This is a genomic window from Paludibacterium paludis, assembly GCF_018802605.1.
Classification (GTDB): domain Bacteria; phylum Pseudomonadota; class Gammaproteobacteria; order Burkholderiales; family Chromobacteriaceae; genus Paludibacterium; species Paludibacterium paludis.
Genome location: NZ_CP069161.1, coordinates 2,679,160 through 2,909,845 on the forward strand (window position 1 = coordinate 2,679,160; position 230,686 = coordinate 2,909,845).

196 protein-coding genes, 8 tRNA genes, 6 rRNA genes, 1 pseudogene and 1 CRISPR repeat array (2 of these 212 running past the window's edge) are annotated in these 230,686 nt (G+C 62.7%); of the genes and pseudogenes, 79 read left to right on the forward strand and 132 right to left on the reverse strand.

Features of this window, described 5'->3' with window-relative positions:
• Nucleotides 1-448: the 3' end of a methyl-accepting chemotaxis protein gene (locus JNO50_RS12200; protein ID WP_189534020.1), read on the forward strand. 1,496 nt of this gene lie to the left of the window's left edge; the window shows 448 of its 1,944 coding nt (coding positions 1,497-1,944); its start codon lies beyond the left edge, outside the window; its stop codon occupies nt 446-448.
• A gap of 6 nt (nt 449-454) precedes the next feature.
• On the opposite strand, the gene JNO50_RS12205 is transcribed toward JNO50_RS12200, so the two are convergent.
• Both JNO50_RS12205 and JNO50_RS12210 read right to left on the reverse strand, forming a co-directional pair.
• Entirely contained in the window at nt 455-1,927 is a 1,473-nt protein-coding gene (locus tag JNO50_RS12205; protein WP_189534018.1) for a multicopper oxidase family protein, read from the reverse strand.
• A gap of 76 nt (nt 1,928-2,003) precedes the next feature.
• Entirely contained in the window at nt 2,004-4,178 is a 2,175-nt protein-coding gene (locus tag JNO50_RS12210; protein ID WP_189534016.1) for a YgiQ family radical SAM protein, read from the reverse strand.
• Between the two features lie 183 nt (nt 4,179-4,361).
• Here JNO50_RS12210 and JNO50_RS12215 point away from each other — a divergent pair, with 183 nt between their 5' ends.
• The gene (locus JNO50_RS12215) at nt 4,362-5,774 is read left to right on the forward strand and encodes a sensor domain-containing diguanylate cyclase (RefSeq protein WP_189534015.1); all 1,413 of its coding nucleotides are present in this window, start codon (nt 4,362-4,364) and stop codon (nt 5,772-5,774) included.
• Here JNO50_RS12215 and JNO50_RS12220 read toward each other — a convergent pair.
• The gene (locus tag JNO50_RS12220) at nt 5,744-6,718 is read right to left on the reverse strand and encodes a bile acid:sodium symporter family protein (protein WP_189534013.1); all 975 of its coding nucleotides are present in this window, start codon (nt 6,716-6,718) and stop codon (nt 5,744-5,746) included. The two genes, JNO50_RS12215 and JNO50_RS12220, sit on opposite strands and share 31 nt — an antisense overlap.
• A gap of 119 nt (nt 6,719-6,837) precedes the next feature.
• Here JNO50_RS12220 and JNO50_RS12225 point away from each other — a divergent pair, with 119 nt between their 5' ends.
• On the forward strand, nt 6,838-7,731 hold the full coding sequence (locus JNO50_RS12225) for a hypothetical protein (RefSeq protein ID WP_189534011.1): 894 nt from the start codon (nt 6,838-6,840) through the stop codon (nt 7,729-7,731).
• A 57-nt stretch (nt 7,732-7,788) separates the two neighbouring features.
• On the opposite strand, the gene JNO50_RS12230 is transcribed toward JNO50_RS12225, so the two are convergent.
• From JNO50_RS12230 to JNO50_RS12250, 5 genes are all read right to left on the reverse strand, one after another.
• A complete protein-coding gene (locus tag JNO50_RS12230) occupies nt 7,789-8,751 on the reverse strand; it encodes an ABC transporter permease (RefSeq protein ID WP_215796365.1) in 963 nt (320 codons plus the stop codon).
• A gap of 2 nt (nt 8,752-8,753) precedes the next feature.
• The gene (locus JNO50_RS12235; RefSeq protein ID WP_244976376.1) at nt 8,754-9,830 is read right to left on the reverse strand and encodes an ABC transporter permease; all 1,077 of its coding nucleotides are present in this window, start codon (nt 9,828-9,830) and stop codon (nt 8,754-8,756) included.
• Between the two features lie 20 nt (nt 9,831-9,850).
• Complete coding sequence (locus tag JNO50_RS12240) at nt 9,851-11,377, reverse strand: ABC transporter ATP-binding protein (protein WP_189534009.1); 1,527 nt, start codon at nt 11,375-11,377, stop codon at nt 9,851-9,853.
• A 133-nt stretch (nt 11,378-11,510) separates the two neighbouring features.
• On the reverse strand, nt 11,511-12,509 hold the full coding sequence (locus JNO50_RS12245) for a BMP family lipoprotein (RefSeq protein ID WP_189534006.1): 999 nt from the start codon (nt 12,507-12,509) through the stop codon (nt 11,511-11,513).
• A 179-nt stretch (nt 12,510-12,688) separates the two neighbouring features.
• On the reverse strand, nt 12,689-12,835 hold the full coding sequence (locus JNO50_RS12250; protein WP_189534004.1) for a hypothetical protein: 147 nt from the start codon (nt 12,833-12,835) through the stop codon (nt 12,689-12,691).
• Nucleotides 12,836-13,126: 291 nt separating this feature from the next.
• Here JNO50_RS12250 and JNO50_RS12255 point away from each other — a divergent pair, with 291 nt between their 5' ends.
• Entirely contained in the window at nt 13,127-13,969 is an 843-nt protein-coding gene (locus tag JNO50_RS12255; protein ID WP_189534002.1) for a 23S rRNA (adenine(2030)-N(6))-methyltransferase RlmJ, read from the forward strand.
• Here the strand turns inward: JNO50_RS12255 and JNO50_RS12260 are convergent.
• The 15 genes from JNO50_RS12260 to JNO50_RS12330 all read right to left on the reverse strand — a co-directional run bounded on the left by JNO50_RS12260 (nt 13,919) and on the right by JNO50_RS12330 (nt 29,789).
• Nucleotides 13,919-14,914, reverse strand: coding sequence for a hypothetical protein (locus JNO50_RS12260; RefSeq protein ID WP_189534001.1), 996 nt, complete (start codon nt 14,912-14,914; stop codon nt 13,919-13,921). The two genes, JNO50_RS12255 and JNO50_RS12260, sit on opposite strands and share 51 nt — an antisense overlap.
• Before the next feature lie 228 nt (nt 14,915-15,142).
• The gene (cysN, locus tag JNO50_RS12265; RefSeq protein WP_189533998.1) at nt 15,143-16,609 is read right to left on the reverse strand and encodes a sulfate adenylyltransferase subunit CysN; all 1,467 of its coding nucleotides are present in this window, start codon (nt 16,607-16,609) and stop codon (nt 15,143-15,145) included.
• Between the two features lie 26 nt (nt 16,610-16,635).
• The gene (gene cysD / locus JNO50_RS12270; protein ID WP_189533996.1) at nt 16,636-17,550 is read right to left on the reverse strand and encodes a sulfate adenylyltransferase subunit CysD; all 915 of its coding nucleotides are present in this window, start codon (nt 17,548-17,550) and stop codon (nt 16,636-16,638) included.
• A gap of 169 nt (nt 17,551-17,719) precedes the next feature.
• Complete coding sequence (locus JNO50_RS12275) at nt 17,720-18,064, reverse strand: hypothetical protein (protein ID WP_189533994.1); 345 nt, start codon at nt 18,062-18,064, stop codon at nt 17,720-17,722.
• A gap of 90 nt (nt 18,065-18,154) precedes the next feature.
• Nucleotides 18,155-18,269, reverse strand: a 5S ribosomal RNA gene (gene rrf / locus JNO50_RS12280).
• 108 nt (nt 18,270-18,377) lie between these two features.
• Nucleotides 18,378-21,271: ribosomal RNA gene (locus JNO50_RS12285) — 23S ribosomal RNA — on the reverse strand.
• A 228-nt stretch (nt 21,272-21,499) separates the two neighbouring features.
• Nucleotides 21,500-21,575: transfer RNA gene (locus tag JNO50_RS12290), tRNA-Ala, on the reverse strand.
• A gap of 11 nt (nt 21,576-21,586) precedes the next feature.
• Nucleotides 21,587-21,663, reverse strand: a tRNA-Ile gene (locus JNO50_RS12295).
• A gap of 65 nt (nt 21,664-21,728) precedes the next feature.
• Nucleotides 21,729-23,266 (reverse strand): 16S ribosomal RNA (locus JNO50_RS12300).
• Together the 16S, 23S and 5S rRNA genes with 2 tRNA genes alongside form the textbook arrangement of a ribosomal RNA operon.
• A gap of 272 nt (nt 23,267-23,538) precedes the next feature.
• On the reverse strand, nt 23,539-25,842 hold the full coding sequence (locus JNO50_RS12305) for a Tex family protein (RefSeq protein WP_189536262.1): 2,304 nt from the start codon (nt 25,840-25,842) through the stop codon (nt 23,539-23,541).
• Nucleotides 25,843-25,915: 73 nt separating this feature from the next.
• Nucleotides 25,916-26,272 carry a SpoIIAA family protein gene (locus tag JNO50_RS12310; RefSeq protein WP_189536264.1) on the reverse strand — a complete coding sequence of 119 codons (357 nt, stop codon included), beginning with the start codon at nt 26,270-26,272 and terminating at the stop codon, nt 25,916-25,918.
• A gap of 44 nt (nt 26,273-26,316) precedes the next feature.
• Nucleotides 26,317-27,180 (reverse strand): DMT family transporter, encoded by an 864-nt coding sequence (locus JNO50_RS12315; protein WP_229804888.1) that lies wholly within the window; start codon nt 27,178-27,180, stop codon nt 26,317-26,319.
• Nucleotides 27,177-28,058, reverse strand: coding sequence for a DMT family transporter (locus JNO50_RS12320; RefSeq protein ID WP_229804889.1), 882 nt, complete (start codon nt 28,056-28,058; stop codon nt 27,177-27,179). Before JNO50_RS12320 ends, JNO50_RS12315 begins: the two co-directional genes overlap by 4 nt.
• Nucleotides 28,055-28,600: a hypothetical protein gene (locus JNO50_RS12325; protein ID WP_229804891.1), complete on the reverse strand. Its 546-nt coding sequence runs from the start codon at nt 28,598-28,600 to the stop codon at nt 28,055-28,057. The genes JNO50_RS12320 and JNO50_RS12325 overlap by 4 nt, the downstream gene beginning before the upstream one ends.
• Nucleotides 28,601-28,679: 79 nt before the next feature.
• Nucleotides 28,680-29,789, reverse strand: a complete 1,110-nt coding sequence (locus tag JNO50_RS12330; RefSeq protein WP_189536266.1) for an aromatic ring-hydroxylating oxygenase subunit alpha — start codon at nt 29,787-29,789, stop codon at nt 28,680-28,682.
• Between the two features lie 527 nt (nt 29,790-30,316).
• Between JNO50_RS12330 and JNO50_RS12335 the strand changes: the two genes are divergently transcribed.
• From JNO50_RS12335 to JNO50_RS12345, 3 genes are all read left to right on the forward strand, one after another.
• Nucleotides 30,317-31,510 (forward strand): acetate kinase, encoded by a 1,194-nt coding sequence (locus JNO50_RS12335; RefSeq protein ID WP_189536269.1) that lies wholly within the window; start codon nt 30,317-30,319, stop codon nt 31,508-31,510.
• Between the two features lie 21 nt (nt 31,511-31,531).
• Nucleotides 31,532-33,628: a phosphate acetyltransferase gene (gene pta, locus JNO50_RS12340; RefSeq protein WP_189536271.1), complete on the forward strand. Its 2,097-nt coding sequence runs from the start codon at nt 31,532-31,534 to the stop codon at nt 33,626-33,628.
• 160 nt (nt 33,629-33,788) lie between these two features.
• Nucleotides 33,789-35,279: a methyl-accepting chemotaxis protein gene (locus tag JNO50_RS12345; RefSeq protein WP_189536272.1), complete on the forward strand. Its 1,491-nt coding sequence runs from the start codon at nt 33,789-33,791 to the stop codon at nt 35,277-35,279.
• An 83-nt stretch (nt 35,280-35,362) separates the two neighbouring features.
• Here JNO50_RS12345 and JNO50_RS12350 read toward each other — a convergent pair whose 3' ends face one another.
• The 8 genes from JNO50_RS12350 to pcnB form a co-directional block, all read right to left on the reverse strand.
• Nucleotides 35,363-36,064, reverse strand: a complete 702-nt coding sequence (locus JNO50_RS12350; RefSeq protein WP_189536274.1) for a hypothetical protein — start codon at nt 36,062-36,064, stop codon at nt 35,363-35,365.
• Nucleotides 36,065-36,254: 190 nt separating this feature from the next.
• A complete protein-coding gene (locus JNO50_RS12355) occupies nt 36,255-37,361 on the reverse strand; it encodes a protein kinase family protein (protein ID WP_189536276.1) in 1,107 nt (368 codons plus the stop codon).
• A gap of 390 nt (nt 37,362-37,751) precedes the next feature.
• Complete coding sequence (gene panD / locus JNO50_RS12360; protein WP_189536278.1) at nt 37,752-38,132, reverse strand: aspartate 1-decarboxylase; 381 nt, start codon at nt 38,130-38,132, stop codon at nt 37,752-37,754.
• Entirely contained in the window at nt 38,132-38,965 is an 834-nt protein-coding gene (panC, locus tag JNO50_RS12365; RefSeq protein WP_189536280.1) for a pantoate--beta-alanine ligase, read from the reverse strand. Before panC ends, panD begins: the two co-directional genes overlap by 1 nt.
• Nucleotides 38,966-38,977: 12 nt before the next feature.
• The gene (panB, locus tag JNO50_RS12370) at nt 38,978-39,769 is read right to left on the reverse strand and encodes a 3-methyl-2-oxobutanoate hydroxymethyltransferase (RefSeq protein ID WP_189536282.1); all 792 of its coding nucleotides are present in this window, start codon (nt 39,767-39,769) and stop codon (nt 38,978-38,980) included.
• A gap of 40 nt (nt 39,770-39,809) precedes the next feature.
• Nucleotides 39,810-40,445, reverse strand: coding sequence for a deoxynucleoside kinase (locus JNO50_RS12375; RefSeq protein ID WP_189536284.1), 636 nt, complete (start codon nt 40,443-40,445; stop codon nt 39,810-39,812).
• A gap of 26 nt (nt 40,446-40,471) precedes the next feature.
• Nucleotides 40,472-40,954 (reverse strand): 2-amino-4-hydroxy-6-hydroxymethyldihydropteridine diphosphokinase, encoded by a 483-nt coding sequence (folK, locus tag JNO50_RS12380; RefSeq protein WP_189536286.1) that lies wholly within the window; start codon nt 40,952-40,954, stop codon nt 40,472-40,474.
• Nucleotides 40,951-42,288 (reverse strand): polynucleotide adenylyltransferase PcnB, encoded by a 1,338-nt coding sequence (pcnB, locus tag JNO50_RS12385; protein WP_189536288.1) that lies wholly within the window; start codon nt 42,286-42,288, stop codon nt 40,951-40,953. Before pcnB ends, folK begins: the two co-directional genes overlap by 4 nt.
• Nucleotides 42,289-42,788: 500 nt before the next feature.
• Between pcnB and JNO50_RS12390 the strand changes: the two genes are divergently transcribed.
• From JNO50_RS12390 to murB, 3 genes are all read left to right on the forward strand, one after another.
• The gene (locus tag JNO50_RS12390) at nt 42,789-43,076 is read left to right on the forward strand and encodes a hypothetical protein (protein ID WP_189536290.1); all 288 of its coding nucleotides are present in this window, start codon (nt 42,789-42,791) and stop codon (nt 43,074-43,076) included.
• A 119-nt stretch (nt 43,077-43,195) separates the two neighbouring features.
• Nucleotides 43,196-44,587 carry an MATE family efflux transporter gene (locus JNO50_RS12395; RefSeq protein WP_189536293.1) on the forward strand — a complete coding sequence of 464 codons (1,392 nt, stop codon included), beginning with the start codon at nt 43,196-43,198 and terminating at the stop codon, nt 44,585-44,587.
• Nucleotides 44,588-44,597: 10 nt separating this feature from the next.
• A complete protein-coding gene (gene murB, locus JNO50_RS12400) occupies nt 44,598-45,614 on the forward strand; it encodes a UDP-N-acetylmuramate dehydrogenase (protein ID WP_189536295.1) in 1,017 nt (338 codons plus the stop codon).
• A 1-nt stretch (nt 45,615) separates the two neighbouring features.
• On the opposite strand, the gene JNO50_RS12405 is transcribed toward murB, so the two are convergent.
• Both JNO50_RS12405 and JNO50_RS12410 read right to left on the reverse strand, forming a co-directional pair.
• The gene (locus JNO50_RS12405) at nt 45,616-45,996 is read right to left on the reverse strand and encodes an MAPEG family protein (RefSeq protein WP_189536297.1); all 381 of its coding nucleotides are present in this window, start codon (nt 45,994-45,996) and stop codon (nt 45,616-45,618) included.
• A 23-nt stretch (nt 45,997-46,019) separates the two neighbouring features.
• Complete coding sequence (locus tag JNO50_RS12410; RefSeq protein WP_189536299.1) at nt 46,020-46,700, reverse strand: energy-coupling factor ABC transporter permease; 681 nt, start codon at nt 46,698-46,700, stop codon at nt 46,020-46,022.
• A 124-nt stretch (nt 46,701-46,824) separates the two neighbouring features.
• On the opposite strand from JNO50_RS12410, the gene nadC reads away from it, so the two are divergent.
• Together nadC and JNO50_RS12420 are read left to right on the forward strand one after the other, a co-directional pair.
• On the forward strand, nt 46,825-47,667 hold the full coding sequence (gene nadC / locus JNO50_RS12415) for a carboxylating nicotinate-nucleotide diphosphorylase (protein WP_189536301.1): 843 nt from the start codon (nt 46,825-46,827) through the stop codon (nt 47,665-47,667).
• Between the two features lie 16 nt (nt 47,668-47,683).
• Nucleotides 47,684-49,573 carry a sensor domain-containing diguanylate cyclase gene (locus tag JNO50_RS12420; protein WP_189536303.1) on the forward strand — a complete coding sequence of 630 codons (1,890 nt, stop codon included), beginning with the start codon at nt 47,684-47,686 and terminating at the stop codon, nt 49,571-49,573.
• Here the strand turns inward: JNO50_RS12420 and JNO50_RS12425 are convergent.
• From JNO50_RS12425 to trxA, 4 genes are all read right to left on the reverse strand, one after another.
• Nucleotides 49,561-50,181, reverse strand: coding sequence for a CoA pyrophosphatase (locus tag JNO50_RS12425; RefSeq protein WP_189536305.1), 621 nt, complete (start codon nt 50,179-50,181; stop codon nt 49,561-49,563). The two genes, JNO50_RS12420 and JNO50_RS12425, sit on opposite strands and share 13 nt — an antisense overlap.
• Nucleotides 50,182-50,189: 8 nt before the next feature.
• Entirely contained in the window at nt 50,190-50,831 is a 642-nt protein-coding gene (locus JNO50_RS12430; protein ID WP_189536307.1) for a trimeric intracellular cation channel family protein, read from the reverse strand.
• 78 nt (nt 50,832-50,909) lie between these two features.
• Nucleotides 50,910-52,166 carry a transcription termination factor Rho gene (gene rho / locus JNO50_RS12435; RefSeq protein WP_189536309.1) on the reverse strand — a complete coding sequence of 419 codons (1,257 nt, stop codon included), beginning with the start codon at nt 52,164-52,166 and terminating at the stop codon, nt 50,910-50,912.
• Nucleotides 52,167-52,298: 132 nt separating this feature from the next.
• The gene (trxA, locus tag JNO50_RS12440; RefSeq protein WP_189536311.1) at nt 52,299-52,625 is read right to left on the reverse strand and encodes a thioredoxin TrxA; all 327 of its coding nucleotides are present in this window, start codon (nt 52,623-52,625) and stop codon (nt 52,299-52,301) included.
• Between the two features lie 241 nt (nt 52,626-52,866).
• On the opposite strand from trxA, the gene fabI reads away from it, so the two are divergent.
• Nucleotides 52,867-53,658 carry an enoyl-ACP reductase FabI gene (gene fabI / locus JNO50_RS12445; RefSeq protein ID WP_189536313.1) on the forward strand — a complete coding sequence of 264 codons (792 nt, stop codon included), beginning with the start codon at nt 52,867-52,869 and terminating at the stop codon, nt 53,656-53,658.
• Nucleotides 53,659-53,721: 63 nt separating this feature from the next.
• Here fabI and JNO50_RS12450 read toward each other — a convergent pair whose 3' ends face one another.
• The 6 genes from JNO50_RS12450 to JNO50_RS12475 all read right to left on the reverse strand — a co-directional run bounded on the left by JNO50_RS12450 (nt 53,722) and on the right by JNO50_RS12475 (nt 59,269).
• Nucleotides 53,722-54,138, reverse strand: coding sequence for an SRPBCC family protein (locus JNO50_RS12450; RefSeq protein ID WP_189536315.1), 417 nt, complete (start codon nt 54,136-54,138; stop codon nt 53,722-53,724).
• A 183-nt stretch (nt 54,139-54,321) separates the two neighbouring features.
• Complete coding sequence (locus JNO50_RS12455; RefSeq protein ID WP_189536317.1) at nt 54,322-55,203, reverse strand: head GIN domain-containing protein; 882 nt, start codon at nt 55,201-55,203, stop codon at nt 54,322-54,324.
• Nucleotides 55,204-55,350: 147 nt separating this feature from the next.
• A complete protein-coding gene (locus JNO50_RS12460) occupies nt 55,351-55,881 on the reverse strand; it encodes an FxDxF family PEP-CTERM protein (protein WP_189536319.1) in 531 nt (176 codons plus the stop codon).
• A gap of 592 nt (nt 55,882-56,473) precedes the next feature.
• Complete coding sequence (locus tag JNO50_RS12465; RefSeq protein ID WP_189536321.1) at nt 56,474-57,034, reverse strand: hypothetical protein; 561 nt, start codon at nt 57,032-57,034, stop codon at nt 56,474-56,476.
• Nucleotides 57,035-57,127: 93 nt separating this feature from the next.
• Nucleotides 57,128-57,496 (reverse strand): hypothetical protein, encoded by a 369-nt coding sequence (locus tag JNO50_RS12470; RefSeq protein WP_189536323.1) that lies wholly within the window; start codon nt 57,494-57,496, stop codon nt 57,128-57,130.
• 108 nt (nt 57,497-57,604) lie between these two features.
• Nucleotides 57,605-59,269 carry a methyl-accepting chemotaxis protein gene (locus JNO50_RS12475; RefSeq protein ID WP_189536324.1) on the reverse strand — a complete coding sequence of 555 codons (1,665 nt, stop codon included), beginning with the start codon at nt 59,267-59,269 and terminating at the stop codon, nt 57,605-57,607.
• A gap of 205 nt (nt 59,270-59,474) precedes the next feature.
• Between JNO50_RS12475 and JNO50_RS12480 the strand changes: the two genes are divergently transcribed.
• Nucleotides 59,475-60,512: a patatin-like phospholipase family protein gene (locus JNO50_RS12480; protein WP_189536326.1), complete on the forward strand. Its 1,038-nt coding sequence runs from the start codon at nt 59,475-59,477 to the stop codon at nt 60,510-60,512.
• Nucleotides 60,513-60,622: 110 nt separating this feature from the next.
• Here the strand turns inward: JNO50_RS12480 and JNO50_RS12485 are convergent, their stop codons facing one another.
• The 3 genes from JNO50_RS12485 to JNO50_RS12495 form a co-directional block, all read right to left on the reverse strand.
• Nucleotides 60,623-60,958: a zinc ribbon domain-containing protein YjdM gene (locus JNO50_RS12485; protein WP_189536328.1), complete on the reverse strand. Its 336-nt coding sequence runs from the start codon at nt 60,956-60,958 to the stop codon at nt 60,623-60,625.
• 86 nt (nt 60,959-61,044) lie between these two features.
• Nucleotides 61,045-61,362 carry an EthD family reductase gene (locus tag JNO50_RS12490; protein ID WP_189536330.1) on the reverse strand — a complete coding sequence of 106 codons (318 nt, stop codon included), beginning with the start codon at nt 61,360-61,362 and terminating at the stop codon, nt 61,045-61,047.
• A gap of 94 nt (nt 61,363-61,456) precedes the next feature.
• Nucleotides 61,457-62,341, reverse strand: coding sequence for a tetratricopeptide repeat protein (locus JNO50_RS12495; protein WP_189536332.1), 885 nt, complete (start codon nt 62,339-62,341; stop codon nt 61,457-61,459).
• A gap of 229 nt (nt 62,342-62,570) precedes the next feature.
• On the opposite strand from JNO50_RS12495, the gene dcuC reads away from it, so the two are divergent.
• Together dcuC and JNO50_RS12505 are read left to right on the forward strand one after the other, a co-directional pair.
• Nucleotides 62,571-63,923, forward strand: coding sequence for an anaerobic C4-dicarboxylate transporter DcuC (gene dcuC, locus JNO50_RS12500; protein WP_189536335.1), 1,353 nt, complete (start codon nt 62,571-62,573; stop codon nt 63,921-63,923).
• A 221-nt stretch (nt 63,924-64,144) separates the two neighbouring features.
• Nucleotides 64,145-66,838 (forward strand): TonB-dependent receptor plug domain-containing protein, encoded by a 2,694-nt coding sequence (locus tag JNO50_RS12505; protein ID WP_215796367.1) that lies wholly within the window; start codon nt 64,145-64,147, stop codon nt 66,836-66,838.
• A 19-nt stretch (nt 66,839-66,857) separates the two neighbouring features.
• Here JNO50_RS12505 and JNO50_RS12510 read toward each other — a convergent pair whose 3' ends face one another.
• Nucleotides 66,858-67,607 (reverse strand): NUDIX domain-containing protein, encoded by a 750-nt coding sequence (locus JNO50_RS12510; RefSeq protein ID WP_189536337.1) that lies wholly within the window; start codon nt 67,605-67,607, stop codon nt 66,858-66,860.
• 195 nt (nt 67,608-67,802) lie between these two features.
• Here JNO50_RS12510 and JNO50_RS12515 point away from each other — a divergent pair, with 195 nt between their 5' ends.
• Complete coding sequence (locus tag JNO50_RS12515; protein ID WP_189536339.1) at nt 67,803-68,537, forward strand: exonuclease domain-containing protein; 735 nt, start codon at nt 67,803-67,805, stop codon at nt 68,535-68,537.
• 15 nt (nt 68,538-68,552) lie between these two features.
• Here the strand turns inward: JNO50_RS12515 and JNO50_RS12520 are convergent, their stop codons facing one another.
• On the reverse strand, nt 68,553-69,995 hold the full coding sequence (locus JNO50_RS12520; RefSeq protein ID WP_189536341.1) for an aminotransferase-like domain-containing protein: 1,443 nt from the start codon (nt 69,993-69,995) through the stop codon (nt 68,553-68,555).
• A 182-nt stretch (nt 69,996-70,177) separates the two neighbouring features.
• Between JNO50_RS12520 and JNO50_RS12525 the strand changes: the two genes are divergently transcribed.
• A complete protein-coding gene (locus JNO50_RS12525; RefSeq protein WP_189536343.1) occupies nt 70,178-70,795 on the forward strand; it encodes a LysE family translocator in 618 nt (205 codons plus the stop codon).
• A gap of 44 nt (nt 70,796-70,839) precedes the next feature.
• Here the strand turns inward: JNO50_RS12525 and JNO50_RS12530 are convergent, their stop codons facing one another.
• A complete protein-coding gene (locus tag JNO50_RS12530; protein WP_189536345.1) occupies nt 70,840-71,460 on the reverse strand; it encodes a TetR/AcrR family transcriptional regulator in 621 nt (206 codons plus the stop codon).
• A gap of 173 nt (nt 71,461-71,633) precedes the next feature.
• Complete coding sequence (locus JNO50_RS12535; protein ID WP_189536348.1) at nt 71,634-72,260, reverse strand: TetR/AcrR family transcriptional regulator; 627 nt, start codon at nt 72,258-72,260, stop codon at nt 71,634-71,636.
• A 90-nt stretch (nt 72,261-72,350) separates the two neighbouring features.
• Here JNO50_RS12535 and JNO50_RS12540 point away from each other — a divergent pair, with 90 nt between their 5' ends.
• Nucleotides 72,351-73,574, forward strand: coding sequence for an arabinose transporter (locus JNO50_RS12540; protein WP_189536350.1), 1,224 nt, complete (start codon nt 72,351-72,353; stop codon nt 73,572-73,574).
• The gene (locus tag JNO50_RS12545) at nt 73,567-74,295 is read left to right on the forward strand and encodes a siderophore-interacting protein (protein ID WP_189536352.1); all 729 of its coding nucleotides are present in this window, start codon (nt 73,567-73,569) and stop codon (nt 74,293-74,295) included. Before JNO50_RS12540 ends, JNO50_RS12545 begins: the two co-directional genes overlap by 8 nt.
• 1 nt (nt 74,296) lies before the next feature.
• On the opposite strand, the gene JNO50_RS12550 is transcribed toward JNO50_RS12545, so the two are convergent.
• A complete protein-coding gene (locus JNO50_RS12550) occupies nt 74,297-74,830 on the reverse strand; it encodes a methylated-DNA--[protein]-cysteine S-methyltransferase (RefSeq protein ID WP_189536354.1) in 534 nt (177 codons plus the stop codon).
• Nucleotides 74,831-75,056: 226 nt separating this feature from the next.
• On the opposite strand from JNO50_RS12550, the gene JNO50_RS12555 reads away from it, so the two are divergent.
• The gene (locus JNO50_RS12555) at nt 75,057-76,706 is read left to right on the forward strand and encodes a methyl-accepting chemotaxis protein (protein WP_189536357.1); all 1,650 of its coding nucleotides are present in this window, start codon (nt 75,057-75,059) and stop codon (nt 76,704-76,706) included.
• Nucleotides 76,707-76,744: 38 nt separating this feature from the next.
• Here the strand turns inward: JNO50_RS12555 and JNO50_RS12560 are convergent, their stop codons facing one another.
• Complete coding sequence (locus tag JNO50_RS12560; RefSeq protein ID WP_189536359.1) at nt 76,745-76,939, reverse strand: hypothetical protein; 195 nt, start codon at nt 76,937-76,939, stop codon at nt 76,745-76,747.
• Nucleotides 76,940-77,238: 299 nt separating this feature from the next.
• Here JNO50_RS12560 and JNO50_RS12565 point away from each other — a divergent pair, with 299 nt between their 5' ends.
• Together JNO50_RS12565 and JNO50_RS12570 are read left to right on the forward strand one after the other, a co-directional pair.
• Nucleotides 77,239-78,429 carry an amino acid aminotransferase gene (locus JNO50_RS12565; protein WP_189536361.1) on the forward strand — a complete coding sequence of 397 codons (1,191 nt, stop codon included), beginning with the start codon at nt 77,239-77,241 and terminating at the stop codon, nt 78,427-78,429.
• Nucleotides 78,430-78,918: 489 nt separating this feature from the next.
• Entirely contained in the window at nt 78,919-80,370 is a 1,452-nt protein-coding gene (locus JNO50_RS12570; protein ID WP_189536363.1) for an ADP-ribosyltransferase, read from the forward strand.
• 395 nt (nt 80,371-80,765) lie between these two features.
• Here the strand turns inward: JNO50_RS12570 and JNO50_RS12575 are convergent, their stop codons facing one another.
• The 3 genes from JNO50_RS12575 to putA form a co-directional block, all read right to left on the reverse strand.
• Complete coding sequence (locus JNO50_RS12575) at nt 80,766-81,815, reverse strand: substrate-binding domain-containing protein (protein WP_189536365.1); 1,050 nt, start codon at nt 81,813-81,815, stop codon at nt 80,766-80,768.
• A gap of 154 nt (nt 81,816-81,969) precedes the next feature.
• Nucleotides 81,970-83,166, reverse strand: a complete 1,197-nt coding sequence (locus tag JNO50_RS12580; protein ID WP_189536367.1) for a branched-chain amino acid ABC transporter substrate-binding protein — start codon at nt 83,164-83,166, stop codon at nt 81,970-81,972.
• A 108-nt stretch (nt 83,167-83,274) separates the two neighbouring features.
• On the reverse strand, nt 83,275-86,880 hold the full coding sequence (gene putA, locus JNO50_RS12585; protein ID WP_229804901.1) for a trifunctional transcriptional regulator/proline dehydrogenase/L-glutamate gamma-semialdehyde dehydrogenase: 3,606 nt from the start codon (nt 86,878-86,880) through the stop codon (nt 83,275-83,277).
• Nucleotides 86,881-87,217: 337 nt separating this feature from the next.
• Here putA and panS point away from each other — a divergent pair, with 337 nt between their 5' ends.
• Nucleotides 87,218-88,183, forward strand: a complete 966-nt coding sequence (panS, locus tag JNO50_RS12590) for a ketopantoate/pantoate/pantothenate transporter PanS (RefSeq protein ID WP_189536371.1) — start codon at nt 87,218-87,220, stop codon at nt 88,181-88,183.
• Nucleotides 88,174-88,752: a hypothetical protein gene (locus JNO50_RS12595; protein ID WP_189536373.1), complete on the forward strand. Its 579-nt coding sequence runs from the start codon at nt 88,174-88,176 to the stop codon at nt 88,750-88,752. The genes panS and JNO50_RS12595 overlap by 10 nt, the downstream gene beginning before the upstream one ends.
• Before the next feature lie 9 nt (nt 88,753-88,761).
• Here JNO50_RS12595 and JNO50_RS12600 read toward each other — a convergent pair whose 3' ends face one another.
• Nucleotides 88,762-89,514: an HAD hydrolase family protein gene (locus JNO50_RS12600; RefSeq protein ID WP_189536375.1), complete on the reverse strand. Its 753-nt coding sequence runs from the start codon at nt 89,512-89,514 to the stop codon at nt 88,762-88,764.
• A gap of 196 nt (nt 89,515-89,710) precedes the next feature.
• Here JNO50_RS12600 and JNO50_RS12605 point away from each other — a divergent pair, with 196 nt between their 5' ends.
• The 4 genes from JNO50_RS12605 to JNO50_RS12620 are packed head-to-tail and all read left to right on the forward strand — an operon-like array spanning nt 89,711 to nt 93,479.
• Nucleotides 89,711-90,355: a tetratricopeptide repeat protein gene (locus tag JNO50_RS12605; RefSeq protein ID WP_189536377.1), complete on the forward strand. Its 645-nt coding sequence runs from the start codon at nt 89,711-89,713 to the stop codon at nt 90,353-90,355.
• Between the two features lie 21 nt (nt 90,356-90,376).
• Nucleotides 90,377-91,573, forward strand: a complete 1,197-nt coding sequence (locus JNO50_RS12610; RefSeq protein WP_189536379.1) for a PqqD family protein — start codon at nt 90,377-90,379, stop codon at nt 91,571-91,573.
• Entirely contained in the window at nt 91,570-92,790 is a 1,221-nt protein-coding gene (locus JNO50_RS12615; RefSeq protein ID WP_189536380.1) for an amidohydrolase family protein, read from the forward strand. Before JNO50_RS12610 ends, JNO50_RS12615 begins: the two co-directional genes overlap by 4 nt.
• Nucleotides 92,784-93,479, forward strand: coding sequence for a dTMP kinase (locus JNO50_RS12620; protein ID WP_189536383.1), 696 nt, complete (start codon nt 92,784-92,786; stop codon nt 93,477-93,479). The genes JNO50_RS12615 and JNO50_RS12620 overlap by 7 nt, the downstream gene beginning before the upstream one ends.
• Nucleotides 93,480-93,506: 27 nt before the next feature.
• On the opposite strand, the gene rrf (JNO50_RS12625) is transcribed toward JNO50_RS12620, so the two are convergent.
• From rrf (JNO50_RS12625) to JNO50_RS12645, 5 genes are all read right to left on the reverse strand, one after another.
• A 5S ribosomal RNA gene (rrf, locus tag JNO50_RS12625) occupies nt 93,507-93,621 on the reverse strand.
• A gap of 108 nt (nt 93,622-93,729) precedes the next feature.
• Nucleotides 93,730-96,623: ribosomal RNA gene (locus JNO50_RS12630) — 23S ribosomal RNA — on the reverse strand.
• A 228-nt stretch (nt 96,624-96,851) separates the two neighbouring features.
• Nucleotides 96,852-96,927: transfer RNA gene (locus JNO50_RS12635), tRNA-Ala, on the reverse strand.
• Nucleotides 96,928-96,938: 11 nt separating this feature from the next.
• A tRNA-Ile gene (locus JNO50_RS12640) sits at nt 96,939-97,015 on the reverse strand.
• Nucleotides 97,016-97,080: 65 nt separating this feature from the next.
• Nucleotides 97,081-98,618, reverse strand: a 16S ribosomal RNA gene (locus JNO50_RS12645).
• A 380-nt stretch (nt 98,619-98,998) separates the two neighbouring features.
• On the opposite strand from JNO50_RS12645, the gene nadB reads away from it, so the two are divergent.
• The 4 genes from nadB (at nt 98,999) to JNO50_RS12665 (ending at nt 104,362) form a co-directional block, all read left to right on the forward strand.
• Nucleotides 98,999-100,597: an L-aspartate oxidase gene (nadB, locus tag JNO50_RS12650; protein WP_189536721.1), complete on the forward strand. Its 1,599-nt coding sequence runs from the start codon at nt 98,999-99,001 to the stop codon at nt 100,595-100,597.
• Between the two features lie 190 nt (nt 100,598-100,787).
• Complete coding sequence (locus JNO50_RS12655) at nt 100,788-103,064, forward strand: NADP-dependent malic enzyme (protein ID WP_189536719.1); 2,277 nt, start codon at nt 100,788-100,790, stop codon at nt 103,062-103,064.
• Nucleotides 103,065-103,137: 73 nt separating this feature from the next.
• Entirely contained in the window at nt 103,138-103,383 is a 246-nt protein-coding gene (locus JNO50_RS12660) for a PhaM family polyhydroxyalkanoate granule multifunctional regulatory protein (RefSeq protein WP_189536717.1), read from the forward strand.
• Between the two features lie 70 nt (nt 103,384-103,453).
• Nucleotides 103,454-104,362, forward strand: a complete 909-nt coding sequence (locus tag JNO50_RS12665; RefSeq protein WP_189536715.1) for a VirK/YbjX family protein — start codon at nt 103,454-103,456, stop codon at nt 104,360-104,362.
• Nucleotide 104,363: 1 nt separating this feature from the next.
• On the opposite strand, the gene JNO50_RS12670 is transcribed toward JNO50_RS12665, so the two are convergent.
• Nucleotides 104,364-107,186, reverse strand: coding sequence for a hypothetical protein (locus JNO50_RS12670; RefSeq protein WP_189536713.1), 2,823 nt, complete (start codon nt 107,184-107,186; stop codon nt 104,364-104,366).
• A gap of 175 nt (nt 107,187-107,361) precedes the next feature.
• On the opposite strand from JNO50_RS12670, the gene dnaE reads away from it, so the two are divergent.
• The gene (dnaE, locus tag JNO50_RS12675) at nt 107,362-110,805 is read left to right on the forward strand and encodes a DNA polymerase III subunit alpha (RefSeq protein ID WP_189536711.1); all 3,444 of its coding nucleotides are present in this window, start codon (nt 107,362-107,364) and stop codon (nt 110,803-110,805) included.
• Between the two features lie 6 nt (nt 110,806-110,811).
• Here the strand turns inward: dnaE and JNO50_RS12680 are convergent, their stop codons facing one another.
• Nucleotides 110,812-110,991, reverse strand: coding sequence for a hypothetical protein (locus tag JNO50_RS12680; RefSeq protein ID WP_189536709.1), 180 nt, complete (start codon nt 110,989-110,991; stop codon nt 110,812-110,814).
• Nucleotides 110,992-111,160: 169 nt separating this feature from the next.
• On the opposite strand from JNO50_RS12680, the gene JNO50_RS12685 reads away from it, so the two are divergent.
• The 4 genes from JNO50_RS12685 (at nt 111,161) to JNO50_RS19160 (ending at nt 114,476) form a co-directional block, all read left to right on the forward strand.
• Nucleotides 111,161-112,267 (forward strand): PfkB family carbohydrate kinase, encoded by a 1,107-nt coding sequence (locus JNO50_RS12685; RefSeq protein ID WP_215796368.1) that lies wholly within the window; start codon nt 111,161-111,163, stop codon nt 112,265-112,267.
• Nucleotides 112,264-113,184, forward strand: a complete 921-nt coding sequence (locus tag JNO50_RS12690; RefSeq protein WP_189536707.1) for a pseudouridine-5'-phosphate glycosidase — start codon at nt 112,264-112,266, stop codon at nt 113,182-113,184. Before JNO50_RS12685 ends, JNO50_RS12690 begins: the two co-directional genes overlap by 4 nt.
• Before the next feature lie 76 nt (nt 113,185-113,260).
• Nucleotides 113,261-113,803: a GNAT family N-acetyltransferase gene (locus JNO50_RS12695; RefSeq protein WP_189536705.1), complete on the forward strand. Its 543-nt coding sequence runs from the start codon at nt 113,261-113,263 to the stop codon at nt 113,801-113,803.
• 10 nt (nt 113,804-113,813) lie between these two features.
• Nucleotides 113,814-114,476 carry an HD domain-containing protein gene (locus tag JNO50_RS19160; RefSeq protein WP_189536703.1) on the forward strand — a complete coding sequence of 221 codons (663 nt, stop codon included), beginning with the start codon at nt 113,814-113,816 and terminating at the stop codon, nt 114,474-114,476.
• A gap of 58 nt (nt 114,477-114,534) precedes the next feature.
• On the opposite strand, the gene JNO50_RS12705 is transcribed toward JNO50_RS19160, so the two are convergent.
• The 10 genes from JNO50_RS12705 to JNO50_RS12750 form a co-directional block, all read right to left on the reverse strand.
• Nucleotides 114,535-115,344, reverse strand: a complete 810-nt coding sequence (locus tag JNO50_RS12705) for a MetQ/NlpA family ABC transporter substrate-binding protein (RefSeq protein ID WP_189536701.1) — start codon at nt 115,342-115,344, stop codon at nt 114,535-114,537.
• A gap of 16 nt (nt 115,345-115,360) precedes the next feature.
• A complete protein-coding gene (locus JNO50_RS12710) occupies nt 115,361-116,047 on the reverse strand; it encodes a methionine ABC transporter permease (RefSeq protein WP_189536699.1) in 687 nt (228 codons plus the stop codon).
• Nucleotides 116,047-116,784 (reverse strand): methionine ABC transporter ATP-binding protein, encoded by a 738-nt coding sequence (locus JNO50_RS12715; RefSeq protein ID WP_189536697.1) that lies wholly within the window; start codon nt 116,782-116,784, stop codon nt 116,047-116,049. The genes JNO50_RS12710 and JNO50_RS12715 overlap by 1 nt, the downstream gene beginning before the upstream one ends.
• 255 nt (nt 116,785-117,039) lie before the next feature.
• Nucleotides 117,040-117,792: an endonuclease/exonuclease/phosphatase family protein gene (locus JNO50_RS12720; protein WP_189536695.1), complete on the reverse strand. Its 753-nt coding sequence runs from the start codon at nt 117,790-117,792 to the stop codon at nt 117,040-117,042.
• Nucleotides 117,793-117,794: 2 nt separating this feature from the next.
• Nucleotides 117,795-118,247 carry a dihydroneopterin triphosphate diphosphatase gene (gene nudB / locus JNO50_RS12725; protein ID WP_189536729.1) on the reverse strand — a complete coding sequence of 151 codons (453 nt, stop codon included), beginning with the start codon at nt 118,245-118,247 and terminating at the stop codon, nt 117,795-117,797.
• Between the two features lie 13 nt (nt 118,248-118,260).
• On the reverse strand, nt 118,261-119,556 hold the full coding sequence (locus JNO50_RS12730; protein ID WP_189536693.1) for a mechanosensitive ion channel family protein: 1,296 nt from the start codon (nt 119,554-119,556) through the stop codon (nt 118,261-118,263).
• Entirely contained in the window at nt 119,553-120,251 is a 699-nt protein-coding gene (gene lolD, locus JNO50_RS12735) for a lipoprotein-releasing ABC transporter ATP-binding protein LolD (RefSeq protein WP_215796369.1), read from the reverse strand. Before lolD ends, JNO50_RS12730 begins: the two co-directional genes overlap by 4 nt.
• 4 nt (nt 120,252-120,255) lie before the next feature.
• Nucleotides 120,256-121,503, reverse strand: a complete 1,248-nt coding sequence (locus JNO50_RS12740; RefSeq protein WP_189536689.1) for a lipoprotein-releasing ABC transporter permease subunit — start codon at nt 121,501-121,503, stop codon at nt 120,256-120,258.
• Nucleotides 121,504-121,513: 10 nt separating this feature from the next.
• A complete protein-coding gene (locus tag JNO50_RS12745) occupies nt 121,514-121,726 on the reverse strand; it encodes a hypothetical protein (protein WP_189536687.1) in 213 nt (70 codons plus the stop codon).
• A gap of 72 nt (nt 121,727-121,798) precedes the next feature.
• Nucleotides 121,799-122,623, reverse strand: coding sequence for a C40 family peptidase (locus JNO50_RS12750; RefSeq protein WP_189536685.1), 825 nt, complete (start codon nt 122,621-122,623; stop codon nt 121,799-121,801).
• A 61-nt stretch (nt 122,624-122,684) separates the two neighbouring features.
• On the opposite strand from JNO50_RS12750, the gene JNO50_RS12755 reads away from it, so the two are divergent.
• Nucleotides 122,685-124,367 carry an ABC1 kinase family protein gene (locus JNO50_RS12755; protein ID WP_189536682.1) on the forward strand — a complete coding sequence of 561 codons (1,683 nt, stop codon included), beginning with the start codon at nt 122,685-122,687 and terminating at the stop codon, nt 124,365-124,367.
• Nucleotides 124,368-124,485: 118 nt separating this feature from the next.
• Nucleotides 124,486-124,836 (forward strand): DUF2325 domain-containing protein, encoded by a 351-nt coding sequence (locus tag JNO50_RS12760; protein ID WP_189536681.1) that lies wholly within the window; start codon nt 124,486-124,488, stop codon nt 124,834-124,836.
• Between the two features lie 75 nt (nt 124,837-124,911).
• Here the strand turns inward: JNO50_RS12760 and radA are convergent, their stop codons facing one another.
• Genes radA through hpnC form a run of 6 tightly spaced genes read right to left on the reverse strand, consistent with a single transcriptional unit; the run spans nt 124,912 to nt 130,579 of the window.
• A complete protein-coding gene (gene radA, locus JNO50_RS12765) occupies nt 124,912-126,270 on the reverse strand; it encodes a DNA repair protein RadA (RefSeq protein WP_215796370.1) in 1,359 nt (452 codons plus the stop codon).
• Between the two features lie 7 nt (nt 126,271-126,277).
• On the reverse strand, nt 126,278-126,826 hold the full coding sequence (locus JNO50_RS12770) for a hypothetical protein (protein ID WP_189536679.1): 549 nt from the start codon (nt 126,824-126,826) through the stop codon (nt 126,278-126,280).
• Between the two features lie 11 nt (nt 126,827-126,837).
• Entirely contained in the window at nt 126,838-127,593 is a 756-nt protein-coding gene (locus JNO50_RS12775) for an SDR family oxidoreductase (RefSeq protein WP_189536676.1), read from the reverse strand.
• 2 nt (nt 127,594-127,595) lie between these two features.
• Nucleotides 127,596-128,873 (reverse strand): hydroxysqualene dehydroxylase HpnE, encoded by a 1,278-nt coding sequence (gene hpnE, locus JNO50_RS12780; RefSeq protein ID WP_189536674.1) that lies wholly within the window; start codon nt 128,871-128,873, stop codon nt 127,596-127,598.
• Entirely contained in the window at nt 128,870-129,715 is an 846-nt protein-coding gene (gene hpnD, locus JNO50_RS12785) for a presqualene diphosphate synthase HpnD (protein WP_189536671.1), read from the reverse strand. Before hpnD ends, hpnE begins: the two co-directional genes overlap by 4 nt.
• A 39-nt stretch (nt 129,716-129,754) precedes the next feature.
• Entirely contained in the window at nt 129,755-130,579 is an 825-nt protein-coding gene (gene hpnC / locus JNO50_RS12790) for a squalene synthase HpnC (RefSeq protein WP_189536669.1), read from the reverse strand.
• A 141-nt stretch (nt 130,580-130,720) separates the two neighbouring features.
• Between hpnC and JNO50_RS12795 the strand changes: the two genes are divergently transcribed.
• From JNO50_RS12795 to JNO50_RS19280, 3 genes and pseudogenes are all read left to right on the forward strand, one after another.
• Nucleotides 130,721-130,796 (forward strand) — tRNA-Ala (locus JNO50_RS12795).
• A 184-nt stretch (nt 130,797-130,980) separates the two neighbouring features.
• Nucleotides 130,981-131,189 (forward strand): annotated as a pseudogene (locus JNO50_RS19275) (Arm DNA-binding domain-containing protein); the annotation flags it as partial.
• Nucleotides 131,190-131,291: 102 nt separating this feature from the next.
• A complete protein-coding gene (locus tag JNO50_RS19280; RefSeq protein ID WP_373298410.1) occupies nt 131,292-131,441 on the forward strand; it encodes a phage integrase central domain-containing protein in 150 nt (49 codons plus the stop codon).
• Nucleotides 131,442-131,453: 12 nt separating this feature from the next.
• Here JNO50_RS19280 and JNO50_RS12805 read toward each other — a convergent pair whose 3' ends face one another.
• The 3 genes from JNO50_RS12805 to JNO50_RS12815 form a co-directional block, all read right to left on the reverse strand.
• On the reverse strand, nt 131,454-131,966 hold the full coding sequence (locus tag JNO50_RS12805) for a HigA family addiction module antitoxin (RefSeq protein WP_189536668.1): 513 nt from the start codon (nt 131,964-131,966) through the stop codon (nt 131,454-131,456).
• A 242-nt stretch (nt 131,967-132,208) separates the two neighbouring features.
• Nucleotides 132,209-132,631 (reverse strand): type II toxin-antitoxin system VapC family toxin, encoded by a 423-nt coding sequence (locus tag JNO50_RS12810; protein WP_215796372.1) that lies wholly within the window; start codon nt 132,629-132,631, stop codon nt 132,209-132,211.
• Nucleotides 132,628-132,855: a type II toxin-antitoxin system Phd/YefM family antitoxin gene (locus JNO50_RS12815; protein WP_189536725.1), complete on the reverse strand. Its 228-nt coding sequence runs from the start codon at nt 132,853-132,855 to the stop codon at nt 132,628-132,630. The genes JNO50_RS12810 and JNO50_RS12815 overlap by 4 nt, the downstream gene beginning before the upstream one ends.
• 181 nt (nt 132,856-133,036) lie before the next feature.
• Between JNO50_RS12815 and JNO50_RS12820 the strand changes: the two genes are divergently transcribed.
• Nucleotides 133,037-133,516: a hypothetical protein gene (locus JNO50_RS12820; protein WP_215796373.1), complete on the forward strand. Its 480-nt coding sequence runs from the start codon at nt 133,037-133,039 to the stop codon at nt 133,514-133,516.
• A 33-nt stretch (nt 133,517-133,549) separates the two neighbouring features.
• Here JNO50_RS12820 and JNO50_RS12825 read toward each other — a convergent pair whose 3' ends face one another.
• From JNO50_RS12825 to JNO50_RS12835, 3 genes are read right to left on the reverse strand one after another with little or no spacing between them, the layout of a single operon-like run.
• On the reverse strand, nt 133,550-136,672 hold the full coding sequence (locus tag JNO50_RS12825) for an efflux RND transporter permease subunit (RefSeq protein ID WP_189536665.1): 3,123 nt from the start codon (nt 136,670-136,672) through the stop codon (nt 133,550-133,552).
• Nucleotides 136,673-136,675: 3 nt separating this feature from the next.
• The gene (locus JNO50_RS12830) at nt 136,676-137,797 is read right to left on the reverse strand and encodes an efflux RND transporter periplasmic adaptor subunit (protein WP_189536663.1); all 1,122 of its coding nucleotides are present in this window, start codon (nt 137,795-137,797) and stop codon (nt 136,676-136,678) included.
• Nucleotides 137,798-137,824: 27 nt separating this feature from the next.
• A complete protein-coding gene (locus JNO50_RS12835; RefSeq protein ID WP_189536661.1) occupies nt 137,825-138,370 on the reverse strand; it encodes a TetR/AcrR family transcriptional regulator in 546 nt (181 codons plus the stop codon).
• Between the two features lie 205 nt (nt 138,371-138,575).
• Between JNO50_RS12835 and JNO50_RS12840 the strand changes: the two genes are divergently transcribed.
• The 3 genes from JNO50_RS12840 to JNO50_RS12850 all read left to right on the forward strand — a co-directional run bounded on the left by JNO50_RS12840 (nt 138,576) and on the right by JNO50_RS12850 (nt 140,277).
• Nucleotides 138,576-139,088: a GNAT family N-acetyltransferase gene (locus JNO50_RS12840; protein ID WP_189536660.1), complete on the forward strand. Its 513-nt coding sequence runs from the start codon at nt 138,576-138,578 to the stop codon at nt 139,086-139,088.
• A 33-nt stretch (nt 139,089-139,121) separates the two neighbouring features.
• Nucleotides 139,122-139,697: a hypothetical protein gene (locus tag JNO50_RS12845; protein ID WP_189536658.1), complete on the forward strand. Its 576-nt coding sequence runs from the start codon at nt 139,122-139,124 to the stop codon at nt 139,695-139,697.
• 67 nt (nt 139,698-139,764) lie between these two features.
• Nucleotides 139,765-140,277, forward strand: a complete 513-nt coding sequence (locus JNO50_RS12850; protein WP_189536656.1) for an RDD family protein — start codon at nt 139,765-139,767, stop codon at nt 140,275-140,277.
• A 13-nt stretch (nt 140,278-140,290) separates the two neighbouring features.
• Here JNO50_RS12850 and JNO50_RS12855 read toward each other — a convergent pair whose 3' ends face one another.
• The gene (locus JNO50_RS12855; RefSeq protein WP_189536654.1) at nt 140,291-141,094 is read right to left on the reverse strand and encodes a Cof-type HAD-IIB family hydrolase; all 804 of its coding nucleotides are present in this window, start codon (nt 141,092-141,094) and stop codon (nt 140,291-140,293) included.
• Nucleotides 141,095-141,219: 125 nt separating this feature from the next.
• Here JNO50_RS12855 and JNO50_RS12860 point away from each other — a divergent pair, with 125 nt between their 5' ends.
• Entirely contained in the window at nt 141,220-141,669 is a 450-nt protein-coding gene (locus JNO50_RS12860) for an Rrf2 family transcriptional regulator (RefSeq protein ID WP_189536652.1), read from the forward strand.
• Here JNO50_RS12860 and JNO50_RS12865 read toward each other — a convergent pair.
• Together JNO50_RS12865 and JNO50_RS12870 are read right to left on the reverse strand one after the other, a co-directional pair.
• The gene (locus tag JNO50_RS12865; RefSeq protein ID WP_189536650.1) at nt 141,629-142,759 is read right to left on the reverse strand and encodes an ATP-binding protein; all 1,131 of its coding nucleotides are present in this window, start codon (nt 142,757-142,759) and stop codon (nt 141,629-141,631) included. The genes JNO50_RS12860 and JNO50_RS12865 overlap by 41 nt on opposite strands.
• The gene (locus JNO50_RS12870; protein ID WP_189536649.1) at nt 142,756-143,493 is read right to left on the reverse strand and encodes a response regulator; all 738 of its coding nucleotides are present in this window, start codon (nt 143,491-143,493) and stop codon (nt 142,756-142,758) included. Before JNO50_RS12870 ends, JNO50_RS12865 begins: the two co-directional genes overlap by 4 nt.
• 134 nt (nt 143,494-143,627) lie before the next feature.
• Between JNO50_RS12870 and JNO50_RS12875 the strand changes: the two genes are divergently transcribed.
• The 3 genes from JNO50_RS12875 to JNO50_RS12885 are packed head-to-tail and all read left to right on the forward strand — an operon-like array spanning nt 143,628 to nt 149,346.
• Nucleotides 143,628-144,779 (forward strand): efflux RND transporter periplasmic adaptor subunit, encoded by a 1,152-nt coding sequence (locus JNO50_RS12875; RefSeq protein ID WP_189536647.1) that lies wholly within the window; start codon nt 143,628-143,630, stop codon nt 144,777-144,779.
• A 19-nt stretch (nt 144,780-144,798) separates the two neighbouring features.
• Entirely contained in the window at nt 144,799-147,942 is a 3,144-nt protein-coding gene (locus JNO50_RS12880) for an efflux RND transporter permease subunit (protein ID WP_189536645.1), read from the forward strand.
• Nucleotides 147,943-147,945: 3 nt separating this feature from the next.
• Entirely contained in the window at nt 147,946-149,346 is a 1,401-nt protein-coding gene (locus JNO50_RS12885; RefSeq protein ID WP_189536643.1) for an efflux transporter outer membrane subunit, read from the forward strand.
• A gap of 48 nt (nt 149,347-149,394) precedes the next feature.
• Here the strand turns inward: JNO50_RS12885 and JNO50_RS12890 are convergent, their stop codons facing one another.
• Complete coding sequence (locus JNO50_RS12890; RefSeq protein ID WP_189536640.1) at nt 149,395-150,333, reverse strand: LysR family transcriptional regulator; 939 nt, start codon at nt 150,331-150,333, stop codon at nt 149,395-149,397.
• A gap of 136 nt (nt 150,334-150,469) precedes the next feature.
• Here JNO50_RS12890 and JNO50_RS12895 point away from each other — a divergent pair, with 136 nt between their 5' ends.
• Both JNO50_RS12895 and JNO50_RS12900 read left to right on the forward strand, forming a co-directional pair.
• Nucleotides 150,470-150,886, forward strand: a complete 417-nt coding sequence (locus tag JNO50_RS12895) for a DoxX family protein (RefSeq protein ID WP_189536638.1) — start codon at nt 150,470-150,472, stop codon at nt 150,884-150,886.
• Between the two features lie 33 nt (nt 150,887-150,919).
• Nucleotides 150,920-151,702 (forward strand): DODA-type extradiol aromatic ring-opening family dioxygenase, encoded by a 783-nt coding sequence (locus JNO50_RS12900; protein WP_189536636.1) that lies wholly within the window; start codon nt 150,920-150,922, stop codon nt 151,700-151,702.
• Here JNO50_RS12900 and yedF read toward each other — a convergent pair.
• Both yedF and selD read right to left on the reverse strand, forming a co-directional pair.
• Nucleotides 151,699-152,049 carry a sulfurtransferase-like selenium metabolism protein YedF gene (gene yedF / locus JNO50_RS12905; protein WP_189536634.1) on the reverse strand — a complete coding sequence of 117 codons (351 nt, stop codon included), beginning with the start codon at nt 152,047-152,049 and terminating at the stop codon, nt 151,699-151,701. The genes JNO50_RS12900 and yedF overlap by 4 nt on opposite strands.
• A gap of 22 nt (nt 152,050-152,071) precedes the next feature.
• Complete coding sequence (selD, locus tag JNO50_RS12910; RefSeq protein WP_189536631.1) at nt 152,072-153,112, reverse strand: selenide, water dikinase SelD; 1,041 nt, start codon at nt 153,110-153,112, stop codon at nt 152,072-152,074.
• A gap of 57 nt (nt 153,113-153,169) precedes the next feature.
• Here selD and mnmH point away from each other — a divergent pair, with 57 nt between their 5' ends.
• A complete protein-coding gene (gene mnmH, locus JNO50_RS12915) occupies nt 153,170-154,216 on the forward strand; it encodes a tRNA 2-selenouridine(34) synthase MnmH (RefSeq protein ID WP_189536629.1) in 1,047 nt (348 codons plus the stop codon).
• On the opposite strand, the gene JNO50_RS12920 is transcribed toward mnmH, so the two are convergent.
• Nucleotides 154,217-154,504: a LysE family transporter gene (locus tag JNO50_RS12920; protein WP_189536627.1), complete on the reverse strand. Its 288-nt coding sequence runs from the start codon at nt 154,502-154,504 to the stop codon at nt 154,217-154,219.
• A gap of 65 nt (nt 154,505-154,569) precedes the next feature.
• On the opposite strand from JNO50_RS12920, the gene JNO50_RS12925 reads away from it, so the two are divergent.
• The 9 genes from JNO50_RS12925 (at nt 154,570) to JNO50_RS12965 (ending at nt 166,499) form a co-directional block, all read left to right on the forward strand.
• A complete protein-coding gene (locus JNO50_RS12925) occupies nt 154,570-154,917 on the forward strand; it encodes an Lrp/AsnC family transcriptional regulator (protein ID WP_229804924.1) in 348 nt (115 codons plus the stop codon).
• A 212-nt stretch (nt 154,918-155,129) separates the two neighbouring features.
• Nucleotides 155,130-156,392 (forward strand): autotransporter strand-loop-strand O-heptosyltransferase, encoded by a 1,263-nt coding sequence (locus JNO50_RS12930; protein WP_189536625.1) that lies wholly within the window; start codon nt 155,130-155,132, stop codon nt 156,390-156,392.
• Nucleotides 156,389-162,880 (forward strand): AIDA repeat-containing protein, encoded by a 6,492-nt coding sequence (locus tag JNO50_RS12935; RefSeq protein ID WP_215796375.1) that lies wholly within the window; start codon nt 156,389-156,391, stop codon nt 162,878-162,880. The genes JNO50_RS12930 and JNO50_RS12935 overlap by 4 nt, the downstream gene beginning before the upstream one ends.
• 18 nt (nt 162,881-162,898) lie before the next feature.
• On the forward strand, nt 162,899-163,480 hold the full coding sequence (locus JNO50_RS12940; RefSeq protein ID WP_229804822.1) for a YgjP-like metallopeptidase domain-containing protein: 582 nt from the start codon (nt 162,899-162,901) through the stop codon (nt 163,478-163,480).
• 105 nt (nt 163,481-163,585) lie between these two features.
• Complete coding sequence (locus tag JNO50_RS12945; protein ID WP_189535641.1) at nt 163,586-163,951, forward strand: VOC family protein; 366 nt, start codon at nt 163,586-163,588, stop codon at nt 163,949-163,951.
• Between the two features lie 155 nt (nt 163,952-164,106).
• Entirely contained in the window at nt 164,107-164,379 is a 273-nt protein-coding gene (locus tag JNO50_RS12950) for an acid-shock protein (RefSeq protein WP_189535643.1), read from the forward strand.
• A gap of 234 nt (nt 164,380-164,613) precedes the next feature.
• Nucleotides 164,614-166,173, forward strand: a complete 1,560-nt coding sequence (locus JNO50_RS12955) for a glycosyl hydrolase family 18 protein (protein WP_189535645.1) — start codon at nt 164,614-164,616, stop codon at nt 166,171-166,173.
• A gap of 171 nt (nt 166,174-166,344) precedes the next feature.
• A tRNA-Ala gene (locus JNO50_RS12960) sits at nt 166,345-166,420 on the forward strand.
• Nucleotides 166,421-166,423: 3 nt separating this feature from the next.
• Nucleotides 166,424-166,499 (forward strand) — tRNA-Glu (locus tag JNO50_RS12965).
• 59 nt (nt 166,500-166,558) lie between these two features.
• On the opposite strand, the gene JNO50_RS12970 is transcribed toward JNO50_RS12965, so the two are convergent.
• The 4 genes from JNO50_RS12970 to JNO50_RS12985 all read right to left on the reverse strand — a co-directional run bounded on the left by JNO50_RS12970 (nt 166,559) and on the right by JNO50_RS12985 (nt 171,942).
• A complete protein-coding gene (locus tag JNO50_RS12970) occupies nt 166,559-167,269 on the reverse strand; it encodes a DNA alkylation repair protein (RefSeq protein ID WP_215796376.1) in 711 nt (236 codons plus the stop codon).
• Nucleotides 167,270-167,369: 100 nt separating this feature from the next.
• A complete protein-coding gene (locus tag JNO50_RS12975) occupies nt 167,370-169,310 on the reverse strand; it encodes an aldehyde dehydrogenase family protein (RefSeq protein ID WP_215796377.1) in 1,941 nt (646 codons plus the stop codon).
• On the reverse strand, nt 169,307-170,710 hold the full coding sequence (locus JNO50_RS12980) for a GMC family oxidoreductase N-terminal domain-containing protein (protein WP_189535646.1): 1,404 nt from the start codon (nt 170,708-170,710) through the stop codon (nt 169,307-169,309). The genes JNO50_RS12975 and JNO50_RS12980 overlap by 4 nt, the downstream gene beginning before the upstream one ends.
• Before the next feature lie 38 nt (nt 170,711-170,748).
• Complete coding sequence (locus JNO50_RS12985; protein ID WP_215796378.1) at nt 170,749-171,942, reverse strand: amino acid deaminase/aldolase; 1,194 nt, start codon at nt 171,940-171,942, stop codon at nt 170,749-170,751.
• Nucleotides 171,943-172,138: 196 nt separating this feature from the next.
• On the opposite strand from JNO50_RS12985, the gene JNO50_RS12990 reads away from it, so the two are divergent.
• Genes JNO50_RS12990 through JNO50_RS13010 form a run of 5 tightly spaced genes read left to right on the forward strand, consistent with a single transcriptional unit; the run spans nt 172,139 to nt 179,164 of the window.
• Nucleotides 172,139-173,479 (forward strand): DUF1329 domain-containing protein, encoded by a 1,341-nt coding sequence (locus JNO50_RS12990; protein ID WP_189535650.1) that lies wholly within the window; start codon nt 172,139-172,141, stop codon nt 173,477-173,479.
• A gap of 18 nt (nt 173,480-173,497) precedes the next feature.
• Nucleotides 173,498-175,216 (forward strand): DUF1302 domain-containing protein, encoded by a 1,719-nt coding sequence (locus tag JNO50_RS12995; protein WP_189535652.1) that lies wholly within the window; start codon nt 173,498-173,500, stop codon nt 175,214-175,216.
• Between the two features lie 13 nt (nt 175,217-175,229).
• Nucleotides 175,230-177,575: an efflux RND transporter permease subunit gene (locus JNO50_RS13000; protein WP_189535654.1), complete on the forward strand. Its 2,346-nt coding sequence runs from the start codon at nt 175,230-175,232 to the stop codon at nt 177,573-177,575.
• Nucleotides 177,572-178,513, forward strand: coding sequence for a WD40/YVTN/BNR-like repeat-containing protein (locus tag JNO50_RS13005; RefSeq protein WP_189535656.1), 942 nt, complete (start codon nt 177,572-177,574; stop codon nt 178,511-178,513). The genes JNO50_RS13000 and JNO50_RS13005 overlap by 4 nt, the downstream gene beginning before the upstream one ends.
• Before the next feature lie 9 nt (nt 178,514-178,522).
• On the forward strand, nt 178,523-179,164 hold the full coding sequence (locus JNO50_RS13010; protein WP_189535658.1) for a TetR/AcrR family transcriptional regulator: 642 nt from the start codon (nt 178,523-178,525) through the stop codon (nt 179,162-179,164).
• A 130-nt stretch (nt 179,165-179,294) separates the two neighbouring features.
• Here the strand turns inward: JNO50_RS13010 and JNO50_RS13015 are convergent, their stop codons facing one another.
• From JNO50_RS13015 to JNO50_RS13030, 4 genes are all read right to left on the reverse strand, one after another.
• Nucleotides 179,295-179,648 carry a hypothetical protein gene (locus JNO50_RS13015; protein WP_189535661.1) on the reverse strand — a complete coding sequence of 118 codons (354 nt, stop codon included), beginning with the start codon at nt 179,646-179,648 and terminating at the stop codon, nt 179,295-179,297.
• Nucleotides 179,645-179,782, reverse strand: coding sequence for a hypothetical protein (locus JNO50_RS13020; protein WP_189535663.1), 138 nt, complete (start codon nt 179,780-179,782; stop codon nt 179,645-179,647). Before JNO50_RS13020 ends, JNO50_RS13015 begins: the two co-directional genes overlap by 4 nt.
• 89 nt (nt 179,783-179,871) lie before the next feature.
• The gene (locus JNO50_RS13025) at nt 179,872-181,038 is read right to left on the reverse strand and encodes a hypothetical protein (RefSeq protein ID WP_189535665.1); all 1,167 of its coding nucleotides are present in this window, start codon (nt 181,036-181,038) and stop codon (nt 179,872-179,874) included.
• A gap of 128 nt (nt 181,039-181,166) precedes the next feature.
• Nucleotides 181,167-182,216 carry a hypothetical protein gene (locus JNO50_RS13030; RefSeq protein ID WP_189535667.1) on the reverse strand — a complete coding sequence of 350 codons (1,050 nt, stop codon included), beginning with the start codon at nt 182,214-182,216 and terminating at the stop codon, nt 181,167-181,169.
• 754 nt (nt 182,217-182,970) lie between these two features.
• On the opposite strand from JNO50_RS13030, the gene cas1f reads away from it, so the two are divergent.
• From cas1f to glpD, 10 genes are all read left to right on the forward strand, one after another.
• Nucleotides 182,971-183,948: a type I-F CRISPR-associated endonuclease Cas1f gene (gene cas1f / locus JNO50_RS13035; RefSeq protein ID WP_189535669.1), complete on the forward strand. Its 978-nt coding sequence runs from the start codon at nt 182,971-182,973 to the stop codon at nt 183,946-183,948.
• Nucleotides 183,945-187,280, forward strand: a complete 3,336-nt coding sequence (gene cas3f / locus JNO50_RS13040) for a type I-F CRISPR-associated helicase Cas3f (RefSeq protein ID WP_189535671.1) — start codon at nt 183,945-183,947, stop codon at nt 187,278-187,280. Before cas1f ends, cas3f begins: the two co-directional genes overlap by 4 nt.
• A gap of 186 nt (nt 187,281-187,466) precedes the next feature.
• Nucleotides 187,467-188,879, forward strand: coding sequence for a type I-F CRISPR-associated protein Csy1 (csy1, locus tag JNO50_RS13045; RefSeq protein WP_189535673.1), 1,413 nt, complete (start codon nt 187,467-187,469; stop codon nt 188,877-188,879).
• The gene (gene csy2, locus JNO50_RS13050; RefSeq protein ID WP_189535675.1) at nt 188,869-189,858 is read left to right on the forward strand and encodes a type I-F CRISPR-associated protein Csy2; all 990 of its coding nucleotides are present in this window, start codon (nt 188,869-188,871) and stop codon (nt 189,856-189,858) included. The genes csy1 and csy2 overlap by 11 nt, the downstream gene beginning before the upstream one ends.
• Nucleotides 189,855-190,880 carry a type I-F CRISPR-associated protein Csy3 gene (gene csy3, locus JNO50_RS13055; RefSeq protein WP_189535677.1) on the forward strand — a complete coding sequence of 342 codons (1,026 nt, stop codon included), beginning with the start codon at nt 189,855-189,857 and terminating at the stop codon, nt 190,878-190,880. The genes csy2 and csy3 overlap by 4 nt, the downstream gene beginning before the upstream one ends.
• Nucleotides 190,880-191,467, forward strand: coding sequence for a type I-F CRISPR-associated endoribonuclease Cas6/Csy4 (gene cas6f, locus JNO50_RS13060; RefSeq protein ID WP_189535679.1), 588 nt, complete (start codon nt 190,880-190,882; stop codon nt 191,465-191,467). Before csy3 ends, cas6f begins: the two co-directional genes overlap by 1 nt.
• 159 nt (nt 191,468-191,626) lie before the next feature.
• Nucleotides 191,627-192,914: direct repeats of the CRISPR family, unit length 28 nt; unit sequence GTTCACTGCCGGATAGGCAGCTTAGAAA.
• Between the two features lie 260 nt (nt 192,915-193,174).
• Nucleotides 193,175-193,963: a DeoR/GlpR family DNA-binding transcription regulator gene (locus JNO50_RS13065; RefSeq protein WP_229804823.1), complete on the forward strand. Its 789-nt coding sequence runs from the start codon at nt 193,175-193,177 to the stop codon at nt 193,961-193,963.
• A 274-nt stretch (nt 193,964-194,237) separates the two neighbouring features.
• Nucleotides 194,238-195,734, forward strand: coding sequence for a glycerol kinase GlpK (glpK, locus tag JNO50_RS13070; protein WP_189535681.1), 1,497 nt, complete (start codon nt 194,238-194,240; stop codon nt 195,732-195,734).
• 20 nt (nt 195,735-195,754) lie between these two features.
• Nucleotides 195,755-196,465: an MIP/aquaporin family protein gene (locus tag JNO50_RS13075; protein WP_189535683.1), complete on the forward strand. Its 711-nt coding sequence runs from the start codon at nt 195,755-195,757 to the stop codon at nt 196,463-196,465.
• A gap of 181 nt (nt 196,466-196,646) precedes the next feature.
• Nucleotides 196,647-198,152, forward strand: coding sequence for a glycerol-3-phosphate dehydrogenase (glpD, locus tag JNO50_RS13080; RefSeq protein ID WP_229804825.1), 1,506 nt, complete (start codon nt 196,647-196,649; stop codon nt 198,150-198,152).
• 7 nt (nt 198,153-198,159) lie between these two features.
• Here glpD and JNO50_RS13085 read toward each other — a convergent pair whose 3' ends face one another.
• From JNO50_RS13085 to JNO50_RS13215, 27 genes are all read right to left on the reverse strand, one after another.
• Nucleotides 198,160-198,420 (reverse strand): hypothetical protein, encoded by a 261-nt coding sequence (locus JNO50_RS13085; protein ID WP_189535684.1) that lies wholly within the window; start codon nt 198,418-198,420, stop codon nt 198,160-198,162.
• Nucleotides 198,368-199,111 (reverse strand): hypothetical protein, encoded by a 744-nt coding sequence (locus tag JNO50_RS13090; protein ID WP_189535686.1) that lies wholly within the window; start codon nt 199,109-199,111, stop codon nt 198,368-198,370. The genes JNO50_RS13085 and JNO50_RS13090 overlap by 53 nt, the downstream gene beginning before the upstream one ends.
• A complete protein-coding gene (locus JNO50_RS13095) occupies nt 199,068-199,664 on the reverse strand; it encodes a hypothetical protein (protein WP_189535688.1) in 597 nt (198 codons plus the stop codon). Before JNO50_RS13095 ends, JNO50_RS13090 begins: the two co-directional genes overlap by 44 nt.
• Entirely contained in the window at nt 199,657-200,382 is a 726-nt protein-coding gene (locus JNO50_RS13100; protein ID WP_189535690.1) for an EscJ/YscJ/HrcJ family type III secretion inner membrane ring protein, read from the reverse strand. Before JNO50_RS13100 ends, JNO50_RS13095 begins: the two co-directional genes overlap by 8 nt.
• Nucleotides 200,379-200,678: a type III secretion system inner rod subunit SctI gene (sctI, locus tag JNO50_RS13105; RefSeq protein WP_189535692.1), complete on the reverse strand. Its 300-nt coding sequence runs from the start codon at nt 200,676-200,678 to the stop codon at nt 200,379-200,381. Before sctI ends, JNO50_RS13100 begins: the two co-directional genes overlap by 4 nt.
• 50 nt (nt 200,679-200,728) lie before the next feature.
• Nucleotides 200,729-201,019, reverse strand: a complete 291-nt coding sequence (locus JNO50_RS13110; protein ID WP_189535694.1) for a type III secretion system needle complex protein — start codon at nt 201,017-201,019, stop codon at nt 200,729-200,731.
• Nucleotides 201,020-201,040: 21 nt separating this feature from the next.
• Nucleotides 201,041-202,264, reverse strand: coding sequence for a PrgH/EprH family type III secretion apparatus protein (locus JNO50_RS13115; protein WP_189535696.1), 1,224 nt, complete (start codon nt 202,262-202,264; stop codon nt 201,041-201,043).
• The gene (locus JNO50_RS13120; RefSeq protein WP_189535698.1) at nt 202,261-203,988 is read right to left on the reverse strand and encodes a winged helix-turn-helix domain-containing protein; all 1,728 of its coding nucleotides are present in this window, start codon (nt 203,986-203,988) and stop codon (nt 202,261-202,263) included. Before JNO50_RS13120 ends, JNO50_RS13115 begins: the two co-directional genes overlap by 4 nt.
• 169 nt (nt 203,989-204,157) lie before the next feature.
• Nucleotides 204,158-204,424, reverse strand: a complete 267-nt coding sequence (locus tag JNO50_RS13125) for an acyl carrier protein (protein WP_189535700.1) — start codon at nt 204,422-204,424, stop codon at nt 204,158-204,160.
• Between the two features lie 257 nt (nt 204,425-204,681).
• Entirely contained in the window at nt 204,682-207,051 is a 2,370-nt protein-coding gene (locus JNO50_RS13130) for a hypothetical protein (RefSeq protein ID WP_189535702.1), read from the reverse strand.
• A 10-nt stretch (nt 207,052-207,061) separates the two neighbouring features.
• Nucleotides 207,062-208,315 carry an IpaD/SipD/SspD family type III secretion system needle tip protein gene (locus JNO50_RS13135; protein ID WP_189535708.1) on the reverse strand — a complete coding sequence of 418 codons (1,254 nt, stop codon included), beginning with the start codon at nt 208,313-208,315 and terminating at the stop codon, nt 207,062-207,064.
• 19 nt (nt 208,316-208,334) lie between these two features.
• Nucleotides 208,335-209,687: an IpaC/SipC family type III secretion system effector gene (locus JNO50_RS13140; protein WP_189535710.1), complete on the reverse strand. Its 1,353-nt coding sequence runs from the start codon at nt 209,685-209,687 to the stop codon at nt 208,335-208,337.
• A 22-nt stretch (nt 209,688-209,709) separates the two neighbouring features.
• Nucleotides 209,710-211,617, reverse strand: coding sequence for a type III secretion system translocon subunit SseC family protein (gene sctE / locus JNO50_RS13145; RefSeq protein ID WP_189535712.1), 1,908 nt, complete (start codon nt 211,615-211,617; stop codon nt 209,710-209,712).
• Between the two features lie 14 nt (nt 211,618-211,631).
• Nucleotides 211,632-212,129 carry a type III secretion system translocator chaperone SicA gene (sicA, locus tag JNO50_RS13150; RefSeq protein ID WP_189535714.1) on the reverse strand — a complete coding sequence of 166 codons (498 nt, stop codon included), beginning with the start codon at nt 212,127-212,129 and terminating at the stop codon, nt 211,632-211,634.
• Nucleotides 212,130-212,308: 179 nt separating this feature from the next.
• Nucleotides 212,309-213,439 carry an EscU/YscU/HrcU family type III secretion system export apparatus switch protein gene (locus JNO50_RS13155; protein WP_189535716.1) on the reverse strand — a complete coding sequence of 377 codons (1,131 nt, stop codon included), beginning with the start codon at nt 213,437-213,439 and terminating at the stop codon, nt 212,309-212,311.
• 12 nt (nt 213,440-213,451) lie between these two features.
• The gene (gene sctT / locus JNO50_RS13160) at nt 213,452-214,216 is read right to left on the reverse strand and encodes a type III secretion system export apparatus subunit SctT (protein ID WP_189535719.1); all 765 of its coding nucleotides are present in this window, start codon (nt 214,214-214,216) and stop codon (nt 213,452-213,454) included.
• Nucleotides 214,217-214,226: 10 nt separating this feature from the next.
• On the reverse strand, nt 214,227-214,484 hold the full coding sequence (locus JNO50_RS13165; RefSeq protein ID WP_189535721.1) for an EscS/YscS/HrcS family type III secretion system export apparatus protein: 258 nt from the start codon (nt 214,482-214,484) through the stop codon (nt 214,227-214,229).
• 9 nt (nt 214,485-214,493) lie between these two features.
• Complete coding sequence (locus JNO50_RS13170) at nt 214,494-215,159, reverse strand: EscR/YscR/HrcR family type III secretion system export apparatus protein (RefSeq protein ID WP_189535723.1); 666 nt, start codon at nt 215,157-215,159, stop codon at nt 214,494-214,496.
• A complete protein-coding gene (locus JNO50_RS13175; RefSeq protein ID WP_189535726.1) occupies nt 215,152-216,045 on the reverse strand; it encodes a FliM/FliN family flagellar motor switch protein in 894 nt (297 codons plus the stop codon). Before JNO50_RS13175 ends, JNO50_RS13170 begins: the two co-directional genes overlap by 8 nt.
• Nucleotides 216,042-217,013 (reverse strand): SpaN/EivJ family type III secretion system needle length determinant, encoded by a 972-nt coding sequence (locus JNO50_RS13180; protein WP_189535728.1) that lies wholly within the window; start codon nt 217,011-217,013, stop codon nt 216,042-216,044. The genes JNO50_RS13175 and JNO50_RS13180 overlap by 4 nt, the downstream gene beginning before the upstream one ends.
• Complete coding sequence (locus tag JNO50_RS13185) at nt 217,001-217,456, reverse strand: hypothetical protein (protein ID WP_189535729.1); 456 nt, start codon at nt 217,454-217,456, stop codon at nt 217,001-217,003. Before JNO50_RS13185 ends, JNO50_RS13180 begins: the two co-directional genes overlap by 13 nt.
• Complete coding sequence (sctN, locus tag JNO50_RS13190; RefSeq protein WP_189535731.1) at nt 217,440-218,732, reverse strand: type III secretion system ATPase SctN; 1,293 nt, start codon at nt 218,730-218,732, stop codon at nt 217,440-217,442. Before sctN ends, JNO50_RS13185 begins: the two co-directional genes overlap by 17 nt.
• A complete protein-coding gene (locus JNO50_RS13195; protein WP_189535733.1) occupies nt 218,729-219,142 on the reverse strand; it encodes an InvB/SpaK family type III secretion system chaperone in 414 nt (137 codons plus the stop codon). The genes sctN and JNO50_RS13195 overlap by 4 nt, the downstream gene beginning before the upstream one ends.
• A 14-nt stretch (nt 219,143-219,156) precedes the next feature.
• Nucleotides 219,157-221,211, reverse strand: coding sequence for an EscV/YscV/HrcV family type III secretion system export apparatus protein (locus JNO50_RS13200; RefSeq protein ID WP_189535735.1), 2,055 nt, complete (start codon nt 221,209-221,211; stop codon nt 219,157-219,159).
• The gene (sctW, locus tag JNO50_RS13205; RefSeq protein ID WP_189535738.1) at nt 221,208-222,329 is read right to left on the reverse strand and encodes a type III secretion system gatekeeper subunit SctW; all 1,122 of its coding nucleotides are present in this window, start codon (nt 222,327-222,329) and stop codon (nt 221,208-221,210) included. Before sctW ends, JNO50_RS13200 begins: the two co-directional genes overlap by 4 nt.
• Entirely contained in the window at nt 222,316-224,094 is a 1,779-nt protein-coding gene (gene sctC, locus JNO50_RS13210; RefSeq protein ID WP_189535740.1) for a type III secretion system outer membrane ring subunit SctC, read from the reverse strand. Before sctC ends, sctW begins: the two co-directional genes overlap by 14 nt.
• On the reverse strand, nt 224,091-224,879 hold the full coding sequence (locus JNO50_RS13215; RefSeq protein ID WP_189535741.1) for an AraC family transcriptional regulator: 789 nt from the start codon (nt 224,877-224,879) through the stop codon (nt 224,091-224,093). Before JNO50_RS13215 ends, sctC begins: the two co-directional genes overlap by 4 nt.
• Nucleotides 224,880-224,974: 95 nt before the next feature.
• Here JNO50_RS13215 and JNO50_RS13220 point away from each other — a divergent pair, with 95 nt between their 5' ends.
• A complete protein-coding gene (locus JNO50_RS13220; protein WP_189535743.1) occupies nt 224,975-226,150 on the forward strand; it encodes an alkaline phosphatase family protein in 1,176 nt (391 codons plus the stop codon).
• On the opposite strand, the gene JNO50_RS13225 is transcribed toward JNO50_RS13220, so the two are convergent.
• The 5 genes from JNO50_RS13225 to JNO50_RS13245 all read right to left on the reverse strand — a co-directional run.
• Nucleotides 226,147-227,241 carry a hypothetical protein gene (locus tag JNO50_RS13225; protein ID WP_189535745.1) on the reverse strand — a complete coding sequence of 365 codons (1,095 nt, stop codon included), beginning with the start codon at nt 227,239-227,241 and terminating at the stop codon, nt 226,147-226,149. The genes JNO50_RS13220 and JNO50_RS13225 overlap by 4 nt on opposite strands.
• Before the next feature lie 298 nt (nt 227,242-227,539).
• Nucleotides 227,540-228,043 (reverse strand): VOC family protein, encoded by a 504-nt coding sequence (locus tag JNO50_RS13230; RefSeq protein ID WP_189535748.1) that lies wholly within the window; start codon nt 228,041-228,043, stop codon nt 227,540-227,542.
• A gap of 76 nt (nt 228,044-228,119) precedes the next feature.
• Complete coding sequence (locus JNO50_RS13235; RefSeq protein ID WP_189535750.1) at nt 228,120-230,048, reverse strand: S9 family peptidase; 1,929 nt, start codon at nt 230,046-230,048, stop codon at nt 228,120-228,122.
• 176 nt (nt 230,049-230,224) lie between these two features.
• Nucleotides 230,225-230,300, reverse strand: a tRNA-Ala gene (locus tag JNO50_RS13240).
• Nucleotides 230,301-230,364: 64 nt separating this feature from the next.
• On the reverse strand, nt 230,365-230,686 hold the 3' portion of the coding sequence (locus tag JNO50_RS13245) for a M12 family metallopeptidase (RefSeq protein WP_189535752.1). It continues 875 nt past the right edge of the window; the window shows 322 of its 1,197 coding nt (coding positions 876-1,197); its start codon lies off the right edge, out of view — the gene reads right to left on this strand; it ends in the stop codon at nt 230,365-230,367.

Genomic DNA, 230,686 nt, shown 5'->3' on the forward strand with positions numbered 1-230,686 from the left:
GATCGAAGCGGCGCGGGCCGGCGAAACCGGCCGGGGTTTCGCCGTCGTCGCGGACGAAGTCCGCAAACTGGCCGAACACACGACGCGCTCCAGCCAGGAAATCTACCGGATCATCAGTGCCGTGCAATCCACGACGGAAGAGGCGGTGGCCATGATCCACGCCAGCCAGGAAAACGCCTTCCTCAGCGCCAGCAGCGGACAGGAGACCGTCGGGACCATGAGCGAAGTCTGCCAGGGCACCCGCCTGTCGAAAGGGTCGATCGAGGAAATCGCGGTTTCGCTGCGCGAACAGCAAGAGGACGGCGCCTCGATCTCGGGAAACGTCGCGCAGATGGTCGGCAAACTCGGCGAAGCCCGGGAACGGCTGGAGCAGAACCATCGCGAGGCCATGGCGCTGCGCGCCCTGTCCCGGCAATTGGCAGAGGCCGCCTCGGTGTTCAAGGTATAGCGGCGCTCACTCTACCCGCAACTGTCCCATCATGCCCTGCCCTTCGTGCTCGAGAATATGGCAATGGAACATGCGGATTCCTGCGAACGCCTGCACCACTCGGATACGCACCGTTTCCTCCGGAGCAAGATTGACCGTATCGCGCCAGGCCAGAAACGGCTCGGGCACGGCTCGGCCACCGCGAACGCGCTCGACGACCTGGAATTGGGTTCCATGCAGATGGAAAGGATGATCCATGTGCGAAGCATTGACGATATCCCACTCCTCGATCCGGCCGCGCCGGCTGACCAGATCGATGCGCGCCATATCGAAGGTCTTGCCGTTCACGAGAAATTTCATTTCGTGACGGCCATTTTCCATGCTCATGGTTTCGCTGAACTGCACCCGCTTGCGGGAAGCGGGTTCGCCCAGCGCGGGAACCGGCCGCAGCGTGTCGGGAATCGCCCCGGCGTCGCCCGACACCCCCTTGACCGTGGCGATAACGATATCGCGCTCCGGCCCGACATCACCCATTTTTTGCCGATCGTAGGCCAGGGCTATCAACTTCGTCTCCGTATCGGGCGCATCGACAATCCACTCGGCGCGCTCGCCCGGAGCGAGCAGCAGTTCCGTCATGCGGCGCGCGGCCCCGATCAGACCACCATCGGTGCCGACCAGCCAGAACGGGCGCCCGCCCAGCGACAGTCTCAGATAACGCGCGCTGCACGCATTCCACACACGCCATCGCTGTCGCCCCCTGACCCGGATCTCCGGCTCGCGCTGCCCGTTGATCAGCACGTATTGCCCTTCCCTGCCGTTCATCCAGTCCAGCTCGGTGTTGTCGGGAATGGCCCCGTTCCGGGCAAGACGCAGATCGGAAATCACCAGATGCTGCTCCGGCAGATGCGCCAGCGGATCGTGGCGCGAACGCACGATGAACGTGCCGGCCAGCCCCCTGAACACCTGCTCCGGTGTCGAGCCGTGGGGATGGGGGTGGTACCAATAAGTTCCCGCCGATCCTTCGGGAAGGGTGAAACGGTAGAGTCGCTCGGCCCCGGGAGGAACCGGGTCCGAAGGGTTGCCGTCCTGATCGGGCGGCACCGGCAAACCATGCCAGTGAACGGTCGTCGCGGACGGCAGACGATTGATGAACAGGATTTCCACAATGTCGCCCTCGGTCGCGTCGATCAACGGACCGGGCAAGGAGTCATTGTAGGCCCAGGCGGCGGTTTTCACGCCCGGCACCATTTCCACCACAGTGGGCGCGGCGACAAGCCGCGCGCGAAACAGCCCGGAGCGCCGCGACCGGTTGGGCAGGCGGACCAGCGGACGCAGCGGCATGCCGCCGGGAATGGCCGTGTCGGGCATCAGCTCGGACGGGACGGCGGCGCCATCCGGGACGGCATGTCCCTCGTGAGCGGCGGTTGCGGCCGCACGGCCGGAAAAGGCCAGCGCGACGGCGCTGGCGGCGGTGTTGGCAAGGAACTGGCGGCGATTCATCGATGGCCCTCACGGTTCAAAATACCCTGGCAGGGTATTTTGAACCGCTAGCGGCTTGAACACAAGAACGAATGGATCAGCGTGCCCGCCCGCCCGGTTTTTTCTTGCCGATGCGTGGCGGGGCATCCTGGAAACGTTTGTCAGAATGCGCCGTGCGCGCGGAGTGGAACGCCTGCGTCCGTCCCTGACCGCCGCCATCCCTTGGCTGAAACGCGGGAATCAACTGATGGCGGCCATTGCCGATCAGGTCCTCGCGCCCCATATCCCGCAAAGCATCGCGCAACATCGGCCAGTTGGCCGGATCGTGGTAACGCAAAAAGGCCTTGTGCAGCTTGCGCCGGTATCCGTCGCGCACCACATCGACCTTCTCGGAACTGCGTGAAAGCTTTTTGAGCGGATTGCGCCCGGTGTGCCACATGGTGGTGGCCAGCGCCATCGGCGTGGGCATGAAGGTCTGCACCTGATCCAGACGGAAATTGTTCTTTTTCAGCCACAACGCGAGGTTCATCATGTCCTCGTCCTCGGTGCCCGGATGCGCCGCGATGAAATACGGGATCAGGTACTGCTCTTTGCCCGCCTGGCGGGAGAAGCGCTCGAACAGCTCCTTGAACTTGTCGTATGCGCCCATGCCGGGCTTCATCATCTTGGACAGCGGCCCCTCCTCGGTATGCTCGGGCGCGATTTTCAGATAACCGCCGACATGATGGGTGACCAGTTCCTTGATGTATTCGGGCGAACGCACGGCCAGGTCGTAACGCAATCCCGAACCGATGGAGATCTTCTTCACACCGGGCAGTGCGCGCGCCTTGCGGTACAGCTGGATCAGCGGGGCATGGTCGGTGTTCAGGTTTTCGCAAATGCCCGGATACACGCAGCTGAGCCGTCGGCAGGAGGACTCGATCTTCGGGTCCTTGCAGGCGAGCCGGTACATGTTGGCGGTCGGTCCGCCCAGATCGGTGATATGGCCGGTGAACCCGGCGGTCTTGTCGCGGATCTCTTCGATCTCGTTCAGGATCGACTCTTCCGAGCGGCTCTGAATGACCCGCCCTTCATGCTCGGTGATCGAACAGAACGTACAGCCGCCAAAACAGCCGCGCATGATGTTCACCGAAAAACGGATCATGTCCCAGGCCGGAATGCGGGCGTCCCCATACGACGGGTGAGGATTGCGCGCGAACGGCATCCCGAATACGTAGTCCATTTCAGGCGTGGTCAGCGGAATGGGAGGCGGCGTCAGCCAGACATCCCGGTCGCCGTGCAGTTGCACCAGCGCGCGGGCATTGCCAGGATTGGATTCCAGATGCAGGGTACGGCTGGCATGGGCGTAAAGCACCGGATCGTGCGCCACCGCTTCGAACGCGGGAATGCGTACCACGGTGCGGGCACGCGCTTCCTTGCGCCGCGCCACGCGCTCGGCGGCCGGCACGATCCGGATGGGCTGCGGTGCGTCCGGCGATGCCGCCGCCGGCTCGGGCATGTCGGCATAGGGATTGAGGTGGGGATCGATGCGTCCGGGCACATCGACCGTGGTGGAGTCCACCTCCTCCCACGTATCGTCAGGACGCCAGCCGTGAGGCACGACAAAGGCCGTACCGCGCACATCGCGGATTTCGCTCAGATGCTCGCCGCGCGCGCAACGGTGGGCGATCTCGACAAGCGCCCGTTCGGCATTGCCGTACAGCAGAATGTCGGCCTTGGAATTGACCAGCACGGACGGCCGCACCTTGTCGCTCCAGTAGTCGTAGTGGGCGATGCGCCGCAGGCTCGCCTCGATGCTGCCGATCATCACGCCGATGCCGGGGTACGCTTCGCGGCAGCGTTGCGCGTACACCGTCACGGCGCGGTCCGGACGCCGGTTCGGTTCGCCATGTGGCGTGTACGCGTCATCGGAACGAGGGCGGCGATCGGCGGTGTAACGGTTGATCATGGAGTCCATGTTGCCGGCCGTCACCCCGAAAAACAGATTGGGCTTACCAAGCGCCCGGAACGGATCGGCACTGTGCCAATCGGGCTGACAGATCACACCGACGCGGAACCCCTGATCCTCGAGCAGTCGTCCGATCAGGGCGATCCCGAAACTGGGATGATCGATATAGGCGTCCCCCGACACGAGGACGATGTCACAGGAATCCCAGCCGAGCTCGTCCATTTCCTGGCGGCTCATCGGCAGGAACGGCGCCTTGCCGAAACGTTCGGCCCAGTATTTGCGGTAGCCGTTGATGGGTTTGGGTGCGGGTAATTGATGGGTCATGGCGGGAGTCATTGTCAGGCAGACGCGCATTGTGCCAGAAAGCGCGCCGCGGGTTAAGTCGTTTCCCCTGTTTTTTCAACAGTCTAGACGGCCGGGCCGCACAATGCGACTCCGCTTCTCGCCCTCTTGGCGCGCTGGCTATAATGGCGGCACGGAACATCGCCGGACATAGAGATAATAACAATGGACAAAGAGACACGAAGCGGAAACGACGAGCGCAGACTCGCGCTCATCCGGGACTTGCGGGGCACGGACCGCGCCCCCGAACTCGAACGTCTGACGCGCCTCGCACGGCGCGTTTTTCGCGTCGCCGCCGCCCACGTCACCCTGCTCGACGACAATACGCAATGGATCAAGGCAGGCCAGGGGCTGGAGATCACCCACTGCCCCCGCCAGGACTCGATCTGCCGGTATACCATCGAGGCACAAAGCGGGCGCCTCGTCATCCCCGACCTGTCCACCGAAACCCGATTCGCCGAATCGCTGGTCGGAAAACAGGGCTACCGGTTCTACGCGGGCATCGTGCTCCGTTCGCGCGAGGGACTCCCCCTTGGCGCGTTTTGCCTGCTCGACACTCAGCCACAGGAACTCGATGCCGACGAAATCGCCACGCTGGCCGACCTCGCGGCGCTCGCCGAACGCGAATTCCACCTCTGGGAACTCTCGCAGCGCGCGCTGCGCGAGCACGCCACGCCCTGGCTCGGCACGGATCAGGAGTCGGCCCTGCAGTCCATCGTCGACCACCTGCCCGTGCTCGTCGCCTATGTCGGACGGGACCGGCACTACCGCTACGCCAATGCGTTCTACCAGGAGTGGACCGGCATCGACCGCAATCATGTCATGGGACGGCATATCCGCGAAGTATTCGGACCCGAGTTCGAAGCTTTTCTCGAGCCCTATATTGAAACCGCGCTGTCCGGCCGGCAGGCCGTCTACGAATCGGAAACGTTCCTTCACGGACAAAAACGCCAGATGCGCGGGGTCATGACTCCCGATTTGCGGCCGGACGGTTCGATACCCGGCTACTTTCTGATGGCGCAGGACATCACCGCGCGCAAGGCGCTGGAAGACACCCTGAAACAGCAGGCGCGCGAAGACCCGCTGACCGGCCTGCCCAACCGGCGCGCCGCCATGGAGGCCATCGACGCGGCGCTGGCGCGGCAAACCCGCGTGAAAAAGGGCTTGGCGCTGATGTTTCTCGACCTGGACGGATTCAAGGAAATCAACGATAGCCTGGGGCATGACGCCGGCGATGCACTGCTGCAGCAATTCGCCGGACGGCTGCTCGCCGCCGTGCGCAGCACCGACATGGTGGCCAGGCTGGCCGGCGATGAATTCGTGATCCTGCTCGAGCACCTCAAGGAAGCGGACATGGACGCCCACCTTCTGGCCGGCAAACTGATCGCCACGATGAACGCACCGTTCCAGCTGACCCAGGGCAGCGTCAAGGTCACCACCAGCATCGGTATCGCCATCAATCCTCCCGGCGGCCAGATCAGGGCGGGAGATCTGGTGACGGCCGCGGACAAATCGATGTACCGCGCCAAGCGCCAGGGCAAAAACCGCTACGTATTGGCGGGGGACCGGCGCGCATAGCGCCGGGCCAGCACCGCGCACACCATCAACTGGATCTGATGGAACAGCATGAGCGGCAGGACAATGGCCCCGAGGCCATGCCCGGCGAACAGCACATTGGCCATCGGCACGCCGCTGGCCAGACTTTTTTTCGAACCGCAGAACACGATGGTGATCTCGTCGGCCAGGCAGAACCCGAGCCTTCGGCTCGCGCGGCTCGTGGCGAACAGCACGATGGCCAGCAGTACGACATTGACGAGCACAAGCCCGGCAAGGGCCGAGAGCGGCATCGCGCGCCACAGTCCTTCCACCACCGCCGCGCTGAACGCGGTGTAGACCACCAGCAAAATCGAACCCTGGTCGACAAACCGCAGCGCGGACTTGTGCCGGGACACCCATTCGCCGATCCAGCGGCGCGCCATCTGGCCGGCCAGGAACGGCAGCAGCAGCTCGGAGGCGATGCGCCATACGGCCGACCACGACATCGGGGCCTCCTGCCCCGAGGCGAGCAGCAGCGAAGTCAGCAAAGGTGTGGCAAGGATGCCGACCAGGCTGGAAGCCGACGCGCTGCAGACAGCCGCCGCGACGTTGCCCCGCGCCATCGACGTGAAGGCGATCGAGGACTGGACGGTGGCGGGCAAGGCGCACAAGAACAGCACCCCGGTGTACAGCTCCGGCGTCACCAGCGGCTCCAGCACGGGACGCAGCAGCCAGCCGGCCAGCGGGAAAAACACGAAGGTAAACCCGAACACGGTCAAATGCAGCCGCCAGTGGGTCGCCCCGGCCAGCACGGCCTCGCGCGACAGCTTGGCGCCGTGCAGAAAAAACAGCAGGGAGACCGCCAGCGTGGTGACACTTTCGAACAGCGTAGCGGCACGGCCCGAGCATGGCAAAAGTGTGGCCAGCAGCACCGTCGCCAATAGCGCAAGCGTGAATCCGTCGGGAAGAAAACGTGGACGTCGCATCAAGAGAATCCGAACCGGGTATTTTTTGCATTGTGCCGCCAAGACCTGGGCATGCACAAGGCCGCCTCAGCGGTGGTGTGATACCATCAGCCTCCCGGAATCAGGAGACGACGCCCGACATGAAGCGCCTTATCCCGTTGCTGCTGACGCTCTTCCCTCTCGCCGCCGGCGCCTTTCCCGAGCAGGCCGGCAATGCCGCCTTCTGGAAAGCCATGGATTGGGATCATCCGGCGACAACGCCGGTCTGGCAGGACCGCAACTGGGTGAACTACATCGGTGTGCCCGCCCCGGGCGAAACCCGTCAGCGCATTCAGGACGTGCGACTTGCCGATGTCGATCTGCTGGCCATCCTCGCCCGCAGCGGAACCTCGTCGCGCCAGCCGGATCAGCTGCAATTGCTCACCCAGGCGGCCGACCGCCGGCGCGATCAGTGCCCGGCGCTGACCCGCTGGGCCAAAAGCCGCTTCGGCGCGCCAGCCGCGACATCCGACGCCGGGTACACGCTGAATGCCGAGTCCGGCAAGGGCATGGTCCAGTCCGATCTGAGCTATCAGTGGGACATCGGCACCACCCGCCTGACCCTGCTGTGCCAGACCAGGGAAATCCCCACCCAGCCGGGCAAACCCCTGGTGGAGTCGTTCAGCCGGCTCACGTTCGGCAGCCTCGCCGCCACCCCCGAACTCAAGCCGCTCGTCAGCGCGTCCTGCACACGCAACGAACACGCAGCCGGGGCCTCTGAGCCGGGCAAGAGCCTTGACCGGATGGGGTTTGTCATCGACGAGAACAAGCGACTGATCCGCCGCCCCGACAAGGTCCCCCTCAAGGCAAGCGACGTGCGCATCGACAGGGACAGCGTCAGTTTCTCTCTCGAACGCGATACGGCGAGCAACGATTACCGTCTCGATCGCAACACCGGCCTGCTGACCGGCACCCTGCGTCTGGCCGGCATTCCGATGATCCGTATCTCCGGACACTGTCAGCTCAAGCCGCTGACAGGCGCGGCCTCGCCATGAAAAAAACCGTCCCGGGGCCGCAGCCCGGGGACGGTTGATCGGGATGCCAGTCCGCGCTCAGCGCGACTTGACGAAAGGAATGCCGATGGACTTGGGCGCCACGGAGCGGCCGACGAAACCCGCCAAGAGCAGCACGGTCAGCACATAGGGAATCACCGCGATGAATTGCGACGGAATGATGCCCACGCCTGGCAGCGCCACGCCTTCCAGGCGAATCTGGATCGCGTCGGCGAAGGCGAACAGCAGGCAGCCGATCACGGCCGGCACCGGACGCCACTTGCCGAAGATCAGCGCCGCCAGCGCGAGAAAGCCCTTGCCCGCCGTCATCTCCTTGATGAAGGCTCCGGTCTGGTAAACCGACAGGAAGGTACCGGCCATGCCGCACAGCGCGCCATTCCAGAACAGCGCGATATAGCGGACGCGGGCAACCGAGACGCCGGCGGTATCGGCGGCATGGGGGTTTTCACCCACGGCGCGCAGGCGCAGGCCGAAACGGCTCTTGTACACGAACCAGGTCACCACCGGAATGATCACGATGGTCATGTAAACCAGCACACTGTGCCCGGACAACAGACGGCTGTACAGCTGCCCGATGACCGGCACGTCGGCGAGCTGTTCGGCGAACGGCAGCACCACTTCGTGGAAACGGCCTTCGTCCGGCAACTGCGGCGAGTTGCCGCCCTGCTGGAACCAGGCGAGTCCGAGCACCGGCGTGATCCCGGAAGCGATGGTATTGACCGCCATCCCGGAAATCATCTGGTTGCCGTTATAGGTCACGGACACGAAGGCGTGCAGCATCGCCAGCATGATCGACGCCATCATCCCGGCCATGAGACCGATCCACGGGTTCTGGGTCACGTAGGCGGCGGCGGCCGACGCGAAGGCGGCCGTCAGCATCTTGCCTTCCAGGCTGATGTCCACCACGCCAGAGCGTTCGGAAAACAGCCCGGCGAGCGCCGCCAGAATCAGCGGCATGGCGACGCGGATGGTCGAATCGAGAACACTGATCAACTGATCCATAATCACTTTCTCCGCTTGAAGAGGGGGGCGATGAACGGCTCGAACAGGTTTTCCAGCGCGCCGCAGAACAGGATGATCAGACCCTGGATGAAAATGATCATCTCGCGGGTGATCACCGGCTTTTCGAACGACAGGTCAAGTCCGCCCTGCGTCAGAGCGCCGAACAACAGCGCCGACAGGAAAATCCCCACCGGGTGGTTGCGCCCCATCAGTGCCACGGCGATGCCGACAAAACCGATGCCGTTGGTGAAGGCCACGTTCAGGCGGTGGGTGGAGCCCAAGAGCTCGTTGACCGCGGCGAGGCCCGACAGGCCACCGGACACGCTCATCGCCAGAAGGATCACCAGCGTGACGTTGATACCCGCGTAACGGGCCGCCTTGTCGTTCACGCCGACGGTCCGCAACTGGAAGCCCCAACGCGTATGCCAGATCACCACGTAGAACAGCACCAGCGCGACAAGCGCGATGAGGAAGCTCGCGTTCAGGGGCGTCGACGGGATCTCGACGCCCACGGCGGCCAGCATCGACTGCATGGAGGCGACCCAGGAGGACGCGCCGAATTCGCGCGTGGTCGGATTCTGGGAACCCGGTTCGATCAGCAGGTGCCCGATCAGGTAGAGCATCAGCGACGAGGCGATGAAGTTGAACATCATCGTCGTCACCACGATATGGCTGCCGCGCCGTGCCTGCAGCCAACCCGGAATGAACGCCCAGGCGGCGCCGAACACGATCGAGGCGAGCACGGCCAGCGGCACCATCAGGGGGGCCGGCAGCGCATGGTCGAGCGCCAGCACCACCAGCGTCACGCCCAGGCCGCCGATATAGGCCTGCCCTTCCGCGCCGATGTTGAACATCCCGGCATGGAAGGCGGTGGCCACGGCCAGCCCGGTGAACACGAAACTCGTGGTATAGAACAGCGTGTAGCCGATGCCCTCGCTATAGCCGACCGCGCCATGAACCAGGATCTGCAGACACTCGAGAGGGTCCTCGCCGATCATCCAGGTCACCAGCGCGGTGACCAGCAGCGCGGCCATCAGGTTCAGCGCGGGCAGCACGGTCAGCTGGGCCCAGCGCGGCAATGTAGAAGGTTGTCCGAATTTCAATGTGCGCCTCCACCCATCAACAGCCCCAGCGAGCTCGTGGTGGCTTCCTCGCCGGCCACTTCGCCGGAAATCGCTCCACCCGTCATCACGAGGATACGGTCGGACAGCGCGAGGATTTCCTCGAGCTCCACCGACACCAACAGTATTGCCTTGCCCTCGTCTCGCAACTGGATCAGGCGCTTGTGAATGAATTCGATCGCGCCGATGTCGACGCCGCGCGTCGGCTGGCCGATCAGCAACAGGTCGGGATTGGCGTCGATTTCGCGCGCCAGCACCACTTTTTGCTGATTACCGCCTGACAGGAGCCCGACGCGCAACAGCGCATCGGTCGGACGGATGTCGAATTCGGAAATGAACGCGCGGGTGCGCTCGATCAGCGCCTTGCGGGAAAACAGCGGGCCCTTGCAAAAGGACGGGCCGTCGTCGTATCCGAGAATCGCGTTCTCGTACATCGGGAAAGCCTTGACGAGGCCTTCGCGCGACCGGTCTTCGGGCACGTGCGCGATGCCAAGCTTGCGGAACTCCGCGGCGCGCGGACGGCGATAGCGGCGACGGTTCAGATCCTCGCCCTTGTAGACGATGGAACCGGATGTGGGCACTTTCATGCCAGCCAGCACTTCGAGCAGTTCGGACTGGCCATTGCCCGACACCCCGGCCACGCCGACGATCTCGCCGGCCCGCACCGAAAAGGACAGATCCTTGAGCAGTTTCACGCCGCGTTCGTCGACGAGGCCAAGCGCCTTCACGTCAAGCACGGTATCCCCCGCGCGCGCCGGGGCCTTGTCGACCTTGAGGATGACCTTGCGGCCGACCATCATGTCGGCGAGGATCTCCCGGCTGACGTCGCGGGTCTGCACATTGCCGACCACACGGCCCGCCCGCATCACGGTCACGGCGTCGGTGATGTCCATCACCTCGCGCAGCTTGTGGGTGATGAGGATCACGGTCTTGCCCTGATCGCGCAGGGCGTTCAGGATACAGAAAAGGTGGTCGGCCTCCTTGGGCGTCAGCACGGCGGTCGGTTCGTCCAGAATCAGAACGTCGGCCCCGCGGTAAAGCGCCTTGAGGATTTCCACACGCTGCTGCAGGCCGACTCCGAGTTCGCCGACCACGGCGTCCGGATCGACCTCCAGCGAATAGTCTTTGTTGAGCGTCTTCAGATGCTCGCGCGCAGCGGCCATGCCGCCGGCCAGCTTGAGGCCTCCCTCGGCCCCCAGCACGATGTTTTCCAGCACGGTAAAGTTGTCGACCAGCATGAAATGCTGGTGAACCATGCCGATACCGAGCCTGATGGCTTCCTGGCTATTGCGGATGCGCGCCTCGCGCCCGTTCACCTTGATGCACCCTTCATCGGCCTGGTAATAGCCGTACAGGATGCTCATCAGCGTGGACTTGCCGGCGCCGTTTTCGCCGATGATGCCATGGATCGATCCCTTGGCGATGTTCATCGACACGTCTTCATTCGCCTTGACGGCGCCGAAGCTCTTGCTGATGCCGATCAACTCAATGGCAATGTCGGTCATACTTGTTGGTTCCCCGGTTCTGGGATGACACTAACATCAACCCTGTTCCATACACTCAAACGGACACGCGGGCCAGGGGGCCCGCGTGTCCGCCTGTCAGGGTCTGTCAGTTCAGAGGTTTCCGGACTGAGTCTTACTGCACCGGGCAGCTGTTGTTTGCGCGGTAGTCGACGACCTTGATCTTGCCGTTGATGATGTCTTTCTTGGCCGCGTTGATCTTGGCTTCCATATCGGCCGAGATCAGCTTGCGGTTGTACTGGTCAAGCGCCCAGTCCACACCGTTCTCCTTCAGGCCCATGACCTTCAGACCCGGCTGCCACTTGCCGTTCTTGGCATCGCGGAAGGTCTCGAAAACAGCGTTGTCGACGCGTTTGACCATGGAGGTCAGCACCGAACCGGGCTGGATGTGGTTCTGGTTACTGTCCACGCCGATGGAGTACTTGCCGGCCGCCTTGGCCGCTTGCAGCACGCCAAGGCCGGTACCGCCGGCGGCGGCGAAGACCACGTCCACGCCCTTGTCGAACTGGCTCTTGGCCAGTTCGGTGCCGCGGGCCGGATCATTGAACGCCTGCGGAGTGGTGCCGGTCATGTTGGTCACGACGGTGGCTTTCTTGTTGGTGTATTTCGCACCCTGGATGTAGCCACAGTTGAAGGCGCGGATCAGCGGAACGTCCATGCCGCCGATGAAGCCGAGCTTGCCGCTCTTGGACGCCATGGCGCCAGCCATGCCGACCAAGAAGGAGCCTTCCTGTTCCTTGAACAGGATGGACTGCACGTTGGCGCCCTTGGCAACCGAGTCGATGATGACGAACTTGACGCTCGGGAATTCCTTGGCGACGGTTTCAACGGCCTGGGTGAAGGAGAAACCGACGGCGATCACGATATCGGCGTTCTTGCGGGCCATGTTGCGCAGAAGCTGTTCTTTTTGCGCGTCGGAGGAAATGGTGCCGTCGCGGTAGTTCAGCTTGAACTCTTTCTTGAAGCGCTCGGCGCCGTTGTAGGCCGCTTCATTGAAGCTCTTGTCGAACTTGCCGGCCTGGTCGTAGACCACGGCGGGGGCGAAGTCCTTGGCCATGGCGGAAGAGGCCAGGACAGCAGCTGCAACAGCTAGGCTGACGCGTTTCAGTTCCATTTTCATCTCTATCAACTCGTATCGTTTTGGTGGTGGAAATACCCTGCAGGGCCGAGCGTTGTCCAGGCCCGCGCAGCGCATCATCGGAGAGACATCCGGAATCGCCCGCTTGCGCGGACGGGCCGGTCGGCCAACGTGACGGACACACGCCGCCCCTCCCCGTGACAACTCATCACCGGTCAAGGCAGCGTCATCATCTGTTCACACTTGCGCGGCAAAATTCCAACGGCAGGGCCATGGAATACAGCAACTCCACCGTATGAAAGCGCGCAAAATTGTAATAATGTGCGTAACGGCTGTAAACCTTTTCCGGTTTTATCCGCCATGCCTGTCTCTCTTGCGCCGCACTTTGGTGGCACAATTCCGATAACAGATCCGGCGAAGTCTGCATTGTCTTCTCTTGAAGATACCTTGGCAAGCTCACTCCCCCACCGGCCGGAACAAACCCCTACGACCTTTGACGCCGGTCATCCCGAATCGATTTTTTCACCGGCCGCTGTGGGGAAAAAACCACCGGCGGCTTCATCGTCACATCCGGTCCAAGCCGTTTTTTTCCCGCATTGGCGCACAAGGCCGCGATCCGGTAGAATTCGCGGCGAATTGTCAGGAACCCCCTCATGCTCAGTTACCGTCACGCTTTCCACGCCGGCAACCATGCCGACGTGCTCAAGCATTTTGTCCAGATCGAAATCATCCGGCACATGGCGCAAAAGCCCACCCCGTTCTGGTACATCGATACCCATGCCGGCGCCGGTCTTTACGCACTGGACACCGGATATGCCGCACAGAATGCGGAGTACCGTGATGGCATCGGCCGACTGTGGGACCGGGACGTGCCTGACGCCCTCGCCCCCTACCTGGAGACGGTGAGGGCATTGAACCCCGATGGCCAATTGCGCCACTATCCCGGCTCGCCGTGGTGCGCCCACCTGGCCCTGCCGCCAGAAAGCCGGCTGCGACTGTTCGAATTGCATCCCAGCGATTTCACGCTGCTCGACGACAATTGCCGGACACTGGGACGGCGCGCCAGAGTGGCGCAGGAAGATGGTTTTCACGGCATAAAGGCGTTGCTACCGCCGCCGACACGGCGGGCACTGATCCTGATCGACCCGCCGTACGAAGACAAGCGCGATTACCTGCGCGTCCCCCTGGCGGTCGCGGAAGGCCTCAAGCGCTTCGCAACCGGGGTCTACGCGATCTGGTATCCGCTACTGCAGCGCGCGGAAATGCAGGCACTGCCCGGTGCGCTGAAGGCACTGCCGGCCAATAGCTGGCTTGACGTGACCCTGACGGTCAAAACCCCTTCGAACGACGGATTCGGCATGCACGGCAGCGGCATGTTCATCCTCAATCCGCCCTGGACCCTGAAGAACACGCTCGCCGAAGTCATGCCGTTCCTTGCCGAAACGTTAGCCGGGGATTCCGGCGCCGGCTTCACCCTCGACGCGCGAGAAAGCTGAGGCGCCAAGCCGGCCGACCGCCTCGAGCCAGCCGTCGGCGACATCGCCAAACCGGTCACGCAAAACATCGGGGGTCGCGATCTCGACATCGTGGCGGGCACTCAACGTTTCCGCCAGCCGATGGACAAAACGCTCGAACGCCAGCGCCTTGACGGCCTGACCGGCGCTCGTTCCCGCCAAAGCGGGGTCATGCTCGCGCAACAACCCGGCCAACCGGGCATCCGCATCGAACTGCGTGAAGGCCCCGCCCCGCTCGCCCGCCGAAACCCGGAACCGCTCCGGCAAAGCCCGCATACGGCGCTCGATTTCCCGATTCATGTCATCACGGCATGCGCGGAGGTCCGACATACCGCACCCGCTTCGCCGCCCGGAGCGCAAAACAGGCTCGACCCGCTCCAGCGCCTCCGCCGCCGCCCGGCGGCAGGCCTCGGCCATCACCGCCGCCACGACGGCCGGATACGCACCGGGCGCCGTGCGCCCGGTTTTCGCCAAGGCAGCCTCCAGCGCTTCCACATACCGAGCCACCAGCGCATCGTCCAGCGAGTGGCGCAAACGGCGGTAGTGCGCGAGAAACGCCTCCTTAAGCCGCGGATCGAACTCCATGCCGAGCGTAAGCGACGCGCGATCCACTCCGCGAACCCGCCCCAGAGTGGACAACACCACATCGCGGCAAATGGCGTGGGCAAGATGGCCAAGCCCACCCTCCCGCGACACGGCAAAAGCGGCCGGATCGCGACGGATCGCCTCGCGCAGTTTTCGCAGATCGGTCAGATCAAACCTCGGCACGAACAAAGAAGGAGCCAGCGCATCGACATCGGAGCGGCTAGCGCTCCGCCCTGCCTTTTGCCGGACAACCTGGCCGACAAAGCCGACCAGTCCATCCAGCCGCCCCTTTGCCGCGACATCCAGCCAATAAGCCAGCGCCGTGCGCTCAAAGTCGGACATGGCATCCCGCCCTGATGACAGAGGGATGCCGGGCGAGACAGAAGTGAGTGCACAGGCAACCCCGACGGAGCATTCCGAATCCCGCTTGAGGAAAAACGAAGAAAATGGCGCGCATGGCGCTTCGCGCGTGGGCAGCATGACCGGCTCCAGAGGAAAGTGAACAAGGGACGGATCACCCGCCCCGGAAAGCCTCAGACCTTAACCGAACAAAGCCGGCCGAACTTGCAATTAACGCTTATCCGGCGCATCGCCGCCGCTCAAAAGATCGCGAACATCCCGCGCCTCCCAATGCGGAAAATACTTGCGCACGAGCGCGTTGAGCTCCACTTCGAACGCCCGGAACCTGGCTAGCTCATCCCCCGGACCGCCCGGTGACTCCACCGTGTCCTCTGCTGCATGATCGATCATGCCCGCGCCGAGGGTGGCGTTGCTCAGCCGGTCGATCACGATGAAACTGCCGGTCGCGCGGCAGAGGGCATACGGATCGAACACGACAGGCGCGGACAGCGAAACACGGACACGCGCGATTTCGTTCAGGCAAAGCGAATCGGCCGGCACCGCACCGAAACGATGAATATCGACACGCTCGACAATGCGCTCGAGCGTCCCCGGGACGGTTTTTCCGGCGAAACGGAACAACATCGGCTGCCCCGCCACCACCGGCAGGTCGCTCATCCAGACCAAATGCGCATCGAGCCTCGAGGCCACGGCGGGTGCCGCCTCCCCGGCACGCACCAGCACATCCCCGCGGGAGACATCGATCTCGTCTTCCAGAGTCACCGTCACGGCCTGACCCCGCACCGCCACGTCAAGCTCCCCGTCAGCGGTCACGATGGCCTTGACGCGACTGGCGCGGCCTGACGGCAAAGCCACGATGGCATCACCGGGACGCACACCTCCGGAAGCCAGCGTCCCGCAGAACCCGCGAAATGCCGCATTGGGCCGGTTGACATACTGAACCGGGAAGCGGAAGGCGGACAGGCGCACATCCCGGTCAACGCGGACGACCTGCAGCCACTCCATCAATGTGGGACCGTCATACCAGGGCATGGCATCGCCGCGCGACACCACCTGATCGCCGCGTAGCGCCGACATCGGAATATACCGGACATCCGGAATGCCCAGTTGCCCGGAGATTTCGGCGTACTCCGCGCAAATAGCCTGATAAACAGCCTCATCGTAATTAACAAGGTCCATCTTGTTCACCGCCACCACTACATGCCGGATACCCAGCAGGCTGACGATGTAGCTGTGGCGCCGGGTCTGGGTCTGCACGCCGCGGCGGGCATCCACCAGAATGATCGCCAGATCCGATGTCGACGCGCCCGTGGCCATATTGCGTGTGTATTGCTCGTGCCCGGGGCAATCGGCGATGATGAATTTGCGCCGGTCCGTGGAAAAATAGCGGTACGCGACATCGATGGTGATTCCCTGTTCACGCTCGGCCTGCAAGCCGTCAACCAGAAGAGCAAGGTCGATATCGTCGTCGGTGGTATTGTATTTGCGCGAATCGCGCTCAATGGCAGCCAGCTGATCCTCGAAAATCAGCTTCGAATCGTGCAGCAGGCGGCCGATCAGCGTCGATTTGCCGTCATCGACGCTCCCACAGGTAATGAAGCGCAGCATATCCTTGCGCTCGTGCTCGGCCAGGTAGGCATGGATATCGCGATCGATCAGATCAGATTGATGGGACATGACAGACTCCTATGAGGCTGGCGTATTCAGAAATAACCTTCGATCTTCTTCTTTTCCATGGAGCCGCTCTGATCATGATCGATCAGCCGCCCCTGGCGCTCGGATGTGCGCGTCAGCAGCATTTCCCGGATGATGTCCGGGAGCGTGGCGGCTTTCGACTCCACCGCTCCGGTCAGGGGGTAGCACCCCAGCGTGCGGAAACGAACCCAGCGGGTTTGCGGCTCCTCGCCGGGCTTCAGGGGCAGTCGTTCATCGTCGACCATGATGAGCATGCCATCGCGTTCCACCACCGGGCGCGGCGCCGCGAAATACAGCGGCACGATGTCGATGTTCTCCAGATAGATGTACTGCCAGATATCCAGCTCGGTCCAGTTCGAGAGCGGAAAAACCCGGATGCTTTCGCCGGGCGCCACCCTGCTGTTATAAAGATTCCACAACTCCGGCCTCTGATTCTTCGGATCCCAGCGGTGATGCCGGTCGCGGAACGAGTACACCCGCTCTTTGGCTCGGGACTTCTCCTCATCGCGGCGGGCGCCGCCGAAGGCGGCATCGAAACGGTAGTGATTGAGCGCCTGCTTGAGCGCTTCGGTTTTCATGATGTCGGTGTGACGGGCGCTGCCATGAGTGAAGGGATTGATGCCGGCGGCCACCCCCTCCGAATTGACATGGACACGCAGGTCGAGCCCGTGCTTTTCCGCGGTACGGTCGCGAAAAGCGATCATTTCACGGAATTTCCACGTGGTATCGACATGCAAGAGGGGAAAGGGAAGCTTCCCCGGAAAAAACGCCTTCATCGCCAGATGCAGCATGACCGCCGAATCTTTCCCGATGGAGTACAGCATCACCGGATGATCGAACTCGGCCGCCACCTCGCGGATGATATGAATGGATTCTGCCTCGAGCGCCCTCAGATGGGTCAGCCGATCGCGGTCTGGAGTCATTGTCGTGCCCGTCCTGTCTGGCTTGCGGATCGGTGCGTCCACAAGTGCGTCCAAGCACTTTAACCAAGCAACAAACTACAGGCAAAACCGTTTCGATATATCAATATTCAATATCGAATGAGCCAACTCGTCTATCGCGGGAATAAGCACCTCCAAGAATCGAAGGCACTCAGGACGACGGCTTGTCGGCGGGATCCGATTGCAGCGCCAGCCAGAAACGGAACTGGCAATCGCTCTCGAAGCGCTTACGCATCGGAGACACGCCGTCCCCTTCCCCGGTCTCCAGCACGCGGCAAAGCAGCAAACAGGACAGGCAGGCGCCCTCTTGCGGCGCATCGTCCCGCTCGACGTCATACTGAATCGTGACACCGTCGGCGAAACGGCACAGCGTGCGCCGGGAAACAAAACATCCCGCATCGTCGCAGCCGGTCTCCTCGGCGCACTCGCGCGACAGCAGTGTCGCCCGGCTGGGCATGCCGTGAATGGCTCGAATGTAAACCGCCAGCGGCGTCATGAACAACTCATCGAATGAAATTCGCGGGCAAGCCACCGGCCGCCAGAAAGGCAAAAGCCCTGACCGTAGGGTCAGGGCTTGGAGGGGGGAGTCTGGCGGTGTCCTACTTTCACACGGCGAATACCGCACTATCATCGGCGCTAAGGCGTTTCACGGTCCTGTTCGGGATGGGAAGGCGTGGGACCACCTCGCTATGGCCGCCAGACATAAACTGTCAACAAATCAAGAAGCCGCCCGCGCGTCGCGGGAGTATGTATCGGGTCGATGACGCATCGCGTCGCCAGCCTGGGCTCACCCAAGCTGTTCAAATGATAGGATCAAGCCTCACGAGCCATTAGTATCGGTTAGCTTAACGCCTCACAGCGCTTCCACACCCGACCTATCAACGTCCTGGTCTCGAACGACTCTTCAGGGAGGTCAAGCCTCCAGGGAAGTCTCATCTTCAGGCGAGTTTCCCGCTTAGATGCTTTCAGCGGTTATCTCTTCCAAACTTAGCTACCCGGCAATGCCACTGGCGTGACAACCGGTACACCAGAGGTTCGTCCACTCCGGTCCTCTCGTACTAGGAGCAGCCCCCGTCAAACTTCCAACGCCCACTGCAGATAGGGACCAAACTGTCTCACGACGTTTTGAACCCAGCTCACGTACCACTTTAAATGGCGAACAGCCATACCCTTGGGACCGGCTACAGCCCCAGGATGTGATGAGCCGACATCGAGGTGCCAAACTCCGCCGTCGATGTGAACTCTTGGGCGGAATCAGCCTGTTATCCCCGGAGTACCTTTTATCCGTTGAGCGATGGCCCTTCCATTCAGAACCACCGGATCACTATGTCCTGCTTTCGCACCTGCTCGACTTGTCGGTCTCGCAGTCAAGCCACCTTTTGCCATTGCACTATCAGCACGATTTCCGACCGTACCTAGGTGACCTTCGAACTCCTCCGTTACACTTTGGGAGGAGACCGCCCCAGTCAAACTGCCTACCATGCACTGTCCCCAATCCGGATCACGGACCAAGGTTAGAACCTCAAACACACCAGGGTGGTATTTCAAGGGCGGCTCCATGCGAACTGGCGTCCACACTTCCCAGCCTCCCACCTATCCTACACAAGTCTGTTCAAAGTCCAATGCAAAGCTACAGTAAAGGTTCACGGGGTCTTTCCGTCTAGCAGCGGGGAGATTGCATCTTCACAAACATTTCAACTTCGCTGAGTCTCAGGAGGAGACAGTGTGGCCATCGTTACGCCATTCGTGCGGGTCGGAACTTACCCGACAAGGAATTTCGCTACCTTAGGACCGTTATAGTTACGGCCGCCGTTTACCGGGGCTTCGATCAAGAGCTTGCACCCCATCACTTAACCTTCCGGCACCGGGCAGGCGTCACACCGTATACGTCCACTTTCGTGTTGGCACAGTGCTGTGTTTTTGATAAACAGTCGCAGCCACCGATTCTCTGCGACCCCTTCGACCTTCGAGCGCGAGGCTCTACAATCTACCGGGGCATACCTTCTCCCGAAGTTACGGTATCAATTTGCCGAGTTCCTTCTCCTGAGTTCTCTCAAGCGCCTTGGAATTTTCATCCTGCCCACCTGTGTCGGTTTGCGGTACGGTTTTTGCAAGGCTGAAGCTTAGTGGCTTTTCCTGGAAGCGGGGTATCAGTCACTTCAGGTCCGTAGACCCTCGTTATCACCTCTCGACGTTAACAGCGCGGCGGATTTGCCTGCCACGCCCGTCTACCAGCTTGAACGACCTATTCCAACAGGCCGCTGACCTAACCTTCTCCGTCCCCACATCGCACCTTGCAAAAGTACGGGAATATTGACCCGTTTCCCATCGACTACGCATTTCTGCCTCGCCTTAGGGGCCGACTCACCCTACGCCGATGAACGTTGCGTAGGAAACCTTGGGCTTTCGGCGAGCGGGCTTTTCACCCGCTTTATCGCTACTCATGTCAGCATTCGCACTTCTGATATCTCCAGCATCCCTCTCAGGACACCTTCACAGACCTACAGAACGCTCCCCTACCACGTGACCTAAGTCACATCCGCAGCTTCGGTTATAAGCTTGAGCCCCGTTACATCTTCCGCGCAGGACGACTCGACCAGTGAGCTATTACGCTTTCTTTAAATGATGGCTGCTTCTAAGCCAACATCCTGGCTGTCTGTGCCTTCCCACCTCGTTTACCACTTAGCTTATCATTTGGGACCTTAGCTGGCGGTCTGGGTTGTTTCCCTCTTGACGATGGACGTTAGCACCCACCGTCTGTCTCCCATGCTCGCACTTTCCGGTATTCAGAGTTTGCCATGGTTTGGTAAGTCGCAATGACCCCCTAGCCATAACAGTGCTTTACCCCCGGAAGTGATACATGAGGCACTACCTAAATAGTTTTCGGGGAGAACCAGCTATCTCCGAGTTTGTTTAGCCTTTCACCCCTATCCACAGCTCATCCCCTAGTTTTGCAACACTAGTGGGTTCGGACCTCCAGTGCGTGTTACCGCACCTTCATCCTGGCCATGGATAGATCACTCGGTTTCGGGTCTACGCCCAGCAACTCAGTCGCCCTGTTCGGACTCGGTTTCCCTACGCCTCCCCTATTCGGTTAAGCTCGCTACTGAACGTAAGTCGCTGACCCATTATACAAAAGGTACGCAGTCACCCCATTTTTCAAGGGCTCCCACTGTTTGTATGCATCCGGTTTCAGGTTCTATTTCACTCCCCTCCCGGGGTTCTTTTCGCCTTTCCCTCACGGTACTGGTTCACTATCGGTCGATCACGAGTATTTAGCCTTGGAGGATGGTCCCCCCATCTTCAGACAGGATTTCGCGTGTCCCGCCCTACTTCTCGTACGCCTAGTCTCATCGCCACGTTTTCGTGTACGGGGCTATCACCCACTATGGCCGCCCTTTCCAGAGCCTTCCACTAACGCCGCGACTATCTCGTACAGGCTATTCCGCTTTCGCTCGCCACTACTGGCGGAATCTCGGTTGATTTCTTTTCCTGCGGGTACTTAGATGTTTCAGTTCTCCGCGTTCGCTTCGCCTTCCCTATATATTCAGGAAGGGATGACCCCTAAGGGCCGGGTTTCCCCATTCGGACATCGTGGGATCAATGTTCCATTGCCAACTCCCCCACGCTTTTCGCAGGCTTGCACGTCCTTCATCGCCTGTGATCGCCAAGGCATCCACCAGATGCACTTAATCGCTTGACCCTATCATCTGAACAGCCTAAACCACCCAGACTCCAGTTTCGCGACACGTCACGATCCCCTTCAAGACCGTCACGTCGATACAATCATCTACCCAAGTCGCACCCACCCGGATTCCTCCGGATCGGTGAACTTTACATATCAGCTTCTCAATTTGTTAAAGATCAACGCGTTGGCTACAACGCAAATCAAAAACGACGGATCCCTTCCCATCCTCTTTGATTTGCACTGTGGTGGAGGCAGACGGGATCGAACCGACGACCCCCTGCTTGCAAAGCAGGTGCTCTCCCAACTGAGCTATGCCCCCCTTCAGAGTCCTGGTGGGTCTGGTTGGACTCGAACCAACGACCCCCGCCTTATCAAGACGGTGCTCTAACCGGCTGAGCTACAAACCCAGTCTCTACTTGCCAACTTCCGAATAACCGATAGGTTGTGAGCGCTTGACGTCGCCATTCTCTAGAAAGGAGGTGATCCAGCCGCAGGTTCCCCTACGGCTACCTTGTTACGACTTCACCCCAGTCATGAAGCATACCGTGGTAAGCGGCCTCCTTGCGGTTAGCCTACCCACTTCTGGTATCCCCCACTCCCATGGTGTGACGGGCGGTGTGTACAAGACCCGGGAACGTATTCACCGCAGCATGCTGATCTGCGATTACTAGCGATTCCGACTTCACGCACTCGAGTTGCAGAGTGCGATCCGGACTACGATCGGCTTTATGAGATTGGCTCCACCTCGCGGCTTCGCGACCCTCTGTACCGACCATTGTATGACGTGTGAAGCCCTGCTCATAAGGGCCATGAGGACTTGACGTCATCCCCACCTTCCTCCGGTTTGTCACCGGCAGTCTCATTAGAGTGCCCAACTTAATGATGGCAACTAATGACAAGGGTTGCGCTCGTTGCGGGACTTAACCCAACATCTCACGACACGAGCTGACGACAGCCATGCAGCACCTGTGTCCAGGCTCCCTTTCGGGCACCGCCGCCTCTCAGCAGCGTTCCTGGCATGTCAAGAGCAGGTAAGGTTCTTCGCGTTGCATCGAATTAATCCACATCATCCACCGCTTGTGCGGGTCCCCGTCAATTCCTTTGAGTTTTAACCTTGCGGCCGTACTCCCCAGGCGGTCAATTTCACGCGTTAGCTACGCTACCAAGGATTCAAACCCCCAACAGCTAATTGACATCGTTTAGGGCGTGGACTACCAGGGTATCTAATCCTGTTTGCTCCCCACGCTTTCGTGCATGAGCGTCAGTATCATCCCAGGGGGCTGCCTTCGCCATCGGTATTCCTCCACATCTCTACGCATTTCACTGCTACACGTGGAATTCTACCCCCCTCTGACGTACTCTAGCTGAACAGTCCTCAATGCCGTTCCCAGGTTAAGCCCGGGGCTTTCACATCAAGCTTGTCCAACCGCCTGCGCACGCTTTACGCCCAGTAATTCCGATTAACGCTTGCACCCTACGTATTACCGCGGCTGCTGGCACGTAGTTAGCCGGTGCTTATTCTTCAGGTACTCTCATCCCCACCCGCTATTCACAGGCAGGATTTGCTCCCCGACAAAAGTCCTTTACAACCCGAAGGCCTTCTTCAGACACGCGGCATGGCTGGATCAGGGTTGCCCCCATTGTCCAAAATTCCCCACTGCTGCCTCCCGTAGGAGTCTGGGCCGTGTCTCAGTCCCAGTGTGGCGGATCATCCTCTCAGACCCGCTACTGATCGTCGCCTTGGTGGGCCTTTACCCCCCCAACTAGCTAATCAGACGTCGGCCGCTCGGATAACGCGAGGCCCGAAGGTCCCCCGCTTTCCTCCTCAGAGCGTATGCGGTATTAGCACAACTTTCGCTGCGTTATCCCCCATTACCCGGCACGTTCCGACGCATTACTCACCCGTTCGCCACTCGCCACCCGGAGCAAGCTCCTGTGCTGCCGTTCGACTTGCATGTGTAAAGCATGCCGCCAGCGTTCAATCTGAGCCAGGATCAAACTCTTCAGTTCAATCGCTAACTTTACTTCTGGCACGCAAGATCAAAGAAACAAAACCAGGTTCATTTCTGTCTTGCCGTGCAAGTGTCGGCTTCGCCAAACACTCACACCTATCGGTTATTCGCATTATTAAAGATCGGCGCCGCGCTCTTCGCTGCAGCAGAGGAAGCGAACTATACCCCCCAAACCCACACCCGTCAACTCCTTTCTCAAAAAAACCCGGCCGCGTTCCCGCGACCGGGTTCCGGACCGGCATTCCGAATTCGCGCCGGATCCGCCGCGCCTTAGCGTCTGAGCTTGGCGAACGCCGCGGCCATCGCCGTCTCCGCAGAGGAAGAACCGGCCTGGCGGCGGCCGGCCTGGCGATCGCCATCGCGAGCTGGACCCTTCGCGCCACGAGAAGAGGCGCCGGGCGCATCGTCAAGCCGCATGGTCAGCGCGATACGCCTGCGCGGCACATCCACTTCGAGCACTTTCACCTTGACGATGTCGCCCGCCTTGACCACCTTGCGCGGATCATCCACGAACTTGGCCGACAGCGCCGAGATATGGACCAGTCCGTCCTGGTGCACACCGATGTCCACAAACGCGCCGAAGTTGGTGACATTGGTCACCACACCTTCGAGCACCATGCCCGGCGTGAGATCCTTGATGTCCTCCACGCCCTCCTGAAAGACCGCGGTCTTGAACTCCGGACGCGGATCGCGCCCCGGCTTGTCCAGCTCCCGGAAAATATCCATCACGGTCGGCACGCCGAATCGCTCGTCCGTATAATCGGCAGCCTTCAGCGTCTTGATGAAGGCCGAGTCGCCGATCAGGGTTTTCACCGGGCGCCCGCTCCGGGACACGATGGACTCGACAACCGGATAAGCTTCCGGATGCACCGCGGAGGCATCCAGCGGATTAGCGCCGTCCATCACACGCAAAAAGCCCGCCGCCTGCTCGAACGTCTTTTCCCCCAGTCGCGGCACCTTGAGCAGCGCGCGCCGGTCAGGGAAGGCGCCGTTCTCGTCGCGCCAGGCGACGATATTGGCCGCCAGCGTGCCGTTCAGGCCGGAAATGCGCGACAGCAACGCCGCCGAGGCGGTATTCACATCCACTCCCACCGCATTCACGCAATCCTCCACCACCGCATCCAGCGCGCGCGACAAGTGCGACTGATTCACGTCATGCTGATACTGCCCCACCCCGATCGACTTCGGATCGATCTTCACCAGCTCGGCCAACGGATCCTGCAGACGCCGGGCGATGGACACCGCGCCGCGCAGACTCACGTCCAGATCGGGGAATTCGCGCGCCGCGAGCTCGGACGCGGAATACACGGAGGCGCCTGCCTCCGAGACCACCGCCTTGGTCAAACCAAGCTCCGGATGCCGCTTCATCAGTTCCTGGGCCAGCTTGTCGGTTTCGCGACTGGCCGTTCCGTTGCCGATGGACACCAAGTCCACCTTGTGACGCGCGCACAGCGCCGCCAGTACGGAGATCGAACGGTCCCAGTCGTTGCGCGGGGCATGAGGATAAATGGTCGCGGTATCGACCAGCTTGCCGGTCGTGTCGACCACGGCCACCTTGACCCCGGTGCGCAAGCCCGGATCGAGCCCCAGCGTCGCCCGCCGACCGGCCGGCGCGGCAAGGAGCAGATCGTTGAGATTGGCGGCGAACACCTTGATCGCCTCCGCATCGGCCATCTCCTTCAGGCGGGAGAACAACTCGAGCTCCAGCGACAGGAAAATTTTCGCGCGCCAGCAAAGACGCACGGTATCGAGCAGCCACTTGTCAGCGGCCCGGCCCTGATCGGCGATACCGAAGCGCGCCGCGATGCGTTTTTCGAACTCGCTGCGCTCAGTGACCGGCGTCTCGTCCGGCTGATATTTCACCGACAGACTCAACACACCCTCGTTGCGCCCGCGCAGCAGGGCGAGAGCACGGTGCGACGGCAACTGCGCGACCGCTTCCCGATGCGTAAAATAATCGGAGAACTTGGCGCCCGTCTCGGCCTTGCCTTCCACCAGGGATGCGACGACCTCCCCTTCCTTCCACAGCGCATCGCGCAACCGCCCAATCAGCTCGGCGTCTTCGGCGAAGCGTTCGATCAGAATGGCCCGCGCGCCGTCCAGCGCCGCCTTGCCATCGGGCACTCCGGCCTCGGCATTCACGAACGCCGCCGCCTCGACCTCAGGATCGCGCGACGGATCGGCCATCAGCCAATCGGCCAATGGCTCGAGCCCCGCTTCGCGGGCGATTTGCGCCTTGGTGCGACGCTTGGGCTTGAAGGGCAGGTAGAGGTCTTCGAGCGAGGTCTTGTTGTCGGCGGCAAACAGCGCGGACTCGAGATCGGGGGTCAATTTGCCCTGCTCGGCTATGGAACGCAGAATGGCGTCGCGGCGTTCGTCGAGCTCCCTCAGATAACGCAAGCGCTCGTCCATCTGGCGCAGCTGGGTGTCGTCAAGCCCGCCGGTCACTTCCTTGCGGTAACGGGCGACGAAAGGGACGGTGGCGCCGCCATCGAACAGCTCGATGGTGGCGCGCACCTGGGATTCACGTACATTCAGTTCAGCCGCAAGGCGGCTGGCAATGCTTGGCAACATCACGGGCATTCCGTATCGGGTCACTGAAACCCGCTACTGTATCGGCTTTGCCTACCGCCAAACAAGCCCTCGCTTACACGGCGGCCACGCCGTTCAACCAGGCCTGGGCCTCCTCGACGGTATCGAAATACTCGGGACGGGAGCGTGACATCAAGCCGGCGATATGCACGGCAAGACGAATCCAGACATCGTCGACCACAATGGCGACGCGGCCGAACGCGTCACTGTGATCACGCACGAAACGCAGTTCCTCAAGCGCCATATCCAGCGTGAAGTCCTTCAGCTCGCCAAGATCCAGCAGCACGTCCGGCTTGCCGTGTTCGGCGAGCCGCTTGAGCAGCGCCTCCTCGAACAGCTTGAAGTCGGCGAGGGTAAACTCGTTGAACAATGCAACATCCAGGCCATAGTCCTGTTCGCGAATCGAAATCATGCTGAGGCTCCTCGAAGTAAAAAAGCCGACCGTCTGTTTTCAGTTTAGCGGCGGCTGGCAAATATTCCGCTGATTACAATCAACGTCATCGACATCACTTTACCGGCATCCAGCGCATCATCCCACAACCCCCAGCCCAGCAAGGCGGCGAACACCACGGTCAGATACGCCAGATTGGCAGCCAGAAGCTTGTTGCCGACTTTATAGGCCCGTGTCATCGCCAGTTGTCCGAGCGTCGCGGTCGCTCCGACACCGGCAAGCACTGGCAGGGAGGCCAGGTCGGGCGTTCGCCAGGGAGCGAAACCACACGCCATGATGACGGCCGAACCGACACTCGACAGCAGGGCGAAATAGAATACCACCCGCCATTCGGCTTCGCCCCGACGGCCAAGTTCCCTGACATGCAGATAGGACCAGCCGGCCAGCGCCCCGGACAGCAATCCCGCCAGCGATGCCGGCCAGGCATCGGCCGCGAAGGTCGGCCGCAACAGCAGCAGGACGCCGGCAAAGCCGAGAAGGATACCCGTCACACCACGTCGGGACAGCGTCTCCCCCAGCAGCACCACCGACAATGCCGCCAGAAAGATCGGCGAGGTATAGGTGAGCGTCACGGCCGTCGACAACGGCAGATGCGCCATGGCATAGAAAGACAACAGCAGCGAGACGAAGCCGATCAGGCCACGCTGCATGTGGTAGCGCATCCAGGGAGTGGCGAAGGCATCGCGCCGCCACAAGGCGGCGGCGCCGACCGACACGACGCCCAGCGACGTGCGCCAGAACACCAGCGCGACCGGAGAAAATGTCGCGGCGCCGGACTTCACGCACACGCCCATCAGTGCGAACATCGCCGAGGCGACGACCATCCAGCCGGCTCCCAAAGACAGCGCATGGGCGTTCCCCGTCCTCACGAGCGCCTCCCGGACAGCAGTCCCGCCGCGACGATCAGGCCAATGGCGAACAATCCCGACAGGGTCAGAGCATCACCCCATATCCATGCGCCTAGCACGGCGGAGAATGCCACACACAGGTAGGCCAGGCTCGCCACGCGGTACTTGCGCCCGACCTTGTACGCCTGAGTCATCGCCAACTGACCGATCAGTCCGGATGCGCCGATACCGAACAGCACCGGAAGATCACTCATCGCCACAGGATGAAAACCGCCGGTCGCCAGCACCAGCACGGCGCCGATCGCCGTGGACAGGGAAAAAAACCAGATAACGATGCGCTCGGCGCTCTCCCCCATGCGCCCCAGCTCGCGCACCTGGAACACCGCCACGCCGGCCAGCGCTCCCGACATCAGCCCGGCAAGGCCGGCTTGCCACAACTGGGCACTGAATGTCGGTCTCAGCAACCAGACGATCCCGGCGAACCCGACGACAAGAGAGACCAGAACATTGCGCGACGGTATCTCCCTGAACACGATCATGCAGGTGAGCGCAAAAAACAGGGACGAGGTGTAGTTGAGTGTGACCGCTGTCGCCAGCGGCAGCCGCGAGACCGCGAAGAACAGGCACGCCATGGACAGGTATCCCAACAGCGTGCGGCGCAGATGACCGCTCCAGTTCGGCGTCGCCGGCGTTTCACGCCGCCACGCCATGATCAGCGCAAGGCCAAGCGCGCCGATCAGCGTGCGATAGAACAGCAGCTCCACCGGGTCGAAATGGCGGCTGCCAAGCTTGACGAACACGCTCAGCAACGCGAACGCCAGGGCGGCCAGCACCATCCATGCGGAACCGGACTGCCCGCTACGCGCCCCCGACATCCACGATGGCGACGAGCCGCTCATCGCGCCCCTGCCTTGCGCACGGCGGCCACGGACAGACACACGGTTTCAAGCTGCCGGCGCCAGGCCTTGTACTCGGACGCATTGGCCGCGCATTTGGCTTCGATGACCCGTTTTTTGTCCAGCCGTAAAAACACATGGAGATTCCGCCGGACAATCCACAAACGCCCCGAAACGAAACGGCCTTCGCGATAATCCAGCAGCAGACGCCCGGCAGCGGGATCGAAACGAACCGACGCCGCCTCCCGGTCATTGAACGGTTTGCGGTAATCCCGCGCAATGGATTCCAGGCTTTGCCGGCGGCCAAGACGCCGCACGCGGACGGAAACGTCGATCGCGGCGCGCTCGCGCATATCGGCCTTGGGGGGAATCACTCGTAACTGGCGGACGCCATCGACGCTCTCCGCCCTCACGCGCCACCCGGCCGGCACGGAAAAACGGACAGGATCTTTATTGTCCTGATAGCTGCCGGCCAACGCACCGGCGGATGCCAGGATCCAGGCCAGGCCGATGGCACAGCGCACACAACCGGAAAAACGCGACACTTGCTGCCTCTGGGTAGAACAAACAAATAAAAAGGCGCAGTATGACTGCGCCTTTGCATTTTGCCTTGTCGCGTGACGATTAGCCAGCGATATGTCCACCCAGCTTGCGCCGGTAGAACTCGTGAAAATGCTGCATGCCGTCCTCGGTGGGCGACTGATAGGGCCCGACTTCGCTTCGCCCCGCCAGCCACAGGGCGCGCCGCCCCTCGTGCATGCGGTAGCAGATTTCGTCGTCCTCCTTGGCCGTTTCGAAATAGGCGGCCTGCTCGGCCTCGATGAACTCCGGCTCGAAATACAGCACGTCCTCCGGGTAGTAGAACTCGGTGATCACCGTGGTCTTTTCCGGGCCGCGGGGAATGGCGACGCTAACGACCAGCGAGTGCGGATACCATTCGACCATCACGTTGGGGTAATAAGTCAGCCAGATCGCACCGAACTCGGGCTGGCGCTCCTCGTAGCGGCGCAGCACCTCCTTGTGCCAATCGCCGTAAATGCGCGAACCGGGCCTTGCCAGACCGTTTTTCACGCCGACGGTCTGCACATGGTACTGGTCGCCCCACTCCCACCGGAGCTGTCCGCAATCGACAAAATTGCCGAGGCCGGGATGAAACGGGTCGACATGGTAGTCTTCGGAATAGACTTCGATGAAGGTTTTCCAGTTGAAATCGTATTCCGTGATATGCGAACTGTGGAAACCGAAATCATCGAAAGACATGCAGGCGGCCACGCCAAGATTGGCCAGGTCCGCCGCGATGTCTCGGCCGGCGTCGAACAGCAGGCCGTTCCAGCGCGTCAATTCGGTTTGCCCGAGCGCGAGACAAGGCGTCTGCGGAAAATGCGGCGCGCCGATCAGGCTGCCTTCGTTGTCATACGTCCAGCCGTGCAGGTTGCAAACAATATGATTGCCGTTGCCCCGCCCCTTGTGAATGACTGCCTGACGATGCCGGCACACGTTGGAAAGCAGCTTGACCTCGCCTCCCACGCGTTTGAGCATCTTGCCATGCCCCATCCATTCGAGCGTATGGTAATCGCCCTCGTTGGGCACCATCAGCTCGTGGCCGTAGTAGCGCGGCGCGTCGGCGAACAAGAGCGACTGCTCTTGCTCATAAAACGCCGGATCGAAATAAGTGTAGATGGGTAACTGGGCCGCAGATGCCCGCAGCATCTGCAAAGAAGCCAGATCAGACATTATTCCCACACCTCCGTGGAGAAGATATAAGACCAGCCGAATCTCGCTAATGACGAGTTTACGGAAGAACCAGATTCATACAGCATAGCCGGACCCCATACGGATCCGAGGCGGGGATTTTCACCCCATTTACCCCCCCGGGCAAGCATTTTTTTGCGGATTCGGTTAAGTGAGACAAAACCAATCACGAAAAGGGAGTGCATAACGGCTCGCCACCCGAGCCAGGCAAAACAAGCCCTTCAATTTCAGTAACTTGCCGTTTTTTAACGCATATGCACTACAAAAACATAACCCGAATATGCTAACAAAAATCCCGTACGTCGGTCCGGACGAACGTCCCGCGCACCGCAAGGCTTGAAGGACAGGGGCATCTGGCTGATAATCGTGCGATCGGATCCGCTCTGCCGCAAGGCAGAAGGTGGCGGCCCGATCGCCTGGTGCAGCGCGGCAAGTTTGCCGCGTGCGACGATTTGCCGTCTTGTTTATTTCAGTCTCCATTTTTTGGCACTTTTCCAAACCGGCATACCATGAACCCATCGATTCTCGTCATCAATTGCGGCTCATCGTCGCTGAAATTCGCCCTGACCGATCCTCGCGACGGCAGCACCCCGCTGTCGGGCCTCGCGGAGAAACTCGGTCTTGCCGATGCCTCCATCACCTTCCGTCACGACGGGGAAAAAAACGGACATCCGCTTCAGGACGGCACGCACAGCGGAGCCATGAAGGCGATCATCGACAAGCTCGACGAACTGGGGCTGGCGGACGCGGTCGCCGCCGTCGGCCACCGGATCGTGCACGGAGGCGAGCGGTTCAAGGAATCCATCCTGATCGACGAGGACGTCATCCTCGGCATCGGCGAATGCAGCCGGCTCGCCCCTCTGCACAACCCCGGGCATCTGCTCGGCATCCGCAGCGCGATGGAGAGTTTTCCGGCGCTGCCGCAAGTCGCGGTTTTCGACACGGCCTTCCACCAGACCCTGCCGGAGCGGGCCTATCGCTATGCCCTGCCGGCGAGCCTCTATCACGATCACGCCGTGCGCCGCTACGGCTTTCACGGAACCAGCTACCGCTTCGTGTCCACCGCCGCGGTCGACATGCTCGGCAAGCCGCTGGAAGAAACGGCGATGGTCTGCGCGCACCTGGGCAACGGCGCATCGGCCGCCGCCGTGCTTGGAGGACGCAGTGTCGACACCTCGATGGGGTTGACGCCGCTCGAAGGCCTGGTCATGGGATCCCGTTCTGGCGATATCGATCCGGGTCTGTTCAATTACCTGGCGTCCGCCCTGGACCTTGACACACAGGGCGTGACCGACCTTCTGAACCGGCAATCCGGATTGCTTGGCCTGTCCGGGCTGTCCAACGACTGCCGGGAGCTGGAAATCGCCGCCGCGAACGGCCACGAAGCCGCACGCCTCGCGCTGGACATTTTCTGTTATCGCCTGGCCAAATACATCGCCGCCCTGGTGGTGCCGATGGGGCGCATCGACGCCCTGGTGTTCACCGGAGGCATCGGCGAGAACTCCGCGGCCATCCGCGCCCAGGTCATCGGACTGCTCGGTTTTCTGGGCTTCGAACTGGACAGTCCTGCCAATGAGCGTACCATTCGCGGCAAGGCGGGACGCATCACGACACAGCGCAGCGTGCCCGCGCTCGTCATCAACACCAATGAAGAGGACATGATCGCCAGGGACACCGCCCGACTCGCCGGCCTTGCCGCCTGATGATCCACAAGGAATCCGGACATGCATACGTTTTTTCTGGCCCCGGCAGGCTTCGACTCGGGGCTGACCTCCATCTCCCTGGGGCTTGTGCGGGCGCTCGCCCAGGCGGGGCTGAAGGTGGGGTTCGTCAAGCCGATCGCCCAGGACGGCCGCAATGTCGAAGAGGAACACTCGACCCATTTCGCCCGGGCCATCTGCCACACCCGCTCACCCGATCCGCTGGGTCTTGACCATGTCGAGAACCGGTTGAGCCGGGGGCACGTCGATCTGCTGATGGAGGAAATCGTTTCCCTCTATCAGGAAGCCGCCAACGATGTCGACGTTGTCGTGGTCGAGGGGCTGGTTCCCGATCAGAAGCAGGTGTTTTCCACCTTCCTGAACACCAAGATCGCGCGCAACCTGCAAGCCCAGGTCCTGCTGATCGCCGGCGCGAACACCGACGGGCCTCAAGACATCGCCGACCAGCTGGACATGGCGATCCAGGCGTTCGGCGGCACCACCGGGAATATGGCCGGCTACATTCTCAATCATCTGCCGCCCGGCACCGATATCGGCGGCCTGGCCGAGGACATCGCCGCGGCGGGTCGCCTGACCCAGGGCGGCCGGCTGCCGCTGATCGGCGCGATTCAGCATGAGGCCGATCTGCTGGCTCCGCGCACGCTGGACGTGGCCGACTATCTCAAGGCGCGGGTGATGCATCCTGGTCAACTGGCGCGCCGTCGCGTGCGCAGCATCGTGGTCACCGCCCGTTCGGCTCCCAACATCGTCCATCTGCTCAAACCGGGCGCGCTGATCATCACCGCGGGAGACCGGGAGGACATCGTGCTGGCCACCGCGATCGCCACCATGAATGGCGTGCCGCTGGCGGGGCTGCTGCTCACCTGCGCTTCCGAACTCGACCCGCGCATCCTGCAACTGTGCCAGCCGGCGTTCACCAGCGGTTTGCCGGTGCTGGCCAGCGATCACAATACCTTCGAGACGGCGAGCATCCTGACCAACATGAGCCGCCAGGTGCCGGTCGACGACTTTGAGCGGATGGAAAAGGTGATCGACTATATCGCCGAACGCCTCGACACGGCGCCGCTCAAGCGATTCGTCGGCCAGCCCAAGGAAATCCGCCTGCCGCCGCCGGCCTTCCGTTACCAGTTGATGGAAAAGGCCCGCCGCGCCAATCGCCGCATCGTACTGCCTGAAGGCTGTGAGCCGCGCACCATCCGCGCCGCCGCCATCTGCCACGAAAAAGGCATCGCGCGCTGCGTATTGCTGGGCGATATCGGGGAAGTGCGGCGCATCGCCGAGTCGCAGGACATTCAGTTGCCCGATGATCTGGAAATCCTCGATCCCAACGTCATCCGCGGGCGCTACGTCGCCCCGATGGTGGAACTGCGCAAGAGCAAGGGTCTGACGCCCCCCGTGGCGGAACAGCAGCTGGAAGACACCGTGGTACTGGGCACGATGATGCTGGCGCTGGACGAAGTCGACGGACTGGTTTCCGGGGCCGTGCACACCACCGCCAACACCATCCGTCCCGCCCTGCAACTGATCAAGACAGCCCCGGGCTCGCGGCTCGTGTCCAGTGTGTTCTTCATGCTCATGCCGGAGCAGGTGCTGGTCTACGGCGACTGCGCCGTGAATCCCGATCCGACCGCGGAGGAGCTTGCCGACATCGCCATCCAGTCGGCCGATTCTGCGGCGGCGTTCGGCATTCCGCCGCGAGTGGCGATGATTTCCTATTCCACCGGCTCCTCCGGCAGCGGATCGGATGTGGAAAAGGTGCGCGAAGCGACCCGCATCGCCCGGGAAAAGCGCCCGGATCTGGTCATCGACGGTCCGATGCAATACGACGCCGCATCGGTGGTCAGCGTGGGACGCCAGAAAGCGCCCGACAGCCCGGTTGCCGGTCGCGCCACGGTGTTCGTGTTCCCCGACCTCAACACCGGCAACACCACCTACAAGGCCGTGCAACGCTCGGCCAACGTGGTCAGCGTGGGACCGATGCTGCAGGGCTTGCGCAAACCGGTCAACGACCTGTCGCGCGGCGCGCTGGTCGACGATATCGTCTACACCATCGCCCTGACCGCCATCCAGGCGGAAGAGCGCCTCAAACCCGCGCAGTAACCCCCTCGCCCGCGCATCATGCGCGGGCGTTGCCACATTCAAACATTTGTTTTACATTTTCCCCACCATCGCGGACCTCCCGTGAAGCATCGCCACGTTAAACCATAAAAAAGGCATCCGCGCGCAAGCCGCGCATTGAAGAGGAAGGGACTATCGAATCATGGCTGTCCATACCATCGCAGAATGGTTTATCCCCGACAACGTTCGCCAGTCGCCGGAGTCGGCGATCAAGGCCCGCACCGTCATCGGCGTGGGTTTGCTGGCGGGCATCATCGCCCCGATCTTCGCCATCGAATACTTCAAGCTCGGTCATCCGGCCATGGGTTACGGCATTTTGCTTGGCGGCTTCGGTCTGCTGTGCGGGCCGGTGTTGCTGAAGCTGACAGGGGCGGTGCGCGTCGCGGCGGAGTTCATCATCCTTTGCATGTATGCCATGGTGTGCTGGATGGTTTATGTCAACGGGGGAATCATGTCAACCAGCATCGTCTGGTTCGCCTCGATTCCGTTCACGTCCATTTTCGTGTCGGGCCGAGCTTCCGGCGTGGTCTGGACCACACTGACCTTCGCCGCGATCGGCACCTTTTTCCTGTTGGCCGGTCAGGGCGGGGCGCTGCCTGCCGTGCCGATCGCCCACGCCGAAATTCCCAAATTGCAGGCCAAGTCGGTGGGCGGCCTGACGCTGGTGGTCCTGGTGCTGGCCCTGTCCTTCGACCGCGCCAAAACCCGCAGCTTCGAAAAACTCGAAAGCGCCAGGCGCGAAGCGGAAGAAGCCTCGCGGGCGATGCAGGCCATGCTCGAACAGGTCACCCGCTCCATCGGCGCCGCTTCGGCCGCGAGCCGCGACATTGCCGGCGCCACCCAGCAGATGGCCCAAACCATGGCAGGCCAGCGCGAACGCGCCGACGACATGGTGACCATTGCCCAGCAGATGGCCGTTGTCACGAGCCAGAACGCCGAGCAATCGCTGCAGGCAAACAGCATGGCGCAAAAAGCCGGCATTGCCGCCAACGAGGGCGGAACAGCGATGGATCAGGCTGTGCGCCAGTTGCATCAGGCAAGCGAGGTGATCAGCCAGGCCGCGGGAAAACTCGAGGATCTGGGGCAGCGCAGCTCGGAAGTCAGCGGCATTGTCCAGTTGATCCGGGACATCGCCGATCAAACCAACCTGCTTGCGCTGAACGCCGCCATCGAAGCGGCCCGGGCCGGAGAAATGGGGCGCGGTTTCGCGGTCGTCGCCGACGAGGTCAGGAAACTCGCCGAACGGACCCAGCATGCGACGCAGGATATCGAGCACAAGATCCGGCTCATCGTCGACGGAACCAATCAGGCGATCGATGCGATGCGCGACGGCAACAGTCAGCTCAAATCCGGACGGGACAACGCCACCGACGCGCAGACCCGCCTGGCCGGCATCATCAGCGACAGCCAGTCGCTCACCTCCGTGCTGGGGCAAGTCTCTGTGGCCGAGGAAGAGCAGAACAAGGGCTTCGCGCAATTCGCCGGGGACATCACCGCGGTCGGAGAGGCATCGCGCACGCTGTCGGCGGAAACCAGCACCATCGCCGACGCCGTCAGCCGCCTGGACCGGCAGATGATGGAACTGGGCGACGCGGTCCGCGCCTTCGGCGAAACCCGGCCCCGGGAGGCCTGACACACAGGCAAACCCCCGGCTCCGCGAAAGGGACCGGGGGCGAGACCGGCCAAGGAACGACAAGGCAACCGGAAACAAACGGGTCAGATGGAGTTCTTGTGGCTGTCGCTGTCGCTGCAGGAGCGGTTCGACTCGGAATCGCTCGACTCCGCCAAGGGCACCCGCCGTTTGGCAAGCGCCTGCCTCAGTTCGGCAAGCACATCTTCCGCGGAGACCGCTCCATTGACCTTGTCTGGTCGATTCTGTCTGGCGGCGCATTGAACCTGGGGTTGCTCACAGGAAGCGCCCATCACAACCTCTTCACTCTCCTCGGCAATCGTTGACAGCCTGCCACGGCGTTCGCGCTCTGCGGCAAAAAAATCCAGCCGCTTATTGTAGAATACCTCAGCCAGCACCTCGACCGGCGGAGGAGGAAGGGCGTCGGACAGCCCATCCGAACGGCTTGCCTCATCATCAGAAAAATCAATTTCATCATAGAGAGTCCTCTCCGAGATCCGACAGGTTTTCTGTGACTCTTGCCCAACGCATACCGGTTCATCGCCACGGCTCTGCTCGCTGTTGGCTTGCACAACGCTGCTGGCCCGGGATACGCCGGCCAGCCAGTTTTTCACACGGGTGAATGCGCTGGCTACCCTGGCGCGGCACTGGCTTCCCATGCGGGCAACCGTATTGCGCACGCTCCGCAGCTTGGCGACCAGCGCCGAGCGCGACTTGTGTCCGGTGGCGTCAGGGGTGATGCTCATCGTGCGGCGGCTACAACATGACTTGAATACGCTGAAACTCATACTTGCCTCCTGGCTGAATGTGTGAGACCAGAGTACGCCCGTCACCGTATGAAAACTTTCAGAAAACGCCGAGTGACACCCGCGGCCCAGACTCCGATCCACGCAGCGCCGGGGCATTCCAAGGAAGGGGCCAACGCTAAAAAGCCGGCTTGCGCCGGCTTCGGAAATCAGCATGAAACGGTGGCCACCTTCACACCGCACCGGTGCTGGCAGGCCACCGTATCATGTCGACCAGTGCGGGCGGCTCGTTGCAGCCCACCCGGTGAAGATAGGGAAAATGCAAAAGATCACGCACCAGCGTGTGGTATTCGGGCTTGATACGGGTTTTCATCCAGTTTCGCAAAGCCCGGCAGGAGTAATCGGGAAACACCGACCTCCCGGCCGCGTCCAGCCGTACCTCTCTCAAAAATGGCTCCAACCCCGGAAAACGGCACGCATCGCTTTCCATCAGGGAGAACAGCATGGCAAATTCGTCGGCCGTACGGCAGGCACGGACATCGCCTCGAGCCACATCGAATTTCAACAAAAATGGCAGGTAGCCGGATGTATAGCTGATGTTACCCAGCGCTCTACCGGCCTTCACCATACCATCGGTATCGATCAGCGAGACAGAAACGACGCGCCCGCTGGCATCGGTTCTCACCGCGAGGTTTTCCGGTTTGATGTCCAGATGAAAAACGCCCCGGTCGTGAAGCTTGGCCAGATCGGCCAATAAAGGCCGAAAGGCCGTGAACCGGGCATCATCCTGTTTGGCTGGATCTCTGCGAATTGTGGCGCGCAGCATGGTTCCGGCGTTAGAGGCAATCATGACATCGCGATCCACGACGTGATTGGGCACAATGGTCTTCAGATCGGCATATTCGGCGGGATCGATGGCCGGTTTGGCAAACGGCATTTGGGACTTGACGGGCCGGAACGCGACATGACGGGGAGAACGCGCCATGACTTCCTTGAACCCTCCCTTGGCCAGGGCCCGACCTTCCGGCGCGGGATCGCCTTCGTAGCAGTACGGTCTGCCACCCTGCGCCGGGAGATAAAACGTGTGCGAAAGCCGCGGCTTTCCGAAGCGACCCTTGATCCTCTCCGGAGCCACAAAGCGCCGGTAGCCAAACTCATTCGGCTCTTGCGCCCGCTTGCTCGCCAGATGACGCCGCACCATCGTGGCCAGCTTGTCCTGCATTCCATCCAGCCGGCCTTCTTGCCGAGCTTTCGCCGTAAACTCGGAAAAGACCTGTTCCATCGGCTTATCGGGAGAGATATCGGCGACGGGGCGGGCCTCGCTGTTTTCTCCGCTCATGATGCCATGCACGGTCGTCGGGTTGAGCAGTACGGCCTGGCTCAGGTCGGGTGGATCGCTTATTGCGCCGTTCACGGTGCCTCGAACTCCCGCTATCCGGTCAAGAAAGCGCCGGAACACATCCGTCACCCGGCAAAAAAACCGTTCTATCCGGATCATGACCGTCGTCGCGCGAACCCCGCGTAACCGGGCAAAGCAGCCTTGGCGCCGGGCATGAGAGGCGCCCTGGGCACGCAGGCCGGAAAGAGAATGGGAAACAGAGGGCATGACGTGTCGTTCCGAAGAAAAGGAAAGACACAAATGATAGGGAGCGGGCTTGCGCGGCAACTTTCAAAAAACGCTCAACCGGGGAAAGGCCCCATTCCGCAGAGGAACGGGGCCGGCAGGGCATCAGGACTTCTGGACGGGTACCGAGCCCTTGACGTCGGTGAGCCGGTTTTTCTCGTCGACGAAGACCAGGGTCGGCGAATGGCCTTCCAGCTCCGCATCCTCGTACTGGGCGAAGGTCGCGATGATCAGCAGGTCGCCCACGGCCGCGCGGCGCGCGGCGGAGCCGTTGACCGAAATCGTGCCGGAGCCGCGCTCGGCCCGAATGGCGTAGGTCGCGAAACGCTCGCCGTTGGTGACGTTCCAGATCTGCACCTCTTCGTATTCGCGAATATCGGCCGCTTCCAGCAGGTTTTCGTCGATCGCGCAGGATCCGATGTAATGAAGCTCGGAATGCGTGGTGGACACGCGGTGGAGCTTCGACTTCAGCATGGTACGTTTCATTATCTCGTTACTTCCACATTATCAATGAGTCGCGTGCGTCCAAGACGCGCCGCCGCCAGCACCACGAGGCGACGTTCGCCTGCGTGGGCAATTTCGAGCGTATCCGCCTGGCGGACTTCGATATAGTCGACAACCCACCCTGCATTGGTCAGATCCTCGCACGCCATGGTCTCGAGCGCGGCATAGTTGCTGTCCCCGCCTTGCAAGGCATCGCGAATGCGTTCGAGATTGCGGTACAGCCTCGGCGCCTCCTGCCGTTCACCGGCATCGAGGTAGCCATTGCGCGACGACAACGCGAGGCCGTCCCCGGCGCGCCCGGTGTCCACCGGCACGATACGGACGGGGATATTCAGATCCTCGACCATGCGCTGGATCACGTGCAGCTGCTGATAGTCCTTTTTACCGAAACAGGCGACATCCGGCTGCACGATGTTGAGCAGCTTGCTCACGACCGTGGCCACACCGCGGAAGTGACCCGGACGGAACGCGCCGCACAGTTCGTTCTGGATATGCGGAGGCTCAACGTTGTAATCCTGCCGCACCCGCGGATACAACTCCGCTTCGTCCGGGAAGAACAGCACATCCACCCCCGCCGCCTCCAGCTTCGCGCAGTCGGCGTCGAACGTGCGCGGGTAAGCGCCGAAATCCTCGCCCTGGCCGAACTGCAGCCGGTTGACGAAAATGCTGACCACGACCGAAGCGGCCTGATGGCGGGCTTCAGCCACCAGCGCCAGATGCCCTTCGTGGAGATTGCCCATGGTGGGGACCAGGGCGACCGAGGGACGCTGCGCGCGCCAGGCGCGCAATTCCTTGATGGTGCGAATGACTTGCATGATGTTCTCCGTTCAGAAAGCGTGTTCGTCCGCCGGGAAGGTGCCCGCGCGCACTTCGTCGACATAAGCCTTGACGGCTTCCTGAATGGAACCGCGCCCTTCCATGAAGTTTTTCACGAAACGCGCCTTTTTGCCGGGGTATACGCCCAGCATGTCGTGCATGACCAGAACCTGGCCACTGACATCGCGGCCGGCACCGATGCCGATCGAGGGAATATCGATGGCCGCGCTGATCCGCGCGGCAACCGGCGCCGGGATGCACTCGTAGACAATCAGACTCGCGCCCGCCGCCTCCAGCGCCACCGCGTCCGCGACAAGGCGATCAGCGGCTTCGTCGGTTTTACCCTGGACCTTGAAACCACCGAAAATATTGACGTACTGGGGCGTCAATCCGATATGGGCGCAGACAGGAATGCCCCGCTCGACCAGAAAACGGACGGTATCGGCCATGAACGCGCCGCCTTCGAGCTTCACCACCTGGGCGCCGGCCTGGATCAGCCGGGCCGCGCTGGCGAAGGCCTGTTGCGGCGATTCCTGATAGGAACCGAACGGCAGGTCTCCGATGACCATCGCCTGCTTCGCGCCACGCGTCACGCACTCCGTGTGATAGACCATCTCGTCCATCGTCACCGGCAAGGTGGAGCCACGATTCTGCATGACCATGCCCAGCGAGTCGCCAACCAGCAGGACTTCGACGCCCGCTTCGTCCATGAGGTGGGCAAAGCTTGCGTCATAACATGTCAGCATGGAAATCTTGCGCCCTTCGCGATGCATGATGCGAAGGGTTTCGACAGTTACTCTCATTAGCGGTCTTCCTCGTTGTCCCGGATACTTTCGGCCGGGTTCAGACACTTTTGTTGAAATAGCTGCGCTGCCCGCGCATTTCTCCGATGCAGCGCAGCAATAGCTCAAAATCCTCGTCGCCGTCAACCAGATTGAGATGATCCGTGTTGACAATCAGCATCGGCGCCGAGTCGTATTGATGGAAAAATTCGCTGTACCCGGCATGCACCCGTTTGAGGTAACCCTCCGGGAAATTCATTTCGTAGTCCGTCGCGCGCGCGGCAACCCGTTCCAGCAGCACCGACTCGGAGGCCTGCAGGTAGATCACCAAGTCGGGCACCGGATGCTCCGGCATCACGGAAACGGCGAGGCGACGGTATAGCGCCAACTCCTCCTCGTCCAGATTGAGACTGGCGAACAAGGCGTCTTTCTCGAACATGAAATCCGAGACCACCACCGGCGCCGGCATGTCGCCGGACAACATGGAGCGCGCGATGTCGGCACGCTGCAGCAGGAACGACAGCTGAGCCGCCAGGCCATGGTGGGTCATGTTGCGGTAAAAGCGCGGCAAGAAAGGATTGGCGTCGGGCTCTTCGGCCAACAGGTGGGCGTTCCAGTGCGCCGCCAGCCTTTTGGCCAAAGAGGATTTGCCGGCGCCAATAGGGCCTTCCACAACCACATAACGCAAGTTAGTCATCTAGGTCTTTCCTGAAGGATAAGGAGTTAATCCAGGATCGCTTCGATACCGTCGTGCGCGAGATCGTTGGCCACTTCACGGGCGGTTCTGCCGTTCGGCATGACAAGATCCGGGGCGATCTGGGCCAGCGGAACCATCACGAACGCGCGTTCGAGCATGCGGGGATGAGGCAGGGTCAGTGTCCGATCGGCAATGACGTACCCCTCCTGCCAAAGAAGATCGAGATCCAGCCGTCTTGGCGCGTTTCGGAAGGTGCGTACGCGCCCGGCCTCCGTCTCCAGCGCCAACAGGCGCTCCAGCAGCGCATGCGGAGCCAGCAGCGTATCGAGCCACGCCACGGCATTGACGAAGTCGGGCTGATCCAGATACCCCACCGGCGCGGTGCGGTACAGAGAGGAATGGGCGACAAGCCCCAGCCCGGAATCCGAGGCCAGCCGGTTCAACGCCGAGCGCACCCGCTCGGCTGGGCTGTCCAGATTGCTGCCCAGGGCGACAAATGCGCGAGTCACTCAGCATCCTCGCGCTTGCGCGGCGGGCGACGCCGACGCCTGCGAGCCGGCGCCTTCGCCGCATCGGGAGCATTGCGCGCCGCCTCGATCAGGGCTTCGCGGCCTTCGTCACCGGCATCCTGGAACTCGGTCCACCAAGCGACCAAAGCGGGGTCCACTTCGCCGGATTGGGAGCGCAGCGCCAGAAAATCGTACGCGGCGCGGAAGCGCGGTTGCTCGAGGAAACGGTACGGGCGCTGTCCTGCGCGGTTTTCAAAGCGGGACTGCAGCGTCCAGATTTCACGCATCGTCACGCTGAAGCGGCGCGGAATCGCCAGATCGTTGTCCTGCTCGCCCTCGACATCGGCGATGGCCTCGGCCAGCGCCACATGGGGTTTTTCGCCATCGGCGATGCGTTGCTTCCAGCGGCTCAGCACCTGGCGCCACAACAGAGTCGCCAGCAGGAAGCCCACGGAGATCGGCTTGTCGGCGCGGATCCGGTTGTCCGTGCTGGCCAGCGCGAGGCGCAGGAAGGCATCGCCCTCCTCGTCGCCCATCACCGCGTCCAGGAGCGGGAAGGTACCGTGCGACAACCCCTCTTCGCGCAGTTTCGCAAGGCAGGCGTAGGCATGGCCGGAGGTGAGCAGCTTGAGCATTTCGTCGAACAGGCGCGCTGCGGGCTCTTTTCTGAGCAGATGGGCGTTGCCGCGAATGGGCCGACGGGTCGCCTCGTCGATCTCGAAACCGAGTTTGGCCGCCAGCCTCACGGCGCGCAGCATGCGCACCGGATCCTCCTGATAACGGCGTGCGGGCTGGCCGATCATCACCAGACGACGCGCCTTCAGGTCGCGCACGCCATTGTGGTAGTCGATCACCGTTTCGCCGGACGGATCGTAAAACAGCGCATTGACCGTGAAGTCGCGGCGGTGCGCGTCCTCTTCCTGGCTGCCGAAACTGTTGTCGGCCATGATGCGCCCCGAATCGCTGCGATCATCGATCTGCCCGCCACGGAAGGTGGTCACTTCGATGGTTTCGGGACCGACCATGACATGCACGATGCGGAAACGCCGGCCGATGATGCGCGAACGGCGGAACAAGTGGTGCACCTGCTCGGGCGTGGCGCTGGTGGCGACATCGAAGTCCTTGGGTGTCACGTCAAGGAGCAGGTCGCGCACGGCGCCGCCGACGACGAAGGCTTCGTAACCGGCCTCCTGAAGACGGGTGGTCACCTTGAGCGCGGCATGGCTCAACTGGTCGCGACGAATGCCGTGCTGGGCCGCCGCGATGATGCGCGGACGGGCGCGGTTCCTGCCGATGGGCAGGTCGAGTACTTTTCGGATTAGCTTGCGGATCATTGGGAGTGCGTCGAAAGAAAGAACGCGCAAGGATGGAGACAAGGTTGCGATTATAGCCTGATTCTTTCCGAAAAACACACCCGCCCCCCGCGATTCACGCTGTCTGCCTCCATGCCGCGTCGGCGCACGGTCCGACATGCCGGCCTGATGCGCCGATTCTCCCCCTTGAACGCAGCACAGTCAAAACCGGTTGACGCCGAACAAGAAACCGGCATAGCATAAACCGTGCGCCGATTTGACACAGCTTGCGGGCGCGTTACAAATGCCAGCTAAAGCGTTGACGGACAGACCCGCCTCCCGCTTCATGCCGGCAGGCGGGTTTTTGATTTTCGCCCGCGAAACGCCTCCGCCGCGTCACATCCGCCACACCGCACCCAGCACCGGGTGCCCAGCGCCGAGTTAATCGACAACTTGCAGGGCGCTTGAAAATCCTGCTAAAGCGTCGCCCGGACGTGAACCCGGGCACGCCAGCCGCGCCAACCACGACCGGGAGACCCGACATGTACGACTGCCAGAACGATAGTTACACCGAATTTTCCTACGCCTCCTCACGCGCCGAGCGGCCGCTCGCCGGCGTGCTGTCCGCCCGGCCGCTGAGCGAGGCCGGTTGCCTCGACGCCCTCGCGCGCTTTGCCCGCGAGGCCGGTTACGACACGGAGCGCGAAGACAACACGCTGTACGTGCACAACATCACTCTGCGCGACGCACTGGAAGCCAATCGCCGTTATGGCGGCACCCTGCTGATCAGTTGCGACCTGCGGCGCGATCCCCCGGCGCATTTCGGCTGAGCGCCGCGCCCAACGGCCAAGGGGCGCCCCGCGCCCCTTCCCCTCCCCTCCGGCAAGATTCCGTCTGACGCGCCGCCTTCCGTCCTTTATAATGCAGGTTTTGGCGAGCCTTCCGAATCATGCTGTTCGACCTGAACCACGCTTCCTCCGCGCAAATCCGGCGCGAAGCCACCGCTATTGCCCGGCTTGCCCTGCCGATGATGATCGCTCAGGTGGCGCAAGTCGCGACCGGCTTCGTCGATACGGTCATGTCGGGTCAGGTCTCCACCGACGACCTGGCCGCGGTATCCATCGGCTCGAGCATCTTCGTGACCGTATACTGCACGCTGATGGGCGTGGTCACGGCACTCAACCCGATCATCGCCCATGAGTTCGGCTCGGGCGAGCGCGCCGCGATCGGCGAAACCGGGCGACAGGGCCTGTGGTTCGGGCTGTTCACCGGGATTTTCGGCATGCTGCTGATGCTGGCCTCGGAGCCTCTTTTGCGGCGGGCGCTCGACCTGCCCTACGATGTCGAGGACAAGGTCATTCTGTTCATTACCGGCGCCGCGCTGGGCATGCCCGGCGCGATGATGCACCGGGCGCTCCATGCCTACGCATCCAGCGTCAACAAGCCCCGTGTCATCATGATGGTCAGCCTGGCGGCCTTATTGTTGAATATTCCGCTCAATTACATCCTCATCCACGGACTGTTCGGAATGCCGCGCATGGGCGGCGCCGGCTGCGGATGGGCCACCGCCTCGGTGTTCTGGTTCGCCTTCTTCGCCCTGCTCGGCTACATCGGCCTTGGCCGCTACTTCAAGCCTTTCGGCCTGTTCGCGAAGGCGAGCCCGCCCAGCCTTGCGCGGATGAAGGGTTTTCTCAAGCTCGGACTGCCGATCGGCCTGTCGTTCTTCGTGGAAGTCAGCCTGTTTTCGTTCATCGCCCTTCTGGTGACGCCCCTGGGCACCGTGGTGGTGGCGAGCCATCAGGCCGTGCTCAATTTCTCCAGTCTGATTTACATGCTGCCGGCCAGCATCGCCACCGCGCTGTCGGTCCGGGTCGGGCAATACGCCGGAGCGAGCGACTGGAAGGGCGCCCGTTTCGCCTCCGGCGTCGGGCTCATCGCCGGCCTCGCCCTTGCGCTGCTCACCATGATCATGGTGCTGCTGCTCAGGGAAGAGATCATACGCATGTACACCTCGGACGAACGGCTGATCGCGATCGGCATGGTGCTGCTGCTTTTCGCGGCGGTCTACCAGTTGACCGATGCCGCCCAAACCATCGCATCCGGCGCCCTGCGCGGTTACAAGCTCACCACCGTGCCAATGGCGATACACGTTTCCGCCTTCTGGGGCGTCGGCCTCGGACTTGGCATCACCCTGGGGCTGACCCACTGGCTGCTGGCCCGCCCCATGGGCATCTACGGTTTCTGGCTCGCCCTGGTGATCAGCCTCACCACGGCCGCCGTGTTCCTGGTCTGGTATCTGGCGCGCGCAAGCCGCCAACGCATCCCGCATCACTCATCCTAGGTCTGTTATCGTGTCCTGCGCCATTTCACACTCCGTTTCGCTCAAACCCTTCAACACCTTCGGCCTCGATGTCCGAGCCGAACACTACGCAGAGCTGGCCGAGCCGGCCGACCTGCCGGCCCTGCTCGCCGCCACCCCCGCGCCCACCCTGTGGCTGGGCGGCGGCAGCAACATACTGTTCACCCGCGACGTGCCCGGGCTCGTGGTGAGGCTGGCGCTCAAGGGAGTGCGCATCGCACGGGACGACGGCGACAGCGTCGTGGTGGAGGCGGCGGCGGGCGAAAACTGGCACCGTTTCGTGCGCCGCACACTGGAACACGGCTGGTACGGACTGGAAAACCTCAGTCTGATTCCGGGCACGGTCGGCGCGAGCCCGGTGCAGAACATCGGCGCCTATGGCGTGGAAGTGAAGGATTCGATCGAACAGGTGGTGTGCGCCGACCTCTCGGCCGGCGGGCGCGAAGTCGTCCTGAGCAACGAGGCCTGCCGTTTCGGTTACCGCGACAGTATTTTCAAGCATGCCGCCGGCGCGAACCTGCTGGTCACGGCGGTGCGCTTCCGGCTCGCGCGCGAGCCGCGCACGACCACCGGTTATGGCGACATCGCCGGCGAGCTGGCCCGCATGGGGCGCACCAACCCGACGCCTCTCGATGTCAGCGACGCGGTGATGCGCATCCGCGCCGCCAAGCTTCCCGATCCGGCCACGCTTGGCAATGCCGGCAGTTTTTTCAAGAACCCGATCGTCGCGAACGCGGTGGCCGACGACCTCGCCAGCCGCTTCCCCGGACTCGTGCGCTATCCGGCGGGAGAGGAACACAGCAAGCTCGCGGCGGGCTGGCTTATCGACCAGGCCGGACTGAAAGGCTATCGCGACGGCGACGCCGGCGTGCACACCCGCCAGGCGCTGGTGCTCGTCAATTATGGACGCGCGACGGGCGCCGATATCGCCCGCCTCGCCGGCAAAGTGCGGAACACGGTTTTCGAGCGTTACGGCGTCGCGCTCGAAGCCGAACCGGTCATTCTCTGAGTCAGACCCGGGCCGCCAGCACGAACAGCGCGATCACCGAGGCGAATCCGATCAGCCAGGAAAGGGAACGCCAGGCGGCCTTGTCCGCGAGGTACAGCACGCCGTGCAGGACGCGCGCGGCAATGAAAACACCCGCGACAAGATCCAGAGTCGTGGCCGGCACCTGGCGCACCCAGGCCAGCACCATACCGGCCGCGTACGGCGAGAAGGCCTCCCAGGCGTTCATCTGCGCCCAGTTGGCACGCTGCCGGTAGCCGTCAAGATTCGCCAGCCACGCGCGGGGCGCATGGTTATCGTACCGTCGGGCGCCGATTTTCGAGATGACGGCCCAAAGCAGGGGCAGACAAGCGGCGATCAATACACTCCACAAAGCAAACGGCATGACCCATCCTCCTCAACGGTTGATCACACCGGGCCGTCGGTCGGCGGCCCGTCAAGATAGCGAGCGTCATCGAAGCTGGCCACCCAGTGCGGGCGGTATACCACCAGCACGGCCATGACCAGCCCCGTGGTGAAGGCTTCCGACCACGAAAACAGAAAGTGGAAAGGCAACACGTCTTCGAGCAGGTAGTCCCACGGATAACTGCCAAGCAGGCCCAGCATCAGGATTCCGGCCAGCGCCGAGGCAAAATAGCTCGCGCCCCCGGCCATGAACGCATTGACAAAAACATAGACAAACAGATTACCCGGCAACCACCGGCGCGCAAGGCGCAGCACGCCATCCACCAGCAAGGCCGGCACCGCGCCGCACACGAGCCATGTAGGACCGATATCGAGCCATTGCCCGTGACCGCCCAGCACGAGACCGCCAAGCGCGATAGCGAGCGCCAGCAAGGCAAGCCATGGTCCCATCATCAGGGTCAGCACCGCCACCCCCATCAAGTGAAAGCTGACTCCCGGCTTGAAGCCCCCTTTGAGCGTCCACATCACCATGACCAGCACCGTGGCGCCCATCCACGCGTTGAACGCCTCAGGGGAAAGCGCACGCCACTTCACGCGCCACGCGGCCACTGCCAGCAACCCGACCGACATCAGCGCGGCGGCAATCGGCAGCCAGAACGGAAAGAGCGAAGCCGGATAATTCATCGGGTAACCATGTGAATCATATATGCATAATGATAACAGACCAGAGCGTCAAAAAGCTCAGGCCGTGATCGCGCAGGACGTCAAGTCCCGTTACAATAGCCTTTTGCCCCGAAAGCTTTACCGTATGTCCGTGCAGCCGAAACATCACGAGATCGCCCGCCAAGTCAGCCTCGCCTTGTCTGAAGACATCGGCGACTGCGACTGGACGGCCGGACTGATTGCCGCAGACCGGCAAGGCAAGGCGACAGTGGTCGCGCGCGAAGCGGCCGTGATCTGCGGCCAGCCGTGGTTCGGCGAGTGCTTCAGGCAAGTGGATCCGTCCGTGACGATCGTCTGGCAGGTCGACGAAGGCGCGTCGGTCACCGCCGGCACGACGCTGTGCGAGATAGCGGGCCCCGCCCGCGCCCTGCTCACGGCGGAACGCTCGGCCCTCAATTTTCTGCAAACCCTTTCGGCGGTCGCCACCGAAACACGCCGCTACGTCGATATCGTGGCCGGTACCCGCGCCTGCATCCTCGATACCCGCAAAACCCTGCCGGGCCTCAGGATAGCGCAGAAATACGCGGTTACCGTGGGTGGCGGCAGCAACCAGCGCACCGGACTGTACGACGGCATTCTCATCAAGGAGAACCACATCATGGCGGCCGGCTCGATCCGCGCCGCCGTGGAGGCGGCCCGTCGCCTCGCCCCGCCCCACATCCCGGTGCAGGTCGAAGTCGAAACCCTCGACCAATTGGCCGAAGCCCTTGGCGCCGATGTCACGCTGATCCTGCTGGACAACATGTCGCCGGCCACCATGCGCGAGGCGGTGGCGCTGACCGCCGGCCGCGCGCAACTGGAAGCCTCCGGCGGCATCGACACGACCACGCTCAGAGTCGTGGCGGAAACCGGCGTGGACCGCATTTCGGTCGGCAAACTCACCAAGGACGTCCGGGCGATCGACCTGTCCATGCGTTTCATGCTGTGACGACACGGGAGCGCCTTTGATCTCCGACCGCCATACCGTGAACCCTGTCCGGCAGCCGCCCTCCGCCCTGTCCGCCCGGTTCGCGGCCGCCGGCTTCCTGCTGATGCTGCTGGTGCTGATGAGCCTTGAAATCTGGCACACCTACCGGCAAAACGAGGAGGATGCGCAAAGCGAGGCCGCCGCGCTCTCCCAACTGCTCTCCGAACGGTTGATCTCGGGTATCCGCGAAAGCAGCCTGATCCTCGGCAATCTCGACGACAACCCGCAGATCGCCAAGCTGCTGCGCGCCGGCACCATCGGCGCGGAAGACGACGACAAACTCAGGCGCGCCATCCGCCAGAAACTGCACGGACTGGATTACCTGTCCCGCGTGGACATCCTCGACACCGGTTGCCAGGTGATCTACAGCACGCACGAACGGACCCGGCTCTATCAAAACCGCACCGATTACTGCCGCTGGCTGCACCGCAAGGGAGCCGACAGCGACAGCAGCTTCACCACCGTCCGCCACGAGCAGAATGGCGCGCGCATCGTCACCGCCTCGCGCTTCACCGACGAACACGACAACGTTATAGGCCTGGCCATCGGCGAAATGTCTCCGAATTTTTTCAGGAGCGAAGTCGGACGGGTATCGGCGGGGCATCACGGCGAGATTCTCGTCACGGATGTGCGTCATGAACTCATTTCGCGCTGGCCCGCCCTGCCGCGCGACATCGCCGGCTCGCCGCAGCCCCGACAGATATTCAGGCGCGAAGACAATCATCTGCTCTACCTTGGCGCCTCCCCGGTCGATGGCGCTGAACGGATTTACAGCCTGCGCTCCTCCGCCAACTACCCGCTGCAGGTCGCCGTGGGCATTTCGATGGAGGACTTCGGTGTCGCCCTGCGTCAAAAAATCCTGGTCTACTCCCTGTCGTGGCTGCTGCTGGCCCTGCTGACCCTGCTCGCGCTGCGCAGCCACCTGGCCAATCTGAGGCAAACCGATCTGCTGCTGGCCAGCGCGCGCAAGATAAAGGAAAGCGAAGAACAGGCCCGCCTGACCCTGGATACCGCCCCGGTCGCGCTGATGCTGGTGAACAACCTCAACCAGTCGATCCTTTACGCCAACACTCCGGCGCGTCACATGCTGCATCTGCCCGAACATTTTTCGGCGCAAACCGAACGCGACGGCGCGCCTCTGGACCTGCCCTTGCACCTGACTCCCATCAATGACTGGCTGCTCACCCAGGAAACGGTGCGCGACAAGGAAGTGGAGATCGAACGGGAAGACAAAACCCGGCTTTGGGTCATGGTGTCGATGCAGGCAACCCGCTTTCGCGATCAACCGGCGACGCTGATCGGGCTTTACGACATCAGTGAGCGCAAGGCGCTGGAGCAGGAGATCGAACGCAAGAACGAACAACTCAACCTGATGGCCGTGACCGACCCGCTGACCCGCCTTTACAACCGGCGCTATGCCGACCAGTCGCTGAAGGACGAGATCATCCGCAGCGAACGCTACGGCCAGCCGCTAAGCGTCGCGATTTTCGATGTCGATCACTTCAAACAGTTCAACGACATGTACGGCCACCAGGTCGGCGACAACATCCTCATCGCCCTGTCCAACGAACTGATCGACGCCACACGCAGCACCGACGTATGCGCCCGCGTCGGCGGCGAAGAGTTCCTGGTGATTTTCCCCTGCACGCGCTTGAAGGATGCGCACACGGTCATGGAGCGGGTGCGCACCAAAATGGAGAGCACGCTGTTCCCCTTCGCGCAGGAAACGGTGACATTCAGTGGCGGGATGACCGGCTGGTGCCCGGGGGACACGGTCGCGACCATGCAGGCGCGCGCCGACAAGCTGCTTTATCTTGCCAAGGTCAACGGACGGAACCGGCTGGAACTCGACGATCAGTCGCTCTGAAACGGCAAGGCCTCGAGCGTGGCGCACAGCATGCGCAGCATCGCGGCAGTCGCGCCCCATACCCAGTAGGCCTGGAAATGAAAGCCCAGGTAAAAACCTTCCCGCCCGTCAAGAACGTAGGGATGCCGCTGGTAACGTGAAGCGTCCATCACCCACGACAGGGGCAACTCGAACACCGACGCCACTTCGCCCGGTGCGGGAGTCAGGTCAAGACCGGGTGGAATCAGCCCCACCACCGGCGTCACCACAAAGCCGGTGACGGTCGTATAGCGCGGCAAGGCACCCAGAATGGTGACATCGGACGGATCGAGCCCGACTTCCTCGCGGGCTTCGCGCAGCGCCGTGGCGACCAGATCCTCGTCCGCTCCGTCGCGCTTGCCGCCGGGGAAGCTCACCTGCCCCGCGTGCGTCGGCAGACTGTCGGTGCGCTGGGTCAGGAGAATGGCCGGCGCCTCCCTGCGCCACACGATGGGCACCAGCACCGCCGCCTCGCGCATGCCCGCGCGTTCCGGCTTGAACGGCACGTCGGACTCCCAGCCCGCGGCGGGTCCGCGGGCCAGCGCCTGGCGCAAAGGCTCGGCGGCGGAAAGCAAATCCAGATCCAGCATCGAAAACCTCAAACGGTTTTGCCGCCCTCGCCGATCTTGGGCAGGGCAAGCTCTCTCCAGTGGGCCAGAAGGCGCACGGCAACACCGGCCACGAACAGGCAATGCAAGGTGAACGGAGTCAGCCAGACGAACTGGTCCAGAACGAAAAGCGCCCCCGCCACCAAAATCGCGACGGTTCCGTAAAAATCCTGGTGCAGGATGAAAGGGATGTCGTTGACCATCATGTCGCGAACCACGCCACCGCCCACCGCCGTGACGAACCCGAGCATGACAACACCAAACGCGTTCATGTCGAACATCAGTCCGACCTGCGCGCCGGTAAGGCTGAAGGCGACAAGGCCCAGCGAGTCCGCGACGATGAACAGGCGGTCGAACGTCTCGCTCTTACGTTTATGCAGCCCGATCATCCACGACAGCACCAGTGACACCGCTATGATAATGATATTGGTGTAATCATAAAAGACCACCGGCACGCGATGCACCATCATGTCGCGCAGAATGCCTCCGCCCACCGCCGTCAGCAGCGCGACAATGATGATGCCCAGGATATCAAGCCGCTTCCGGACCCCCACCAGGTAGCCGGAAAAGGCGAAGGCCACGGTGCCGATCGCCGAAATGAGATCCATATTGATGAATCGGGATGTATCCATGCTCTTGATCCGTACGGACAAACAAAAGCGCCAGGCTCGCGGGGCCTGGCGCTGAAAAGCGGTGCTGCGTCTCCCGCCTTAGCGGCGCATGGAGTCGAAGAACGCCTGGTTGGATTTGGTGGCGCGGATCTTGTCCTGCAGGAATTCCATCGCCTCCAGGTCGTCCATTGGATAGAGCAGCTTGCGCAACACCCAGATGCGCTGCAGCTGATCCTGCGGCACCAGCAGCTCTTCGCGTCGGGTTCCCGAGCGATTGATGTTCAGCGCCGGGAAAATCCGCTTTTCGGCCATGCGGCGATCCAGATGGATCTCCATGTTGCCGGTACCCTTGAATTCTTCGTAGATCACGTCATCCATGCGCGAACCGGTATCGATCAGCGCGGTGGCGATGATGGTCAGGGACCCCCCCTCCTCCACATTGCGCGCCGCGCCGAAGAAGCGCTTCGGACGCTGCAAGGCGTTGGCGTCGACACCGCCGGTCAGCACCTTGCCGGAAGCCGGCACCACGGTGTTGTAGGCGCGGGCCAAGCGGGTGATGGAGTCCAGCAGGATCACCACATCCTTCTTGTGCTCGACCAGGCGCTTGGCCTTTTCGATGACCATTTCGGCGACCTGCACGTGGCGCGTGGCCGGCTCGTCGAAGGTCGACGATACCACTTCGCCGCGCACCGAGCGCTGCATCTCGGTCACTTCCTCCGGACGCTCGTCGATCAGCAGCACGATCAGTTCGACTTCGGGGTGATTGGCCGTGATCGCGTGGGCGATGTGCTGCAGCATCACGGTCTTGCCCGACTTCGGCGGCGCCACCAGCAGACCGCGCTGCCCCTTGCCGATCGGGGCGACCAGATCGACGATGCGGCTGGTGATGTTTTCTTCGGCGCGGATCTCGCGCTCCAGATGAAGCTGCTCCGTCGGGAACAGCGGCGTCAGGTTTTCGAAGAGGATCTTGTGCTTGGAGTTCTCCGGTGAGTCGCCATTGACCTTGTCGACCTTCACCAGGGCGAAGTAACGCTCACCGTCCTTGGGCGTGCGGATCTCGCCCTCGATCGAATCGCCCGTATGCAGGTTGAAACGGCGGATCTGGCTCGGGCTGACGTAAATGTCGTCGGGACCGGCGAGGTAGGAGGTATCGGGACTGCGCAGGAAGCCGAAGCCGTCGGGCAGCACTTCCAGCGTGCCTTCGCCGAAAATGCTTTCGCCTTTCTTCGCCTGGTTTTTCAGAAGCGCGAAGATGAGATCCTGTTTGCGCAGTCGGTTCGCACCGTCAATCTCGTTGGCGATAGCCATTTCAACGAGTTCGGTGACGTGGAGGTGTTTCAGGTCAGATAAGTGCATAGCGGCCGATGTCGACTCGAAAGTTCGATGTGGCGGAGAAGCCAATCAGGAGTGTGGAAGCGGATACGAAACGGGCGACACCCAACTTCAGTCGCCCGGCTACATTTGAAGATTTCAGTGAGGATAGACGCTTTAGATGTTGCTGTCAATAAACGCCATCAACTGACCCTTGGCCAGCGCGCCGACCTTGGTCGCGGCGACCTGGCCGTCCTTGAAGATCATCAGCGTGGGGATGCCGCGGATGCCGAATTTCGGCGGGGTCAGCTCGTTCTGGTCGATGTTCAGCTTGACCACCTTCAGACGGCCATCGTAATCGCGGGCCACTTCATCCAGGATCGGCGCGATCATCTTGCACGGGCCGCACCACTCCGCCCAGTAGTCGACCAGCACGGGGCCTTCGGCTTTCAGTACATCCTGTTCAAACGAATCATCGGTTACATGCTGGATCAGATCGCTCATGGCTTCCTCTTCGGGTTGTTCTTTACGGTATCGATGTGTGGATGGTAGCAAGGGCACTTTGCGGGGGCAACCCCGACCAACCGGACCTGAACTTGCAAATGGGGCCAAAGCGCGACGCTTCAAGGCGCGACGCCTCGCCCCGCGCTGTGCGGGACCGGGCTTCTGTCGGACAATCGGGCTGTGTCGCGAAAGGCAAAGCCCGGTTATAATGGCCGGCTGATTCTATCGCAAAGGACGCAAGATGGGCTTTCTGCACGGCAAAAAGATCCTGATCACCGGGATGATCTCCAACCGCTCCATCGCCTACGGTATCGCCCAGGCCTGTCATCGCCAGGGTGCGGAACTCGCCTTCACCTACGTGGTGGACAAGCTCGAGGAGCGCGTGCGCGACATGGCCAAGGAATTCGGCAGCGACAAGGTCTACCGCTGCGATGTTCAGAACGACGCCGAGATCGACCAGTTGTTCGTCGACCTGGGCAAGGACTGGGACGGTCTCGACGGCCTCGTCCACGCCATCGCGTTCGCGCCGCGCGAAGCCCTGTCCGGCGATTTCCTGGACTCGATCACCCGGGAGGCCTTCCAGACCGCCCATGACGTGTCGGCCTACAGCTTCCCTGCCCTGGCCAAGGCGGCGCGTCCGATGATGCGCGACCGCAAGGGAGCCCTGCTGACCCTCTCCTACCTCGGCGCGGTGCGCGCCATTCCGAACTACAACGTGATGGGGATGGCCAAGGCCAGCCTCGAGGCCTCGGTCCGCTTCATGGCCAGCGCGCTGGGCAAGGACGGCATCCGCGTCAACGGCGTATCGGCCGGTCCGATCAAGACCCTGGCCGCGTCGGGCATCAGCGGCTTCTCCAAGCTGCTGCACCACGTGGCGGAACAGGCGCCGTTGCGCCGCAACGTCACCATCGAGGAAGTGGGCAACGCCGCCGCCTTCCTGCTGTCCGACCTCGCTTCGGGCATCACCGGCGAAATCACCTACGTCGATGGCGGCTACAACATCAACGCGCTGAACGTTCCGGACGCGGAGTAATCCCGCCGGTCGCGAAGGATCGGGCCGGAGGCTTCCCGCCGGCCCTCTCCCGCGCCCCGCCCATCACCCCCCCGAGCGGGCTTCGGCAAGCCCCGACAGGGCCCGCAGCACATCCGGGAAATCGGCCGAAATGGCCCGCCCCGCTTCTTCCGCTCCATCGCCGCTCACTTCGATTTCATAGGTGATCCGGGTAGCGCCGCCCTCGCACTCGTCGATACGGTGCGACACGACCACCACCAGACCTTCCACACGTGTTTCGTCGGTGAAGACCACCGGCTCCACCACCTCGGTCAGCACCGAGCGCAGGGATTCCTGCCCGGGCGGCGTCATCGTGAACCAGGTGCCGACGGCGAACGGCCCGTGCAATTGAATCTCTTCGATACCGGCATTCCAGGCTTGCCACCCTTCGACATCGCGAAACAGTTGCCAGATGGTTTCCGGACGCGCCCGGCTATCGATGCTGTAGGCGGTTTTCCACATTTAGCGCTCCCGAGCGGGGCGGCCATTACCAGAAAACAGAGTACGGCGTTCCTGGCCGAACCAGCCCATTAGATGATGAATAACGAACGCCATGATGATTCAAGCCGTCGGTCCGGACAAGGCCGGCACAAAAACCGGTGGACGGCGGCGCAGTCCGGACCTCGGCAAGGCACCGGTTGCGGCTTACTCGAACTGTATCGAGCCGGATCCCGTGCGCTGCGTCTCGCGACGCGCCGGACCGCCGGCAACCACCACCGAACCGGAACCGGCCACACCGATCCTGGCGGACCTGGTCGCCTGAACCCTCGCGCTCCCCGAGCCTGTCACATCGATCGAAGCCTCGTTCGTCTGCATGTCTCGCAGTTGCAGACTGCCCGAACCGCCAAGCAGGCCCGACACGCTGTCGACCCTGCCCGCAGCCCTAATGCTTCCGGACCCCAGTACCTCCGCCCTGAGTCGCCGACCGGTCAGCGCGTCCGCCTTCAGGCTTCCCGATCCGGTCACGCTGAACACGCACTGTTCGGCCCGGCTGCCGGAAACATCCACCGCGCCGCTTCCGGAAAGCCGTGCGTCCAGCCGCTCAAAGGCCCCGCTTACCCGCAGCGTTCCCGATCCTTTCGCCGAAAGCGCCAGCGCGGGCGCCTTCATGCCCGAACCGCTGAACATGCCCGAACCATTCAACGTCACGGCGGACAACGACGGCGCGGTAACCGATACCCTGACGGGGCCGGCCGGCTTGACAGGCCGCGAGAACGACAGCTTCAACTCGCCATTGACCACCCGGGACGACACCAGAGGCAAAATGTTTTGCTGGGCGCGCACGCGAACCGCGGTCTCAGCGGCCGGGTGATAATCGACAAGGAACGCCCCGTCCACCGTTACCGACGAGAATGACGACAAGCTGCGCGGCTCTTCCTTTTCCGCTCCCGAGCCTTTCACCGGCGGCGCCAGCATCGAAACCACGCGATCGAAGCCCTCTCGCACCCCCCATGCGGCGGATGTTCCCGGCACGACCATCAGCGCCAGAACAATCCCCGCCAGACTAACGAATCCCTGTATTCGCACATGCGCTCCCTGGTGATGCCGGTCGGTCGGGCAGTCGGCCCGCCCGGATAATGACAAAAGAATAACACAAGCTAACCACAACCTTCCCGCCCAAAGGAAAAACGCCGGCTCGGGGCCGGCGCTTTTGATGAAGAAAAAACGAACCGCTCAGGATACATGCATCGCGCTGCGACGTCGGCGCAGCAGCAAGGCGGCGAGGCCCAACCCCATCAGGGCATAGGTTTCAGGCTCGGGAACCGCGGAGATGGACAGGCGATAGCTGTACGTACCGTCGTAAATCGCGAGCGGGTAAACCGACCCGGAGAGGAATAGACGATAATTGCCCGTCGGCGAGTTCAAATCGTCGAAACTCAGGTGGTACGTGCCTTTTTGCTGCGCTTTGGTGAAACTGGCCGAATCGCTCCACAATTGCGTCCAGGTGTGCGGAGCCGATTCGTAATAAAGAACGGCCGCCAACTGCTTCAGCGCGGTATGGCTGCCTGCGCTCTTCAAGAGATCGAGTTGCCCGCTGACGATGCTGGGTGTCGACAGATTGAAGTTGAACGTGTTCGAGAACGTCAGATCGTTACTCGTCGTCTTGATCACGATGGGCGTGTTCGGATAGAGCACAATATCCGCCTGTGCCACGGCCGCCGCGGAGAAAAGCAATGTTGCTGCAATCAGTTTCGATAAGTGCATGGAAAACTCCTTGATGAGAGCCCGACTGGCCGAAGGGCCTGATCCACTTTTCAATAAAAACAACTAAAACGTCTAATTGTTTAAACTCTTTTAACTACAGCAACACGATGGTATCACGCACGCGGGAAAAATCACGAAATTTAACGTCATATCAAAGACTTGCCTGTTGCAAAAACCGCATGTCACAGCTCAGAGCCAGACCGTACGTCCCATGGAAAGCAACGGCGGCATGACGATCGCGCTCAATCCCTCGTGGCAGAACGCCCCCAAAGCAAGGCGGCCTGAGAGACGTTTCAGACAGGCATGGCGCATACCGGGAATGCGTTCGCCTTTATTGAAAGTCCTGTAGAGAATAATTACCTATGGGGTATCGATTTCGCACGTGGCATTTCGGACAGGTAGGGCGGTTAACCCCGATATTTTTTTGAGACAAATCAAGACGGACAAGCCGGTTTAGCCGGTCCGAAGACGCGCAAATAAGGGTTACCCTGCCCGGCCGGCCCATGGCGTGGATGCAACACCACGCAACTAAGACCGACGCGTCATGCCGGGTAACGGCAGGCAGGAAAAGCGGGGAAAAGCTACGCCGGACTCACCGGCGCGAGGAAAACGTCGCCGGGACATCCTCATCGTCCGGCCGGTCTCCAAAGCCAGGGACACCGGCGACAGCCTGGATCAGATCGATGACATAGCGACGCATGCGCTCTTCCTGAGCACAGCCCGGCTCGTGCCGGATCCGCCACGCATCGAACGCTCGCCACAAGCGGTCGATCGCATGATGCGCGATCCGCTTCGCCTCGCCGGCGCGCAGGCGGCCAGCGGCGGACCTATCAAGCACGCCCTGCATGCGCAGCACGGCGGTCAACGCCATGTTCCACAGCGAGCTACGGACAATCGCGTCGCGCTCTCCCGACTCCCTCGGGCACAATCCGGACAGAGCGAGCAAGGCATCGCCGAACAATGAAGCGACATGCCCCCGGACGGCCTGAGCTTCCCGTTCACCGTCCAGCAACCGTTGCTGCTCCCGATACGCCTGACACGCGCCCCGGCGATCGTGATGGCCCCGGGTATTGGAAGAGCATCCGGACCCGGAGGAGGAAATGGGCGATATTGAGCGCGAGGACAGCCGCGCCGGAGTTGTTGACGAAAGCATGAAAAACTCTTTGCAAACCCGTGAATTGACAATGCAGACTGTATGCGCAAGCTCCGCTTCTTTCAGTCAGAACATTCCTAACTTCATTGAGGCTCAGGAACGCAATGCGGCTTTGAGCAAATTCAGGCAGTCAAGCAAATCCGAGCATGCCGCCTTGCCAAAAGCGCGCAACGCCTCATCGCCGATCGCCTGGAGCCGGGCGTCGGCTCGGCGGATGATGGCTTGCCGTAGACTGGCGATATCGCCGCCGGACCGCTCTTCCAGACGGGAGAGTTCGTCGAGCGCGACCTGACTTCGGCGATAAAGCGACGATTGCGCCTTGTCGAGCGCCTCCCGGATCGCGGTTGGCGGCGTCGCCGTTTCGAAAGGGGCGCGACCCGATGCGTACAAGCGTGCGGCCCCGGCAGCAAGCAGGGCGTGGGGGATGTCGACGGGAATGGAGCCGGTGCGGGGCGACGGCATGATGAACTCCGGGCAAACAAAAAAGGGGAATCCGAATGGTAAACGCCGTGGCCGCGCCCGCCTCTAGGACGATTCCCAATCCTCGCCCCCGCGGCCCCCCTGCCGGACTCACACCCGAAACTGGCTGGCGTTCTGCCGCATCCGCTCGGCCAGATCGGAGAGGCGTTGCGCCTCGTCGGCGGCGCGCAAGGCCGCCGCGTTGTTTTCTTCGCTCATGCACGCCATATCGTCGACATTGCCCGCGATGGTTTGGCGCGCGGCGGTCTGCTGATGCAGCGACACGGAAATCTCGCCGACCGACTTTTCAGCCTTGCCGACACTGATCTGGAGCCGGCTGACACGCTCCCCCGCTTCGGACACCAGCTGTTTGCCCGCATGCACTCGCTCCACGACGGCCCCCATCGATGCGACGGCGTCCTGGGTTCCCACCTGGATTTTGCCGACCATGTCGGCAATCTCCCCGGCGGAGACCGTGGTGCGTTCAGCCAGCTTGCGCACTTCATCGGCGACGACGGCAAAACCGCGTCCGGCCTCGCCGGCCCGCGCCGCCTCGATGGCGGCATTGAGCGCCAGCAAATTGGTCTGATCCGCGAACTCCTTGATCACCTCGACAATCGCCGATATCTGGTTCGACTGTTCATCCAGAGCGGCGATGACGTCAGAAGCCCGATCGGCCATGCGCGCTACATGATTCATTTCATCCAGGCTTTTGCCGATGATCGCCTCGCCTTCCCGCGATGTCGCCTCCGATTCCCGCACCAGCGCGGCCGCCTCACTGGCGCTCTCGGACACGCAGGCGATACTGCGCCGGTCCTGTTCGACTGTCGCGGCGACGGAGACCGCGGATTTCTTTTGCCGATCCGAACTGGCAGCCACCGCCTGGGCCGCTCCGGCCAGCGCGAAGGCGGCCGTGCTGACCGATGTGACGCTCGCCAGCGTTTCCTGCAACGACGCCTGAACCTTGCCGATCAATTGATTGAACGACCCGCAGATCCGGCTGATTTCATCATCACCGGACTGCGTAGCCCTGCGGGTGAAATCATTGTCGTGCTCGATCGCGCTGAAGGTGCGCTGCATGGCATTGAGCGGGGAAAGGATGGACGCGACGATCCACGCGGCAAGACCGCCCACGGCGATCAGCGCCACAAGGCCAATGCCGTTGATCAGCAAGGTGGCGCGGGCCATGTGGTCGCGGCTGTCGGTATAGTAGGTGTCGGCAACCCGGGCATTGATGTCGATGAGTCGCTCCACCTGCTTCTGGGTAATGGCGGAACGCTTGGCGTTTTCCGCGACTTGCGCCGAGTACTTCCTGATCAGCTCCTTTTGCCTCTCGGGACTCACCTGAGCCGCAAGTTCGACCAGCAGCGCATCTACCGCTTCGTTGCCGCGCTGCCACTCGGGCCACACCGAGGTGATGGTCTGCCAGACCTCGTTCTCCTCTCCCGAACGCGGCAGCGGATCATACGTCTCCCAGCCGTGCCGGATCATGGCATAGGCCGCTTTTTTGCGCTGCAACACCTCGGCGAACTTGGGACCGGCATTGGCGCTGTTTTCCAGAAGAAGCGCCGTGCGGTTCTGAATCTTGATTTCCAGCTGCCCGCGCGCCATCGCATTGAGCGCGTTGATCGATGGCAAGCGGTTCCAGCCAAGCTCCACCACCGCCGCCCGGCCCTCGCCCATGCCACGGATACCGGCCACGCCGACAACCAGCAAGGCGAGCACCGCCACGGCGACCAGCAAAAAAAGACGGCTTTTGATCGACAAACGATTCATGCCAACCTCTCCCAGACATTCGATACCGGATGGACAGCCCGGCCTGCGCAGGCACAAACCCTCGCTTACTCATTAAGGATCGTGTTCGACCGAGAAGCAAGAACGCCTGCCCATTTTGCCGTCGCCGATCGCTATTCCACTCAAATCTTCGATATGACAAAAAATGCTGCTAATGTTTAGCATCTACTCGCAGGGAGACGCCGCCATGGCAACCCGAGGCAAAACCGGCAAGAAGTCCGTCGCACTGGTACTGGGCGGCGGCGCCCCCAACGCCACGCTGATGGCGGGCACCCTGGAGGCTTTCATCGAACAGGGCATCGAATTCGATGTGATTTCGACAGCCGGCGCCGGCGCGCTGGTGGGACTTCTCTATGTGGCGCCGCGTGCGGACGATGCGCGAAGCGCGCTCAGGATGCTGATCGAAACCGGGGTGGACGATACCTTGTACGCGCTCTTCCCGGTGAATTTCAAGGTTTTCAATAAACCGGGCGCCCTGGCCGATCTTTGGCGCGCCATGGCTCGCGGCAACCCCGTTCTGTCGCATCTTCAGAAAGATCGCAGCGCCCTGGGCCGCGCCATGGCGGACTGGACGGAGCTGATGCTCGCGAGCTGGTGCCCGAGCGGCCTCACCTGCGCCAGCACGGGACTGTGCGCCCATGTGCCATTCATCGACGACCTGGTGGACTTTTCGAAACTGGCCGCCATTGGCCCGGAGTTCTATCTGAACGCCTACAACCTGAGCCGCCGCGCCATGCGTTGCTGGAGCAAGGAAGAAATCGGCCAGGACCAGTTTCTCGCCGCCCTTTCCTTTCCGTTCCTCTACCCGCCTTACCAGATTGACGGCGAGTACTACATCGAAGGCGCGGCCATCGATACGCTGAATTTCAAGGGATTGTTCCAGACCGGGCGAAGCATCGACACGGTCGTGGTGTTCGATGTCCTGGGCTGCGAGCGCCTGATGCGGCCGCCAACCGATCTGTATGACGCCTGGGTCCAATCCATCATCACCCCGCTGGTCGAACTGGCGCGCGATGACCTGAAACTCTTCGAGAGCCGCTACAACCTCGACCCGCAAACCGGCAAGCCTCGATGCGATGTGCTGCGGGTGAATTACGATGCGTATCTGAGTGACAGGGACTGCGCGAGCGAGCTGGACTGGTCGCGCACGAATCTGGCGCGACTTTATGACATAGGATTCAAGGCTGGTCTGGAATTTTGCGAACAATACCGGGATGCGATCTGAAGGCGGCCGGACCGATGGGGGTCGCCGCCGCCTCCGTGGCCGTGGGCATCGCGGCATTCCTGGGACTCTGATACCGGGACCGGTAAACACCCCCGGCATCCCGGGCGGACTTACACTTTTTTCAGGTAGCAGGCCTTCAGCATGAAGTTGCCCGCGTCCAGACGGCAATCCACTTCGTGATCGCCGTCGACAAGGCGGATGCTTTTGGCCTTGGAGCCCTGCTTGAGGGTGATCGAGGTACCCTTGACTTTCAAGTCCTTGATCAGCACCACGGAGTCGCCATCGTTCAGGACATTGCCGTTGGCATCCTTCACTACGGTTTCCTGCGCATCGTCGACAGCCGCCGACATCGGCCACTCGTGGCCACAATCGGCGCAAACAAAGTTTTCGCCATCCGGATAGGTATTTTCCATAGCGCATTGAGGACAAGCGGGAATCGTCGACATCGGTAAGGTATTCCTGTGCAAGACAAAAAGGGGAGGATTATACCCCAGTTCCGTCAGGGTTATCCTCCGGCCTGCCGGACGGCGCCTCAGAGCACAACCTGTCCCGCCTGGATCAGCGGTAAGATATCGGTATAGTTGGGAAGGTCGCCCTGCAAGCGCTCCGCATGAGGCGCGAATGCCTCCATGAACGCTTCCCGGGATGCGAAACGGAATTCGCATATCGCCACAAACGCCGCGGGCGAACCTGACGGCAGCGTTGCCTCGCCTCTGGAGACACTCACCCCCAGATAGCCCGGATGCCCCCCCAGGCAGGCGACGGCCATCGGCATGTGCGTCGAAAGATAGTAATCCATATCGAAACGGGCCCCCGGCGCAGACGGGTACAGGATACTGATTGTGATCATGGCAAACACATCCGAAATTTATCCGCAACGCGGAGGACAACCCCCGCTACAATCCATTCAGCATAGCCCGCTCACGCGCGGCCGCCAACGCGCGTCACAGCGCATCGCGGCGGGCGGCATACTCGTCCGCACGCGCATGCTCATGCCGGGAACGATAAAGGTACTCCAGCTCCTGGTACACATCCCTGTCGGGCGCGCCGGCGGCCTCGGCTTCGCTCGCCAGCGCCAGCTGAATGGCCAAAGCCTCCTCCGTCCGCCCCAGATAGCGCAGTGTCCACGCCACCATCCAGCGCGCGGCGCGTATCGACGCCGGACGTCCCGACCGCTCCCGCACCGCCAGGGCGCGGCGGAATTCATCGAGCGCCTCGCGATACCGGCCAAGCCGGTGCAGCGCGTTTCCCCTGTCATTGCGCAAGGATGCCTCCCAACGCCGGACCGTATGCTGCGCGGACTGCTCCATCAGATCGAGGGCCATATCGGTCCAGCGGATCTGGTCGAGTGGCGCACTGTCGACATAGGCCAGCATACGCAGCGCGTCGATCGCGAGATCATCGAGGCGCGCATCGCGGGCCAGGGCGAATGCGCGCAGGTAAGCGTTGCGGGCCGTCTCGCGGCTGACGTGCGTCTGCGTCTCGTCAGGGTGCGCGGATGAAGAAAAGCTCCGCCCCCACTCCAGCGCATGCCGGACCCTGAGTTCGATGCCGGCTTCGGCCAGCGAGGGTTCGATACCGAGAAGAATCGTGCGCGCGACAGCGAAATCCCCCCTCAATACGTAGCTTCGCGCGATCTGGGTTTCCAGAATCAGCCGGTCGTCGCCGACGGCCCGCAACTGCGCGGCGCGAAACCGTGCCTCGCTCGCGGCCGGATCGGCGAAATCCCACAACCCGGACACATCCTGCGCCAGCGCCCGGCCGGGCAGATTTCCTGCACAGACCCACGCGGCGGCGATCAGCCCGAGCAGCCCGCTTTTCATGCGCATCACTGACCGCTCCCGGTGCTTCCTACTTGAAAAAGTGACAAACAAATACACTACAACAAAGGTTATGACATAGAAATCAGACGGTATAGATGCCGAAATGACAGGTGTCAAAACGGACATCCTGCGTCACGCCATTTCATCAAAGTTTGACCCACGGTATGCCATGACTTGAAACCTAGTCTAAAATCCATAGAAGAAATTAATGATATTCTGATTAATCGAGGCAATCATGATCGAACTTATCGCTGGCAGCATCGTTACCCTGGCGGTCGGCCGCGCCATTTTCAAGGGTTACTCCCCCACTTCGGTTCTGCTGGTCGGAGGCCTGTTGCTGCTGGTCCTGGCGGCGGCGCTCGGGCATCCGGTCCTGCCGCCCAAGGTCGCGAGCACAGGTTCGGTTCTGACCGATATCCCCGAATTCGTCAAATACCTGCTGAGCAACCGTGCCGCCGACCTGGGCATGATGATCATGGCGCTGGTCGGGTTCGCCGCTTACATGACCCGGATTGGCGCAAACGACATGGTGGTCAAACTGGCCGCCCGCCCGCTCGGCGCAATCCGCTCTCCCTACCTGTTGATGCTGGCCGCGTATATTGTCGCCTGCATCATGTCGTTGGCCGTGTCGTCGGCTACCGGACTGGGCGTGCTGCTGATGGCAACGCTGTTTCCCCTGATGGTGAACATGGGCATAAGCCGCGGCGCCGCCGCGGCGATCTGCGCCTCTCCCGCCGCGGTCATTCTCTCGCCGACCTCCGGCGATGTCGTGCTCGCGGCGGAGGCTTCCGGCGTGCCTCTGGTGGATTTCGCCTTCAAGACCACCTTGCCGATTTCCATCGCGGCGATCGCCGCCATGGGACTGACGCACGTGTTCTGGCAGCGCTATCTTGATCGCAAGGCCCGCCACGAAGCGTCGCCTCTTGAAACCGCGACCATCGAAACCCGCGCTCCGGTTCTCTATGTGCTGTTGCCGTTCCTGCCGATCGCCGGAGTACTGGTGTTCGACGGGAAGCTCGCACCCCAATTGTCGATCGTCACCGTGCTGGTCATCTGCCTGATGGTTGCCGCCGCACTGGAGCTGGTGCGCACGCGCGATGTCCGTGAAGTCTTCGCCGGACTGGACGGCGCGTACAAAGCCATGGGTGAATGCTTCACATCGGTGGTGATGCTGCTGGTCGGCGCCGGAGTATTCGCCCAGGGATTGTCCTGCGTCGGTTTCATCGGCGCACTGATCGGTCTCGCCCAGTCGGCCCATGCCGGCGCCTTTGTCCTGATGCTGGTGCTGGTCGGCATCACCACGCTCGCCGCATTGACCACCGGCTCGGGCAATGCGCCCTTTTACGCTTTTGTCGAGCTGATTCCCAAGCTCGCCGCACATTCCGGCATCCATCCCGCGTTCCTGGCGATCCCCATGCTGCAGGCGTCCAACCTGGGCCGTACCGTCTCCCCTGTCGCGGGGGTGGTGGTGGCCTGCGCCGGCATGGCGGACCTGTCGCCATTCGAGATTGTGAAACGCACCTCCTTACCGATCGCCGTCGGACTGGTCGTGGTCATTGCCGGCACCGCCGTGCTCGTTCCCGCCTGATTCGCCGCGTGGCGCCCCCGGCGCCACGCATGCCCGGCGGCATGCCCGCCATCGTTATAATTCATTGATATATCACAATAGTTTTTTCGACTTTTTAGGTATATTCAAAAGAGTTATCCTCATGTCATTCTTGCGATAAATGGCTGGCACGCGACGCGATGCAGCGATTTGTCTTCTGCGATCCCCGGCGACCCGATGCGCCGTTTTTGCGAAAGAGTGACATGAACAAACACACCATGCTGCTACGTCTCGGGGCCATGGCCCTGGCGTCGCTGTCACAAGGAACGCGCGCTGACGGGACGGTCCCGGCCGAACCGCTCGAAAAGGTCACGGTCACCGGTTCGCGCATCGCCCGGGCGGCCAAGGAAGGCCCCACCGGCGTCACGGTCGTCACCGGCAAGGACATCGAGCAGGCCGGGTACCGCAACGTATTCGATGCCATCAGCCAGCAAACCCAGAACACCGGTTTTGTGCAGGGCGCCGACTTCGGCAACACCTTCACCCCGGCCGCCAATGCGGTCAGCCTGCGCGGGCTGGGACCCAACCACACGCTGGTGCTGATCAACGGCCGCCGCGTGGCCGACTATCCGCTGCCGTACGAAGGCTCCATCAACTTCGTCAATCTGGCCAACATTCCCGCGGCCATGATCGAGCGCATCGAAATCCTCAACGGCGGCGCGTCGGCGATCTACGGCTCGGACGCGATCGCGGGAGTGATCAATATCATCCTGAAAAAACACCTTCAGGGCATCGACGTCAATCTCAAACTGGGCACCACCTCCCGGGGCGGGGCGAACGATGCGCGGATCCAGATCAGCGGGGGCGGGCAGTTCGGCGCGCTAAGCACGGTGTTTTCCGCGGAACTGAGCCAGCGCGACCCGCTGTGGAGCAAAGACCGCGACTTCATGTCATCGACCACCCTGCAAGGCGCGGCACCCACGGTGGTCTGGTCGCGCCGCAACGCCAAAACGGAACGCTACATCGCACCGGGCGGCGCCTGCGCCAACCTGGCGGGCCACTTCGAGGGCAGCGTGGCCGCCTATACCGGCAAAAAGGGCACCTATTGCGGCAGCGGCCGGGCGTCGCCGGACTTCTGGACACTGCAAACCAAGAACGCGAGCCAGAATTACTATGCGGGCGCGCACTACGCCCTGAACGAATCGACCGATCTGTTCGGCGATCTGCTGCTCGGATTCAACGCCACGGAAAACAACACCCGCGGACCGAGCTGGACCTCCGCCGCGGCCAACAGCGGATACTTCCTGAACCAGAACACCGGCGTGTACGAGGTCTGGACCAAACGCTTCTCGCCGGAGGAAATCGGCGGCGCCGACCGATTCAACCGCCGCTGGGAAGATACGGCGGCCAACCTGTCCTTCGGGGTGCGCGGACAATTGCCCGGCTCCAGCTGGAATTACGAGGCCGCCTACAATGCCTCCACCTACACCAGCCAAGGCTTCGTGCGGCAGTTCCTGCGCGGCCTCGACACCGCGCTTCTCGGCCCGGAACTGGGCCAGGACGCCAACGGCATCAGTATTTACGCGCCCGACGCCGAGCGGTTCGCCCGCCCGTTCACGTCCGACGGCTTCAATGCCCTGACCGGCAAAACGAAAAGCACCAACAAGGCCTGGACGCAGGCGCTCTCGATCAGCGCGAATGGCGATCTGTTCGCGCTGCCGGCAGGAAACGTCAAGCTGGCCGCCCTCGCGGAAGCCGGCAGCCAGGGATTCAGCAACACGCCCGATGCGCAGATCGCCCGGGGCGTGTTCTACAACAGCAAATCCGTGGCGAAAGTCAGCGGCACGCGCTCACGTTACGCGCTGGGGGCCGAACTGGCGATTCCCGTGCTCAATTCGCTGCAAACCACCCTCGCGGCGCGCTACGACGCCTTCAAGTTCGCGGAGCGCTCACTGGGCAAGCTGACCTACAACGCGGGGCTGGAATACCGCCCCCACACCTCGCTGCTTGTGCGCGGCAACTACGCCACCAGCTTCCGGGCACCGGACATGAATTACATTTTCGCGACGGAGACGCGCGGTTATTACTCGAGCAGCACGGATTACTACCGTTGCAAACAGGCGGGCCAGCCTGTCGCCGATTGCGAGTACGCCGACGTCTCCCCCGGCTACAATTACGTGCAGACCGGCAGCAAGGATCTCAAACCGGAAAATGGCGAATCGTTCGGCTATGGGCTGATCTGGTCGCCGAGCGCGAACTTCGACGTCTCCGTCGATTATTGGCACATCCGCATTTCCGATCTGGTGACCGATCTGTCCTCGGACACCCTGCTGCGCGACGAGGCGGATTGCCGCACGGGAGTCAAGGATCCGGCCTCGGCGCTATGCCTGGACACGATTGCGCGCATTACCCGCAATCCGTTGACCGCGACGCTCAATCCGGGCGCGGTACGGGAAATCCGCGTCAACCCGATCAACGCCGCCAGCGAGAAGACCGGTGGCATCGACGTGACAGGCAAATGGAAATGGCGCACCGACCGGCTGGGCGCATTCATATGGAGTGTGAATTACAGCAAGGTCCTGACCCACACCTACCGGCAATTCGCCACGGATACGGAGAGCAACCGGCTCAAGTCCATGAGCAACCGCGATTGGCCCGACAAACTGATCACTTCGCTTGACTGGTCTTTGGGCCCCGCCGGCGCCACCCTGACCGCGATCCGTTACGGACGGATACCCGATAGCGCGGGCAAGCGGTACATCGGCCGCACCTGGCTTGCCAATCTGAGCGCCCGCTACCAGTTCGGCAAGAAAGCCAGTGCGTCGGTGACCGTGAACAATGTGTTCGACACGATCAAGCGCGACAACTCCGACGGCTGGCCCTTCTATCCGGTCGGCAGCTATACCCCGTACGGACGCCAGATATGGGTGCAGTTCGGCTACCGGTTCGATTCATAGGAAAGACCGGCAGGGCCGGTCAGCCCTGCAGCCGGGGCAGGTAGCATTCTTCGTCGCGCTCGCCGTCCGGCGCGACAGTAACGGGCGACAGTGGCCGGCCGGCCAGCGCGGCGCCAAGCACGCTCCTGAGAGAGTGGTCGGTATCTTCGCGCGCCAGGCAAGCGTCAGCGGCGACCCATCGCGCCGCGGCGATCCGCGTCCGGTCGCTGCGGATTCCGGCATCCAGAGGATGCAACAGGCAGACGGCGCAAAGACGGGGCGGGCCGCCCTCGCCCGGCTGGTGGCGCAGGCCGATCAGACCGACGAAATCGGCCCGCACGTCGGTTGTTTCGAACACATGGCGCACCGCGCTCTGGGCCAGAAGTTCGCCCTGGGCGAGCGTGCCGCCCGGCAGCCGAAAATGCCCGGGCAGATCGCCGGCATCGCCATGCTCCGGTACCGTCAGCACCTCGCCATCGCCGTTGAGCACGACAGACACCACACTGACGGTGTGTGTCGCGGCTTCCGGCAGCCCGCTCCCCTCGACCAGATTCCGCGCCAGCGTCAGCCGATCAGGACGGCAATGACGGAACGAAAACCCCAGGCACAACGCCACCGGAATCAGTCTGGACTGTCCGGCGTCCACCTCGAGCCACACCGTTCGGACGCCCTCGCGTTCCCATTCGGCCAGTGAATCGGACAATTCGCGGGCGAAGTCCACGGCGGAAATCATCAGGGTTCCGGCTTGAATCGTCACTCCGCCATGCGAATCGTGTTGCACCGTCAGCATCGCCACGCCTCCTCATCGCTCCGGCATCCCGCTCCGGACAGAATGGCCACACAAGGTCATCGTTTTGCCATGATCACCATACTCCCCTTCCGGCCGACCGGACAACACTCCCTGAACTCACGAAGATCCGCCGTATCGCGCCATGCCCCGGCCGGGGTATGATTTTCCGGTTACCATCATCCGGAGCCGACCGTCATGCTGCTGCTGGGACTCGACCTTGAAACCGGCGGAACGTTTCATTCGCCGCCCGAAGCGAATTTCATCACCGAAATCGGCCTGGTGCTGTGGGACACCGAATTCGCCCAGCCGGTCGACCTCCTGTCGCTGCTGTTCAAACCCGAGCAACCGGTCGCGCCCGAGACGGCCGAATACACCGGCATCACCGACGACATGCTGGCCAGGCACGGACGCCCCGCCGATATCCGGACACTGCAGCCCATCGCCAATCTGATGCAGAAAGCCGATTACCTTGTCGCCCATAACGGCAGGGAGTTCGACCGCCCGCTGATGGAGGCCGCCTACCGGCGCTTCGGCCTGAAAATGCCGGCGACACCTTGGCTGGACACCCAGTACGACATCGACTATCCCCGCAGCTGCACCGGCCGCAGCCTGATCTATCTCGCCGGTTTTCATGGCATGGTCAATCCCTTCCCTCACCGCGCCGTCACCGACGTGCTGACCATGCTCACCATCCTGTCGCGCTACGATCTGGCGGCCGTGATCGCCAATAGCCAGCGCAAATGGCTGATCGTGCAGGCCAATGTCGGCTACGAGGAAAGGGAGAAGGCCAAGGAGAAGGGATTCCGCTGGCAAAGCGACGGCGGCCGCGTGTTCGAGAAATGCTGGGTAAAACGGATTCGCGAAGACCAGTTGCCCGCGCTGCAAAACCAGTGCGATTTCAATCTGACCATACTCGAAAAAGGCATCTGACACGCCGCGCGCCGGTCAGCGAACCTCACCGCACTGCTCGCGCGCCAGTTGCCCGACACGGGCCAGCGCCGCGACGAACCGGTCATCCAGTTCGTGGCAGCAGGACAGCCGTATCGCATTGCGGTATTTCCCCGAGGGCGAACTGAGCAGTCCCGGAATCAGGCTGATGTTTTCCGCCATCGCCTGATGGAACAGGACTTCGCAATCCACGCCATCGGGCATCTCCACCCAGACCAGAAAGCCCCCCGCGGGCGATGTCGAGCGGGTGCCTTCCGGAAAATGCCGCGCGACCAGCGCGCGCACCCGGGCGACCTGTGTCGCATAACGCTGGCGCAATGTTCTCAGGTGATGGTCATAACCGCCCGATTCGAGGAACAGACCCACCGCCTCCGACAGGACCGCCGGCTCGGCCACCGAACTGACAAGCTTGAGTTTGCGGATCGCCTCGCCGAAGCGGCCGCCTTCCAGCCAGCCGATACGAAAATCCGGCGCCAGCGTCTTGGTGTAGCTGGAACACAGGATCACCCATCCGCCGGTATCGAAGGCCTTCACGGACGCGGATGGCACGGCGCAGAACTGCAATTCGGCATACAGGGCATCTTCGATCAGCGGCACGCGGTAATGGTTGACCAGACGGGCCAGGCGCTTTTTCTCCTCCAGCGGCATGGTGGCGCCCAGCGGATTTTGCACCGTCGGCATCGCGACGATGGCTTTCAGGCGCCCGGTCGCGAGCAGCGCTTCGACCGCGTCCACCGACATGCCCCGCTCCGGATCCGTGGGGATCTCCACCACCGAGAGCCCCAGATTGGACAGCAGTGGCAGCAAATTGAAATAAGTCGGCGATTCGAGCCCCACCGCATCGCCCGGCCGCGCCACGGCGCGCAAAGCCAGTTGCAGGGCTTCCAGGCAGCCGTGCGTCAGCACGATCCGGTCAGGATCGAGCGTCGCTCCCAGCCGGAATCCGCGCCGTGCGATCTGTGTCCGCAAGCGCGCCGATCCCGGCGGCAAGGCATAGGTGCTGATCATGTGGGGCTGGCGGCGCAACAGCTGGTTCACGATTTTCGCCAGGCGCGTCACCGGATAGAAATGACTGCCCCGTGGACAGGCCAGGCTCAAATCGATGAAATCGGGGTTGGACTGGTTCGCGAACACCGCGCCGATCAGATCCAGCACCGACGTATCGGTCACGCGCGGCTCGCCGGCGGTTTCACTGCCGCGCCGGACCGGAGCGGGCAACCCGGGGCGGACAAAGTAACCGGAACGGGGACGCGCTTCGATCAGCCCGCGATCTTCGAGCAAGCGGTAGGCGGCCAGCACGGTATTGCGCGACACGCCGCGCGCCTGCCCCGATTCGCGCACCGACGGCAGACGCCCGCCCGCCGGCAGCGCCCCCCGGTCTATGGCCAGGGCCAACTCGTCGGCCAGCTGGAGATAAAGAATCGGATCGGTTTCGCTCATAATGGAAGCATGCCTTTGCGAACAGACGGGCGACAGGGACAGCCATCATCCGGAATAATGGTAACAGACAGGCAATTATCGCAACTGTCACCATGACAATCACCAAAAACTGAATCTGTCACCATTGCATGCGGGTTCGTATCATGAGGTCATTCCTCTTCACCCCCCAGGAGACCCCGATCATGCTGGAACCCGCCCTGATGTCCTACATCGCCATCATGTCGATCACTCCCGGCCCCAACAACCTGATGCTGGCGGCCTCGGGGGTGCGCTTCGGCATGCGGCGCACCATGCCGCACATCCTGGGCATCAGCATCGGCGCCGGCGTGCAGGCCGGCCTGACCGCGGTGCTGCTGGCGGCCTTGCTGGAGAAGCTGACACGATTCAGGCTGGCGCTGGCCGTGGCCGGATGCGTTTATCTTTTGTGGTTTTCCTGGAAGATGGCCCGCTCGGCCGGCCCTGGCGAAGCGAAAGAAAACCGCCCGATGGGGTTTCTCGGCGCGGCGCTGTTCCAGTGGATCAACCCCAAGGCATGGATGATGGCGATCAATGCCGCCATCCTGTTCCTGCCGGCTTCCGGCATCGGCCGCGAGCGGTACGCGGGCTTGATGACACTGACTTTCGTCCTCATCAACCTGCCGTGCGTCAGTCTGTGGGCATTGACCGGAGACCGTCTGCGCCGCACCCTGTCATCGCCGCGCGCCCTGATGGCGTTCAATCTGGTCATGGCCGGCCTGATGGCCGGCACGGCGCTTTACCTGCTGGTCGACGAAATGCGTGGCCTCGCTCTGTTCTCTTGAGCGGGAGACTGTCTCCCGATACCCTCGGACCCGGCTTTGCCGGGTCATTTTTTTACCCGGGAGCGCTCCGTGCCATACGCGCGGAGAAACACGCCGACCGCGGACGCCACATAGCGCTCCACATCGGCCGGCTCCGCCTTGTCGATCACGCCAAGCATGGCGCGCATGCCCCAGTCTCCCTCCAGTAAAGAGAGCAGATGAACGGTGGCCTGCCAGCTATCCGGGCAGGCCAGTGTGCCGCGCGCGGTTTGATCCTCCAGGAATGCCTGAATGCGCGACCAGCCGAGCTTGGGTCCCCGTTCGTAGAACAAACGGCCCACCCCGTCATGTTTGGACGCCGCGATCACAGTGCGGCGAATGGCCATCAGGTCGGGTTCCATCAGGGTGAGCAGCAGCGCCGTGCCGAACCGAGTCAACGTGCGGGCCACATCGCCATCGAATTCAAGATGATCATACACCGCCTTGAAACGGCCCGAGCACAAGGTGTCCATCACCTCGGCGAACAATTCCTGCTTGGAGTCGAAGTAGCTGTACAGCGTCGCCTTCGAGCCGCCGGCCCGGCGGGCGATATCCGACATGGATGCGGCCTCGAAACCGTTTTCCAGGAACACTTCCATGGCTGCGCGCGCGATGTTTTCACGCCTGGCCTCACTTTTCACCCTCATGCCGAACCCCGATAAATCACGAGGCCACAGTGTTGCCCGTCACCTTTCTCTTGTCAATATTAAAACCGTACCGTACAGTCTAGTTTAGGGGCGTACCCTCGCCCCTGTTCATGATCTGCGTTCGCCCGGCCGCTATCCGGCCGGGTTCTTTTTTTGTGCCGCCCCGGCGCCTGTCACGCACGACTCCGCTCCCCGCACAGATAGCCCGACAGCATCGCCACGATCGCCCGCTCGACGACCTGCGCCGGATGTGGCGCGGAAGGCGCGACCGTTGCCGCATGAATCAATGATTCCATGGCATGGAGCACGACCCAGGTCGCCAGATCGAGGTCGTCCGGCACGATCTCGCGCCTGTGCTCCTCCAGCAAGCGTCGGATGCGCAGAAAGATCCCCTGATCCGCCGGACTTTGCTCAGCCGGCGCGTCGAGGAATGGAAACTCCTTCTCCAGTACGCGGTGCAGTTCGGGTTCGATCAAGTGCGCCGCCAGCCAGGCATGGACGATGGCGGCCAGGTAGCCGCGCAGATCGCGAGGATGCGCAGAGGCCAGCGCGGATTCCATGGCCGCGTGCATCTGCGCCGCGTGCCGCTCGTGCAGCGCGGCGATCAGGGAGTCCTTGTTGGGGAAATACTGGTACACGGATCCGACACTGACGCCCGCCCGCTCGGCGACGAGGTTGGTGTTGGTGCCGGCGTAACCGCGTTCGGCCAAAACGCGAGCCGTGGCTTCCAGGATGGCCTCCACGAGCGCCCGCGAACGGGCCTGACGCGGCACTCTTCGGGGCTGGGGAAGATCTTGCATGACGGACTCCGAATGCGAGTTTTCAACATGAGCAATGACTCATATTATAACGGATATCGAGCGAATGCTCATGTTTTGGAGTCCACCCGTATGTCTTCCCGTTCTCACTCGGCGCCGGCTTGCGCGTCCCAGGCGCCACCCGCCGTCAACGTTTTTCTGACGCTGCTGCCCATCACGCTGGCAGTGTTCATCGGTTTTCTCACCATTGGCCTGCCGCTACCGGTGCTGCCCTTGCACCTGCGCGACGGTCTGGGCATGAACACACTGATCGTCGGCGCGGTCATCGGCGCACAATTCGCCGCCGCGCTCGCCTCGCGCGCCTGGGCCGGCAATCTGGCCGACATGCGCGGCGCCAAACGCGCAATGGTGACCGGTTGCTTCGCCGCCGCGTGTTCCGGAGGGGTCTACCTCGCCTCGCTGGCCTTCGTGGCGATGCCCGCGACCTCCGTCTGGGTGTTGCTGCTCGGACGCTTGCTGCTAGGTTGCGCCGAGAGCCTGATCGTGACCGGCGCCCTGAGCTGGGGCATCGGTCTGGCCGGACCCCATAACGCCGGCAAGGTCATGGCGTGGGTCGGCATCGCCATGTACGGAGCCTACGCCTTGGGCGCTCCCGCCGGGATGGCGGTGAACGCGAGCCACGGGTTCGCCGGTGTCGCCGTGGCGACGATTCTGACGCCTTTGCTGGCCCTGGGCATGATCGCCGGCGTGCGCGCCGTGGCCCCGACGGCCGCACGGCGCACACCCTTTTACAAGGCGCTGGGCGACGTCTGGGTTCCCGGTATGGGACTGGCGCTCTCCAGTGTGGGTTTTGGCGTCATCACCGCCTTCATTTCCCTGCTGTTCGCCACCAGGAACTGGGGCAACGCCTCTTTGGCGTTCACGGCGTTCGGCCTGGCCTTCATCGGCGCGCGCCTCCTTTTCGGCCACCTGCCCGACAAGCTGGGCGGCGCCCGCGTCGCACTGGTGTGCGTGGCGATCGAGATCGCGGGTCAATGGCTGATCCGGGGCGCGGACACGGCCGTCGTGGCCTATCTGGGAACGGCCTTGACGGGATTCGGCTACTCGCTCGCGTTTCCGGGCTTCGGCGTGGAAGCGGTGCGCCGCGCCCCGCCGCAAAACCGCGGGGTCGCCATGGGGGCTTACGTGGCTTTTCTGGATATTTCGCTGGGCGTCACCGGGCCGGCACTGGGCGCCGCGGCAGGCGTCTGGGGCGTAAGCTCGGTCTACCTCGCCGGAGCCATCGCCGCGGCCCTGTCCGTGCCGGTCGCGGCGCGGCTGCTGGCCACCCGGCAAAAGGGAGACGCTCATGCCTGATGCCAATCGCACGGCACACAGGGTCGCCGATGTGCTGGCCGTCCGGGCAGTCACGCCGCACATGCGGCGCATCACGGTCGGCGGCGCCGACATCGCCGGATTCCTGCTCGCGGACGGAGTCGACGAACCGGCCGCCTGGGTAAAGGTGTTCCTTCCCTCCGGCGAAGGACGCGCGTACACCATCCGCCGCATCGACCGCCGGTCGGGGACGCTGGACCTGGATTTCGTCCTTCACGGGCCCGGTCCCGACTCCGGTCCGGCATCCGCCTGGGCCTCACGGGCGCGGGAGGGGGAACGTATCGGCATCGCCGGTCCGCGTAGCGGCGGATTCCGGCTTCCGGACGATGCGCGCTGGGTCATGCTGGCCGGAGACGCCACGGCGCTACCGGGCATCCAGAGCATCGCGGAGCGGCTGCCTGCCGGCATCGAAGCGACGATCCATCTCGAGGTCCGCTCGCCGGCCGACCGCCAACCCGTCGAGAGCCTCGCGCGGCTGCGGCTTGCCTGGCTCGATGAACGGCAAGCCCCGGGCGCGGCCTTGTGCCAGGCGGTGCAGCGTCATCCGCTGCCGCCGGGCCCCGGCTATGTCTGGATGGCCGGCGAATCAGGCGGCATCCGTCAATTGAAACGCCATTTTCTTCAGGAACGGGGTCTGGATCCGCGGCGTGTCGGCGCCAAAGGGTACTGGAAGGCCGGCGAAGCCGATCACCGCGACGCCTGACTCATGCGCGGGGCCGGCGCATGGCCGACTCGTGCGCCAACAGCCAGCGCTTGCGCTCCAGTCCTCCGCCGTAGCCGGTCAGCGATCCGTCCTTGCCGAGCATGCGATGACAGGGAACCAGGATGGCGACCCGGTTGCGGCCATTGGCCGCGCCGACGGCGCGCCCGGCGGCGGGTTCTCCGAGCCTCGCGGCCAGTGCGCCGTATGTCGCGGTTTCACCATGGGGTATCGTCAGAAGCGCCTGCCATACGGCCCGTTCAAACGCGGTTCCCGGCAAGTGAAGCGGTGTCTCGAAGACCTGCCTCTCCCCCGCGAAATACTCGGCCAGCTCAGCCCGCGCCTGCCGCAGATGAGGGTGGTCGGCTTCGACAACCGGCCCGTCCAGCCATCGCCGCAAACTCGTGAAAACCGCAGCGAAGCGCTCTCGCTCATCGAATTCGACGAGGCACACGCCCTCTTGCGTCGCGCACGCGGTCAACGCCCCCAAAGGCGAGTCGAAACGCACGATCCAGACGGTTTTTTCCGGTTCTTGCACGATGAAATGATTCCTTGTCGCAACCTGCCGGAATTGCGCGAAAAACCAGCCATCCGGCACAGAAATGCAACGGTACAATTAGCTATTCCTGATATGGCAGAAGTCGTGTTAAAAGGGGAGGCACGAAACACCCCCGCCGGGATTCCCTCCCGGACGGCCTGCGCACCCGGCAAGGCGGCCAAAACAAGCGTCCGGGGACCACACATTCCACTCAGGGAGTCTTTGTATGCTTCAGCAAATGACCATAGCGCGGCGCATCACGCTGTTGTCGACCCTTCTTCTCGCCAGTCTGCTCACGATCGGCGCTTACTGCTGGTACACCCTCAAGAATATCGACAATCAGCTGTCCGTCACACTCGATCAGCAAATCACGTTAAGCCGGCATGTCGAAGAACTGCAACGCACGCTGCTCAGCATCCGCCAGGACGAAAAGAACATCTTCATCAGCATCGGCAACCCGGCCAACTCCGACCAGAGCATCCAGGTCAACAAGGATCTGCTGGGCAAGGATATCGCCAAACTGCGCGAGGTGGTCGGCGCATCCCGCACCAACCCCGCCGCGGCGCCGTACCAGGCCCAGTTCGACGCGATGCTTGCCGGTCTGCAAGGTTACGAGCAAGGCATGAACCAGCTGTACAGCCGCATCGCCTCCGGAGAGATCCACCAGGCCAATACCGCCGATGCCGACATCGCGCCGTTCAAACCGAAACTCTACGCGCTGCGCGATGCGCTCAAAGAGCTGGCCAAGGCCACCGAAGCCTCGCGCAAGAGCAGCGAAGACGCGATGAGCGACTCCATGCACAGCAGCATCGCCCTGATCGGCGGGGGCGTCGCCGCGATCTTTTGTATCGGGCTGGCGCTGTCCTGGCTGATCGCGCGTTCCATTTCCCGTCCGCTGAACGAACTTGAGGAAGACATGAATCGCCTGGCGCAGGAAAACAGCCTGGTGCTCGCGGCGCCGGCCGACGCCAACGACGAAATCAGCCACGCGCGTCAGGCGCTGGCCCGCCTGCTGGCCTCACTGCGCGAATTCATGGTCAGCACCCAGAACGCGGCGAAGGATGTGGAAGGCACGTCCGCCTCCGTCCTGTCGGTATCCCGGCAGATCGCCGCGGCATCGCGCAATCAGTCTGACGCGGCGTCGTCGACCGCCGCCGCCGTCGAAGAAATGACGGTCAGCATCAATCTCGTTGCCGAACACGCCGACACGCTGGCCAAGGAAGCCGGCACCAGCCGGGAAAAAGCCGAAGCCGGAAACCAGGTGGCCATCCAGGCCGCCAGCGAGATCGGCGAAATCGCGACGGTGATCCGCGAGTGCGTTGAAATCGTCAACTCGCTGAACCAGAGTTCCAGCGAAATCGGCAGCATTGTCAGTGTGATCCACGACATCGCCGAACAGACCAACCTGCTCGCACTGAACGCCGCGATCGAAGCGGCGCGCGCCGGCGAACAGGGCCGCGGATTCGCGGTGGTGGCCGACGAAGTCAGAAAACTCGCCGAAAGAACGGCGGTGGCCACCAACGAAATCTCGGGCAAGATCCAGGCGGTGCAATCGGACACCGAACGCGCCGTCAGCAGCATGCATTCGGCGGCCGGCAAGGTCACCACGGGCGAATCACTGACGCGCGACGCCCGCGATGCGCTCAACCAGATCGACCAGCTGTCGGCCCAGATGCTGGACAAGATTCTCGAAATCGCCTCCGCGATGCGCGAACAGTCCACAGCCAGCCAGGATGCCGCCCGCAATGTCGAGCAGATTGCCGGAATGAGCGAAGAAAACGCCAGCGCCGTACGCCAGTCGTCCGAACTGGCCGAGTCGCTTGACCGGCTGGCCGGCGACCTCAATCAGTCGGTCAGCGCGTTCCGCACCGCCTGACCGACAGTCCCCCGCCATCCGGCGGGGGACTGAGTCCGTCACGTACCCCGGCCGAGGCGCCAGCGCTGATCATGCCACAGCCGGTCGGCAAGGACGGGGTCGCCATCCGGGCAAGCCGTTTGCCGGAAGCTCGCAAAAAAACGATCGAAAAGGGGAAGAAGGACGCTCTGACGCGTGTCGTCGAGCACATCGGATACCGCGTGTCGCGGCTGGAAATGAAAGAGCGATGCCATAAGGCGGTTTTCCTAAAGATCGAGGCGTAAAGCCGGTAACTGTAAAGAACAGGGTCACCCGATAGCCGGGTAATGACGACCGGGCGGAGGCGATTTTCCGCTACATGCAAATTGAATGTCAACCCACTTACCGCCAGCCAGATAAAATACCCCCCTCTCCGCCACCCCGTTCTCTTCCCCCCGACCGGTTCTTACCACTATGCCGCCGACGATTTCCCGGAAATGTCCAGGTTTTGCCGTCCAATGCCCCTTGCGTTTGTGATATGGTTATACGGATCGACTCGTAAAGGAGATATGCAGTGTTCGAACATGTTGACGCCTTCGCCGGCGACCCGATTCTCTCGCTGATGGAAGCCTTCACCAAGGACGTCCGTCCGGAGAAGGTCAATCTCAGCATCGGCTTGTATTACGACGAACAGGGACGGCTGCCGCGCATGAAAGCGGTCGACATCGCCGAAGCCGCCATGGCACGGAATCCGCAGCCTTGCGGCTACCTGCCGATGGACGGCCTTGCCGGCTACCGCACTTCGATCCAGCACCTTCTGTTCGGCGAGTCTCACGAAGCCGTCACCAGCGGCCGCATCGCCACCATCCAGACCCTGGGCGGCTCGGGCGCGCTCAAGGTCGGCGCGGACTTCCTCCGCCGTTACTTCCCGCAATCGGCGGTCTGGGTCAGCGACCCGACCTGGGACAACCACGTGTCGATCTTCGAAGGCGCGGGCTTCACCGTCAACCGCTATCCGTATTTCGACGCGGGCACCCGCCGCGTAGCCTTCGACGCGATGCTCGCCACCCTTGACGGACTGCCAGCCGGCAGTATCGTGCTTCTGCACCCGTGCTGCCACAACCCGACCGGCTCGGACCTGACCCCCGCCCAATGGGACGAAGTGATCCGCGTCGCGAAAGCGCGCCGGCTGATCCCGTTCATGGATATCGCCTATCAGGGCTTCGGCGACGGCATCGATGACGACGCGTACGCGATCCGCGCCATGACCGACGCCGGCGTGGAGTTCCTTGTATCGAACTCCTTCTCGAAGATTTTCTCGCTGTATGGCGAACGCTGTGGCGGCCTGAGCGTCGTCACCGCCTCGAAGGACGAAGCCGCCCGCGTGCTCGGACAGCTCAAGTTCACCGTGCGCCGCAACTACTCCAGCCCGCCGACCCACGGCGCGCGCATCGTCGCCTCGGTACTGGGCGATCCGGAACTGAAGGCGATGTGGATCGCCGAAGTCGATGAAATGCGCGGACGCATCAAGACGATGCGCCAAACCCTGTTCGACGTGCTCAAGACCGAGCTGCCGGCGCTGGACTTCTCCCACCTCATCACCCAGAAAGGCATGTTCAGCTACACCGGGTTCAGCGTGGAACAAGTCAACGCCCTGCGCGAGCGCTTCGGCATCTACCTCGTCGGCTCGGGCCGCATGTGCGTGGCCGGGCTCAACACCGGCAACGCGCTGACCGTGGCCAAGGCGTTCGCCGCCGTGCAGTAAACACCGGACGGAAAACGACGGCCGGACAGGTTCGCCTGTCCGGCCGTTTTCTTGCTCATCGGCCGGAAAAGGCAAAAGCATAAAACAGCAGCGCGGTGAAATTCTCAACGCCGCCTCAGGAGCACGAGCTCAAGCCATTGCCAGCCCCCTCCCCTGAAAACCACTCTTGAATTCGGGTGGCGCACAGCCCTCCCTTCGCGCCGGATTCCCGCCCACCGAAAATTCCAACCCCAAAACATATCCATATCATTTCATCAATGCCATATGGAAGATTTTTTTATGAAATACACCAGCCAGACATTCTTCTAAGCTGTTCACGCCAAAATCAATGTATTTCATCCGTCGAAATCGACCATGAACAGGTGGCATTTGGTATTTTCTGCACGGCAAATTGTCGGTGCAAACGCTTAGCGACTGCGGTGTGAGAGGCCATCCAGATTGACAAGCATTTACAGGCGCAGAGCGATTATATCGTGAGGAGTGAGTCAAATGGGTATTGAAAGAGCAATTGCATACGCTGACAAACGTATCGTGCACATTAATAAAGAACATGAAAAAACCACGAACTTCAACAGCAAGTTGGATGCCGTCAGAAACACTCCGACAGAGCCAAAGAGGGATGACCCTTCTCCTTATGCAAGGCCAAGTTTCTTTGGAAAAATAAAAAAACTACTTGGCATCAGGACGCACACGTCCGATGAATCCGGCTCTCGGAAAGCCATTGAGAAAACGGACAAAAACCAACTCAAGACTCCTGTTCCCCGCACGAAAGGAACGAGCAACAAAGCCAACGACAACGCCGAGGATTACAACAAGAGCAAAAGTGCTCATCTATATGAACAACTGGTTCACGAGGCAAAAAAAATGTTGCTCACGATGTACCCAAACCTAATTGATGACAATGAAAAATTCAGCAAGGGAAGTGTGGACAATTATCTGAACTACGTTGAGAACGCACATAAAAACAACCAGCCACCAATTAATCTAAACGAATATATGTCATTACATGAATATGGCAATACATTTTTTGAAGATTTGAACAAGACACTGCGCAATGGTGAGCCGGATAAATATAAACCAGCGGTGGAAGCAATGCGAAGTGGCATAGAAAAATTGACCGATAATAAAGTAAAGAAAACCTTCAGAGGAGAGGGAGCAAGTGATTATATTTTCACCCAAGGCGGCAAGCAGCTTCGAAAAGCATTCACGTCGACAAGCAGCGATTTTAATGTAGCGCTCAATTTCGCCTCAAAAGACACAAAAAACAGCAAGCTCATGGTTGTGTTTGGACGGTCCGCGGCTTCCATTGATGGCATTTCAGGAAAGATAGGAGCACAAGAAGACGAGCTTCTTTATCCTGACGGCAGTGAGTTTTCTGTCCTTTTCAAATTCGACAAAAGTTACTTTCTCAAACCGAAAAACAATTCGTCAGCCAATACCATTGAAAATACCGACAAACATGTAGAAAACAAGACTGACCACTCTGTGTTTGATGAAGAAAAACTGGCAAATTTCCTGGAAAACGTTAAAGAACACGGAGAAAAAAGAATTGCGGATATAGTCGGCTCCGAAACCGACATGATGAAAAAACAAGGGACGAATGAAAAGAAAATTGAACAGAAAATCGAGTTTCTGAGACACATGCTGAACACGGAGCTAAAGAAAAAAATAGCTCTTTTCAAAAGCGGCATCCCGATTGTGATCATGGAAGAAGCCGGGCTTCCTCCTGACTCTGGTCATCAAGGATACATCGAGGCGCTGGGACTGGCGAAAGACACGCGAGCGCCGCGCGCGTCTATTGCCGGACATTTATCCTCCGCCGGCATTCTTGAAAATGCTGGAGAAAAAATAAAGAGCACCTCGAATAACCCATTTTTTTCAGTCCACTTGGCGACACCACTTCGGACTTTTTCCGATGCACCCGACGCGGCGGAGTCGTGACAGGTGGCCACTATCGCCAGGCTAAAGTTCGCGCGCGCCCACCCCTCGCTCGGACCGACTTGCCGCTAACCGGATGAATGAGGGGCGAATACCTGTTCGATGCTGGCGCGCACTTTGAAAATATAATTTTCGGCTTGCCGCCGATACTCTGACCGCGGTTGACCGGCGCCCCAGGAGGCCTCCTGATTCAGCCGTTCCTGTTCATAAGTCTGTTGTGGCCTGGTGGTTGGCGGGTAGCGTTTCAGTCAACGATACCCGCATCCACGCTTGAAACAATCCAAGTCCTCCGGACGAGCCCACCGCCTCCACATCGGCTCCCGGGGACTTTGGCGGCCACTGGATCGTTACCGAACATGCCGAATGATCTTGGCACGGCCTGCCGAGCTTCTTTTTCGTCAGCGCTTGCCTTCCTTGCCCATCCAGATGCGCTGGTATGCTTCGGCATAAGGCAGGCGCGAATCGATCTGAGCCGAACCCAACCCGGACAGTACCGGTCGCGTCACCAGGATGGGGCGGGACACATAGCCGCTTGGTGGCACTCCGGCGAACGCCCGGTTCAACTCGTCCGCCAGTTGCCAGCCCTGCTCGTTGACAGGTTCGGCCACGGTCGCCACCTGCTGCGACTGACCGGCGCGAATTCGCCCGATGGCCCGCGCGGAGCCATCCCCCGCCGAGATGTTCTCGATATCCCGACGTCCGGCCTCCAGCAACGGGTAATTGATTTCATCGAAGTACAGATCGTTGATGGCGAGGCTGTGCGTCCAGCGCGCGCCGAACCGGGCGTTGAGCCTTGCCACGGCGCCTTTCATGCGCGCCCCCACTTCGGAGAGCTTCACATTTTCAACGGTGAGAAGTTCGCAGCGCCGGCACGCCTGAATGACATCCCTCATGCTTTGCACCTTGGCGTTGGCGATGTCGAACCTGTCGTCACTGAAAATCACCACGCCCGGCCGCTTCGCATTGCGCGTCACATATTCGGCCGCGATCCTGGCCACCTCCCGGGGATCGGTCGTGACATTGGCGAACAGGCCTCTGCCGGGCCCCGGAGTGGCGACCGCATGCCAGCCCACCAGCACGATACCGGCCTGCCTGACCCGCGCGATCTCGTCCTCCGGCCCCCTGGCCTGCACACCGCCAAGAATAATGGCATCCGCCTTCCGGGCAATGGCGGCATCGAAGGCCTGACGGATTCGGACCAGATCGTCCCGACCGTCCACGGCCGTCACCGTCCATCCCAGCTGCCGCGCCGCATTGGCAAACGCGCGATACACGCTGGCGATCCCGCCATTACGAAAATCCTGGGCAAGGAACACCACGGCCTTGCCTGGCTGGCCCGGGGGACCGGCGGTCGGCCCAGCCCAGGCGCCGTCGGCGTCCGCCTGCCCGCCGACGCCCAGACTGGCGACAACAAGCGTAAGGACACGGACAGATCTCAGGATTTTCATTACGCCAGGCACCGGAAATTCATCGACGACCGTGACAAAATCATCACACGATTCTTGCAGGTTAGCAGAGGACGCCCGTTGCGCCCCATCCTTCAAACAAACAGCCCGGCATCGCCGGGCTGTCGGGTTGCTCTCGCCTGTCCGGCCAGGAGGATTACTTGGCCGCGCCGCCCAGGGTTTCGAGCACGGTCCACTGGCCGTTGACCACCTTGTACACGGTGATGCCGCCAATCTTCAGGTCACCCTTATCGTCATAGGAGATATGACCGGAAGTCACGCCATCGGTGTAATCGATCTTCGCCAGCACCGGCAGATAAGCCTTCGGATCGGACGAATCGGCCTGCTTCATCGCGGCGATCATCACGCGCGTCGCGTCATAGCCGTACGGCGAGTACGTCGCGACATCCACGTTGAATCGCGCCTTGTAGCGGGTGGCGTAATCCTTGCCCTTGGGCATCTGCTCGAGCGGCAACCCGGCGAGCGAAGCGATCGTGCCGTCGGCCTCCTTGCCGGCGATCTTCAGGAAGTCCGGCGTCTTGGTCATTTCGCCCGAAGCGAGCGGAACGGTGATGCCAAGACGTTTCATCTGCTTGGCCATCGGCGCGGACTGGGCATCGGCGCCGCCGTAGTAAATGATGTCCGGCTTCACCGCCTTGATGGCGGTGAGGATCGCCGCGAAATCGGTGGCCTTGTCGTTGGTGAACTCGCGCTTGACCACATTGCCGCCGGCCGCCTTGACCGCCTTTTCGAACTCGTCGGCAAGGCCCTGGCCGTACGCGGTGCGGTCATCGACGATCACGATCCGCTTGGCGCCGAGCTTCTCGACAACGAACTTGCCCATCACGCTGCCTTGCTGCGTATCGGACGTCATCGACCGGAACGTGGTCTTGAAGCCTTGGGCCGTGAAGGTCGGCGCGGTCGCCATGGCGATCTGCGGGATGCCCGCATCGGCGTAAATCTTCGATGCGGGGATGGCGGTGCCGGAGTTGAAATGGCCGATAATGCCGTTCATCTTCTCGTCGACAAAGCGCTGGGCGAGCTGGGTGGCGGTTTTCGGATCGGCCTGGTCGTCCTGGGCGTCCAGTTCGAACTTGACAGGCTTGCCGCCCAGCGTCGGATTTTCCTTGTTGGCGTCTTCGATGGCGAGCGTCACACCGTTTTTGTATTCTTCGCCGTAATGGGCCTGCGGACCGGTCAGGGGCGCCGCAAAACCGATCTTGACCACGGCCGCGCCACCCTGTGCCGCCGGGGCGGAAGCGTTGCCGGTCGGCGCGGCTTCATCCTTCTTGCCGCAGCCGGCCAGTGCGAGAGCCGTTGCCACAGCCAGCGAAGTCAGCTTCATAGAATTCATGCTTCAGTTCCTCTCCATCTTTTGTAGGGATCTGGCCATTTTTTCCGGCCAGTGTTGCTGCAGGCGACAGGATCGCCACCGGGGCCGTTCGGCCCCGGCGCGCCCCTCTCAATCGCCGATGCTCATCAGGCTGGCATTGCCGCCCGCGGCGGTGGTGTTGACGCTCAACGCGCGCTCGACCACCAGCCGGTGAAGATTGTACACGCCCTCCTGCGCCTCGATCAGCGGCACCAGCGCGCCATCGCGGCGGGCAAGCGTCCGTCGCGCCTCGTCGGCGGCGTCGCGCCCGCCGTCGAACAACACAGCGGACACGTCGGCGGCCAGTACATCCGGCACGATCCGGCCCCAGCCGGGAGCAAGCTCGGCCAGCGAGCGCGCGGCAGGCGCATCGCCCATGACCGTCCGGTTGCCGGTGGCCAGCGCGGCGGCGAACTGCAGCGCCAGACCTTCCGGCGTTACCGCGGCGCAGCCGATCTCGCCGCGCGGGGCGAACGTCAGCACATTGCGCTCTCCCGTCGGGCCCGGCAACACAGCCTCTTCGGCCAGAGGAGTGCGTTCGCGATCACGGCGCAGCGCCGCCAGCGCGACGGCATCGAAACCGTGCCCGGCGAGTCGCGCCTGCACTTCGTCGATCCGGGCGAACGACAGCTGCGACGGCGTCGTATCGAGTTTCGGCCGCCATGCCGCGCGGGTCAGTCGGTACAGGTAGAACGGACCGCCGGCCTTGGGCCCCGTGCCGGACTTGCCTTCTCCGCCGAACGGCTGAACGCCGACCACCGCGCCGACAATATTGCGATTCACGTAAACGTTGCCGGCGTGAACCTTCGAGACGATGTGCCCGATGGTTTCGTCGATCCGGCTGTGAATGCCGTGAGTCAGGCCATAGCCGGTCGCATTGATCTCGTCGATCACGCCGTCCAGCGCTTCCGCCTCGAAACGCAACACATGCAGCACCGGCCCGAACACTTCGCGCTCCAGATGCGACAGCCTGTCGATTTCGAACAGGGTCGGAGCCACAAAGGTGCCAGCGCTGGCCTCATCGGTCAAGGGCGTCTGGTGGCAAGACGACGCAATCGCCTTCATGCGCTCGATATGGCTCACCAGCCCTGCGCGCGCCTCGTCATCGATCACCGGACCGATGTCGGTGAAGAGTTTCGCGGGATTGCCGACCGTCAGCTCATCCATCGCGCCCCGGATCATCGCCAGTACCTTGTCGGCGATGTCCGTCTGCAGATACAGCACGCGCAGCGCCGAACAGCGCTGGCCAGCCGAATCGAAGGCCGAGGACAGCACATCCGCCACGACCTGCTCGGGCAGGGCGGAACTGTCGACGATCATGGCGTTCTGTCCACCGGTCTCGGCGATCAGGGGAATGTCGCCACCGCGTTCAGCCAGGGTGCGGTTGATGATCTGCGCCACTTCCGTCGATCCGGTGAAAATCACACCCTTGACCCGTGCGTCGGAGGTCAGGGCGGCGCCCACCACTTCGCCACGGCCCGGCAACAGCTGCAGCGCGGCGCGCGGCACCCCGGCGCGATGGAACAACCTGACGGCATGGGCGGCGATCAGACTGGTCTGCTCGGCGGGCTTGGCGAGCACCGTATTGCCGGCGGCCAGCGCCGCGGCCACCTCGCCCACAAAAATCGCCAGCGGGAAGTTCCATGGGCTGATGCACACCACAGGGCCGAGCGGCGTGTGGCTCGCGTTGTCGAAATGGGCGCGGATCTCGGCGGCGTAGTAGCGGCAGAAATCCACCGCCTCCCTCACCTCGGCGATGGCATTGGACAGCGTCTTACCGGCTTCGCGCACCGCAAGCCCCATCAGCGCAGCCATATCGTCTTCCATCAGGTCCGCCATACGCTCGAGCATGCCGGCGCGCTCGGCGACCGGCGTCGCCGACCAGTCGCCCTGGGCGGCCTCGGCAAGATCCAGCGCGCGCGCCGCCTCGGCGGCGCTGGCGTCGAGCACCTTGCCGACGAGATCGCGTCGGTCGGCGGGATTGCTCACGTCGCGGAACACCCCGTGCGTCACGTCGCCGTCGCCCAGCATGGGGAAGGCGGCCCAGGGCTGGTTTTCCGATTCGGCGAGGCCGCGTTCCAGGACACCCAGCACATGCTCGCTGGACAGATCAAGACCGCGGGAATTGCGCCTTGTGCCGCCATAAAGGTCGAGCGGCAGGGCGATCTTGCGATGGGGTGCGCCGGCATGGCGGGACGCCTCGGCGACCGGATCGGCGACCAGTTCGTCGATCGACACCGATTCGTCGACGATGCGGTTGACGAAAGAGGAGTTCGCACCGTTTTCCAGCAGACGGCGCACGAGATACGCCAGCAGCGTCTCATGGGAGCCGACCGGCGCGTAGATGCGGCAGGCGCGTCCCAGATTGGCTTCGCCGACGACCTGGTCGTAGAGGGTTTCGCCCATGCCGTGCAGGCACTGGAATTCGTAATCCTTGCCGGCGCCAAGACTGAAAATCGCCGACAGCGTATAGGCATTGTGCGAGGCGAACTGCGGATAGACCGCATCTTGCGCCGCCAGCAGTTTTTTCGCGCAGGCCAGATACGACACGTCGGTGTAGACCTTGCGGGTGTACACCGGATAGCCCGGCAAGCCATCCACCTGGGCGCGCTTGATTTCGGCGTCCCAGTACGCGCCCTTGACCAGCCGTACCATGAAGCGGTGCTGACTGCGGCGCGCCAGATCGACCAGATAATCGATCACGTACGGACAGCGCTTCTGGTAAGCCTGCACGACGATGCCGATACCCTTGAAGCCGGCCAGATCCGGGTCGTTGGCCAGCGCCTCGATCAGGTCCAGGGAGATTTCCAGGCGATCGCACTCCTCGGCGTCGATGTTCAGACCGATATCGTACTGGCGGGCCAGCATGAACAGGGATTTCAGGCGCGGCAGCAATTCGCCCATCACGCGTTCGTGCTTGGCGCGGGAATATCGCGGATGAATGGCGGAGAGTTTCACCGAAATGCCGGGACCCTCGTAGACGCCGCGGCCGGCCGAAGCCTTGCCGATGGCGTGGATGGCCATCACGTAGTCATTCATGTAACGCTCGGCGTCCGCTTCGGTCATCGCCGCTTCGCCAAGCATGTCATAGCTGAAACGATAACCGCGCGCCTCGCGCTCGCGTCCGTTGTCCAGCGCCTCCTCGATGGTCTCTCCGGTGACGAACTGCTTGCCGAGCATGCGCATCGCCATGTCCACGCCCTTGCGGATCAGCGGCTCGCCGCCCTTGGCGATCAGCCGGGTGACCGCGGAAGACAGGCCTTCGGCGCTATGGGAGGAAACCAGCTTGCCGGTCACCAGCAGCCCCCACGCGGCGGCGTTGACGAACAGCGAAGCGCTGTTGCCCAGATGGGATTTCCAGTCGCCACGGCTGATCTTGTCGCGGATCAGCTTGTCGGCGGTCGTTCGATCGGGAATGCGCAGCAGCGCTTCGGCCAGGCACATCAGCGCGATGCCTTCCTGGCTCGACAGGGAAAACTCGTGCATCAAGGCGTCGACGCCGCTCGAGCGGGTCCGCTTGCTGCGCACCTGGGCGACCAGGCGCCGCGCCAGTTCCTGCACCGACGCCAATTGCTCCGCGCTCATCGCCGCCTGGGGCAGCAGGGATTGAACACATTCTCGTTCATCACGGCGATAGGCCGACGTGATACTGTCTCGCAGCGCGGATTGCGCGTGAGCAAAGGCCTCAAATTGCATGGAAAGCTCCCGTTTGTTGTCGTGCCACCGTGGGTGCCGCCGGGGCCTTTTCGGCCTCTTGGAGTCGGACATGAAAAAACACGGTGCGGATAACTGTCTATTGTATACAGATTGGCCGTACTTCTGTAAGACAATATAAAATCCTTACTTTGCCTCATCAGGAACTAACTGGCCGCAACCCGCGTCCCAGCGTAGCTCGCTGTTTTTCATAACAATGAAACAAAAATGACATCATGTTGCAAGCTTGCAACCTTACCGGGAGAAACATCATTCCGGTTGTTCTATCGCATGCAAATGTCACAATAATCACCCGCTTCCGCGCAAAAGGATTTCCGGCATGACCGCACTACTGACGCGACTCTTTCCGCTATGGGCCATCGCGCTGTCGATCGCCGCCTACTTCCGCCCCGCGGTGTTCACACCGCTCTTGCCGCATACCGGACTGATGCTGTCCCTGATCATGTTCACCATGGGACTCTCCCTGACCGTCGACGACTTCCGCCGCGTATTTCTGCGCCCTGCGCCGGTGCTCGCCGGAATCGGCCTGCACTACCTTGTGATGCCTCTGGCCGCCTTTTTGCTGGCCAGGCTGTTCCGGATGCCGCCAGAACTGGCGGCGGGAATGATCCTGGTCGGCAGTGTGGCCAGCGGCACGGCCTCCAACGTCATCATTTACCTGTCCCGCGGGGAAGTCGCACTGTCCGTGACGGTGACGGCGCTGTCGACACTGGTCGGCGTGGTCGCGACTCCGCTGCTGACCCGCCTCTATCTGGATGCCAGCATCCATGTCGATGTCGTCGCCATGCTGTTGAGCATTCTGCAAATCGTGATCATGCCCATCGTCCTGGGACTTGCCGCCAAGCGGCTGGCCGGGACGGCCCTCCACCGCATCGAACCGGTCCTGCCATTATTATCGATGATCGCCATCGTCCTGCTGATCGCCGCCATTGTCGGCGGCAGCCAGAAACACATCGCATCGGTGGGCATGGTAACGGTGCTCGCCATCGTGCTGCACAACGGCATCGGGCTGTTCTTCGGCTACTGGGGCAGCCGTCTGCTCGGCTTCGAGGAATCGGTATGCCGGACACTGGCGATCGAGGTGGGAATGCAGAATTCGGGGCTGGCCGCCCAGCTGGGCAAGATTTATTTCGGGCCCCTCGCCGCCCTGCCCGGGGCGCTGTTTTCCATCTGGCACAACATCACGGGCTCGCTGCTCGCCGCCTATTGGCAAGGCAGACCGGTCCGCCCGTCGCCGGACCGCCCCGCACCGGCCGAACACGGCGCCGCCCGCAAATGGAACTGACAACCTCAAACGCCCCGGCGCGTCCCGCGCGTCAGGCCGGATGGTTCATCGCCGCCTCGCTGGCGCTGCACATTGTCGTGATTCTCGCGCCATGGCGCACCGCCGGACCGACGCTCTTACCGGCAAAGCCCGAGGCGCTGCGCATTATTCTGGCGACACCGGCGCGGGAGGCTGCGCCCGTCGCGCGCCCCTTGACCACGCAGGCGCCTGCCACGGAAAAGCGCCCGAACCGGCCGGCACCCCGGCCTCGCGTAACGGCGGAACACACCGCGCCATCCGCACCGCCAGTGGAGTCCCAGACCGTCGCGCCTCCTCCGGTGCGCATCGACCGGGAGGCCATCCGCGACGCGATCGGCGCAGGCAGGGCCGGCAGGACCAAGGGCGCCGGCAAAGACGATCTGCCGTCCGCGCTGCGCCCTGACGCGCCGGTCAAAAAGGAAAGCCGTCTTTACAAGGGGATAGACAGGAGCGAGCGGATCAATTGCCGGAACGCGTACGCGCAGCTCGACCTCCTGGCCGTGCCGTTCCTGATCAGGGACACGCTCACCGACTCCGGCTGCAAGTGGTGATGCTTGCGATCAGGTGGCCAGCCGGCGGAGCGTCTCGATGAGACGCGTGTCGAAGCCGGGCCCCGAAGGCAAGCGCTCGCTCGCCAGTTCCGCAAGTCCCGGGTGCTCGCCGATCTGCACCGAATGCGCCGCATGCCGGAACATCGGCATGTCATTAAAATCGTTTCCGAAGCACACGAACTGACCGGCGCCTACCCCGTAGTCCGCGAGCGCGGACATCTTGTCGACGCCGTGACACGTCATGTCGAACAGCTGCATGTCGGAGTGTTGGTGCACGGCCACGGACAGCGACTGCACCTCGCGGCGGAAACCCGCCGGATCATCGCAGTGCGCGACGAGGAACTTCACCGGATTCTCGACCTCATGATGCTCGACATGCCGGCCGAGGCAGCCCGGATCGATCAGGGAAAAGAACGGATGCGAGGTATCGCCGCTGACATGATAATCCCAAACCAGATCCACCAGATAGGCTGCCCGGTACCGGGCAGCCAGATCCCGCAGCGAATCGTAAGTCTCCGGGGGCAGGCAATTGAGACGCACCGGCACTCCCCCCTCGCAAGTCATGGCGCCATTGGCACCGATCAGCAGCGCGTCGTGAAAACGTTCATCCAGCACCGGCAGCATGTCGCGATGGGGCCGCGCGGAAGCAAAACCGATGGTGTGGCCATCGAGGCGCAAATCATGAAGGGCATCGGAGATGGACGGACTGACAGGCTTGCCCTGAAAAACCAGGGTGCCATCGAGATCGAAAATGAGATTCATCCCCGCATCTTGCCAGCAGTCCCGCAGCGCGGCAAGGACCGGCGACCGAACCGGATCGCCCGCTCCGGAAGTCCGATGCCCCTTATCTCACAGCCCTCGATATTAAACAGTCAATTAAAATAGTGTAAACCAACTGGATTTCCGAAAGCCGTGGCCTATAGTGGGTTACCACCCCCGACCCCAGCAGGAGGCCATCATGACAAACGGACGCCAAACGGCGATCGAGGAGGCCGTGATCCGCGGCAAGGAAATCCTCCAGACCGTCGAATCCCTCATCAACGAAGCCCAGGGTAAAAGCGAGGACGCCGCGCTGGTCGCCGCCGGCAAAATCCGCGAAATCGCCCAGACCTATCGCCTGGCGCAGGTTTGCTACCGCGACGCGGCCAGAAAGAATCCCGGCAACCTCGAGGCCCGGGCAAGACTCGCCATTGCTTTTCTGAAGGACAGAAACGTCACCAAAGGACTGACCATCGCCATGGAACTTGCCGACCGGCAGCCGGACTTCGCCTTCAAGGACATCAGCGGGCACCCGGTCTCGATCATGACGCTGCTTGGCGATGCCTACCGGGCGGCGGGCGACACGACACAGGCCAGGCGCGCCTACGAAAGCGCGCTCAAGCAACAACCCGGAGACACGCGCGCAGCGGTCTTTCTTGCCCAGGTACTGGCCGAAGACGGCCTGCTCGACGAGGCGGCGGACGTCGCGGCCAACTCGGCGAACGGCCACGATGCCGCACCATTCCAGGCGACGCTGCGGCTATTGGCGAACGACCCGAACCGGATGCCGGCCATAGCGGGAATCCTCGCCAATCGCACAGCACGGCTCGCTTTCGACGTCTGAGCGGACACGGATACGACCACCATGCGCCTGTCCGATTACCTGCGCAGCCACCGTCTGGACATGACCCGGCTCGAGGCATTCGTGCGAGAGCAGTTCGCGCCGCTACCGGACGAACCGGTCTATCTTACCGGCTCCCTGGTCGAAGGTCTGGGCAACCGCCGCTCCGACCTGGACGTCTACCTGCTGACTGATCGCGGGATGCCGTCGACCCTCATCAATGGGTCGATGGCCATCATGGCGCTGGAACGAACCACGGTGGATCTCGAGGTGATCAGTCCTGCGCGCGTCGATGCCCTGCTTGCGCGTCTGGCGTCGCTGCCATCCAACGAGATGCGCGATCAACGCGTTTCGGCCACGGCGTTCGCGCCGGCGGAGCTGAAATTCCTGCACAACCTGCGCATCGGCGCGCCGATCTGCAACGAGGACGCTTTCCGGCGCATCGCCAGCCAGGTGGAGGGCCGGCGCCTGGCGCGCCTTCTGTTCGACCATGCGGTGGCATGGATAAACTCCCTGCATGTCGACATCCTGGGTCTGATCGAAGACCGGGATCATGCCAGCGCGCGGCATCTGCTCCACCATTACCTCGGCCACCTCGCCGCGGCCTTTCTCGCGGCGAACGGCAATACCAATCCCGCCGAGAAGTGGCGGGTGCGCAAACTGGCCGGGCTGGCGCTCGGCGGCGGCCGGGCAGCCATGCCGGGCGGGGCGAGTGTCGCCGGCATGGCGCGATCCTTCCAGGCGCTGCACATCGCTTGCGAGGCCGACGCCGCCTCGGTCAGACGCGAATTTGGCCGCATCGCCCGAATGGGGCACGCCATCATCCCCTGGGGACAGAGAAGGTTCCTGGAAAACGCGGCGCTGGAACCGCAACCGGAACCCCCCGAGGATTTCCCTCCGGCCGCTCATCATCACTCCGGGCACGACGCGACCGAAGCGCCGCTGGAACCGCTCGAACTGGATTGCCATCTGCGCTACGCCGGAAACGGCGACTATGTGCTGACCGCGATCGATGACGGCACCACGCTAACCCTCAACGAATCCGGCTATGAACTGCTTCTGCGCTTCGATGGCCGCACTTCGCGCCGTGAAGCGGTCCGGTCCCTGGCCGGACTGACCCGCGCTTCGCCGCGGGAAATGGCCGGCACGCTCGATGACTTCCAGCTTCTTCTTGAGACACGCGGTTTGATCCAGCCTTTGGCGAGCGAGGTTTTCCCATGAAAAACGACACGAACGGCAGCGTCTTTCACCGGATCGACACACTGATCTCATCCGACTCCCACATTATCGAACCGCCCGACCTCTGGAGCCGCCGCATCGACAACCGCTATCGCGACGTCGCACCGCGCGTGGTGCGCGTCGACGGCACCGACTGGTGGGAATGCAATGGCCGCCGCATCGGCTCGGTGAGCGGCCGGAAGCGCCGTTCAGGCAGCATGGCGCCGGGAGACGCCGCCGTTCCATCGCGCGGCGCTGTGCTCACGCACTCGACCTTCGAGCAAGTCGACCCGGCCGCCTACATCCCGTCCGAATACGTCAAGGCCAATCTGGCCGATGGCGTGCGGGTCGCCATCATCCGGCCGACACAAGGCATCACCAACTACTGCATCGAGGACGCGGGCCTGTTCGGCGCCATCTGTCGCGCCTACAACGACTGGATCACCGAGTTCTGTGGCGAGGCGCCCCACATGCTCAAGGCCGTGGCGATGCTGAACAACTACGATCCGCCGGACGCGGTCGCCGAACTGATTCGCGCCAAAAAGCGCGGCATGGTGGGAGGCATCATCAGCGTGTACCCCGGCGCGGCACACTCCTATGACAAGCCCGAGTACGAGCCCTTGTGGAGCGCTGCCGAAGAGCTGGGCATGCCGATTTCGCTGCATGTCCTCACCAACCACAACGGACCGTATGGCGTGCCGTTCCCCGAAGTGACCTACAGCTTGCGCGTCAATGCCGAATACTGGGTGCGGATGTCGCTGACGGACATGATCTTCGGTGGGGTGTTCGAGCGCCACCCGGGACTGCGCATCGAAACCTCCGAACATGAAGCATCGTGGATTCCCTATTTCCTCTGGCAGATGGACTGGACCTATGAACGGCGCATCCGCCATCGCATGCAAACACCGCCCATCAAGGAACGGCCGAGCCATTACTTCGACCAGAATGTCTGGGCCTCGCTGATCTATGACGATTTGGCCATCGAGATGCGGCATCGCATCGGTGTCGGCAGGATGATGTGGGGTTCGGACTTTCCGCACGAACAATCGACCCATCCGCGCTCGCTGGACTTCGTTAACGAGCTGCTGGCGGATGTGCCTCTGGGCGAGGCCCAGGCGATTGTCCACGACAACGCGATCCGCCTGTTCGGACTGGATCTGCCATTGCTGGCCGACGAGCGCGCGAGCCACTCAGGGCAAGAGGTGGCGCCATCGTGCTGATCAACATCCTGGGGCCTGACGGCAGCGGCAAAACCACGCAAATCGAACGGCTGATCGCCTGGTCGCGCGACGAACTCGGCATTCCCGCGCGAAGCCTGGCCAAACGCGATATTTTCGATACGGAACGCTTCCCCGAATGCGATTTTTTCGGGTGTTCCTACGAAACGTTGGCCCATCGCCTGCTGCCGCAAATGATCGGGGAATGCCGGGCTCTCTGGCTGATCTACATGAATGCCGTGCTGGTGCGCCGCCAACCGGCCGAGGCCGGCGAGATCGTGTTTCTCGATGGCTACTGGCACAAGCATTATGCCACCGAGGCGGCGTTCGGCCTGCCCGCTGCCTGGCTGCTCGATGTCTGCCGTTTTTTCCCCGAACCGGATCTGACCCTTGTGGTCGATATCGATCCGCGCGCGGTCGTCGAGCGGGGGCATCGCCATCGCCCCTATGAATCCGGCTGCGATTTCGCCTGCGCCGACAGTTCGTTCATCCAGCATCAGGACAAGGTGCGCGGTCACATACTGGACCTTGCCGTACGCCACGGCTACGAAACGATCGATGCCGACAGGCCCGAGGAAGCCATTTTCGACGATATTTGCCAGCGGGTCAGGGCGGCGACCGAAAGAGATGACGGACTGGGCGCCATGTTGCCGCGCGCGCGGCGAACACCGCCAGAAAGGCAAAAGCCCTGACCGTAGGGTCAGGGCTTGGAGGGGGGAGTCTGGCGGTGTCCTACTTTCACACGGCGAATACCGCACTATCATCGGCGCTAAGGCGTTTCACGGTCCTGTTCGGGATGGGAAGGCGTGGGACCACCTCGCTATGGCCGCCAGACATAAACTGTCAACAAATCAAGAAGCCGCCCGCGCGTCGCGGGAGTATGTATCGGGTCGATGACGCATCGCGTCGCCAGCCTGGGCTCACCCAAGCTGTTCAAATGATAGGATCAAGCCTCACGAGCCATTAGTATCGGTTAGCTTAACGCCTCACAGCGCTTCCACACCCGACCTATCAACGTCCTGGTCTCGAACGACTCTTCAGGGAGGTCAAGCCTCCAGGGAAGTCTCATCTTCAGGCGAGTTTCCCGCTTAGATGCTTTCAGCGGTTATCTCTTCCAAACTTAGCTACCCGGCAATGCCACTGGCGTGACAACCGGTACACCAGAGGTTCGTCCACTCCGGTCCTCTCGTACTAGGAGCAGCCCCCGTCAAACTTCCAACGCCCACTGCAGATAGGGACCAAACTGTCTCACGACGTTTTGAACCCAGCTCACGTACCACTTTAAATGGCGAACAGCCATACCCTTGGGACCGGCTACAGCCCCAGGATGTGATGAGCCGACATCGAGGTGCCAAACTCCGCCGTCGATGTGAACTCTTGGGCGGAATCAGCCTGTTATCCCCGGAGTACCTTTTATCCGTTGAGCGATGGCCCTTCCATTCAGAACCACCGGATCACTATGTCCTGCTTTCGCACCTGCTCGACTTGTCGGTCTCGCAGTCAAGCCACCTTTTGCCATTGCACTATCAGCACGATTTCCGACCGTACCTAGGTGACCTTCGAACTCCTCCGTTACACTTTGGGAGGAGACCGCCCCAGTCAAACTGCCTACCATGCACTGTCCCCAATCCGGATCACGGACCAAGGTTAGAACCTCAAACACACCAGGGTGGTATTTCAAGGGCGGCTCCATGCGAACTGGCGTCCACACTTCCCAGCCTCCCACCTATCCTACACAAGTCTGTTCAAAGTCCAATGCAAAGCTACAGTAAAGGTTCACGGGGTCTTTCCGTCTAGCAGCGGGGAGATTGCATCTTCACAAACATTTCAACTTCGCTGAGTCTCAGGAGGAGACAGTGTGGCCATCGTTACGCCATTCGTGCGGGTCGGAACTTACCCGACAAGGAATTTCGCTACCTTAGGACCGTTATAGTTACGGCCGCCGTTTACCGGGGCTTCGATCAAGAGCTTGCACCCCATCACTTAACCTTCCGGCACCGGGCAGGCGTCACACCGTATACGTCCACTTTCGTGTTGGCACAGTGCTGTGTTTTTGATAAACAGTCGCAGCCACCGATTCTCTGCGACCCCTTCGACCTTCGAGCGCGAGGCTCTACAATCTACCGGGGCATACCTTCTCCCGAAGTTACGGTATCAATTTGCCGAGTTCCTTCTCCTGAGTTCTCTCAAGCGCCTTGGAATTTTCATCCTGCCCACCTGTGTCGGTTTGCGGTACGGTTTTTGCAAGGCTGAAGCTTAGTGGCTTTTCCTGGAAGCGGGGTATCAGTCACTTCAGGTCCGTAGACCCTCGTTATCACCTCTCGACGTTAACAGCGCGGCGGATTTGCCTGCCACGCCCGTCTACCAGCTTGAACGACCTATTCCAACAGGCCGCTGACCTAACCTTCTCCGTCCCCACATCGCACCTTGCAAAAGTACGGGAATATTGACCCGTTTCCCATCGACTACGCATTTCTGCCTCGCCTTAGGGGCCGACTCACCCTACGCCGATGAACGTTGCGTAGGAAACCTTGGGCTTTCGGCGAGCGGGCTTTTCACCCGCTTTATCGCTACTCATGTCAGCATTCGCACTTCTGATATCTCCAGCATCCCTCTCAGGACACCTTCACAGACCTACAGAACGCTCCCCTACCACGTGACCTAAGTCACATCCGCAGCTTCGGTTATAAGCTTGAGCCCCGTTACATCTTCCGCGCAGGACGACTCGACCAGTGAGCTATTACGCTTTCTTTAAATGATGGCTGCTTCTAAGCCAACATCCTGGCTGTCTGTGCCTTCCCACCTCGTTTACCACTTAGCTTATCATTTGGGACCTTAGCTGGCGGTCTGGGTTGTTTCCCTCTTGACGATGGACGTTAGCACCCACCGTCTGTCTCCCATGCTCGCACTTTCCGGTATTCAGAGTTTGCCATGGTTTGGTAAGTCGCAATGACCCCCTAGCCATAACAGTGCTTTACCCCCGGAAGTGATACATGAGGCACTACCTAAATAGTTTTCGGGGAGAACCAGCTATCTCCGAGTTTGTTTAGCCTTTCACCCCTATCCACAGCTCATCCCCTAGTTTTGCAACACTAGTGGGTTCGGACCTCCAGTGCGTGTTACCGCACCTTCATCCTGGCCATGGATAGATCACTCGGTTTCGGGTCTACGCCCAGCAACTCAGTCGCCCTGTTCGGACTCGGTTTCCCTACGCCTCCCCTATTCGGTTAAGCTCGCTACTGAACGTAAGTCGCTGACCCATTATACAAAAGGTACGCAGTCACCCCATTTTTCAAGGGCTCCCACTGTTTGTATGCATCCGGTTTCAGGTTCTATTTCACTCCCCTCCCGGGGTTCTTTTCGCCTTTCCCTCACGGTACTGGTTCACTATCGGTCGATCACGAGTATTTAGCCTTGGAGGATGGTCCCCCCATCTTCAGACAGGATTTCGCGTGTCCCGCCCTACTTCTCGTACGCCTAGTCTCATCGCCACGTTTTCGTGTACGGGGCTATCACCCACTATGGCCGCCCTTTCCAGAGCCTTCCACTAACGCCGCGACTATCTCGTACAGGCTATTCCGCTTTCGCTCGCCACTACTGGCGGAATCTCGGTTGATTTCTTTTCCTGCGGGTACTTAGATGTTTCAGTTCTCCGCGTTCGCTTCGCCTTCCCTATATATTCAGGAAGGGATGACCCCTAAGGGCCGGGTTTCCCCATTCGGACATCGTGGGATCAATGTTCCATTGCCAACTCCCCCACGCTTTTCGCAGGCTTGCACGTCCTTCATCGCCTGTGATCGCCAAGGCATCCACCAGATGCACTTAATCGCTTGACCCTATCATCTGAACAGCCTAAACCACCCAGACTCCAGTTTCGCGACACGTCACGATCCCCTTCAAGACCGTCACGTCGATACAATCATCTACCCAAGTCGCACCCACCCGGATTCCTCCGGATCGGTGAACTTTACATATCAGCTTCTCAATTTGTTAAAGATCAACGCGTTGGCTACAACGCAAATCAAAAACGACGGATCCCTTCCCATCCTCTTTGATTTGCACTGTGGTGGAGGCAGACGGGATCGAACCGACGACCCCCTGCTTGCAAAGCAGGTGCTCTCCCAACTGAGCTATGCCCCCCTTCAGAGTCCTGGTGGGTCTGGTTGGACTCGAACCAACGACCCCCGCCTTATCAAGACGGTGCTCTAACCGGCTGAGCTACAAACCCAGTCTCTACTTGCCAACTTCCGAATAACCGATAGGTTGTGAGCGCTTGACGTCGCCATTCTCTAGAAAGGAGGTGATCCAGCCGCAGGTTCCCCTACGGCTACCTTGTTACGACTTCACCCCAGTCATGAAGCATACCGTGGTAAGCGGCCTCCTTGCGGTTAGCCTACCCACTTCTGGTATCCCCCACTCCCATGGTGTGACGGGCGGTGTGTACAAGACCCGGGAACGTATTCACCGCAGCATGCTGATCTGCGATTACTAGCGATTCCGACTTCACGCACTCGAGTTGCAGAGTGCGATCCGGACTACGATCGGCTTTATGAGATTGGCTCCACCTCGCGGCTTCGCGACCCTCTGTACCGACCATTGTATGACGTGTGAAGCCCTGCTCATAAGGGCCATGAGGACTTGACGTCATCCCCACCTTCCTCCGGTTTGTCACCGGCAGTCTCATTAGAGTGCCCAACTTAATGATGGCAACTAATGACAAGGGTTGCGCTCGTTGCGGGACTTAACCCAACATCTCACGACACGAGCTGACGACAGCCATGCAGCACCTGTGTCCAGGCTCCCTTTCGGGCACCGCCGCCTCTCAGCAGCGTTCCTGGCATGTCAAGAGCAGGTAAGGTTCTTCGCGTTGCATCGAATTAATCCACATCATCCACCGCTTGTGCGGGTCCCCGTCAATTCCTTTGAGTTTTAACCTTGCGGCCGTACTCCCCAGGCGGTCAATTTCACGCGTTAGCTACGCTACCAAGGATTCAAACCCCCAACAGCTAATTGACATCGTTTAGGGCGTGGACTACCAGGGTATCTAATCCTGTTTGCTCCCCACGCTTTCGTGCATGAGCGTCAGTATCATCCCAGGGGGCTGCCTTCGCCATCGGTATTCCTCCACATCTCTACGCATTTCACTGCTACACGTGGAATTCTACCCCCCTCTGACGTACTCTAGCTGAACAGTCCTCAATGCCGTTCCCAGGTTAAGCCCGGGGCTTTCACATCAAGCTTGTCCAACCGCCTGCGCACGCTTTACGCCCAGTAATTCCGATTAACGCTTGCACCCTACGTATTACCGCGGCTGCTGGCACGTAGTTAGCCGGTGCTTATTCTTCAGGTACTCTCATCCCCACCCGCTATTCACAGGCAGGATTTGCTCCCCGACAAAAGTCCTTTACAACCCGAAGGCCTTCTTCAGACACGCGGCATGGCTGGATCAGGGTTGCCCCCATTGTCCAAAATTCCCCACTGCTGCCTCCCGTAGGAGTCTGGGCCGTGTCTCAGTCCCAGTGTGGCGGATCATCCTCTCAGACCCGCTACTGATCGTCGCCTTGGTGGGCCTTTACCCCCCCAACTAGCTAATCAGACGTCGGCCGCTCGGATAACGCGAGGCCCGAAGGTCCCCCGCTTTCCTCCTCAGAGCGTATGCGGTATTAGCACAACTTTCGCTGCGTTATCCCCCATTACCCGGCACGTTCCGACGCATTACTCACCCGTTCGCCACTCGCCACCCGGAGCAAGCTCCTGTGCTGCCGTTCGACTTGCATGTGTAAAGCATGCCGCCAGCGTTCAATCTGAGCCAGGATCAAACTCTTCAGTTCAATCGCTAACTTTACTTCTGGCACGCAAGATCAAAGAAACAAAACCAGGTTCATTTCTGTCTTGCCGTGCAAGTGTCGGCTTCGCCAAACACTCACACCTATCGGTTATTCGCATTATTAAAGATCGGCGCCGCGCTCTTCGCTGCAGCAGAGGAAGCGAACTATACCCCCCAAACCCACACCCGTCAACTCCTTCATCCTACAAAAAACCAGGAAATCACTTAAGCCATTGATTCGACAAGAACCCCATTGACACACACCATTGACACCGAGCCAAAACGAGCGCCCTTCCGCTCCGGGCGCTACGCCTCGCGGCCCGAATTCTGGTAGGCTAATCTCTTTAGCATAGATGGACGCGTCCCGACGGGACATTACTCACCATGCTCAAGTTCGATGTTCTTATTGTCGGCAGCGGACTGGCCGGCATGACGCTCGCCCTGTATCTGGCCGAGCACCGCAAGATCGGCCTCATCACCAAACGCGATCTGCTTGAGGGCAGTTCGACCTATGCCCAGGGCGGCATCGCCGCCGTACTGGACACCGAAGACTCCGTGGAAGAGCACATCCGCGACACGCTGATCGCCGGCGCCGGCCTGTGCAACCCGGACACCACCCGCTTCATCGTCGAGCACTCGCGCGAAGCGATCGAATGGCTGATCGATCTTGGCGTGCCGTTCACCCGCGACGACACCCACAAGACCGGCTACCACCTGACCCGCGAGGGCGGGCACAGCCACCGGCGCATCATTCACGCCGCGGACGCCACGGGAGCGGCCGTCACCTCCACGCTCGGCCAGAAGATCAAGGCCCACCCGAACATCACGCTGCTCGAGGATCACATCGCCATCGATCTGGTGACCTCCCCCAAGCTCGGACTGGAAGGCAATCGCTGTTACGGCGCTTACGCGCTCGACAAGCGGGCCGACGAGGTGGTGACCATCGCGGCGCGCCACACGATCATCGCCTCGGGCGGCGCCGGCAAGGTATACCTTTATACCACCAACCCGGACACCGCCACCGGAGACGGCATCGCCATGGGCTGGCGCGCGGGTTGCCGGGTCGGCAACATGGAGTTCATCCAGTTCCACCCGACCTGCCTTTACCACCCGCACAGCAAGTCCTTCCTGATCTCGGAGGCCGTGCGCGGAGAAGGCGGGATACTGAAACTGCCGGATGGCACGCGATTCATGCCCCTGCACGACCCCCGCGCGGAACTCGCTCCGCGCGATGTGGTGGCCCGCGCCATCGACTTCGAAATGAAAAAGCACGGGCTTGACTGCGTCTACCTCGATATATCCTACAAGCCGGCGCATTTCATCAAAGAGCATTTTCCGAACATCTATGCGCACTGCCTGGAACTGGGCATCGATATCACCCAGGAGCCGATTCCGGTTGTCCCGGCCGCGCACTATACCTGCGGCGGACTGATCACCGACCTTGCCGGCCGCACCGATGTCGCCGGACTGTACGCCGTCGGAGAAGCCGCCTGCACCGGCCTGCACGGCGCGAACCGGTTGGCCAGCAACTCCCTGCTGGAGTGCCTCGTCATCGGCAAGGCGGCGGCGGCGGACATTCTCTCCGGCGACAAGCTTCCCTTGCCCGCCATTCCCGACTGGGACGACAGCCGTGTCACGGATCCCGACGAAGAGGTCGTCATCTCCCACAACTGGGACGAACTGCGCCGCGCCATGTGGGACTATGTCGGTATCGTCCGTACCAACAAGCGACTGGAACGCGCCCTTAACCGCATCCATCTTCTGGAAGGGGAAATCGACGAGTATTACAGCAATTTCCATGTCAGCAACGATCTGATCGAGTTGCGCAACCTCGTGCAAACCGCCGAACTGATCGTTCGCTCGGCACTGGCGAGAAAGGAAAGCCGCGGTCTGCATTTTAGCCGCGACTACCCCGCCGCGCAGGCCACCGGAAGGGAGACGGTACTGACTCCGGCCGGCCCCGCACAGAAAGGAAGCCATTAGCCGCACGATTCCCGGCGATGCCCCCGGATTAAAAGTCTACAAGGACAAACAGGTAGACCGTGTCCTCAAGCTGTCCGGGGCTGTCGCGTTTTTTGTCGGACACGCCATAGCCCGCCGCCGGGATTGTCCTTATAATGGCCGATCAAAATCCAATACCAATACCATTCAGAACCACTCAGGAGCTCTCGTAATGGACGAGCAATTGCGCCAAAGCGCACTCGAGTACCACCAGTATCCCAACCCCGGCAAGATCCAGGTCGCTCCGACCAAACCCCTGGCGACGCAACGCGACCTCGCGCTCGCCTACTCCCCGGGCGTCGCCGCGGCCTGTGACGCGATCGTCGACGATCCGCTCAATGCTTACAAGTACACCGCCCGCGGCAACCTCGTCGCGGTAATCTCCAACGGCACCGCTGTGCTGGGCCTTGGCAATATCGGCGCGCTCGCCGGCAAGCCGGTCATGGAGGGCAAGGGGGTGCTGTTCAAGAAATTCGCCGGCATCGACGTGTTCGACATCGAGGTCAACGAACTGGATCCGGACAAGCTCGTCGACATCATCGCCTCGCTGGAGCCGACCTTCGGCGGCATCAATCTCGAAGACATCAAGGCGCCCGAGTGCTTCTATATCGAGAAGAAGCTGCGCGAGCGCATGAAGATCCCGGTCTTCCATGACGACCAGCACGGCACCGCCATCATCACCGCCGCGGCCGTGCTCAACGGCTTGCGCGTGGTGGACAAGGCCATCGAAGACGTCCGTCTTGTCACCTCCGGCGCCGGCGCGGCCGCGATCGCCTGCCTTGAGCTGCTGCTGTCGCTCGGCATGAAGCGCGAGAACATCGTCGTGTGCGACTCCAAGGGCGTGATTTTCGATGGTCGCGACGAAAAGATGGATGAATCGAAGAAGCGCTTCGCCATCCGCGACAACGGCATGCGCACCCTCAAGGATGCCATCGCCAACGCCGATATTTTCCTTGGTCTGTCCGGACCGAAGCTGGTTACCCAGGAAATGGTCAAGAGCATGGCCGCCCACCCGCTGATCCTGGCGCTGGCCAATCCCGAACCGGAAATCCTGCCGCCGCTGGCGAAGGAAGCCCGTCCGGACGCGATCATTTGCACCGGCCGCTCCGACTACCCCAACCAGGTCAACAACGTGCTGTGCTTCCCGTTCATTTTCCGGGGAGCGCTGGATGTGGGCGCCACCACCATCAACGAGGAAATGAAGCTCGCCTGCGTGCGCGCGATCGCCGACCTCGCGATGGCCGAACAGTCCGACGTCGTCGCCTCGGCCTATGGTGACCAGGAACTGTCCTTCGGCCCCGAATACCTGATTCCGAAACCCTTCGATCCGCGCCTGATCGTCAAGATCGCGCCGGCCGTGGCCCTCGCGGCGATGGAGTCGGGTGTCGCCACCCGTCCGATCGCCGACATGGACGCCTACGTCGAACAACTGGCCCAGTTCGTCTACAAGACCAACCTGTTCATGAAGCCGGTGTTCTCCCAGGCGAAGAAGGACAAGAAGCGTGTCGTGCTCACCGAGGGCGAGGACGAGCGCGTGCTGCACGCCACCCAGGAAATCGTCACCCAGGGCTTGGCGCTGCCGATCCTGATCGGCCGCCCGAGCGTGATCCAGAAACGCATCGAAAAACTGGGCTTGCATCTTGAAGCCGGCAAGGACTTCGAACTGGTGAACAACGAGTCCGACCCGCGCTTCAATGTGTACTGGCAGGAATATTACGCGCTGATGCAGCGCAAGGGCGTCTCTCAGGAACAGGCCCGCCGCCGCGTGATCGGTAACACCACGCTGATCGGCGCCCTGATGGTTCGCCGCGGCGATGCCGATGCGATGATCTGCGGCACCTACGGCACCTATCGCCAGCATTTCGATATCGTGCGCGAGGTGGTCGGGTACAACAACGGCAGCCAGCTGGCCGGCGCGATGAATGCGCTGATGTTGCCCAACGGCAACATCTTCATTGCCGACACCTACGTCAACTCGAGCCCGACATCCGAGCAACTGGCCGGCATCACGGAAATGGCCGCTCACGCGATGAAACGGTTTGGAATCGTGCCCAAGGTGGCGCTGCTGTCGAACTCCAGCTTCGGCACCATCGCCTGCGAGTCCGCCGAGAAGATGCGCCGCGCGCTGAGCCTCGTCAAGGAAGCCTTGCCGGACCTGGAGATCGAAGGCGAAATGCAGGGGGATGCGGCGCTCGTCGAGCACATCCGCCAGCAGGCGCTGCCGGACAACACGCTCAAGGGCTCGGCCAATCTGCTGGTGATGCCCAATGTGGAAGCGGCCAATATCTCCTACAATCTGCTGCGCGTATCGGCGGCGGACGGGGTGACCATCGGCCCGATCCTGATGGGCATCGCCAAGCCCGTGCACATCCTGACGCCGATTTCGTCGGTTCGCCGCATCGTCAACATGGTCGCGCTCGCCTGCGTGGACGCCCAGGTTGCCGGCTGATAGCGACATCCCGTCGTATACTGGAAGGGTGGCGGAGCGCCACCCTTTTTTCATGTCCACACAGGAGGTTTCCGTGAGCGCCGACTTCAATCCGTCCGACCCGTTCGCCCTGTTCCGGCAATTCTGGCAGCAGGCCGCCCCGCCAGGCGCCCAACCTTTCCTCCCGCCCATGAGCGAAGAGGAAATCGAACGGAAAATCGCCGAGCTGCGCGTCGTCGAGGGCTGGCTCGCGATGAACATGGGCATGCTGACGATGCAGATCAAGACGCTCGAAGTGCAGAAAGCCGCGCTGGCGGCCATGAAGCCCAAAGAAAACTGAGCACCGCAAACAAGACGCAGGCAGGGGAAACCGTTACAATGATCGCCCTCTGTTTTCCTTGCCTGTCCGCATGAACCATCCAACGCCCGCCGCCTTGCTGATCGACCTCGCCCGCGGACGCCTGTCCCGGAACGACGGGTTCGACGAATTCAAGCACCGCTTCAAATTCGCATTCCGCAGCCTGCTGACCTTGCCGGCCACCTTGCGATGGCTTGCCGTGCTCAGCGGAAACGACGCGCTATTCGCCTTCTTGCGGGCCAATCCGCGCATCGCCTGCAAGCTGCACCGCCCTTATCTGCAGCAACGGCTCTCCACCACCGGCAAACTCGCCATGCTGACGGCGCACTACGCGCTGGAAACGGAACGCTTCGCTCCGCGCGTGCTGGCCGATCTGTTGACCCAACCCGAACTCGTGCTGGCCGAATTGACCGGCAAGGATGAGCGGACTTACCGGGTGACGCTGACCCACCAGCATACTTTCGACAAGGAAGGCGAGCTGTCGCTGCAGCTGGGCGATCCGAACGGCGTCCCCCTGACACTGGTCACCTTCACGCTGGCGCCGGACGATACGCTGATCATCGGGGGACTTCAGGGGCCGCGCAAACAGCACGGTCCCGAATGCATCAAGGACGCAACCAAGGCCTGCCACGGGCTGTTCCCCAAGCGGGTGGCCATGGAGGCCGTAACGCAACTGGCCGCCTCGCTGGGAATCAAGAGGATCCGCGCGGTCTCCAAGGACATGCATATTTATAATTCCTGGCGTTACCGCAAGGACTTCGAGGCCGATTACGACAGTTTCTGGGAAACCCTGGACGGAAAGCGCGATGCCGACGGGTTCTATACGCTGCCGCCGGCGATTCCCCGCAAGGCCATGGAGGATATCGCCAGCAAGAAGCGCTCGGAGTATCAGCGGCGTTACATGCTGATGGACGAACTGGGCCGGCAGCTCGCCGCAACGCTCGGGCGAGCCGGCACCTAGCCTAGAACTCCGCCCAGGGCTTCCCCGTCACCGACTGGTATTTCTGTCTGGCCTTGCTCAACTGGCTGCGCAACGTTCTTTTTGCCCGCCAGATTTCCCAGCTATGGGCAAGGCCGGTCACAAGCGCCTTGAACTCTCCCCAGCCGCTATGCAACAGGAGCCCCACCCCCACCAGCGTGATCAGGAAAGCCCCTGCGGCAAGCCCGACAGGCGCCAGCGGCCCCAGCGCCATGCTGACAATGAACGTAATCCCGCCGACCACGCCCAGAATCGTGCCCACGGTGCTTTCCAGGCCCCGGAAAATCTTCCCGACATTCAATGCCTTCTTGATCTTGCCCCAGAGACTGACAGGATCATTGGTTTTCTCTTCAAGCTTGATTCTGGCCGTGCTCAGAATATTGATGACCTGACTCCAGTAACGCTCTTCCTGGCTTTTTGTCTCATCATCCTGATTGAGCCGTGCCTTCCCCAGTCTTAAGGCATCGAGCCCAGACTCCGTGATACGACGAATCTCGCGGCAACTATCAATGGCATTGAGGTTCACCTTGCCGATATCGTCGATAAAACGCTGCGCAACGACATCGAGCGTCTCCTTGGACAATGCCGACACGAGTTGTCTGTAGCGGTTTTCCTCACGCTGAAGCGCCGCGCAGAACTCGTCTTTGCCGCTCTCTGGCACCATGCTTGCCCAAGCCACCAAGTTGGCGTTCATGGCCTGGACCGTCGCCACTTCTTTCTCGAACGCCCCCAGAACCTGGTTGATTTTTGCCTGGGCCTGTTCCGACGATTTAATGCCGGCCAGGCGTTCCAACTGAAAGGCATTCACCGACTCGGAGAGGTAAGCCGTAAACTTGCGCGACACATCCAGAGCCCACCGCTGATACTGCTGACTCCTGGCCCTGTCCATGACTACGGAATGAGCCGCAGCGGAGGACGTCAAGGGAATTTTGGATTTCACTTCATTCACCGCATTGTCAACAAGCATCCGGAACGGGGCCGATTTGCCGTCAAATTTGTCTGTCAAGAACGCGGACAACCGAACCATGGACTTCTCCAGCCGCGCTTTCTCCACTTTGACCGCATTGCTCCATTTCTCGATTTCCGTATCCGTGCTATGACCGAACAAGCCTTTGTGATCTTTGAACCGCAGAGGATTCGGGTATTTTTCCAACTCGCTGGCCACACCTTCATCCCGAATGCTGGTTTTGACATACGCCTCCATCAGCACCACGGCCTTTGCCTCCGCTGTCTCGTCATTCAAAGCCACCGCCCGCAGGTAGTCGGTCAGCAAGGCGCGATAGCCTGACGGACACTTGCGGGCCGCTCGCTCGGCCACCGAACTGGCGCTCTGCTCGTTCAGATGGCGGCCAACAGGGAGGTCCGAAAAGCGGCTGACAAGCACATGGGAGACGCTCTCGAGGAGTTTTTTGTGATTCAGCCGCTCAAGCGCCACGGGCAGCAAGGCCAGCTCATCGACGGTCACGTACTCGGCGCGCCAAGCCACAGCCCCCTCCTTCTCCATCGAGAACAGGCTGCCTAGCACGGCATCCCTGGCAAATTCCTTTCTCAACTTATTGCGGTGCCCCGCGTCGGCATACGTCTGAAACACCTTGAGCAACTCGCCGCAACCCGATTCAGCGGTGCGCATGCCCGGATCCGGCCGGATCCGGTCTCCGGAGCCGGAGGGAGCCGAGGTGACCGCAGGCACCGTTTTTTGCGAAATCCGTTGGGAGACCGGCGACGCGGCATGGCCTGCCGCAACAGGAACCCGAGACACCGGTAAAGGATGCGTCCTTTTTTTCCAAAACATGAGCCTGCCCCACCCTGCCTTCCCTCCTTTGACCGGACGGTACTCGCAGCCGGCAGTAAGAGTGAGCGATTTACCGCTCGCATGCGGGGACTCCCCGCCAGCCACCCCGGAAGCCACCTCATTCGCTTTCGGAGCTTCCTGCGGTTGCGGTTGCGGTTGTGACCGCGGTTGCTGCTGTGGCTGTGGCTGTGGCTGTGGCTGCGGCTGTGGCTGCGGCTGTGGCTGCGGCTGTGGCTGTGGCTGTGGCTGTGGCTGTGGCTGTGGCTGTGGCTGTGGCTGTGGCTGTGGCTGTGGCTGCGGCTGCGGCTGCGGCTGCGGCTGTGGCTGCGCTTGCAATGCAACGGGCGGATTACTGGCGCCGGTGGGCTCGACACCAGGCTGCCATCCTTGACCGGTCACGGCGGCGACCTGCGCCACCGCGCTTGCCTCTTTTATTCTCCAGCCTTCGCGGCTCTGCACATGCCAGCGGCTCGGACTCCATACTCTGACGATCTCCTGCCCGTCAAACTCGATCCGCATCACCGTGCACAAAGGCTGTTGACTGAAAAGTGTCCGCAGGTCCTTGGCAAGCTGCGCCTTATGGCGGCTGCGCACCGGCAGCGCCTGTAATTGGCTGACCATGCGCATTGCGGAATCGAAAGCCCATATCCGGCCTGGATCCTTGTCCAGAATAATCGAAACCAGTTCGCTCTCGCCAATTTGCAAAGCGGCGGCGAGCTGCTTCATCCGCTTCTGATCGATAAGAAATTCATCGCCACGGGCCGCGGAGGCATTGAGGTAACGTCGCAGACTCTCTCCGAGTTGTCGATTCAGCCACGCCATGTCAAGCTCGACCGTCTCTCCCCCGCCATTCTGGAAACGCACATTTGTCGCGGATTGAACGGCTGCGACAGTCGGAGAATCCGCAACGTTGATGGCACCGCTCAACGACCGTCGGCGTGAATCGGAGGTACTGTCGGAGGAAACACGATGGGCATGATCGGAAGGACGAACGGACAAATCAGGTAATGGCATGGGGGCTCTCATCAGGAAGCATGGACAGGAACGGAAGCCGCCCGTCAAGACCGGAAGGCATCCGAAAATGCCACCTAGCGTACCGATATCCTTATCAGCGAAACTTGCAAAAATCGCTCATCGCCCCGCCCCGACAGTCCAATGCCTTCCGCCCGCGATCTGGTAGAATTGGCGGATGAACGCACCACGCTTTATTCACCTTCGCCTCCATTCCGAGTTTTCCATCACGGATGGCATCGTCCGCCTCGACGACGCTGTAGAACACGCCGCCAGGCTTGGCATGCCGGCACTGGGCATGTCCGACCTGATGAACATCTTCGGAATGGTCAAGTTCTACAAGGCTTGCCGCTCCGCGGGGGTCAAACCGGTCATTTCCTGCGACATCTGGCTGGAAAACGAGGACGACCGAGACAAACCGTTCAGGTTAATGCTGACGGCCAAGAACCGTGACGGTTACTTGCGGCTGTGCCAGCTACTGGCCGACGCTTTCACCGGCAACCAGTACCGCGGCCGTGCGGAGATCCGCAAGGAGTGGCTGGAAAACGGCGACAACCGCGACCTTATCTGCCTGTCTGGGGCGCACCTGGGCGACGTGGGGGTCGCGCTGGCCAACGGACAGCGCGACGAAGCCCTGCGCCGGGCGCGCCACTGGGAAACACTGTTTCCGGGCAGCTTCTACCTTGAACTGCAGCGCGTCGACAATCCCCAGGTGGAAAACGTGGTTCAGCAAACGCTGTGGCTGGCCGGAGAAACCGACCTGCCCGTGGTTGCGACCCATCCGGTGCAGTTCATGAATCGCGACGATTTCATGGCGCACGAAGCTCGGGTGTGCATCGCCGAGGGCTACACGCTGTCGGACAAGCGCCGCCCGAGGATTTTTTCAGACTGCCAGTATTTCCTGTCCGCCGAGGAAATGGAGCACCGGTTCGCCGATATCCCCGAAGCCCTCGCCAACTCGGTGGAAATCGCGCGGCGCGCCAATATCACGGTCAATCTCGGCACCAACTACCTGCCGGATTTCCCGACTCCCGACGGCATGACGCTGGACGACTTCCTGATCCAGCAGGCCAGGGAAGGCCTGGAAAAGCGCCTTCCCGCGCTGTTTCCCGATCCGGAACAACTGGCCGCCAACCGGCAACGCTACGAAGAGCGGCTCAAGTTCGAGACCGACACCATCATCCAGATGGGGTTTCCCGGCTACTTCCTTATCGTGGCGGACTTCATCAACTGGGCGAAGAACAACGGATGCCCGGTGGGTCCGGGCCGTGGCTCCGGCGCCGGTTCGCTCGTCGCCTACTCGCTGGGGATTACCGATATCGATCCCCTGGCCTATGCCTTGCTGTTCGAGCGCTTCCTCAACCCCGAACGGGTATCGATGCCCGACTTCGACGTCGACTTCTGCCAGGACAACCGCTACCGCGTGATCGAATACGTGCGGGAAGCCTACGGCGCCGAAGCGGTCAGCCAGATCGCCACGTTCGGCACCATGGCGGCCAAGGCGGTGGTGCGCGACGTGGGACGCGTACTCGATTTGCCCTACACCTTCTGCGATCAACTCTCCAAACTCATCCCCGCCGCGCCGGGCAAGCAGTACAGCCTCGACGACGCGGTGGAGATGGAGCCGATCCTGCGCGACCGCCTGGAAAACGAAGAAGAAGTGCGGCAGCTGTGGGAGCTGGCCAAGAAACTGGAAGGCTTGACCCGGAACATCGGCATGCACGCGGGCGGCGTGCTCATCGCACCGGGCAAGCTGACCGATTTCTGTCCGCTCTATCAGGCCAGCGGCGACGACGCCGTGCCGGTCTCGATGTACGACAAGGACGACGTGGAACAGATCGGCCTCGTGAAGTTCGACTTCCTGGGGCTGCGCAACCTCACCATCATCGAACTCGCCGTCCGCTACATCAAGGATCTCGATCCGGCGTTCGACACCGACCTGAACCTTCTGGAATTCACCGATCCGGCCGCCTACAAGGTACTGCAGGACGCGAACACCACCGCCGTCTTCCAGCTTGAATCGGACGGCATGAAACGGCTGCTCGAAAAGCTCAAGCCCGACCGTTTCGAAGACATCATCGCCGTGCTGGCGCTCTACCGGCCGGGTCCGCTCGGATCGGGCATGGTGGATGACTTCATTCTTCGCAAGGCCGGCAAACAGGCGGTGGACTACTTCCACCCCGACCTGACAGCCTGTCTGGACCCGACCTACGGCGTGATCGTGTACCAGGAACAGGTGATGCAGATTTCGCAGATCATCGGTGGCTATACCCTGGGCGGGGCCGACATGCTGCGACGGGCCATGGGCAAGAAAAAAGCCGAGGAGATGGCCAAGCACCGGGGTCTGTTCGTCGAGGGCGCCCTGAAGAACGGCTACCCGCAGGAGCTGGCCGAGCACCTGTTCGACCTGATGGCCAAGTTCGCGGAATACGGCTTCAACAAGTCGCACACCGCCGCCTACGCCGTGGTGGCCTATCAGACCGCGTGGCTCAAGGCTCACCATACCGCCGCTTTCATGGCGGCGACCATGTCGTCCGAACTGGACAATACCGACCAGCTGAAAGTGTTCTACGACGACTCGCTGGCGAACCGGCTTGTTTTCCTGCCGCCGGACGTCAACGAATCCTTCTACCGCTTCGTGCCGGTGGACCGCCAGCACATCCGTTACGCGCTGGGCGCCATCAAGGGCACTGGCGAAGCCGCCGTCGAACACATCGTCAGGATCCGCGAGGAAAGCGGCCCCTTCACCGACCTTTTCGACTTCTGCCGCCGTACCGACAAGAAGATCGTCAACAAGCGCGTCATCGAAGCCTTGGTGCGGGCCGGCGCGTTCGACGCCATCGATCCGAATCGCGCCAGACTGTTCGGTAATGTGGGCCTGTGCCTCGAAGCCGCGGAGCAGGAGGCGGCCAACGCCAATCAGGGTGGACTCTTCGATATGTTCGACGACGGCTCCGCGCCGGGCGTGGACATGGTCGAGATCCGACCGTGGGACCAGGCAACGCAGCTTTCCGAAGAAAAGATCGCCATCGGGTACTACCTGTCCGGCCATCCTTTCACCGCCTACGAACGGGAAGTGAGGGGATTTATCAAGACCCCGCTGGCAAGGCTGTCGGCGCGCAAGGAACCGCAGCTTCTGGCGGGCTTTGTCACCGGAATCCGCACCAAGGTCGGCAACCGCGGCAAGATGGCGTTCGTCCAGCTTGACGATGGCAGCGCCAAGCTCGAAGTCAGCGTGTTTTCCGAGGTGTTCGACGCCAATCGCGCACGTTTGCGCGAGGATACGGTGCTCATCGTCGAAGGCAAGGTCAGCAATGACGACTTCTCGGGTGGCTTGCGCATCATCGCCGACAAGATCTACGAACTGGGCGAAGCGCGCAGCCGCTACGCGCGCTTTTTGTGGATGTCGCTGGACGCCGCGCCGGACCTCGCGCGCCTGCGATCCCAGATGACGCCCTACCGCAGTGAGGAAGCCGGCTGTCCGGTGCGCATCCTCTACAACAACGGCAAGGCGCGCGGGGAACTGATGCTGCCACCCGCCTGGGGCGTGCGCCTGGACGACGGACTGCTGTCCGGCCTCCGTGAATGGCTGGGGGACAACGCCGTCAAGGTCATGTGGTAACGCCGTTCAATAACGGGCCGCCCAGGCGGGCGTCCCGTTTTTTTCCTGCCCGCTCCGCTTTTCCGCCGCGGCAACCGCTTCCTCGATCGCCGCCAGCCGCGCCAGCAACTCGATGGACCCCGCCGGATCTCCCGTCTTCCCGTACCTTCCGCGCCGTGCCGCGAGCAATTTTCGCAAAGATCTCATAATGTTCTCCCGTTGCCGCCGAATCATTCCGGCCTGTGCTTTCCCACGATAGCCCCCGCGCCGCCCCGGCACCATTGAATCCTTTTTATCGGCGCGATAGCCGCTCCGGGATTTGCCAATTCACACATGGACGGGTAGAATACCGAACAATTGTTAGCAAACCAAACAAATGTCCGAAATGACTGCGCGTGAACGAGAAATACTGACACTCCTGCGCCAGGACCCGCTGATCCCCCAACAAGTCCTGGCCGACCGTCTGGGCATCAGCCGATCGGCCGTGGCGGGTCATATCATGAATCTGGTGCAAAAAGGCTTCATCCGCGGCAAGGGATATATCCTCGCCGAGCAACGCTACGCGGTGGTCGCGGGCGGAGCCAACATGGACATCTGCGGCAATACGGCCGCGGCCCTGCGTTTTGGCGACTCCAATCCCGGCTCGGTGCGCTGTTCGCCAGGCGGCGTCGCGCGCAACATCGCGGAAAACCTCGCGCGCCTCGGCCAGGACTGCCATCTGATCACCGCGCTCGGCGACGACCTCTATGGCCGCTCGCTGATGGAAACCACCCAGCGCGCCGGCGTCGACACCCGCGCCGTGGTCGTCCTGCCCGACGCGGCGACCTCGACCTACCTGTCGCTGCACGGGCCGGACGGCGACATGGCCATCGCCATCAACGACATGGACATCCTGCAGCGTCTGACCGCCGAACGGCTGACGCCCCAGCGCGAGCTCATCCGTCACGCCGGCCTGCTGATCCTCGACACCAACCTCGCCACGGATACCCTGGCGTGGCTTTTCGCGCAAAGCGCCGGTGTGCCCGTCTTCGTCGACACCGTCTCCGCCTTCAAGGCAGAACGCGTCCGTCCGTGGCTTGGCCGCATTCACACGCTCAAGCCCAACCGGATCGAAGCGGAAACGCTCTCCGGCTTGCCCCTGGCGGGGCCGGAAGACGCGCCGGCCGTCGCGGCGTGGTTCCATGAGGCGGGTGTCGCCCGCATCGTGCTCAGCCTAGCCGCCGAAGGCATCTACTACAGCGAAGCCGACGGCGCGGCCGGCTGGATGCTGCCGCCAAAGGTCGCCATCGTCAACGCGACCGGCGCCGGCGACGCGCTGATGGCCGGTCTTGCCGCCGGATGGCTCTCCAACGAATCGTTCGCCGACAGCCTCGAATTCGCTGTCGGCTGCGCCGCCCTGACACTCGGCTGCGCCTCGACCAACAACCCTTCCCTGTCGGCGGTGGCCGTCAATACCTATCTCGAAACAAGGAACCTGGCATGAGCACGCATCCCTACCTCGATATTCATCCCGAAGTCGCCGCCGCCGTGGCGGCCGGCAAGCCGGTTGTCGCCCTCGAGTCGACGATCATTTCCCATGGCATGCCCTACCCCGACAACGTGGCCATGGCCCTGAACGTGGAAGAGGAAATCCGCAAGCACGGTGCGATTCCGGCCACCATCGCCATCATCGATGGCCGTCTCAAGGCCGGCCTCACCCGCGATGAAATCGAATACCTCGGCAAATCCGGCCGCGATGTCGCCAAGGTCAGCCGCCGCGACCTGCCCTTCATCGTCGCCGGCAAACTGACCGGCGCCACCACGGTCGCCTCCACCATGATCATCGCCGCCATGGCCGGCATCCGCGTGTTCGCCACCGGCGGCATCGGCGGTGTACACCGTGGCGCGCAGACCAGCTTCGATATCTCGGCCGACCTGCAGGAACTGGCCCAGACTCCGGTCACCGTGGTATGCGCCGGCGCCAAATCGATCCTGGATCTGGGGTTGACCCTGGAATACCTGGAAACCCAGGGCGTGCCGGTCATCGGCTACCGTACGGACAAGCTACCCGCCTTCTTCACCCGCGACAGCGACTTCAAGGTCGACTTCCGTCTTGACGAGCCGGCCCAGATCGCCGCGGCCATGAAGGCCAAATGGGATCTGGCACTCAAGGGCGGCATGGTTGTGACCAACCCGATTCCGGAAGCGCACGCCATGTCCCGTCAGGTAATCGACGCCGCAATCGAAAAAGCGCTCGCCGAAGCCGAGGCCCAGCATATCCACGGCAAGGAATCCACACCGTTCCTCCTGGCCCGTGTCTGCGAACTGACCGGCGGCAACAGCCTCGCCGCCAATATCCAGCTGGTGCTGAACAACGCCCGCCTGGCCTCCGCCATCGCCGCGGAATACAGCCGGCTCTGACAAGAGACACGACGCCACCTCGCCAGGTGGCGTCTTTCGGCATAGAATCAATGGATCACTCTTCGCGATCCGCTCCATGTTCACGCTCTATACCGACAGATTGGCATTAAGGCCGATTTCCCGCCTGGACTGGGAACTTTTTCTGCGGCTGTACCAAAACCCGCAAGTCATGCGATGGATCGCCGAGCCGTTGCCGGATGAGCTGGTCGAAGCCCTGTTCGAGGAACGGCTCGCCTCCTGGGAGAAGGACAGCATCAACTGGCTGACCCTGATTCTGGAAGAGCGCGACAGCGGGCAAACCGTTGGCCTGATCGGCCTGCGCACCGACTCGTCGCGCGATCTGCGCGCCGAGGTCGGCGTGCTTGTGCTCCCCGAATTCCAGCGGCGCCGCTACGCGGGCGAGGCCTTGCAGGCGCTGATCCATCGGGCGCTCGCGCACGAGAACTATCACAAACTGGTCGCGGTGATGACCGCCGGCAACGAGGCGGCGCGCCAACTGTTCGAGAGCACGGGCTTCCGGCTTGACGGCATGCTGAGGGAAAACAGCCTGCTTGGCGGCCAGTGGTGCGACGACTGCTGCTACAGCCTGCTCTCGCGCGACTACCTGACCCTGCACTGAAAGACACGCCATGCCGCACACCGCCATCGACTGGCGACCCCGCCTGCTCGCCATTCTGGCGGCTCAGCCACAGGACGCCGACGGCTCCCATGACATCAACCACTTCGACCGCGTCTGGAACACGGCGCGCCAGCTGATGGCGACGGCCCCCGGCGCGGATACCGAAATCGTCATCGCCGCCTGTTATCTGCACGATCTGGTCAATCTCCCGAAAAACCATCCGGAGCGCCACCTGGCCTCGCGTCGTTCGGCCAGTCTGGCCCGTGTTCTGCTCGCCGAAGCGGGCTACCCCGCCGCCAAGCTCGACGCGGTGGCGCATGCGATCGAAGCGCACAGTTTTTCCGCGAATATCGAACCGATCACGCTGGAGGCGCAAATCGTCCAGGACGCCGACCGCCTTGACGCACTGGGCATGATCGGCATCGCGCGGCTATTCTACATCGCGGGCCGCCTCGGGCACCGCCTCGCCCACCCCGACGATCCGCTCGCCCTGGCGCGGGAGCTGGACGATACGGCCTATTCGCTGGATCATATCGTCGTCAAGCTCGCCGGATTGCCGGACAGGATGCGCACCGAAGCGGGCCGGCGGCTGGGATGGGAGCGTCTCGAAACCGTGATGGCGTTCCGCGAAGCCTTCGCCAAAGAATGGCACCCCGACGGGATCGAACCATAAAAAAAGGAGGACCGAAGTCCTCCGAGAAGCCTTGATACCACGGTTTACTGCAAAACCCTCATTTCCAGGTCGCCGGCAGTTTGTAGCCGGCGAACTTGGCGCTCGCCCACTTGCGGAATTCCGGCGAATTGTAGGCCGCCACCACATCCTTGGCCCACGGTTTGGCCAGATCCGCGCTGCGAACCACGCCCCAGTTCACGTAGGCATAGCTCTTTTCCTGATAGATCGCTTCGGTCAGCTTGATGCCGGAACTCGTCGCATAGTTGCCGTTGATCACCGCGAAGTCGGCGTCATTGCGCGCGCGCGGCAGTTGGGCTGCCTCCAGCGGCACGATCTTGATCTTCTTCGCATTGGTGGCGATGTCGCGCTCCGAGGCGGTCAGCGGATTGATGCCCGGCTTGAGGGTGATCCAGCCAAGGTCGGACAGCATCACCAGCGCGCGGGCGAAGTTGGACGGGTCGTTCGGCGCGGCGAGCGTGGAGCCCGCCTTCACATCCTTGAGCGCCTTGATCTTGCCCGGATAAATCCCCAGCGGCGCGGTCGGCACCTGGAAGGCCGGCGACAGGCTCAGTTTGTGTTCCTTCACGAAGGTATCGAGATACGGCTTGTGCTGGAACACGTTCACATCCAGCGAGCCTTCCTGCAGCGCCAGATTGGGGCGCACGTAATCGGTGAACTCAACCAGCTTCACCTTGTAACCCTGCTTTTCCAGGATGGGTTTGATCGACTGGCGCACCATGTCGCCGAAGTCTCCGACCGTCGTGCCGATGACGATCTCCTTTTTGGCCGGATCGGCCGCCACGGCGGCGCCGGACAGGAACAGACCCAGGAGGACGGAGATGGCGGTTTTGCTTGCGAAGTGTTTCATGCAGTTTTCCTCTTTCTTAACGCTTGTCGAGGCGGGCGGCCAGCCGGTTGCCCGCGAATTGGATCAGTTGCACGATGGCGACGAGCAGCAGCACCATCGCCACCATGACCTCGGTCTGGAACCGGTAGTAGCCGTAACGGATCGCCAGGTCGCCGATGCCGCCGCCGCCCACCACGCCGGCCACGGCCGAGTAGGACAGAAAGCTGATGGTCAGGATGGTCAGCGCGGAAATCAGTCCCGAGCGCGCCTCGTTGAGCAGCACGGAGACGATGATACGCAACGGGCCGGCGCCCATGGCTTCGGCCGCCTCCACCACGCCGCGCGGAATCTCGCGCAGCGTCTGTTCCACCAGGCGGGCGAAATACGGTACGGCGGCGAACGAAAGGGGCACCGCGGCGGCGAACGGCCCGATCGTCGATCCGGCCAGAATGCGGGTCACCGGTCCCAGCGTCACCAGCAGAATGATGAACGGAAAGGAGCGCACCAGGTTCACGAACCAGCCGAGCACGGCATTGACAACGCGGTTGGCGAACAATTGTCCGGGCTGGGACAGATAGAGCCAGATGCCCAGCGGACCGCCGAGCAGGATGGCGCTCGCCAGACCGATGGACAGCATCTGGGCGGTTTCCAGGCAGGCCTGAATGATTTCCGGGCTGAGCGACTGCAGATTGGCGATCGCTTCGCCGAAGGTGATGGCATCCATTACGCGGCCTCCAGAAGCGAAATGGCCAGTTCCGAGCGGGCATCCACTTCGCCACCGGCAATGTCCATGATTTCGACGACCGACCCGCTGTCGAGCAGGGCGGCGCGGTGGCAGATCGAACGGATCACGCCCATCTCGTGCGTCACGATCACCACCGTCACGCCGAAGCGCTGGTTGATCTCGGACAGGCAGTCAAGAATGGATTGCGTGGTGCGCGGATCGAGCGCCGAGGTCGGCTCGTCGGCCAGAATCACCTTGGGACGCGAAGCCATGGCGCGGGCGATGCCGACGCGCTGCTTCTGTCCGCCGGACAGCTGCGCGGGGTAGTGGGCGGCGCGGTCTGACAGATGCACGATGTCGAGGCACTCGGCCACCCGTGACTTGATATCCGCTTTTGACCAGCCGGCCACTTCCAGCGGGAAAGCGATGTTGTCGGCGACGGTGCGGTTGGCCATCAGATTGAACTGCTGGAAAACCATGCCGATATTCTGACGCGCCTCGCGCAACGCCCGGCCGGACAGGCCGGTGAGTTCGCGATCGCCGACCAGAACGGAACCGGAATCGGGCCGTTCGAGCAGATTGATCAGGCGCAGCAGGGTCGATTTGCCCGCCCCGGAAAACCCGATGAGGCCGAAGATTTCCGCTTCGCGAATGGACAGCGTTGTCGGTTTGACGGCGGTGAACCAGCCACCATCGGGGCGCTGGAACCGTTTCTCGACCTGGTTAAGATGAATCATCGAAAACTCCCAAAAAGCAGAAAGCCCGCCGGTTTGCGGCGGGCTTTCTGCTGTGGAAATCTTCAACGACATCGGGAAGACATGCAGCCTGTGATGAAACGGGCTACCCACGCTTTAGCTGTTTAACGCCCGCAAGCTGTGTCAAATCGGCGATCAATTGTTGAGACAAATTGAACAGGGATTTCCCGTTCAGGTCAAGCCACCGGCCGCAAATCCCCCAAAAAACGTCTCAAAAATGAAATTATACGTCGTTTTTCATTCTTTCAACACCAAGGTCGCCTCAATCGGCAAGTGATCGGACAAATGACTCCACGGCGCCCCGCGCAGCACTTTGGCTTCGGTGGCCACCAGGCCGCGCGCATAGATGCGATCAAGGGCGAGCAGCGGCAGTCGCGCCGGGAAACTCGCCGCATGCCGTCCATGCAGAGTCTGAAACACCTCCTCGAGCCCAGAATCGCGCAACAGATCGGCGCTGGCCGCCCCGCTCCAGTCATTGAAGTCGCCGGCGAGAATCAACGGCATGTCCTCGGGAATTTCGCCGCGGATATAGCTTCCCAGTTCCCTGCACTGTTTGCGGCGGTCGTGGCCCAGGAGATTCAGGTGCACGCACAGCGCCGCCACGGAACGGCGCCAGTCGCGCGGCGTGACACGACAGTGCAGCAGACCGCGCCGCTCGAAGGCATTGACGGAAATATCGCGGTTGCACCAGGTCTCAACGGCATGGCGTGACAGCAGCGCATTGCCATGATGCCCATGATCGTAGGCGGCATTGAGCCCGTAGGTGGCCTTGCAGTTCAGGTGACGGGCGAGAAAGTGATGCTGGGGAACGGCGGGCCAGGCGGGGTGACGCAGGGCCCGCAGCGCATTGCGTCCCTGCACCTCTTGCAGGAACACCAGATCCGGCGCGAGGGAGCCCAGCGCACGGGCGATATCGTCGACGCGCACATGACGGTTCAGTGGAGACATCCCCTTGTGGATGTTGTAACTGACCACCCTGAGCGGTTTCATCGTTATCTTTCGGTCAACCCCAGCTTACCCTGCAGGCGCAGGATCGCCTCGGCGTTCGACGGGGAAAACACCGCCCTTGCCGCCTGCCGCCAGTCCACCCAGCGCCAGGCGATATGTTCATCCGGCGACAAGACCACGGGAACGGGCGCGGGCAGGCACAGGCCGAAGGCGTGTTCGACGTTGTGGGTCACGCCCTCCGGATAGCGGTGGCGCCATTGCGGATAGATTTCGTAGCGCGTGGAGTAGCCCCAATCGGCGAACTTCAGCTCGTCGCCGCAAAGCCCCGTCTCCTCGGCCACTTCGCGGCGCGCGGTCTCGAGCAGCGTTTCCCCGCCTTCGCGACTGCCGGTCACGGACTGCCACAAACCGGGACGATCCGCGCGTTCGATCAGCAGCACCTCGCCCGCGACGGTATGGATGACGACCAGTACCGACACCGGCTGCTTGAGCCCCATGCCCTTCCCTCCGTCAGTCACTGTCAACAACCGGTTCCCTGGCATTGACGATGCGCACCTCGCGCTGAGGATACGGCATGGTGATGCCGTTTTCCTTGAAGCAGCGCCAGATGGCCAGCAGCAATTCCGATTTCAGCCCCAGAAAACCGTTTTCCGGGTCGAGCACCCAGTAGCCGAGCTCCAGGGTGATGCTGCTGTCCCCGAAATTGACCAGATAGGCGTTCGGCGCCGGATCCACCGCGATGCGCGGATGCCGCGCGATGCCGCGCAACAGCCCGAGCGCCATGTCCAGATCCGTATCATACGCCACCGTGACGCTGATGCTGGTCCAGATTTTCTTGTCGGAGTAGGACTGGTTGATCACGGTATTGGCGATCAGGGTATCGTTCGGCACCAGCGCCTCGGAGCCATCCAGCCCCTTGAGCACCACATAGCGCGAGGTGATCTTGCTGACATAGCCGACACGGTTGTCGATCATCAGCCTGTCGCCGATGCGGATGGAGCGGTCCAGCAGGATGATGAAGCCGGAAATGTAGTTGCTGGCGATCTTCTGCAGACCCAGACCAAGACCGACACCGACCGCGCCGCCGAATACCGACAGCACCGTCAGATCGATGCCGAGCACCGGCAGCGCGATCAGCACGGCGGAAACCACGAGCAGGGTGCGGGTCAGCTTGGCGAGGACGAGGCGCAGGTTCTCATCGAGCTCGCTCAATTGCATCAGGCGCTTTTCGATCGCCCGGCTGAGCGACAGGGCTCCCAGTACGATGACCGAGATCCAAAGCAGCGCGGTCAGCACCATCAACAGGTCAAGCTGCGTCTTGCCGACCCGGAAGGTGATCGACTGCAAGCCGTCGAGCACGTAATCGTCGAGGTTGCCGGCCCAGGCGACGAACGCCATCCAGCACAGCATCGCCACCATCTGCTCGGTGCGCTGTTCGAAACGTCCCCGCGGCAAGGCCTGCCGGAGCAATGCCGCCAGCACGCGGATCACCGTCATCCAGAACAGCATGGCGGAAATCACCTGGAGCACGTGGGCGCGATGACCGAGCACCAGCACCCAGATCACCGAGCACAGCACCACCAGCACCTGGGCGGACAACGGCAGCACCATCCGGTAGCCCACATAAGGCAGAAAATGCTCCAGGCGCTCGGGCTGGCCGGTGAACCAGCGCTGGAACACCTTGCGCGACACCCACATGCCGGCCAGCACGCAAAGACCGGCAATGACAAGCTCGATCAGACCGTACGAGGTCGACAGCCAGTCCGCCATCGCCTGCAGGCCCATGTCTTCCTTGCGGTAGATCATTCGGCCACTCCTCCGGTTTCGTCGGCACGCAAACCCTGCTCGGAGAGCCGCAGCACGCGCTGGGCGCGGCCGGCCAGTTCGATGTCGTGCGTGACGATCAGCAGGCTGGTTCCCAGCCCTTCATTGAGTTCCATCAGTAAATCGAACACCTGCGAAGCGGTATGGACATCCAGGTTGCCGGTCGGCTCGTCGGCCAGCAGGCAGGCCGGACGGGTCACCATCGCCCTGGCGATGGCGGCGCGCTGCCGCTCCCCGCCCGACAACTCGCCAGGCTTGTGTTCCAGGCGCTTGCCCAGACCCACGCGCGCGAGGATCGCACCGGCTTCCCGCGCCGCGTCCGCGCGCTTTTCGCGGCGGATGAGCAAGGGCATCATGACATTCTCCAGGGCGGTGAACTCCGGCAGCAAATGGTGGAACTGATAGACGAACCCGAGCTTGCGGTTGCGCCACTGGCCGCGCTCGGCCTCGCTCATCGCGGCCATGTCCCGCCCGAGTACCGTGACGCTCCCCGATGTCGGGATATCGAGCCCCCCCAGAAGATGCAGGAGGGTACTCTTGCCGGAGCCCGACGCGCCGACGATGGCCACCCGCTCCCCGGCTTTCACGTCCAGATCGATGCCGTCGAACACGGTCACGTTCAGGTTGCCTTCGGCATAGGTTTTGGACAAGCCCCGGCAGTTCACCACATCAGTCATCACATCACTCATAGCGCAACGCCTCGGCAGGCTGGGTACGCGCCGCGCGCCAGCTCGGATACACCGTCGCCAGGAGGGCGAGCAGCAGGGAAATCACGGTGATCGTCAGCACATCCCCGCTCTGGACATCGGTCGGCAGATAATTGATGCCATAGACATCGGCCGACAGCAAGGGTTCGCCGATCACCCACTCGATAACGGCAAAGATCCGGTCCATGTTGGCGCACACCGCAAGCCCGCCCAGCACGCCGGCGATCGTTCCTCCAACGCCCGCCACGCTGCCCTGGATCATGAAAATCCGCATCACGCTGCCCGGCGAGGCGCCGAGCGTGCGCAGGATGGCGATGTCGGCCTGCTTGTCGGTGACCACCATCACCAGCGTCGAGACCAGGTTGAACGCCGCCACGGCGACAATCAGGGTAAGGATGATCGTCATCATGCGTTTTTCGACCTGCACGGCCCGGAAGTATTCGGCGTTCATGTCGGTCCAGTCCGAGACCGTGTCCTCGGGCGGCAAGGCCGAGGCGAGCGAGCGCTTGACCGCGGGCGCGGCCATCGCGTCGTCAAGCTTCAGGCGCAGGCCCGATACGCTATCGCCCATGCGGAACAGCACCTGGGCATCGCGCAAATGAATCATCGCCAGCGAGGAGTCCCAGTTGAACGCCGCCGCCCGGAAAATCCCCACCACCGTGAATTGCTTCAGGCGCGGCACCATGCCGGCCGGTGTCACATTGCCCTGCGGGGTGATCAGCGTCACTTTCTCGCCGATACCGACACCGAGCTGATGCGCCAGCCCCGCGCCGAGGAGGATGCCGAACTCGCCCGGCTTGAGATTATCCATACGGCCGCGCACCATGTTGCGTCCGATATCGACCACACCATCCTCGCGGGCAGGATCGATGCCGCGCACCACGGCGCCGCTTTGCTGCCCCGCCGAGGCGAGCAGCGCCTGCGCGTTCACGTAGGGCGCGGTGGCCTTGACGCGGGCGTCGCGACGCGCGACCGCGTCGACACCTCTCCAGTCGGCCAGTTGCGCCTGGTAATTGCTGACCTCGATGTGGGAGACGATGCCCAGAAAACGCCCGCGCACCTCTTTCTGGAATCCGTTCATCACGGACAGCACGATGATCAGCGCCGCGACGCCCAGCGCGATGCCGATCACCGACACCAGGGAAATGAAGGAAATGAAACCATTGCGGCGGCGGGCGCGCAGATAGCGCAGGCCGATGAACGCCTCGAAGGTTTGTAGCATGGTCCGTCTTTCAGGATTGATAGGGGTTGTGCAGCTCGCGCATCAGCTGGGCGAGAAAATCGCGCACCTGATGTTCGTCGCATCCCATCAGGATCGCGTCCTCGAAGGCGTCCTGCGCCATCTGGGCGAGTTCCTCGAGGTTTTCCCGCATCACTTTGATTTTCTCGACACAGGCGACCACATTGCCTTCCGGGTCGCGCCACACGGGTAATTCGATAGCCACGTTGTTTGTCCCATCCCGTTTCCGGGCTCGTATGAATGAAAAACGGCCGCCTTGGGCGGCCGTGCCAAGAGGTCAGCGCTTCTTGGCTTTCTTGCCCTTTTTGCCGGGACTCGCGGCGCTCTTGCCCGGTTTGGCGGACTTGTCCTTGCCCGGCTTGTCGGTGTTGCCGGCCTTGGCGCTCTTGCCCTTGGCCGGCTTTTCCGCCGCGGCGGCCTTGGCGGTCCTGGCCGCCTCCTGCCTGCACTTGCGGCCCCGGGCTCCCTTGGCGCACTTGATGACCGGCGCGGCGGCTGCGGTCGCCGGCGCTTTCCCCGCCGGGGCAGCCTCGGCGTTGCGCACGCGGATCTCCACCGGCTCGGCCTGTCCCACACCCCGCGCCACTCGGCGGGCGCCGTTGTAGCGCCCCACCCAGTAGGACTGGTTGATGTTGGCCACTTCAATATTCTTCCCGGTGCGGGGCGCATGGATGAACTTGCCGTTCCCCATATAGATTCCCACATGGGAATTGGCAAAACCCCGCGTATTGAAAAACACCAAGTCGCCCGGGGCCAGCTCGCCCTTGTCGACAGCCCGGCCGGTTCTGGCCATTTCCGCCGACGTCCGCGGCAGATTGACCTTCAGCGACTTCTGGAATACGTATTGGATGAAGCCGCTGCAATCGAGACCCGTGGTCGGAGACGAGCCACCGAACTTGTAGGCGACGCCCAGCAGGCTCACCGCCTGCAGCAGCAGGTCGCCGACGGCGTCCTCGCCAGGCGAGGTCAGCTTGGAAATCGGATCATCCTGAGAGGACTCGGCGGCCGGACGGTCTTCCTTCTGGGACTTGTCGGGCGCGGCATGGCAGAATGTCATGAAACCCGCCAACACCATGGCCATTAGACGAAGTTGCAATTTCATAGGCCGAACTCTATCGGACAGGGCCGGTAGTGTAAAGCCAAGGTGAACAACTGGAACCCTCATGCTCAGAGAAACCTTTGTTGCAATGCGTGATCTGCCGCGTCTCAAAGAGATCAGCGGAATATTAATTCGTCATGGACTGGGTGAATTCACCCGCCGCCTGCGCCTGCCGCGCGCCATGGAAAAAGCGGGCGAATGGCTCAACCTGAAGCTCAACGACGGCAACGAGCACCTGCCACCGCCGGTGCGCGTCAGGCTGGCATTCGAAGAACTCGGTCCCACTTTCATCAAGCTCGGACAGATTCTCTCCACGCGGGTGGATGTGTTTCCCGCCGAATGGATCACCGAATTCGAAAAGCTGCAGAGCCACGTCCCGCCGATCGCGCCGGAACGCGTGCCCCAACTGATCAATGCCGCCCTCGGCAGCCCTCCGGAAATACTCTTCAAGAGCTTCGATTTCACGCCGATAGGCTCCGCGTCGATCGCCCAGGTGCACCGCGCCATACTGCACGACGGCACCGAGGTCGCCGTGAAAATCCGCCGCCCCGGCATCGTCGACAAGGTGGAAGCGGATCTACGCATCCTCGCCCATCTTGCCGACCTGATCGAGCTGGAGTTCCCCGACACCCGGCGCTTTCAGCCGCGCGAGATCGTCAGCCAGTTCGCGCGCTCGCTCAAGCGCGAGATGGACCTGGCCGTCGAGGCGCGCAACATGGAGCGCTTCGCGCGGGATTTCGCCGGCGATCCGTGCGTCATCGTCCCCCATGTGTTCTGGGACTACACCAACCCGGCGATCAATGTGCAAAGCTACATCGACGGCATTCCGGCGAGCGAACTGGCACACCTCGAGGATCATGGACTCGATCCTGTCGCGCTCGCCCACAAGGGCGCCGACGCCGTCCTGAAAATGATCCTCGTCAACGGCTTCTTTCACGCCGACCCGCACCCGGGCAATGTGTTCTTCCTCAGAGACGAGCGCATCGCCTTTATCGACTTCGGCATGGTCGGCCGCATCAGCCACCAGCGCCGCGACGAAATCGTCGACCTGCTCGCCGCGCTGGCCGAGCGCAACGAAGCCTCCATCCTCGATGTACTGGTCGGCTGGACCGGCTCCACACCGGTCGATGAACAGAAATTCGCCTATGACATCAGCGACTTTCTGTTCCAGTACGAGCACCTGCCGCTCAAGGATGTCGACATCAGCCGCCTGATCAGCGACATCATGGCGCTGATCCGGGACCACTCCATCGTGCTGCCGCCCGATATGGCCATGCTGTTCAAGGCGCTGATCACCCTGGAAGGATTGGGGCGTCAGCTGGATCCGGGATTCCAGCTCGTCGAGCACCTGAGCCCCTTCGTGCGCCGCCTGATCCTCGACCGCTATCGCCCCGAAACCCTGCTCAAGCGCGGCCGCCAGACCATCAGCGACGCGATCGGCATGATTTCCGGCCTGCCCCGCGACCTGATCCGACTGGGCAAGGAAATCCGCCAGGGCAAGTTCCGAATCAATCTGGACCTCAAACGTCTGGATGCCTTCGGCAAACAGATCGACCGCAGCGTCAATCGGCTGACCATGGGTATAGTGACAGGCGCGCTGATCATCGGTTCCTCGATTGTCATGACTGTTAACGCCGGCCCCAAGCTTTTCGGGTTGCCTTTCCTGGGTTTCATCGGCTTTTTGCTGGCCATGATCAACAGCATATGGCTTGTCATGTCGATCTGGCGGGCGGGCAAAATGGACTGAATTTCATACCATGGCCCCTGTTCAAGAGGACAGGCGGCATGACAAAACGGAGCGATTGACATCGCAAATGATAATGATTAGCATTTGCAAACATCAACCGTAACGAGGAGTTCGCATCGTGAATGCCATGCTGGTCGGAGCCGACACCCTGGGCAACATCCCTGACGTACTCAGCGGGTACGGCATTACCATCCAACGCCACCTGAGCGGCCGCAACCGCTCGCACCAACGCAAGCTCGACCGGCTGCCGGCCGGTACCGATCTGTTGATACTGTTCACGGATTTTCTCGGGCACAACGTGATGCGTCATTTCCGCGAATTGGCGCAGGAGCACAACATCCGCTTCATCGCCTGCCGCCGGTCCGTGTGCTCACTCAAAACCTGCCTTGACGGCGCGGGCATCGGTGAAAAAACCTGCGCGGCCTGCCCGAACGACTGTCCCAACGCGTCAAGGCGCAAGGCGCACTGACACGGGACCTTTCCCCGCGAAGCCATTCTGAAGCTCATGTTGCCGGGCCGCGCGCCCGGCTTTTTTTGCCCCCGCTCAGCCGCGGCAGAACGCCACGGCCTCTTCGAGACGCTCCACCGCATGGATTTCCAGGCCCTCCACCGGCTGTCGCGGAGCGTTCGCCCGGGGAACGATGGCGCGGGCAAAACCGAGCTTGGCCGCCTCCTTGAGACGCTCCTGGCCCCGCGCCACCGGCCGCACCTCGCCGGCGAGTCCCACCTCGCCGAATACGACGAGTTTTTCCGGCAGGGGGCGATTGCGCAACGACGACACGATGGAAAGGATGACGGCGAGATCCGCCGCCGGCTCGGCGATCTTCACGCCGCCGACGGCATTGAGAAACACATCCTGATCGAACGCCGCCACGCCGGCGTGGCGGTGCAGCACGGCCAGCAGCATCGCCAGGCGGTTCTGCTCGAGCCCGACGGTCAGCCGCTTGGGCTGGAAGCCGTGGCAATCATCGACCAGCGCCTGCACTTCGACCAGCAGCGGACGCGTGCCCTCCTGGGTGACCAGCACGCAGGAGCCGGCCACGTCGTCGCGGTAGGACGACAGAAAAATCGCCGAGGGGTTGGAGACGCCGCGCAGTCCGCGTTCGGTCATCGCGAAAATCCCCAGCTCGTTGACCGCGCCGAAACGGTTCTTGATGGCGCGGATCATCCGGTAACTCGAATGCGTGTCGCCTTCGAAGTACAGCACCGTGTCGACCATGTGCTCGAGCACGCGCGGACCGGCCAGCGCGCCTTCCTTGGTGACGTGGCCGACGAGGATGATGGCGGTGCCGGTTTCCTTGGCCATGCGCGTCAGCTGGGCGGCGCATTCGCGCACCTGAGACACCGAGCCCGGCGCCGAGGTCACCTGCTCGGTGTACAGGGTCTGGATCGAGTCGATCACCACGACTTCCGGCGCCTCCTTGCGGATGGCCGGCAAGATCGCCTCAAGCCGGATCTCCGCCAAAAAACGCACCCGCGACGGATCGACGGCGAGGCGCGAGGCGCGCAGGGCGATCTGCTGGGGGGATTCTTCGCCGGACACGTACAGCACCTTGCGGCGCTCGCCGGTGGCCGACAGCGCCTGCAAGAGCAGCGTGGATTTGCCGATGCCGGGGTCGCCGCCGATGAGGATCACCGCGCCGCGCACGATACCGCCGCCGAGCACGCGATCCAGTTCGTCGATGCCGCACGGATCGCGCGGCACTTCCTCGGCGGTCACATCAGAGAGCAACTGCACCGAAGAGCCGGTCGACCAGGACTGAAAGCGACCGCCGCCGGAGGCGGGGGAGGAAACGGTTTCGCTCAGGGTGTTCCAGGCGCCGCAATGCGGGCACTGTCCCTGCCACTTGGGCGTCTGCCCCGCGCATTCGCCGCAGGTGTATACGGTTTTTATCTTGGCCATTCGCCGTTCATTCGGCCGGCTTGGGCTCGGGCTTGGCCGCGCCCCTGCCGTCCTTCTGGTTCAATTCGTTGATCAGGTTGAGGATCTTGCGATTCTCGCCACCATGGCCCGCGCGTTTTTTGCTGTCCGACGCATTCTGCTTCTTGATGGCGGCAAGCACGGCCTCGACCTGAGGGTCGTTCTTGGCCATGCGATCCGCCTCTTCGCTCGTCAGGTGCTTGCGTTCGGCGCTTTGCGGCGCCGAAGCCGCGGCGGAGCGCGAAGCATCGGCCCGGGGCGCCTGAGCCGCCGGCGCCGATGCCACGGGCTCGGCGGGCCGCTCCATCTCGCCAAGCTTCTGCTTGACCATGTATTCCTGCATCTCGCGCCAGCCGGCGTAGATGGCCGCCTTGTCGGCATCGGGGTTGCGCAGGTAACACTCCTCGAGGGAGCGTCCGGTCTGACGGCATGCCGCTCCGATCGCCTTGTTGGCGTCTTTGGACAGGCCGGTCACATTGGTCAGCCAGTTGCAGGCCGACAGCGACAGGACAATGGGCAACAGCAAGAGCACCCGCATGGCGCGTCTCCTCAGGGTCGGACCGTACGCAAGTCAAGCTCGATGATCTCGCCGCTGCGACCACGGCTCTCGCGGCTCATCCAGAACAGAAAATGCGGCATGAGATCGGCAATCTGGGCGCGCTCGGTCTTGTCTTCTCCGGGATGGGTGCGGGTACGCTGCGGCGAATTGACCGGACCGGGCACCAGGAGGTTGACGCGCAAACCGGGGAACATGTCCCACTCGCTGGCCGCCACCTGCGTCAGGTAGCCCAACCCCTGCTTGGAGGCGCCGAACGCCCCCCAGAACGCGCCGGGATGCAGGCCGTGGGTTTCGCCGACGAACAGCACGGAGGCGTCCTCCGCGTCCTTGAGCAGGGGCAGGCAGGCCCGGGTCAGCGCGAACGGCGCGACGGTGTTGACCCGGTACTGGTTCATCCACTCCTCGATGCCCTGGTTGACCAGCGGCGACGAGGCGTAAAAGTGCGAGGCGCAGTGCACGATGCCGTCCAGGCGCCCGAACGTTCCCTTGATCTGGTAGGCCAGATTATTGAACTCCGTCTCCGTGGCGGTCAGCAGATCGAGGGTGATGGCGGCGGGTTCGGCAAGCCCTTCCCCGACAATGCCGTCGTACACGGCTTCCAGCCCGCGCACGCTGCGCGCGAGCAGCACCACGGAGGCGCCGTGGCGCGCATAGCATTCGGCCACGGCCCGGCCAATCCCCTGGGAAGCGCCGGTAACCAGAATCACCCGGCCGGCCAGACAGTCTTTTGCGAATTCGTTGATCATCTTCACTTTGCGTTCTGAGTAAAATCGTGCAGCAGGGCCCGAGCGGCGGAGATTCCGCTACGCACGGCCCCTTCCAGCGTGGCCGGATAGTCGGAGGCGACCCAGTCGCCGGCCAGATACATGGAGTGTAGCCCGAAGCGGGTCGCCGGACGAGCCAGGCCGACGCGCGCGGCGAAGGTGGCCCGCTTCTCGACGATGATCCGGTAGCGCTCCGGCTCGGGCAGCGCGGGGTCGATCTCCCGGACTTCCTGGACAAGCCGGCGGACCAGCACGTCCCGGTCGGCGACCTCGTCTTCCCGCGGCGCGCTGATCACCGCCGCCACCATGCCGGTCTCGCCGGTCAGCAAATCGCGGTCGAACAGCCAGTGGGCGCCATCGCGCACGCCGCACATCGAAACCGGCAGGTTGACCGGCACCGGGAATTGCAAGTACACGGTATATATCGGACAGTAATCGAATGCCTTGACGGCCGACAACAGTCCCTCATCGTCGACCAGTCCGTCCAGATGGTAGGGCGCCACGGCCAGCACCACGGCATCGAAGGTCTCGTCTCCGATTCGCCAGTTTCCGGCGTCGCCGGCAATCCCGGCGACCCGTTCGCCAAAACGCAGCCGCACCCCCTGCCCGCCAAGCCATGCGCAAGCCGGCAAGGGGAACAGTTCGGACAGATCGCTGCGCGGCAGCAGAAGATCGCTGTCGCCGCGCTCGCCGCCCAGGCTGTCGCGCAGGACATTGGCCAGAATCTGCGCCGAAGCGATATCGACGGGAGTATTCATCGCCGAGAGCACCAGAGGATGCCAGAACAGCCGGCACAGCGTGTCGCTCTGGCGTTCCCGCGCAAGCCAGCGCGAGACCGGCATGTCTTCGTCAAGCCGCCATCCGGCGAGCTTCAGGCGCGTCAGCGCGCGGGCCAGAAGGTATTTGTCCTTCCAGCCTATGCCGCGGGCAAGGACAAGACCCGCCAGAAGATGCAGCGGCGCCGGCAGCGGCGGGCACCACATGCGCAGGCCGCGCGGCCGGTACCAGCGCAATGAGGTGCGCTCGAACAGCGTTTCCGGATCCGCGCCGACCTTGCGCATCAGGGCCAGCGTGTCGCGATAGGCGCCGATCAGGATATGCTGGCCGTTGTCCAGGAAGCGCGAAGCGGTTTCGACCCGGCGCGCGCGCCCTCCCGCCTCGCGGCCCGCTTCGAAAAGCGTCACGTCGGCCGACCCCGCGAGTTCCACGGCGCAGGCAAGTCCGGACCAGCCGGCGCCGACGATGGCGACGCGCGGTGTCATGGGCGGTATCCGAACGTCCAGGTTTTCCAGGCGAGCCACAGCTTGCGCACCGGGGTCAGCGACAGGCGCTGATTGAGCACCTTGGCCGGCCCGTCCAGCGCGATCTCGTCGAGCGTGGCGCGGTAGATCGCCGCCATCAACAGACCGGGACGCTGCGCCTTGCGGTCGGCGGCGGGCAGCTTCGCCCAGGCCGCGGCATAACGCTCCCGGGCGCGCTCGATCTGAAACCGCATCAGCGCCTCGAACTCGGGCGTTTCCTTGCAGGACAGGATATCGGCGGCCGGAACGTTGAAGCGTTCCATCTCCTTCATCGGCAGATAGATGCGTCCGAGCCGGGCATCCTCGCCGACGTCGCGGGCGATATTGGTCAGCTGGAAAGCGATGCCGAGCTCGTGAGCGTAATCGAGCGTCGCCGGATCGACGAACCCGAAAATCCGCGCCGCCAGCTGACCGACCACACCGGCCACCTTGTGGCAGTACACCAGCAAGTCATCGATGCTGTCGTAGCGCGCGTACTTCAGATCCATCTCCATGCCGTCGATGATTTCCGCGAGCAGCGCCTTGTCCAGCGAGAAGGCTCCGACATGCGGAGCCAGGGCACGCGTCACGGGATGGTCGGGCTTGCCGTCGTACAGGCGGTCCAGTTCGCCGCGCCACCAGCCAAGCTTGGTACGGGCGACGTTCTCGTCGTGGCACTCGTCGACCACATCGTCGACTTCGCGGCAGAAGGCATACAGCGCGGTGATGGCGCGGCGGCGCGTTTCAGGCAGAAAGCGGAAGCTGTAATAGAAGCTCGACCCGCTGGACGCCGCCTTCTCTTGGCAATATTGATCGGGAGTCACGCCCCGCTCCTGTTCTGGTTATATCGTGGTTGTTCGGACTCAGCGCGCCAGCAGGGCGCGGCGAATCATGTAAAGCCAGTCTTTCCAGTTCAACACCGGGCGAGACGCGAACACGTCGCCGCCCGATTCGTGCAACCTGGACAAAATCCTGTCCCCCCCGAGGATGATCATGCGCAACTCGAATCCCAGACGCCCGGGCAGTTGGCGTCCGAGCGGCGCGCCGCCTTGCAGCATGCGGCGGGCGCGATCGATCTGGAACAGCATCATCGGCGTCCACATCGGCGACGGGCGGCCCGACGCGGCACCGGCGCCGATGTCCGCCTCGGTCAGGCGAAATCGCGCCAGATCCTCGGCGGGCAGGTAGACCCTGCCCTTCTTCCAGTCGACGGCCACATCCTGCAGGAAGTTGATCAACTGCAACGCGGTGCAGATGCCGTCGGACATCGCGACACGCCGCGAATCGGTCTCTCCGAATATCGCCAGCATCAGGCGTCCGACCGGATTGGCCGAGCGCCGGCAGTAATCGACCAGCTCGGCGAAGTTCTGGTAGCGGGTCTTGACCACGTCCTGGGAGAACGCGGACAAAAGGTCGTAAAACGGTTCGAGCGGCAAGTCGTGCGCGGCAATCGCCTCGCCCAGGCGCGCCATCATCGGCATGTGCGGCGCGACGCCATCGCGCACCCGGTCAAGCTCCAGCCGCAATTCGTCAAGCATCGCCAACCGCTCGGCGGCCGCCATCTCCCCCTCGTCGGCCACATCGTCGGCGTACCGTGCGAAATGATACACGGCATGCACGGCCTTGCGCATGCGGCGCGGCAACGCCAGGGACCCGACCGGAAAGTTTTCGTAGTGACCGACTGACATTCGCGTGCAGCCCGAAGAGTTGTAATGACAAAACGGATTATACCCTGACATTGACTTGAATATTTCACCGCCTGTCGCCGCATTTTCCCTTTACAAGCACAAATGCCGCACCTATAATGCGCCCCACTGTGTTTGGAACACGGGGCTATAGCTCAGCTGGGAGAGCGCTTGCATGGCATGCAAGAGGTCAGCGGTTCGATCCCGCTTAGCTCCACCAAAAACACTTCCCGGCAGTACCGACAAGTACCAGACAACCCGCACTAGCAAAGGCTATGCGGGTTTTTTGTTGCCTATCCGTTCCAGAGAATGCCAATTGAATCCGTGGGTATCAGGGGGTATATTTTTGGGTAGAAACCTATGTCATCAAGGTCGATACCCCCAACCCAATGAAAGGCTGACAGATGCCGCTCACCGATTCAGCAATCAAAAACGCCAAACCCAAGGCGGATGGCAAGATCGCAAAGTTCGCAGATGGGCAAGGTCTGAGTCTTCGGGTCATGCCCAATGGGGCAAAAACTGGCGCATGAAGTATCGCTTCGCAGGCAAGGAGAAGTTGCTTGCCATTGGCGTCTACCCCGAAGTGCCTTTGAAGGAAGCCAGACAAAAGCGCGAGGATGCCCACCGTCAGCTATCTGAGGACATCGACCCCGGTGTACACCGGAAAACCCAGAAGACCGCCAAGGCACTTCAAACAGAAAACCGTGTTGAGGCCGTGGCGCGCGAGTGGTTTGCCAAGCAGCAACCAACGTGGGCAGAAGGGCATGCCAGTAAAGTCATTCGCCGCTTTGAACTCGATGTCTTCCCATGGCTGGGCAGCCGACCTATTGCGGAAATAGAAGCGCCGGAGCTATTGGCCGCATAAGTGCCCAGCGGGTCAAAAGTCCAGCAGATCCGGGGCGATGCCCAGCGCACCTGCGATCATCTCACGATGCTCGGGAGACAGCTCGTCTAGGGCCTCGACCTTGGCATAGTCCGACACGCTGATGCCTGACAGCGCCGCGACGTCGGCCTGTGCTCGCCCCAGATGCTCGCGCCATGCTCGTGCCGGTGTCGCCCCATCAACCAGGCGCCTCACAACGTCGTGCGGAATCGTGCCGCCTCTTTTGTGCGGTTCGATCTTCTGCAGATCGTCGGCAATCTTGTCGCGCATCGTCTCAAGATCATAGTGAGCCTGCAAATTCAGCCATGATTGTGCATCAGTGCCGAAAAAAGCGGCAAGGCGCAGCGCAGTGTCTGGCGTGATGGAGCGCTTGCCGTGGACAATCTCATTGATGCGGCGCGGCGGCACGCCGATGGCTTTTGCCAACGCGTACTGAGACACGCCAATAGGCTCCAGCCAGTCAAGGGCAAGAATTTCGCCGGGGTGGGCTAATGGAGCTTCACGCATACAACCTCCCAAAGAGCCGGGGCTTCCGCCCCGGCCATCACGTCAATCAGTGGTAATCAACAATCTCGACATCGGAGGCAATCCCGTCCCGGAACCGAAAGCAAACGCGCTACCGCTCATTGATGCGGATGCTGTACTGTCCGATCCGATCCCCCTTGAGTGGTTCCAGCCTGTTGCCGGAAGGGTTCTCAAGAACTCGGATGTTTTTCGTGGCCCCGCCACGACAAGTCATGCCAGGGATTTCAACGGCTTGCCTGCCGGGCCTGGAAATGCCCTTGCCCCGCATAGCCAAGCAGGAGCAAATCCTCGGTAACCAGGACAGCCCCCAGGTGCCGAGCCGTGGCGACAATGATGCGATCCGCCGGGTCCGGATGGCACTCCCAAGGCAAACGCGTGCTAGCCACGGCAACATCCGGCGACAAGGGCGCAATGCGGATACCGGAGATCGACAGCGCCAGCTGCAGCCATTCCCCTACATCACGATCCAGCGACAAACGCCCCTTGCTGACCAGCATGGCGATTTCCCAAGGCGTGATAGCAGAAACATACAGGGTATCCTCCTGAGCGGCCTGCTCGATCAACTCAACGGTTCTGTTGGACAAACGACTGCTGTCACCCTGCATGAGCCATACCAGAACATGCGTATCAATCAAAAGACAAGTCAACGGGCGGCCTCCCAGTCGTTTTCCAAGGGTGCGACAATGTCCGCATCGAGCAGCACACTGCCCTTCAATGCGCCGAATAACTCGGCAGCCGGGGGAATCGGCACAACCTTGGCCACGGCTTTGCCATGTTTGGTAATCACAATAGGCTCCCTTGTCGCCGCCACATCGTCCAGCAATTGCAGACAGCGTGCCTTGAAGGCTCCAGCGCCAATAACGGTTTCCATACACACTCCAACCATGGTCATGAACTATGGTCTTAATCATAGCGCATTGTCGCGCGGACCGCGAAGTTCCTTTCATCCTCCCTTGAGGGATAGGCGTGGAGGTTTCTGCTCTTGTTGCACAAATTCGCCTGCGTGGCAGCTGGGTAAGATTGCGGCACACCCTAGCCCACGCGAAGCAGTAATGTTGTCATCGTTGTTGGCGCAAATCCCGCGCGATGAACCGGTAGCCAGCGTGAGCGACGATGGCGTTCAGGTTGGCCTGGCTATCGTATCGACGCGAAAGATCTTCGCCACCGCATCCGGGTCATCGAAAGACCGGTTGCGAACACTCCGATCGACGCGGCCCAGCTGTTCCAGCGAGAACGCCAGACGATCCGGATCGCACGCCAAATCCGCGCTCGCCACCCCGCAAACGCCCATCGACATCGCCACGGCAACCCCCGCACCCAAGGCAATGCGATCAATTCGCCCCTTTTGGTTCATCAAGACCCGCCTTGCCGTTCTTTTCATCACTGTCGTTGCCCCTTTCATTGGCCACAGGCGTGTCCTGGTCCACCTGCGCCATGCAGTCTATGCAACAAAAATGACAAAAACATTCACACGAAACCTCGGCGGAGACGCCATCGGTACCGGCAAAAAACGGGAAAGGAGAAGGAAGTGAAGACGCGGTGGCCAGTGACCACCGCGTCCTGTGTCACGACGCGGCGTTGCCGGATCGGGAGGATTGGAAAAGACGGCGCACCAGCACGAAGAACAGCGGAACGAGCAGGATGCCGAGCACGGTGGAGGCCACCATGCCGCCCAGCACGCCGGTGCCGATGGCGTTCTGGCCGCCCGAGCCTGCGCCGTTGGCCAGCGCCAGAGGCAACACGCCCAGGCCGAACGCCATCGACGTCATCAGGATCGGACGCAGCCGCATGCGCGCCGCCTCGACCGTCGCCTCGATGAGCTCCATGCCCTGCTCCTGAAGCGACTTGGCGAACTCGATGATCAGGATCGCGTTCTTGGTCGCCAAACCGATGGTGGTCAGCAAACCGACCTGGAAGTAGACATCGTTCGACAGGCCGCGCAACCAGGTCGCCAGCAAGGCGCCGGCCACGCCCAACGGCACCGCCAGCATCACCGAGAACGGAATCGACCAGCTCTCATACAGCGCCGCGAGGCAGAGAAACACCACCAGCATCGATAGCGCGTACAACAGCGTGGATTGGGAACCGGCGAGCCGCTCCTGGTAGGACTGGCCGGTCCAGGCATAGCCGATGCCGGCCGGCAGTTTCGCCGCGATCTCTTCCATCGCCTTCATGGCCGTGCCGGTACTGCGGCCCGGGGCCGCCTGCCCCATGATCTGGACGGAAGGCACGCCGTTATAGCGCTCGAGGCGCGGCGAGGCGTACGTCCACCGGGCCCGGGAGAACACCGAGAACGGCACCATGTCGCCCTTGCTGTTCTTCACGTACCAGCGATCCAGATCCTGTGGCTGCATGCGGTAGCGAGCCTCGCCCTGCATGTAGACTTTCTTGATCCGGCCACGGTCGAGAAAATCGTTCACATAGCTGCCGCCCCACACCGTCGAGAGCATATCGTTGACATCGGCCATATTCAGGCCGAAGGCGCCGGCGCGGGCCGGATCCACCTCCAGCCGGTACTGCGTGGTGTCGTCCATGCCGTTCGGCCGGACACCGACCAGATCAGGGTGCTTGGCCGCCATGCCAAGCAGCTGGTTGCGCGCCTCGACGAGTTTCGCGTGCCCCAGCCCGCCCCGGTCCTGCAGCTGGAAATCGAAGCCGGAGGCATTGCCAAGATCCATCACCGCGGGCGGCGCGAACGCGAACACCATCGCCTCGTGAATGCGCGAAAACGCCCCCATGGCCCGCCCGGCGAGCGCATGAACCTTCTGTTCGGCCGCCGGGCGCCGGCTCCAGTCCTTGAGCATCACGAACGCCATCCCGGCATTCTGGCCGCTGCCGCCGAAACTGAAGCCCGCCACGGAAAACACCGACTCCACATTCGCCTTCTCGCTGACCAGGAAATGGTCCTCGACCTTCTTGAGCACCTTGACGGTATCCTCCTGGGTCGAGTTGGGCGGCAGCTGCACCTGGGCGAACACGATGCCCTGGTCCTCGTCCGGCAAAAAGGACGTCGGCAGCCGCCAGAACAGCACCCCCATGATCGCCACGATGGCCAGATACAGCAGGGCGAAACGGCCGGTTCGGCCAAGAATCCCGCCGACCAGACCCCGATAGCGCTCGGTGCCGCGGTCGAACTGGCGGTTGAACCACCCGAAAAAGCCCTTGTGATACTTCTCGTGCTCCTTGTCCAGCGGCTTGAGCAAGGTCGCGCACAGCGCCGGCGTCAGCACCAGGGCCACCAGCACCGACAGCACCATGGCGGAGACGATGGTGATGGAGAACTGGCGATAGATCACGCCGGTCGATCCCCCGAAAAACGCCATCGGCACGAATACCGCCGACAACACGAGGCCGATGCCCACCAGCGCGCCGGTGATCTGGTCCATCGATTTGCGTGTCGCCTCCCTGGGCGACAGCCCCTCCTCGCTCATCACCCGCTCGACGTTCTCGACCACCACGATGGCGTCGTCCACCAGAAGGCCGATGGCCAGCACCACGGCGAACATGGTCAGCGTGTTGATCGAATAGCCGAAGGCGTACAGCACCCCGAAGGTGCCGAGCAGCACCACCGGCACGGCGATGGTCGGAATCAGCGTGGCCCGGAAGTTCTGCAAAAAGAGATACATGACCAGGAACACCAGCACGATGGCTTCGGCCAGCGTCACGATCACCTCGTGGATGGAAATTCTCACCACCGGCGAGGTATCGAACGCGTAGACCGTTTTCATTCCGGCCGGGTACTGTTTTTCCAGATCGGCGATCGTCTCCCGGACCGCCTGCGCCGTTTTCAGGGCATTGGCGCCCGTGGCCAGGTTGACCGCGATGCCGGTCGCCGGCTTACCGTTGAAGCGGGACACGAAATCGTAACTCTCCCGCCCCAGCTCGATGCGCGCCACGTCCTTCAGCCGCACCACGGAACCGTCGTCATTGACGCGCAATACGATCTGGCCGAACTGGGCCGGCGTGCGCAGCAAGGACTGGGAGGTCACCGTCACGTTGAGTTTCTGCCCCTTGACGGAGGGAGTGCCGCCCAACTGGCCGGCCGACACTTCGGCGTTCTGCGCGGAAATGGCGGCGCTGACCTCCGCCGGAGTGAACTTGTAACTGAACAGCTTGTTCGGATCGAGCCAGACGCGCATGGCGTAGGGCGCGCCGAACAGTTGCACCCCGCCCACACCGTCGACCCGGCTGATCGGATCGAGCAGGTTGGCCGACGCATAGTCGTCCAGATCGGCGCCATTGAAGTTGCCGTTCTCGGACACGAGGCCGACCACCATCAGGAAATTGGAGACCGATTTGGACACCGAAATGCCCGCCTTCTGCACCACTTGCGGCAGCTTCGGCGTGGCCAGCTGCAGCTTGTTCTGCACCTGCACCTGAGCCACATCGGGATTGACGTTGGCATTGAAGGTCAGCGAAATGGTGACGCCGCCGGCCGAGTCGCTCGTCGACGACATATAGGTCAGCCCGTCCAGCCCCTTCATGTTCTGCTCGATCACCTGGGTCACGGTGTTTTCGATGGTGGAGGCGGAAGCGCCCGGGTAGCTCGCGTTGATGCTGACCTGCGGCGGGGCGATGTTGGGGTACTGGGAAACCGGCAAGCCGGTGATCGCCATCACGCCGGCGAGCATGATGACGATGGCGATGACCCAGGCGAAAATCGGACGGTCGATGAAAAAGCGCGACATGGGTCACTCCCCCGCGCCGGCGGCATGGTCCTGCGGAGCCGGCACCGCCTTGACGGGCATCCCGGGCTGGATATGCTGCAAGCCGCCGACGATCAGCAGATCGCCCGGTTTCAGGCCGGCGCTCACCAGCCATTCGCCATTGACGACGCGCGGTGTCTGCACCACGCGCTGTTCGGCCTTGCCGTCCTTGCCGACCACCATGGCGACCGCCTGCCCCTTGCTGTCCCGGGCGATGACGTTTTGCGGCACGAGGATCGCCTGTTCGCTCACGCCTTCCACAAGACGGGCGCGCACGAACATGCCCGGCAGAAGATCATGCCGCGGATTGGGGAAGACGGCGCGCAGCGTGACCGACCCGGTGCTCGGATTCACCGTCACATCGGAGAACTCCAGCTTGCCCTCCCGGGAATACGCCGAACCGTCTTCGAACATCAGTTTGACGCGCGCCGCCGTGGCGCCCGCGCTCTTGATCGCGCCGCTGGCCAGATCCCGCTTGAGCTGCAGGAGCTCGCCCGTCGAACGGGTCACGTCCACATAGATCGGATCGAGCCGCTGGATCGTCGCCAGCGGTTCGGCCTGCCCGGTGGTCACCAGCGCGCCGATCGTCACGTTCGACTTGCCGATCCGCCCGGACACCGGGGCGGTGACACGGGCGTAATTCAGGTTGATGCGCGCCGTTTCGGCCGTCGCCCGCGCCTGCTTGAGCAGGGACATCGTATCGTCGTAATCCTGGCGACTGACGGCATCGACGGCGGACAGCTGCCGGTAGCGCTCGGCCTTCTGGTTCAGCGCGGCGAGGTTCGCTTCGGCGCTGTCCAGCGTCGCCCGATACGTGGCCGGGTCGATCTGATACAGAGGCTGGCCGGCCTTGACATCGCTGCCCTCCTCGAACAGACGCTTGAGCACGATGCCGCCCACCTGCGGCCGCACTTCGGCCAGGGTGAACGCGGCGGTCCGCCCCGGCAGTTCGGTATCGAGCACGGCGGGGCGCGCTTCGATTTTCCGGACCAGGACTTCGGTCGGGCCGTGCGCAGGTTCTTGCTGCGCCGGGGAGCAACCTGTCACGGCGATGCCAAGCAGCGCCAGAATAACCGGGAGTGTCTTAATCGATTGGCTTGTGTGCATAAAAAATCCGGATAACGGAAAACGCCTCTACTGCCCGTCCGCGCTCCTCGCGGCCTGCGCGGACAATTCCAGCAAGGCGGAAAGCAGGGCGCCGGTCCTGGACTCGGGCAACGGATAAAGACCGAGCAGCCTCGCGAACCAGAACCCCTCGGCGGCCAGCCGGCAGACCAGAAAGGTCAGAGCCCGTTCCGGCGGGCCCTGATCATCCTCATCGAGAAATCCGGCCATCATTGACCGGGCGCGTTCCCTGCATGGCGGCCAGTTGAACAGCAAAATCGCCAGACCCATCTGGTGCTTGCCGGTACCGGCGTCCAGAAGATTGGCCTTGATATACGCATCGACACCGGAGGTGGATCCCTCGCCCTCGCTCTGACGCAACGCCCGGTAGAATCGGAGGAATTCGTCGGCCAACCCGTCGAACAGGGCATCGATCAGCGCCGGCTTGCTGGGAAAGTGATGCGTCAACCCTCCCTTGCTGACCTCCGCCCGGCGGGCCACGGCATTCAGCGTCACGGCATGAAAGCCTTCCTCGATCATGATGTCGAGTGCGGCGGACAGCAACGCCGCACGCATTTTGTCGGGCTGCTTAGGCTTCCTGTTCGCTCTTGTCATAAAAGAGACCGCTTAGTCGGTTTGGTATTCTGGCGTGAAACCCGGCAACGGGCAAGGCCGGCGGCCCGCCACGGGCAAGGATGCAACACCGGGTCAGGCAACGTCATAGGCCATCTGTCATGGTTGCCCCCTATAATGGCCGACTCCGATTCCCGACCGTCACGCCATGAACGACTACCGCATCGAACCGGCCACGGCCCGCCATGTGCCGCACCTGCCCGCCATCGAACGGGCCGCCGCCACCCTCCTCGCCGGCTATGCGCCCGCCGCAGCCCTGGAAAACGGACTGACCGCCGGCGAGTTCGCGCGAGCCCGCGAAGAACAGCGCCTGTGGATCGCGCTCAACGGCGACACGCCGGTCGGTTTCGCGCTTGTCGAACACTTCGCGCCAAAGCACGTTCATCTGGCGGAAATGGATGTGCACCCCGATCACGGCCGCCGCGGCGTGGGCCGGCAATTGCTGACCCATGTGCTCGCCGCGCTTGGCGACAGCGGCGTCATCACCCTGACCACCTTCCGCGACCCGCCCTGGAACCGTCCGTTCTACGCTTCACTGGGGTTCGAGGAATGGCCCGAGACACGCTGGAACGCGCCGCTGCGCGCATGCGTCGAACGCGAGGAGGCGCACGGTCTTGCCCGGCGCACCCGGATAATCATGGGACGCGCGCTGCCGTTCTGATCGAACATTTTCCCATTCGCAAGGAGACGAATCATGCGAAAACTCATGCTCGTCCTGCTCGGACTGGCCATGCCCTGCGCGCGCGCAGAGGACAGCGATGGACGCGCCCTGCTGCGCCGGTTCAACGAGGCGCTGATGGCGAGCCACAGCGCCACGCGCACGCTCGAGGCCTGGTGCCGCGACCGCCATTTGGCGCCGGCGCCGCGCATCGTCGCCGATCGCGATCTTTCCGTGCGGATCGATGCGGACGAGGCAATCCGCCGGCGGCTCGCGGTCTCCGCGTCGGAGCCGGTGAAATACCGTCGTGTCGCCTTGCGCTGCGGGCAGGCGGTGCTGTCCATCGCCGATAACTGGTATGTTCCGGCAAGGCTCACCGCCGCGATGAACACGGCGCTCGATACCAGCGACACGCCGTTCGGCGCCGCGATCGCGGCGCTCTCGCCGGTGCGCGTGCCGCTGTCCGTCGAGGAAGCGTGGCCCGCCACGGAACCGGAGGCGCCCGCCGTCCTGCTGCGGCACCGCACCTTGCTGACGCTGCCCAACGGGCAGCCGATCAGTCTTGTCGTCGAAAATTATCAGAAAGCCTTGCTCGGCCCCTCCGCCGAATGACGTCCCCACGTCGGCGCCGGCTTGTGGCAAACTCGGGTTACATAATTATTACGTGAACGGAAACCATATGTATTGCGCGCACTGCGGTCAGGACAACAGCGAAACTCGTTCGGCATGCGCCGCCTGCGGAGCGCCGGCGCACGACGCAGGAGCCCCGGGAGGGTTCTGGATACGGACGCTCGCCGCCCTGCTGGATCTGGTGTTCACGCTGATGCTCGGACTCTTGCTGATCGGCCCGTTGAGCCTGGCCGCCGACGCCCTGCTCGGCGGCGCGGATCCGTCGGAGGCGGAGCGCGCGGGCCAATGGCTCGGCAATGCCTTGCTGCTGACCATCCTGTGGCTGTGTTCGGCGGCGTTCGAGTCGTCCTCCTGGCAAGCCACTCCCGGCAAGAAAATCCTTGGCCTGCGCGTCGGCGACGGATCGGGTCGGCGGCTCACCCTGTGGCGCGCCATCGCCCGTCAGGCCGGCAAATGCCTCTCGGCCGCGGTGCTCGGTCTGGGCTTCCTCGCGATCGCGATCGACCGCGACAGGCGCGCTATGCACGACAGGCTGGCCGGCACCCGGGTCACCCGGCCCTGACAGGCTCCCGTCTTCACTCGGACAGGCGGAACAGCTCGCGCAAATGGTTGGCAAGACCGTGCGGATGATGATGGCCGATTTGCGGCAGGTCCGGCAGCTCCTCCACCAGCCGCCGGTGGGCGTTGCCCATCAGGCGCGGATGGCCGGCCGCGCGCAGCAGCTCGATATCGTTCTGCCCGTCGCCGAACGCCAGGCACGCTTTCGCATCGATTCCCAGCCGGTCGAGCACGAGCTGCAGGGCGTGGCCCTTGGAGACGCCCCGGGCCATGACTTCCAGGCAGTCGTCCGCGGAAAAGGTGATGTAGGCGCCATCGCCCAGCCGTTCATGCAAGCGGCGCTCCACCTCCAGCAGTTCGTCATGCCGCCCGATGTACAGCACCTTGTAGACGCCAAGGCCGGAATGGGTGGACAGGTCCGCGACGCGGTAGGTCATTCCGGAATCCTTGTGGACATGCAATAACTGGGGCGCGGGGCGGTCGATCAGCCAGCCTTCGTCCAGATAGAAATTGGTCAGGCAGTCCGGTGTCGCCACGCCGGGCGCGGCGATCGCCCGCACGGCGTCGGGCGGCAGGTCCGCCTGAAAAATCAGCCGGTCGTCCGGGTCGTGCACGCGCGCGCCGTTGGCGGTGATCAGGTGAGCATCGATGCCGAGGCTCTGGCGGATGCCGCGCACGTCAAGGTAGTGCCGCCCGGTCGCCAGGGCGAACCGCACGCCAAGACCCGCGATTTCGCGCAGGGTCCGCGCCGTGTGTTCATGGACGCGATGCGCCTTGTCCAGCAAGGTGCCATCCAGATCCGAAGCGATGAAACGGTACACAACCAGCTCCTTTGAGCCACAAGACATTGCAGTATACGCCGGGGCGGCGCGGGCGAGGACAGATTGTCGCGGCACCGGCCCTGAGAGTATGCTTGCGGCCAGATCCGCACATTCCGCAAGCGACGATGCAACTGACCCGCTTTACCGACCTGGGCCTCAGAGTCCTGATGTATCTGACCCAACGGGACCCCATGGTGCCCGTGACCATCCCCGGGATCGCCGAACGTTTCGGTATCTCGCGCAATCATCTTGTCAAGGTGGTGCATGCCATGGGCCAACAGGGCTGGCTGGTGACCACCCGTGGCAAAGGCGGCGGCATCGCGCTCGCCCGCCCCGCGGCCGAGTACCGCATCGGCGAGGTGATCCGCTCGCTGGAGGCGACCGGTTCGCTGATCGACTGCGCCACCCCGCCCTGTCTGCTTATGCCCGGCTGCCGGCTGAAGAGCGCGCTGGACGAGGGGCTCGAGGCATTCTACCGCAGCCTGAACGGCTACACGCTCGCCGATCTCGTCGCGGAGCGCACCGGCGAGGCGATCATCCGTCTGCACCGGGGGCGGCCGGCGGATGCGCCCTGATTTCCCGGGGCATGCCCTGATTTTCACCGGCCGCCGGGGGTGGCTCGCCGGGCCAGCTCAATTCGAACCGGGTTCCGCCGCCGGCCGGACTGCACCGCGCCTGTCCGCCGTGCGCGTGCGCGATGGCCGCCACCACGGCGAGCCCCAGGCCGCTGCCGCCTCCCTGGCGCACTCCGCCGGCTCGCCGGAACGCCTCGAAAACGTACGGCGCGAAGTCATCCGGAATGCCCGGCCCATCGTCCTCGACACACAAACGGCACATCCCGTCCTGCACGCGCGCCCGGACCCGGACTGAACCGGGCACGGCATGGCGGCGCGCGTTGTCCAGCAAAGCCAGCAGGGCCTGGCGAATGCGCACCGGATCGCAATTCGCGGACTGTCCGTCCAGATCCAGCTCCGGACGCAGTTCGGCGGCGCCAAGCGCTTCGTCGAACAGTTCGACTACCGACCGCACTTCGGCGGACAGGTCGGCGTCACGCCGTTGCAGGTCCAGGTGGCCGCTTTCCGCCAGACTCACGACGCGCAGATCCTCGATAAGGCGGGTCAGTCCCTCCACTTGGGCCAGCAGGCTGCGAAACTGGGCCTCGTCAGGAGGAAACACCCCTTCCGCCAGCCCTTGCAACCGTCCGCGCAGCACGGTGACGGGTGTGCGAAGCTCGTGGGCGATCGCGGCATTCCAGAACGCCTGTTCGCTGGACATGCGCTGCAACTGCCCGGCCAGGGCATTGAAATCATCGGCCAGCGCGGCGGCCTCGCGCATCGAGCGGTCTCCCGCCACGGCCCGCGCGGCCAGATCCCCCTTGGCGACCAGACGGATGCCCTCCGCCACGGAGTTGAGCGGCACCAGGATGCGGCGGGCCAGATGGACAGCCACACCGACCGACAGCGCCACCCCCGTCGCCGTGATCAGCACGAGCCAGACCCATTCCGGAGCCGTCGGAATCCAGGTCGGAGGGCTGGAGGGAGTGTCCCAGTACGGGAAGAGCAAATAGTAAAACGCGCTGGCCGTCACCACGATCAATAGCGTTACGACGAATACCATCGCCGCCATGGTCAGCGCGATCTGGCGGCTGATGCCTTCCAGTCTCACGAGGCGCCCCACAGCTTGTAGCCCACGCCGCGCACGCCGACCGGCGTGCCGGTGACGCCGGCCTCCTCGAGTTTCTTGCGCAGTTTGCTGACATGGCTGTCCACGGTCCGCTCCAGCGTATCGCCCTCGGGAAGGCAGGCGGTCATCAGTTCGGCGCGGCTGAACACGCGCCGCGGGGCGCGGGCCAGTTGGGCGAGCAGCCTGAACTCGGTCAGCGTCAGGGCCAGCACATGGCGCTGACCGCCGGTTCGCACCGAGGCCTCATGGTTGTCCAGATCGATCTCGAACGGCGGGGCGCGCAGCACGCGCGGGTCCCTCGGGCCGATCCCGGCCATCGACCTGCGCAGCACGGCCTGTGTCCGCGCCACGACTTCGGCGGGATTGAACGGCTTGACCACATAGTCGTCGGCACCCATCCGCAGCCCCATCAGTTTGTCGATGTCCTGATCCAGCGCCGTGAGCATGATGACGGGAGTGTCGCCCCGGTGCCGGATTTCGGCGAGGGCTTTCCAGCCGTCGACATGCGGCATCTGCACGTCCAGCAGCACAAGGTCGGGCTTGAGCGACAGGTGCAATTCCAGCGCCTTTTTGCCATCGGAGGCGCGCGCGGTGCGCAGGCCGCCGCGGGCCAGGTAGGCGGCAAGAATGTCGGCGATCTCGGGTTCGTCTTCGGCGATGAGAACCAGCGCCTGGTGGCTCTGGGTCGTCTCATCGAGGCGGGATGCATCAGTCATGGCACCTGTCTCACATCCATGCGGAGTCTCCATCAAACCTCCATGCTACCACACGAAAAACCCCATCCGGCGCACGCATACTGCCTCGCGTGTGTTGACGGGCAGACGTCTGCCCGCGCCTTATGGAGTCCAGAATGAAGAACGAACGACATCGCCGCTATGGCAGTGCGTGCGCCCTGGCGCTAGCGATATTGGCCGGTTGCGGACAACCGCCATCGCCGGGCACCCCGCAGGCGATTCCGGTCGCCGCCATGACCGTGGCCCCCGCCCCGCTCACATTGACCGAAGACTTGCCCGGCCGGGTGGCCGCGGTGCGCATCGCGGAAATCCGCCCGCAAGTCGCCGGCATCGTGATGCGCCGGCTTTTCGAGCAAGGCACCGAAGTGAAAGCCGGCCAGCCGCTGTTCCAGATCAATCCGGCCCCCTTCAGGGCCGAGGTGGACACGGCCAGCGCCGCCTTGCGGCGGGCCGAGGCCGCGCTCTCCCGCGCCCGCGTGCAGACCGCCCGCCTGCAGTCGCTGGTCGACTCCGATGCGGTCAGCCGCCAGGTGTTCGATGACGCCGTCTCCTCGCGCGACCAGGCCGCCGCCGATGTGGCGCAGGCGCGCGCCGCGCTCGCGCGGCGCAAGCTGGATCTGAAATTCGCCACCGTGGAGGCGCCGATCGCGGGCCGGATCGACCAGGCGCTCGTCACAGAGGGTGCGCTGGTCGGCGGCAACGACGGCAATCCGATGGCGCGCATCCAGCAGATCGACCAGGTTTATGTCGACGTGCGCCAACCGGCGGCGGCGCTCGACGCCGTGCGCAAGACCCTCGCCGAGCGACCTGAAACCTCCGGCGACGGCTTGCCGGTGGCGATCCTGCGCGACAGCGACGAACCGTACGACGTGAAAGGCCGCATCCTGTTCTCGGGCGTCAATGTCGACGCCGGCACCGGCGACGTGCTGCTGCGCGTACTGGTGGACAATCCGCGGCGGCAATTGCTGCCGGGCATGTTCGTGCGCGCCCGTGTTCCGCGCGCCGAATACGCCAGCGCGCTGACGGTGCCGCAACAGGCGGTCGTGCGCAACGGCGACAAAACGCAGATCTGGACGATCGACGCGGGCAACCGCGCTCACCTGAGCATGGTGGAGCTTGGCGAACTGGCCAATCGCCGGTACCGCATCCGCGCGGGCCTGAAAGCGGGCCAGAAAATCGTCGTCGAAGGCATGGAACGTCTCGTCGACGGCGCCCTGGTCGCCCCCTCCGCCACACAGCCATCCGCCCCGGCGGCGTTGGCGCGGTAACAGCAAGGAGTGTCCAGTCATGGCTCAGTTTTTCATCCGCCGCCCGATTTTTGCATGGGTCATCGCGTTATTCATTATTCTGGCGGGCGCCATCGCCATCCCCCAACTGCCGGTGGCGCGCTATCCGCCGGTCGCGCCGCCGAGCGTCACCATCACCGCGACCTACCCCGGCGCCACCCCGCGAACCCTGAGCGACGGCGTGCTCAGCCTCATCGAGCGCGAGCTCTCCGGGGTCAGGAACCTGCTCTATTTCGAGTCCTCGGCCGATACCTCCGGCGTGGCGCAGATCACGGTCACCTTCAAGCCCGGCACCGATCCGGAGATGGCGCAGGTCGATGTACAAAACAAGCTCAAAACGGTCGAGCCCCGGCTGCCCGCGGTCGTGCGCCAGAACGGCGTGATCGTCGAATCCGCGTCCTCGGGCTTTCTGATGCTCGTCAGCCTCAAATCCGACAACGGCCATGTCAGTGAAGGGGCCCTCAGCGACTACATGGCACGCCGTGTCATCGACGAGCTGCGCCGTATCGAAGGGGTGGGCCGCGTGCAGTTGTTCGGCGCGGAACAGGCAATGCGCGTCTGGGTCGATCCGGCCAGATTGATCACCTACGGTTTGTCGATGAGCGATCTGACGACCGCCATCGCGCAGCAAAACGTCCAGATCGCGCCAGGCGGTGTCGGCGCCTCGCCGACCCTGCGGGGGCAGCGCGTCACGGTTCCGCTCACCGTGCAGGGGCAGTTGTCCACGCCGGAGGAATTCGCCGCCATCGTGCTGCGCGCCAACGCCAATGGCTCCAAGGTGGTGCTGGGGGACGTGGCGCGCGTCGAGCTGGGTTCGCAATACTACAACTTCGCCAACAGGGAAACGGGCAAGCCCTCCACCGTGGCCGGCGTGCAGCTCGCACCGGGCGCCAATGCGGTCAAAACGGCCGAAGCCGTTCACGCGCGTCTTGGCGAACTGAAAAAGGCGATGCCCGCCGGCATAAGCTGCTCGGTGCCGTTCGACACCGCGCCCTTCGTCAAGATCTCGATCGAGAAGGTCGTCCACACGCTGATCGAGGCGATGGCGCTGGTATTCCTGGTGATGTACCTGTTCTTGCAGAACGCGCGCTACACCCTGATTCCGGCCATCGTCGCCCCGGTCGCCATGCTCGGCACCTTCGCGGTGATGCTGGCCACCGGCTTCTCGATCAATTCGCTGACCATGTTCGGCATGGTGCTGGCGATCGGCATCATCGTCGACGATGCGATCGTCGTCGTGGAAAACGTCGAGCGCCTGATGACCGAAGAAGGACTGTCGCCGAAGGACGCGACCGCCAGGGCGATGAAGGAAATCACCGGTGCGATCATCGGCATCACGCTGGTGCTGACCGCCGTGTTCATTCCGATGGCGCTGTCCAGCGGCTCGGTCGGCGTGATCTATCGCCAATTCACCTTGTCGATGGCGGTGTCCATTCTGTTCTCGGCGCTCTTGGCGCTCACCCTGACCCCCGCGCTGTGCGCGACCCTGCTCAAGCCGGTCGGCCAGGGACATCATGAAAAACGCGGTTTCTTCGGCTGGTTCAACCGCCGTTTCGAGCGCCTGACGCAAGGCTATGTGACACGTGTCGGCATGCTGCTTGGCAGAACGGGAAGAACGATGCTGCTGTTCGCCGCCATGTCCGGCGCACTGGTCATCGGTTTCGCGACCCTGCCCTCGGCTTTTCTGCCCGAAGAGGATCAGGGCTACTTCATGACGGGATTTCTGCTGCCGGCCGACGCCACGGTCGAACGTACCGGGGATGTGGTGGCGAAGCTCGAACGGCATCTTGCGTCCCGGCCGGGAATCCAGTCCAGCCTTTCCATTATCGGCTACGGTTTTTCCGGATCGGGCACCAATGCGGCGCTGAATTTCGCGGTGCTCAAGGACTGGAAAGATCGCAAGGGCGCGACCGCCCTGGACGAAGCGCGGCGCTCCCAGGACGCCATGGCCGGCGTGACCGAAGGCACGGTGATGAGTCTGCTGCCCCCGGCGATCGACGAATTGGGCACCAGCTCGGGTTTCGCCATGCGCCTGCAGGATCGGGGCAACCGGGGTTACGACGCGCTCAAGGCCGCGGAGACCAAGTTACTGGCCCTCGCGGCGCAAAGCCGGATCGTGTCCGGCGTCTACCCTGACGGCCTGCCGCCCGGCACCAGCATCCGCCTGGACATCGACCGGCAGAAGGCCGAGGCGCTCGGCGTGCCGTTCACCGCCATCAACGACACCTTGTCCGCGGCAACGGGCTCGACTTACATCAACGACTTTCCCAGCGCGGGACGGATGCAGCAAGTGATCCTTCAGGCCGACGCCCCGGCGCGAATGCAAATAGACAACGTCCTGAAACTTTATGTGCGCAATGTCAACGGCGGCATGGTGCCGCTCTCCGAGGTGGTCAGGCCGGTCTGGACCGATACGCCGCTGCAGTTGATCCGTTATCAGGGTTACCCCGCCGCGCGCATTTCGGGCACGGCCGCTCCCGGTTACTCCAGCGGCGCCGCCATGGCCGAGATGGAGCGCCTGGCCAGGCAACTGCCCCCGGGATACGCCATCGAGTGGACCGGCCAGTCGCTGCAGGAGCGCCAGTCCGCCGCCCAGGCGCCGATGCTGATGGCGCTGTCGATGATCGTGGTGTTCCTGGTGCTCGCCGCGCTCTACGAGAGCTGGGCCATCCCGCTGTCGGTGATGCTGGTGGTGCCATTGGGGCTGATCGGCGCGATCGGCGCGGTCATGCTGCGCGGTATGCCCAACGATGTGTTCTTCAAGGTCGGAATGATCACGGTGATCGGCTTGTCGGCCAAAAACGCGATTCTCATTATCGAATTCGCCAAACAATTGCGCGAAGAAGGCAAGGGACTCGTGGAAGCGGCCGTGGAGGCGTCCCGGCTGCGTCTGCGGCCGATCCTGATGACCTCGCTGGCCTTCGGCCTGGGCGTGGTGCCGCTGATGATCGCGACGGGCGCCAGCGCCGAGACGCAGAACGCCATCGGCACCGGGGTATTCGGCGGCATGGTGACCGCCACGGTGCTGGCGGTCTTCTTCGTTCCCGTTTTCTTTGTATTCGTGATGAGCCTGCAAGAGCGCCTCGGACAATGGCCGGGCCTGCGCCGGCGCGATGTTCCGCCAAACCGCGGACAAGAGGGTTGAATCATGCGCGTTATCGTTATCCCCCTGACCCTGGCCTTGACGGCCTGCTCGCTCAATCCGGCGCTGGTCAAGCCCGCGCTGCCCGTGCCGGCGTCCTACCCCGCCGGCGAGACGGTCGGCGAGGCGCGCGCGGCCACTCCCGGCTGGCGCGCGATGTTCGGCGACCCGCGCCTGCAGCGCCTGATCGAGCTGGCGCTGGCCAATAACCGCGATCTGAGGCTCGCCGCGCTCGCCGCGCAGGAAACCCAGGCGCAGTACGGCATCCAGCGCGCCGCGCAACTGCCGGGCATCGACGCCACCGCCTCCGCCACGCGCCAGCGCTCGCCCGCCGGCGAGGCGACCCCTCCGTCGACGCAAAAACAGTACGGCGTCAACGTCGGATTGAGCGCCTTCGAGATCGATTTGTTCGGCCGCATGCGCTCACTGTCCGAGAGCGCCTTCGCCCGCTACCTGGCCAGCGAACAGGGCCGCCGCTCCGTGCGGATCGCGCTGGTCGGCGCCGTGGCGGATGCCTATTTCGCCGAGCGCCTGGCCGAAGAGCAGCGGCAGTTGGCGGAACACACGCTGGCCGACTGGCGGCAATCGCTCGGATTGGCGCTGCGCCTCAAAGAAGGCCATCAGAACAGCGGCCTGGATGTGGCCCAGGCCGAAGGCCAGGTCGCCAGCGCCGAAGCGGATCTGGAAGCGCGCACCCGGGCCGTGGCGCAAGCCCGCAATGCGCTGCGGTTTCTGGTGGGGACGGAACTGCCCGCGAACCTGCCCGCCCCGCTGCCGCTGGAGCGGCAGCCGGTGGCGACGCATCTGCCCGCGGGCCTGCCTTCCGATCTGCTGCTGCGCCGGCCGGACATTCTGCAGGCCGAGCAGCAGCTGGTGGCGGCCAACGCCGATATCGGCGCGGCGCGCGCGGCGTTCTTCCCCCAACTGTCGCTCACCGCCTCGCTGGGCACCCTCAGCCCGGTGATGCGCGGATTGTTCGACAGCGACCACCGAGCCTGGAGCTTCTCACCGCAGATCACCCTGCCGCTGTTCCACGGGGGCCGCCTGCGGGCCGAATTGCGCCTCGCGGAATTGCGCAAGTCGACCGCCGTCGCCGGATACGAACGCGCGATCCAGACGGCGTTCCGGGAGGTGGCGGACGGACTGGCCGGCCGCGAAACGTTCGGCCGGCAGATCGCCGCGCAAATCCGGGTGGTCGTCAACGCCGAGCGCCGCACCCGCCTGTCCGGTCTGCGCTACCACGCCGGCCTCGACGGAAGGCTGGAGCTGCTGGATTCCCAGCGCCAGTTGTACGCCGCCCGGCAAACGCTGCTCGACCTGCGGCGCGGCGAGTTCGGCAATGCGGTGGCGCTTTACAAGGCGCTGGGAGGCGGACTGGACGACAACACCGCTGTCGGGGAGGGATAAGCGACAACGACGAAAAGGGGCGGGAACCGCCGGTCCTTCTCTTTGGCGTTAGAACCCCTCCGGGCCGCTCCGGCGGGGTTCGGCCATTTCCATCCAGGCGTCCCAGGGCGGAGGATCGCCGATCCGTCCGATCAGAAAATCCACGAAGGTCCGCACTTTCGCCGACAGGTGGCGGCGCGAGGGATAGACCGCGTACAGCGCCAGCGGCGGCGTCGGCTCGCCGCGCAACAGCGGCATGAGCCGACCCGCCGCCAGGTCGTCCCCCAACAGAAAACTCGGCTCGCAGATAATGCCTTCCCCCGCCAGCGCCGCGGCCCGCAACAGGTCGCCGTTGTTGCTTTTGAGCGGACCGTCCACGCTCACCCGCGCCTCGTCGCCGAATGTCCAGATGCCGGGTTCGGCGGCATGGGTGTAGACAAGACAGCGGTGACGGGCCAGATCCTCGGGGCGGGCCGGCTCGCCCTCGCGGGCAAGGTAGGCGGGCGAGGCGCAGGGCACCACATGAATCGCGGCGATGCGCCGGGCAACAAGCGTCGGCGGCAGGCGCATCGCGATGCGCAGGGCCACGTCGAAGCCTTCTTCCACGAGATCCACCTGCCGGTCCGACATGTCGACGTCAAGCGTCACCTCCGGGTAGGCGGCGAGATACGCCGGCAACAGGGCGGTCAGGTGCTTGAGGCCGAACGACACCGGCGCGCTCAGGCGCAGCACCCCGCGCGGCCGCAGCGTATCGGTCCGGACCGAGGCATCCGCCTCTTCGACATCCGCGAGAATTTGCGCGCAACGGGCATGGTAGCCGCGCCCCGCGTCGGTCAGATGCAACCGGCGCGTGGTCCGCTGCAACAGACGCGCGCCAAGCTGGGCCTCCAGATCGGCAAGCTGCCGGGATACCGCGGTGGTCGACATGCCGAGCCGTTCGGCGGCCCGCACGAAACTGCCCGACTCCACCACCCGGACAAACACTTCCATCGCCGATAACTTGTCCATTCCCGCCTCAATTAACCCGAAAATCGGGACAAATAATTTCAATTACGCCAATTTATCCCAAAACCGGACAACAGCATACTGTTTCCAACACGACGCACCGCGTCACGTTCAGAACACAACGCAAAGGACAACCATCATGATCGACACTCGCACTGCACCGTACGCCGCTTTCGTTCTCCGTCTCGCCCTGGGGACGATGTTCCTCGCTCACGGGTTGACCAAGGTACTGGTCTTCACCCTGCCCGGCACCGCGCAGTTCTTCGAATCGGTCGGCTTCCCGGGTTTTCTGGCCTACCCGGTGGCCTTCGCCGAAGTCGGCGGCGGCGCCCTGCTGCTTCTGGGCATCGCGCCGCGCCTCGTGGCCGCTTTGCTGCTGCCGGTGCTGATCGGCGCGAGCACGGTCCACTTCGCCAACGGCTGGTCGTTCGCCAACCCGAACGGCGGCTGGGAATACCCGGTATTCCTGGTGATCGCCGCCCTGGTTCAGGCTCTCGTCGGCGACGGCGCGCTGACGCTCAAGTCCACGGCCTCGCTGTTCGGTAACCGCCGCTGATCATTCATCGCCCCTGACCTCGAGGAGACTGCCATGACATCCCGTCTGCCCACCCTGTTCCTTTCCCACGGATCGCCGATGCTCGCCATCGAAGCGGGGCCGGCAGTCGGGGCCTGGCGCGAGCTGGCGCGCGACATGCCAAGGCCGCGCGCAATCCTTGCCGTGTCGGCCCACTGGGGAACCCTCAAACCGGCCCTCACCGGCAGCGATGCTCCGGCCACGATCCACGACTTCGGCGGGTTTCCCGAGCCGCTTTACCAGATCGATTACCCGGCGCCCGGCGATGCTGCGCTGGCGGGGCGGGCGGCGGCGATGCTCGGCGACGCCGGTTTCGACACGGCGGTCAACCCGACGCGGGGACTCGATCACGGCGCCTGGGTGCCGCTGCGCGCGATGTACCCGGACGCCGATATCCCGGTGGTGCAGTTGGCCCTGCAGCCCCGGGAGGACGCGCGGCACCACTTCCGGCTCGGGGAAACGCTCGCGGCGCTGCGCGATGAGGGTGTGCTGATTCTGGCGTCCGGCAGCCTGACTCACAATTTGTGGGATCTGGTCTGGGGCGCCGACGAAAACGACCCGCGCGTCCCCGACTACGTCCGCGCGTTCCAGGACTGGATGGGCGGCGCCGTGCTGGCCGGCGACGCCGAAACGGCGTTCGGCTGGGAGGCCGCGCCGGGAGGACGGCGCGCCCACCCGACCAGCGAACACCTGTTGCCGCTGTTTGTCGCCTGGGGCGCGGCCGGCGGTGGCGCCAGCCGGGTGCATGCGGGCATCTCGGAAGGCGCGCTGGCGATGGACGTGTACCGTTTCGACTAAAGCGTGATCACCTTGGCGGCGGCGGTCTGGGCTTCGACGATCTGCATCATGTTGCCGATCCGGCCCACCGCCACCCGCTCCATCAGTCCGTAATGCTCAAGGCAGGTGCGGCAGGCGATCAGCGCCACGCCTTCGGCCGCGATGGACGACAGCACGCGCAGAACCGGCGAATCGTCCGCCACCATTTTCACGCCGGCGGTGTAGAACACCACGGCGGTCGGCAGTTCACCCAGCTCCAGCAGCGTCTGAAAATAGCTGCCCAGCACTTTATGGCGCAAGGCCTCGTCGCCCTGCCCCAGCCCGTCGTTCCCCACCACGATCACGCAATCGTTCAGTGTCTTGCTCATTGTTCATTCTCCGTCGCTTCGTTCATTCGACAACGATCTTCGCCGCGCCATCCTCAAGCCGTCCGATCACGCAGGCGTCGGCGAAGCCGTTCTGCCGGAACAGGGCCAGCACGGCGTCGGCTCCGTCCGGCGCCACGGCGGCCAGAAGCCCGCCGCTGGTCTGCGCGTCGGCCATCAGGCGCCGCTGCCAGTCCGCGACGCCTTCACCGAACTCCACATCGGCGCCGAAGCTCGCCAGATTGCGCTCGATGGCCCCCGGTCCGATGCCCTGTTCGGCGAACGGCCGCGCAGCCGGCAGCACCGGCAGACGCGCGGCGCCGACGCGGGCCGTCAGGCCCGATCCGCGGCACATTTCCATCAGGTGGCCGAGCAGACCGAAGCCGGTCACATCGGTCAGCGCATGCACCCCATCGAGCAAGCCCAGCTCCGCGCCGACCCGGTTCAGCCGCGTGGTGGCGCCGATCATCTGGCGATAGCCCTCGCCGTCCAGCAAGCCCTTTTTGAGCGCCGTGCCGAGAATGCCCACGCCGAGCCCCTTGCCCAGCACCAGGACATCGCCGGCGCGCGCCGTGCTGTTGCGCAGGATACGGTCAGGATGGGCGAGTCCCAGCGCCACCAGTCCGTAGATGGGTTCCGGCGAATCGATCGAATGGCCGCCGGCCACCGGGATGCCGGCATCGCGGCAAACGCTCGCCCCGCCTTCCAGAATCCGGCGGATGGTCCCGACGGGCAGCGCATTGACCGGCATGCCGACGATCGCCAGCGCGAGAATCGGGGTGCCGCCCATGGCATAAATGTCCGACAGGGCGTTGGTCGCGGCGATGCGGCCGAAATCGAAAGGATCGTCGACGATCGGCATGAAGAAATCCGTTGTCGCGATCAGCGCCTGCTGATCATTGAGCCGGTAGACCGCGGCATCGTCGGAGGTTTCCGCGCCCACGAGCAGCGGGGCGAAACCGCTGGCGGCGGGCAGGTCCCGGAGCATGTCGGCAAGCAGCGACGGCGCGATTTTGCACCCGCAGCCGCCGCCGTGCGACAATTGGGTCAACCTGATGTTTTCCATGGTGAGCTTCCGCGTCCAGTTGAAGTGTCGCCTGCCATTATCCCCCAGCGAGGCCTTGTGAAACACCCTCTTGTCCGTCTGGATGAACGGCATCGTTTCGACGAGATCATCGATGTCCGTACCCCGCTCGAGTTCGAACACGACCACATTCCGGGCGCGATCAACGCCCCGGTCCTGAGCAATGAAGAGCGCGTCGTCATCGGCACCCTGTACAAACAGGTCTCGGCCTTCGAGGCGACGCGGCTGGGCGCGGCCATGGTGGCGCGCAACATCGCCGCCCACCTGGACACCCTGTTCGCCGACCGTCCTCGCGCCTGGCGTCCGCTGATCTACTGCTGGCGCGGCGGCAAGCGCTCCGGCTCGATGACCGCCTGGTTCAACCTGATCGGATGGAAGGCGGGCCAGCTCGAGGGCGGGTACAAGGCCTACCGCCACTGGGTATTGGAACAGCTCGAAACCGGCCCGGCCAGGGTGCGCTATATCGTGATCGGAGGCGCGACGGGAAGCGGCAAGACCCGGCTGCTCAACGCCATGGCGCGGGCCGGCGCCCAGGTGCTGGATCTGGAAGGACTCGCCCGGCACCGCGGCTCATTGCTCGGCGCCCTGCCGGGCGAGCGCCAGCCGTCGCAAAAAGCGTTCGAGACCGGTCTGGTCGGGGAACTGGCGCGCTTCGATCCCGACCGGCCGGTGTTCGTCGAGGCGGAAAGCCGCATGATCGGCAACCTGCGCCTGCCCGAAACGCTGCTCGCGCGCCTGCACGAATCCCCTTGCCTGCAGCTGCGCGCCGACACCGGCAAGCGGATCGACTTCCTGTGCCGGGACTACGCCCACCTGTTCGACACGCCGGAGGCCTTCAAGGAAAAGCTCGGCTACCTTGCGCCGCTGCACGGCCGCAAGACCATCGAAACCTGGCAGGCGATGGTCGACGCCCGCAGCATGCCGGAACTGTTCCGCGAGTTGGTCGAGCGGCACTACGACCCGGCCTACCGCAAAAGCGGCAACCAGCATTTTTGCCGCATGGGCGACGCGCCCGAGGTCGGATTCGATCCGACCGACGCCGATCCTGACGCCGCGGCGCGAGCCATTCTTGCCCGATTCGCCTGATCAGCGCCAAAAAGGCAGACCGGCCGCCGAATACAGCAGACAAACGCCCATGACCGAGAGCAGCACGGCGCACAGCCTGGCGATCGCCTGCCGGAACCGTTCGCCGCCCCGGGCGACGATGCCGGCCACGCCAAGTGACAGAACGGCCCACCAGGCCAGCGAACCGGCCACAATGCCCGACACCATGGCGGCAATGCCGGCGGGCTCGACCGGAGCCTGCCCGGCAAAGGCGGCGAACACCGCCAGAAACGACAGAATGGTCATCGGGTTGGCCAGGGTCAGCAGCACGGCCGATCCCCAACCCGCCCAGAGGGGGCGGCCGGGGCCGTCGCACGGACGGGCTGTCGACGCCGGTGATCGCCGAGCGCCTGCGCCGTCCGGAAGATGCCGGCGTGATCGAGGGCTACCATGCGCGGGTGGCGGCGCGGCGCCTCGGATACCCGCTGATGGCGAGGATCGGCATCACGGTTCCCCAACCGAAAAAGAACGCATTCATCGCCTTTCTCGAAGGACTGCCCGAAGTGCTCGAATGCCACCATGTCACCGGCGGCGACTCCTACTCCTATCTGTTCCGTGTCGCGGCCCGGGATACCGAGCACCTGGAAACGCTGGTCGGCACACTCAGCCACCCGGGCGAAACCCGCACCTCGCTGATCCTGTCCACACCCATACCTCCACGCGCCCTCCACCCGGTACGCTGAGAACCCCAGCCCTTTGGCAGACCGGAAAAATCGTCTATATCGACTTTATGCAGTTACAACCCATCGCTTGAATGACACATCAGCGGATGAGGTTGTAATTGCCACCTTCCGGAACGGCGGCCTGGCACGGCCATGCCGTCCCGCCCCGAAAACGCGAACGGGAAAGCGGGATACGCAACCCGGGTTTTCTTTCGATTCGGAGTGATCCCGACATGAGCCAGCCCCTCCCGGCCGACGACCTCCCGGCAGTCCGCCCCTACCGCGCGGTCCCTCCCGGCCTGCCCACCCAGACCGGACCTGCCGGCATCCGCTACGACTTCAACGACGGCGCGCGTATTTTGCTGCCCCCCGGAGACTGGCATGTCGAACTGTCCGATGCCGACACGGGCAATCTGCTGTTCACCACCGACACCCGCGAAGGCTGGGTGCTCAGCGGCAAAAAATTCCTGGTCCGTTTCGTCTTGAGAGTCTGGGTGAAAGGCGAACCGTCGCCCTGCCTGGAACACGAGATGTCCCTGGAAAACCGCCCGGTCAGGGTGCATTTTCCGGTGGGAACGCTGGGCGACATCCTGGCCTGGTTTCCCTACCTCGAACGCTTCCGCCAGCGCTACCGCGGCTCTGTCACCTACACCATGGCCGAGGAAATCGCCACCTTGTTCAGCGACACCTACCCCGCTCTTGTCCATGTCCAGCCAGACGCTCCGGACGACACGCTGTACGCCAGCTACTGGCTGGGCCTGTTCTTCGATGATGAGGGGCATAGCCGCCAGCCCGTCGATTTCCGCATGGCGGGGCTTAACCGCACGGCGGGAAATATTCTCGGTGTCGACAACAGCGAAGCGAGGCCGAACCTGAAACTCGATGCGCCGCGCACCATCGCCGAACCGTATGTCTGCATCGCCGTGCAAGCTTCGACCCAATGCAAGAAGTGGAACAATCCGGCAGGATGGAACGATGTGGTCCGCCATCTCAAGGAAAAAGGCTACCGTGTGCTGTGCATCGACAAGGATGCCGTGCACGGACAGACACCGGCCTGGACGCATCTTCCGCGCGAGGCAGAGGATTTCACCGGCGAGCGTCCGCTCGCCGAAAGGGCCGCGCTGTTGCAACACGCCTCGGCGTTCGTCGGTGTCTCGAGCGGCCTGGCCTGGCTGGCCTGGGCATGCCGGATCCCGACCGTGCTGATCAGCGGCTTCACCTTGCCGCAGAACGAATTTCATACCCCGTACAGGGTATTCAATGTCCACACCTGCAACGGCTGCTGGAACGATGTTCGGGTGCGCTTTGACCATCACGACTTTTTCTGGTGTCCGCATCACAAAGGCACTCCGCGCCAGTACGAATGCTCGGCGCTGATCACGTCGCTTCAGGTCATCAAACAGCTCGACCTGGCCCTGGAAGAGTCGCGCTGGAGGCAGGATGCCGCGCATGCCCTGCCGGCGTCGCTCCGCCTTGCCTGCGAGACGCAACCATGAAAACATCCTCGCCCAACCGGATTTATCGCCTGATCTGGAGCGCCAGCCGCCGGATGTGGATCGCCGTATCCGAACTGGCGCCAGGAAGGAGCAAGACGGGGCGCGCCCCAGGCGCGTGGACAATCGCGGCGCTGGCGGCGGCGACGCTCGGTTCTCCCGCGCACGCCTTCACCGATCCGGTCGGCAGCGGCATGGTCACCCAAGGGGAGACCGTTACGTCGGGCACCCAGAATGTGACGTCGGGCGGCGTGACATCCACTACGACGGTGGGCTCCGCCGGCTCGCAGATCGTATCGTCCGGCGGGCTGGCGCTCAGCACCACGGTCAACAACGGCGGTCAATCGACCGTCTCCGGCGGTGGCGTCGCTTCCGCCACGACCCTCAACGGCAACGGCACGCAAACCGTGTCGTCCGGCGGTCTGGCGGTCAGCACCACGGTCAACAATACCGGCCAGTCGATCGTCTCCGGCGGTGGCGTCGCTTCCGCCACGACCCTCAACGGCAACGGCACGCAAACCGTGTCGTCCGGCGGTCTGGTTGTCAGTACCACAGTCAATAACAGTGGCAGCCTGAACATTTCCAGCGGCGGCCTGGCGAGCAATGCGACCATCAACAACCACGGCACGCTGACCGTCTTGTCGGGCGGCAGCGCGGCCAGCGCCACCCTCAACGCCGGCGGTGCAATGAAAATCTCCGCTGGCGGCGCAAGCAGCGACACCACCATACAGAGCGGCGGGGCACTGACCGTATCGTCCGGAGGACAGGCGGCGGGGGTCGTCCAGTCGGCCGGCGGCGCGCTGATCGCCGACACGGGCGCGACCGTGTCCGGCACCAACGCGTCCGGCAGTTTCTCGATCGCCGGCAATGTCGCCTCCAACGTCCTTCTGGAAAACAGCGGCGCTCTCACGGTGTCCTCCGGCGGCACGGCGACCTCCACCACCATCACCAGCGGCGGACAGTTGATCGTCTCCTCCGGCGGCACCGCCACCAGCGTCAACCAGAGCAGCGGCGGCGCGCTGATCACCAACACGAGCGCGACCGTGTCCGGCACCAACGCGTCCGGCAGTTTCTCGATCGCCGGTAATGTCGCCTCCAACGTCCTCCTGGAAAACAACGGCGCCCTCACCGTGTCCTCCGGTGGCACAGCGACCTCCACGACGGTCGCCATCAGCGGACAACTGCTCGTCTCGTCGGGCGGCGTCACGACATCCACGACCCTTTCCAGCGGCGGGCGATTGATCGTGTCTTCGGGCGGCACCGCCACCGACGTCAACCAGATCAGTGGCGGCGCGCTGATCGCCAACACGAGCGCGACCGTGTCCGGCACCAACGCGTCCGGCAGCTTCTCGATCGCCGGCAATGTCGCCTCCAACGTCCTCCTGGAAAACAGCGGCGCCCTCACCGTGTCCTCCGGTGGCACAGCGACCTCCACCACCATCGCCAACGGCGGACGGTTGATCGTGTCTTCGGGCGGCACCGCCACCAGCGTCAACCAGACCAGCGGCGGCGCGCTGGTCACCGACACCGGAGCGGTCGTCTCGGGTACCAACGCGCGCGGAGGTTTTTCGATAAGCGGTGGATCCACGACCAACATTCTTCTCGAAGGCGGCGGCACGCTCTCGGTGAAAACCGGCGGCGTGGCATCCGCTACCCTCGTCTCCGCGAACGGTACCCAGAACATCGACGGGGGGATCGCGTCCGGTACGGTTGTCAGCGGGAACTCCAGCTCCGAAGTGGTGAACAATGGCACGACCTACCAGACGTCGGTCCTGCAAGGCGCGCGGCAACACGTTTACGGCGGGACCACCATCAGCACCCTCGTGCAGGGCAGCGGTGTCCAGTACGTCTATGGCGGAGGAGTGACAAGCGGCTCCCTCCTGATCAGCGGCGGGTACCAGTCACTGCATGGCGGTACCTCCTACGATGCCGTGGCGGCCAGCGGAGGCAATCTGTTTACTCAGACTGGCACGTCGTTCAACGCGGTGGTCAGCAGCGGCGGCACACAATACCTTCAAGCGGGAACGGCCAACAACACGACGGTGCACAGCGGCGGTCTCATCACTATCGAGGGCCGCAGCATCGCCAACTCGCTCGTCATGTCGAGCGGTGGAGGACTGGTCACCTACACGATTGCGACGGTTTCCGGCACCAACGCGTTGGGCAATTTTGTCATCAGCAACAATGTGGCCAGCAACGTCCTTCTGGAGAACCGCGGGCAATTGGGGGTGCTGTCGGGCGGGCTGGCCCTCTCCACCACGGTGGGCAGCGGCGGCACATTGTCCGTGCTGGCCGACGGCGAGGACAGGTACGCCAGTGTCTTTTCCGGAGGGGTGCAGGTCGTTGCTGGGCAAAGCCTCAGCGCCAATATCGGTAGCGGCGGCACGCAAAACGTGCATGCAGGAGGAACAACCACATCAGCGACCATCGCGGCAGGCGGTGCGCAGAATATCTCCTCCGGCGGAGTGGCTCGCGCCGCGCAGGTCAGCGGCGGCACCCAGACCGTCCTCGCCGGCGGTCTTGACAGCGGAGGCACCATCCTCGCCGGCGGCGTCCAGACCGTCAGTTCCGGCGGCGTCGCCAGCGCCACCACGATGGCCGCGGGCGGCAGCCAGATCCTCTCGTCCGGCGGGGTGGCCAGCGCCGCGCAGGTCAGCGGCGGCACCCAGACCGTCCTCGCCGGCGGTCTTGACAGCGGAGGCACCATCCTCGCCGGCGGCGTCCAGACCGTCAGTTCCGGCGGCGTCGCCAGCGCCACCACGATGGCCGCGGGCGGCAGCCAGATCCTCTCGTCCGGCGGGGTGGCCAGCGCCGCGATCATCAGCGGCGGCGGCCAGACCGTCCTCGCCGGCGGTCTTGACAGCGGAGGTACCATCCTCGCCGGCGGCACCCAGACCGTCAGTTCCGGCGGCGTCGCCAGCGCCACCACGATGGCCGCGGGCGGCAGCCAGATCCTCTCGTCCGGCGGGGTGGCCAGCGCCGCGATCATCAGCGGCGGCGGCCAGACCGTCCTCGCCGGCGGTCTTGACAGCGGAGGCACCATCCTCGCCGGCGGCACCCAGACCGTCAGTTCCGGCGGCGTCGCCAGCGCCACCACGATGGCCGCGGGCGGCAGCCAGATCCTCTCGTCCGGCGGAGTGGCCAGCGCCGCGATCATCAGCGGCGGCGGCCAGACCGTCCTCGCCGGCGGTCTTGACAGCGGAGGTACCATCCTCGCCGGCGGCACCCAGACCGTCAGTTCCGGCGGCGTCGCCAGCGCCACCACGATGGCCGCGGGCGGCAGCCAGATCCTCTCGTCCGGCGGGGTGGCCAGCGCCGCGATCATCAGCGGCGGCGGCCAGACCGTCCTCGCCGGCGGTCTTGACAGCGGAGGCACCATCCTCGCCGGCGGCACCCAGACCGTCAGTTCCGGCGGCGTCGCCAGCGCCACCACGATGGCCGCGGGCGGCAGCCAGATCCTCTCGTCCGGCGGAGTGGCCAGCGCCGCGATCATCAGCGGCGGCGGCCAGACCGTCCTCGCCGGCGGTCTTGACAGCGGAGGCACCATCCTCGCCGGCGGCACCCAGACCGTCAGCTCCGGCGGGGTGGCTTCCGCTTCGGTGATCTCCTCCGGCGGGAGGCAAACCGTTCTCGCCGGGGGCATCGACCAGTCCGCATCCATCCTGTCGGGTGCGGCCCAATATGTATCGGGAGGCCAGAGCTTCAGCGCCACCATCGGCAATGGCGCGACCCAGACGGTGCTGGCAGGAGGATCGGCCACGTCGGCCGCCCTGGCCGCGGGCGGCAGCCAAGTCCTCTCTTCCGGCGGGGTGGCTTCCGCCTCGGTGATTTCCTCCGGCGGAATGCAAGCCGTTCTCGCCGGAGGCGTGGATAGCGGCACCAGCATCCTGTCCGGAGGGATGCAAACCGTCGCGGGGGGATCCACGATCGCGGCGGAGATTTTCAGCGGAGGGAATCAGCAGATTCAGGATGGAGGTGTCGCCACCTCGGCCCGGATACACGCGAGCGGCACACAGTCGATCCTGGCCGGCGGCCACGCCATGTCGTCATTGATCGACAGCGGCGGCGGGCAAATCGTTTCGTCCGGCGGCGCGGCGCGCGCGACCCACATTCTGTCGGGCGGTGAACAAACCGTGCTGGCAGGAGCGACCGTGCAAGCTTCGCTGGTCGATAGCGGTGGGCGGCAAAACCTTCAGGGAGGCCGGGTGAGCGGTGCCACCATCGATTCGGGCGGCCTGCAGGTGCTGTCGTCGGGCAGCATCGCCAGCGCCACATCCGTCAGCGGCGGCGGGCAGGTCATTCTGTCCGGCGCGCAGGCGCTGGCCAGCGTGATCGCGGCCGGCGGCATCCAGACCGTATCGTCGGGCGCGCTCGCCAGCGCGTCGCTCCTGAGCGCCGGCGGGGTGACCTCCGTGCTGGCCGGTGGCGTCGCGCGCGACACGGAAGTCAACGACGGCGCTCGGCTGACCGTCGATCAGGACGGGCTGCTGCAAGGCGTCACCCGCATCAACGGCACAGCGACCCTCGACGGCACGATGCCGATCCGCAATCAGGGCGAGGTGCGCGTCACCCCTGACGCCGACCGCGTCTGGGGCACCGTGCTCGGAGACAGTGGCGGATTGACCTTGCAGGGCAGCCATACCCTGACGCTCGCCGCCGCGCAGACCTACAGTGGAATTACCTCGGTCGAAGGCGGCACGCTCAAGGCCGGCGTGGCCGACGCCATCGCCGCCAGTCAGCTGCTGCGCATCGGCGACGGGGCGCGCTTCGAGCTGGGCGGTTTCGACCAGCATGTGGCGCGGCTGCAGGGCGGCGGCACGCTGGCGCTGGGCGCCAATACCCTGACCCTGAACGGTGCCGGCGGCTCGGCCGTGTTCACCGGCACCGTGGAGGGCTCGGGCGAGTTGGTCAAGGACGGCGCCTATACCCAGGTGCTGGGCGGCGCGCTGACCTATACGGGTATCACGCGCATCAATGCCGGCACGCTGACCCTGGACGGCGGCGCGGGAGGCGGCCGTCTCAACGGCGATGTGATCGGCCGGCCGGGCAGCCGGCTGGTCCTGCAGAACGGCGCGACGCTGACCGGCGCCATCGATCCGCTGGATGTCAGCGTGCTGGCCGGCTCGACCTGGACGGTGACCGGCGACTCGACGATCGACACCCTGGAGTTGGCCGGCAACGTGACCTACCAAGTGCCCCGGACGGTGTCGATCAAGACCCTGCGCGTCACGAACCTGGTCGGCGAAAATGGCGTGTTGACGGTCAACGCCCAGTTGGGCGGCAGCAGCTCCAGCATCGGTCACCTCATCATCGACGGCGGACGGGCGACGGGGAGCACGCGGCTGGCGGTGCGCAATCTCGGCGGCCTGGGCGGCTTGACGCAGGGCGACGGCATCCGGGTCATTCAGTCCGTCAACGGCGCCAGCACCGCCCAGTGGCAACTCTCCCTGCTCCAGCCGGTGCTGGCCGGCGCCTACGACTACCGGCTAAAGCGCGGTGCCGCGCAGCCGGACGACTGGTATCTGTCGTCCGATAGCGGGGGCAAACCGAGCTACCGCTCCGAGGTTTCGCTGGACATGACGGTGCCGGCGGTGGCGCTCAGGTACGGCGCGATGGTGGCCGGTTCCTGGCGGGAACGGCGCGGTGACGCGGACGAACCGTACTGGGGCCGGGCGATGGCCCAGACGGTGCGTCACGACGGCGCGCGGGACGGTATCGCCGGCGGCGCGGCGAAGTTCCGCGCCGATCTGTACGGAGCCCAGGCCGGCGCCGATCTGTACCGGCGCAGCGGGGCGGGCGACGCCGGCGACCGGGCCGGCGTCTACGCCGCCATCGGCCGGAGCACCGCCCATGTCACCCACTCCGATGGCGGGCCGGCCGGCAAGGCGACACTGGATGGCTATGCGCTGGGCGGCTACTGGACCCGGCGCGGTGCGGCGGGCTGGTATCTGGACGGAGTGCTGCAGGCGAACTGGTCGGAGGTGACCACCCGTTCGTCCAACAACCTGACCCTGCGTACCCACGGGCTGAGCTGGCTCGGCTCGCTGGAGGCCGGGTACGGGTTCCGTACCGGCGCGGTGACGATCGAACCGCAGGTGCAGTTGGCCTACCAGCGGCTCAGGCTCGCGGATGCCGGCGACGAGGCGGCGGCCATTCAGTTCGGCCGCATCGAAAGCATCCCTCTGCGCGTCGGCGTGCGGATCGCCCGGCCACTGCAGCGCTCCTCGGCGGGCCCCTTGACCGTCTGGTTCCAACCAAGCGTGATGCACGAGTTCAAGGCGACGCAGCAAACCGGCTTTGTCGCGCAAAACGGCTCGCGCACGGCCCTTGGCTCCGACCTGGCGGGCTCGAGCCTGATCATGGCGGCGGGGGTGGGGGGGTGGGCGAGCAAAACGCTCAGGCTCGATGTGAAGGCCGACTACAAGACCTCGCTGTCGGGCAAGGCGTTCCACGGCTTTGGGTTGACGTTCGCCGTCAATGCCCGGTTCTGAACCGGGTCCACCGGGAAGGTGCCGCCTCCGCCGGAGACCGGCACCTTCCTGTACAATGAGCCGACTATCCGTTTTGACCGTCTGCCCAGCGTCATGACCGCCGACCTGAAATACCTGCTGCATTATCCCCCCGCCGTGCTCGACAAGGTTCGCGCGCTGATCGACGAGGACCGGCTCGAGGCATGGCTCGCCGCCCGTTATGCCGACCGGCATGCGATCCAGACCGATGCCGCCTTGTACGATTATGTCAACCAGATCAGGCAGCGCCATCTGAAAAACGCGCCGCCCCTGTCCAGAGTGGCCTACGACAGCCGGCAGCACCCGGTTCACGGCACACTGGGAACCAACACCCGGGTCGCCAGAGTTCAGGGCAGCCGACTCAAGACCAAACACGAGATCCGCGTGGCCACCCTCTTTCGCGACACCGCGCCGGCCTTCTTGCGGATGATCGCCGTGCATGAGCTTGCCCACCTCAAGGAACGCGAACACACCAAGGCGTTCTACCAGCTTTGCCAATACATGGAGCCGGACTATCACCAGTTGGAGTTCGACTTGCGCCTTTACCTGACCTGGCAGGATATCCGCTCGTCGCCGGATTGACCGCCGTTCGGCTTTCGCCAGGCCGCACAATGACATAAAAATAAACAGGCACGCCGTCATCAATCACCCGGGAAGCCCGCGCTTCCTTGAGACAAGGAACGGACCATGACTGTTTTCAAAGGGATCTACACGGTAATTTACCAGGCGGATGACCTCGCCCTGGCTCGCAACTGGTTCTGCCGCGCCTTTTCCATGACGCCATACTTCGATGAACCGTTCTATGTCGGATTCAACGTGGGTGGATTCGAACTGGGACTGCAGCCCGATGCGGCCAAACCCGGCGCGGGGAGCAATCAGGTCGCCTACTGGGGTGTCGACGATATCGAAGCGGCGATTATTCACCTGACGGAGCTGGGCGCCGAACTGATGTCTCCCGTCACGGATGTCGGGGAAGGCATTCTCGTCGCCACGGTGCGCAACCCCTTCGGTCACGTCATCGGAGTCATCCGCAATCCGAATTTCACGCGTTAACCCGGCGCCGATACACACCGTTACTCCGCCGTACATGGCGCGAACACGCCCTTACACGCGGCTCACAGACGGCGGCATCCGGTCGGCCTAGGATGGCATCAAGGACACACCGAAAGGCGGTCCCGCCCTCCACCCCACCGACCGGGAGAAACACCATGAAAACTGTCGCCGCACTGATTGTCGCCGCCGCGCTGGGCCTTGCTTCCACAGCGGGCTTCGCCGCCACCGCCACCGCTTCCGCCCCCGTGGCCAAAGCCGTTGCGGCATCCGCGCCTCACGCGCGGCACGGCAAAGCGCTCCACCGTACCCGCGCGCACAAGGCCGCTTCCACCGCCGTTGTGCAAAAGGCCCAGGCAAAACGCCACCATCATCACCGCCATCACGGACAGCGCCACCACGCGGCGCCGGCCGTCAAGACGGCCGGATAATCAACCGGAACCACCCCGGCGCCGCCCCTTGGCGGACCGGGGTTTTCTACCGCTCTCCCCCTGTCAAAAAGACCAGCTCCCCGGCAAATCGCCTTGCAAAATCCCGCGCGTCATCAATCCTGATACCAATGCAATACCACTTGCAGACCACCCGATGACCACTGAGCACGGATCGCCCGGCGCCCGACGCCGGTTCGCCATCCGCATCGAACAAAGAGAGCGAGGAAAAACGACATGTCCCGATTCTTTCTTCTCCCGGCGCTGGGTGCCGCCGCCCTGGTCCTGGCAAGCCCGGACGCCTGGTCCGCCGCCTCATGCACCGACTGGACCGCGGGTCAGATCTACAACTCCGGCGATTACGCCCGTTACAACGGCAAGACCTGGCGCTCGCGCTGGTGGAACCAGAACGCGCAACCCGGTTCGGACGCCTGGGGTCCCTGGGAGGAGCGTCCGGCCAGCGAATGCACGGGCGGTGGCGATCCTGGCGGCGGCAAAGTACCGCCGGAGCCCAAACCGACTGTCGGACGACACGTTGGATCCTATTTCACCCAATGGGGCATTTATGATCGCAAATACACCCTGAGAAAACTCGTCGACGCGGGCAGCGACGCCAAGCTGACTTTCCTGAATTACGCTTTCGGAAATGTATACGCCGATGGAAAATGTGGGATGGTCACCCGCGCCGAAAACGGCAACGGCGATGGCGGCGATGCCTGGGCCGATTACCAGCGCAGCTTCCCTGCCGCAGAATCCGTCGACGGCGCCGCCGATCAATGGAGCGATACGCTGCGCGGCAATTTCGGCCAGTTGCGCAAACTCAAATTCAAGAATCCGCAGTTGAAAGTCCTGATCTCGCTGGGTGGCTGGACCTGGTCGAAAAATTTCGGCAAATTCGCCGCCAGCGAGGCGTCGCGCCAGACACTGGTAGCGTCCTGCATCGACCTCTATATCAAGGGCAACCTGCCCAAAGGCGAGGATGCCGGCGGGCCGGGAGCCGCGCTTGGCGTATTCGACGGCTTTGACATCGACTGGGAATACCCGGGTGGCGGCGGACTGCCGACCAACACGGTGGACCCCAACGACCGCCAGAACTTCACGCTCCTGCTCGCCGAGTTCCGTCGCCAGCTTGACGCGCTCTCCGCGCAGAACAAGCGGCGCTACTACCTGACGGTCGCCATCGGCTCCGGGGTCGACAAGATCCGCAATACGGAACCCGCCAAGTATTCGTCCTACCTTGACTGGGTCAACGTGATGACCTACGACTTTCACGGTGGCTGGGACGCGCAGGGCCCGACCAATTTCCATGCCAACCTCTACCGCGACCCGGCCGCGCCCGTCACGGGCGACCAGGTGTACTACAACGTCGATGACTCCGTGAAAACCCTGCTGGCCGGCGGCATTCCCGCCGCCAAGATCAACATCGGAATCCCCTTCTACGGACGCGGCTGGACCGGCGTCGCCCCGGGCAAGGACGGCAACGGACTCTACCAGCGCGCCACCGGCGCGGCGCCCGGCACCTACGAGGCCGGATACAACGACTACAAGGTTCTGGTCACCCGCAACGCGACCCGTTACGTCCATCCGGTCACGCGGCAATTGTGGACCTACGACGGCAAGGAGTTCTGGAGCTATGACGATCCGGCCACGATACGCGTGAAACTCGATTACGTGCGCAGCAAACAGCTGGGCGGCGTATTCAGTTGGTCGCTCGACGGTGACGATGCGCGGGGCACGCTGCTGTCCGTCACCAGCGAAGTAAGAAACGACGCGGCGGCGAAACAGCGCAAACGCTAAGAAACGCCAAGACGCCAACCGGGCCGGGGTACCTTCCCCCGCCCGGTTTTTTTGCGACACGGCCCGCGCCCCCGGAAAAAAATCACCGGCGGCCGGCAACGGCTGTTGACAGGAAAATTCTCCATCGGTATAGTTCGCATCTCTGTCGGGCAACAGCCCTTCGGAACCAGTGGGGGTATAGCTCAGCTGGGAGAGCGCTTGCATGGCATGCAAGAGGTCAGCGGTTCGATCCCGCTTATCTCCACCACAGGTCCCCATCGTCTAGAGGCCTAGGACGTCGCCCTTTCACGGCGATAACCGGGGTTCGAATCCCCGTGGGGACGCCAGGATTCGATAAAAAACGCCGCATGCCTTCGCATCGCGGCGTTTTTTGCTTCACGGCGCCTTAATCAAGGTTTTTCAGGGCCTCGCGAACCGACAGGGGCGACAACCGCCCCACATTGCGGCCGACGAACTCGCGCACCGCCGCGGGGTCGTGCCAAGCATAATCGCGCAACGACCAGCCCACCGCCTTGCCGATGAACACATCGGTCTCCGTCCCGAGCCGCAGCGCTCCGCGAAACAGCCGCTCGACGCTGGTCGCCTCGTTCCAGCCCAATTGATGCAGCAGCGCCACGCGCCTCACCCATTTGTCAGGGTGCGCGAGGCACACGTCGAACACCCGATCCACCAGTTCCGGATCGCTGCCGCGCAGTATATCGCCGACCACGCCCGCCAGACCGTCCACCGAGTCCCACCAGGCATTGCGCTGTACCAGATCGAGGATGTCGGCCAAGTGGCCGGCATGCAGTTGCCTGGTGTGTTTCGCCAGCAGATCCACCGCCACATAGCAGCATTCGCGCTCGGGCTCTTCCCAAAGCCGCGCGGCGCAGGCAAGAAGCGCGGCCCCGTTCTGACCGGCAAGGCGCTTGAGCAACGGGGCCACGGCCTTGCGCCGCCGCGGCGTCGGAATACCGAAAAAGGGATAGCGGTTTTTCATGTAGGCGCGCATCGGCGCCGCGCGCGCATCGTCGGCCAGAGCCGACAGCTCGGCACGCACCGCCTCGCAGAACACCCGTGGATCGACAGTTTGCGCTTTCCCCATTTTCTTCGCCATACACCCTCCCGGCCCGGGCGACAAGGAAAACCGATACGGCTCCCTCTTCACGAGCCGAAGTGTCGGATGACAAGCGTATACCTGTCAAATCCGCGAGAACTCAACGTGGTGCGCGGCGACATTTTTGGGACAATGATTCCAATCGCCATCCGGTCAGCGCCACGCCAAGCAGACGTCCACGGCCAAGATACGCGACAAGCCTGTCGAACAGAGCATACTTGTCCGGGGAATAGGGGTACCAGTTGACCTCGATCTTGCGGCTCTGGCGATCGATCAGCAACGCCTTGCTGCGGGTATAGGCCAGCAACCCTTCGGCACCCCGCACCCGGCCTGTGCCGCTTTGCTTGACTCCACCGAACGGCAATGCCGGATTTCCTTCGGTGAGCATCACATTGTTGATGCTCACCGCGCCGCACACGAGTTTCTCGGCGACGCGTCGGGCCCGGAGCGGGTCTTTCGACCAGACGCTCGCCGACAACCCGAACGGCGAACGGTTGCAGCGCATCACAATCTCGTCCTCGCTCGCGAACGCCAGCACAGGCAACACCGGCCCGAAAGTTTCCTCTTGCATCACCAGCATGGAATCATCCACGCCGGCCAGTACCGTCGGCGCGTAAAGCCGCCGCGCGCGGTCGATCACAGCGCCTCCGGCAAGCACCGTCGCCCCCCGCGCCACCGCGTCGGCCACGTGCCGCTCGACAGTCGCCAGCTGCGCGTCGGTGGTCAGGGCGCCCACATCGGCGAATTCGCCGCACGCCACCGTCAGCGCCCTGACGGACGCCACCAGCCGCTCGACAAACCGCTCATGAAGCGACTGATGCACGTACAGGCATTCCACCGAACTGCACGACTGGCCGGTATTGGTCATGCTTCCCCATACCGCGCCGGCGACGGTGCGCTCCAGATCCACATCGTCGAACACGATCATCGGATCCTTGCCGCCAAGCTCGACACTGGCGGGGATCAGCAGCGACGCGGCCTGCTCCAGCACCTTCCTGCCTGTGGCGACGCTGCCGGTGAAAGCGATCTTGTCGGGCCGCGCATCGATCAACTGCCGGGCGGTTTCACCGGAGCCCTCGATGATCACCACGGACCGCTCAAGAAGCGGATGCGCGCGCAACATGGCCGTGAGCACCGCGGACATCGGCGTGAATTCGGACGGCTTGTAAATCACCGCGTTGCCCGCGGCGAACGCGAACAGGATCTGGGTCAACGCGGTATGCACGGGATAATTCCAGGGCGCGATCACCAGCACCACGCCCAGGGGCTCGTGGCGCAGGCGCGAAGCCTTGCCAAGCAGCATCAGCGGCGTCGGCACCTTGCTTTCGGCGAGGATGGCGGGCGCCCGCTTCTCCAGAAAAAACAGGCAATCGATGACGCCCAGCACCTCCGACACCAGGGCATCGGTCGGCGCCTTGCCGTTTTCCCGGACGATCTCGTCGACAATCCACTGGCGGCGATCGACCAGCCAGCGGCGCACCGCCGCGACGGCGGCAAGCCTCGCCTTCACCGGCGTGCCCGCCAGCCAAGGCGCCGCGGCGCGCGCGCGGTCCATGGCCATTTGACACACCTCCTCGGTCGTACCGGTCAGCCGGCATTCGGCGACATGTTCCATCATCCATTCCTCCCGAAGGCCCGCCGCGGGTTCGACGCGCGCGTCATAGCCGATGGCGGACCAGACACCGGCGGCGCCGCGGGCCGGCTGAGCGGGCCCCGAGTAATACAGGCTGTACACCAGCCCGCGCAGTCCGGTATCGAGGCGGCGCAGGGGTGTTCCCAGCACATCCGGGAACGCCTCCGCCCGTCCGGCAAGCCCAAAGAGCGCGCGGATCAGCCACGCCGGCGCGAAACGCAGAATGCGCAGCAAGCCACGCAGGCTCGCGACATCCTCGGCGCTCGCCACGGCCAGCGCCTCGTCGACCAGCACCGCGCAGCCGGTGTCGGCGAACGCCGGCAATCCCTCCTCCCCCGGCAGCAGGGCGCCGCCGACCCGGATCAACCCGTTCATCTCGGTTCTGCTCAGAAATCGCGAATCGTTCATGCCGCCGCCTCCCGGACCGGTTCGAGGGCCGCCTGTCCCAGCTCCATGGCGGCGGCCCGCCCGGACAATGCCATGATGGACAGCGACGGGTTGATGCCCGGCGCCGCCGGAAAACACGCCGAATCCGCGATCAGCAGATTGGGGTGGTCGTGCACCCGGTGATCCGGCGCCGTCACCGAACGGGCGCCGTCGACGCCCAGCGCGCAACCGCCCATCAGGTGCAGGCCGATCCGCAGCGGCGCCTGGTGCAGCTTTTTCGCGCCCACCGCGCCGAACAGTTCCCGCACCACGGCGAGCCCCGCATCGCGCCGCGCGCGGTCGGTGTCGCCAAGGGTTTTCTCCACCTCAAGCCGGCCGCCGGCAAGCCGCACACGGCCCGGCGTTTCGTCGCGGATCGCCACCTCGATGCTCGCCATGCGGCGGTAGTCGCGCATCCAGCGCGCCGCCTCCTTGCCGATGCCCGGCGCCAGCAGACTGATCGCGACCGGACCGGCGAAAATGTTCTCCAGTTTGAACCCCGCCTGACGAAAACGCGGCTCGTCCGACTTGAGCGACTGCAAAGCGCCTTTGTGGGCATCCACGATTTCATCGAACAGGGCCAGCGTCATCCATTGCGGGTGACAGAAAAACCCCTCCCCCAGCGCCGGCAGGCGGGATTTCAGCCCGGAACGCAACAAAATGCCGGTCGTGCCGAGCGCTCCCGCGGCAAGCACGACTTTTCTGGCTCGCCAGACTTCCGGCCGTCCGGCCAGGTAGCCGGTCACCGTCACGCCATGGCGGTCGTGCGACAGCGCCTCGACCTGACATCCGCAACGGATCGTCAGCCCTTGGCGGCAAGCCTGCGGCAAAAACGTCATCAGCGTGCTTTGCTTCGATCCGCGCCGGCACCCGCCAAGGCACACCACGCAGTCGTTCCCGCCGCAATCGCTCTGCCCCCGCCGCAGCGGCGCGCAGCCATAACCGCACCGCTCGAAGGCTTCCGCATACAGCGCGGCATTGCGGTTCCAGCCTTCGCGGCCCAGCGTTTCCAGCGCGAGACGGTTTTCCGTGCGCCGATACCAGGGCTCGAACGCCTCGAGGCTCAAACCGGCGATGCCGCTGGCCTGACGCCACAGGGAAAACGCCAATTCGTCAAACCGGTCGAGCAGGCATTGATTGACGATGCTGCCGCCCCCCAGCGCCTTGCCGCGCAGCAACACCGTGCGGGCATCGCGGCTCAGCTCCATGCCGCCCCCCCAGAACAGCCGACTGTTGGCCGCCAGTTCGTTATCGGGAAACGCCGGCGACGGCCGCGCCTCGCCCGCCTCCAGCATCAGGCAATCCGCGCCGGCCCGTGTCAGGGCGTCGGCCATCACCGCGCCGGACGGCCCGGAGCCGACAATGATGTAATCGTGAACCATTCCGCGACTCCTTTCGCCGGATCCGCCCGGCGCCGTTATTACATGAACTGCATCCCCTCTCCACGATAGGTCGGCACGCGGCCGACCACCTTGCCGGCCTGAATCAGCACCAGCTCATTGAACCGCTCGCACAACTCGCCCGCCTTGGCGTGCCGGAAAAACACCTTGTCACCCGGCTCCAGCCCCCCGACATCGCCGCTCAACGGCGTCTGCACCTCGCCCGCGCCCTCCAGCGGCAACAGCGCCAGCCCTTCCGGCAGCCAGGGTCGCGGCAACCGATCGGGGGCGGACGGCCCGGAGGCCACATACCCGCCCCCGCCGCAGGTGACAAAACCCGGCCCCGGAATGCGCGCCACCTCCAGCACGAAACCGGCGGCCGGCCGCCAGACCGCCTCCCGGTACGCATCGAAAAGATGCGGTGCGAACAGTCCCGAGCCCGCTCCGATTTCGGTCACGCACGGGTCGGCCGCCGTCGAAGCGAGACTGCCCGAACCGCCGCCGTTGACCAGCGTGACCGGCGCGCCGGCCTCCCGCAGCGCGGCCACCACCCGCGCGCGCCGCTCCCGCGCCAGGCTTCGCGACAGACGTTTGCAAAATCTCACCAGGGCATTGCGCGCGGGACGGCCCGGCTGCGCATCGCCGACACCGGCCACCTGCGCCTCGTACCCCATGACCCCTTCCAGGCGCACATGCCGCAAACGGGCGATCTCCCGGTACAGGGCCAGCGCCCGCGTTTCGTCCGACAGCGGCGAGCGGCGCACGCCGGCATGCAGTCCCGGCAACGATAAAGACATATCGATGTCCATGCACAACGGCAAAATCACGCCGGCGTCGCGGGCGATCCGGTCGGCGAGCTTCGCCTGAGCAAGATGGTCGACCATCAGCCGGATCGTCGCCCCCCGCGCCACCGCCTCGGCCACCCGCCGCAGGCTGTCCTGCCGCAGACTCGGATAGGCCACCAGAAAATCGTCAAGCCCCTTTCCGAACAGGAACACCGCCTCATCCGGATGAAAACACAGCACACCCTTCATGCCGTGTTGCGCGCAAAGCACACGCTCCAGCAATGCCCGGCAGCGCACCGACTTGCCGGCCACCCGGATCGGTTTGCCCGACGTCCGCTCGGCCATGGCGCGGGCATTGGCGTCGAAGACATCCAGATCGACGAATGCCAGAGGCAACGGACTCGCACCCAATGCTTCCGCATATGTTTCGTACAATGACCTGCTTGTCATATCAGCGGCGATTCCGGCCATCCCCTCCCCCATTGTCTTCCGACGCGCCACAAAAACGTGACAACATGTTGCATTTCATTCAGCATAGTCCCATATTTAAAACGTGACAACAAGTCACGTTAATAAACAGACCGCGCCTCGCCAAGGGGAAGCGGCCAGGGACACCCGAACGAGACGCCAAGAGGAGAACGAAACCATGAAAAAGTTGGGCTGCATCGCACTGGCCGGACTGATCGCCACCGCGGCCGGCGCCGCGGACAGCGAGCGAACGGGCAAGGACCTGACACCGGTCGGCGCGCAAAAAGCCGGCAACCGGGACGGCAGCATTCCGGCCTGGACAGGCGGCGACATCCGCGCGCCGGCCAACTGGAAACCGGGCATGAAACGCTCCGATCCGTATGCCGGCGAACGGCCGCTTTACCGCGTCGACGCCACGAATGTCGACACGCACCGCGCGCGCCTGTCCGCCGGCCAGATCGCGCTGATCACCGGCAAACCGGGCTACCGGATGGATGTCTACCCGACTCACCGCAGCTGCGGCTACGCCGAGTCGGTCTACGAGGCCACCCGGAAAAACGCGCGCGGCGCGGCGCTCAACGACGCGGGCGATCTGGCCGAAGGCAGTGGCGCCGGCGTGCTCTTCCCCTCTCCGAAAAACGGCCTGGAAGCCATCTGGAATCACAAGTTGCGCTATCGCGGGGAAGGCTGGATCAGCGGCCTTGTCACCGGGGTCGTGGAAAAGGACGGCAATTTCGATGCCAACCGGCAGATCAACCGTGTTCTGGCGCCCGCCGCCTCGTCGCGCAACGGCAAACTGGCCGACACCCGCGGCCAGCTTTTCCTGTTTCTCAATGAAGTCACCGCGCCGGCCTCCCACGCCGGGGAGCTGACCCTGATTTCCGACACGGTCGGCAAACCGCGCGATACCTGGCTGTACTTCCCCGGTCAGCGCCGCGTGCGCAAGGCGCCGGTGTTCAGCTACGACGCGCCGATGCCGTTGACCCAGGCGCTGAACACCGTCGATTCGACCGAGCTCTTCAACGGTTCGACCGACCGCTACACCTGGCGGCTGGTCGGTAAACAGGAAATGCTGGTGCCGTACAACAGTTACCGGCTCATCGACAAGACGCGCAAATACAAAGAAGTGTTCAAGGGCGCCTACGTCAACCGCGATCTGCCGCGCTACGAATTGCACCGGGTCTGGAAGGTCGAGGCCGTGCTCAAACCGGGTATGCGCCATCTGTATGCGCGGCGCGATTTCTATATCGACGAAGACAGCTGGACCGTGCTGCACGAGGACACCTACGACCAGAACGGCAAGTTGTGGCGCGTACTGGAAAACACGCTCTACATGGCCCCGGAACTGCCGGCCTGCGTCAGCGAGGGCAATGTGGTGTACGACCTCGTGGACGGCCGCTACAGCGTCGATCTGTGGGGCAACGAAGAACGGGAGACCGACTGGCTGGCCGCACGCGAGGGCCGGCTCTCTCCGGCCATGTTCACGCCCGAAGAATTGCGCCGCCTGGGCACGCGCTGACCCGTGAAAGGATTCCCCATGACAACCCGATTCGCTGCGGGCGCCGCCATGGCGCTCGTCTGGCCCGCCCTGTCCTGCGCCGTGACCTTCGAGACGGATGCGCTGCGCGGCAGCGTGGACTCCACGATCACGCTGGGATTCGCCGCGCGCACCGACGCGCGCGATTGCCGTTTCATCGGTCAGGACAATGGCGGCTGCGGCCCCGATCCCGAACTGAATTTCCTGAACGGCGACGACGGCGACCGCAACTACAACAGGGGAGACCTGTTTTCCCTGTACCTCAAGGGGCTGCACGAACTGTCCGTCAAAACCCTGGACGGCGCGAGCGGCGCGCTGGTGCGGGCAAGCTGGCTGCACGACTGGCGCGCGGGCAAGACCCGGGCGATTCCCCTGGCCTCCGATGCGCGGCGGCAGATCGTGACCCGCACCGAACTGCTCGATGCCTTCGTGTTCCACCAGACCGAGCTTGCCGGTCATCGCGTCCAGTGGCGCCTGGGCAACCAGGTCGTCAGCTGGGGCGAGGATCTGTTCATTCTGGGCGGAGTGAACACCATCAACGCCATCGACTCCCAGCGCGCGCACCTGCCCGGCACCCCGGTCAAGGAAATCCTGCGGCCGGCGCCGATGCTGGCGCTCAACGGAGACCTGGGCGCCGGCTGGTCCGCCGAAGCCTACTGGCAATTCAAATGGAACAGCTGGCGCATGGATCCGGCCGGCAGCTACTTTTCCACGATGGACACCGTGGGCAAGGGCGCCCGGGGGATCTATTTCGGCAACAGTCTGAGCGCCCAGCTGGGTCCCGATATCGGCGCGGGACTCGCCACGCCCGACATTCCGGGCGGCAAGCCATTCTTTCCCTATGCCGGGGAAAACCGTCCCGGCGCGCGCGACCGGCAATACGGCATGGCGTTGCGTTACAAGCCCGATGACGCGGGCAGCGAACTGGCCTTCTACTACCTGCGCTACAACGACAAGATGCCGCAGGTCGGTTTCCGGCAATTCGGCAAGGACCCGGTGTTCGGCCTGCCGCAAGGCGAGATTTTCATGAACTGGGGCACCCGGCGCGAACTGTTCGGCCTGAGCGGTCACACCTCGCTCGGCGACCTGGCCCTCGGCAGCGAGCTGTCGTACCGGCCGCGCGACTCGGTGGGCATCGTGGCGCCCGTCGATCCGCTGGGGCGTGCCAGTTTCACGAGCCCGGGCTACGCGACCGAGCGCAAATGGCAGTGGAACGTGAGCGCGGTCTATTCGGCGACACCGTCCAACAGTCTGTCGGGACTCGTGTCCTTGCTGGGAGCCTCGCAGGTCGATCTGTCGGCCGAGGCGGCCGTGGTCCACTACCCCGGCCTCAATCCGGCGCCTTACACGCCGGATGCGCCGGTGCACTGGGATTTCAGCCGCGGCGGCAAAGCCTATTTCGTGCCCTACCCGCGCGGAGCCTCGGTGAGCAAGACCTCCTGGGGTTATGTTCTGCAAGTGTCGCCGCAGTACCCGGGGATTTTCGGCAGCAACCTGACGTTCACCCCCGAGCTTAGCGTATCCCACGATGTAAAAGGCATCAGCCCGAACACCATCCCCTTCGTCGCGGGGCGCAAGGCCGCCACCCTGAACCTCAACCTTTCGCGCACATCCCAGTGGAAGGCTTCGCTGGGTTACACCACGTTCTGGGGCGGCGGATTGAACAATCCCCTTTCTGATCGCGACTTCGTCTCGGCCAGCTTCAGCGTGAATTTCTGAGGAGGGGGATGGCATGACAGCCCGTCTCGAAGCGTTCCTGTTCGCCCATCGGCGCGCGTTTCTCGTGCTCATGGCGATGCTGACCGTCCTGCTCGGCCAGGCCGCGCTGCGTCTAGAACTGTCCGCCGGTTTCGACAAGCAGCTGCCGGCCGGGCACGAGTTCATCCGGACCTTCGTCAAGTACGCCGATACGTTCTCCGGGGCGAATCAGGTCATCGTCGCGGTCGAGCCGCGCCGGGGAGGCATCTGGACGCCCGATGGTATCCGCGCGCTCGCCGATGCGCACCAGGCGATGTTTTTCCTGCCCGGCATCGACCGGCGCACGGTGATGTCGCTGTGGTCGCCCGCCGCGCGCTATACCGCCATCACCGAAGAAGGGTTCAAGGGCGGTCCGCTGATCGACGGAGACATCACCCGCGACAACCTGACCGCCTCCCGCATTGCCCAGATCCGCGACAATGCGCGCCGGGGCGGCTACATCGGCTCGCTGGTCGCCGCCGACGGCTCGGCCGCCCTGATCAGCGCCCAGGTCGCGGCGCATGACGCGGCCGGCCGGCCGGTGGATCTGCTGGCGCTCGGCCAGTCACTGGAAAAGGACATCCGGCAACGCTTCGAGACACCCGGCGTGACGATCCGGCTTATCGGCTTCACCAGCGAAATGAGCGAAATCGCCCGCCAGGCCCGCAACGTCGCGGGGTTCTTCCTGCTCGCGGGTCTCTTCACCACACTGGCGGTATACCTGTACGCCAAAAGCTGGCGTCTGACCCTGCTGACGATCTTCTGTTCGGCGGTGTCGGTCGTCTGGCAACTGGGCGCCTTGCGTCTGGCGGGATACGGGCTCGATCCGCTGGCCATGCTGATCCCCTTTCTGGTGTTCTCGATCGGAGTGTCCCACGGCGTTCAGCAGGTGAACGTGCTGTGTCGGCAGATCGCCGCCGGTCACAGCGCAGGGGACGCCGCGCGCAGCGCCTTCCGCACCCTGCTGGTTCCGGGAACGCTGGCGCTGGCCACCGCCCTGACCGGATTTGTCACGCTGCTCCTGGTCCCGATCGACATGATTCGCGAACTGGCGGTCACCGCGGGCATCGGCGTGGGGTTCAAGATCATCTCCAACCTGTTTCTGCTGCCGGTACTGGCCAGCTATCTGCGATTCGATGCCAGGCAGGCCCGGCGCATCGAAGAGGCCCGGCTCCGTCACTCGCGCTGGCTTGACCGGCTCTCCTGGGTGGCCCGGCCGCGCAATGCGCGGCTGACCGTGGCCCTCGTCGCGGTGGCGGGCATCCTGTGCCATATCGCATCGCTCGACAGGCAGGTGGGCGATGTCCGTCCCGGCACGCCGCAGTTGCGCGCCGACTCGCGCTACAACCTCGACGCGGCGTTCATCGCCGGCCATTTCAACCTGGGGCTGGACATCCTGACGGTGATCGCGGAAGGCCCTCGCGACGCCTGCACCCGCCACGATGTGATGACCTACCTTGACCGGCTGGGCTGGCGTATCCGCAACGTGCCCGGCGTCGTATCGGTCGCGTCGGCCGCGACCCTTGCCAAGGAGGCCAACGCGGGATGGAACGAAGGCTACCCCGGCTGGACCGCCCTGCCGGTCAGCGCCAAGGCCCTGGCCAATGATGTCGACGGCGCGCAAACGCTGGCTCTGGCCAATGCCGATTGCACGGCCCTGCCCTTGCAGATCAACCTTGCCGATCATCGTGCCGCGACCATCGACCGGGTGGTCGCGGCCATCCGGCACGACACCCGGGCCGAAACCCTGCCCGGCATCACGATCCGGCTCGCCAGCGGTTCGGTCGGCGTGATCGCCGCGATCAACGACGTGCTGGAACGCTCGGAGGGGCCGATGCTGATGTACGTCTACGCGGTCATCGTGCTTCTGGTGCTCGCTGTTTACCGCGACTGGCGCGCGGCGCTGGCCTGCTGCCTGCCGCTGACCATCGCCACGCAGATGGGCTATGCCCTGATGCAGGCGCTGTCCATCGGACTGACCGTCGCCACCTTGCCGGTGATGGTGCTCGCCACCGGTATCGGCGTCGACTACGCCTTCTATATCTACAACCGCCTGATGGCCCACCTGGGCCGCGGACACGTCGTGACCGACGCGTTCGCGCTCGCCCTGAAAGAGACCGGCAACGCCACGATCTTCACGGCCCTGACGCTGGCGATCGGCGTATCGACCTGGGTGTTTTCCGGGTTGAAATTCCAGGCCGACATGGGGCTTTTGCTCGCCTTCATGTTCCTGGCCAACATGGTGATGGCGATGACGGCGTTGCCGGCCCTCGCCATCACACTCGAAACCCTGGTGCCGGCGCGACGCCGCCGCCCTCTTCCTTTCGGACACGAAGCATGAGACTCCCCGCTCTTGTTCTCCTCCTTGTTCTGGCGATCCCGGTGCCCGCGGCGGCATCGCCCCGCGATGCGCTCATCGTGCCTCACGCGACCCGCGCGGCGCAGTTCCGGGTGGCGCAGGCGGGAACGCGGATCGTTACCGCCGGCGATCATGGCACCATCCTGCTGTCGGATGATGCCGGCGCGCACTGGCGGCAGGCCCGCCGCGTTCCGCAAGACACCACCCTGACGGCGCTGTTTTTCGCCGACAAGCGGCGCGGCTGGACCGCCGGCCACGGCGGCGTCATCCTGGCGACACAGGACGCGGGCGAGACCTGGCAAGTGCAAAAACGGGGAGGCAAGGATGACCGGCCGGTGTTCTCCCTGTGGTTCGAAACACCGCTGCACGGTTTTGCCGCCGGGGCGTTCGGCCTGCTGCTGGAAACGCACGACGGCGGCGGCACCTGGCGGGCGCGGGCCTTGCCCGCCGGCATGGAAGACCGTCATCTGTACCAGGTATTCGGGCACGGCAAGGCGTTGTGGGTCACGTCCGAGGAGGGACGCCTGCTCCACTCGACCAACGCCGGACGGGACTGGCGCGTTCGCGCGACGCCGGCGCGCGGTTCGCTGTGGGGCGGACTGGTGTTGCGCGACGGCTCGGTGATGGTCATGGGACTGAAGGGACAACTGCTGCTCTCGCGCAACGGCGGAGAGCGCTGGGACACGGTGGACACCGGCACGGAGCGCTCCCTGACCGGAGGCATCGAACTGGCGGACGGCAGCGTGCTGGCAAGCGGCCTGGACGGCGCCATTTTGCACGCGCGGCCGCCGTTCGCCGGCGCGCGAACGTACACGGCGTCCGGACGACAGAATCTTGCGGGGCTCGCCGCGCTGCCGGGAAAACGTCTGCTGCTGCTTGGCGGCAACGGCCTGTCCGTCGTACCGGCGCCCCTGTGGTAACATCGGCGCATGACGGAAACGATCAAGCCCCCCTCTTCCGGTGCCGCGCCGCGCCGTGCGCCGCGCCAGGAGCGCAGTCGGCAGCGCGTCCAGGACATTCTCGATGCGGCCGCCCTGGTCATCGCCGAGGTCGGCCTCGAAGCCGCCACCCTCTCCGAGGTCGCGCGGCGCGCGAACATCACCCTCGCTTCGCTGTACCGGTATTTCCCCAACAAGGCCGCCGTGGTGCGTCAGTTGGCGGAGCACCAACTGGCAAAATTGCGCGAACCGATGGCGCGTTTCGCGCAGAGCGCCGACATTCCGGGGGACATCGATACCATCATCGACGTCTTCGCGGACTTTTACCGCAAGGAGCCGGCCTACCGCGAAGTCTGGTCGGGCATCGGCGCCATGCCGGAACTCGCTGCGCTCGATCAGGAGGATCTGCTCAGCAATGTCGATCTGATGAGCTCGACACTGCGGGAGCGCTTCCCGCACCTTGACGAAGCGGACGCCCGTGCGATCACCACGATGCTGACCCGGGCCATCGGCGCCGTGCTGCGCCTGGCGATGGTCATGGACGACAGGGTTGCCGAGGTCATGCTGGCCGAAGTCAAATTCATGGCGCGCTCCTACCTTCGGGCGCGCCTCGCGCCGCCCAACCCCGTTTAGCCCCGCCGGCCGGCGCCGCCTCACCGCTCCCCGAAGGGCAGCAGGGCCGGTACCTCGGCAACGGGTACCTGCATATCAACAATTCCTCGGTTTCCTGGGTCAAGGATCATCCGCACCGGGCGGTCGCGACCTATGGAACGGTCGATGCGCCGAAAGTCCGGGTGTTCCGGCGGCGGTCATCGAGCAGAAACGGGCGGAATTCCGTCACGGGGTCGGTATTGATACCCGGCCCCGGCAAAGCCGCGCAACACAAAGCCCTGATAGGCGCAGGCCGAGGTACCGTGATGTTCAACGGATCCTCCGTGCCGGTCAGGCACGGCCGGCTGTAGGCCTCGGCCGCGAGATGCCGCCATGCGATCCGGATGACCGGCTCGGGGATCTGATCCACCGACGGATCCAGCCGCCGGAAACGCAATAGGGTCTTGTCCTCGATGATCTTCATTGCGTCGTCCACGGTATGCCGGGGCACTCCGGTATCGATCACGATCGGAACGCATTGTCGCTTCCGACCAGTCTTGACGTCTCCCCTGCCTCCGCCACCGTGCACACCGCGAACATCCGCAGACCACCCAGCCCCATGCCGTGAATTGCACGCCCGATCGTTTCTTTCCGTTTCATGGTTATCGCTCCGTTGGCAAAGTGCGAGGAAAATACGCATTCGCATCTTCCTGTTTTCCCAATCGCCCGCTCGCCGGCCTTCCGGAGCGTCACCTGTCCCCGAACGAAAAATAGGCTGGCGGGGTTCCCAGCGAAATGCGCAACGGCAGATCGAACACGCGGACCTTCGGTTCCTTCACCGTGCCGTAGGTCGCGACAACCCGGTGCGGATGATCCCGAACCCAGGCAGCCGCGGGGTTATTGATGTGTATCTTCCACGCATTGTGGTGGTCGAAGCGCTGATACATCAGGAATGGGCGGAATTCCGTCACGAGGTTGGTAGTCGAACCAAACGCGGGGATGACCGCCACATGTCTCAGCAAAGATCCACGGCCCTCGGTGAAGTCTTTCACCTTCAAGTCCGGATCGCCCAGCGCATGCCCTCTCTTGAACATCTCCACGGTCCGGATCGGTGTGGCGACATTATCGCCGATAACGATATCCTCCTGATGGCCGTTGCGGCCATAAACATAGAAACCGACCCGGATGACCGGATCGTCATTGGCTGTCACGATGGAGGCCACAGTCGCCCCGGCCGAGCGCGGCGGTTTGCCGTCGGGCGACGGGTAGCGCTTGTTCAGTTGCTCGATATCGCCGTCCGACAGATTGCCGATCACCCCACCGGTATCAACCCGGGTGGTATGCGTCGCGCTGCACGCCGGATCGTCATTCAGCGGCGAGTCACGATCCATGTTGACCGGGCAATACGCCGCTCGGGCCGGATGCAGAATCATCGACGCATCGTGCAGGATGGTATTGGGGTCGTTGCAGACGATGTAGGGGGTTTCGTTGGTCGTGTTGCGGTGGATATGGTGCACACCCAGCGCCGCGGCCAGGCCGCGCAGCACGAAGCCGCGATAGGCGCAGGCCGAGGTCACCGTGATGGTCAACGGATCGTCCGAACCGGTCAGGCACGGCCGGCTATCGGCCTCGGCCCGCACATACCGCCACCCGATGCGGATGACCGCTTCCGGAAACGGATCCGAGACCGGATTCAGCCGCCGGAAACGCAGTGTGGTCTTGTCCTCGATGATATTTATCGCGTCCTCGACGATATGCGCCGGCACTCCGGCGTCGATCACGATCGGCACGGAATTGTCGATGCCGACCAGACCCTTTTTTTCGTCGGCCTGCGCCACACCGCAAACCGCGGACATCAGCAGGCCGGCGGCTCCCAGGCCGCGCCATCCGCGCACCCGTGTTTTTTCTCTTTTCATGACCCGCGCTCCGTTTGGTAAAGGAGGCTCTAGTCAACCTGCTCCGGGCATCGGCAAACAGGGGGGGTCAGACGATTCGTCACGGGAAAAACTCTCATTCGGCGGATCGCCCCCGGCGACACCGGGGGTCACCGCTCCGTAAACGTAAAAAGCGGGCTGGCCGGAGGGTTGTCCAGCACAATGCGCAATGGCAAATCGAACACACGGATCTTCGGCTCCTCCACCGAGCCGTAGGTCGCGACGACACGGTGCGGATGATCCCTGACCCAGGCCGCGGCGGGATTGTTGATGAACAGCTTCCACATCGCGTGATATTTGGGACGTGTGGCCAACAAGTACGGCTGAAACTCCGTCACGAGGTTGGTCGTCGGACCGGATGCCGGAATCGCCACCACATTGCGCAGATGAAAATCAGGGTCCGGACTCCGGGAGGCGTTATTCACATCAAGATCCGGATCGCTCAGCACATGCCCTTTCTTGAACAGCGTCACGACCGGAATCGGTGTGGCGGGATCAAGACTGCTGATACTCGTCAGACCGCCACCCGGCCTGTAATGGTTGTGAACGACGCGGATGGCCGGATCCGCATTGGTTTTCACGATGGTCGCCACGGTCGCTCCGATGGAGCGCGGCGACTTGCCGCCGGGCGAGGGGTAGCGCTTATTCAGTTGCTCGATATCCGCATCCGACAGGTTGCCGATCACCCCGCCGGTATCGACCCGGGTCGTATGCGTCGGGCTGCACGCCGGATCGTCGTTCAACGGCGAGTCGCGATCCAGCTTGACCGGGCAATATGCCGCGCGGGCGGGATGCAGGATCATCGACGCGTCGTGCAGGATGGTATTGGGGTCATTGCAGACGATGTAGGGCGTTTCGTTGGTCGTGTTCCGGTGAACATGATGCAATCCCAGCGCCGCGGCCAGGCCGCGCAGCACAAAGCCCTGATAGGCGCAGGCCGAGGTCACCTCGATGTTCAGCGGATCCGTACTGTCGACGCGGCACGGGTGACTGTCGAACCTGGTTTTCAGGTAATGCCATCGCACCCGGATGACCGTGTCCGGAATCACGTCCGCCGACGAATCCAGCCGCCGAAAACGCAATGTGGTCTTGTCTTCGATGATTTTCAGCGCATCGTCCACGATATGCGCCGGTACCCCCGCGTCGATCACGATCGGCACCGAATTGTCCTTTCCCACCGGCCCGGGAGGCCTCTCCTCGGCCGCCGCGCCGCAAACCGCTGGCATCAGCACACATGCCAGCCCCATGCAAACTAACGCGCGGACCTCTGTTTTTATCCTCTTCATGGCAATCACTTCTATTTGATCAAAAGGAGCCTCTAAATAAACCTGTTCCGGGCACCGGCAAACAGGGGGTGACATGCCGTTCCGTCCAAGGAAAGCACTCATTCGTCCTCACATGCCTTCCAGGCAAGGCTGCGCATCACCGTTCCGGAAATGTAAAAAGGGGACTGAAGGGAAGGTTTTTCCGCTCTGCCCGCAACGGCCGATCGAACACGCCGGGTTTCCGCGCCTGTCCGGCGCCATGGCTGACATAACCGGCAGACTGATGGCATCGCCGCCCGGCATGCGAACCCGCGGCCGAACCGGGATTCCGGCAAACAACCACGACAGTTCTAACGACATCCACGAATGTCACGCTGGGACCGACAGCACGATTCCATCCCGCGCACCGAATCAGCGGCGCTAACGCGTTATGCGCCTCGCGGCGGCGCTCGCCCGCTTGGCACGCCCTGTTTGAACAGATGCGGTCATCACCATGACGACAAAAAACCAAAATGCATTTTTTTCCATTTTGGTTGTGGCAGCGCAATCACAAAGTAATCACCGGCAGGGCAAAATGAGTCCTGACGGAAGGTGACGTTTCGATCAACCCAATCGCATCGCATGCAGACCTGACCACAGCGCCGACATCATGCCCAATGACATCGCTTCTTCGGACCTGAAATCTATCCTCCATTCCAAACGCGCCAATCTGTACTATCTGGAACACTGCCGCGTACTGGTCAATGGAGGTAGAGTCGAGTACGTGACGGAAGCGGGCCAGCAGTCCCTGTACTGGAACATTCCGATCGCCAATACCACCTCGATCCTGCTGGGAACCGGAACCTCGATCACTCAGGCGGCCATGCGCGAGTTGGCCAAAGCCGGTGTGGTGGTGGGATTCTGTGGAGGGGGCGGCACGCCACTGTTCTCGGCGGGAGAACGCGAGCTGGATATTGCCTGGCAATCACCGCAAAGCGAGTACCGCCTGACCGAGTACCTGCAATGGTGGGTCGGATTCTGGTTTGACGACGCAAAACGGCTGGAAGCCGCCAAACGGCTTCAACAGGCCAGACTGCTCCGGATCCGAACCCAGTGGCTGGAAAACCGATCCTTGCGCGAAGCGGGATTTGCCGTGGATAGCGACAGGTTGGAGTCGCTTCTGGAAGAAAGCCGTCACGCCATTGAGCACGTGCCGGACCATACCATGCTTCTAACCGAAGAGGGGCGACTGTCCAGGCAACTTTTCAGGTTGGCCGCGCAGGCTTCGGGCTACGGCGAGTTCACGCGGGCCAAGCGCGGATCCGGCGCCGACCCGGCCAACCGGTTTCTGGATCACGGCAACTACCTGGCCTACGGGTTGGGAGCAACCGCCACCTGGGTACTGGGCTTGCCGCACGGACTGGCCATACTGCACGGCAAAACCCGGCGCGGCGGACTGGTTTTCGATGCGGCGGACCTGATCAAGGATGCCGTCATCCTGCCGCAAGCTTTCGTCAGCGCCATGCGCGGCGACGATGAACAGACTTTCCGCCTGCATTGCATCGGTCAATTGACGCGCTGCGAAGCACTCGATTTCATGATCGATCAATTGAAGCTGATCGCCGAGCAATTGGGGCGGACAGCATGAATATCATGTTGGTTTCGCAATGTGATAAACGCGCGCTCACAGAAACCCGGCGGATCCTTGACCAGTTTGCCGAACGCCGCGGAGACCGGGTCTGGCAAACACCGATCACTCAGGCCGGGCTGGATACCCTGCGCCGTCTATTGCGCAAGAGCGCACGCAAAAACACCGCCGTGGCCTGCCACTGGCTGCGAGGAAGGGATCACGCCGAATTGTTGTGGATTGTTGGCGACAGCCGCCGTTTCAACAGCAACGGCTCCGTTCCGACCAACACGACCGAACGCGATGTTCTGCGCTCCGATGATGAGAACGACTGGCTGACAGGAGAAGACATCCGCCTGCTCGCAGGCCTGGCCGCCCTGTTTCACGACCTGGGCAAAGCGTGCGCCGCCTTCCAGTCGCGCCTTCGTGGAAAAGGCTCGTCCATCGCTAATATCTATCGCCATGAGTGGGTCTCATTGCGGCTGGTCCAGGCCTTTGTCGGCCAGGACGATGACGCGGGGTGGCTGGCGCGGCTGCAAGATCCGGCCTGGATGACGACGCGCGCATGGGAAACCCGCCTGAAAACAGCGCAATTGCGCGACGGGCTGGATGATGCGGCCAGAATCAGCAAACCTTTCGCCCCAGGAGTATTGCCGCCGCTGGCCGCGGCGGTTTGCTGGCTGGTACTCAGCCACCACCGCCTACCGCTCCCCGGCGTGGATGTCATCAACTTCGACAGGATGAAAAAGGGACTCAATGATCTGACCAGCCAGTGGAACCAGCCCTTTGACAAGGTCGCCGGCAAGGAGTGCAAGCCCTACTGGCAGTTCCCTTACGGCCTGCCGTGCGATGACAGGTTGTGGCGGGAGCGTGTGGCCTCGCAGGCAGGGGAACTCGGCAAACGCCTGCAGCCCATGGCATGGCTGGATGAACCTTACCCCATGCACCTGGCGCGCCTTCTTCTGATGCTGGCCGACCACCACTTTTCCAGCCAGAACGTCAAACAGAGCTGGAAACCCGGAGAAGAGGACAATGTCGCTTTCGCCAATACGCTGAAAGATGATCCGGATCGGCGTTTCAATCAGACGCTGCCGGAGCACCTGACCGGCGTAATGCGTCACGCACTCGGTGCAGCACGAGCCCTGCCCGGCCTTGCAACAGGGCTGGCATCGCTCGGACGACATCGCATTTTGCAACAGCGCAGCGCGGACGCCCGCTTTCGCTGGCAGGACAAGGCCTTCGATCTGGCCGGTCGTATGCGCGACAAGGCGCTGACCCAAGGTGCATTCATCGTTAATCTGGCCTCGACCGGCTGCGGCAAGACACTCGCCAACGCGCGCATCATGTACGCTCTGGCCAATCCAGCGACAGGCATGCGCTGCGTCTTCGCCATGGGGCTTCGCACGCTCACCTTGCAAACGGGACTCGCCTTCCGTGACAAGCTGAAGCTGGATGATGGCGATCTGGCCATCCGCGTTGGAGGGGCCCCCAGCCGTGAATTATTCGAACACTTGGCCGATATGGCGGAAGCCAGGGGGTCCGAATCCAGTCAGCCACTACTCGATACGGATGGTTATGTTCGCTATGACGGCAATCCCGACCATCCTTTGTTGCAGCGCCTGAGCCACGATCCGAAGTTCAACGCACTGCTGGCCGCCCCTTTGCTGGTATGCACCATCGACCATCTGACACCGGCGACGGAGAGTACCCGCGGCGGGCGTCAGATTGCACCGATGCTGCGCCTGATGAGCTCGGATCTGGTGCTCGACGAGCCGGATGATTTCAGTGTGGAGGACATGCCGGCGCTGATCCGTTTGGTGTATTGGGCCGGTTTGCTGGGAAGCCGTGTCCTGATCTCTTCGGCAACCCTGCCTCCCGCCCTGACTCAAGGCTTATTCGATGCCTATCTGGAAGGGCGTCGCCAGTTTCAGCGTCACCGGGGGCAACCCGGCCAGCTCCTGAGTGTCTGCTGCCTATGGACCGACGAGCGGGAAACACTCACCGCCGACTGTATGGATCGCTCCGGTTTCGCGAGCGCACATGCTGCCTTCGCGGACCGCCGAGCCGGCTGGCTCTCCACGCAGCCCGGACGGCGAACGGCCGAGCTCCTGCCGCTCACCGGCTTGCCGCGCAATCGGCAGGGCCTTTTCCCCGCTCTGGCCACCTTGCTGCGCGACAATGCCCTTCGTTTGCACGCGCTGAATCACGATATCGATCCGAGCAGCGGCAAACACGTGAGCATCGGTCTGCTGCGCTTCGCCAATATCGACACGATCTACCCGCTGGCTCAAGAACTCTGCCGATTGGGCGCGCCGCACGGCGTGCGGATTCACCTCTGTGTCTATCACTCGCAATACCCGCTGCTGCTGCGCTCCGCCATAGAGCGCCGGCTGGACGCCGCACTGACCCGGCATGACCCGGCGGCCCTGTTTGCGCAAACCGATATCCGGGCCCGCCTCAATGGTCATGCCGCCGGCGATCACCTCTTTATCGTACTGGGCAGCCCGGTGACCGAAGTCGGACGTGACCATTGCTATTCATGGGCAATTGCCGAGCCCTCTTCCATGCGCTCGTTGATCCAGTTGGCAGGGAGAGTCCGCCGGCACTGGCCGGCTCCCTTCGACACGCTGAATCTGCTGATTCTTCAACAGAACATCAAAAGCTGGCTGGATCCGGATCGACCGGCCTATTCCCGACCGGGTTTCGAAACAGCGAAGGAATTCAGGCTTGTCACCCCTGATCTGAATGCCCTGCTGACCGAGGACGAGTACCGGCGCATCGATGCGCGGCCCAGGTTGCTGGCGCGCCCGGCCTTGCGGCCTCACCACAGTCTGGTGGATCTGGAGCATGCCCGCCTCGACGCCGAAATCAACGGCAACGCTCTCAAAACCGTTGCCGTCTCCCGCGCGGGTTCCCCAGGCCACAGCAGGCTATGCGCGGCCAGTTGCTGGCAGATCGCCCACGCCATGCTGCAGGCCGGCTTGCAACGGGTTCAGCCATTCAGAAAGAACGATTACGCCGAAGAGTGCGAACTGGTTCTGCTCCCCGATGAGGAAGAGCAAAACGTCCGCTTGATCCGTCAAGTGGAAGACGATCGGACACACCAGAAAAACGAGTTGCGCAGCGACTACCTGCTGCACCGGATCTCGGATCAGGATCTTTTCAGAGGACCTGGCATCGGAGCATGGGGCAATGAAAACTATCTGGATGAGCTGGCGGCCCTCGCGGGGGAACTGGACATGTCGCCGGAGGCCTGCGCACGACGTTTCGGCCATGTGGCGCTGAAGTTCGACCCTGACAACCATCAGGGTTGGTTATTTCACCCGGCTCTGGGCTTCTGTCAGAAGCGATGAGAAGGCGGCCAACCAGGGGCTGGCCGCGGCTGTTCGTTAGAAACACTGTTTGTAACACCAGTTAAACATCATGAACACCGTATTGCCATAAAGTTGATATTAAACGTCAAAACCCAACCACTTAGCGCGCATTTCTAGCAGTAATGATGGATATTTCTCCAAGAAAATTACTAATAGGATTAGGGTATGAATGAAAACAGTTTCAGATCAAGAGAAATCAATAAAGTCATCATTGACTTTATTAACAATAAAATTTCTGAAAAACAAAATGCCAAACTAGCCAAAAACCAAAACTATGATGTTGTTTCTGAAAACAAAAATGAACCATGCAAATGGATCGAAAAAGCTGCCAATGACGTCATGTGTTTGCGGTATGCAACGCACTTGGCGAAGGGGGTTCATCCACAAGCGAAACGCGCAACAAGCATCTGGCTAAAGCATGAAGCAACATCAAAGCATCCATTGGTTGCAAGCCACTTAATCAGAGGCAACCAGTTCATTGATGTCGCAGTAGATAATGCTGCCGCCCTGTATCTAGTTGGTTTTTTGAATCTGATTTATGAAGGAGAAACTCTACTTTCCCTTCTGCAAGCCAATGATCCGGATGCGCTCGCCGCATTGAGCGACGACCCAAAGACGGCGGCGAACTGGCGCGATGCGTTCTGCAGTATCACCGAACCCGCGAGTCATTATGCCAGCCATACCTTCGCCAAACAGATTTACTGGCCGGTATCCCCCGATGAAAACATGCTGCCCGACCCGCATAACGACCGGCACTTTCACTTGCTTGCCCCTCTTTACTCCAGCTCTCTGTCACATTGGCTCTACCAATGTATCCAGCATGACCGGTTCAGCGAAGACGCCAAGAGCGCCCGTCAGGCTGCGCGGGAGAAGCTGGATCATCCACACGGATATTGCGTCTATCCGATGCTGGCCGAAGAAAAGAAAGGCGGCACAAAGCCGCAGAATATTTCTCAGCTCAACAGTGAACGCAAAGGCAGTAACTACCTGTTGGCCTCGCTGCCACCGACGTGGGAAAGCCGCGATATTCGCCCGCTTTTTCATACGGACAGCGCCTTTCTCAGGTTCGGCCAGCGAAAGACCATTCGTGCCCTCGTGCGCGAATTCAAAGCATGGCTGATGAAACAGAATCAAGATGGCAACGGCTCCGGTCGTAGCAACATGCATATACGTCAACGCCGCGATGCTTACCTAGAAGAGCTATTTGCCGAACTGATCCAATATCGCGGCGCCTTCGTCAATCAGCTGCCGCCGGGGTGGAGCGCGGACAGTGAATGCCGTCTACCTCCGGAAGAGTGTTTCTGGCTTGATCCTTACCGGGCGGACACGGATGAGGCGTTCAGCCAGGATTTTCAGTGGCAAGACTGGCCTGGCCAAATTGCGGAACGGTTCGGTCGCTGGCTGAACGGCCAGCTCGGAAGCGACACCTTGCAGCTGTCCGAAGCCGAATATCACTATTGGCGGAAGGAACTGTCGCATGACCTGGCCTGGCAGCGTCAACTGGACGAAAGCCTGCGCAAACAAGGCACCCGGCTGCTGCCGGCAGCTCGCGCCAAGGGAGACGGACATGCGCGTTAACCCGATATCAAATGTTCGCGGGCTGCTTATCCTGCCTCATCTGCGCGTACAAAACGCCAATGCAATTTCCGGACAACACACCTGGGGTTTCCCGGCCATAACGGCCTTCACGGGCCAGATGACTGGACTGGAACGCAAACTGGGCAGGGACATCGGACTGGAATTCTACGGGGTGGGTGTCATTTGCCATGACCACCAGGCTCAAACGTCCGGAGACTATGTGCAGCGCTTCAATCTCACGCGCAATCCGGTCGACAAGAATGGAGACACCGCGGCAATCGTCGAAGAGGGACGCATCCACCTCGACATCACGCTGGTGTTCGGCGTGGGGGGAGAGGCGCTGTCTCGGGATGACGAAGCGCTCGCCGAATTGGCCCGGCACGTTGCCCGCACTCTGGAGACAATGCGCATCGCAGGCGGCACCCTCATTCCGGGGCCTTATCCTCTTCATCCCCAGTTGCATCCCCTGCCCGATGACGAGGAAGGCATCGCCCTGCTCTTCCGAGAACTTCGCCGCCGCTGGTTGCCCGGATTTGCCCTCGTCGCTCGCGACGATCTCTTGCACGCTCACCACGCCAAGTTGCGAAAGACCAACGAGGAGGCCTCCTTGCTGGATGCGTGGCTGGACAAGTCTCGAATCAACTACAACCCTCAGCAGACGAAGTCCGGCGAGACCGAATGGACCGGCTCGCGTCAGCCGGGTGACGGCTGGATCGTACCGATCCCGGTGGGCTTTGGTGCGATATCGCCCCTGCAGCCGGGAGGCTCCGTGAGCCATGCCCGCGATAGCACCACGCCTTTCCGCTTTGTGGAAAGCCTGTACTCACTGGGGGAATGGCTGAGTCCGCACCGACTGACGCACCACGCTGAATTGCTGTGGTACCCGAGTCATGATCCCGAGACCGGGGTATACCGCTGCCGCAACGACTATCGAATCGACCATCACGCCGCACTCGACAACCTGGGAGAACTCGCATGAGCCAACTGAAAACCGCCACCGTCCTCGCCTTCGAACGCAAACTCGATCCTTCCGATGCCTTGTTCTTCGCCGGAAACTGGGATGCCCGCGACGCCAGCCAGACATGGCCGCACATTGCCATTCAGCCCAAATCCGTACGCGGAACCATCTCCAACCGTCTGAAAGCCAAGGACCAGGATCCGGCCAAACTCGATGCCGCCATCGAGAACCCCAACCTGCAAACCGTGGACGTCGCGGCCTTGCCCCACAATGCGGATACCCTTCAAGTGCGCTTCACCCTGAGGATTCTCGCAGGAGCCGGAATCCCATCTGCATGCAATGACGCGGCGTACAGGGAGAAACTGCAGAATACCGTGGCCAGTTACCGGGAAGGTACCGGCTTCACCGAGCTTGCCCGTCGCTATGCGACTAATCTGGCGAATGGTCGCTTCCTGTGGCGCAATCGCATCGGAGCCGAACAGATTGAAGTGCATGTGGCTCAACTGGTGGATGGCAAGGCCGCGCGGAACTGGACTTTCGATGCATTGGATCTGAGCTTGCGAGACTTTGTGGCGGGAGGCAAGGCGCTGACAGAACTGGGGGACCTGATCACGGAAGGCTTGAACGGCAAACAGCACGTCTTGCTGCAGGCGACGGCTTTTGTGCGGATCGGAGCCGGGCAAGAGGTCTTTCCCTCACAGGAATTGATCCTCGAACGTGGCCGTGGCGACAAGAGCAAAACACTCTATGAGGTCAAACAGGGTGCCCATGCCATTGCCGCCATTCACTCCCAGAAAATCGGCAATGCCCTCCGGACTATCGATACCTGGTATCCGGGCGCGGAAGACAATGGCCCGATTGCGGTCGAGCCCTATGGGTCCGTGACCACCCAAGGCAAGGCTTACCGTCAACCAAAGCAAAAACAGGACTTTTATACCCTGCTGGACAACTGGGTACTGAAGGATGAAGCGCCGACCACGGAGCAGCAGCACTTTGTGATTGCCACCCTGATCCGCGGTGGCGTGTTTGGCGAGGCAAGCTGATGGACTATTACCTCGATATCCGTCTGCTGCCGGATGCCGATTTCTCGCCACCGGTTCTGATGAACGCGCTCTACGCGAAGCTTCACCGCGTACTGGTCACTCAACAGCGAACCGATATTGGCGTGAGCTTCCCCGGTTATGATCTTGCCCCGGAAAGCCAAGGCGGAACACCATGCGCGCCTTCGCTGGGCCTGACGCTGCGCCTGCATGGTACGGCGGCTGCATTGGACAATTTGATGGCCCGTCGCTGGTTGACGGGGTTCGCCGACCATGCCATCACGGGAAATATCTTGCCTGTCCCGGCCAGCACAAGCCATATCCGCGTTCTTCGGCGGCAAGTGAAAAGCTGCCCGGCACGGGAACGAGACCGGTTGATGCGCAGGAAGAATCTCTCCCTGGAGGAGGCATGCAGATGTATTCCGGACAGCAAAGCAAAACGGCTGGATCTTCCCTTCCTTACGGTAGATAGTTCCAGCACCGGACAACGATTCCGTCTATTCATCCAACAGCTATCAGCAGCAAAAATTGTCGAAGGCAGTTTTAACGCTTATGGCCTAAGCCCAAGCGCAACGTTGCCCCAGTGGTGAGTCAAAGGGTTGCCCGCCCTCCCTCGGGTAACCCTTTTTTTCAGAGCCATATCTGATCATTAAAAATCAAAAGGTTACACAACGCCCGCTCATTAGGGTTTCCAGCGCCTTTTCGTCGAGAAACCATGCCCAGTATGAATTTCGAACGAAATGCCTCTAGTTCACTGCCGGATAGGCAGCTTAGAAATTAAGGCCTTCCCAGGTATACACGTTCGCAGCGTTCACTGCCGGATAGGCAGCTTAGAAAACAACACCCGGCGTCTCACCGTAACGCTTGACGTTCACTGCCGGATAGGCAGCTTAGAAACTTCATTCCCGATCAGATCGCGGAATGCGCTGGTTCACTGCCGGATAGGCAGCTTAGAAATTTCCAGAAGGTCTTTGTTGTCCGCCACAACAGTTCACTGCCGGATAGGCAGCTTAGAAATTCAGCAGCTCGGCCATGCTGCGATACTCGACGTTCACTGCCGGATAGGCAGCTTAGAAAGTCGGCAATCAGGTCGCCCTGAAAGAAGTTTCGTTCACTGCCGGATAGGCAGCTTAGAAAATGATGCATGCGAAGTTGTCCATGATCCGTTTGTTCACTGCCGGATAGGCAGCTTAGAAATTGTGTGGACCGCCGGACTGGCCAGCTTGGGAGTTCACTGCCGGATAGGCAGCTTAGAAAAATACCCTATCAATTACGATTCGAAGGAACTGGTTCACTGCCGGATAGGCAGCTTAGAAAGCTACATCATGCTGGGGATGCTGGCTGAACAGGTTCACTGCCGGATAGGCAGCTTAGAAAAGAGTGGCACGGGTTCACAGTCTCCAGCGACGGTTCACTGCCGGATAGGCAGCTTAGAAATGCATCATGTTGATCTCGTTCCAAACCCATCGGTTCACTGCCGGATAGGCAGCTTAGAAAGGCATCAATGAGGGTTTCGAACGGAACGATGCGTTCACTGCCGGATAGGCAGCTTAGAAAGTTGCTCTCGCGGTGTTGCGGTCGTTTCTGGTGTTCACTGCCGGATAGGCAGCTTAGAAAAGTGAGCAAGCGGCGGCGTGGTCGACGGTGCTGTTCACTGCCGGATAGGCAGCTTAGAAAGCCTCGCAGCATCCACAAGACTGCCGTGGCAAGTTCACTGCCGGATAGGCAGCTTAGAAAATGAAATTGCCCTGGCACGCCCAGGGGCTCGGGTTCACTGCCGGATAGGCAGCTTAGAAAAGCGAGCGATAGTTGTCGAGGGTCAGGCTCCCGTTCACTGCCGGATAGGCAGCTTAGAAACATGACGCATCGGCCGTGCCTGATGACAAAACGTTCACTGCCGGATAGGCTGCTTAGAAATTAGCCCGTTGATCGAAGCCGGTAATGCCGGTGTTCACTGCCGGATAGGCAGCTTAGAAAGCAAACCGTGGGAGTGAAAGAGATCCCGCGAGGTTCACTGCCGGATAGGCAGCCTAAGAAAGGGGAAGTCCGACCGCACACCGATACTTTCTGGCGGATAAGGGCAACGGAGCGAGGGTTACCCGGTCAACTACACAATTTTGGCGAAACAAAAACACTAAACCGCGTTTGACGCCGAGACGCAGTCCAGCACCGGATGGCGGCGTAAATGAAGATGAAGCACGCGATTCCGGCCGATCCACTTCCTGCGAGGCCCCATCACCACAAACTGAGAACCTCCCTATTCTGCCTCGATACCGTCGAATGGGGAGGTGAGAACAGTGAAGCCGCCGTATAATGCCGGCATGATCATTCTCAACCAGAGACAACAGGATCTTCTCGCCTGGGTGCAGCGCGAGGGGCATGTGACGGTCGAACGTCTCGCCACGCATTTCGGCGTCACCCACCAGACCATCCGCCGCGACATCTCGCTGCTGGCCGACAATCGCATGCTGCAGCGTTTTCACGGGGGCGCGAGTATCCACTCCAGCGTGGAAAACGTCGCCTACAATGCGCGCCAGGTGCTGTGCATCGAAGAGAAACAGCGCATCGCGCGTTGCGTGGCCGCCAGCATCCCGGACAACGCCTCGCTGTTCATCAACCTCGGCACGACCACCGAGGAAGTAGCGAAAGCGCTACACGCCCACCGGGGTCTGCACGTGATCACCAACAACCTGAACGTGGCGGCGATGATGTGCAACTACCCGGACTGCGAGGTCATCGTGGCCAGCGGAGTGATGCGTCCGCGCGACAGGGGTATCATCGGCGAGGCGACCATCGAATTCATCCGCAAGTTCAAGGTCGACTACGGCATCATCGGCATTTCCAGCATTGAAAGCGACGGCACGCTGAGGGACTTCGACATCCGCGAGGTACGGACATCCGAGGCCATCATCCAGCAGTCGCGCCATGTGTTTCTGGCGGCGGACCATTCCAAGTTCGGCCGCCCCGCCCTGGTGGAGCTCGGGCACCTGTCGCAGGTTTCCGCCCTGTTCACCGACCAGCCGGTGTCGGCCGAGATCGCCGACGTGCTCAGGGAGGGCAACACGGCCCTCCATGTCGCCCCCTGACACCACCTTCGCGCAACACGCATGACAGTTTTTTTGCACTTTTTGTAATGACCGCACTACTCAGTGCGGTTTTTTTTCGTATAATCCGTCAGCATTTTCGTATTTCGTTCGGTTTATTTTCGCTTGACGATGTAATATCGGCGATACGAAGACCAAACAGACAAAAAACAAACACTTCCGGCCGGCCTGGCACCCGTCGAAGTTAGATGCTCGAATGACAAAGTCGCGCGGCCGATCGAGCCGCGCAGGTGAACAACGAAGGAGGAGAAGTTCCATGCACGACCAGTTTATCCTCGCGCTGGACCAGGGCACGACCAGTTCCAGAGCGATTCTGTTCAATCGCGCCGGCGATATCGTTTCCATCGCCCAGAAAGAATTCACCCAGATCTACCCGCAGGCAGGGTGGGTGGAACACAACCCGCTGGAAATCTGGGGCGGCCAGGCCGGTGTCGCCACCGAAGTGGTTGCCACCGCCGGCATCGAAACCTCCGACATCGCGGCCATCGGCATCACCAACCAGCGCGAAACCACGGTGGTCTGGGATCGCGAAACCGGCGCGCCGGTCTACAACGCCATCGTCTGGCAGGATCGCCGCACCGCCGCGTTCTGCGACCAGTTGAAAGAACGGGGCCTGAACGACACGATCCGCGGCAAGACCGGCCTGCAGATCGACGCCTACTTCTCCGCCAGCAAAATCAAGTGGATCCTCGACAACGTCCCCGGCGCCCGCGAGCGCGCCAATCAGGGAAAGCTGGCCTTCGGCACGATCGACACCTGGCTGGTGTGGAACTTCACCCATGGCAAGACGCACGTGACCGACGTGTCCAACGCCTCGCGCACCATGCTGTACAACATCCATACCCTGTCGTGGGACGAAGAACTGCTGGATATTTTTTCGATTCCCCGCAGCATGCTGCCGCACGTGCGCTCCTCCAGCGAAGTGTACGGCCACACCCAGGAATCCCACTTCGGTGCGCGCATCCCGATCGCGGGCATCGCCGGCGACCAGCAGGCCGCGCTGTTCGGCCAGCAGTGCACCCGGCCCGGCATGGTGAAGAACACCTACGGCACCGGCTGCTTCATGATGATGAACACCGGCGACAAACCGACGGCGTCGCAGAACAACCTCTTGACCACCGTCGCCTGGCAGCTTGGCGACAAGGTCACCTACGCGCTCGAAGGCAGTATTTTCATTGGTGGCGCCGTGGTCAAATGGCTGCGTGACGGCCTCAAAATCATCCGCGATTCGAGCGAAGTCGGCGAACTGGCCGCCGAAGTGTCCGGCAACGACGGCGTCTACCTGGTGCCGGCCTTCGCCGGACTGGGCGCGCCGCACTGGAACCAGGACGCGCGCGGCTCGCTGTTCGGCGCGACGCTCGGCACCACCTCGGCCCACGTCGCGCGCGCCGCGCTGGAGAGCATCGCCTATCAGACCACCGATGTGCTGCGCGCCATGGAGGCCGATGCCGGCATTCATGTCGCCGAACTGCGCGTGGACGGAGGCGCCACCGTCAACAATCTGCTGATGCAGTTCCAGTCAGACATTCTCAGCACCGACGTGATCCGTCCGAAAGTGACCGAGACCACGGCCATGGGCGCCGCCTACCTCGCGGGCCTGGCGGTCGGCTTCTGGAAAAACCTCGACGAAGTGCAGAACCAGTGGCAACTGGACCGCCGCTTCGCGCTGCAAATGAACGACGCCGACGTCAAGCGCAATCTGGACGGCTGGCACCGCGCGGTCGCCTCAACCATCGCCTGGACCCGGGACTGAACCTTACAGGAACGCATGACATGAATCCCCTGCTCGCTGAATTCATCGGCACCGCCCTGCTCGTGCTGCTCGGCAACGGCGTCGTCGCCAACGTCATCCTCAACAAGACCAAGGGCCAGAACTCCGGCCTGATCGTCATCGCCTTCGGCTGGGCCATGGCGGTGTTCATCGGTGTGTTCAGCGTCGCGGCCTATAGCGGCGCGCACCTGAATCCCGCCGTTTCGGTCGCGCTGGCGGTGGCCGGCAAGTTCGAATGGGCCCGCGTGCCCGGCTACGTCGCCGCCCAGATGCTGGGCGGCATGGCCGGCGCCTTCATTGTCTGGCTGATCTACCGCGACCACTTCGCGTCCACCGACTGCGGCGACACCAAGCTCGCGGTCTTCTGCACCGGACCGGCGATTCGCAACATCGCCAGCAACCTCGCCTCCGAAATCATCGCCACCTTCGTACTGGTGTTCGGCGTGCTGAGCATGGTGGCGCCCAAGTCCTCGCTGGGCGCGATGGATGCGCTGCCGGTGGCGTTGCTGGTACTGGGACTCGGCGTCTCGCTGGGCGGCACCACCGGCTACGCGATGAGCCCGGCGCGGGACCTGGCGCCCCGCATCATGCACGCCATTTTGCCGATTCCCGGCAAGCGCGACAGCGATTGGGGCTATGCCTGGGTGCCGGTGATCGGCTCCCTGATCGGCGGCGTGCTGGCCGCGCTGGTGCATGGGCATCTGTCGCTCTGACCTTGGGCGCGGGACTGGACAGCCGGCCTTGCAGGCCGGCTTTTTTCTGCTCGCCCAAACAAACGAACATAAAACGAACACAAAATCCGTGCAAAACCAACATTTTTCGCAAATAAAATGTTTGTTTTGTGATTGCTTGTCTATAATGAATCCATAACCGGATACCTCAGGCGGACACACTGTGAACACCCAGACTTATGACATGATAGTGATCGGCGGCGGCATCAATGGCGCGGGCATCGCCCGCGACGCGGCCGGCCGCGGGCTGTCGGTTCTGCTATGCGAAAAAGACGATCTGGCCAACCACACATCATCGGCCAGCACCAAACTGATCCACGGCGGATTGCGCTACCTCGAATACTACGAATTCGGCCTGGTGCGCAAAGCGCTGCAGGAGCGCGAAGTCTTGCTCGACGCGGCGCCGCACATCATGTGGCCGCTGCGTTTCGTGATGCCGCACGACCCGTCCCAGCGCCCCAAGTGGATGATCCGCACCGGTCTGTTCCTGTATGACAACCTGGCGCGCCGCAAGCGGCTCAAGGGCACCGAGACCATCCGTTTCGACCGTCATCGCACCGGCGCGCCGCTCAAGGCCGGGTTCACCCACGGCTTCGCCTATTCGGACGGCTGGGTGCAGGACGCCCGCCTGGTGGTGCTCAACGTCATGGATGCCGCCGAACGAGGTGCCCGCGTGCTCACGCGCACCGAGTGCGTGGCGGCCGAGCGCCACGGCGAGCTGTGGCATGTGACGCTGCGCGACTCGAACGGCCGGGACAGCACCGTTCGCGCCCGTTCGCTCGTCAACGCCGCGGGTCCCTGGGTGGAATCCTTCATCACTGGCCGCGCGCGGCTGCCCTCGCCCAAGTCGGTGCGCCTGGTCAAAGGCAGTCACATCGTGGTGAAGAAGCTGTTCGACCATGATCACGCGTACATTTTCCAGAATCCGGACAAGCGCATCATTTTCGCGATTCCCTACGAAAACGACTTCACCCTGATCGGCACCACCGATGTCGAATACCATGGCGACGCGGCGCAAGTCGCCATCGATGCGCAGGAAGTCGACTACCTGTGCCGCATGAGCAACCGCTACTTCGAAAAACAAATCACGCCGGCCGACGTGGTCAGCACCTATTCGGGAGTGCGCCCGCTGCTGGACGACGCCTCGGACAACGCCGCGAGCGTGACGCGCGACTATTCGCTGGAACTGTCGCGCGACGGCGCGCCGCTGCTGTCCGTGTTCGGCGGCAAAATCACCACCTACCGGAAACTCGCCGAGGAAGCCGTCGGCATGATCGCACCGCTGCTGGGCAATACCGCCGCGACCTGGACCGCGAACGCCGCGCTTCCTGGCGGAGATCTCGCGGCGCCAAGCTTCGACGCGTTCGTGCAGTCGGCTGCGGCGCGCTACCCATGGCTGCCCGAAGCCATGCTGGTCCGCATGGCGCGAGCCTATGGCAGCCGCCTGCACCGGGTACTCGACGGAGCCCGCAGCCTCGCGGATCTCGGGGAGGAAATCCTTCCCGGCCTCTACGAGGCCGAAATTGAATATCTGGTTAAGTCCGAATGGGCGCGCATGGCGGAAGACATCCTGTGGCGCCGCTCCAAGCTCAAACTGCACCTGCCCGCCGATGCCGAAACCGTGCTGGACGGCTGGCTGGACGCACGGGCAAAACGGGAGGCGGCCTGAGCGGGCGTCACATCAACTGTGTGTCCAGTTGGGGAGGCGATGCCGGATCATCCGGATCCGGCATCATCAGCTGGGTATAAAAATCCTGGAACGCGATTTTCTGTTCCAATTTGATCACCTCACTGACATTGTCGTGACTGCTCCCATCCGTGTCCTGCGTGCTGCCAGTCTTGGCGGCCGCGGTCCGGACCCGCTCCGCCAGTGAAACGGCGTCCTCATTCGCCAGAGGCGAAGGCGCGATCGCCTGCATCGATCGAATCGTCGTCATTCTCTTCTTCCTTGTGTGAACGGTAGCGCTCTTGCAGCGCATACCAGAGGTTTTCAATCGCGTCATTGATCGCCGAGTCGGCGAATTGCGGCAAGGTTTCCTTCATCAGCGAGCGCTTCAGTTGCGCCGCGATATCGGCGGCGCTTTCCTGCGGATCGAAACGCACCACTTCGTCCCCGGCTTCCAGAATGAAACCGGGCTCGTCGTGATATTCGATCTCGAACCGCCGCTGCGGCCGTCCCGGCATTCTGGCTTTGAGCAGGCAGGCCGGTTCCTCGACGCTGCGCGGCAGCCGCAAAAGAACCGGTGTATCCGCGTCGGCGGGTTGCCGCATCTGCCATTCATCGATCAGCGACAGCAAGACGGCGGGATTGGCCATCGCTCCGGACAGGCGCTGGCGCAGGCGTTCGACGATATCGGCTTCCACGCGCGCGAACAGCGCCGACCTCGCGTCAAGAAAATCGACCGTGTTCATCGCCACCGAGAAAAAACCGTCGCGGTATCCCTGGACAAATCCAAGTTGCCGGCAATTGTCGGCCTCCTCCCGCGCTTTGCGGATCATGGTCGTCGCCTGGCGCCGGGCCCGCAGCAGCAGACGATTCGCCTGACGCGCCTCGCCCAGGCGCCGGGCCGTGACGACATCTCCGTCAATCACGGAAACGGCATGGTTGATATAGATTTCGCGTGGCATGTTGAACCGCCAAAGTAAGTATCACCGGGTCTCGGGACTGGCGCGTCCCCTCCGGATCGGAATGAAGAAACTCCGCCGCCTCTTCCGGCAGCATGATCATCAGGCGCTGCAGCAGCGCCTCGGGCAGCAGCCGGCAAAATGGCCTCAAGCGCAGCGCGCCTTGCCGCCAGATATCCATCTCGCGGACCGTTCTCCGGATCCCGGCCGGTTGGGCCGGCAGCGGGATGGCGGCAAAGTGCCGGGCGAAGCCGGGCACCTTGCGCCAGACACCGCCAAGCGGCAAGGCATCGCGCAGCGCATGGCATCCCAGAAGGAAGACAACATGCGGCAGTGCGAACCAGTGATCGACGAACCATTCGGACCAATCTTGGCGCGAGAGCCCCGGCACCTGGCACGGCAGCCGGTACATCTCGATCAGCACATCGTTCACCGCGGAACGGATTCCCGCCTCTTCGGGCACCCGCTCCGCGTCAAAACGCGAGGGATGAATGTAAGCGAGAGGATCGAAAAGAATCCGCTGCAGCCGGACAGTGCCGGAGGCATTGTCACACATCGTACGACTCCCGGATCTTGCGCTTGCGGTACCACCACGCACCGACACCGGCAAACAGGCCGAGCAAAGCCGCCAGCGCGCCGCCGATGGCGATACCGCCATGCTGGCGCGGCGCGTCGGGCGCGACATGCTGCATGGGAGGGCGCGGATTGACCACGACCGAAATGTTGTCGTAGTCGATATCCGAAAAGCTGTTTTTCAGGAAACGCTTCACATCGCTGATCAATGCCTGCGGATCGGTGCCCTGCTCATAGACCAGCAAGGCCGAAACATGCATGGGCGCCTGCTTGTCGTTGTCGTCGGCGCTGTTGGTGTCATAGCTGACATCCACGTGGGCCGAGACCACATGGTTCATCGACGACAAGGACTGTTCGAGACGCTGCTCGATCGCGGAGGTCAGCCGGGCCTTCTCGGCCTGGGGCGAGGACACCAGCGAATCGGCCGGGAACTGCTTGTCGATCTGGACACGCGGACCGGACGGAAGATTGTAGGTTTTCAGGAGATCCACGGCCGCCACGAAGTCGGATTTGTCGACATCCACGTCATAGCCGGTTTTTCCCTTGTCCTCCTTGCTGGCGCTGATGTTGTTGCGCTGCAGGGCGGCAAGCACCTCATTGGCCTGGCGTTGATCCAGGCCGGTGAGCAATCCTTGCTTGCACCCGGTCAGCAGTACGCACAAGCCCAGCGTCGCCACGAGGCCGGTTTTGTGGTTTTTCATGATTTGAGCAACGTCTCCACGACATTGGTGGCTTTACGAGCCATGGTGCTGATGTATGAAACTTCCAAAGAGTAGTTCGAAGTCATTACCTGTAATTTCATCAGCTTGTCGGGCGACGACAGCGCGCCCGGCTCGCTGATGGATTTCAGGATATCGCCGCGCAGTTTCGTGCCTTCCACGGTGGTATCGGCCATGGCCTGCATGACGCGGTCTTCCAGTGGCATGACAGTAGCGTCCTCGTTGAGCGTGACCTTTTCGGCCAGCGAAGACAGCGGCTGGATCGGAGCAACAGACATGATGTGGCGTCCTCGAAGAATGAAAACAATGATTCCGCGTTGCGGCCGTCTTAGCGCAAGTTCTGCAGGATGGTGCTATCCACGTCCTTGAAGGACTTGACGGTGCTGGACTGCGCATTGCGGTACAGGGTGTATTCGGATAACGCCTTCTGGTAGTCGGCCAGCTTGCTCGGGTCGGACGGATCGCTGGTCAGGGCGGAAAGTGTCGTGGACACCTTGTTGTTCAGATCGATGACACCGGAGTCGAATTGATTCGACACATTGGTCAACCAGCCGTTCCAGTTGTCGGCATTGCCGGCGTCCTGGTTCGGGCCTACGACGATAGGGTATTGACTGGGCATGACATGATTCCTTACATGAAATTAACGGGGGGAAATCGGTTCGGGGAAATACCACTGCCGGGGCGCCAGCTTGACGTAGCCCTCGCTGCCGTACTGGTAGGACTTGCCCTTGAGCCAGTCCTCTTTCAGCTCGACGGAGAAATGCACGTAGCGCGATCCCCATTGCCGGTAAAACTGTCCTGAAAACGCTCGCAACCGGGAGAGCGCGGCGTCGTCAAGGTCGCCTCGCGTCACGAAGGTCACACTGCCCTCGTGGCGGATCTCGTCGAAAGGGATGGCCAGTCGTTTCAGACCTTCGCGGGCGACATCCGCCACCTCCGCGTCGCTATGCGTTTCGACGCTGACGCTCGAAGCGTAGGGCAGCTGGTGCTTAAGCCATCCGCGCAATTGCAGCAGCGAAGGCGCGTCGGTATTCGAGCGGTCCTGGCTGACCAGCAGTACGGGATGAGCGGGATCCTCCAGCCGCAGCACGAACCAGGCCGTGCCCCGTTCATCAAGAAGACGGCCGAGCCGCGCGCTCTCCTCCTCTTTCGATACGACGGTGACTCCGGCGATCTTGCCGGTGCGAACGAGGGCCTGCCGCGCCCAGTTGGCATCCTCCTCGGAAGCCGCGACGACATACATCCGGCCCTCGCTCTCCCGGATCAGGCAGGGCTGCCCGGTGCCGGTCATCATCGCGGCAAGCGAAGCGGTTTCCTGATCGACGGTCGGATGGTTCGCCAGCCAGACGAACCGGCAGGCGCCGGCGACAATCGCCGCCACAGCCACGAACCCCAGAGCCGCCAACGCGGCGCGGCGAGCGCGTGACGGAGCCGACACGAGGGGAGTTCCGGCCGGCGGCGAAGTCATCGCCAAGCCCAGCACCTCTTCGGACCAGGGTTCGTCGATGCGCCGGACCGCAAAACGCAGTGTGCCGGCGGTCAACACCCGGTTGAGCTGCGCCGCCTCATCGCGTGAGCCATCCGCGGCATGAATGGTGATGGAGAGCGGCTCGGCCAGAACCGAGTCCGGTTCGGCAAGCCGCAATTCGATATTGGGACCGTTGGTGTCCGAAGGCAGATACAGCGCATCCTCCGGCATATCCGGCATGGCGTCGTCCGCGCCGGGCGCAAGCAGCGTCTCACTGCCCACGACAAGCAGGGTGCGTCCCGCAGGCAACTCGAACTCGGCGCCGGACAGCGCACCGCCAAGAATGCGCAGGGTATAGGCGGCGGGGGCGACGGGTTTCAGAAAATCCTCGTTCATACTCGTGCTTCGCTGTTAAAGGTTGTCTTGAAAAGGGAACGGGATCGCCCGGACTCACCGGCCGGCATGGCCGGATCATCGGACAGGCGAGGATCGGCGCGCATCAGTCCGAGCCAGCGGCAACCGGCGGCCTCGGCACGGATTTCCAGCGAGCGGGCCGCGTCGGGGCCGCCAAGCAGGCGGACCACCGGCAGAAAAACCGACAGCATCGGCGGCTCGCGGCCGGCTTCGTCCAGCAATGCAGGTATCAGTCCGGCAACCCGGTCCGGATCGACCGAAGCCATCACCCAGGCATGACAGGCGGACAGCCACAAGGCGTCCTCCTCTTCCACACCGATACGTCTTGCCATGGCCACAGCGCTTTCCGCATCGCCCTGCATCATCAGCACCACCGCCAGGGCGGCGTACACGGCGGGGCCGGGACACGGGGACGTGCGCAACAACGCCTCTCCGGTTTCCCGCGCCAGGGCAAAACGGCCAAGGTGGAACAACACCCAGATCGTTTCGATCCGGGCCCGGTCCATGCCAGAATCGATGGCCAGACACCGCTCCAGTTCGGCGAGCGCATCGGCGCGGCGGCCTTCATGAACAAGATGGCATGCGTAGTAATAGTGCAGTTCGGCGATCGGCGCGCCGATCGACAGCGCTTCATGGAAGCACTGCTCCGCCGCGTCGGTATCGCCTTCGGCAAAACGCCAGTACCAGCCTTTCACGGCCAGCAATAGCGGAGATTTGGGGTCCAGCGTTTCGGCCGTCTCAAGCGCCTGCCGGGTGCGCTCCATCACATCCTGAACGTGCAGGTATCCCAGGGAAGCCAGCGCCAGATAGACTTCGGCCACGCCGCAGTGGGCCGGCGCATAACCGGGGTCGGCGCCAAGCGCCATCTGGAAATAGTGAAGCGCATGATCGAGATTGCGCCGGGAAGGCTGACGCAGGTAACGGCGCGCCTGCTGACAAGACAGCATCACATCCAGCGACGCGCCGTCGGAAGGCAGCGCCCGGGAGGGAACGAAACCCGGAATCTGTCCGGGCAGCTCCGCCGCGATACGCTGAATCAGCGTGGCATCGGACATGCCGTCGACAAGCAGCAGAGTGTGGCTCGATACCAGCGCGTGATCGGAGGACCGGACCAGTTCGAGCTTGAGCAGGCGATTGCCGCCCCGCTGCACGGTTTCGCCGGCGAGATAGTAATCGGGGGCGACTTTTTCGAGGAGCGCATGGATCCCGGCGCTCGAGGTCGCCTCGCGGCTCATGACCGCAGGCACGACATGGACACCATAATGGCCTAGCCGCGACAGTTTGTGGATCAGGCTGCCGTGAACGGCCAGGCTGTCGAAACCGGAGATCTGAAACGGCAGAATCGCCAGGGAACACTGCGAGACGCGCTGCGCGGCGGGCATGAAGGTCGCCACGCGGTTGAAACGGAATCCCTTGCCGTACACGGTCTCGATATACCGGTCGTCACGGGTTTCCCCAAGCAGGCGGCGCAAGGTATAGATACAGCGTGTCAGCGACTCCTCACCGACCGACTCGGCACCCCACACCGCGTCGAGCAGTGCGTCTTTGCTGACCAGCTCACCGGCGGATTTCACCAGCGTCAGCAGAACGAGGGTCTCTTTGGGAGGCAACCGCGTCTCCTTTCCGCCGCGCGACAGCACGCCTTCGGACTTCAAGACGAAGTCGCCGAAGACAAACTGACCGGCAAATGTTCTGTCGCTGTGCATACCCGCTCCCGCCACATGGCTAAATCACTGAATTGGCAACCAATTTATCTTTCGCGGGATGAGAAAGTGATCGGAGGAATCCGAAAGCGAAAAAAGAAAAAAACCGCACAAAAAAAGACACCCCCGACGCAGTCAACTGCGCGGGGGTGGCTGGCGGGATCCGGACGACTCAGTTGGTGACGGTTTCCTTGGCCGTCTTGATGGTCTGAATAAGGCCGCACGTGGTCAGCATGCTTTCCAGATGGGTCGCGTCCAGCTCAACCGAAAAGGTTTCGTTGACAGAGATCACCAACTCGATCAGGTCCATCGAGTCGGCGCCCAAGTCCTTGACGAAGTGGGTATCATCCTTCACGTCGGCCTCATCGATAACGAACGTCCAGGCGATCAGGCTGCGGACGCGCTCTTCGATGCTTTGGCTGTTTGAGTAAAGATTCATGTGCTGTCTCCCAAAAAATAAATCAAGGCAGCAATGAGCTGGGGGTCCGACGCGGGCCCAGTCCTCGTGTCCGCCGATGTGGTTACTTTAGAGAGACGGCGAAGCGTAGAAGATCAGAGGAATCCGAAACTGCGCGGGTTCCGGGTCCGCCCGCTTGACCGGGGCAGGCACCCGGCGGGAAGGAATGGAATGGAGGAAAATGGGAAAAAACGCCGTCGCCACCTTGACGATGGCGACGGCGGCACAGCGAAAACGGCTTACGCGGCCACAGTTTCCACAGGAGACAGGAAAGCGTTGCCGGCCTCGCGCTGGAATTCGGCAGCATGCCTCGTCAGCGCGCCCTTTTCCGTCAGAAGCACACCCAGGGAACCGCGCGCCCTGCCATCGGCGATGCCGGAGGACAGCATCTTCAAGTTATTGGCGTTATCCTCGCCCAGGTACGCTGCGACCAGAGACCAGATCACGCCTTCGGGAGACGACGGTTTGTTGAACCGGTCGTTGTCCTTGAGCGCGCGCCCGGCCGTCACGATCACGGTGGCATGACGGAGGAAACGCTCGGCTTCCTTGCCGGCAAGCGACGCGTCTCCCCGGGTTGTGTCCTTGCCCAGCCGTTGAAGCACATCCCGAATCCTGCCAAGATCGTCCTGAAAGGCATCGTCCAGGATCCCATCGGGGTAATTTCGTAGCGTTCTCTCCAGCCTGTCAACAACCTGGTTCACCTGTTTGCGGAACGCGCGGGAGGCTTGCCAGTCGCCGGGGTCGGTAACCGTATCCAGCGACGCCTTGATCAGAGAAAGCAAGCGCATGGGTATCGTTTCGAAGGAGGCATCATTGAACTGCTTGGGAGGTTCGAACTGCACCGGCATCGGGCCGACGATGCGCATCCTGCCAAAATCGTAAGCCGGCGCTTTTTCTGGCTTCAAAGACAGCTCCGACACCCGGCCAAGTGCCGCGGTAATGGGAGCCAACTCAATCGAGGCAACTGAGATATGAGAACCGCTACCGGCTTGATCAACCGCGTCGGAGATAGGGTTTGACCGAGATGCGCCATCCACTACCAAAGACTGGATCGATACCTCTCGCCCAACGAATTCCAAGTTCGGCACAGGTTCCAATAGGGAACCATCCTCTTCCACGGTTGTGGTCACGACAGGAACATCAGGGAACAGTTGCTGTCTCGGCTCCTTCAAGGATAGATCCTCAGAGGACGAGGCCTTAGCAGAGGGGTCGAAGTAAATCGTATCGTAAGGATCCTGATTCAATGCTGCCTTGGCCCGCTCACTCAGCAAATTGTCATCAAAACCCTCCATATCCGTCGATTGATCGGACATATCCACCCTGGACATCTCTGTTCCGGTCGAGCTTGACGTGCTATCCATGCTAGTGGTGTCGGATTTCACGAACGACGGCGTCTCGGACCGCAGAGTGTCCTGCGTGTCTTCCGCCGCTTTAGTTTGAACCCCTGCCTCTGCCGTTTCGACCCCGCTGTCCATCGACGTTGCCGCATCACTCGTGGTGGTCGCGGAAGGATCCTGATTCAATGCTGCCTTGGCCCGCTCACTCAGCAAGTTGTCATCAAAACCCTCCATATCCGTCGATTGATCGGACATATCCACCCTGGACATCTCTGTTCCGGTCGAGCTTGACGTGCTATCCATGCTAGTGGTGTCGGATTTCACGAACGACGGCGTCTCGGACCGCAGAGTGTCCTGCGTGTCTTCCGCCGCTTTAGTTTGAACCCCTGCCTCTGCCGTTTCGACCCCGCTGTCCATCGACGTTGCCGCATCACTCGTGGTGGTCGCGGCGGGCTTTTCGTCGTTGATACGATTGGAGGCATCGGCAGCAGGTTTGGATGATGACGCGCCCGAGGCGCTTTCAAGACCGCGGATAAAATGCACCCGGGCCAATTCGAGCATTATCGAAGCGTTTCTGACATACAGCTGCGACGTTTTGTGCTCGCTGTACGTGCTCTGTACCGCGTTCGCCGCGCCATTCGCGGCGCCGTCCAGCATCGCATGCCCGTTGTTCCACTCGCTATGGTGCAGCGAGGCGCCATGCCTATCCTGAACTTTCCCGTCCATGTGGGAGGCAACGAGGCGCCCCACTTCCCCGTGCTTCAACGAAGTCAGCGCATTGTCCCAACCGGCGGCATCGATGGCTTTGTTCAGTGCTTTGGCATGCGTTGCGAATGAATTCTGGATATTTCTGAATGAAGCCGAGTTCGCATCCTTTTTCTGAAGGGTGCCGATGTTTCCCTTCAGATACGTGGAAAAATTCTTTGCTGCTTTTTGTACGTTTTCCGGTAACGGCGCCCCGTTCAGCTGCAGCAGGAAACACACATTGGCGAACGCTTCGATCTGCAGACGCAAGAGCGGCTCGATCTCCGTCAATGCCTCGTGAGCGGGAAACCCGAATGTGGCCACCATGTATTGGTGCGCGCGATCCTTGTAATCCCGGACCAGCGAATTCGGTGTCGACCCGGCGAACGCGTGAGCGGCAGGTGGGGGTACGGGAACGGCGGAATCCGCGCGCACCTTTTCCGGTTTCATCAACTCCGGATGGAACGACAACACACGGGCATCCGAGATGGACGCACTGCGCTGACGTCCCGTAATTTCCATTCCCATGTTTCTCTCCTTAAATCTTCAGGAAGCCCTGGTCCGTTTGCAGCAGCGACTGGATGCTGCTGCTCAGTACTTTGTTGAGGTTGTCGAACGTCGAGTTCGCCTGGCTGAACAATTGCGCCAACTGCTGCATCTTGTTCTGATAAGTCTGCATCGACGAGGAAAACGAGGTCTGGAAACTCTGGAACTGCGCCGAGTCGACCTCTTTGCCATCGGTCAGCGGGTTGCCGAAGGTTTTTGTCATCACTCCCTGAATATCCGCGAGCGGCATGGTGTCGAGCCCCAGATAATAAGTGCCGTCGCTATCCGGGTAGACCTTCAGTTCCGTGGATTTCGCAAACGCGTCCGCCTGATCCTTGGTCAGACCGGAGAGCATTTTGAACGTCGGCGGGCTGTTCGGATCGGGCATGCCGCCAGGACCGGAGGTGTTCCAGTATTTTTTCTGGATTTCCACGATTTTGTCGTTGAACGTCTTGGCGTCGAACTTATTGTGGTTGCTGTCGCTCGGCGCGGAACTGTCGATGCAGCCCGTTTCGGCTTCCTGTACATCGGTGCACAGATCGTTGTAAAAATCCGCATAGTTGTCGGCCAGGTCCGACCATCTCATCAGGTAGTCGGTATTCACCTCGCTCAGCGACTTGGAGAGCATGTCTTCAATCTGCTCGCTGGACAATACGCCGATCTTTCCCAACTGCTCCATCATCGTCCAGCATGATTGCATCGTCGCGTCGAACGAAGATTGAAACGCCTGGAATTGCGAGCCATCTACCATCTTGTTATCGGTCAGGGGAGTGCCGAAGGTTGCCATCATCGACTGCTGGACATCGGAGAGCGGCATGCTGGCGAACGACACGAAAGAGGCGCCACGCCCCGCTTTGTGGCCGTCAAGATGACTCTTCAATTGCTGCAGCGACAGGCACAGCTGGGATACCGACTGTTTCGCCGCTTTCGTGGAGGACTGGATCCGCAAGGAAGGCGACGCGGGCCTGCCGGCAAAGGGGGCCGGCCCCGCAACCGGGGAGCCTCCGATCTTGCCGGTGCGGCGGCAGGCTTTCAACAGGGCGGAGAGCTTATCGGCGACGCCATCAAGGCTCACCTTGGCGTTCGCCATCACGCTGCCCAGCCCGCTTCGCGCAGCGACGGAGCGGGAGAGCGTGTCGTTCGATACGGTTTCGTGCCGGGTTTCATCGGTTTGGCCGACCGGGGCCGAGTTAGCGGCGCCGGCCAGCGGCGAGACGTGGGCCTCGCCACTGGGACGGATTTTCATGAGTCATTCCTTTGCTGAATCAGATTTTCTGGGCACCAAAACCCATGGCGTCGGTGTTGGCCATCATCATTTGCACGATGACCTGCAGCATCTTGTCCGCCATTTGCTGAGCCTGACGTCGGGCATCGGCGGCATCGTTGGAGACCGAGCCTTCCACTTTCGAGCCGGCGTCGTCCAGTTTCGCCTGCGCGTTGTCCGAGGAAGCCTGCATGTTGCCGGCCGCGTTCACCGAATCGCCGATGGGGCGGCCGATATCGCCGATGGTGCGGCCGATCGTCACATGGCGGTCGGCGACAACCGATTGCTGTTTATGGGTAAGCCCCTTCAGCTCGGCCTCATGCTTCAAATCTTCCTGGCTCTTCTCGATAGCACCGGAGTGGTCCTTCGCCAAGTGCTCATTGCCGGCCTTGAGCTTTGCGTCGTCCTTGTTCGCGGCGTCCGGCTGGTTTGCGCTATCGGCACCGCTATCGCCAGCATTCCCCGCATCGCCATCGTTCACATCGCCGTCGGCGGTGCGCACGCGCTCGTTGGCGCCGCGCATCGCGGCATCCTCGCCGGCGGCGAGCGTATCCGGCCGCGCGCCGGATTCGGAAACCGGTTCGTTCCGGTTGTCCAGTTCCTCGCCCGAACCTTGCTGGCGATTGAGCTTCAGGCTCTGCAGTTCCTCGCCGCGCTCTTCGATGTTCTTGCCCGAGGCGAATTCCGGCGCGGTCTTGCGCAAGGAACTTTCGATGCCGATCCGCCCGGCTTCGTTGTTCTTCAGCGAATCCGCCGAAATGCTATGCCCCTTGAGCGTCATGGCCGAACCGCCGAGGGTCGCGCCCATGTTCAGGACACCGCCGCTGACGGCGCCGGCGAAGGTGGCCTGGCCGGCCTTGATCGTCTCGCTGGCCTCCTGTTCGCTGGCCGCAAAAGCCATCGTGCCGAAAGCGCCTTGCAGTTGCGAGTTGGCCTGGTTCTGAGTCAGCGCGATGTCCATCAGTTTGACCATCAGCGCCGAGAGCACGGAATTGCTGTTGACCAGGCTGGAGACAAGATCGCCGCCTCCGGTTTGCGTCTGCCCCTCCGACGCTTCCTGACCCGCTTGGAGAATCAGGGACGACAGCATGTTATGAGCTTCCGGCGTGTTCAGCATGCGCACGGCATCGACCCGGTCCTGGTGGTTCATCCGCACCGAGGGGGAACGCAGCAGAAAGTTTTTCATTTGCGACACCACCTGCTGCCCGTTCGACAGGGCGTCGGCGATGCGCTTCTGATCTTTGGTGTTGTGCGCGTTAAGCGCCATCGGCTGATTATCGAGGCTGGATGCGTCAAGCGAGTTGGCCTTGCTGTAGCCGGCCGTCATCACCGGCCCTTGAGTGATTCGTGTCATGATCTTGCTCCTGTCTTGTTGATCAGATCGCCGCTTTCTGGGCGATCGCGATACCGGTTTGATTGATGTTGGCGATGACGCTGGACATTTCCTTGAGGAAATCCTCCATCACGCCGGACTGCTGCTGCCACGTGTCGAGCATGTGGCTGAACAGGTCGTTGAGGACTTCGCCGGCCCGCTCGTAAAGCTTGAGGTTGGCCAACGCGTCATTGGCTTTCTTGCCGGCATCGGCCGAGCCGATCTCCAGCCCGCTTTGCGTGACCTGGGAAGCGGCGTTCAGGCCGGTGTGCATCATCTGCGCACGCTTGGCCATCCGCTGGGCGCTGACCTCGTCACCGGCGCCAAGGAAACTGCGCACCCGGCCAAAGCCCTTGGACACCATCGCGCCGGCGTCCTCCGCGACATCCTTGAGAACCTGCGGAATCAGCTTGCCGATGGTTTTTTCCAGGGTTTTGGTCATCACGCCGGCCATCTTCGAAGCCGCGCCCTTGGCGACGAACGCCGCGCCGACCATGGCGGCGACCACGGCAAGCGCCGCCACGACGCCGCCGATGATGGAGCCGGCCAGCTCGGCCTTGTCCTTTGGCACGCCCACGGCTTCCAGCGCCTTGGTCACCAGGCTGCTGATCGCCGAGGCGAGTTTTTGCATCAGTTTGGTCAGCGGCTCCATGGCCTTCTCGATGAACGACGTGCCGGTCACTTTCTTGCAGATCTTGTCCGCGACGGTCAGCGCGAGGCCGACGGCGAACAAGGCCAGGCTCGCCCCCCCGGAAAACACCGCGGCCACCGCGCCGATCACGCACAGCAGCGCGCCGAGAATCTTGCCGACACACCCCATCGCCTTGTTCAGATGCTCTTGCTTGGCCACCTTGGCTTCGTAATCGCTGGATTGCTTCTCCAGATCCTTCTCTCGGGCGATATTCGACTGCTGCTGGATATCGGCCTGGGTCTTGAGGTTTTCGTCGTTGCTGTCACCGATCAGCGCGGACAAACGAGCCATCAGCCCTACGAGTTCGCTCTGCGCATCGCGATGCGCATCCAGATTGCCCTGAAGCGAGGAGTCGGACTGACGGTTCATTCCGCCGACATCCAGCAGATTCAGGACCGCGCTGGCTTTGGCGCTGGCCTCGTCCGCCGCTTTGGATGCCAGAGAAACAGCATCGGTCGCGTCCTTGTACTTGGACGACAGTGTCGCGACCTTGGCATCGGCGGCATCGGCCTTGGCCTTCGCGTCCTGATAGCCCTTGTCCTTGGGAGAGAGCGCGTCCAGAGCGGCGTGCGCCTTGGTGGCCGATTGGCTCGCCTGGTCCAGCGCATTCTTGGTCTGCTGCGCGGCATCCAGGTCCTGCTGCAATTGGGCCGACGCCGCATTCATCGCGGCGACTTGCGCCGCGTATTCGAGCGAAGCGGCCGCGGACGCGGCGACTTGCGCCGACATCATGTCCTGGAAAATACCGATGTTGGTCTGCAGGGTTTGCACCGATGTCGCACCCACCAGTTTCGCAAGATAGGCCAACAGCTCCGTCAGGGAGCTGGCGGCATCGCGATGCGCGGTTTGCGAGGCGGAAGCCTGCGTGCCGGCGCTGGCGGAGGTGGCCGGACCGGTATCGCCCATGGCGGCGAACGACACCTCGCGTCCCGCCGTTTCGCCGGCATGATTGTCCCGGGTGGAGGCCGGGGTCTCGCGCGCCTCGTCCCTGGGCACGACGAAACCCTTGACCGGGGAGCGCAATTGCGGCGCGTTGGCGCGGCGCTTTCCCGTTACCGGATCGTTCGCGCCTTCGGCGGCGAACGTCGCCAGCAGGTGTTGAACGGCGTGATCGGCCTCGCCGACCAGGGAGCCCGCCTGGGAGCGGGTCAGACGCACCGCCTCCTTGGCGAGACTCGACGGTACGGCGGCCCGGTTGATGTTGAAGTTAATAGCGGTCATGATAGGTTCCTTGCTTAGTCGTCGGAGTCTTCCCCGCCCTCTTCCGGTTCCTGCGTTTTGGCCAGGGTTTCCAGAAAAGCGCGGGCACGTGTCTTGAGTGCCTCGTCACCGTGTTCGGCCACCAGTTCGAAGCACTGGCGGGCCTTGTGCGGTTTGTTCATGGCCAGTTGGCACTGACCGGCCTGGAATACCGGCCGGTAGTCGTTTCTGCCCAGCGCAAACGCCACGGCGTAAAGATCGGCCGCTTTTTCATAGGCCTTGCGCAGTTGGTACACCGCGGCCAGTCCCATTACGTAGTCGGCGTTATAAAAGTCGTACAGGTAAAGAAAGCGGAAGAAAGCCTCGGCTTCGTCCAGACGGCCTTTTTGGTAAAAGTCGTAGGCATAGCCGTATAACCCTTCCATCAAATCGTCGGGAATGCCGCGCAGGTCTTTGAGCGTTGCGCCCTGGCTGATCGCATCCCACAGGGATTCCATGGTTTCGGCGTTCAGGGTTTGCGTTGAATTCGTCATCTTTCATTACTCCTGGTGAGACACCCTGTCGGGGGTGGTCAATGTGATTAAATCAGTTGCGCCAAAAGCGCTCATCCATAAATCGATCATCGTTTCCGATGTCTGTTTTTTCCGGTTTCAGGCCGCACCGATCCCTGCTTTTCCGGTGAAAAAACAAAGCGGTGCGGTAAAACGGGAGTTCAGTGCGAAGCAGGCGGCGACGTATCCGCTTCATTGCCGGGCGGATCGGTGTCGACCTGTTCGTCCGGTTCGATGTCCGGCGGGGCGACAGGCGGCCATTGCCCGGCCATTTCCACTTGTTGCAGCCAGACGAGAATCCGGGCGATTTCCTCCACGGTTTCAAGACTGACGAAGCTGTAGCGGTGGTGGGTCCGGAAAATCTTCCGGGCGAGCGGAATATCCTTCACCACGGGAATACCGATTTTTTCAGCGTAGCGTCGCGCCGCCAGGGCTTTCTGGTTATTGGCCATGAAGGAAATGAACGGAACGGGAATGATTTCCGGGTTACAGAAAATACCGATGGCGATATGGGTCGGATTGGTCAACAGGAACTGGGAATTCTTGATATCCGATTTATCCTGTGCGGAAAGCAGTTCCATGTGAATTTCGCGGCGGCGCGATTTGACTTCCGGATTGCCTTCCTGCTCTTTGTATTCCTGTTTAATCTCCTGTTTGTCCATCATCATGTCTTTCATGAACAACAGGTATTCGGTCAGCAAATCCATAATCAGGATAATCACCAGGGCCGCCAGTATGGCGAACACCAGCGAACGCAGCAGACTGCCGGCCAAAGCGCCCAGATTGACGAGATCGCCGTTCATTCCGGAGAACAGCGCGCGTTTTTCGTTGAGCCAGAACACCCAGCCGCCCGCCAGGCTCAAGGTCAGCGTCAGCATCGCTTTGACGAGTTCCTTGACGGTACGCATGGAAAATATCTTCTTGAATCCCGATACCGGGTTGATGGCCGACCAGTTGAGCTTCAGCGATTCGGTCGCCAGCCTGAACCGCGTGAACAGCAAGGACGGCAGCGCCGAGGCCACGACGCACAAGCCGATGAACGGCACGGCGATCTTCAGCGTGGTCAGGGTCACCGACAGGGCATAGGCTTCCAGACCGAGCGCAGCGGGTCCCTTGACGGCTTCGACGATCAGGTCGGTCACCGATTTCAGGGAAAACAGCGATGACAGGTACAAGGTGCCCGCCAACAGCAGGATTGCCGTCAGCACATCCTTGCTGCGGAACACCTGCCCTTTGCGCGCGGCATCCTGCAGGCGCTTGGGCGTGGGCTTTTCGGTTTTGTTTTCGGACATGTCCCCTCCCCCTCAGTGGGCCACCCAGTGCGCGAACGACAGCGCATGGCTCAGTTTCGCCACTTCCGGCGTGTAAGAACCGCCAAAGCAGATCAGCATCACGATCAGCGCCAGCGCGCTTTTGACTGTCATCGCCACGCTGAACGCATTAAGCTGCGGCGCGAAACGGGACAGCACCCCCAGCAGGACCTCGCTGGCCAGCATGGTGAGATAGACCGGGGACGCCAACAGCAGGCAGCGGGTCATCAACTGCCCGATCAGCGGGAACGCCTCAGTCAGATCCAGCCGCAAGGGACCGGTGATCGGCGCCATCGCATAGCTTTGCGCCAGCGTGTCGAGCAGCAAATGCATGCCTCCCCCCGCCAAAAAGGCCGTCGCGGCGAACAGATTGAAAAAATTGGCGAGCTCCGACGTTTCGACACCATTGGCCGGATCCATGGTGCTGCTGATGGTCGCGCCGCGCTGGTTGTCGATCAGGCTGCCCACCGCGTGGAATACCCAGAACGGCATGGACAGCACCACGCCCGCCACCAGCCCGGTCAAAGCCTCGTGAGCCAGCAGCACGGCATAGGTCACCATGTCGAAAGGCGGCAGCACACACCGCGCCAGCGGGGAGAGTCCGAGCACCGTCAGGAAAATCGCGCACTGGCGCACCATGCCGGTCAGCACGCCGCTATTGAGGAACGGCATCAGGTAGAACACCGGGGCCACCCGGGCATAACCGATCGCCGCAAGCCACATCAGCGGATAGAAGGATTCGAGGGAAACGCTGTGCATCGCCACGCGCTCAGTGAGCCAGAGCCAGGCGGAACGCTTCCTGGCCGAAATTCATCAGGGTCTGGCCGATCCAGCCTGAGAGCAGGAACAGGCACAGGCTCACCGCCAGAAGCTTGACGCCGAACGGCAACGTCTGCTCCTGCAACTGCGTCACCGTCTGGAACAGGCCAACGAGCAGACCGACCACGGTGGCGACGATAATCGGCCAGGCCGACAACACCAGCACCAGATGCAGGGTTTTCGAGCCGGCGTAAACAAGGTTTTCCATGATGGGTCCTCAGTGGTGAATCGACAGGTATTGCTGAACGAGCCCGCGCGACAGCAGACCCCAGCCATCCATCGCGACGAACAGCACCAGCTTGACGGGCACGGAAATGGTCACCGGACTCATCATCATCATGCCCAGCGAGAGCAGGATGCTGGAGATCACCAGGTCGACCACCACAAACGGCAGATAGATATAAAAACCGATGGTGAACGCGCTCTTGATTTCGGAGAGGGCGTAGGCCGGCAGCAGGGTCATGATGGACGGGCGGACATCGCCATCGTCGGCATTGGCGGCCGCCGCGCCTTCGGGACGCTGGCCCGCGGCCTTCTCGAAGAAAGCGACCAGATCCGGATCGGAGTATTTCTGCAGATAGCTGCGGTATCCGTCGGTGCCCTGATCGATGAAATTGACGATCGATTGCGCGCTATCGAGCGAGACATTCTGTTGCTGGTAGGTGTTGTACATCTCCTGCCCGATCGGCATCATGATGTAACAGGAAAGCATCAGCGCCACGGCATTGAGCACCATATTGCTCGGCACTTGCTGCAATCCGAGCGCGTTGCGCACGATATTGAAGACAATGGAGAACTTGATGTAGCAGGTACCGGACGCCACCAGGAACGGAAGCAAGGTGGCGAAGCTGATGATGGCGATCAGCGCGAAATCGTTATGCATGGAGTGCTCCAACCGTCAGTTCGGTAATTTCGACGCCCAGACGCCCCTGGATTTCCACCAGTTCGCCGACTCCGATCCGGCAACCGTTGGCCATCAGCTTCACCTGCCGCTCGGCGTCTTCCGGCAAGGTCAGGGCATCGCCCTGGCGCAGGTTCTGCAGCTCGGCCAGCGAACGGGTCTCCGAGTACAGCACGAATTCGAGCTTCACCGGAATCATGCCCACGGGGCTGTCCGGAGTCACCGCGACGGGCTCGCGCGCGGCGGCCGGATCCAGGTGGTCTTCCATTACGACTTCCTTTTCATTGAATGCATAGGTGAACAGCGGCTCGCCATTGGCCAGCATGGTTCTGCCAGGCGAACGGATCATCACGATATCGCCGGGGACGAGGCGCTTGATCGCACCGACCGGCATCTCGCCCGTTCCCACCAGAAAATCCAGCGTTACCGGCAAGTTGGCGGGTAAGGCGCCCGGCGCGGCGGGCAGGCACGACTCGGCCACCGACGTGATCAGCACACGGCCGACCGAGATGCCCACGGCATTACCACCGGAGAACACGGACAGCACGCGGAACGGCTGCGTCGGCAATCCCGCAACCTCGAGGCTGGCGGAACGGGGCAATCGCCGGGCCAGGTTTTCCAGGGTGCCATCGGACAGACCGCGCAGCGATACGCCGGCCAGAACGGGCAAGGCCTCGGCCAGCCAGTCGCCCGCCGGGACGCATCCTTCCCAGGCCGCGCCCTCTTCGCCGCACGAAAACGACAGATAACGCTCGCCGGGATGACAGCGCGACATGACGGCCTCAACGCCCAGCGCCGTCAGGCGCCGGCATGCGGCGTCAAGCGACAGCGATGCTGTGTCATGGCGGCGAAATACGGGACGGCTCATGCTTCTTCCTCATCGTGGCTGTCGTGTTGCCCGGCGGAATGCTGGTCTTGATCATGGCGGGCATGCCCGCCGGAATTTCCGTCGCCCAGTTGCCATTCTCCGGCGACCGTGTGCGGCATCTGCGACGCCAGACGCTGGCCGACCATCGCATCCGAGGGTTCCAGCCGCCAGCGCGCGGCATCCGCATCGCCGCGGATATCGCGGACCGTGACGAAACGGTTGCCCTCCCAGCTTTTAAAGGTGTAGGTCAGGCTGCCATCCGGTTGAACCGGACGGGGCGGCACAACGGGCGCCACGAACGGGCGCGTCATCGGCGGCGCGGCCGGCCGGGTGTTGTCGGCCGGAGCGGGAGCCGCGGCGCGCATGGCGTGGGTCGGCAAGAATCCATTCACCGAAGCGGCGCCCTCGATGTCGCCGGCACGATGCCGGGAGTCGTCCCGGGCGCGCGACCGGTCGGTCAGGCGGCCATCCGTGCCCGGAACCTGCGGGGCACGGTTGCCGGAAGAAACGTCGCGCAATGGGCCGGCCACGATGCCGGCACGGGGCGGGACGCTTCCCCGCGGCGAGGCGTGCGGCGCCTCATGCGACGCCGCGGAGGCGACGCCCCGGTCCACCGGGAGCGCGCGGCCGGCACCCGGCGCGCGTTCCGGCGCGGGCCGTGCAGCGCCGGCCTTGGCGTAGCCCCGCGACACGAGGGCGCTGCCGGCATGCGCGGGCAACGGTGCCGGATGGGCCAAGACCAACCCCTCCAGATTCAGCGCTTCCTCATGGCGCACGGTTTTCTTTTCCGTATGGGCTTTGGCCGGGCCAGACTTGCCTCGCGCATCCCGGCCCTGCGGGGCGGGAGTGCCCCGCGAACGGGCCGCGCCCTGTTTGCCGAGCATTTCTTCCATGCGCGACGTCAGCGAGCGCGCCTCCTCGCCCTGCGCCGGCGTGCGGGTGGCGGGCATCGGGGTTATCGGTTCCATACCGTCCTTTCCTGGGTTTCGGCTTCGTCGGCAAGATCGCGCTTCATGCGCGCCTCCCGCCGTTTGTCCGCCACCCAACGTTGAAATTTGTTTTGCTTGGCCGACCAGTAGCGCAAACGCGCCTGGCACGTCTGCTGTTCCATGGCCAGCCTCGCCTCCTCGCCAAGGAGTGTGTCGGTTTCGAAAAACAATCCCGACAGTTGCGCGCGCAGCACGGCTTCATGCCGGCGCGCTTCGTAAATTCCGGCCCGGTCGAGCACCTGGTTATGCCGGTATTCAGCCAGCAGGAGCGCATTCACCGACGCGATCTGCCGCTCGATGTCGGCGCGGCGCGCCGTCAGGCGCAGCCGCTCGGCTTCGAGCCTGGCGATCTCGCCCTGCGACCGGCGGATATTGAGATCCGCCAGGCGCAACAGGCCGCCGGCCTTACGCCAGGATTCCACTCAGATGCTCCAGGGCGGCGGAGACGGACACCGCTTCGTCGGTGCTCTGGCGCAGAAACGCCATCAGCGGTTCCTTGAGCGCCATCGCCCGGTCGTTGTCATGGTTCTCACCCGGGCGATACTCCCCGAGCTCCACGGTCCATTGCATGTCGTCGAGCCTCGCCAGTACGCGGCGCGCCTCGTCGGCGGCTTCCCGGTGATCAGGCCCGATGATCTGGGTGGCCACGCGGCTCAAGCTCGCGAGCATGTCGATGGCAGGGAAGTGCCCCTGCCCCGCCAGCTTGCGGCTCAAGCGGATGTGGCCGTCCAGGATCGACTTGATCTCCTCGGCGACCGGATCGGGTTCGTCCTCGTTCTCGAGCAGCACGGTGTAAAACGCAGTGATACTGCCGTGCGCGGTATTGCCCGGGCGCTCGAGAAGGGCCGGCAGCGCATCGAACACGGAGGCGGGGTAACCGCGCCGGGCCGGCATTTCACCGGCGGCCAGCGCCACGTCGCGCAATGCGCGGGCGTACCGGGTCAGCGAATCGACGAACAACACGACCCGCCTTCCCTGATCGCGGAAGTATTCGGCCACCGCGGTCGCGACCAGCGCGGCATTGCAGCGATCCACAGAGGCGAAATCGGAGGTCGCGTAGACCAGCACGCAACGGTCGCGATGCGGCGACTGGCGCAGGGTTTCGACGAACTCGGTCACCTCGCGGCCACGCTCGCCGATCAGGCCGATCACGTAGACATCCGCGTCGCTATGATCGATGAGCATGTTCATCAGGGTGGTCTTGCCGCAGCCGGCCGACGCGAAAATCCCGATGCGCTGGCCAACGCCGCAGGTCAGCAGCGAATCGATCGCCCGCACTCCGGTGGCCAGCACATCGCGGATACCCGCGCGCTCGGTGAACGGAGGCGGCAAGGCATCGGCCTCGCGCCGTTCACCGTCCTCTCCCGCGCGGGGTTCGGCAAAGCGCAGCACTTCGCGGCCGGACGGATCCATCACGCTGCCCAGACGCGCATCGGACACCTCCACATCGAGACGCCGGCCGGTCGGAACCAGCACCATCTCGCGCGACAGACCGATGCGGCTGCCCATCAGATTGAGCAGCGTGCCCGCTCCCTGAAACCCGACCACTTGCGCGCGGCCGACAACGCGCGGATCGCTCGCCGAGGCCTGGATTTCGCACAACTCGCCGATCGACACGCCCGGAAGCGGCGCCTCGATCAGCGGTCCGGCGAGCCTCGCCGGGTGTGCAAGCGGTTTGAGCAGCGTTGTCTGGTTCATCGGTTGACGATCTCGTCCATGGCTTCGATGCGCTCGAAGAAACCGTTGAGCACTTCGGAGAAGCGCTGGCTGTCGCTCAGCCACTCTTCTTTCACCAGCGCTTTGTATTCGAGGTATCCCTCGCCGACGGTGAGCACCGGATGGCCGGCGACCATGAAGGCGGACCCACTCATCAGGTGCTGCAAAATCGCGGCGGCGCGGTTGTCGATGGCGGCCGGGTTGTACTCGGCGATGCGCGACCAGATCCAGATACCGTCCTCGTTCGCAGTAACGAACAGGCTCGGGATATCCTTGAAGTCCAGTGCGATGGTCGAGTGACCGTCCAGATCGCCGATCAGCGATTCCGAACAACCGGATTCCGTCAGGGCATCCCTGACCAGACGCGCGATATCGAGGTTATGGCTATACATGGTGCTTTCCTTCTTTAAAGTGTCTTGATGACGTTGACTGAAACGGTGTCGGTGATTTCACCGAAAGACAGCACTTCCAGATCCCGGAAACGGCTTTCGATGAGTTTTTTCAGGAAGCGCCGCACGTCGACCGAGGCCAGCAGGACCAGGTCTTTTTGCGACATCGGCAGATCGGAGAGGCCCGCGGCGACGGTATCCAGAATGTCATCCGTTTCGGCCGGCTCCAGGTTCAGGAAAGTGCCGGTCGCGGTCTGGCGCACACCGCGGCGGATCCGTTCTTCCAACCCGGCGGATACCATCAGCGCGGCAAGCTGGCCGCCATTGGCGAATTTCTGGCAGATATAACGGCCGAGGCTGCCGCGCACCTGTTCGACCAGCGCGATCACATCCTTTTCGCGGGGCGCCCATTGCGCCAGCGCTTCCAGAATCAGCTTCATGTTGCGGATCGAGATTTTTTCCATCAGCAAGCGCTGCAGCACTTCGGCGATGCGCTGCACGGTCGCGTGCCGGTAGGCTTCCTTGACCAGATCCGGATACCCCTTTTCCAGCTGGTCGATCATGTTCTTGGTCTCCTGCACGCCGAAGAACTCGGTAACCGAACGGGACAGCAGATTGGCGAAACACATATACAGTTCGTCTTCGGCACTGCGCAGCGCGTAGCCCATGGCCTGCAGACGCTCCTTGTCGCCGGCGCGGAACCAGAAAGCCGGCGCGCTCTCCATGCTCTGGATGTCCTGCACGTATTCGAGGCCAAGATGCGCGATTTCGTCATTGGCGTTGATCACCCGGCTCATGCCGAAATGCACGGGCAGCTCGTCCGCGCGCACTTCATTGATCAGCACCACGCAGCGGTTCGTCGTGGTGGACGCGGTATAGCGCAGCACGATCTCGGGCAGGCGCACGCCATAGTCGAGGAAGTACTGGCTGCGCAGCCGCTCGGCCAGGCGCAGGGATTCGGCCTCGGCTCTGCGGCTGTCGTGCAGCACCAGCATCAGGGGCACGGTCTGGGCCGAGAGCGAGTCAAGGTCGGTGATGATGCGGCCGCCGTCATCGTTCAGCGGGTCGGCCGCGGCCTGATCCGCCGAAGCGGCGCCGCTCCCCTCGGTCTTGCGGGAGGCGCGCAGGCGATGCAGATACAGACCGCCCAGCAGCGCCGACAGGATCACGAAAACCGGCAGCGGGAAACCCGGCAAAAAGCCGATGGAGAGCGCCAGGATCGCGGTCACCAGCAAGGTGAACGAGTTGCCGAGCAACTGGCCCATGATGCTTTGGCCGAGGTTCTTCTCCTCTCCGTTGACGCGGGTCACAATGAAACCCGCGCTGATGGCGATCAGGAGCGCGGGAATCTGCGCGACCAGGCCGTCACCGATGGTCAGGATGGTGTAGGTGGACAGCGCGGTCGACATGTCCATGCCGTGCTGCACCATGCCGATGGAAATGCCGCCGATGAAGTTGACGAAAATCACGATGATCCCGGCGATGGCATCGCCCTTGATGAACTTCATCGCGCCATCGAAGGAACCGTACAACTGGCTCTCCTGCTCGAGGGTCTTGCGCCGTTCGCGCGCGCCGTCGGCGTCGATGGTGCCGGCCTTCAGATCCGCGTCGATGCTCATCTGCTTGCCGGGCATCCCGTCCAGAGAGAAACGCGCGGCGACTTCGGCCACCCGCTCGGAACCCTTGGTGATCACGATGAACTGCACCACGGTCACGATGGCGAAGATCACGAACCCTACCGCCAGGTTGTCGCCGATGACGAACTGGCCGAAGCTGGAAATGATTTCTCCGGCGTTCGCTTCGATCAGGATCAGCCGGCTGGTGCTGATGGACAGCGCCAGGCGGAACAGCGTGGTGATCAGCAGCACCGAGGGAAAGGTCGAGAAGCCGAGAATGCGTTCGATGTAGAACGACCCCATGAACACCAGAAGCGCGATGGTGATGTTCAGGCCGATCAGGAAATCCACCAGAAATGTCGGCAACGGAATGATCAGCATGGCGATGATGGTCACCACCAACAGCAGGATCAAGAGTTCCGGCCGGGATTTGATATGTTGCAAAAAGCGATTCATCGCTGGCCTCCGTGCGTCATGCGACGCTCGCGTTGTTCATGGTCAAAAGCTTCCGAGGCCCGTTCCAGCAGGAAGTCGAGGGCCGCATCACGCCCGCCGTCTCCGGCAAACAGTATTCCCGGCACGGCGGAAAGGTGACGAAGGAGCGCCTGCAGGGCTTCCGAGCGTTCGGCCGCGCGGCACAGGGGCAAACGGTCACCGATGGCCAGATCGAGCGCTTCGCCGATCTCGTCCGGGTACTGCAGCGCCCCCAGCAGAAAAGCCACCCAGTCGCCTTCGCTGTCGTTCAGATCCCGCAACCGGCCCGTGGCGAGCGCCCGTCCGACAAACAGCTGGTCGGCCGAACTGAGCACGCGCAAGGTGCCGATGCGAGCGAGCAGCGGAAAGAATTCGAGACGATGGCAGCTCGGATCGAGCGCGTTCATGTCCGCGATCAGCGCGTCGCCGACAAAACGCAGCACCCGGTCGCGCGCCTCGACGCCATACATGACGATCCAGGCTTCGTAGCTGGGCACACCGCTATCGTCGTTCTCGAGAAACTGCCGGTAGGTTTCGCGCAGCAGCCGGGCATCGACCTTCAGCTTCGAACCGAACAGGCGGGCCTTCAGACCGCAGTTGATGCCGGCCTTCAGGCGGCGCGGATCCGCCTGCTGTTCGATCTGGTCATGCAACTGGCGCAGCCGGCGGCGAACCACTTCCTTGATGCCCTTGCGGCGCATCAGCTCGCGCAGCACGAGAATCAGGTCGCTGTCGTCCGAAAACATCTTTCTGGCCTCCTGGAACAGGCGCTCGAACGGCACCTCCTCCAGTTCGGCCAGCGCCTGCAGCTGCCTGGCGCCGTCCGACGCGCCGTCCTCGAGCACGCGGTCGAAATTGCCCTGCGGAAAATCCGACCGCTCGTCCTTCAGGCGGTCGCGGAATCGCCGGCCCATCGCCGCGTAGAGCTCGGATCCGTCCTGTGCGGACACCTCCTGGAACAGCATGGCTTCCAGGGCGGAGTCATTGACGGCCAGTTGCTCCGGCGCATCGCCCTCTGCGACCGGGCGGCGGCCCGACTCGTCGCCGAGCGTCTCCAGGGGACGCGGCTGAGGGAAAGCGATCCCGTTACGGATTTGCATGCGAGGCTCCGGACAGAACGCGCTTCACTTTGTCCATGCGGGCATCGGCGGGCAGATTCACCGAGGAGGCGAGGTCCGCGCCCAGACCGCTGGCGGACGGGTCGAGCCCGGCCGAACTGTCGATGACACGAGGTTCGATCAGGAATACCCGCACGGCGTTGGAACGGTTTTTCCGGGTGGTGCGGAACAGCCCGCCGACCCAGGGAATATCGCCCAGCAGCGGAATCTTGCTCTGCCCGTCCGAGGCCTGGTCGACCGTGTAACCGCCCACCAGCAGACTCTTGCCCTTGGGCACCCGCGCCACGGTGTTGATCGTGGTACGGTTCACCGCCGGCAGACCATCGACCGTATCGCCGCTGGTGCCGTCGTCGTTGCCATCCTCGATGTTCAGGCGCATTTCGATGGCCTTGTCGTTATCGGCGAAACGCGGCAGCACATCGATCATGGTGCCGAAGGTGTAGTGGTCGAGATTGGCGGTACGCTCTCCGGTAACCTTGGTGTAAATGGTGCGGTTGTTGTCGAATACCGCGGGCACATTTTCCTGGGTGAGCACCACCGGACGGGAAACGATCTGCGCATTGCCCTTCTGGCTCAAAGCCTGCACGCGGGCCAGGAATGTGGCGCCATCGAGCGTGCTGGTCGGTACGTTGTCGCCGAAACTCACGCCCAGCTTGCCGCCGATGCCCACGCTGCCCTGCCAGTCCACGCCCAGTTGATCGAGGTCCTGCTTATCGATATCGATGATCCACAGCGACAATTCGACCTGACGCTTGGGTATATCCAGCGCCGCCACCAAGTTCTCCACGAAGCGCACGGCCTCGGGCGTGCCTTTGACCAGCAGGCTGTTGGTGCTCGGATAGGCCACGACACTGACCGGCACCATCCCGTCGACTTCCGGTTGCGCGTTCTGGCCGGCGGCGCCGGGCAAAGCGGCATTGGCCGAAGGCGCGAGCGCCGCGCGCAGTCTGGAGATGGAGTCGGACAGATCGGTGGGCTGGTTCGCCGCGTCGGCCGTGGGGGGAGCCGGCTTGGTGTCGGCCGGCGCGCTTTGCCGGACCGAGGTATCCAGACGGGTTTTGCCGCTGGTCAGCAGGCTCTGGATCGCCGTTGCCATGCCGGGCAGCACCACACTTTGGCCGCGCACCGGGTACGTCCGGTCGGAAACGAAGGTGTTGTGCAGGTGAATGACCGCGACTTTTTCCCGGGTCGAGCTATCGTGCTGGACATCCTTGTCCATGAAGGACGCCAGGTTGCTCACCAGGTCGACATACATGGGCGGACCGGAGATATAGAACACGCCGGTCATCGGATCGCCCTTGACGGGAAAGCGCTTGTCGTAGAGGCCGGATTTTTTCAGGAAATCGGTGAAGGCGCCCAGCGACAGCTGATGCAGCGCCACGACCGCGTTCTTGACCTCCTGGGCGTCGTAAACATAAATGGACTGCCCATCGTAGTACCAGACCAGGCCCATTTCCCGGGATACCCGCTCGAGCAGCCCCTGCGGGTCGGACAGGTCGAACTTGCCGGAAATGGACTTGCGCTCGGCACGGTTGCTGATCACGACAGGCTTGTGCAGCCGGGCGGAAATCGCATCGAAAAAGGCGCGCAGGCCCTGGTTGGTCGCCACATAGCCTTGCGCGGCGGGCTTGGCCTGCGCGACGGCGTCGGCCGCCACCGCGGCGCCCTGCGGCGCGGCCATGACGGCGGAAGGCGTGATCGACAGAATCATCAGCAGGCAAATCGCCCGGTTTTTCCAGTGGGTCATTGCGTCGAATCCAAAGGTAGCGAGGTGATATCCGTCAATGAACGCGGCGAAACGCCCAGACGGTTCTTGATCTCGGTGGAAAAGTGGGACGACGAGGCATAGCCGTACTTGAGGGCCACGTCGGTGAGAGTCATGCGATGCTCGACGACTTCGAGCAGGGAACGCGCGATGCGCCAGCCCTTCAGTTCGGACTTGGCATTGTTGCCGAGCGCCTGCTTGCAGATCCGGCGGAAGTGCGAATACGATAGGCCGTACTGCTCGCCCAGTTCGCCGAGGCTCGCTCCGGCGAGTTTGTCCGAGGCGGTGATCAGGTAGCGCACCAGCCAGTAGGCTTCCGTGCGGCGCAAGAGCGCGAGAAAGGGATCGAGCGCGCGATCGTTTTCCAGGGTGCGGCCGAGAAACCAGAACTCGATATGGCGGCGGTCGCTGTCCAGCGCGAGATCCACCGGCAGATTCAAAAACGGCGAATTGTCCGGATCCTGCGCTGAGGAAAGGTTGCGGGCCTCATCCAGAAACGACAGCAGCTTGACGAAGAACACTTCGTTGAGCACCGTGACGTCGGCCTCGCCGGATTCGACGCGCCACTCCCCGGAACGCGCGCACATCAATCGCGTATCGCCAGCGGCGAGCACTTGCGGGATATCGCCGGACGGCGAGGACAGCACGATGGTCGCCGGCCCGCCGCATGCGCGAGCCAACAGCACGGACAGCGCGGCATTGTGAATCGGGCTGTCCGGGCCCACCCGCCTTTGCGGCAACTTGATCAGCAAATCATCGGAAAACATACATCACCTGGCTGGGGAGAAACATTCATGGCGCACAGATTAGCGGGGCGATGTCATTGAATCCTGATGCAATTCTGATGAAATGGAAGAATTTCATGGATAAACCGGATACCTTGCCGACGGAGTGCTTTCCGGACTTCGGCAACAATACGCTGGTCAATCTGATGAGCCGGCTGGGACGCGCGGCCGGCGCGCCGACGCCCTATGCCGAGCTGGCCCACCCCGCGCTCGCGGATATCGAAACTGGGAATCACATCGTATTGCTGGTGATCGACGGTCTGGGCGTGGCGCAGCTGGAAGCCCTGGACTCGGCGCCGACGCTGTCGCGCCATCTGGCGGGCTCGATCCGTTCGGTCTTCCCCGCCACCACCAGCACGGCCATCACCTCGCTGATGACAGGGGAAACCCCGGCGATGCACGGACTGACAGGGTGGCACACCTACTGCGCCGACACCGGCCAGATCGTCATGCCGCTGCCTCTTGGCGTGCGCCACCCCCACCCGCCGCTCGAAACGGACCCTGCTGTATTGGCAGGCGCGCTGTATGCGGCCCCTTCCCTGTTCTCCCGCATGACGCGCGCCGCGACCGTGCATCAGCCGGTGTTTCTCGCCCATTCGCCCTACAGTCTTCATCACTCGGGCACGGCACGGCGCGTGCCGTGGAAAACCCTGCGCGACCTCGTCGATCATCTGCTGGAAGCATGCCGCACCGCGGAGCCGGGATTTCATTACGCGTATATCCCGCAGCTGGATACCGTGATGCACGAGCACGGGCCGGCCAGTTCAGAAGCGCGCGACTGCCTGGCGGCCATCGACACGGCGTTCGCCGCCCTCGCCGCCGGCAAGCCGGCCGGAGCCACGCTGATCGTCACCGCCGATCACGGTTTTGTCGACGCGCCGCCCGAGCGGCGCATCGATATCGCCGCTTACCCGGAGTTGGCCGGCGAGCTGCGCCTGCCGTTATCGGGCGAGCCGCGGGCGGTGTTCTGTCATGTCAGGGAAGGACGCGCCGACGCTTTCTTGCACGCGGCGCGGGAACGACTCGGCCATGCGGCGTGGTGCGTGCCGAGCGGGGAATTGATGCGGGCGGGGGTGTTCGGACCGGGCGAGCCGCACCCCCGCCTCGCCTCGAGGATCGGGGATGTCACGCTGCTGCTCAGGGAAGAATGGACACTGGGGGATACCTTGCCGCACGAGAAGCCCTACCGGCTCAGGGGCATGCACGGCGGAATCAGCGATGCGGAAACGCGCATCCCGCTGATCGTCGCTTAAGTATTTGCCGATCCAGGCATAACGGACTCGTCACATTGCGTTGGATTAGCCAGCTTCACCCAATCGTCTGAGCCGAGAGCATCGGCCAATTCCAGTCCATCCCGGTCAAAATACGCTCTGGAGACTTTGCCGTCGAACAACTCGGGATGGCGCTGCACCGAGCGGATTTCTGAATAGGTAATCGGCTCGTGTCCGGTTTGAAAGCGGCGCAGGTTCTCCTGCCAGGGTTTTTGCCGTATCGACTCCATATCCATTTTTCCGGGACTGGCATCGTTCCAGGCGAAAACAATTTCCGCACCTTGTTTGGCGAAAAATTCCAGGCCCAACTTGCTGGAGTTACGGAAGAAATGCTTAATGAACAACTCCGACAAATCCAGCATTTCATGGGGCGTCAGGTTGAGAGAGTCCAGAATGGCGTTCACATCGCCGGCATTATTGCAGCCCAGGGGTCCCACCAAATCCAGCAAGCGATTGACCAGGCTTTCGGTATGGCAGTCACCGCTGGTATTCTTCAGCACAAAACTGGTCACCACACCGGGGCGATCCGCGGGCGGTACGGCGGCCAATAAGGAGTGGAGTCGTGCAAACGGGTCTAATCGCTGGTGATTAGCGCCCAGATAGGCCACCCAAGCCTTGAGGATGGGAGCGGTCGGTTGCGCCACGCGCGAGGCCAGCTCGCCTGAGGCGGCGGCGCTGATATGCCCGCTGAACGCCTGGATTAACGAACGTGGCGACTCGCCATCCTGGCTGTCCGCGCGGCTGTAATGAACGATCCCGAGCTGATGGTTATAAACAGCGATGGAAGCGATATTGCTCATATCCAGCCGGTTCATCATGAAACGGCCCAGTTGAACCTGCGCGTGACTCAGGCCATACACGGCCACCGCTTGTCCCTTGCGGGCCGGAGAGGTGTAAACCTCTCCGTTCGCTACCCGGTACAGCAGAGAATTGAAACGGGCCAGCGGCGGAATCGGCCCGCGGACCGGCTGAGGCCGGTCCGGGGAGACGTTATGGCGATGAACCCTCTCCAAGGACTGATGCAGGGTAAGCTGTACTTGCGCGGAAGGGGCGGAGGCGGGCGACGCCGCCATTTTGCATGATGCTACTTGCATGGGATATTGACCGAGTGAAATACGTTAACCCCGCCACTATTGCCCAAACAGACGGTATTAACTTTCAAAAAATACTTACGGCGGCCCCGTTTCCCTGCCCGCGGCTACGCACGCGACTCGCTCCCACATCATTGCCAAGCACCCCATGCCTGCCAGATTGGCACACATCTTGACGGCCTCGCAGAGTTAAAATATGCGGTGACCACCATGTGGTGATTTCCGCGGGCTCCGGCTCGATGCACCACCGTGCATGAGAATGCTGTCGACGAATACATTCTCACTTCCCGCCGAACCGGCGCTTTTCCGCCGCGAAATCGAGCGGCCCGGAAGGGCGGGAGCGGTCCTCATCGGTCAGAAGCTCAGCCGGAGGAAACCAGGCCACCTCGAACAGCAGCCCGTCCGGATCGCGGCCGTACACACTCTTGTGAACGCCATGGTCTTCTTCCATGCCCAGGATGCCAAGACGCGCCAGCTCGTCGCGGATACGCTCCAGTTCGGCCAGCGAATCCACCTCCCAGGCGAGATGATACAGGCCGGCGGCGGGCTCGTTCGGCCCCGGCGCCTCGCCGTTCGGGCTGAACGGACCGGAGCGCTGCTGGCCGAGGTTCCTGCGGAACAGCGCCAGATCGTGGTCATTGTCCGAGCCGGCCGCGCGCGCGAAAACCGCCTCGGCCGATGCGCCGGATTTGGCTTGAAACCCCAGCACTTCGGAATAAAAACGCCGACTCCTGTCGACGTCGCTGACATACAGCACGGCATGATTCAGACGGGTGATTCCCATTGGATGGTCTCCACAAGACAACACAGCCCCGATTCGCGTCCGCTCGCGTCCGGCGGATCGGGGCGACGGCCAAGACTCAGCGTTCCTTCAGCCAGGTTTCGAAAAATCGCAGCGTATGACCGATTTCGAGCACCCGGTTGTCACGCTTTTGCGTGCCGTGTCCCTCGTCGGCGAACAGGATCAGTTCGGACCGCACCCCACGGCTTCTGGCCGCTTCGTACATCTGCACGGCCTCTCCCACCGGCACGCGCGGATCCGATGCTCCCTGGATAATCATCAGCGGCGCCTTCAGACGATCCGTGTAGGTCACCGGTGACAGTTTGACCAGTGCCTCCCGGTTTTTTTGCAGATCGCCATATTCGGCCATGCGATTGGCGCGCCGGTACGGGGCGGTGTTCTGCAGAAACGTCACCAGATTGGCCATGCCGACGTTGGACACACCGGCATCGTAAGCCCCGGCGAACATCGTCATCGCCAGCATGGTCGAATAGCCGCCGTAACTGCCGCCAAGCACGCCCACCCGCGGCGCCTTGCCGTTGGCGCCCCAGTTGGCGCGGATATGGCGCGCGGCATCCTCGATATCGGTCACCACATCAAGGCGTTTGGCGCCGTCGTCGCTATGCAGCCAGGTTTTGCCATAGCCCGCCGAGCCGCGCACGTTCGGCTCCACGAAAATGAAACCGGCGTCGACAAACATCTGGGCGTAAGCAGAAAAGCCCGGCCTGGATTGGGACTCGGGCCCTCCATGAAAATACACCAGCACCGGGCAGGGAGCAGGGGAACAGCGGGCCGGACGGCGCACGAACATCGGGATGCGCGCACCGTCGCGAGCGGGGTAGGACTCGAGCGTCGCGCGAGCGAAGCCGCCGGTGGCGATCTCGGGACTCGAGGGCAGCACCCATTGCACGGTCTTGCCGGTTTTCCAGTCGAACACGAAACTGGTGGGCGGCGCGGTCGTGCGCGACACCATCAGCACGCGATAGCGGCCGTCCCGGGTACCGCTGCCGACGGTGACACTGTCCGCTTCCTTGAAAGCCGGCAGGCCAAGGGGTTTGCCGGTCCGCGCATCGAGCGCATAGGAACGGGTATACCCGCCCTCATTGACTTCGTAATAAAGCTTCTGGCGTGGAGTATCGAGTGTGAACGCGCTCACATTCCACTTGATGTCCGGGGTAATCGGCGTGAAAACGCCGGCTGTCCAGCGATAAAGCCGATGAAATTCGCCGAACTTGTCGGTGCGGACGATCAACTCGCCAGCCGGTCCATACAAGGCGGTGTAATCGACGCCCTCCCCCTGGCCGAACAGCGGTGTCAGGGTTTTGCCGGCGGGATCGTATTCGAAGATTTCGTTGTTGCTGTTGCTTAGCGCATTGGCCAGCAGCAGCTTGCCGTCCGGCCGATGGTCCATGACCTCCCACGATCCCGGCTCCGAGAACAGCCGTTCGGTCCGGGCGCCGGCCAGCTCATAACGGTAAAGCGTATACCGGTCGGGCTGTTCATCATTGGACCGGTAATAGACGTAACGCCCATCATCGCTGAGAAACTCGAACAGTGTGCGGATGCCATTCTTGTGCTGGATAACGTTCAGTTCGCCGCCGGAGGCTGGTTGCAGATAGAGGCCGGGATTTTCTTCGCCATTGCGGTCCCGGCTGATGACAAGCCATTTGCCGTCAGGGGTTATCGCGTCAAGCGCCGCCGTATCCGTTCCGCCGGTCATCTGCACGGGAAAGCCCTGCGGACCATCGATGCGCCAGATCTGGTTGACACCGGTCACACGCCAGGTGAAGAACAGGGATTTGCCGTCGGGCGACAAGGCGCCGCTGCCGGGGGAACGCAAATCCAGATAGCGCTGAATCTTGCCCGACAGCGCCGGGTCGAGCGCCTTGGGACGGAACTGTTCCAGGGTTTCCTTGCTGATGCTGGCGACCCCCAGTCCACTGTAACCCGCGGCCATCGCCGCGCCGCACTGGGCCAGGACCAGAATGGCCAGGATGCGCTGTTTCATGAGTCGTTTCTCTCTCGGATTTAGTATGCAAAGCAGATTGATTTTTACATATTTTTCAGCAAAACAGTATTCATAATGGAAAAACGCACAGGATGATCAGGTGGCGGTTCGGCGCCTCGAACGGGGTGCCGGAAATGCAAAAAGCCAGGCTTTTCAGCCTGGCTTTCGGTATCAGGTGGTGGAGATAAGCGGGATCGAACCGCTGACCTCTTGCATGCCATGCAAGCGCTCTCCCAGCTGAGCTATACCCCCACATGCCACTCCGGAAACAAATTTCCGGAAGAGGTGCGTAGAATACCCGCGCACCACGCCCCTGTCAAGCCCCTTGGGGGCGCCAGGCAAAATCGAATTCATGGCCCGCGCAAGCGGCATCGATCTGCACCTTGCCGTCGGCACGGTAGCGCAGCTCCATGCTCGGGCTCGCCCGATTGACCAGTCTCGCGCCCGACCACCGCCAAAGCTGCCGGGGCGAATCCGTGCATGCCTGCATCAGCGCCACCCCACGCGGCTGCAGGGTCCCGGTCAGGCAGAATCCCGGCAAGGCGTCATTGACGAATCGCCCATCGGGCGCAAGACGCCAGTTTTGCCACTGGCCGCCGTTGCACGCGCTCATCGCCAGATAACGGGTATCGCCGAAG

Excerpts from the sequence above, each read along its gene's own strand:
- JNO50_RS12205 (WP_189534018.1), bottom strand. The coding sequence starts at position 1,927 with ATGAATCGCCGCCAGTTCCTTGCCAACACCGCCGCCAGCGCCGTCGCG.
- JNO50_RS12210 (WP_189534016.1), bottom strand. The coding sequence starts at position 4,178 with ATGACCCATCAATTACCCGCACCCAAACCCATCAACGGCTACCGCAAA.
- JNO50_RS12215 (WP_189534015.1), top strand. The coding sequence starts at position 4,362 with ATGGACAAAGAGACACGAAGCGGAAACGACGAGCGCAGACTCGCGCTC.
- JNO50_RS12220 (WP_189534013.1), bottom strand. The coding sequence starts at position 6,718 with ATGCGACGTCCACGTTTTCTTCCCGACGGATTCACGCTTGCGCTATTG.
- JNO50_RS12225 (WP_189534011.1), top strand. The coding sequence starts at position 6,838 with ATGAAGCGCCTTATCCCGTTGCTGCTGACGCTCTTCCCTCTCGCCGCC.
- JNO50_RS12230 (WP_215796365.1), bottom strand. The coding sequence starts at position 8,751 with ATGGATCAGTTGATCAGTGTTCTCGATTCGACCATCCGCGTCGCCATG.
- JNO50_RS12240 (WP_189534009.1), bottom strand. The coding sequence starts at position 11,377 with ATGACCGACATTGCCATTGAGTTGATCGGCATCAGCAAGAGCTTCGGC.
- JNO50_RS12245 (WP_189534006.1), bottom strand. The coding sequence starts at position 12,509 with ATGGAACTGAAACGCGTCAGCCTAGCTGTTGCAGCTGCTGTCCTGGCC.
- JNO50_RS12250 (WP_189534004.1), bottom strand. The coding sequence starts at position 12,835 with ATGGCGGATAAAACCGGAAAAGGTTTACAGCCGTTACGCACATTATTA.
- JNO50_RS12255 (WP_189534002.1), top strand. The coding sequence starts at position 13,127 with ATGCTCAGTTACCGTCACGCTTTCCACGCCGGCAACCATGCCGACGTG.
- JNO50_RS12260 (WP_189534001.1), bottom strand. The coding sequence starts at position 14,914 with ATGTCCGACTTTGAGCGCACGGCGCTGGCTTATTGGCTGGATGTCGCG.
- cysN (WP_189533998.1), bottom strand. The coding sequence starts at position 16,609 with ATGTCCCATCAATCTGATCTGATCGATCGCGATATCCATGCCTACCTG.
- cysD (WP_189533996.1), bottom strand. The coding sequence starts at position 17,550 with ATGACTCCAGACCGCGATCGGCTGACCCATCTGAGGGCGCTCGAGGCA.
- JNO50_RS12275 (WP_189533994.1), bottom strand. The coding sequence starts at position 18,064 with ATGACGCCGCTGGCGGTTTACATTCGAGCCATTCACGGCATGCCCAGC.
- JNO50_RS12305 (WP_189536262.1), bottom strand. The coding sequence starts at position 25,842 with ATGTTGCCAAGCATTGCCAGCCGCCTTGCGGCTGAACTGAATGTACGT.
- JNO50_RS12310 (WP_189536264.1), bottom strand. The coding sequence starts at position 26,272 with ATGATTTCGATTCGCGAACAGGACTATGGCCTGGATGTTGCATTGTTC.
- JNO50_RS12320 (WP_229804889.1), bottom strand. The coding sequence starts at position 28,058 with ATGAGCGGCTCGTCGCCATCGTGGATGTCGGGGGCGCGTAGCGGGCAG.
- JNO50_RS12330 (WP_189536266.1), bottom strand. The coding sequence starts at position 29,789 with ATGTCTGATCTGGCTTCTTTGCAGATGCTGCGGGCATCTGCGGCCCAG.
- JNO50_RS12335 (WP_189536269.1), top strand. The coding sequence starts at position 30,317 with ATGAACCCATCGATTCTCGTCATCAATTGCGGCTCATCGTCGCTGAAA.
- pta (WP_189536271.1), top strand. The coding sequence starts at position 31,532 with ATGCATACGTTTTTTCTGGCCCCGGCAGGCTTCGACTCGGGGCTGACC.
- JNO50_RS12345 (WP_189536272.1), top strand. The coding sequence starts at position 33,789 with ATGGCTGTCCATACCATCGCAGAATGGTTTATCCCCGACAACGTTCGC.
- JNO50_RS12350 (WP_189536274.1), bottom strand. The coding sequence starts at position 36,064 with ATGAGTTTCAGCGTATTCAAGTCATGTTGTAGCCGCCGCACGATGAGC.
- JNO50_RS12355 (WP_189536276.1), bottom strand. The coding sequence starts at position 37,361 with ATGAGCGGAGAAAACAGCGAGGCCCGCCCCGTCGCCGATATCTCTCCC.
- panD (WP_189536278.1), bottom strand. The coding sequence starts at position 38,132 with ATGAAACGTACCATGCTGAAGTCGAAGCTCCACCGCGTGTCCACCACG.
- panC (WP_189536280.1), bottom strand. The coding sequence starts at position 38,965 with ATGCAAGTCATTCGCACCATCAAGGAATTGCGCGCCTGGCGCGCGCAG.
- panB (WP_189536282.1), bottom strand. The coding sequence starts at position 39,769 with ATGAGAGTAACTGTCGAAACCCTTCGCATCATGCATCGCGAAGGGCGC.
- JNO50_RS12375 (WP_189536284.1), bottom strand. The coding sequence starts at position 40,445 with ATGACTAACTTGCGTTATGTGGTTGTGGAAGGCCCTATTGGCGCCGGC.
- pcnB (WP_189536288.1), bottom strand. The coding sequence starts at position 42,288 with ATGATCCGCAAGCTAATCCGAAAAGTACTCGACCTGCCCATCGGCAGG.
- JNO50_RS12390 (WP_189536290.1), top strand. The coding sequence starts at position 42,789 with ATGTACGACTGCCAGAACGATAGTTACACCGAATTTTCCTACGCCTCC.
- JNO50_RS12395 (WP_189536293.1), top strand. The coding sequence starts at position 43,196 with ATGCTGTTCGACCTGAACCACGCTTCCTCCGCGCAAATCCGGCGCGAA.
- JNO50_RS12405 (WP_189536297.1), bottom strand. The coding sequence starts at position 45,996 with ATGCCGTTTGCTTTGTGGAGTGTATTGATCGCCGCTTGTCTGCCCCTG.
- JNO50_RS12410 (WP_189536299.1), bottom strand. The coding sequence starts at position 46,700 with ATGAATTATCCGGCTTCGCTCTTTCCGTTCTGGCTGCCGATTGCCGCC.
- nadC (WP_189536301.1), top strand. The coding sequence starts at position 46,825 with ATGTCCGTGCAGCCGAAACATCACGAGATCGCCCGCCAAGTCAGCCTC.
- JNO50_RS12425 (WP_189536305.1), bottom strand. The coding sequence starts at position 50,181 with ATGCTGGATCTGGATTTGCTTTCCGCCGCCGAGCCTTTGCGCCAGGCG.
- JNO50_RS12430 (WP_189536307.1), bottom strand. The coding sequence starts at position 50,831 with ATGGATACATCCCGATTCATCAATATGGATCTCATTTCGGCGATCGGC.
- rho (WP_189536309.1), bottom strand. The coding sequence starts at position 52,166 with ATGCACTTATCTGACCTGAAACACCTCCACGTCACCGAACTCGTTGAA.
- trxA (WP_189536311.1), bottom strand. The coding sequence starts at position 52,625 with ATGAGCGATCTGATCCAGCATGTAACCGATGATTCGTTTGAACAGGAT.
- fabI (WP_189536313.1), top strand. The coding sequence starts at position 52,867 with ATGGGCTTTCTGCACGGCAAAAAGATCCTGATCACCGGGATGATCTCC.
- JNO50_RS12450 (WP_189536315.1), bottom strand. The coding sequence starts at position 54,138 with ATGTGGAAAACCGCCTACAGCATCGATAGCCGGGCGCGTCCGGAAACC.
- JNO50_RS12460 (WP_189536319.1), bottom strand. The coding sequence starts at position 55,881 with ATGCACTTATCGAAACTGATTGCAGCAACATTGCTTTTCTCCGCGGCG.
- JNO50_RS12465 (WP_189536321.1), bottom strand. The coding sequence starts at position 57,034 with ATGCTTTCGTCAACAACTCCGGCGCGGCTGTCCTCGCGCTCAATATCG.
- JNO50_RS12470 (WP_189536323.1), bottom strand. The coding sequence starts at position 57,496 with ATGCCGTCGCCCCGCACCGGCTCCATTCCCGTCGACATCCCCCACGCC.
- JNO50_RS12475 (WP_189536324.1), bottom strand. The coding sequence starts at position 59,269 with ATGAATCGTTTGTCGATCAAAAGCCGTCTTTTTTTGCTGGTCGCCGTG.
- JNO50_RS12480 (WP_189536326.1), top strand. The coding sequence starts at position 59,475 with ATGGCAACCCGAGGCAAAACCGGCAAGAAGTCCGTCGCACTGGTACTG.
- JNO50_RS12485 (WP_189536328.1), bottom strand. The coding sequence starts at position 60,958 with ATGTCGACGATTCCCGCTTGTCCTCAATGCGCTATGGAAAATACCTAT.
- JNO50_RS12490 (WP_189536330.1), bottom strand. The coding sequence starts at position 61,362 with ATGATCACAATCAGTATCCTGTACCCGTCTGCGCCGGGGGCCCGTTTC.
- JNO50_RS12495 (WP_189536332.1), bottom strand. The coding sequence starts at position 62,341 with ATGCGCATGAAAAGCGGGCTGCTCGGGCTGATCGCCGCCGCGTGGGTC.
- dcuC (WP_189536335.1), top strand. The coding sequence starts at position 62,571 with ATGATCGAACTTATCGCTGGCAGCATCGTTACCCTGGCGGTCGGCCGC.
- JNO50_RS12505 (WP_215796367.1), top strand. The coding sequence starts at position 64,145 with ATGAACAAACACACCATGCTGCTACGTCTCGGGGCCATGGCCCTGGCG.
- JNO50_RS12510 (WP_189536337.1), bottom strand. The coding sequence starts at position 67,607 with ATGCTGACGGTGCAACACGATTCGCATGGCGGAGTGACGATTCAAGCC.
- JNO50_RS12515 (WP_189536339.1), top strand. The coding sequence starts at position 67,803 with ATGCTGCTGCTGGGACTCGACCTTGAAACCGGCGGAACGTTTCATTCG.
- JNO50_RS12520 (WP_189536341.1), bottom strand. The coding sequence starts at position 69,995 with ATGAGCGAAACCGATCCGATTCTTTATCTCCAGCTGGCCGACGAGTTG.
- JNO50_RS12525 (WP_189536343.1), top strand. The coding sequence starts at position 70,178 with ATGCTGGAACCCGCCCTGATGTCCTACATCGCCATCATGTCGATCACT.
- JNO50_RS12530 (WP_189536345.1), bottom strand. The coding sequence starts at position 71,460 with ATGAGGGTGAAAAGTGAGGCCAGGCGTGAAAACATCGCGCGCGCAGCC.
- JNO50_RS12535 (WP_189536348.1), bottom strand. The coding sequence starts at position 72,260 with ATGCAAGATCTTCCCCAGCCCCGAAGAGTGCCGCGTCAGGCCCGTTCG.
- JNO50_RS12540 (WP_189536350.1), top strand. The coding sequence starts at position 72,351 with ATGTCTTCCCGTTCTCACTCGGCGCCGGCTTGCGCGTCCCAGGCGCCA.
- JNO50_RS12545 (WP_189536352.1), top strand. The coding sequence starts at position 73,567 with ATGCCTGATGCCAATCGCACGGCACACAGGGTCGCCGATGTGCTGGCC.
- JNO50_RS12555 (WP_189536357.1), top strand. The coding sequence starts at position 75,057 with ATGCTTCAGCAAATGACCATAGCGCGGCGCATCACGCTGTTGTCGACC.
- JNO50_RS12560 (WP_189536359.1), bottom strand. The coding sequence starts at position 76,939 with ATGGCATCGCTCTTTCATTTCCAGCCGCGACACGCGGTATCCGATGTG.
- JNO50_RS12570 (WP_189536363.1), top strand. The coding sequence starts at position 78,919 with ATGGGTATTGAAAGAGCAATTGCATACGCTGACAAACGTATCGTGCAC.
- JNO50_RS12575 (WP_189536365.1), bottom strand. The coding sequence starts at position 81,815 with ATGAAAATCCTGAGATCTGTCCGTGTCCTTACGCTTGTTGTCGCCAGT.
- JNO50_RS12580 (WP_189536367.1), bottom strand. The coding sequence starts at position 83,166 with ATGAATTCTATGAAGCTGACTTCGCTGGCTGTGGCAACGGCTCTCGCA.
- putA (WP_229804901.1), bottom strand. The coding sequence starts at position 86,880 with ATGCAATTTGAGGCCTTTGCTCACGCGCAATCCGCGCTGCGAGACAGT.
- panS (WP_189536371.1), top strand. The coding sequence starts at position 87,218 with ATGACCGCACTACTGACGCGACTCTTTCCGCTATGGGCCATCGCGCTG.
- JNO50_RS12595 (WP_189536373.1), top strand. The coding sequence starts at position 88,174 with ATGGAACTGACAACCTCAAACGCCCCGGCGCGTCCCGCGCGTCAGGCC.
- JNO50_RS12600 (WP_189536375.1), bottom strand. The coding sequence starts at position 89,514 with ATGAATCTCATTTTCGATCTCGATGGCACCCTGGTTTTTCAGGGCAAG.
- JNO50_RS12605 (WP_189536377.1), top strand. The coding sequence starts at position 89,711 with ATGACAAACGGACGCCAAACGGCGATCGAGGAGGCCGTGATCCGCGGC.
- JNO50_RS12610 (WP_189536379.1), top strand. The coding sequence starts at position 90,377 with ATGCGCCTGTCCGATTACCTGCGCAGCCACCGTCTGGACATGACCCGG.
- JNO50_RS12615 (WP_189536380.1), top strand. The coding sequence starts at position 91,570 with ATGAAAAACGACACGAACGGCAGCGTCTTTCACCGGATCGACACACTG.
- nadB (WP_189536721.1), top strand. The coding sequence starts at position 98,999 with ATGCTCAAGTTCGATGTTCTTATTGTCGGCAGCGGACTGGCCGGCATG.
- JNO50_RS12655 (WP_189536719.1), top strand. The coding sequence starts at position 100,788 with ATGGACGAGCAATTGCGCCAAAGCGCACTCGAGTACCACCAGTATCCC.
- JNO50_RS12665 (WP_189536715.1), top strand. The coding sequence starts at position 103,454 with ATGAACCATCCAACGCCCGCCGCCTTGCTGATCGACCTCGCCCGCGGA.
- JNO50_RS12670 (WP_189536713.1), bottom strand. The coding sequence starts at position 107,186 with ATGCCATTACCTGATTTGTCCGTTCGTCCTTCCGATCATGCCCATCGT.
- dnaE (WP_189536711.1), top strand. The coding sequence starts at position 107,362 with ATGAACGCACCACGCTTTATTCACCTTCGCCTCCATTCCGAGTTTTCC.
- JNO50_RS12680 (WP_189536709.1), bottom strand. The coding sequence starts at position 110,991 with ATGAGATCTTTGCGAAAATTGCTCGCGGCACGGCGCGGAAGGTACGGG.
- JNO50_RS12685 (WP_215796368.1), top strand. The coding sequence starts at position 111,161 with ATGTCCGAAATGACTGCGCGTGAACGAGAAATACTGACACTCCTGCGC.
- JNO50_RS12690 (WP_189536707.1), top strand. The coding sequence starts at position 112,264 with ATGAGCACGCATCCCTACCTCGATATTCATCCCGAAGTCGCCGCCGCC.
- JNO50_RS12695 (WP_189536705.1), top strand. The coding sequence starts at position 113,261 with ATGTTCACGCTCTATACCGACAGATTGGCATTAAGGCCGATTTCCCGC.
- JNO50_RS19160 (WP_189536703.1), top strand. The coding sequence starts at position 113,814 with ATGCCGCACACCGCCATCGACTGGCGACCCCGCCTGCTCGCCATTCTG.
- JNO50_RS12705 (WP_189536701.1), bottom strand. The coding sequence starts at position 115,344 with ATGAAACACTTCGCAAGCAAAACCGCCATCTCCGTCCTCCTGGGTCTG.
- JNO50_RS12710 (WP_189536699.1), bottom strand. The coding sequence starts at position 116,047 with ATGGATGCCATCACCTTCGGCGAAGCGATCGCCAATCTGCAGTCGCTC.
- JNO50_RS12715 (WP_189536697.1), bottom strand. The coding sequence starts at position 116,784 with ATGATTCATCTTAACCAGGTCGAGAAACGGTTCCAGCGCCCCGATGGT.
- JNO50_RS12720 (WP_189536695.1), bottom strand. The coding sequence starts at position 117,792 with ATGAAACCGCTCAGGGTGGTCAGTTACAACATCCACAAGGGGATGTCT.
- nudB (WP_189536729.1), bottom strand. The coding sequence starts at position 118,247 with ATGGGGCTCAAGCAGCCGGTGTCGGTACTGGTCGTCATCCATACCGTC.
- JNO50_RS12730 (WP_189536693.1), bottom strand. The coding sequence starts at position 119,556 with ATGATCTACCGCAAGGAAGACATGGGCCTGCAGGCGATGGCGGACTGG.
- lolD (WP_215796369.1), bottom strand. The coding sequence starts at position 120,251 with ATGACTGATGTGGTGAACTGCCGGGGCTTGTCCAAAACCTATGCCGAA.
- JNO50_RS12740 (WP_189536689.1), bottom strand. The coding sequence starts at position 121,503 with ATGCTACAAACCTTCGAGGCGTTCATCGGCCTGCGCTATCTGCGCGCC.
- JNO50_RS12750 (WP_189536685.1), bottom strand. The coding sequence starts at position 122,623 with ATGAAATTGCAACTTCGTCTAATGGCCATGGTGTTGGCGGGTTTCATG.
- JNO50_RS12755 (WP_189536682.1), top strand. The coding sequence starts at position 122,685 with ATGCTCAGAGAAACCTTTGTTGCAATGCGTGATCTGCCGCGTCTCAAA.
- radA (WP_215796370.1), bottom strand. The coding sequence starts at position 126,270 with ATGGCCAAGATAAAAACCGTATACACCTGCGGCGAATGCGCGGGGCAG.
- JNO50_RS12770 (WP_189536679.1), bottom strand. The coding sequence starts at position 126,826 with ATGCGGGTGCTCTTGCTGTTGCCCATTGTCCTGTCGCTGTCGGCCTGC.
- JNO50_RS12775 (WP_189536676.1), bottom strand. The coding sequence starts at position 127,593 with ATGATCAACGAATTCGCAAAAGACTGTCTGGCCGGCCGGGTGATTCTG.
- hpnE (WP_189536674.1), bottom strand. The coding sequence starts at position 128,873 with ATGACACCGCGCGTCGCCATCGTCGGCGCCGGCTGGTCCGGACTTGCC.
- hpnC (WP_189536669.1), bottom strand. The coding sequence starts at position 130,579 with ATGTCAGTCGGTCACTACGAAAACTTTCCGGTCGGGTCCCTGGCGTTG.
- JNO50_RS12805 (WP_189536668.1), bottom strand. The coding sequence starts at position 131,966 with ATGCGTGAAGCTCCATTAGCCCACCCCGGCGAAATTCTTGCCCTTGAC.
- JNO50_RS12815 (WP_189536725.1), bottom strand. The coding sequence starts at position 132,855 with ATGGAAACCGTTATTGGCGCTGGAGCCTTCAAGGCACGCTGTCTGCAA.
- JNO50_RS12820 (WP_215796373.1), top strand. The coding sequence starts at position 133,037 with ATGTTGTCATCGTTGTTGGCGCAAATCCCGCGCGATGAACCGGTAGCC.
- JNO50_RS12825 (WP_189536665.1), bottom strand. The coding sequence starts at position 136,672 with ATGTCGCGCTTTTTCATCGACCGTCCGATTTTCGCCTGGGTCATCGCC.
- JNO50_RS12830 (WP_189536663.1), bottom strand. The coding sequence starts at position 137,797 with ATGCACACAAGCCAATCGATTAAGACACTCCCGGTTATTCTGGCGCTG.
- JNO50_RS12835 (WP_189536661.1), bottom strand. The coding sequence starts at position 138,370 with ATGCGTGCGGCGTTGCTGTCCGCCGCACTCGACATCATGATCGAGGAA.
- JNO50_RS12840 (WP_189536660.1), top strand. The coding sequence starts at position 138,576 with ATGAACGACTACCGCATCGAACCGGCCACGGCCCGCCATGTGCCGCAC.
- JNO50_RS12845 (WP_189536658.1), top strand. The coding sequence starts at position 139,122 with ATGCGAAAACTCATGCTCGTCCTGCTCGGACTGGCCATGCCCTGCGCG.
- JNO50_RS12850 (WP_189536656.1), top strand. The coding sequence starts at position 139,765 with ATGTATTGCGCGCACTGCGGTCAGGACAACAGCGAAACTCGTTCGGCA.
- JNO50_RS12860 (WP_189536652.1), top strand. The coding sequence starts at position 141,220 with ATGCAACTGACCCGCTTTACCGACCTGGGCCTCAGAGTCCTGATGTAT.
- JNO50_RS12870 (WP_189536649.1), bottom strand. The coding sequence starts at position 143,493 with ATGACTGATGCATCCCGCCTCGATGAGACGACCCAGAGCCACCAGGCG.
- JNO50_RS12875 (WP_189536647.1), top strand. The coding sequence starts at position 143,628 with ATGAAGAACGAACGACATCGCCGCTATGGCAGTGCGTGCGCCCTGGCG.
- JNO50_RS12880 (WP_189536645.1), top strand. The coding sequence starts at position 144,799 with ATGGCTCAGTTTTTCATCCGCCGCCCGATTTTTGCATGGGTCATCGCG.
- JNO50_RS12885 (WP_189536643.1), top strand. The coding sequence starts at position 147,946 with ATGCGCGTTATCGTTATCCCCCTGACCCTGGCCTTGACGGCCTGCTCG.
- JNO50_RS12890 (WP_189536640.1), bottom strand. The coding sequence starts at position 150,333 with ATGGACAAGTTATCGGCGATGGAAGTGTTTGTCCGGGTGGTGGAGTCG.
- JNO50_RS12895 (WP_189536638.1), top strand. The coding sequence starts at position 150,470 with ATGATCGACACTCGCACTGCACCGTACGCCGCTTTCGTTCTCCGTCTC.
- JNO50_RS12900 (WP_189536636.1), top strand. The coding sequence starts at position 150,920 with ATGACATCCCGTCTGCCCACCCTGTTCCTTTCCCACGGATCGCCGATG.
- yedF (WP_189536634.1), bottom strand. The coding sequence starts at position 152,049 with ATGAGCAAGACACTGAACGATTGCGTGATCGTGGTGGGGAACGACGGG.
- selD (WP_189536631.1), bottom strand. The coding sequence starts at position 153,112 with ATGGAAAACATCAGGTTGACCCAATTGTCGCACGGCGGCGGCTGCGGG.
- JNO50_RS12930 (WP_189536625.1), top strand. The coding sequence starts at position 155,130 with ATGAGCCAGCCCCTCCCGGCCGACGACCTCCCGGCAGTCCGCCCCTAC.
- JNO50_RS12935 (WP_215796375.1), top strand. The coding sequence starts at position 156,389 with ATGAAAACATCCTCGCCCAACCGGATTTATCGCCTGATCTGGAGCGCC.
- JNO50_RS12945 (WP_189535641.1), top strand. The coding sequence starts at position 163,586 with ATGACTGTTTTCAAAGGGATCTACACGGTAATTTACCAGGCGGATGAC.
- JNO50_RS12950 (WP_189535643.1), top strand. The coding sequence starts at position 164,107 with ATGAAAACTGTCGCCGCACTGATTGTCGCCGCCGCGCTGGGCCTTGCT.
- JNO50_RS12955 (WP_189535645.1), top strand. The coding sequence starts at position 164,614 with ATGTCCCGATTCTTTCTTCTCCCGGCGCTGGGTGCCGCCGCCCTGGTC.
- JNO50_RS12970 (WP_215796376.1), bottom strand. The coding sequence starts at position 167,269 with ATGGCGAAGAAAATGGGGAAAGCGCAAACTGTCGATCCACGGGTGTTC.
- JNO50_RS12975 (WP_215796377.1), bottom strand. The coding sequence starts at position 169,310 with ATGAACGATTCGCGATTTCTGAGCAGAACCGAGATGAACGGGTTGATC.
- JNO50_RS12980 (WP_189535646.1), bottom strand. The coding sequence starts at position 170,710 with ATGGTTCACGATTACATCATTGTCGGCTCCGGGCCGTCCGGCGCGGTG.
- JNO50_RS12985 (WP_215796378.1), bottom strand. The coding sequence starts at position 171,942 with ATGACAAGCAGGTCATTGTACGAAACATATGCGGAAGCATTGGGTGCG.
- JNO50_RS12990 (WP_189535650.1), top strand. The coding sequence starts at position 172,139 with ATGAAAAAGTTGGGCTGCATCGCACTGGCCGGACTGATCGCCACCGCG.
- JNO50_RS12995 (WP_189535652.1), top strand. The coding sequence starts at position 173,498 with ATGACAACCCGATTCGCTGCGGGCGCCGCCATGGCGCTCGTCTGGCCC.
- JNO50_RS13000 (WP_189535654.1), top strand. The coding sequence starts at position 175,230 with ATGACAGCCCGTCTCGAAGCGTTCCTGTTCGCCCATCGGCGCGCGTTT.
- JNO50_RS13005 (WP_189535656.1), top strand. The coding sequence starts at position 177,572 with ATGAGACTCCCCGCTCTTGTTCTCCTCCTTGTTCTGGCGATCCCGGTG.
- JNO50_RS13010 (WP_189535658.1), top strand. The coding sequence starts at position 178,523 with ATGACGGAAACGATCAAGCCCCCCTCTTCCGGTGCCGCGCCGCGCCGT.
- JNO50_RS13020 (WP_189535663.1), bottom strand. The coding sequence starts at position 179,782 with ATGAAACGGAAAGAAACGATCGGGCGTGCAATTCACGGCATGGGGCTG.
- JNO50_RS13025 (WP_189535665.1), bottom strand. The coding sequence starts at position 181,038 with ATGAAAAGAGAAAAAACACGGGTGCGCGGATGGCGCGGCCTGGGAGCC.
- cas1f (WP_189535669.1), top strand. The coding sequence starts at position 182,971 with ATGCCCAATGACATCGCTTCTTCGGACCTGAAATCTATCCTCCATTCC.
- cas3f (WP_189535671.1), top strand. The coding sequence starts at position 183,945 with ATGAATATCATGTTGGTTTCGCAATGTGATAAACGCGCGCTCACAGAA.
- csy1 (WP_189535673.1), top strand. The coding sequence starts at position 187,467 with ATGAATGAAAACAGTTTCAGATCAAGAGAAATCAATAAAGTCATCATT.
- csy2 (WP_189535675.1), top strand. The coding sequence starts at position 188,869 with ATGCGCGTTAACCCGATATCAAATGTTCGCGGGCTGCTTATCCTGCCT.
- csy3 (WP_189535677.1), top strand. The coding sequence starts at position 189,855 with ATGAGCCAACTGAAAACCGCCACCGTCCTCGCCTTCGAACGCAAACTC.
- cas6f (WP_189535679.1), top strand. The coding sequence starts at position 190,880 with ATGGACTATTACCTCGATATCCGTCTGCTGCCGGATGCCGATTTCTCG.
- glpK (WP_189535681.1), top strand. The coding sequence starts at position 194,238 with ATGCACGACCAGTTTATCCTCGCGCTGGACCAGGGCACGACCAGTTCC.
- JNO50_RS13075 (WP_189535683.1), top strand. The coding sequence starts at position 195,755 with ATGAATCCCCTGCTCGCTGAATTCATCGGCACCGCCCTGCTCGTGCTG.
- JNO50_RS13085 (WP_189535684.1), bottom strand. The coding sequence starts at position 198,420 with ATGACGACGATTCGATCGATGCAGGCGATCGCGCCTTCGCCTCTGGCG.
- JNO50_RS13090 (WP_189535686.1), bottom strand. The coding sequence starts at position 199,111 with ATGCCACGCGAAATCTATATCAACCATGCCGTTTCCGTGATTGACGGA.
- JNO50_RS13095 (WP_189535688.1), bottom strand. The coding sequence starts at position 199,664 with ATGTGTGACAATGCCTCCGGCACTGTCCGGCTGCAGCGGATTCTTTTC.
- JNO50_RS13100 (WP_189535690.1), bottom strand. The coding sequence starts at position 200,382 with ATGAAAAACCACAAAACCGGCCTCGTGGCGACGCTGGGCTTGTGCGTA.
- sctI (WP_189535692.1), bottom strand. The coding sequence starts at position 200,678 with ATGTCTGTTGCTCCGATCCAGCCGCTGTCTTCGCTGGCCGAAAAGGTC.
- JNO50_RS13110 (WP_189535694.1), bottom strand. The coding sequence starts at position 201,019 with ATGCCCAGTCAATACCCTATCGTCGTAGGCCCGAACCAGGACGCCGGC.
- JNO50_RS13115 (WP_189535696.1), bottom strand. The coding sequence starts at position 202,264 with ATGAACGAGGATTTTCTGAAACCCGTCGCCCCCGCCGCCTATACCCTG.
- JNO50_RS13120 (WP_189535698.1), bottom strand. The coding sequence starts at position 203,988 with ATGCACAGCGACAGAACATTTGCCGGTCAGTTTGTCTTCGGCGACTTC.
- JNO50_RS13125 (WP_189535700.1), bottom strand. The coding sequence starts at position 204,424 with ATGAATCTTTACTCAAACAGCCAAAGCATCGAAGAGCGCGTCCGCAGC.
- JNO50_RS13130 (WP_189535702.1), bottom strand. The coding sequence starts at position 207,051 with ATGGGAATGGAAATTACGGGACGTCAGCGCAGTGCGTCCATCTCGGAT.
- JNO50_RS13135 (WP_189535708.1), bottom strand. The coding sequence starts at position 208,315 with ATGAAAATCCGTCCCAGTGGCGAGGCCCACGTCTCGCCGCTGGCCGGC.
- JNO50_RS13140 (WP_189535710.1), bottom strand. The coding sequence starts at position 209,687 with ATGACACGAATCACTCAAGGGCCGGTGATGACGGCCGGCTACAGCAAG.
- sctE (WP_189535712.1), bottom strand. The coding sequence starts at position 211,617 with ATGACCGCTATTAACTTCAACATCAACCGGGCCGCCGTACCGTCGAGT.
- sicA (WP_189535714.1), bottom strand. The coding sequence starts at position 212,129 with ATGACGAATTCAACGCAAACCCTGAACGCCGAAACCATGGAATCCCTG.
- JNO50_RS13155 (WP_189535716.1), bottom strand. The coding sequence starts at position 213,439 with ATGTCCGAAAACAAAACCGAAAAGCCCACGCCCAAGCGCCTGCAGGAT.
- sctT (WP_189535719.1), bottom strand. The coding sequence starts at position 214,216 with ATGCACAGCGTTTCCCTCGAATCCTTCTATCCGCTGATGTGGCTTGCG.
- JNO50_RS13165 (WP_189535721.1), bottom strand. The coding sequence starts at position 214,484 with ATGGAAAACCTTGTTTACGCCGGCTCGAAAACCCTGCATCTGGTGCTG.
- JNO50_RS13170 (WP_189535723.1), bottom strand. The coding sequence starts at position 215,159 with ATGCATAACGATTTCGCGCTGATCGCCATCATCAGCTTCGCCACCTTG.
- JNO50_RS13175 (WP_189535726.1), bottom strand. The coding sequence starts at position 216,045 with ATGAGCCGTCCCGTATTTCGCCGCCATGACACAGCATCGCTGTCGCTT.
- JNO50_RS13180 (WP_189535728.1), bottom strand. The coding sequence starts at position 217,013 with ATGGAACCGATAACCCCGATGCCCGCCACCCGCACGCCGGCGCAGGGC.
- sctN (WP_189535731.1), bottom strand. The coding sequence starts at position 218,732 with ATGAACCAGACAACGCTGCTCAAACCGCTTGCACACCCGGCGAGGCTC.
- JNO50_RS13195 (WP_189535733.1), bottom strand. The coding sequence starts at position 219,142 with ATGTATAGCCATAACCTCGATATCGCGCGTCTGGTCAGGGATGCCCTG.
- JNO50_RS13200 (WP_189535735.1), bottom strand. The coding sequence starts at position 221,211 with ATGAATCGCTTTTTGCAACATATCAAATCCCGGCCGGAACTCTTGATC.
- sctW (WP_189535738.1), bottom strand. The coding sequence starts at position 222,329 with ATGCAAATCCGTAACGGGATCGCTTTCCCTCAGCCGCGTCCCCTGGAG.
- sctC (WP_189535740.1), bottom strand. The coding sequence starts at position 224,094 with ATGACCCACTGGAAAAACCGGGCGATTTGCCTGCTGATGATTCTGTCG.
- JNO50_RS13215 (WP_189535741.1), bottom strand. The coding sequence starts at position 224,879 with ATGTTTTCCGATGATTTGCTGATCAAGTTGCCGCAAAGGCGGGTGGGC.
- JNO50_RS13220 (WP_189535743.1), top strand. The coding sequence starts at position 224,975 with ATGGATAAACCGGATACCTTGCCGACGGAGTGCTTTCCGGACTTCGGC.
- JNO50_RS13225 (WP_189535745.1), bottom strand. The coding sequence starts at position 227,241 with ATGGCGGCGTCGCCCGCCTCCGCCCCTTCCGCGCAAGTACAGCTTACC.
- JNO50_RS13230 (WP_189535748.1), bottom strand. The coding sequence starts at position 228,043 with ATGGGAATCACCCGTCTGAATCATGCCGTGCTGTATGTCAGCGACGTC.
- JNO50_RS13235 (WP_189535750.1), bottom strand. The coding sequence starts at position 230,048 with ATGAAACAGCGCATCCTGGCCATTCTGGTCCTGGCCCAGTGCGGCGCG.